Source organism: Olsenella sp. oral taxon 809 str. F0356 (genome assembly GCF_000233535.1).
GTDB lineage: Bacteria > Actinomycetota > Coriobacteriia > Coriobacteriales > Atopobiaceae > Olsenella_I > Olsenella_I phocaeensis.
In genome coordinates this window covers 473,578-702,853 of sequence record NZ_JH376563.1, presented here as the reverse complement: position 1 = coordinate 702,853, position 229,276 = coordinate 473,578, and the positions used below count along the sequence as shown (strand labels likewise).

The window sequence follows — 229,276 nt, the reverse complement described above, 5'->3', positions numbered from 1 at the left end:
TCCTCGTCAGCGCGCAGCAGGTGGCGGCGGGCGCCCTTGAGGTGGGCTTCATAGCCACGGCGGTGGGGTACTTCAACGCACTGGCGCAGGCCGCGAGCTTCTTCTCGGACTTCGGGACCCAGTACCAGGGCTGCAGGGCGAGCTTCGAGCGGCTGCGCAAGCTCGCCGACGCGCCCCTGGAGAAGAACGGCCCGGGCAAGGCTGCCCCTGACGTCCGCGCCATCACCTGCCATGACCTGAGCTTCACCTACCCCGGAAACGAGGAGCCGACCCTACGCGGCCTCGACATGAGCTTCTCGGGGCGGGGACTCTATGGGCTCGTCGGTGGCAACGGCAGCGGGAAGTCGACCCTCCTCAAACTCGTCAGCGGCGAATGGAGCGACTTCTACGGAGGGGACATCCGCTATGACGACGCGGAACTGAGGGAGATGGATCACTACGACCTGCGAGAGCATCTCGTCGGGTACGTGGAGCAGGAGCCCGGCGTCATCGAGGGAAGCCTGTGGGACAACCTGACCTTGCTCTGCGACGTCCAGCCGCCACGAGAGCGAGTCATGGAGCTCTGCGGGCGCCTGGGGCTCGGGCGGCTTGTCGACGAGTCACCCAAGGGTTTGGACACGATGGTCGACGGGACGCACGCGAGCCTGTCCGGAGGCGAGAAGCAGAAGGTGGCGATCATCCGGATGCTGCTCGAGGACCCAAAGGTCATGCTCATGGACGAGCCAAGCTCCGCACTGGACGCGAAAAGCATCGACTCCCTCGTGGGAATCCTGGGGCAGCTCAAGAAGGACCACCTGATCCTCTTGGTCTCGCATGACGACCGACTCATCGATGCCTGCGACCACGTGATACGGCTGTAGGGATGGCCCACAGCCCGGCGTGGCTGCCGCGAGGGGCCCGAAGTGGGTGGTCGGGTCGCCGCCACGGCCCCGATATGAGTGGTTTTCTCGCCTGGGTCGGGTCAGGAACCACCCACATCGGAGTTCCCGCGACCGCGAGCCCCGCCGCGTAGCTGCGCATTTTGCCGCGGGGGCGCGTCCTTACCCTGCGGCCTCCGCATGCTTCGTCATGCAGCGACATGCGGAGGCGACCCCTCGGGCGAGAGGCGCCTACGGCCGCTCCAGGAGGACGACCGCCCAGGCGGCGATGCCCTCCTCGCGACCCACGAAGCCCAGCCCCTCCGTCGTCGTCGCCTTGACGCCCACCCGTTCGACGTCGAGGCCCAGGGCCGCGGCGAGGTTCTCCCTCATCCGCTGCCTGTAAGGCATGAGCTTGGGGGCCTGTGCCGCCACGGTGCAGTCGCAGTCCACGATGGAGAAGCCCCTCTCCCCTGCCAGCGCACCCACGCGCGAGAGGAGGGCGAGCGAGTCCGCGTCCTTGTAGGCCGGGTCGGTGTCCGGGAAGAGCTGGCCGATGTCCCCGGCACGGAGGGCCCCGAGCAGGGCGTCGGAGAGCGCATGCGCCAGGACGTCCGCGTCCGAGTGCCCGAGCAGGCCGAGCCTCGAGGGAATGTCCACGCCGCCCAGGATGCAGCGCCTCCCCTCGACCAGGCGATGGACGTCGTAGCCGTGTCCTATGCGAAGCATGCCTTCTCCGTTCTGCGTCGTCGTGGGCTGGACGATGGGACGGGTCGCCGTCGCGCGGACCGCAGCAGGCGCCGGTGGCCGCACCGGCGCTGGCGACCGACGGCGCCCGTCACTCCCCCAGGCCGCAGCCCTCCAGTATGAGCCTGCGCTCCAGCAGGACTTCGGCCATGGCCAGGTCCTCCGGAAGCGTCACCTTGAGGTTGTCGCGGGACGCCTGGACGCACAGCACCCTGCCGCCGCGCCGCTCCATGAGCGAGGCGTCGTCCGTGCCCTCGTAGCCGTCCCGGACGGCGGCCTTGTGCGCCATGAGGATGTCGCGGCGGCGGAAGGCCTGGGGCGTCTGGGCCATCCAATAGAAGCTGCGGTCGGGCGTCGCGATGATGACGCCGTCCTCGGCAAGTTTCAGGGTGTCGGTGGCACGGGTGGCACAGATGGCCCCGCCGAGACCGGAGTCCCGGCGCACCGCCGCCAGGACCTCCTCGATGGAGGCGGTGGAGACGAGCGGCCGCGCGGCGTCGTGGATCGCCACGAGGTCGAAGCGGTCGGGCGCGTCGTTGAGCCCCGAGAGGACGGACTGCTGGCGCGTCTGGCCGGCCACGGCCAAGCTGACGTCACACCTCAGAGGGACGCGGGCCAGCACCTCATCTCGCACCTGGGCTATGCGCTCCGGCGCGCAGACCACCACGACATGGCCCACCGAGGGCGCGCGGTCGAAGGCGAGAAGCGACCAGCAGACCAGGGGCAGGCCCCTCAGCTCCACGAACTGCTTGCCGCGTGGGTCGCCGAAGCGCTCGCCACGACCCCCCGCGACGATGACGGCGCAGGCATCGGGCTTGGGGGAGGGCTCGTCCACGCGCTGGGGGCAGGCGCACGCGGCGGGACGGGGCGCCTCTCGCCCGCTCATGCGCGCTTGCCCCACATGCGATACAGGCTGTCCGCCAGGATGCCGGGGTTCTCGACCCCCACGCGGTCGAGGCGGGCGGGGTTCTGCTCGATGTCGTCGAGGAGCTGCTGCAGCGAGCCGAACTCGTCGACGATCTTGTCCGCCATGCCCTCGCGCACGACCGAGATGCCCGAGAGGGTGCGCAGGCCCAGGGGCGTCATGACCGAATCCTCGCCCTTGTCCTCGTAGCCCAGGATGCTGGCGATCCGCTTCGAGGAGCGCAGCTGGGCGTTGACCGTCTCGTGCAGGCGACGGCGTACGCCGGCGGCGTTCTCCTCGCTGGAGTCGGCGGCGTAGTCGCGGACGAGCAGGGTGTACTCCTCGTCCATGCCGCCGATGAACTCCTCGCGCTGCATGGCGATGGTCTTGCCCTCGCTGCCCAGCTGGAGGAGGAGGTTGCCCAGCTCCTCGGAGGCGGTCATGAGCACCTCGAAGAGGTACACGGTCTGCGAGATGTCCGAGAGCGTCACGTAGTTGTCGAGCTCGAGGGTGGTGAGGCGCAGCAGCTTGCGGTCGAGCTGCGTGCGCGTGGACTGGAGCGAGACCAGGAGCTGGTTCACGGTGCCCATGATGTCCGCAACGGAGCGCAGCTGGTGGCCCTTGCCGTCGATGAAGACGGTAACGACCTGGCGCCGCTCCGAGACCGAGATGACCATGGCGTCGGTGAGCAGGCTCATGCGAGCCGCGGTGCGGTGGCGCATGCCGGTCTCGCTCGTGGGCAGCGACGGGTCGGGGTTGAGGTGGTAGTTGGCGCGCAGGATGCGCGTGAGGCCCTTGTCCACCACGATGGCGCCGTCCATCTTGGAGAGCTCGAAGAGGCGGTTGGCCGTGAACGAGATGTCGAGCCTGAAGCCGTCATCGCCGGCTGCGAGAACGTTGTCGGTGTCTCCGATGCAGATGAGCGCGCCGAGGTGGCCGGCGATGATCATGTCCAGGGCGAGGCGCAGCGCCGTTCCCGGAGCCGTCTGGGAGATGGCGTCCCTGAATCGCCTGCTGGTGTCGTTGGCATCGGCCTCGGCGATCGCTGCTTCCATGGGTCCCCTTTCCTCTGCTGCCGGCCCACGACGGGGCCGCCCGGACAGTACCTCACAGTATAGGGCGCTGCGGCGGCGCAGGCCCAGGCGGTCTGGGGTTGGGCGAGAGGGGTGCAGGGGTGGGGGCGCGACGGCGGGCCACGGGGCGGACGGCGCGGCGGCGACGGATGTTCTTTTCTCTCGCCACGCCCGCCCACATCAGGGCGCGACGGCCCGCACCACGACGGCGGACGTTCTTTTCTCTCGCACGGGCGGGCCATTGCGGCGAATGGGGGGAGTAAGGAACGCCGTCCCGGACCGCAACTGGGAAGACGTCGGCAGGCGCGTTCTTTACTCTGCCTCGCGGGCGAGAATCCCGCGCGGCGGCGCAGTAGAGAACAACCCCGGACGCCGCGTGTTCCCTACCCGCCCCCAGGGGGAGAGGATCCCCCGGAACGCCGCAGTAAAGAACAAACCTCAGCGCGCGAGCGTCCCCCGCCGGAGCAAGAGCGTGCCGCGACGGCAATACGCCGCGGTACGCAGTAGAGAACAACTCCAGGCGAGACGCGCCACACCAGCGTCGCATCCCCGCTTCCGCGAGCACCGGGTACCGAGTCGGCAGCCCGCATTGGTGCTTCTGGCATCGACACCTCTCGATATTAATATTAATATCGAGAGGTGAATAAAGGATGGCCAAAGGAAGGAGCGCTGCATGCCTGTTGCGGCGGGAACCATCACACAAACGGGGCAGGTGACTCTCCCCAAGTCCATTAGAGAGATCCTGGGGGTTCACCCGAGCGACCAGGTGGCATTCCTGAGCGATGGAGAACGCGTCGAACTCGTAGCCGTCCCTCGCAACCCCCTCGGCCTGGGAACTCGCGAGGAGTTTCTCGCTCGCGTTGCGGCCGCCGACGAGGCGTACGGCGCCGGAGCCACCCGCAGCGCTTCCGACTTCACCGACAGCCTGAGAGCAAGCCGTGACCTATAGGGTGCTCACGACCCCCGCCTACGAGGAACGTTTCTCCACCGTCCTGGACTATCGACTCAAATACTATGGCCGAAGGTCTGCGGAAAGGCTTGTCTCGGCACAAGAAAAAGCGCAGTCATTGCTCGGCGGCACGCCGTTCATGGGCACATCACTGGTCAAGGCGGATACCGCTCCCGAGCCAGGGGCTCTCAGGTGGGTGAAGGTCGAGAGGTACATAGCCGTGTATCGCGCTATCGAAAAGGACGAGGCGGTAGTGCTCCTGGACCTTTTTCACGCCTCCGAGAACTGGCGCTCCCGCGTCGCAGGTTACCTGCGGAAGGAGTAGCGGCAGCGATCCACACACCGAGGGCCCCCACGACGCGGCGGCCGGCACCGCGACGGCGGACGTTCTTTTCTCTCGCACGGGCGGGCCATTGCGGCGAATGGGGGGAGTAAGGAACGCCGTCCCGGGCCGCAACTGGGAAGACGTCGGCAGGCGCGTTCTTTACTCTGCCTCGCGGGCGAGAATCCCGCAGGACGCCCCAGTAAAGAACAACCCGATGGCAGGTGACGGGGTTCGCGGGGGACAGGCGATGGAGAGGCCACGACAGAAATCGGCCCCGGGGCGCCGTTCGCGGCACGCCCCAGGGCCGGTCGCAATCAACGGCTGTCCGCGCGCAAGCTCAGGCAGCGCGCCGCCCTCGCCCTAGCCCTCCGAGGAGACCGCACCCTCGGGTGCGTGGGGCGTGGGAGACCAGTGGCTCCTGGCGCGCGGGAGCTCCATGTGCACCCGCTCGGTGATGGAGGGAATCTCCCCCTCGCCGCGCGAGAAGCTCAGCTCCTTGCCGTCGGAGTCGACCAGCACGATGTCGCCGGCCTTCCACTTGCCCTGGAGCAGCTCCTCGGCAAGGCGGTCCTCGATGAGGGTCTGGATGGCCCGACGCAGCGGTCGCGCGCCATAGACAGGGTCGGTGCCCTCCTTGGCCACGAAGTCGCGAGCGGCGTCGGTGAGCTCGATGGACATCCCCTGGCCGATGAGTCGGTTGCGCAGCTCGCCCACCATGAGCTCCACGATGCCACGGAGCTGCTGAGCCTCGAGCGACTTGAAGACCACGATCTCGTCCACGCGGTTGAGGAACTCCGGGCGGAAGAGCCGCTTGAGCTCGCCCTCCACACGGCTGCGGATCTCCTTGTCAGACAGCCCACCGTTGCCCTGGGCGCTGAAGCCCATGGGCGCGGTCTGTGCGATCTCGCGGGCACCTATGTTGGAGGTCATGATGATGACGGTGTTGGAGAAGTCCACCGTGCGTCCCTGGCCATCGGTCAGCCTGCCCTCGTCCAGGATCTGGAGGAGGATGTTGAAGACGTCGGGGTGGGCCTTCTCGATCTCGTCGAAGAGCACCACGGAGTAGGGCCTGCGGCGCACGGCCTTGGTGAGCTCGCCGCCCTCGTCGTAGCCCACGTATCCCGGAGGCGCGCCGACGAGCTTCGAGACGCTGTGCTTCTCCATGAACTCGGACATGTCGAAGCTGATCAGGGCGTCCTCGCTGCCAAAGAGGAACTCCGCGAGCGACTTAGCGAGCTCGGTCTTGCCCACGCCCGAGGGGCCAAGGAAGATGAAGGAGCCGCCGGGACGGCGCGGGTCCTTGAGGGGCGAGCGGCTGCGACGTATGGCCTTGGACACCTTGGTCACGGCCTCGTCCTGGCCCACGACGCGCTGGTGCAGGGCCTCCTCGGCACGCAGCAGCTTGCTGGCCTCGGCCTCGGTGAGGTTGGAGACGGGCACGCCCGTGATCTCTGACACCACGTCCGCGATGTCGGCCTCGTCCACCACGACGACGTTGGCGTCCAGGCGCTCGCGCCAGGCCGCCTCGAGCTCGTCGCGCTTCGCGCTGAGCTCCTTCTCGCGGTCGCGCAGGCGCGCGGCCTCCTCGAACTCCTGGGCGCTGGCCGCCTGGGCCTTCTCGTCCTTCACGCGGGCGAGCTCCTCGTCCACCTGGGCGAGCTCGGGAGGGAGGCTCGTCTTGTGCACGCGGGTGCGTGCGCCCGCCTCGTCGATGATGTCGATCGCCTTGTCGGGCAGGAAGCGGTCCTGCACGTAGCGGTTCGAGAGCGTCACCGCCGCCGCGAGGGCCTCCTCGGTGTAGCGAACGTGGTGGTGCTTCTCGTAGCGGTCCTGGAGGCCGCGCAGGATGGCGAGGGTGTCCTCCACGCTGGGCTCGCCCACGCTGACCGGCTGGAAGCGGCGCTCGAGAGCGGAGTCCTTCTCGATGTGCTTGCGGTACTCCTCGGCCGTGGTGGCGCCGATGACCTGGATCTCGCCGCGCGACAGGGGCGGCTTGAGGATGGAGGCGGCGTCGATGGAGCCCTCAGCCGCACCCGCGCCGATGATGGTGTGCATCTCGTCGATGAAGAGGATGTCCTCCTTGGACTCCATCACCTCGCCGATGACCTTCTTCAGGCGCTCCTCGAACTCGCCGCGGTACTTTGAGCCGGCGACCAGGGAGGCGACGTCCAGGGTCCAGACCTGCTTGCCGCGCAGGATGTCGGGCACGTCGCCCGAGGCGATGAGCTGGGCGAGCCCCTCGACCACAGCGGTCTTGCCCACGCCGGGGTCGCCCAGGATGAGCGGGTTGTTCTTCTGGCGGCGGGCGAGCACCTGCATCACGCGCTCGACCTCGCGGTCGCGGCCGATGACGGGGTCGAGCTTGCCGTTGCTGGCCAGCTTGGTGAGGTTGCGGCCGTACTGCTCGAGCATGGAGGCGTCCCCGGAGGCCTGCGAGGGCTGGCTGCCGCCAAACTGCTGCTGGCCGAAGGGCGCGCCCACGCCCTGGGGCAGGCGGCGGGAGTTCTCCTCGCTCGTCTGCTCCATGAGCTCGCCCACGGCGTTGCGGATGGCGTCTCCCGAGATGCCCATGCGCGAGAGCGCCGTCATGGCGCGCCCGTCGCCCTCGGCGACGATGCCGAGGAGCAGGTGCTCGGTGGCGATGTAGGTCTGGCCGCGGGTCATGGTCTCGCGGTAGGCGTCCTCGAGCACGCGCTTGGCGCGCGGCGTGAAGGGGATGTGGCCGCCGGGGACCGGCTCGGACTCCTCGGAGGAGATCTCCTTGATGGTGAGGAGGGTCTCGTCGTAGGTGACCTCGAGCTTCGCCAGCGACTGGGCCGCGATGCCCTCCCCCTCCTTGATCAGCGCGAGCAGCAGGTGCTCGGTGCCGACATACATCTTGCCGAGGTTGCGGGCCTCGTCCTGCGCGAGGCTCATGACCTTGCGCGCCTTGTCGGTGAACTTCTCGAACATGCGGTCTTGCCCCCCTGTCGAAGGGCCGCCCCGGGGGCGGCGTCGTTTGCTTGTTGGTGTGTACCCCATCGACACGGGAGTGTTTCCCTCGCCCCACGCGGGCGAGAAACGCCACATTCCGGGCCGGAGCCGTGACCAGGCATCCAGCCATTGCCAGCCCGGGCGCCCCGCGCTTGCGCGGAGGGCACCACGGACGCCGACGCCCGGCGGCCTCAGGGCCGCCGGGCGTCAACCGCAAGCCGGAAGGAAGCCCCTCTCGCCCGCCCCCAGCTAGGCCTCGGGGTGCTCGGCCAGCCAGGCGTCGCGGTCGGGGTCGGTGAGCTTGGTGGCCTCGATCACGTTGGCGAAGAGCTCGTCGAGCTCCATGCCCATGAGCTCGGCGCCGTGGGCGATCACGTCGCGGTCGCAGCCGGCGGCGAACTTCTTGTTCTTGAACTTCTTCTTGAGGCTCTTGAGCTCGAAGTCCTGGACCGAGCCCGAGGGGCGCATGCGCACGCAGGCGTTGATCAGGCCGCTGAGCTCGTCGATGGCATAGAGGACCTTCTCCATCTGGTGTTCGGGCGCCGGAAGCTCGGAGTTCATGTCGTAGTTGTGGGTCTGGATGGAGTGCGCCAGCGCCGGGTTGGCGCCCGCCTCCGCGAGGAGCTCCGCCGCCTTCACGGTGTGCAGCTGGTCGTCCTGCCACTTCTCCCAGTCGAGGTCGTGGAGCAGGCCCACCTGGCCCCAGAACTCGACGTTCTGGGGGTCGTACTGCCCGGCGTAGTGGCGCATGAGGCGCTCCAGGGTCTCGCCGTGCTCGATGTGGTAGGGGTCCTCGTTGTACTTCTTGAGCAGCTCGAAGGCCTGCTCGCGGGTGAGGCCGCTCTCGATCTTCTCTGCCATCTGGTCGCTTCTCCCTTCCTGCGCGACATCCGAGGCTCCCGCCTCGGCATCCGCCGCGATGTCCGCCACCGAGGCCGTGGCGTTGTCGGTGGCGGCACCGCTCACCTGGGCCTCGATGTCTGCCCTGGTGATGACCTCGGGCTTCATCTGCGGGAAGAGTAGCACGTCGCGTATCGCGGGCTGGTCGCAGAACAGCATCACCATGCGGTCGATCCCGTAGCCGATGCCGCCTGCGGGGGGCATGCCGTACTCGAGGGCGCGAACGTAGTCGTAGTCGTAGCCCATGGCCTCGTCGTCGCCCATGCCCTTGGCCGCGACCTGCTCGGCGAAGCGCCCGGCCTGGTCGACGGGGTCGTTGAGCTCAGAGAAGGCGTTGGCGTACTCGTGGCCGCAGATGACCAGCTCGAAGCGGTCGGTGAGGCGCGGGTCGTCGTCCTTGCGCTTGGAGAGGGGGCTGACCTCCTCGGGATAGTCGCAGACGAAGGTGGGATCGACCAGCGTGGACTCCCCCAGCTCGTCGTAGAGTTCGAAAAGGAGCTTGCCGGCACCCCAGCCCTCCTGCCACTCGATCTTGTGGGCGTCGCAGAGCTCGCGCAGGCGCTCGACGGGCGTGTCCATGTCCACGTGCTCCCCCACGACCTCCGAGGCGACCTCCGAGAGGGGCACGGAGCGCCAGGTGCCGCTCATGTCCACCCTCTGGCCCTGGAAGCTGATGACCTCGTTGCCTTCCGCGCAACCGCAGGCCTCGCGGGCGATGGTCTTGAAGAGGCCCTCGGTGAGCCGCTTCATGCCGTCGAGGTCCGAGTAGGCGCAGTAGGCCTCCATCGAGGTGAACTCGGGGTTGTGGGTGAGGTCCATGCCCTCGTTGCGGAACTGGCGACCGATCTCGTACACGCGCTCGAGGCCGCCCACGATGAGGCGCTTGAGCGGGAGCTCGGTGGCGATGCGCAGGTAGAAGTCGCGGTCGAGGGCGTTGAAGTGGGTCACGAAGGGCTTGGCGTTGGCACCGCCCAGGATGGCGTGCATCATGGGGGTCTCGACCTCCATGTAGCCGTCGTCCTCCATGTAGCGGCGGATGAGCGAGACGATCTGCGAGCGCTTGCGGAAGACCTCGCGGACCTCGGGGTTCATGATGAGGTCGACGTAGCGCTGGCGGTAGCGGACCTCGCGGTCGGTGAGGCCGTGGAACTTCTCGGGCAGGGGGCGCACGGACTTCGAGAGCAGCGTGACCGTGCTGGGCGAGACGGAGAGCTCGCCGCGGCGTGTGCGCATGACGGTGCCGGTCGCCTGCAGGATGTCTCCCAGGTCGAGCTGGCCCAGGAGGGACCAGTCGGCCTCACTGAGGTTGTTGACGCGGCAGAAGAGCTGGATCTGGCCAGACACGTCCTCGAGCACCATGAAGCAGGCCTTGCCCTGCTTGCGGTAGGCGCGGATGCGGCCCGCGACGGTGTAGGAGTCCTCGGTCGAGGCTCCGGCCTCGAGCTCCTCGTAGCGCCCTGCCAGCTCGGCGGCATGGGCGTCGATGGCGCTCCTCACGGGGTACGGGTTCACCCCCGCGTCGATGAGCGCCTGGCGCTTGGCGCGGCGTACCGCGCGCTCGTCGTTGATCGAGGTCTGGGGCGCTGCGCCCTGGCTCTGGTCGGCCATCTGTCTGATTCTTCTCCTTGGTCCCGGGGCGCGTCGGGCGCCTCCGTCACGTGCGAGAGGGGACAAGCTTCCCCGCCTCGCACTTCCCTCATAGATGGAAGCGCCCCACGCCTGCGAACTTCGCCGGCACGGGGCGCACTTGCTGCGATCTGCCTTGCCTATCGGGTGATGTTCGTGATGGTGTACTCACGGACCCTGCCGTTGGGCGTGGCGTAGGAGACCTGGTCGCCCACCACGTGGCCGATGAGCACGGCGCCCACCGGCGACTCGTTCGAGATGCGGTGCTCGAGGGAGTTGGTCTCGGTGGTGCCCACGATGGTGAAGCTGGTGCGCTTGCCGCCCTTGTCCTCGAGCTCGACCGTGGTGCCGATCGAGACGGAGAGGTGCATGTCGCTCGAGGACTCGACCACCTTTGCGATGGAGAGGATCTGGCGAATCTCGTTGATGCGGGACTCGTTCTGGGACTGCTCCTCCTTGGCGGCGTCGTACTCGGCGTTCTCGGAGAGGTCGCCGAAGCCACGGGCCTCCTTGATGCGCTCGACGATCTCGTCGTGCTTCTCCCCCTCGCGGAACACGAGCTCGTCCACCAGACGCTGGCGGCCTTCGGGGGTGAGGATGATTTCCTTGTTGTCCATGCGTGTCCTTCTGTGGGGTGGTGGAGCGGTCGCTACTTGGAGAGCTTGGTGCCGCAGTGGCTGCAGAAGTCCGCGTCGGCGGAGTTCTTGGTGCCGCAGTGGCCGCAGAAGACGGAGTCGCCCGCGGGCTCTGCGGGGGCGGCGTCCTCGACCGCGCCGGCGGCCTCGCCCTTGGCGGCGGAGGTGACGTCCTCCACGACCTCAGAGACGACGTCGCTCACCGCGTTGCCGTCCTCGTCGACCTCCTCCATGCCCTCGCGGATGTTCTTCACGGTCTTGCCCAGGGACTTCCCCAGCTTGGGAAGGTTTTTGGGCCCGAAGATGAGCAGAACGACGACGAGGATCAACAGGATCTCGGGAATGCCAAGTCCAAGGATCATGGGGGCCTCCATAGGTTTCGAGCGATGGCTCAGGCTGTTTTCGCGATAAAGCATCCGTTAGTATAGCCGAGGCGGGCACGTACTCACAATCTCTACTCCGCATCAAAAGCCCGTCCGCGCGCACCGTCCAGGGAGGTCTCCATGCCCAAGCCGCTGATCGCGCTCTTCGTCTTCGTCTGCATCCTTGACCTGGTGATTCTTGCCCTGCCTTGGCTGCTCGCGCGACGCGGCGTCCTGCTCAGGCGCACCAAGTTCGGGCCCGCCCTGGTCTTCGACTCGGAGGCGAACGGGCACAGCCTGCGCCTGCTCAACGTGCGGGGCACCTTCCAGAGCCTGAGCTACACCTCGGACGACGACTGGCACGAGCTCGTGACCCTCTACCACCAGTACTTCGCCGAGGTCGTGGACATCGCCGGCGGCGTGGGGAGCGCCTGCGTCATAGGGGGCGGCGGCTTCTCGTTTCCCAAGTGGCTCGTGGCCCACTGCCCCCGGACGGAGGTCGACGTGGTCGAGGTGGACCCCGCCATCATCCGAATCGCGCGCGAGAGCTTCTTCCTCGACCGCCTGGAGGATGAGTTCCACGCCGAGAGGGACGGGCGCCTGCGCATAGCCTGCGCCGACGGCTGGGAGTTCCTGCGGACGAGCGAGCGGCGCTGGGACCTCATCGTGAACGACGCCTTCAGCGGCAGGCGGCCGTTGGGTCCCATGGGCACCGAGGAGGGCGCGCGCATCATCCACGAACACCTCGAGAGAGGCGGCGTCTACCTGGCGAACCTCATCTGCCCGCTCGAGGGCAGGAGGTCACGGCCCCTGGACGAGGTAAGACGCGCCTTCGGCCGCGAGTTCGCCTACCTGTACTTGATTCCCGAGCGACCCGAGGAGCCGCGCAGGCTCGGGGACAACGTGCTCGTCGCCTCCGATCGCCCGCTGGGCATAGCGAAACGCTATCGCGCGGCGTGACGGCGGCATAGCGCGGCGCGGCTGAGGACAATCCGGTCGTACCTTGTCATCGGCCTCATCCCGCGCCCAGGCGTCGCGGCAAAGAATTTGCTTGCGTTTCTCGCCCGACGAAATGCAAGCAATCTTGCATGCAGGGGACAATCCGGCCCACGAAGCCCATTTGCTTGCGCTTCTCCGCCGGAAAGCACAAGCAAACCGCTGACTACCAGCGACGGGACGCAGGCCCCGACAGGCGTTACTCGGCGTCGCCCGCAGCGGGGTCGGTCCCGGCCCCTGCCTCCGGCTCGTCCACGGCAAGCTCGATCCTGCGCTGCAGCTCGTCGATGCCCTGGCCGGTCTGCGCCGAGGTGACCACGAACCGGTCCACGTCGACGCCGAAGGCGCGGGCGAGGGCCGCCCTCTGCTGCCCCTGCTTGGAGCGGCCGATCTTGTCCGCCTTGGTGAGCGCCACCACGAAGGGGTACCCGCCCCCCTGCAGGAACGAGATCATCTGGCGGTCCAGGTCCTGGGCGTCGTGGCGGATGTCCACGAGCACGACCACCAGGTTGAAGCTGCGCTCCTGCTCGAAGTAGCCCGAGATGAGCGCCGCCCAGCGGGCGCGCTCGGCCTTGCTGACCTTGGCGAAGCCGTAGCCCGGCAGGTCCACGAAGTCGATGCCGTCGGCCTCGAAGAAGTTGACGTTGGCGGTGCGACCCGGCTGGCTCGAGACCTTCGCCAGCGCCTTGCGCCCCAGCAGCTTGTTGAGCAGCGACGACTTGCCCACGTTGGAGCGTCCCGCAAACGAGACCTCCGGCATGCTGGGCTCGGGGATCTGCTCCGCCCTGCCATAGGACGCGACGAAGCGGGCGTCGTTGTACCTGACCGCCATGCGCTAGCCCTCGCTCTTCTCGCCTCGGGTGCCCTTGCGAGCCTTGTCCTCGCGCCGCTGCCGGCGGGCCACCACGAGCCTGCGCGCCTGCACGAGCGCGGCGTAGGCGGCGGGCCTCAGGGGGACGTCGCGGTCGGGAGCGACCTCGGTGACCTCCTTGCAGAACTTGGTCTTGAACTCGTTGAGGCCCATCAGGCTGGGCGAGAACTCGGAGCCTATGGCCATGAGGTCGTACTCCTCGCAACCCAGGCGGCCCATCTCGCAGCACTCGAAGTAGACCAGCTTGTCCGAGACGTGCTTGCGCATGGTCTCGTTTCGGGACGCGGCGTAGTAGCGCGTGGCGCGCGTGCCCGAGATGGTGCAGATGGACCAGGTCACCACGCGGCCGCCCTCGTCGCGCCCGGCGAGCAGGCGGCAGTGCTCGGGGCCAAGGACCTCGAGCATCGTGACGTAGTCGGACGCGGGGGCAGGCGCGAAGCCGTCGCGCTCGCCCGTCTCGACCATGACCTCGTAGTACTCGTCGAAGGACTCGATCGCGCGCTGGGTCTCGTCCGCGCAGGTGACGGGCGCCTCGCGCAGGGCCTTGCGCACGTCTCGCCTGCCGCGCGGCTTCATGCGCGAGAGGATCGCCTCGTCGCCACCTGTGACATCAATGACCACCGTGCGGTCGTAGGGAATCGTCGAGAGCGTGGGCCGGGTGGAGTCGAGCTCGTGCGCCACTGCCATGCGGATGAACACGGCACGGGACCCGAGCCCACGCAGGCAGGAGCGGATGGCCTCGGCCGCCTGGCGCTCCTGGGCCTCGTCGGGCTCGTCAATCCAGACCGGACCATGCTCGGATCGCAGGTAGTGATAGCCGTGGGTCTGGAAGTCCATGACCGACATGATGGCGGCGACGCTCGTGCCGTCGACCAGCTTGAAGTAACCGTAGGGGGTGCGACCCTCGACGGTCTTCTGGTACTCGGCCCAGGACTCGGTCTGCTCAATGGGGAGGGGACGCCCGATGCCCTCGGCAATCTGGCGGTATTCGTCGTAGTCGATCTTCTGCAGCTCCATGATGCCTCCGGAAGCGGCTCGCGTGTTGGTGTGCCCGCGCGATGATGGCGCACGGGACCTGGCTCCATGGTACAGGGGGCGGACGCGGGCTTGCTCGCGGTCGGCGTCGCTGCTCCATAAAGACAGAGGCGCAGACGCCGAGGGAGATTGGCGCCCACCGTCCTGCGAGCCTCCCCCGGCACAAAAAAGCGGGCGGCACGCGATGTGCCACCCGCCCGAGGTACTGCAAGCAATGAGCCGCGCGGGGAACGTCCCGCCGACGCGCGCCTACGCCTCGATGAAGGCCTTGAAGTCCGCGACCTGCTTCTTGAGCGCCGCGACCTGCTCGTCGCTGAGCTCGACCACGTTGCTCATCCAGGCGCTGCCGTTCACGGCGTAGCCGGTACCCTCCTCGTCCATGGTATCCATGCCAATGAAGCGCAGGAGCGAACTCAGGGCCGCGCGCATCTGGGCGGTAGCGGTCTTGCCACCGATGCCGGTGACGGTGACCTTCTTGCCCTTGATGGCGGTGGCGGGCTTACCCTGCTCGACGGGGAGGGACAGCCAGTCGAAGAGGTTCTTGACGTGGCCGGGGAAGCTCGCGTTGTACTGCGGGGTGACGACCCAGATAGCGTCGGCGGCCATGACCTGCTCGCGCACCTTGGCGACGGCGGCGGGGGTGGGCCACTCGACGTCCTGGTTGATGAGGGGCAGCTCGGAGTAGTCGAGCTCGCTGACCTCGACGGAGTCGCCGAACTCCTCGACGATTGCGGCCTGGACCTGGCGGTTGAAGGACTGCTTGCGGAGCGAGCCCTGCACGAAGAGAACCTTCTTCATGGTAGTTTCCTCTCGATTGGCCCGGACGCGTCCGGGTTCGACCCTTCCCTGCGACGCGCGACCCTGCGTCGCCCGTCCTCGTTGGTAGGCTTCTGCCCTCTGCGCGCAGAGATATACAGTGCGCTATTTAATTTTTCGCGATTAATCTTTGGGGAGAGGAACGTCGTCCGAACCCCGGCGCTCGAGGCTCCTGGCGATGGAGTCCAGATCCTCCCGCACCGCCCTTCCCCAGCGGTACACGCCACGACCCACGAGGACGATCACGACCACCGGAAGCGCGACGTAGACCAGGAGGACGACAAGCTCCGGCAATCCGAGCCCAAGAACGTGCATTGCAGCCACCTCACGCAAACCACTGGATGCGCCCGCAATGCGCGCACTCCAGCACCGTCACCGAGCGATTTAGCCAGTCGAGATTGAGGAAGCTCATCCCGGCCGTGTTGAGCTGCGCCTTCCCCTCAAGAAAGCGCGTGCCACCGCAGTGGGGGCAGACGACGGCCTTCCCTGCGATGCTCACGGGACGGGCGCGAGAATCGTCCTCGCCCCGGGCCGCCGCTTCGAAGCTCGAGAGGAACCCCATCACAACCACCTCCGGACGTAGGAGAGCAGGCAGAGGGGTCGAAGGGCCCCTTCGACTCTTATGCCCAATGCCACGGAGCCCAAGGCATGCGTCCCTGCCGAGCGGAGCGCGCGGTTCGGCCGGCGGCTCTCGGCCCTGCGGCAAGGGCGACGAACGGCCTCGGAAGAGGCGGCCCTACGCCGCCCTGCCCCTCGCCCCCGGCGCCACGTTGACCACCACGATTCCGGCCGAGACCAGCGCGAGCGCCAGGACCGAGCGCAGCGGGTCGATGGAACCGGCCTCGCCCAGCAAAAGAGCCGAGAGCAGGAAGCCGAAGACCGGCGTCATAAAGCGGAAGACCGCGATGCGCGACACCGCGTTGACCGAGAGCAGCTGGCTCATGACGGAGTACGCGGCGGCAGAGATGAACCCCATGTACAGGACCAGCAGCACGCCAGCGATGCCGGGGCTCGAGAGGTGGCCGCCCAGGGCGAGTCCGAGACCCGCGAGCACCAGGCCGCCCAGCATGAACTGCCAGCCGCTCAGCATCACGGGATCATGCTCTTGGGTGTGGCGGCGCAGGAGGCAGGTGACGAGTCCGCCGGAAAGCGCGGAGATGAGGATGAGGCCCTCTCCCCCCAGGGCGAAGCCGCCCTTGCCAAGGCTTCCCAGGTTGACCACCACGACGCCGGCGAATCCCAGGACGCAGCCCAGGAGCTTGCGACCGGTGAGCCTCTCCTGCCTGAACGCGAGCGCCGAGAGCAGGATGGCGAAGAAGTTCGAGCTCGCCGTGATGATGGAGCTCGTGGTGCCCATCGCAAAGGCGAGCCCCACATAGAAGCAGAGGTACTGGACGATGGTCTGGAAGGTGGAGAGGAGCATCACCACCGGAAGCTCGTCCACGCGGGGACGCAGGAAGTGACCGCGCCTGACGCTCATGAACGCAGTGACCATGACACCTGCCAGGAAGAAGCGCACGCCCGCAAAGAGGAGCTGGGAGCCATAGTCCCCTGCGGGGATGGAGAAGAGGCGATACCCGAGCTTGATGCAGGGGAAGGCGCTGCCCCAGAGCAGGCAGCAGAACGTGCAGAGGAGGAAGACTCCCCAGCCGGAGGTGAAGAAGGGCGAGAGCCGCGCGCCCTCGTCGCCGTTGCCCGTTGCCGCCGCAATCGCTGAAGCTTCCTTGACGCCCATGCGACTCCTCACGCCGGGATGGTCGCAGAGCGGCGCCCGGCATCAAAAAGGCCGTCGGCACGGATGCCGACGGCCGAACTCTCGTGGTCGGGACGACTGGATTCGAACCAGCGACCTCACGGTCCCGAACCGTGCGCGCTACCAAACTGCGCTACGTCCCGAAAAGCTTGTCTACTCTAGCAGATTTGCCCGGGCGAGAGTGACGTGAAGACAATCGCCGCAAACGCGCCTCGTACTGCCTCGTGCCGTCAGCCTGCCGCCCTAGGCGAGAAGCCCCCCTCGCCTGGAAACCGTACGCGTGGCGCGGGACCAGAGGCCGAGCTCCGAGCTCGCGCGACCGGCGACGCGAGACGCCGCGACCTCGTCCTCGCAAATCGCGAACACACAGCTCCCCGAGCCCGTGACCTGCGCGGCAAGCACGCCCTCCTGTTCGCGCAGCCACCCCTCGACGAGCGCGACCCCTCCCTCGACCCGGGCGGCGGCGTCGGCGAGGTTGTTGTGGAGTGCATCCACGACCGTGCGCACGTCTCCCGCACGAAGGGCCCGGCACATGCCCTCCGGCGAGGGCGGCTCGCTGGGCGCCAGGTCGAAGGCCCGGTAGGCCTCGGCCGTGGAGACGCCTCCCCTGGGTCTGACCAGCGCCACGGGAACACCGTCGAGCGGGGGGAAGGACTCGCGCAGCACGTCTCCCGCGCCGCCCAGGAAGGAGGGAGCCAGGTTGAGGAAGAAGGGCACGTCGGCACCCACGCCGCGGGCCACCGTGACCACGTGCTCGTCGGCGGGGTCCTCTCCCCAGAGCTCGCAGAGGGCGAGCAGCATGGCCGCCGCGTCCGACGACGACCCGCCGAGCCCGCTCTGTGCCGGGATGCGCTTGGTGACCTCGACCTGGAAGCAAGGCTCATGGCCGTACTCCTCGCAGAGGCGCTGCGCCGCGACCCACACCGTGTTCTTGCGTGGGTCGACCCCCACGTCCTCGCTCATGCGCAGGCCGGGCTCGCGGCCCGACTCCTCCCAGACGAGCAGCTCGTCGGCAAGGGAGACGGCCACCATAACGGAGTCGGCCCGGTGGTAGCCACGCTCGTCCCTGCCCGGATGGATTCCCAGGTGCAGGTTCAGCTTGGCCGGCGCGGCGATCCTGACTCGTTCCGTGCCCATGCGCCTCTCCCCCGATCCCTCATGCCGACAAGAGCGCCCCGCCGGGATCCGACGGGGCGCGTGGCTCGCTTCCTACATCTCCACCTGCGAGTAGTCGAGCAGGCGCTCCCCGGTGTCGGGGTCATAGAGCTCGACGGTGGAGGTCAGCACGTCCACGTACTGGTAGGACTGGCGGGCGGTGCGACCGCGCCTCTCCTCCACCTCGATGACGAAGAGGGAGGGGTGGGCGCCCACCAGGGTGCCCGAGCGCTCGATGACGCGGGAGCGACCCATATTCGCGCGGACCCTGACACGCTTCCCCTGCAGCCTGACCAGCTCGTCACGGATCTCGTCCACCCGGTTGACGGGGGAAGTCTCGTTATCCATCGCTTACCTCCAGGAAGTGGTCGCGGCATGCACGTGATCCCGCGGCCTTGTACCATGCAGTCTTTGAGTGTATATCAGCAGGTGAGCATTCACCAAAGGCAGACAGCTACGCCGTGGCGCACCGGACGCGCAAGCCATGCGAGCCCGAGCGGGCGCCCCGACGCGCTGCCGTCGACGAGGAGGACCCATGAACCAGGAACGCAAGGAACGCGTGCTCAGGGGGCTCGATGCCCTGGGCCTCGAGCAGATGCTGGTCTGCGACCCGCTCTCCATCTGGTACCTGACCGGATACTACACCGAGCCCTACGAGCGCTTCCTGGCGCTCTACCTGGGCAGGGACGAGGCCGTCCTCTTTGCCAACCGCCTCTTCCCCGACGCCGCGGGGGCGGCGGACCGCGTCGTGAGCTTCGACGACACGCAGGACCCCGTGCCCCTGGTCACAGAGGTCACCCGCCACGACGCCGCCCTGGGCGTGGACAAGGAGCTCACGGCCCGCTGGCTCCTGCCCCTCATGGACGCCGGAGCGGCGAGCGGCTTCCGCCTGGCCTCCTCTGCCGTGGACGAGGCGCGCTCCGTAAAGGACGAGCGCGAGCGCCAGCTCATGCGCGACGCCAGCCTCACCAACGACCGGGCCATGGACTGGCTCGTGGCACAGCTGCGCGAGGGCGTGACCGAGCAGCAGATAGCTGAGGGCCTGCTGGGCGAGTACCGCCGCCTGGGCGCCCAGGACCACTCCTTCACCCCCATCGTGAGCTTTGGCGCCAACGCCGCGGACCCGCACCACGAGCCCGACCAGACCGTCCTGGCAAAGGGCGACATGGTCCTCTTCGACGTGGGCTGCAAGCGCGACTGGTACTGCTCCGACATGACCAGGACCTTCTTCACCGCCACTCCCAGCGAGCGCCAGCTCCTGGTGTACGACACCGTGCGCCGGGCCAACGAGGCCGCCGAGGCGATGGTGCGCCCCGGCGTGACCTTCGCGCAGATCGACCTCACGGCTCGCAAGGTCATCGAGGACGCCGGCTTCGGCCCCTACTTCACGCATCGCCTGGGACACCAGATTGGCCTGCAGGACCACGAGCCCGGCGACGTCAGCGCGACCCACGACAAGCCGGTCCGGGAGGGGCAGTGCTTCTCCATCGAGCCGGGAATCTACATCCCCGGAGAGATCGGCGTGCGCATCGAGGACCTGCTCATCGTCACCGAGGACGGCTGCGAGGTGCTGAACCACTACAGCCACGAGCCGCGCGTCGTAAAGCTGTAGTCAACGCGGGCGCGAACGGCGCAGGCGCGGGACAACGGGCCCGAGACAAGCGAGAGGGACGCCCGACCTTGGTCGCGACGTCCCTCTCGCCTTGCGCGTTGACTCCGCCACCCGTCGAGCGGACGGCGTCCCCCCTGCCGGCGGCTACTCCTCAGGACACCTGGCCAGTGCCGCCTCGTCCGCTATGACGATGCAGTCGGGATGCAGCTGCAGCGCGGAGGCGGGGCAGCTGGGGACCACGGGGCCGTAGCACATGGCCCTGACCGCATCGGCCTTGGCGGCGCCACTCGCCAGGACGAGCACGCGACGGGACTTCATGATGGTCCCCACGCCCATGGTGTAGGCCTGGCGGGGAACGTCGTCGGGGTCGTCGAAGAGGCGACTGTTGGCCTGGATGGTGCTGGGCGTCAGGTCGACGCAGTGGGTGCCCACGGGAAAGCCCTCGGCAGGCTCGTTGAAGCCGATGTGACCGTTGTTGCCGATGCCCAGGAGCTGGAGGTCCGGGTAGCCCGCCTCCTCGACCATGGCGTCGTAGGCTCGGCAGGCGGACTCGGCATCGGGGTCGGAGCCGTCTGGCACGTGGGTGTTTGCCATGTCGATGTTCACGTGCTTGAACAGGTTGTCGGCCATGAAGTAGTGGTAGCTCTGGGAATCGTCGTGCGAGAGCCCGCGATACTCGTCCAGGTTATAGGTGCGGACCTGCGAGAAGTCTATCTCGCCGCGACGGTTTTTCTCGACGAGGAGGCGGTAGGCGCCGACGGGCGTGGTGCCCGTGGCGAGGCCCAGGACGCTCCTGGGGTCAAGGATGAGCTGGGCGGCGATGACGTCAGCCGCACGGCTGCTCATCTCATCGTAGTCTGCGACGCGAATGATTCTCATGCTTCCTCCGTAGACGCTCACGTTGTGCGGCGGCGCGCGGGCCCGCGCCCTTGGACAAGGACATTATAGAAAGGGCGGTTGCGGACCCCAGGAAGCGCTCGGCATGCGGAGGGTGGGGCGCGCCGGCGGCGTGGACGGAGGCGACTGGCGCGCCGCCCGACGCGACAACGGACTAGAGCTTCGCCGCGAGGTCCATGAGGGCGTGGAAGCGGTGCGAGATGGCGTTCTTCTCCTCGGGCAGGAGCTCGGCCATGGTCTTGCCGGGGAGCTCCGCCACGTTGAAGAGCGGGTCGTAGCCGAAGCCGTTGGCTCCGCGGCGCTCGAAGCCGATGGTCCCGGGCACGTCGCCGTCGCCGCGGAGAACCCCCTCGCCGTCCTCGTCGCGCTCGACCAGCACCACGGTGGAGTGGAAGTGCGCGCCGCGCTCGCACTCGGGGACGTCCGTAAGCTCGGCGAGGAGCTTGTCGTTGTTGGCGTCGTCGTTCCCGTGCTCCCCCGCCCAGCGCGCGGAGAAGATTCCGGGAGCGCCGCCGAGCGCATCGACGCAGAGCCCAGAGTCGTCGGCAACGGCCATGGAGAGACCCGTCTCGTCCAAGGCGGCACGCGCCTTGATGAGGGCGTTCTGGAAGAAGTCCTCACCGTCCTCGACGGGATCAGGGAAGTCGCCGAGCTCGCCCAGGGCCACGAAGCGATATCCCTCGAGCCTCTGGGAGAGGATTGCCTCTATCTCCGTGAGCTTGTGCGCGTTGCCCGTGGCCACCACGATCGTGGTGGCCGGGTCCAGGCTTCCTGCGTCTGCTGCATCCGACATGTGGTCCTCCTTTGGGAGTTGGTCCGTCGCGTGCGGCACCTCCAACGTCACGTAGGGCGCGCCGCTCGAAGGCTAGCCGAAGATGCTCTCGTCCACGACGTCTGGAATCTGGTCGGGCGTGATGAGCAGGCCGCGGGTGCCTCCCACCATGACCTGGTCGCCGTTGTAGATGACGCCACGTCGCTCGGGGGGTATGTCAAGGGCCTCTCCCACGGAACTCACGTTCTTGAAGAACTTCGAGTTGTAGGTCGCGCTCGACTTGACCTCGAACGCCGCGAAGGGCGTGAGGCCCCTCTCTATGACCAGGTCGATCTCCTCGTCCCTGCCGCTGGTCCTGTAGAAGGACGCGTGTAGCCGTCCCCTCGACGACTGCACGCATTTGGCGTATTCGGCAATGACGGCGTTCTCGAAGACGTTGCCACGCTTCGCGTATGCAGCCAGCGCTTCCGTGTCGTCGATTCCCAGCAGGTGGCACAGGAGGCCTGTGTCCATGAAATAGAGTTTGGGCGACTTTACGAGACGTGCATTGGCATTCGAGCTGTAAGGCCGAAGCTCGAACAGGATGTTGCTGGCGCTCAGGGCCGAGATCCACGACTTCGCAGTCTTCACGTCGACCCCAGCGTCACTTGCCAGGGCCGAGTAGTTGATCAGCTCCCCCGCACGTGCGGCGCACAACCCCATGAAGCGCTCGAACTCGGCCAGCTTGAGGACGCGCAGCTCCTCGCGTACGTCACGGTCCACATAAGTCCGTACGTAGTCGGCGAAGTACCGCGCGGGATGCACTCCGTAGTCATACAGTCGCGGATAGCCGCCGTACAGCACCCAAGCCCACCTGTCATTGCGAACGGCGTCGAGGAGGCGCGCGCCCTTCTCTGGCGCCGACAGGTCTCCCGGCCTGGCCGCCAGCAGCTCGGCGCGCGTCAACGGTGCCATGGTCACGAGCGCCACCCTACCCGCCAGGCTCTGGGACACCTGCTCGAGCAGGAGGTAGTTCTGGGAGCCAGAGACCACAAACTGACCGGCGTCACCGGTCTGGTCGACGACTGTCTGGAGGTAGGAGAAGAGCTCGGGGACGCGCTGCGCCTCATCCAGAATCACGTGGCGGGCATGACGGGCGAGGAAGTCTCGCGGGTCGTCCCGAGCCAGCGCACGCAGGTCAGGGTCCTCGAGCGAGAGATAGGTCCAGTCGGGAAGCATGCTCCTCAGAAGAGTGCTCTTGCCCGTCTGCCGGGCGCCCGTCAACGACACCACTGGATACTCTCCCAGCGCCTCTCTGATGGCCCGCGAGATGTCTCGGGGAATCAAGCCGTTGACCTCCTACCATCAGGATAGATATACGCTTCGTTTAACTGCAACTATACCTGATTTTTCGAGTCGAGATTCCCTGATTTTCAACGTTGAGATTCCCTGATTTGCAGAGCCGGCGCAGCATCCGCCCCGGGCCCCTCCCCTATGCGCCGAAGTTCGTCACCTTGCGCTGCAGCTCGACCAAGCGGGCGATTCCCGCCTGCCCGAGGTCGAGGAGGCCGTTCAGCTGGTCGCGGTCCATGGTGGAGCGCTCGCCGGTGCCCTGCAGCTCCACGATCCCGCCGTCACCCGTGGCGACCAGGTTCATGTCCACCTGTGCGTGCGAGTCCTCGGGGTAGTCGAGGTCGAGCAGCAGCCTGCCCCCGACGAGCCCCATGCTTATTGCCGCCACCTGGCCGGTAAGGGGCAGGCGAGAGATGCGTCCCGCCTCCATGTAGGACCTCAGCGCGTCGTGCAGAGCCACCCAGGCCCCGGTCACGGATGCCGTGCGCGTGCCGCCATCCGCCTGGATGACGTCGCAGTCGCAGGTCACGGTGTACTCGCCCAACCTCCCCAGGTCGCACACCGCCCTGAGGCTGCGCCCCACCAGGCGCTCGATCTCCATCGACCGCCCCTTGCGCCCGCGATACTCGCGGCGTCCACGCGTGTTGGTCGCCGCGGGGAGCATGGCATACTCGGCGGTCACCCAGCCTGCGTGCTGGCCCTTGCGCCAGGCCGGCACGCCCTCCTCCACCGTCGCGGCGCAGAGCACGCGCGTGTCGCCAAACTCCACCAAGCAGGAGCCGTCCGCGTTCTTCATGACGTCGCGCGTGAGCGTGACAGGCCTCAGCTGGTCATCGGCACGACCGTTCGCGCGGACGAGCTCGTGCGCACCGGATGCTCCCATGGTTCCTCCCCATATGACGACGGGCCCCGCGGGGCCCGTCCTAGATGCGATGGTGGGCGATGACGGATTCGAACCGCCGACCTTGTGCGTGTAAGGCACCTGCGCTAGCCGCTGCGCCAATCGCCCGTAGGGGCAAAGTGTAGCACGGAGGGGCCATGCGGCACCTGCTCGGGAGGCGCACGCCAGGCGCCATGGCCTGCGTCGCACCTCGCCCGCGGGTTCCTCCCGACCATTCGCGTCGTATACTGTCAGGCATGAACGCCACAGTGAAATCCATCGCGTCCCTGCTGCGCGACCACGGACTGCTGGCACGTGGCCCGCAGTCCGTTGACGCTGCGTCCGTCTCGCTCATCGGGGCAGACTGCGACTCCCGCTTCGCCGGGCCAGACCACCTCTTCGTCTGCAAGGGCGCCGCCTTCAAGCCGGCGTACCTTGAGCAGGCGCTCGAGGCCGGGTGTGTGGCCTACCTCTGCGATGACTCCCGCGCAGACGAGCTCGCGGCAGTCGCGCCGCACGTCCCCGCGCTTGTCGTGCGCGACGACGGCCTCCGCACGGCGATGGCCCTCTCGTCCGCTGCCTGCTGGGGCCACCCCGACAACAAGCTTGAGGTCGTGGGCATCACTGGCACCAAGGGCAAGAGCACGACGGCCTACATGCTCCGGGCGATCCTGGACGCGTGCCACGACACGCCCCAGAGCGCCATCATGGGCTCGATCGACACCTTCGACGGCATCGAGGACGCAGAGAGCGTCAACACCACTCCCGAGCCGCCCGACCTCTGGCGCCACGTTGCCAACGCGGCGCAAAGCGGGCTCCCCTACCTCACTATGGAGGTCTCGAGCCAGGCGCTGAAGTACGAGCGCGTCGTGGGGCTCGGCATCGACGTCGCCTGCTTCCTCAACATAGGCCGCGACCACATATCGCCGCGCGAGCACCCCAGCTTCGAGGACTACTTCGCGAGCAAGCTGCGCATCTTCGAGCAGGCCCGGGTGGCCGTCGTGAACCTGGGGAGCGACCACGCCGACGAGGTCCTGGCGGCGGCGGGCCGCTGCAAGCGTGTCGTGACCTTCCTCGCAGACGGGGATGCCGCCGGCTCCGACGCCGACGTATGGTGTAGGGACCCGCGCCCCTCCGACTCCGGAATTCGCCTCTTCGTCCACACCCCCAGCTGGGAGGGCGAGGTCGAGGTGGGCATGGCGGGCCTCTTCAACGCCGAGAACGCCCTCTGCGCCATCGCCGCCTGCGAGGTGCTGGGCATCGGGCAAGAGCAGGTCAAGGCTGGCCTTGCGCACGTGCGCGTCCCCGGTCGCATGGAGCTCCTGCGCACGTCGGACCCCCACATCACCGGCATCGTGGACTACGCCCACAACAAGCTGTCGTACCAGCGCTTCTTCGCCTCGGTGGCCAAGGAGTACCCCGGCCGCGAGGTCATCGCCGTCTTCGGCGCACCGGGAGGCAAGGCCTACGAGCGGCGCCGGGAGCTCCCCGAGGAGGCGTCGCGCTGGGCGGACTTCGTCGTCTACACGGAGGAGGATCCAGCGCACGACCCCGTGGAGGAGATCTGTGCCCAGATGGCCGCGGCCACACCCGAGGGCCAGGACTTCGAGGTCATCGTCAACCGTCCGCACGCCATTGGGCGTGCGGTCGAACGGGCGTTCCAGAGCCCACGCGGGGCCGTGGTATGCCTCCTCGCGAAGGGAGACGAGACCCGCCAGCACGAGGGGGACTCCTTCGTTCCCTGCGAGACCGACGCGACCCTCTTCGAGCGGGCCGTCGCCGCACGCACGGCGCGGACGGACCGCGGCTAGCTCAACCCTCCCACAAGACGAACGCAGGCCGAGAAAGGACCGCCATGCCCACTGCCCTCTCGCTCCCCACCTTCCCCGTCGACGCCAACAAGGTCCCAGACCCCATGGCCGAGCGCCTCTCTCGCATAAAATACGTGATCAGCGACACCGACAACACCATGGTGAGCCACGGACAGGCGCTCTCGACCACGGACGGGACCCCCTCCGCCGAGCTCGCGCAGACCCTGGTCGACCTGCGACGCGCCGGCGTCCAGGTGATTCCCTGCACCGGACGCAACCGAGCCATGATCCGCGAGGACGCGCGCATCTTGGGCCTGCCAGGCTGGATTGGCGAGATGGGCGGCGTGCTCTGCCTGCACGAGGGCTCCGACGCCGAGTGGCACTACTTCACGGCGCAGATGCCCTACGATGAGGACTGCGGCAAGACCCCGCACGACCTGATCATGGAGACGGGCGTGGTGGATCGCATGCTTGCCCGCTGGTACGACTGCCTCGAGACCTACAACGACAACAACATCGGCTACCAGTACCGCGAGGTCACGGTGGCGCTTCGCGGGGCCGTGATCGAGGACGAGGCGCAGGCGATGCTGGACGAGACGGGCCTACCCCTCTACCTGGCAGACAACGGCTTCGTGACGCGCATCACGGGCAAGACCATCCTGCCTAGCTTCGAGGGCGGGCGCGTCGAGGACGTGCACACCTACCACATCACGCCACGCGGCCTGGACAAGGGCTCGGCCACGAGGCGCTACGTCGAGCTCATGGGCTGGGACCCGGCCGAGGTCCTGGCCTGCGGGGACTCCCCGGCAGACTGCGCGATGGCAGGCGAGGTGGGCACCTTCCTGCTCATGCGCAACGGCATCAACAACCCCAAGGCACAGGCGGCGCTGGCCTGTGCGGGCAACGCCTTCGTGTCGGCGCAGGACTCGACCGACGGCTTCTGCCAGGCCATGCGCACGCTCCTGGAACTCAAGCGTCAGGCATAAGTAGACGAGGGCCCCTCGCACGAATTCGATTTCGTGCGAGGGGCTTTGTAATACGCGCAGGTTCGCAATGGTCGCGCTCGCATCATTCTCGTTTCGTGCGAGGGTCACGTGACGCCATGGGGTGCTTGAGCCACTCCTACGCGGTCTGCTGCCACGCGACGGCGCTACGCGAACTTGGGATTGGCGACGCGCACGCAGTCGGGAAACTCCTCGCGCAGGCGTCCGAACGCCTCCTGAACTTCGGTCGGCACGTCCACATGGACCAGGAAGTCTCTGCCACGCGGGCCGTAACCACCCTCGTCGTCAGTCAGGCGGGGCAGCTCCCCCATAAGCAGGGTCAGGTAGCGCCGCAGCCCCCACATTCCCAGAGGCTCTTCCTCGAAGTCAAGGCGGGCGAGAGGATCGGCCGCCTCGCTCATGCGGTCCGCGCCTCGCGCCACAACACGCGTCGCATAGGTCGCATAGCTCACGGGAAGTACGTCTGGCCAGTCGTGCCGTGCGATGGCCTCCATGCGCAACTGCATGGTGGCGTCCTGCGAGAGTATCAGCGAGCGACAGGGAACGCCCCTCTCGTCCAGGAGCTCGCGCAGGTAGCCGATGTTGTTTCCGCAGTTGGTTGACCGCCGCTCGAGGAGGTCCGCCTCCAGCCCGTGCCTGGTGCGGAGGTACGCGGCGAAGACGTCCGCCTCGCAGGCGTCGTCCTCGAAGTCGAGGTCGGGGCAGAGCCCGCGCACGCGTTCACGGAAGGTCTGGGTCGTGTGACCGGCCCCACCCACGATCACGTAGGCCTTCGCGACGTCCGCGCGCATCGCCGCCGCCAGCACGTCCCCGCCTGCGAGGATGCTCCCGCCAAAGAGCGCCATCACGTCGGCCTGGGCGAAGCCATAGCGCCCCTGGAGGGCGTCCCGGGTCAGCGTGGGGACGTCACGCCTTCCCAGGAACCTCGCCAGAACGTTCATGTCGTGAGCCAGCTGAACTGCGACCATCTCTGCCACCTCGTCACTCCCCCGGCATGTCCCGGCGTTAGAGCCGTCGTGCGTCGATGCTACGGACGAGCCTACTCTCGCGCTCCACGACGAGGCCGGGCACGTCCATCGGAGCCTCGCCCAGAAGCCGTTCCAGCATGCTCAGGGAAGGGCCCAGGAGGTCGACCGTCGCCATGCCGCGCTCCTCCGCCTCCTGGCGGAGCTCCTCGCGTAGTCCCTCGTCGAGTATGGTGTGGAAGAGCACCGTCGCACTGCCGTCTGGAACGTAGCGATCCAGGTAACGGCGGACCTCCTCCATGCCCTCGACATGCGTTAGGCGAGAGACGACGACGCTCTCGCGCCTGAACTGGATCGCGGCGGCCCTCACGAGCGCAAGCCCCGTCTCGCCCAGCGCGTCAGAGAGCACGTGCACGACCAATGGTCCCCCTGTCCTTGCGCTGCCATCCCCAAGCTCATCGAACTCGACTTCGCGGCACATGGCCTCTCCCCTCATGGAGCCGGACGACCTACGGGCTACATACGCCTTTCCACCTCGGTGGCGCCAAGACCCGCCCGACGCCACCGCAGCTGGATCCTACCCCAGCTTCCTTGCCTCATCGGCGCTCATGCCCAGCACCACCGGCGTCGAGCGGTAGCCCACGCCCATGCGGTCGATCCCCATGTCGATGAGCTCGAGGAAGTGCTCGCGGGTGTGGATGGCACCGGAGCCCTTGACCTTGATCCTGCCCTCGCCGGCCTCGATCATCGCCGCGACGACCTCGTTGGTGGCGCCGCGCTGCTCGCCCCCCGTGTAGAAGCCGGTCGAGCTCTTGATGAAGTCGGCACCCGCGGCCACGGCGCACCTGGTTCCGGCCTTGACCTGGTCGATGGTGAGGGAGTCGGTCTCGACGATGACCTTCACGTTGGTGCCGTAGCTGTGGCACGCGTCGACGACGGCCTTGATGTCGGCGGTCACGTAGTCGAGGTCCCCGGAGCGCAGGCGCCCGTAGTTGGCCACGATGTCCAGGTCCTCGATCTCGTAGTTCTTGCAGTACTCCTCGGCCTGGAGCGCCTTGGACGCCGTGGTGGAGAGCCCGAAGGGGAAGTCGCACACGACGCAGATGCCCGTCTTGGTGCCCCTGACCATGGGGGCGACGATGTCCAGAGAGGCGGGGTTGACGCAGATGGTCTTGCAGCCGAAGTCGATGCCCTCCTGGCTGTACTTCTTGATGTCCTCGACGGTGAACTCGGGCTTGAGCACCGACTGGTCGATGTAGCTCGCGAGCTCGCGCTCGGTCATCTCCGCCGCCTTCTTGCTGGGGTTCATGGCATGTCCTCTCTCTTGTCTCTTTGTACGGCACCTACCGTACTTTTGCTGACGGGAATGTACCACCCCGGCCTGGGGATGTAGGATATGTCTCGTTATTTGTTCGTATGTACCGTACATATATTTAAATCATGGGAGAGGAGCTCGTGGACAACCTCGCCGCCATCGCATCCAGCCCCCTGGACGACAGCTCGCAGCTGCCCCTCTACCAGCAGCTCAAGCAACGCATGCTGCAGCTCATGGCCAGCGGCTCCCTCGACGAGACGACACCGCTGCCCACCGAGATGCAGCTCTGCCAGGCTTTCGGCCTCTCTCGCGCGACGGTGCGTCGCTGCTTCAAGGACCTTGTGGACGAGGGCCGTGTCGTGCGCAGGAGGGGCCACGGAACCTTTGTGAGGCCAGAGACGACACGCGGTGAGAGCAGCGTCCCCCTCAACTTCTCGTCCGAGATGGAGTCTGCGGGGCTCCTGCCCGCGTCGCGGCTCCTGGGCCTAAGACGACGCGAGGCCTCGGGCGGCATATCCCGCAGGCTCGGCGTTGCCGAGGGCACGCCCGTGTGGGAGATAAGGCGCCTGCGCCTGGGCAACGACCTCCCCCTGCAGCTCGCCATCGCCTACGTCCCCTGCGAGCTCTGCCCGAACCTCAGCGAGGAGGACCTCTCGACCTCCCTCTATGCGCTCATCTCTCAGGGCTCGGGGGCCCTGCCCGCCCGAGCGGAGGAGAGCTACGAGGCGGTCTGCCTCGACGCACGCGAGGCGAAGGCCCTGGGTGTCAGGGCGGGCAGCGCGGCGCTCAGGGTGCTCAGGACCTCCTTCGACACCACGGGACGCGCGTTCGAGGCCTCAGTGCTCATCGAGCCCGGCAACCGCAGCCGCCTCGTCGTGAGCCTCAGCACCGAGGGCACCGAGCTCCGTCGCGTCTGGGGCTAACGCCCGGCCAAGGTGGCACGCCACTCTCGCCCGCATGATTGCGCGCGTCACGACGGCACGCACTGCGGTGCCCCCCGCCAGAAAGAAGGGTCCCGCCGGAAGACCGACGGGACCCAAATGCTCGACTCTGTGGAACGGGAACTAGAACTCCACGGGCAGGTCGTAGTAGACGCACTTGAGGAGCTGCTCCATGTCCTCCTGGGACGGCTGGCGGGGGTTGGCGCCGGTGCAGGCGTCAGCGATCGCGTTGGCCGCGACGGTCGGGAGCTTCTCGAGGAACTCCTTCTCGTCGATGATGGAGGTCTCGGACTTCACGCCGCCCTCGCCGTAGTTCTTGATGGCCTGGGGGATGTCCAGCTTGTCGTTGAGGTCACGGATGTACTGGACCAGGGCAGCGACGAGCTCCTCGTTGGTCTCGCCCTCGAGGTGCAGGATCTCCTTGGCAACGAAGGCGTAGCGCTCGGCGGCGCGCTCGTCCTTGGCGTTGAACTGGATGACCTTGCCCAGGTACATGGCGTTGGCGCAGCCGTGGATGATGTGGCCGCCGCTGAAGGCGGCACCGGTCTTGTGGGCCATGGAGTGCACGATGCCCAGCAGGCCCGACGAGAAGGCGATGCCGGCGATGCACTGCGCGTCGTGCATGTGCTGGCGCGCCACCTTGTCGCCCGTGTAAGAGACGGGCAGCCACGTGGTGATCTCGCGGATGCCGTGGAGGGCGGGGCCGTCGGTGAAGGTGGAGGCGACGGTCGAGACGTAGGCCTCCATGCAGTGGGTCAGGGCGTCCATGCCGGTGTGCGAGCAGAGCTTCGCGGGCATGGTGTAGGTGAGCTCGGGGTCGACGATGGCCACGTCAGGCGTGATCTCGAAGTCGGCGAGGGGGTACTTGATGCCCTTCTGGTAGTCCGTGATGATCGAGAAGGCAGTGACCTCGGTCGCGGTGCCGGAGGTGGAGCTGATGGCGCAGAAGTGGGCCTTCTTGCGAAGCTCGGGCAGGCCGAAGACCTTGCACATGTCCTCAAAGGTGCACTCGGGGTACTCGTACTTGATCCACATGGCCTTGGCCGCGTCGATGGGGCTGCCGCCGCCGATGGCGATGATCCAGTCGGGGCCGAACTCGGACATGGCCGCGGCACCCTTCATGACGGTCTCGACGGAGGGGTCGGACTCGACGCCCTCGAAGAAGGCCACCTCGAAGCCGGCCTCCTTGAGGTCCGCCTCGACGTCCTGCAGGAAGCCGCCGCGACGCATGGAGCTGCCGCCCGAGACGATGATGGCCTTGGAGCCCTTGAGGTTCTTCACCTCGTGACGGGCGCCCTCGCCGAAGTACAGGTCACGCGGGTTGGTGAAACGTCCCATAAACTCTCCTCCTTCAACTGGCCCCGCCCCCGCGGGGCCGCGATGGTTAGAGAGGCCCTGTGCCCCAGGACGCGCAGACTGTCGCACGCGACCTGGCTCAGCCCCATATCCTCCTGAGGATACCTGCATGAAATAAAATTGGATATACGAAACCACTTGTCGACTTTTAAGGCCCGATTGCTGAATATTTTACCTACATGTATTGACAAAATTGAATGACCAGTATTTACTGTACATTTATATTCATGCCTGGGCGAGAGAGAGGCCCGGCCACCTTCCCCCATAACAGCCCAAACAGGCCACCCTCGCCGCAGCCGTCACGCGCGCCGCGGGACGCGCTCCGCTACGATTGTCGCACCAGCTCCCGGGCTCGGACCCGGGAGAAGAGGCAAGGGAGGCACGCTTGGCATACGAGCCAAACAGGGAGGACTACCAGCGTCTGAGCCTGCAGTTCATGCGCAGCGCCGACCGCATGGGCCCGCTTGCCGCGGCAAGGGCCTTCGCCGGATTCGGCCGCCGCTTCTCGCAGGACCGCGACTCGCTCCCGCAGGACGACGCGGACCGCGCCTTCGGCCTCGTCGCGCGCGCCACCACGGTCATAGACTACGAGCTTCCCTTCTCGGACGACGACAAGGCCCTCGAGCTCATCAAGAAAGGCCACGAGCTCCTGGACGAGGCACTTCTCCTCGACGAACACTGCTTCGACGCCCTGCGCATGCAGCAGGCGTCACAGATCGCCTCCTTCGACGGCTACTATGACTTCCTCAGGACCGAGGGCGACGACGTGCGCGCATGGTGCCTGCGCCAGCACGAGCACGCGCTCAAGCGCGAGGGCGGGGAGCGCGGCAGGATCGCCGCCAACCTGGCCCTGCGGCCCTTCATCCGCTGGCGCGCCATGCAGGCGAGCAAGGCAGTCATCTGCGGCCGCAACAAGGACGCCATCGACATCGCCCGCGAGCTCATGCGAATCGACCCCGACGACGAGGCGGACGTGAGGTACACCGCGCTCATCGCCCTTGCGAAGGTCGAGGACGAGCAGGGGCTCGAGGAGCTCTGTCGAAAGGGCGCCCAGATCGAGGCGCGGCGCGGCATGCCCGCGACGCAGGACGCCTGGACGCAGCTCGCGCGCATCGCCCTTGCCTACAAGAGCCACGACCTGGTCGGCGCGCGCGACGCCATCACGAGGCTCGCCGAGACCCATCCCAACGCCCTCTCGGCCCTGGCCATACAGCGCGAGCTCCCAGATGGGGTCTTCTCTCGCCTGGTCACGCAGCCCAGGAGCGAGGACGAACTCATCCTGGCCATATCCGAGAGCACCGTCCTCTTGCAGGAGGGTCGCGACAAGGAAGGGCGCGGTGCCCTGGGCGCGTGGCTGCGCGAGGAATGCCTGGGGCGCCTGGGCCACGACGAGCGCGCCCACGTGTTTGCCGACGAGGTCGAGTGGGGCGTCGGCAGGGAGGCGGAGTAGGTGGACGCGCACGAGGAGCTTGTGCTCAGGCTCGCCCAGAAGCGCAGCATCGCGTTGGGGCTCTCGTCCAGCGGGTACGCGGAGCTCCTCCTCGCCGTGCGCGAGGACCCCAGCTCCTTCATGGACGACAAGGGCGACGAGGCCCTGCTGCTGGTGCAGAAGGCCCTGGAGCGCTACGACGCATCGCTCCAGGACGACGACCTCCTGGACGATGACGCCTACCTGCAGACGCGGCAGCGGCGCATGGCGCGCATGCGCCAGGACTGCGCGGCCGCGCTTGCGGTCGACCCACAGTGCACGGATGCCCGGCTCCTGGACGCCATCGCGCAGGACCTGGACGTCGACCCCTACCTCGAGCTGCTGCTGGACATACTCGACGACTCGCCCGAGCCGTCCTGGTCCGACGGGGGCGCTGCGGACGCCTGGGACGACGTGTTTGCCCGCCCCCGCCTGCGCGTGCGCGCGGCGATCGTAAGGGCGCTCTTCGACTCCGCCCGCTACCGCAAGGCGGACGAGTGGGCGCAGGGGCTATTGCGCGACGCGCCATCGGACTTCCTCGGCGCGCGCCACACCAGCGCGCTCGCCCTGGCACGCCTGGAGGACGAGGAGGGCTTCGAGGCGCTCGACGCCAGGCTCGGTCGCAGGGGGGACTCCTGGTCGGCCCTCAGCAGGGTGATCCTCCTCTACAAGCTGGGACGCCTCGGTGCCGCACGGCGCGCGCTCCTGGGCTACAGCCGCCTGAGCGAGGGGGCGGCCTATGCGCTGCTCCGCCCCGTGCTCAAGGAGACCTACATGCCCGACCGGCCCTGCGCGCAGCCCTACAGCTACGAGGAGGCGTCGCTGGCCGTCCACGAGGCCGACCCCGTCATCGTGGACGTGCCCGACCTGCCCGCCTGGGCGGAGGCCATCCCCGAGATCGAGGGCGCGGCGCGCGACTATGCGCGGAAGACCGGCTACGACTGGTAGACGGGGACGCGGAGGGGACGCGCCTGCGACTTTGCTATACTTTGGCCCGCGTCCCCATCGTCTAGCGGTCAGGACATCGCCCTTTCAAGGCGACGACACGAGTTCGAGTCTCGTTGGGGGCACCATCGCAAGCGAAGCGAGCCCGCCTGGCAGCTGCCGGCGGGCTCGACTTTTTGCGCCTCTGGTCACATTCCGGTTGCGGGAGGCTGGTGACGATGCAGTGCGCCTCGAGGCTGCGCCAGCGTCCATCCAGGCAAATTAGTGTACACAAACTTGGTGCATTATGGAAAAATCCCAGTTAACTAGTTGCAGTATTTTTGCATTTCCCAGTTTGTGTGCACTAATCGCACCGTCAGTCCCCCTCATCCGATGCCACCGAACGAGCCGCCGGCACCCTACAGCCCAACCAGCCGCGGGCGCGCCGCCAGGCCGCCGCCACTACAGCGACGCCAGACGCCCGAGCACGGACGCCGCCACACCCTCGACGTCCAGGCCGCAAAGCGAGAGGACCCTCTCCCTCGTGTCGGCGGCCTGGTATGCGTCCGGCATGCCCAGCCTGAGCAGGGGCACGCCCAGGCCACGCTCGGCGAGGAGCTCCGAGACGGCTCCGCCCAGACCCCCCACCACGCTGTGCTCCTCGAGCGTCACCACCAGGCGCGCGCCGGCGACCTGCCGCAGCAGCGACTCCCCAGGGAGCGGCTTCACCATCAGCAGGTCGAGCACGCGCGCCTCGACGCCCCGTGCCGCCAAGGCCTCCGCGGCCCTCACCGCCGTCGCCGCGATGGTCCCGCTCGCAACCATCACGACGTCGGGGCTCTCCGCCCCACGCAGCGCGTCCAGTCCCTTGAGAGAGTCCACGCCGTCGGGATGCAGATTGGCCAGGGGCTCGCTCATGCGCACGTAGGCCGGACGCGGGTTGGCGGCAAGCCAGCGCAGCACCGCCGCGAACTCGGCGTTGTCCGCCGGACTCGCAGCCACCATGCCGGGGATGCACCGCACGCAGGCGACGTCCTCCAGGGCCATGTGGCTCGCCCCCAGAATCGCCGAGTCGCAGCCGCAGCTCACGCCCACCAGCATCACCGGCGAGCGCATGATGCCCAGGTTCACGCGGATCTGGTCCAGGACGCGCGCCGTGATGAAGGTCGCATACGAAGGCGCGAAGGTGCAGAACCCCTCGTTGGCCAGGGCGGCCGCGACCTCGATCTGGTTCTGCTCGGCGATGCCGCACTGCACGAAGGCCTCGGGGCAGAGCTCGCGGAGGCCGCCCAGGTTGAGCCGGCGCCCGTAGTCGGACACCACGACGGATAGCTCGTCGCCGCCACGGGCGAGCCCCTCCATCACCTCGCCGAAGACCGCCTTGTGAGACATGCCGGCGAAGCGCGCCGCCTCCTCGGGCGAGACGAGGCTAATGCCTTCGCCCGCGCCCCCAACCGGCATGCCAGCGCCTCTCTCACTCATCGCAGATCTCCCTCTCGCGGGCGTCCAGCTCCTCCATGGCACGCACGTACAGCTCGTCGTCCAGGGCGCAGTCGTGCCACTCCACCCTCATCTCGGCGAAGGAGAGGCCCTTGCCCTTCACCGTGCGCGCCACCACGACGCGAGGCCGGGCCGAGCGTGCCCTCAGGGCTGCCCGCAGCGCCATGACGTCATGGCCGTCCACCTCGCAGACCTCGAAGCCGAAGGAGGCGAACTTGCGCTGGATGGGACCGTTGTCCAGGATGTCCGAGGTCGAGCCGTCCAGCTGCATCCCGTTGGCGTCCACGACCACCGTCAGGTTGTCCAGGCGTCTGAACGCAGCGAAGCCGGCGGACTCCCAGATGGAGCCCTCGTCGCACTCGCCGTCGCCCACCACGCAGAACACGCGCGAGTCGAGCCCGCGCCTCCTGATCGCCAGGGCGAGGCCGGCCGCGTAGCCCAGCCCCATGCCCAGGCTGCCGCCCGAGGTCTCGATCCCCCGGGAGGGGTCGCGGTGGGGGTGCTTGAACAGGACGGCGTCGGGGCCGAAGAGCCCGCGGTCCAGGTCGTCCTGGCTGATGAGGCCCGCCGCGAGCATGGCGGGATAGAGCGCCACCGAGCAGTGCGCCTTCGAGACGACCAGGCGGTCGCGCCGCTCCCAGGGGGTCCCGTCGCGCCCCGTCCGCATCACGTCGCCCAGAAGGACTGCCACGAGCTCGGCCATGGAGAGGGCACCGCCAATGTGGAAGGGCGTGTCGGGGTAGCGATGGGCGATCCGCACCACGCCACGACGCACGTCGAGCGCGCCCAGCTCGAGCCTGCGGCGCAGGGCCCGCCCGTCGGAGGCGTCCGCGGTCGGCATGCCGCCCAAGAGCACCGCGCCGTCGTCCTGGAACGATATTCCCGCCACGGACTGCCCCGGCCCCAGCCAGGTGAGGCTCCACTCGATGGGCGTGCCATCCTCGAGCTGGATGTTCTGCTCCAAGACCAGGATGGGCTCGCCGTCGTCGCAGCCCAGGTAGCCGGCATGCTCCTCGTCCACCGGGCACGACAGGTAGCGCACGCTGGACCTGAGGATCTTGCGCCCCGAGCAGCGCTCGACCGCGTCAAAGAGCGACTCGCGCGAGAAGTCCGAGGCCTCGAGGCCCGGACAGGCGCAGAGGTTGGACCAGCTCTCCTGACAGAGTAGCGGCGAGCCGGCCGACGAGCGTACGCGGCGCATGAAGAGCGCGGGGGCGGAGGGGGCGATTCCCAGCTCGCCGGCCACGCTGCGAGGGGCCTCGACGACCTCCTTGGCCAGCACGTCGGTGACGTAGGCCACGCCACGCTCGTGCAGGAGGGTGGCAAACGAGAGCGGCCTCAGCACGCTGGGCCTGGCAAGCCCTCCCTCGGTGACGAAGGTGCCGCTCCCCTTGCGACTGACGAGCAGCCCCTCCTCCACTAGCGTGCGGATGGCACGCCTCACCGTGCCGCGACTGAGGCCGTAGCGGGCCATGAGCTCGGACTCCGAGGGGATGGCGTCGCCCTGCCGCCACTCCTTCGTGGCGATGGCCTGGCGCAGCGCCGAGGCGAGCTGGACGTGCAGGGGGCCCTCGGAGGCAAGCGCTGGTTGGGTCAGATTGCAGCTGGCGTCTGTCGCAAGGGGGTCAGGAAGCGTCGGAAACCCAAAGCGCTGCTCTCTCACGGAATCCCTCTTTCGCTTTGGTCCATGACATGGATAGGTCGTATACAGGACAACTACTGTACAGGCAACTTGTGTACAGGATAGTCCACGATGGCCAGAACCACGAAAAAGGAAGAGCCCAAGGCGAGAGGGACGGCGGCAGGGCGCTGCGCACGCCCGCACGCAGGCGATGGCTGGTAGGGGCGGTGGGGTTCGAACCCACAATCCTTGCGGCGAGGGATTTTAAGTCCCCTGCGTATGCCAATTCCGCCACGCCCCCGAAGGCCACGCGAACGCGGACCGCGACGCGATCCGCGCGACAAGGGAAATCTTAGCGCAGCGAGGCCAGGCGCGGACGCCAGCCCAGGGGGGATTCCTCGCCCGAGTGCACGGCCTCGGCACAGATAGCCAGGCCGAAGAGGAGGTCACTCTCGCTCACCGTGAGGCGTTCGAAGCCCGTGGCCGCCATGAGCTCCGCCACCGCCAGCGCCCCGCCCAGAATCACCCCGGCGCGCTTGGGCTGCAGGCCAGGCAGGCCCGCCCTCTCGCCCAGGGAAAGCGCGGCGAGGCGCGCGGCAAGGGCCTCCACGTCGTCCCGACCCAGCTCGCGCAGGTGCACGCGCAGGGGGTCGTAGGGGGCAAGCGAGTCCCGCACGGCGACCAGGCTGGTGACGGTGCCGCCGGTGACCACCAGGCGACTGGCACGGTCGCGCAGGCCCTCGCCTTCGAACGCCGTCTCGAGGGGTCCGCGGCAGAACGCGCGGGCGGCAGCGACCTGGTCGTCGGACGCCGGGCCGTCCCCTGGCAGGAAGCGCTCGGTCACGCGGCGGCACCCCACGTCCACCGAGGTCACGGCCTCGAGGCGCAGGCCCCTCTCGCCCAGGCTGCCCACGGCGAGCTCGGTGGAGCCGCCGCCGTTGTCCGCCACCAGGATCCGCTCGTCGGGGAAGTCCTGCGCAACGCCCAGGAAGGTAAGCGAGCCCTCGACGCGGCCGGCGATGACTTCGGGCAGGAGGCCACGCGCGACGAGGTCGCCCTCGAGCTCGGCCGAGTTGGAGGCGTCCCGCGCGGCAGAGGTGAGCGTGCAGCAGACCGCCCGTGCTTCGGCCTGTCGGGCGTTGGCGAGGTAGCGGTCCACGCAGTCGAGGACGCGCGCCCTGGCGGCATCGCCGATCCTGCCGGTTGCAGAGAGGCCCTCGCCCAGGTTGCATATGGTCGAGGTCTTGGCCATGCGCCTCACGCGGCCGCCCTCCACGTCGCACACCGCGAGGCGCGCGGTCACCGTGCCGATGTCGATGCAGGCTACTCGTCCCATACTGCCTCCGGGTCGTAGCCAAAGACGAAGTCGAGGGCCTTCGTGGGCCACGCACGCGTGTCCTGGTACTCGACCGGGGCGGAGGGGTCGGCCTTCCCCTGGCCGTCCAAGCCCTCGACGGTCACGCTGGTCTCGCCCTTCTGGACGTACCCGCGCTTGCGCGCCTCGTCCTCGATGCCCTCCTTGGACGTCAGGCTCTTGAGGTCGCCCTGGAGAGAGTCATTCTTCTCGCTCAGCTCGTCGTACCTCCTCTGCAGGTCCTCGCCGCTGCGTCGCGCCACGTAGTAGCCTCTGGCGGGCCCGTACAGCGACGCCGCGACGGCCACGACGACGACCAGGACGACGAGGGCCACCTTATGCCCCAGCAGGCGGTTGCCCAGGCCGCGGGCCGAGTCGGCCACGTCGGCGGGGCTCAGCTCGCACAGGGCGGAGATTCGCCTCGCCACGGCGGAGGGCTCCTCTTCGGAAGCTCGCGCCTCGTCGCGCGAGGCAGCGCGGGGCTGCATGCGAGACGGGCGCTCGTCGGCGGGCCTGGTCGCCCTGCCAGCTCCGCGCGCGCCACCGTCCCGGACGCCACGAACGGCCAGGGCGCCCGCGGAGGCACGCCCCACAGTCGGCGGCACCTGGCTGGCGTCACGGCCCACATCGCGCGGCTTCGAGCGACCCCCCTCCTGGCGGAGGGGCCTGGGATCGCGCGCGTGACCGCGCCTGCGCCCCGACGCCTTCGCATCATGGCCGGAGGCGCCGCTGGCGCGACCCATGGGATTGGTGTCGCCTGGGTTCTGGGAGATGGCCATGCTTGCCGTCGCTTCGTCTCAACTTCATCTTTGGCAGCCGCGGCCGTCGGCCGCTCCCTCAGTTATATCAGAGGAGGGCGGTGACCCGTCCGCACGGGACGACGCTCCGCAAGCTTCGCAGACATCGCGTGAGGATGAGGCGCACGCGGCAACGGAGCGGCGGCACGCAGGGCGACGCCCCTACCCGCGGGCCGCGCGCTCCTCTCGCTTGGCCTCGTCCCAAAGCTCGTTGAGGACTCGGGTGCCCAGTCCGTCGAGTGCGAGGGAGCGCTCGCGCGCAAGCTCCTCCATGCGCGCCCAGCGGCGACGGAACTTGCGGTTGGACGCGGAGAGGGCCTCCTCGGCGTCTACGTGGGCGTGACGGGCCACGTTCACGAGCGAGAAGAGCAGGTCGCCGAACTCCTCCGTCGCCTCCCGGCTGCCCGGCTCCTCCGCCTCGAACTCGACGCGCTCGCTGGCGAACTGGTCCCACACGTCGGAGATGGACTCCCACTCGAAGCCCGCCTTGGCAGCGCGCTTCGAGATCTTCTGGCACTGCATGAGGGCGGGCAGGGAGCGGGGCACGGAGTCCAGGAGGCCCTCGGGCGCGGCGTCGGAGGAACGGCCCTCTCGCTCGGACCTCTTCACGTCGTCCCAGATGTCCAGCACCTTGCCTGCGGAGTCCACGGCGCCGACGGCTGCGGCGTCCCCGAAGACGTGGGGATGCCGACGGACGAGCTTCTCGTTGAGCTCGCGACAGACGTCGTCCACGTCAAAATCGCCCTCGTCCCGGGCGATCTGCGCGTGGAGGAGCACCTGCTCGAGCACGTCCCCGAGCTCCTCGCGCAGGTGGGGCATGTCGTCGGCGGCTATGGCGTCGACCGCCTCGTAGGCCTCCTCGATCATGTTGCGCGTGATGGAGGAGTGGGTCTGGACCTTGTCCCAGGGGCAGCCGTCGGGCTGGCGCAGTCGCCAGATGGTGCGCACGAGGCGATCGAACTCCGGATGTGACGCCGGCGCCCCGGGGCGGGTGGCCGTCTGGGCGTCCACCTCGTCGGCAAGCCTACTCAGGTCGCTCTGCTCCTCTGCCATGTCTCGCTCCCCGTGCCTCGTGGCCCACCGCTGTTTGTCAGTAATTGTGCTTCTGGTCTTCACATTCCGCATCAGTGCTGGTCACAGTCCAAATTTGTCTCTCAGTCGACGAGAGTCGTCGTCACACGAGACCGTACGGCCCTCCGCAAGGTCCCTCTCCCCTACGGACAGCTCCCCGAGGAGTCGACGTTCCGGACCGGCCTCCTTCAGGTCGCGGTAGTCGATGAGCCTCAGGTCGTCGCGCGACTCGAGCCAGGCGCGCAGGGCGGGGTCGACGAGCGCGTCGACCTCCTTCGTTCGGTCCGTGGTCAGGGAGCTGCTGTGCAGGATGAAGTCGTCCAGGTAGCCGGGATGGCAGACGAAGACGACCGTCTCGCCGTCCGCCATGGACTCGACCGTCTGCCTAATGGCTGCGGCGGGATCGTAGTCGGGGCTCATGCTGCGCATGACCATGCGCACGGGCGTCCCACCGCAGTCCACGGTCGCGGCCGGATCGAAGGAGACCGGCTGCTCGAGCAGGCCATGCGTGCGCGCGACGTGCGAGACCGCCCGATCGAGGTTGGGCGAGAGGACCGCGTGCGCCTCGAAGTAGTCGGGGTCCCTGCCCGTGAGCTCGCGGAAGCGGGAGAGCTGCGCCTCGAGTTCGACCACCGCCTCCTCGTAGGTGACGAAGTCCTCCCCGCGCTGGTAGCTGGCGCGGTACTCGCGACTACTCCTGAAGTTGCCGTCTGGCCCGAGGAGGCTGGGAACGAGAGACGCGTCCGCGACTGGCACACCCAGGCAGACGTTGCTGTGCTGCCCCAGGGCCACGTCGGCACCGGAGTCGCGCAGCCACGCAAGCCCCCGCTCTGTCTCGGGCATGTTGGGCATGACGCCCACGGAGCGAGCGAGCCCCTCGGCCGCGCTGCGCACGAGCCCGACGTTGACCGCATAGGAGTATCCCAGGTCGTCCGCACGAATCAGCAGCTGCTTCATGGAGGCTCCTCTCGCCCGTTGATTCAACGAGCATACTCCCGCAGGGAGCACGACAGCCCGCAAGTCATGGCCTCACGAAGAGCGGCCGACGACCCCGCCAAGCTTGTCGGTACTTCCTTGGGAAAAAAGTACCGACAAACTCGTGGTGGCAGCCCACTCGGACCAGAAATCTTCCGTTTGTCGGCACATTTCGAGGCGAGAGGTACCGACAAACCGCAGCCGGCGGCAGCCCTTGCCCCTCGACGGCAGCCCTTGCCCCTCGGCGGCGGCCCTTGCCCCTCGGCGGCGGCCCTACAGCCCTGCCGCCCACTGCGGCATGCCCCTCTCCCCTACTCGCCCTCGTCGTCCCCGCCCACGGCCTCGAGCACCCGCAGGGCCACGGGCAGCAGCTCCTCCTTGCCCGTTCGGAAGGGGTAGCTGAGCTTCCTGCTCTTGGGATACACGATCGCCCGCTCGGCCTTGAGCTTGGCCGCCGCCGAGCGTGGAACCTCGATCCCCTGGTAGGTGATGCGTCCGTTTGCCAGGGAGATGCTCGTCACGCCCAGCCTCTGGCAACGGATGCGCACCCGCGCCCGGTCGAAGAGGTTCCTGCCGGCAAGCGGCAGGGCGCCATGATCCTCCTCGAGTTCCTGCTGCAGGGCGTCCACGTCCGCGAGCTCCGCCGCCACGGCCAGCCTGCGGTAGGCCAGCACGCGCCTGTCCACCTCGGGCAGGTACTCCTCCGCCAGGTAGAAGTCCGCCGGCAGGTTGATGTTGACCTCCGCCTGCGAGACGTCGGCAGCCTCCCCGCGCGCCTCGCTCACCGCCTCGCCGAGCATCTGCGTGAAGAGGTCGAAGCCCACGCTGGAGAGGTTGCCGTGCTGCTCGCCGCCCATGAGCGACCCGGCGCCGCGGATCTCGAGGTCGCGCATGGCGATGCGCATGCCGCTGCCCAGGTCCTGGTACTCGTTGATGGCCGTGAGGCGGTCCGTCGCCTCGGGCGTGAGGGGCATCTCGCCCGGGAACATGAAGTAGGCGTAGGCCTGGACGTGGCCGCGGCCCACGCGACCCTTGAGCTGGTAGAGTTGGGCCAGGCCCAGGCGCTGGGAGTCCTCGATGATCAGCGTGTTGGTGTGCGGGTTGTCGATGCCGCTCTCGATGATGGTCGTGGCCACGAGCACGTCTATCTCGCGCTCGCTGAACTCCATCATCACGTCCTCGACCTGGGCTGCGCTCATCTGACCGTGCGCCACGCCCACGCGCGCCTCGGGGGCCGCCTCCTGAACGCGCGCGACGGCGTCCTCGATGGTGGTCACGCGGTTGCTCACGTAGTAGACCTGGCCCTTGCGCTCAAGCTCGCCGCGGATCGCGTCGCTCACCACGTCGGGGTCCCACTCCCCCACCGTGACCTTGACGGGCAGGCGCCCCGGTGGGGGCGTGAGGATGAGGCTCATGTCACGCACGCCGCTCATGGCCATCTGCATGGTGCGCGGGATGGGCGTGGCGCTGAGCGTCAGCACGTCCACCTGCTCGCGCATGTTCTTGAGCTGCTCCTTGTGCTGGACGCCGAATCTCTGCTCCTCGTCGATGATCACGAGCCCCAGGTCGTGCGGGTTGACGTCAGCCGAGAGCAGGCGGTGCGTGCCGATGAGCACGTCCACCGTCCCCTCCGCGAAGCCCTCGAGCGCCTGGCGCTGCTGCGCGGGCGTCACGAAGCGGGACAGCACCCGCACGCTGAGGTCGAAGGGAGAGAAGCGCGCGAAGAAGGTCTCGAAGTGCTGCTGGGCAAGGATGGTGGTGGGGCACAGCACCATGACCTGGCGGTCGTCCTGGCAGCACTTGAAGGCGGCGCGCAGGGCCACCTCGGTCTTGCCGAAGCCCACGTCGCCGCAGAGCAGGCGGTCCATGGGCTGCGTCGACTCCATGTCGGCCTTGATGTCTGCGATGGCGCTTGCCTGGTCGGGCGTCACATCGTAGGGGAAGCTTGCCTCCATGTCCTGTTGGGCGGGCCCGTCGGGCGCGAAGGCGTGACCCCGCACCGCGGAGCGTCGCGTGTAGAGGTCGACCAGGTCGAAGGCGAGCTTCTTCGCGCTCCTGCGGGCCTTTCCCGTGGCGCGCGACCAGTCGGCGGTGTTGAGGCGGGTGAGGCGCGGGCTCGAGCCGTCGGGGCCCACATAGCGCGTCAGGCGGTCGACCTGCTCGAGGGGAACATAGAGCTTGTCCTGGCCCGCGTACTCGAGCAGGAAGTAGTCGCGCTCGCGGCCGCCCACCTCCTGACGCACGATCTGGCTGAACAGGGCTATGCCATGCGTGGAGTGGACCACGTAGTCCCCGGGCTTGAAGGGAAAGCTCACGCTGGTGGGGTCCACGCGGCGCGCCTTACGGCTGCGCTTCGCCATCCGCGACGTCAGGTCCGACACCGAGAGCACGGCGAGGCGGGCCGAAGGCACCACGACGCCGGCGGGCACGGGCGCGTCGAAGAAGGTCACCGCGTGGCGAGCCAGGGAAGCGGGCCTCTCGCCTGCCTCCGGAGACGTCACGGGAACGGAGTTCTCGGGCGCCGCGGCAAGGGACTCGACCAGAGGGATCGACTCGTCGGTGAACGAGAGCTCGAGCGCCTCGCGAGCCGCGCGGTCCGGCACGGCGAAGACCACTGACATGTCGTCGTTGAGCAGCTGGCGGACGCGGCCCAGGAGCTTGGAGTCCGAGCCGGCGATGGAGGGCTGGCGCACCTCGAGCTCGGCTGCGGCCGAGCCGCCCACCCGTTGGATGGAACTCAACGAGACCCGCTGCTGGCTGCCGAAGTCAAGCTCCCGCGGAGAGGTGAAGAGCCCCTCGAGCGACGTGCGGGCAGCATTGGCCAAGGCCATGACCTCGTCGTTCGCGCGTTGACAGTCGTCGAAGAGCGCGCGGGGCTCCGCCAGGATGACGAGCGTCTCCCCGCTCATGTGGTCGATGGGCGAGGCGCTCGAGCCATAGAGCTCCACCAGGTAGCGGTCCAGCGTGGGGTCTGCCGAGCCCTGACGGATGAGCTCGAGGTCCGCCGCGACCTTGGAGCTCTCCTGCGCGCGGCGGAAGAGGGCGTGGCCTGCCGCTTCGATGGTCTTGGGAGTGAGTGCGATCTCCCTGCAGGGAGAGACGAGCACCTCCCGGAGCTCGCCGATGGTCTGTCCCGTGGAGGGGAGCATGCGCCGCACGCGGTCCACCTCGTCGCCGAAGAACTCGATGCGCACGGGCGAGCTGGCCTGAGCAGGGAATACGTCCACCGCGTCGCCGTGGACGTGGAAGCAACCGGGAGCGCCCACGTCGCCGGAATCGCCCACGTCGGCGTAGCCCATGGACACCAGAAGGCGCCCCACGTCCTCGAACTCGAGCTCGTCTCCCACGGCGAAGCTCGAGGAGGCGAAGTAGCCAGAGCCCACGGGCGGCACGCGCCGCAGGAGGGCGCGCGCGCTTGCCACGACCACGCAGGGCTCGCCGGCGCTCAGGCGGGCGATGGCATTGCAGCGGGCACCCACCACCGCGTCGTCGGCGGGCTTGTCGGACCAGGGCCAGTCGCGACGCTCGGGGTAGCGGCACACCAGCTCGCCACCCAACCAGGCGGCGAGGGCGCGGGCCGTGCGATCGGCCGCCTCCTCGCCGGACACCACCACGAGGCAGGGGCGCGGGGCGCGCGCCCAGAGCGCCGCCGCCACGAGGGGACGGGCGCTCTGGGCCACGCCCAGGGTGGCGTCGCCTCCGGCATCGAGCTCGCCTAGGAAGGGGGCGAGCTCGGGCGCTCCGAGGAGCTGCTGGGAGACGCGGTTGATGAACATGAGGGACTCCTCTCGGGGATTCTCCCCGCAATATTGGTGGTACGGAGGCGCGGGAACGCTGCGGGACGTTCGAGCCGCGTCCGCAGTTCGCCAGAGCGTCGAACGCGTCTCGCTCGCCCGCCAAAGCGCCCGGCGCGTCGCAGTTCTTTTCCAAAACGTCCAACGCGTCTGTCGCGATTTTCTCACCTGGGCTTTTGTGGTGAGCCCAGACGCGTTGGACGTACTCGCGACCGATCCAGACGCGTTGGGCGCGCTCGCGACCGATTCGGACGCGTTGGACGTACTCGCGACCGATCCAGACTCGTTGGACGGGCTCGCGGCAAACACGGACGCACCAGGCGCGCCCGTCGCGGGAGGCAGGCGAGAGGGACGCCACCACGCCGGCAGCGCCCCTCCGGGACATGCGGCCACGACTATGCGCGGCCGCTCCTCTCGGCCAACTCCTTGAGCAGCTCGGCGGACGCCTCGACGTCGGCCTGCCGAGCCTGCCAGCTCCAGTTGCCCTCGGCCACGCCCGGCACGTTCATGCGCGAGCCGTCGTCCAGCATGAGGACGTCCTGCAGCGGAACCATCACCACCTCGGCGTCGGTGTCCAGGCACTCGTCCAGGAGCCCCCGCGCCATCGACTGGCTGCGCACGACGAAGCCCTGGCCGTCGGGGTCGTCCTCCTCGAAGCGCTCCTGGCACCATCCCAGGAGGGTGCTGGTGTCGTGCGTCGAGCTGTAGACGACCTTCTCGGGCTTGGGGTGGTAGCCCTGACGCACGTCCTCGTCGCTGAACTGGATCACGTCCATGCCCGGGAAGCCCGTGGCCGCGACCAGCGCGCGAACGGCCGGCGTGATGGTGCCCAGGTCCTCCGCGACGAAGGGAAGCTGCCCGAAGCGACGGCGCGCCGCGTCGAAGAGCTCGATCCCGGGCCCAAAGTTCCAGGCGCCGTCCAGGGCGCCCTTGCCCTGGGGGATGGTGTAGTAGGACGAGAAGCCCAGGAAGTGGTCCAGGCGCACGTAGTCATAGAGCTCGAAGGCGCGCTGGAAGCGGCGCATCCACCATGAGTAGCCGTCCTTGCGCAGGAAGTCCCAGTCGTAGGTGGGGTTGCCCCAGAGCTGCCCGCCCTTGGCGAAGCCGTCGGGCGGGGTGCCAGCCTGGAGCGCAGGGTATCCCCTCTCGTCCAGCTTGAAGACCTGCCGCTCCGCCCAGACGTCGGAGGAGTCGGCCGAGACGTACATGGGCATGTCCCCCACGAGCTTGATGCCGTGCTCCCGGGCATAGCGGTGCATGTCGTCCCACTGGCGCTGGAACTCGTACTGCGTGGCGCACTCGCGCATCACGGCATGGACGAGCTCCGGGTCCTTGCCGAGCGACGGATCCCACGTGCGGTAGCGCTTCGGCCACTCCTGCCAGGGGACCTCTCCCAGCTTCTCCTTGATGGCGCGGAAGGTCGCATATGGGATCAGCCAGTCCTCGTTCTTCTCGATGAAGCGACGGTAGCTTGCCGTGCCCTCGAAGTCGGACCTGAAGCTGGTGTGCTCGCCCTCGACGCCCCACATGAGGGAGCGGTTGCCCGCGAAGGCCGAGAGGCCGGCGTACGGGGAGCCGAAGCCGTCGGTGGGATTGACCGGGAGCACCTGCCAGTAGCGCTGGTGCGCCGCGGCAAGGTAGTCGACGAAGCGCCGACAGGGCTCGCCCAGGGTCCCGGGCTGCCCCGGGTGGTCCCGGTTGGGAATCGAGGTGACGTGCGCCAGCACGCCCATGCCACGGTGCATGGGGGCCTGCAGGCGAACCCGCTTATGGAAGTACAGGACCGAGGTGCCCAGCGGCCAGAGGAAGACCTCCGCCTCGCCGTCCTCGACCTTGGGCACGCGCCCGGACACGACGTCGTCCACGCGCTCGCCACGCATGGGCACGCGGACGCTATGGGAGCTTGAGAGGCTGGCGTTCGCGAGGACGCAGACCACCTCGTCGCCGTCCGTGCGCCAGAAGCCGAAGACGTCGTCGTTGAGCGCGAAGGACTCGAAGTCACCGTTCACGAAGACGGGCAGGGACTTGCGCACCGCGATGGCGTTGCGGTAGATGGTGGCGCAGTTCTTGTCCTCGTGGCCCCAGGGGAAGGCGGCGCGGTTGTATGGGTCGGAGTAGCCCTCCATGCCCGCCTCGTCGCCGTAGTAGATGCAGGGCACGCCAGGCAGAGTCATCTGCAGGAGCGCCGCGACCCATAGCCTGCTCACGGCGAGGCTGCGATGGTTCTGGTCCAGGCGGAAGCGGTAGCGCTCCTCATCACTCATGCCCGAGGGGTCTGGCGCGTCACCCAGGATGGTGAGCAGGCGTGCCCGATCGTGGCTGCCCAGGAGGTTGAGTGCAGAGTAGAAGGCGGTGCGGGGGTAGTTCTCGCGCAGGGCCTCGAGCGACTCCGCCAGCTGGCGCGCGCCGATCTTGTTGGTGAGAAAGTCCTCCAGGCCGGACCTGAGGGGATAGTTCATGGTCCCATCCAGCTCCGAGCCCTGGAAGTAGCGGCGAAGCTTGCCGTACGCCACCTTGTGGGAGGCGTCCTCCCAGACCTCACCCAAAAGCAGGGCGTCGGGAGACTCGGCGAGCTCGGCGCTCTTGATGTCCTCGATGAACTCGTCCGAGAGCTCGTCGGCGACGTCGAGCCTCCAGCCGCGCGCCCCGGCCCGGAGCCACTTGCGGATCACGCCGCCGCGGCCGCAGACGAAGTCGCGGTACTCGGGGTTCTCCTGGTTGAGGTCGGGCAGGTCCTTGACCCCCCACCAGCTCGAGCAGCTACCGTCCTCGTTGAACCTGAACCAGTCGCGGTAGCGGGAGCGGTCGCCGGAGCTGGCCCCCTTGCCACCGTAGTTGCCGAAGGCGTCGAAGTACTTCGAGTCGCGGCCGGCATGGTTGAACACGCCGTCCAGGATGACGGAGATGCCCCTCTCGCCCGCGTCCCTGCAGAGGCGCCTGAAGCTCTTGAGGTCGCCCAGCATCGGGTCGACCTTGAGGTAGTCCGCCGTGTCGTAGCGGTGGCTGGAGGCCGCCTCGAAGATCGGGTTGAGGTAGAGGGCCGTCACGCCCAGGGCCTTGAGGTAGTCGAGCTTCTCGCGCACGCCCTCGAGCGTCCCGCCGTAGAAGTCCCATGCGGCGATGGAGCCGTCCTCGTTGCGCTGGTAGCGCGGATACTCGTCCCAGTCCTCGACCAGCCTGCGCTCCGGCCCCCTGCGAGGCTTGTCGAGCGCGTCGTGGACGCGTCCCTCCCAGTCCGAGCCGCGACGGAAGCGGTCGGGGAATATCTGGTACACGATGCCACCGGTGTACCAGTCGGGGAAGCTGGTGCGCTGCTGCTCGTACACGGTTATCTGGAACGAGGGGGGCTCCCCGTAAGCGAAGGCCCCCTCGCCGCAGGCGTGCTCGCCCGCCGCGCCATAGCGCCAGACGCTGCCGTCCGCCGCCATGACCCTGAAGGAGTACCAGATGACCTCTGGCTCCTCGGGAGTGATGGTCACCGAGAAGCACAGGTGGTCGCCCTCCCGGCTCCGATCCATGTCGAAGAGGCGCTCGCCCTTCTCGTCCACCCAGACGCGCAGCTGCGCCGTCGCGTCCGGCTCGTCCCAAACGTCCAGACACAGCGCGACGGAGCCGCCCACGGGGGCGGCTCCGAACGGGTCTCTGTAACGGACGTCAGAGCTGTTATGCCTTGCCCTCACGTGCTCCGCCTATCTCTCGAGCTCAGCGAGCGATCTCTGGGTGTAGGTCGTGATAGATACCCATGTACTCGTCCGCAGCCCGACTCCAGCTGAAGTCGGTTTCCATGGCCTGCCGCCGTAGCTTAGCCCAAGCCTCCTGATCAGTCCAGAAGAGCTCGCATGCCGAGAGGAGCGTGTCGGCCATCTCGTCGGCGTTCATGTTGGCGAAGCGGAAGCCCGTGCCCTCGCCCGTGAACTTGTTGTACGCCTGGACGCTGTCCTGGAGCCCGCCGGTCTCGCGCACGATGGGAAGCGTGCCGTAGCGCATGGCGATCATCTGGGAGAGCCCGCAGGGCTCGAACTCGGAGGGCATCAGGAGGATGTCCCCGCCGGAGTACATGCGGTGGCTCAGCGCGTTGTCGAAGGCGATGCGCGCGCTCATCTGGTCGCCGTAGGTCCAGTCGAAGTAGCGGAAGGCGTCCTCCTGGTCCCTGTCGCCGGTGCCCAGCACCGCCACCTGCACGCCTCGCTCCATCAGGCGGCTCATGGCGTAGCGCACCAGGCCCAGGCCCTTCTGGTTGGTGAGGCGGCCGATCATGACCACGAGCGGGCGGGTGGGATCCTCGGCCAGGCCGAGCTCCTGCTGGAGGAGACGCTTGTCCTCCGCCTTGCCCGACATGTCGTCCACGGAGTACTTGTGGTTGATGAGCTCGTCGGTGGTGGGGTTCCAGGCGTCGACGTCGATGCCGTTGAGGATGCCGCGCAGCGAGGCGGAGCGGCGGCGGAAGATGCCGTCCATCCCCTCCCCGTAGAAGGGCATCTGCAGCTCGCTCGCATAGCTCGGGCTCACCGTGGTGATGAGGTCGGAGTAGCAGAGGGCGCCCTTCATGTAGTTGATGGAGTCGCGGTCGCAGTAGAGCTGGCCCGCGGCCGTAGGGTTGCCGGCAAGGCCCAGGATGTCCTCGAGCACCTTGTCGGAGTACTGCCCCTGGAACTTGACGTTGTGCACGGTGAAGATGGTCTTCACGTTGCGGCAGGCCTCGGAGTCCTGGTAGAACTCGCGGATGAAGACCGGGGCCAGGGCGCACTGCCAGTCGTTGCAGTGCAGCACGTCGCACTGGAGCTCGGGCAGGAGCTCGATGGCCTCGCAGATCGCCTTCGAGAAGAAGGCGAAGCGCTCGCCGTCGTCGAAGTAACCGTAGGCCGCGTCGCGCTTGAAGTAGGCCTCGTTGTCCACGAAGTAAAAGTCCACGCCCTGGTAAGTGAGCTTCTCTATGCCGCAGTAGACGCTGCGCCACGCCAGGGGCACATAGAAGTCGGCGACGTGGACCATCTGGTCCTGGTACTCCTGCGGGATGAAGGAGTACTTGGGCAGGATGACGGATGCCTTGGCGCCCGCCCGCCTGAGGGCGGCGGGAAGGGAGCCGGCGACGTCGCCCAGGCCGCCCGTCTTGACGAACGGGACGGCCTCGGCTGCCGCGAAGAGCACCCGGATCTTTCTTCTAACCTGATCGGGCATGGCCATCACCTATTCAGCTGCCTTTTCCTTGATGAAGAGGGCATCCGGGGTACCCCTGAGCTCGGTACCCGCGGGAACGACGTTGTTGCGGTCGACGATCGCGTTCTCCACGCGCGCGCCGGCCTTGATGACGCAGGACTGCATGACGATGGAGTTGTTGACGGTGGCGCCGCTCTCGACGATGACGCTGCGGCCGAGGATCGAGTTGGACACGGAGCCGTAGATGCGGCAGCTGCCCGACACGCGGCTGTTGGTGACGCGCGAGCCGGTCTCGAACTTGGCGGGGGCGTTGTCATGGGCCTTCGTGCGGATGGGACGGTCCTTGGGGAAGAGCTCCTCGGTGGTCTGGGGGTCGAGGAGGTCCATGTTGGACTCGAAGTAGGCGTCCTTGTTGAAGATGGCCGCCACGTAGCCCTCGTAGTTGTAGGTCTGCACGTTGACGCGGGCGTAGTCGCCCGCCATGGCCTCGAAGAGATCAAGGTAGTCGGTGGCCTTGTACCACTCGAGCATCTGGAGGAGCAGGTCGCGGCCGACGACGAAGCAGTCGATGAAGGCCGTGTCGCCGAAGACGACTCCGTGCTTGACGCCCTTGACGCGGGTGCCGTCCACGTTGAAGCCCGTCACGTCGACGTCCTTCTTGGTGGCGGTCTTGGTGATGACGGTCACGTCGGCGCCGCTCTTGCGGTGAGCGTCCGTCACCTCGCCGTAGTCCATGTTGTAGACGAAGCTTGCGGACGAGACGACCACCAGGTCGCTCTTGCTGCGCTCGAGGAAGACCTTGTTGTGCTCGAGGTCGCGCAGCAGGAAGCGGGACCCGGTGCGCGAGGTTCCGAAGGCCGACCCGGGCAGGATGAACAGGCCGCCCTTCTTGCGGTTGAGGTCCCAGTCGCGTCCCGAGCCGACGTGGTCGATCAGCGAGCGGTAGTTGTAGGGCATGATCATGCCGACGGTGCGGATGCCACAGTTGACCATGTTGGAGAGCGCGAAGTCGACGACGCGGTAGCGGCCCAGGTAGGGCATGGACGCCACGGGCCTTGACTCCGAGAGCACGCTCGGATACTTCGTGGAGTAGTTGGCGGTGATGAGTCCGGTGAGCTTCTCCATGGCTACTCCTCCCCCTTTCCAACAACCACGTCATTCCCGATGACCGCGGTGTCCCTGGTCTGATCGACGCTTCCGAGCACGACGTCCTCCTCGACGACGGAGTTCTCGCCCAGGATGGCGCGGACCACGTGGGCCCCGGCCTTCACGCTGGCGCCGGGAAGGAGGACGGAGTCCTCGACGATGGCGCGCTCGCCCACGAAGCTGTCCGTCGAGAGGATCGAGTGGGCCGCCTTGCCGTAGATGCGGCTGCCGTTGCCCACCAGGCAGTCGTCGATGGAGCCGTTGGCACCCACGTACGCGGGCGGCCTGGTCGAGGCGTTGCTCATGATAGGGGCCTTGACGTCGAACAGGTCAAAGTCGGGGTTGGCGCCCAGGAGGTCCATGCTCGTCTCGTGGTAGCTCGAGATGGTGCCCACGTCACGCCAGAAGCCGTTGTACTCGTAGGTGTAGAGGCGCTTGCCGTCGGCCAGCAGCTTCGGGATGATGTCGTTCCCGAAGTCGTGCTCGGAGGTGCTGTCCACCGCGTCGGCGGTCAGGGTGTCCACCAGCAGCCTGGCGTTGAAGATATAGATGCCCATCGAGGCGAGGTTGCTGTCGGGCTTGTTGGGCTTCTCGGTGAACTTGACGATGCGCTCGTCCTCGTCCTGGGTGATGATGCCGAAGCGGGAGGCCTCCTCCCAGGGCACGGGCATGACGGCTACGGTGAGGTCCGCCTCGTGGCGCTTGTGGTTCTCGAGCATGGCCTGGTAGTCCATGCTGTAGAGCTGGTCGCCCGAGAGGATGAGCACGTACTCGGGGTCGTTCTGCTCGATGAACCCGATGTTCTGGGTCACGGCGTCGGCCGTGCCGGCATACCAGGCTCCGCCGGTCTGGGTCGCGTAGGGGGGCAAGATGGACACGCCACCGTCGCTCTCGTCCAGGTTCCAGGCGCCGCCGGTGCCCAGGTAGGAGTGGAGCAGGTAGGGCCTGTACTGCGTGAGCACGCCGACCGTGTCAATCCCCGAGTTCGCGCAGTTTGACAGCGCGAAGTCGATGATGCGGTACTTGCCTCCAAACGAGACCGCGGGCTTGGCCACGTCCTTGGTGAGGACGCCGAGCCTACTGCCCTGTCCGCCGGCAAGAAGCATCGCTATGCATTCCTTCTTGCTCATGAAGCTCCCCTTTCGTTTCTGCGCTGCTGATTTACCCACCAATATGCCAAATGTCCTTGGCGTATTCCCCAATGGTTCGGTCGCTGGAGAAATAACCCGAGCGAGCAGTGTTCAGGACGGCCGCGTGGTTCCACACGACCCGGTCGGCGTAGCGGGAGGTGAGCTCCTCCCAGGCGCTGACGTAGGAGTAGAAGTCCTTCAGCACGAGGTCGTGGTCGTTGTTGACCATGAGCTCGTCGCGGACGCTCTCGAAGTTACCCGAGAGGTGCGCGAGGGTGCCGTCGGTCAGCTCGTCCACGATGCGGCCCAGGCGCTGGCGGTCGGCGTTGTAGAGGTCCCACGCCCAGTACTGGCCGCCGGCGCGGAGCTCGTCGACCTCCTCGGTGCGCAGGCCGAAGATCTTGATGTGGTCCTCGCCCACGAGCTTGCAGATCTCTACGTTGGCGCCGTCGTAGGTGCCCAGGGTGATGGCGCCGTTCATCATCAGCTTCATGTTGGAGGTGCCGGAAGCCTCCGAGCCCGCCCAGCTGATCTGCTCGGAGATCTCGGCCGCGGGGTAGATGAGCTGCGCACTCGAGACCGCGAAGTTGGGGACGAAGGCGACGCGGATCTTGTCGTTGACGCGGGCGTCGCCGTTGATCGCCTCGGCGACCGAGTTGATCAGGCGGATGACCTCCTTGGCGAAGGTGTAGCTCTGCGCCGCCTTGCCAGAGAAGATGAAGGCCGTGGGCGTGGGGTCGAAGCTGGGGTCGCTCAGGATTCGGTTGTAGATGTCCATGATCTTGAAGACGTTGAGCAGCTGGCGCTTGTAGGCGTGGAAGCGCTTGACCTGCACGTCGAAGACCATAGAGGTGTCCAGCACCACGCCGGTCGTGCGCTTGACGTAGTCGGCCAGGCGCTGCTTGTCCCACCTCTTCGCCTTCTCGAACTCCTCCAGGAAGGAGGGGTCGTCGGCGTAGGGCTCGAGCTTGGACAGCTGGTTGGCGTCGCTCAGCCAGCCGTCGCCTATGGCGTTGCAGACGAGCTTCGCGTAGGGCGGGTTGGCATTGCCCAGGAAGCGGCGATGGCTGATGCCGTTTGTCTTGTTGTTGAACTTCTCGGGCGTGAGCTCGTAGAAGCCGTGCAGGGTCGTCGCCTCGAGGATGCCCGTGTGCAGGGCGGACACGCCGTTGACCGAGTGCGAGAAGATGACCGAGAGGTTGGCCATGCGAACCTGGCCGTCCCACAGAATGGCCGTCTGGTGCAGAATCTCCTGCCAGTTGGCGCGGTCGTGGGGGAAGTCCTCGCGGTAGCGGCGGTCAATCTCCTCGATGAACATGTAGGTGCGCGGAAGCAGCGAGCGGAAGGTGTTGATGGGCCACTTCTCGAGCGCCTCGGGCATGACCGTGTGGTTGGTGTAGCTGATGGTCTCGCGGGCGATCTTGAAGGCGAGGTCGAAGTCGACGCCCTTGTCGTCCACCAGGATGCGCATGAGCTCGGGGCCGCACATCGCGGGGTGCGTGTCGTTGGTGTGGACCGAGACGTGCTTGCCCAGGTTCTCCCAGTCGGGACCGTGCTTCTTCTCGTAGCTGCGCAGGATGGTCTGGAGCCCGGCGCTGACGAAGAGGTGCTCCTGCTTGAGGCGCAGGATGCGCCCGTGCTCGCCGGAGTCGTTGGGATACAGGATCTGCGAGATCGCCTCGACGTCGGAGCGGAACTTCATCGCCTTGGCGTAGTCTCCCGCGTTGAAGGCGTCGAGGTCGAAGTCCTCCTCTGCGGGCTCCGCGCTCCAGAGGCGCAGGTTGTTCACGGTCTTCCCGCCGTAGCCCACGATGGGCACGTCATAGGGGACCGCCTTCACCAGGTCGCCGCCCTCCTGGGTGAACCAGAAGCGGCCGTTCTCCTCGTGGCGCACGACGTGCCCGCCAAACTGCACGACAACGGCGCTCTCGTTCTTGCGGGTCTCCCAGGGGAAGCCATGCTCCAGCCAGTTGTCCATCTTCTCGACCTGGCGGCCGCCCTCGATCTCCTGGCGGAAGAGGCCGTAACGGTAGCGCATGCCGTTGCCGTTGCCGTTGATGCCCAGCGCGGCCATGGAGTCGAGGAAGCAGGCGGCGAGTCGGCCGAGGCCGCCGTTGCCGAGGCCCGGGTCGGCCTCCTGCTCGACCATCGTGTCGAGCGAGATCCCCAGCTCGGCGCAGCCCTCCTTGACGATGTCGCGGATGCCCAGGTTGAGCAGGTAGTTGTCGAGCAGGGGCCCGAGCAGGAACTCGAGCGAGAAGTAGTACACCTCGCGGCCGTCGCGCTCCTGGCCCGCGTCGAGGTTCCTGGTCTTGTTGGCGATGAGGGAGCCGAGCACGTAGTAGCGCTCCTGGTCGCTCATGTCCTCGAACTTCTTGCTGAAGCTGCTCTCGCAGGCCTCGCGATACTTGCTCACGAAGTCGGCCTTGTCCTTGAAGATCCTCTTGATGCTGTCTGCCATGTCCATCCTCTGTACGGGTTCGTCGCGGCGGGACCCTAGCCCGCGCGCCTGGCTCGCTCCCTACGCTACGCCTTCTTGGAGGCTGCCCTCCGCGGGGCCTTCTTTGCCGCAGGCTTGGCCTTCGTCGCGGGCTTCTCCTTGGCTGCGGGCTTGGCCTTCGTCGCGGGCTCCTTCTTTGTTGCCGCCGGCTTCGACTTCGCGGCCGGGGCCTCCCTCTTTGCGGCGGCCGCCGCAGCTGCCTTGGGGGCCTCGGCCTTCTCCGCCGCCTTCATGGCGGGCTTGGCGCTCGCCTCGGACTTGACGGCGGCCTTCTTCGCCTTGGCGGGCAGGGGCCCGTCGTAGCGCAGCACCAGGCCTGCCAGCGGCGGAAGCCTGAGCTCGATGGACTGGTCGCGCATGTTCCAGGGCTCGTCCTCGCTCTCGAAGCGCACTCCCTCGTTGGTCACGCCGGAGCCGCCGAAGGCCTGCGCGTCGGAGTTGAACGCCTCCACCCAGTAGCCCGGCTTGGGGAGGCCAACCCTGAACTGCTCGCGAGTGTTGACGTCGAAGTTGATGAGGACCACCAGGTCGTCCTTCGGGTCCTTGCCATGACGGACGAACGAGATGACCGACTGGTCGCTGTTGTCGGCGTCAATCCACTCGAAGCCCTGCGCGTCGTAGGCGTGCTCCCAGAGCGCGGGCTGCTCGCCGTAGAAGCGGTTGAGCGCCGAGATGTAGTACTGCTGGTGCGCATGGCTCTCGTACTGGTCAGCCAGGAAGTACTGGATGCCCTCGTAGTAGCGCCACTCGATGAACTGGGCTATCTCGTTGCCCATGAAGTTGAGCTTGCCGCCCGCATGGGTCATCTGGTAGAAGGCCAGGGCGCGCATGCCGGCGAACTGGCGCCAGTAGTCACCGGGCTGACGGGTGATGAGCGAGCACTTGCCGTGCACGACCTCGTCGTGGCTCAGGGGCAGCACGAAGTTCTCGTTGAACTGGTACATGGTCGAAAAGGTCAGCAGCCTGTGGTTGCCCGGCCGGAAGGGGAAATCGGTCTGGCAGTAGTGCAGGGTGTCGTTCATCCAGCCCATGTCCCACTTGAAGTGGAAGCCCAGCCCACCGTCGGATGAGGGATAGGTGACCAGGGGCCAGGCGGTTGACTCCTCGGCGATCATCATGACGTCCGGGTGGTACTTGCCCACCGTGTCGTTGCAGTCCTGGATGAACTGGATGGAGGCGAGGTCCTCCTCGGTGCCCTTCTCGTTGAACTTCTTCTGGCGCGGGTCGTCGATGCCGAAGTTGAGGTAGAGCATGCTGGTGACGCCATCCATGCGCACGCCGTCGGCGTGGTACTCGCCCACCCAGTAGAGCAGGTTGGACACGAGGAAGGTCTTCACCTCCCCGCGCGCCAGGTCGAACTTGAAGGTGCCCCAGTTGGGATGCTCCTCCTTCTCGTACAGCTTGTCGCCGTTGAAGTGGACCAGGCCGTGCTCGTCACGGCAGAAGCCGCCCGGCACCCAGTCGAGGATGACGCCGATGCCGGCCTGGTGGCAGGCGTCGACGAAGTGCTTGAACTGGCGGGGGTTGCCATAGCGCGAGGTGGGCGCGTAATAGCCCGTCACCTGGTAGCCCCAGGACCCGTCGAAGGGATGCTCCATGACGGGTAGGACCTCGATGTGCGAGTAGCCCATCTTGCTCACGTACTCGACCAGCTCGTCAGAGAGCTCGTCGTAGCTCAGGTACGAGCCGCTGTGCTCGTCCGAGTCGGGGTCGCCGTTGCCGGCCAGCCCGTCGTCATGGCGCTTCCAGCTGCCAAGGTGGACCTCGAAGATGTTGAGGGGGGAGCCCAGCATGTCGCGCTTGGCACGCCCCGCCATGTAGGCGTCGTCAGACCACTCGTAGCCCGAGATGTCGGCCAGGCGAGAGGCGGTCCCCGGGGGGCACTCGGCATGGAAGGCGTAGGGGTCCGCCTTGTAGAGCAGGTCGCCCCTCTTCGTCCTCACGAGGTACTTGTAGAGCTGGCCCTCCTCGGCACCGGGGACGAACCCCTGCCACACGCCGCCGCTGGCAGTCTCTTCCAGGGGGTTCGCGTCGGGTTCCCAGCCGTTGAACTCTCCGATGACGCTCACGCCCAGCACGTCGGGAGCCCAGACGGCAAAGTGGAAGCCACGCCTTCCGTCCTCGGTGCATGGGTGCGCGCCCATCTTCTCGTAGCTGCGATACCAGTGGCCCTCAGCCAACATGTAGAGGTCGTCTTTGCTAATGGTCAGGTCAGGAGTGCGGACGTTCATATCTTCCTCCAGCTTCTTCAGCCTGTGCCGCGCCTTGCGGGGGGGCAGTACCGAGAAATCTTCACAAGACGCCTATATATTCTAGGCCATAGGTCGGCCTACGACCCATGGCCGCTTTGCCAAATCTGCAAGCGTGGCCAGTATTTTCGGGCTGATGGATGTCGGGACGGTCCGCCCGCGACCTCGCCGCCGCTCGGAGCCCGCGTCGGATGGAGACCTCGCAGCATGCGGCCCCGCACCTCTCGCCTAGAATGCTCGAAGGGAGAGGAAAGGAGAGGAACATGCCTCGTGAGTCGAAGCGCGCGAAGCGCGAGCGTGGCGTCGAGGTCTGCCGCCGCATGGGAGAGCTGTATCCCGACGTGGAGAGCGCCCTGAGCTTCGACGGACCCTTCACGCTCGTTATCTGCGTGCTGCTCTCAGCCCAGACGACGGACGTCGCCGTGAACAAGGTGACGCCCGAGCTCTTCCGCCGCTGGCCGACCCCCCAGGCCATGGCGGCGGCGGAGGTCCTCGAGGTGGAGGACGTGATTCACTCCCTGGGCTTCTACCACACCAAGGCCCGCCACTGCGTGGAGTGCGCCCAGGCAATCATCGCCAGCTTCGGCGGCGAGGTGCCAGGCACGATGGAGGAGCTCGTGACGCTCCCCGGCGTGGGGCGCAAGACGGCCAACATCGTGCTCAACAAGGCCTTCGGCGTGGTGGACGGCATCGCCGTGGACACCCACGTGTACCGCATCGCCTCCCGGCTCAGGCTGGTCGACGCGCCGACCCCCGCACAGGCCGAGCCGCAGCTGCTCGACGTGCTGCCCCGCGAACTCTGGGGGCCCGTCAACGAGCAGTGGATCCACTTCGGACGCGAGACCTGCACCTCGCAGCGCCCCAAGTGCGACGCCTGCGCCCTGGTCGACCTCTGCCCTAGCGCCTTCAAGGCAAACGGCAAGCCCAACGCCAGGCCACGCCGTCGGAGTAGCTAGCATCAGCCATAGGGAGGGAGACGCCATGGCGGAGGAGCCAAGGGGCACTTCTGCAGTTGTGGGGACATCCGCTGCCCCCACAACCCCAACAATCCCAAGAACCTCGCTCGCGGCCTTGGCTGCGATGCCTGCATCAGGAAGAACCTGGCACTGGGCGAGGTTCCCACCTGCATCTTCAAGAACCTGGGCTCGATTGAGGGCGGGGACGACTTCTCCGTCGAGGGCTTCGCGCGCTTCGTGGCGGGACATCCACGGAGCCCCGAGGAGCGCGAGCGCTGCGCGAGGGTGGCGGCGGAGTTCGAGACCGCGCACGCGGAGGGCTAGGCGCGCAGGCGCAGCCCTTCAAGATAAGACGTCCGCATGCGCCAAAGGACTCCCGGGCCGGCGGGTCGCTGCCGGTCCGAGGGCCTCGAATCATCTCGTGAGACGCCCCTCTCGCCCAGAGGGAGGCCTTATGCCGCAGCGAGCGCTTGGTCGAGGTCTGCGATGATGTCGTCCACGTTCTCGATGCCCACCGAGAGGCGGACGAGGTCCTCCGAGAGGTGCGCCGCCTTCAGCTGCTCGGCGCTGAGCTGCGAATGGGTGGTCGACGCGGGATGGATGATCAGCGACTTGGCGTCGCCCACGTTGGCGAGGTGCGTGAACAGCCTCACGTTGTCCACCACCCTTAGCCCCGCCTCGCGGCCGCCCTTGACACCGAAGACCAGCGCACCGCCAAAGCCGCCGTGCAGCAGGCGCGAGGCCGTCTCGTGGCTGGGGTCGCCCTCGAGACCCGAATAACGCACCCAAGAGACCTTGGGGTGCCCCTCCAAGAAGCGCGCCACCGCGAGGGCGTTCTGGCTGTGGCGCTCGACGCGCAGGGAGAGCGTCTCGATGCCAATGCCGATGAGCTGCGCCGCGTAGGGCGAGAGGGTCGGCCCGAAGTCTCGCAGCTTGTTGGCCAGCACACGGGTCGAGAAGGGGGCGGCAGGGGCGGCGTCCGCGAAGACCACGCCATGGTAGGAGGGATCGGGGTCGGTAAGCGTGGCAAACTTGTGCGGTGTCGAGCTCCAGTCGAAGCGTCCCGTATCCACGACCGCACCGCCCAGCGTCGCGCCGTGACCGCCGATCCACTTGGTGAGCGACTCGATCACCACCGCGGCACCGTCCTCTGCAGACCGGTAGAGATAGGGGGTCGCGAAGGTGTTGTCCACGAAGACCGGTAGGGGCTCGGACAGCGAGGAGGCCGCATCGACGAGAGCGGGAGAGAAGAGGGAGTCGCACGACCTGCGGGAAATCGACGGCCAGAATCGTCGCGGAAGCACGGAGGCTCCGCCCTCGCCCCCAGGGCCGGGGAGTCTCGAAGCGCGCGGGCATGGGACGCGGAGGCTTTTCCACATGACGCCCACGCCCTCGGCGCAGCCACCTACAAGGAAAGGGCCCGTCCCCCGATGGGAGACGGGCCCTTTGAAAGCTGTCGCGACACGATGCCGACGAGGCCGCGTCCTTAGTAGTTGACGGACTGCTCCTCGAAGTAGCTCTGCGGGTGGTTGCAGACGGGGCAGACCTTGGGTGCGGTGGCGCCGACGTGCAGGTGGCCGCAGTTCAGGCACTTCCAGACCTTGACGCCCGGACGGTCGAAGACCTCGCCCTTCTCGACGCGCTCGACGAGCTTGTTGTAGCGCTCCTCATGGGCCTTCTCGACGGCGCCGACCATCTTGAACTTGGCGGCGATCTCCTTGAAGCCCTCCTCCTCGGCGGTCTTCGCGAAGCCCTCGTACATGTCGGTCCACTCGTAGTTCTCGCCGGCGGCGGCATCCTTGAGGTTGGTCACGGTGTCGGGGACGTCCCCCTCGTGGAGGTACTTGAACCAGAGCTTGGCATGCTCCTTCTCGTTGCCGGAGGTCTCGGTGAAGATGTTCGAGATCTGGACGTAGCCCTCCTTCTTGGCCTTGCTGGCGTAGTACTCGTACTTGGTGTGAGCCTGGCTCTCGCCGGCAAACGCACTCTCGAGGTTCTTCTTGGTCTGCGAGCTCTCGAAGTCAACTGCCATGTGAACTCCTCTCCGAAGATGCGTGCGGGCCCCTCCCGCACGACGTCTCAAAGCAGCCGCGATAGGCGACTGCTTTGATGGTAGCACTCAGACGTGCCAAATGTCCCCTGAACTATGGCAAAAGCCCTCTCGCTCGAGCTCTTCGAGGAGCTCGAGCACCTCGCCTTGGGCCAGCTCGGCCCTGCCGGCCTCCGACTCGACGCGGCTCAGCTCTTCGGCCAGCACCCCGCATCCAACTCCGACCGCATGGTCGTCGGCATGAGCCAGCAGGATGCGCACGAGCTCGGCGCGCTTCTGGCGGTGCGATCCCTCGAATCTGGACTGCCGCACGTGAGCCGCCGACCGACGCGAGGGGTTGGGAAGGACCCGCTTGAGATGGGCACCGTAGTCCAGGAGGGCGTAGTACCAGCTGCGTGGCGAGTCGTCGGGAAGCGAGGCGTCCGGGGGGCAGCACGCCTCCACCAATGGGACGAGGTCCCGGTCTCGCACCCCCACCTCCTCTGCGAGGAGCTCGTGCAGGAAGACCGAGCGCACGTTGGTCTCGAGGTAGACGCCTGGCAGGTCGAAGGCGAAGGCCCTGATGCCCGCCGCGGTCGCCGGACCTATGCCAGGCAGCGCCACGAGCTCCGCGTACGAGCGCGGCATCTCTCCACCGGCGTCGCTCACGGCCTGAGCGGCACGCCAGAGCGAGAGAGCGCGCCGATTGTAGCCCATGCCCTGCCACTCCTCCAGCACGTCGACCGAGCTTGAGGCAGCAAGCGCGTCGGGGGTCGGGAAGCGCTCGCACCAGCGCTGCCAGCGACCGTCCACGCGGCTCACCTGCGTCTGCTGGAGCATGACCTCAGAGACCCAGATCTGGTAGGGGTCGCGGGTGCGACGCCAGGGCAGGTCGCGGTACAGCTCGGCCCCCCTCGCCCTGACCCGCTCCCTGAACGAGGCGAGCCCGTCACCGAGCTCGCCCTCCCACTCCAGGCGGGCGGCGCTACTCGTCATCGGAAGCCAGGACCCTGGGACCCACGACCTCGAAGCCCTGGCCCCCCGCCAGCACGGGGTGCTTGTGCTCGGCGACGACCTCATAGAGGGTCACCGAGGAGAAGTAGTCGCGCAGGATGCGCTCCGCCTCGCACCAGATCGGGTTGAAGTGGCAGGACGGCATGAAGGGGCAGGGTCCGCCGTCGTCCCCGTTGGTGTCGCAGCTCGAGACCTGGATCGGCCCCTGGATGGCCTCAACCACCGTGCGCACCGTGGTCGCCTTGGGATCGACCGCGAGGCGCATGCCCCCATGCGAGCCACGCGTGCTGTCTATAATCCCGGCACGCACGAGGTCGTGCTGGATCGAGCGGGCGAACGAGTAGGGCACGTTGTTGTTCTCGGCCGCGACCCGAACCGAGACGATGTCGCCATCCGCGCGCACCAGCTCGGAGAGCATGCGCAGCGCGTAATCGGTCTTCCGTGAAATATCCACCTGTGTACCTCCCCTGCGAGCCTCGCGGCGTCCCCATCGCGCGCGGCCTACTTCCAGTCGAGCACCTCCCAGTCGCGGCGCTTGGCCGCGTGCTTCAGCGTCTTGCCCGGGCTCACCGCGTAGGGCTTCTGAGAGGCGGAAAGCAGGTCCTCGTCGGAGTGGTGGTCCCCGTACGCATAGGCGATGACCCACCTGCCCGGCCCCACGTGCTCGTCTGCCCAGCGCTCCACGGCGCGGGTCTTCTCGGGCCCCGCTATGACAGGGCCCGCGACCTGGCCCGTATAACGACCTTGGGCATCCACCTGCATGTCCGTGGCGACGAGGCCATCGACGCCCAGGTGGTCCGCCGCCTCGCGGGCGATGTCCAGGAAGGTGGCCGAGACGAGCAACGTGACGCAGCCCTCGTCCTTGCACTTCCGCACCTCGGCCATGGCTGCGGGACGGTAGCGCGGCAGCAGGACCTCGTCGTGGAAGGAGCGCATCAGGGCAGATATCTCCTCAGGACTCCGCTCGTTGAGGGCGTCGAAGATGACCTCCCGGGCCTCCTCCTGGCGCTGCGGGAGATGGAGCACGTAGCGTGCCCCCCACCAGCCCAGGCGCAGGGCCTGCGAGATCGAGAGGTAGCCACGGGCGAAGAGGTAGCGCGAGAAGAGCGAGCCCGACTGCCCGCTGATCGAGGTACCGTCGAAGTCGAAGACGGCCAGCCTCACCAACTCGTCGTCCTGTCGCCTTTCACCTGCAGCCACCAGAGCCAGCCCCCAATAGACGGTCAGGGGCCCGTCGGCCCCGGCACCAAAGCCCTCTAATTGTATGACATAAGTGCCAATTTTTGTCCCCCGCCCCACGGCTGCGGGACGAGGCGAGAGGGACGGTGGGTCCGACGGTCCGTGGCCCCGTGCGCATGGCCACGGACCGCGCAGCCGGGGCCAGCCCTTGCCGCCCTTCTCCCATAAGAAAAAAGCCCCGGAGACCGGGGCTTGAAGTCGCAAATGGCGGGATATGCGGGACTTGAACCCGCGACCTCCGACGTGACAGGCCGGCGCTCTAACCAGCTGAGCTAATACCCCGTTCACCAGGTGCGGGAGCTATTCTACACAGAAGCGCTTCGCCTTGTCCAGTGGCCCTGTGAAAAAAGTTCCCTCCACCATTCATGCACAAGCCTTACCTGTTTTGGCGCCTCCTTCGGGGCATCACCGACATGCGCCCGCATCGGCGTTCGGTGCACTAGCCCAGGGGGACGACCACCAGCCTGCCGTCACTCGTGTGGAGCCTCAGGCTGCTCCCCTGGAGCTCCACCGACTCTATGGATCCCTCGCCCCTCACCGCGTTGCCGTCGGCATCGGTCACCTGGGTCTCGACCGATCCGCCCCCAATCTGGTAGGCAAGGAGGTCCCAGCTGCCGTCGAGGTTCTCGGGCACGATCAGGGCGCCGTTGTAGAGGACCAGCTGGACAGGTACCCCGTCGAGCTCGAAGTAGACCGTCTGGGAGCTCCCGCCCTCAGGCCAGCTCACCAGCGCGTACTTGCCGCTGCTCTGCTTGCGCAGGGCAAAGGTCGTCCCGCGGTTGGTGATCGTCCCGTCCGCCTGGGTCTGGCCCTGCGCCTGCTCCTGCCGCGTCGCCGCGCTCCTGGAGGACGAGAGGGCCCTCCAGAAGAGGAAGCCGCCCAGGGCGAGCACCACGGCGACGGCCACCCCGAGGCCCACGAAGAGCTTGCGGCTGGTCTTGTAGCGTGCCTCTCGCCTTTGGACCGAGGGCTTGTGTGAGCCCTGCAGGCGCATCTCGTCGCCCAGGCCTATGCGCGTCCACGACGAGGTGGAATCTGCCGAGATCTTGGAGACGTTCTGCCTCGTCTCGACCGTCGCCCCCTGCCCAGCGGATATGCGCTGGAAGGAGCCCGTCTGGGCGGGGTCCACGCCAATGGGGCGCGGGGCGTCCTGCTCGGCGCTGGCGGAGTCGGGCTCCAGCTCATAGCCGTCGCGGGGGACGTAGCGACGCGCTGCGGGCTGGGCGTTGCCGGCAGAGTGCTTACCGTGACGGGGGGCGGCCCCGCTCGTGTGTTGTGACATGACAGACCTCCTCGCTCTGGCGTGCATCGTAGCGCACCGGTGCCGCAAGTTGTCGCTACAGCACCCGGCGGGCCTCAATGGCCCGCCCAAGGGTCACCTCGTCGGCGTATTCGAGGTCGCCGCCCACGGGCAGGCCGCTCGCGAGGCGCGAGACCTCGACCCCCAGCGGGCGTATGACGCGCGAGAGGTAGGTGGCGGTCGTCTCGCCCTCCACGTCCGGGTTGGTGGCCAGGATCACCTCGCTGACGGAGTCGTCGGCTAGGCGCTGGAGGAGCTCCTTCACGTGCAGCTGGTCCGGGCCGACCTTGTCCATGGGAGAGATGACACCCCCCAGCACGTGGTAGAGGCCATGGTAGACGCCGGTCTTCTCGATGGCGGTGACGTCGCGGGGCTCGCTCACCACGCAGATGCTCGCGCGGTCGCGCGAGCCGTCGGAGCAGACGTCACAGGTGTCGCGCGTCGCGTAGCTGAAGCAGATGGGGCAGAAGTGGACCTGGTGCTTGACCTGCACGATCGCGTCGGAGAGGCGTCGTGCCGTCTCCGCGTCGGACTCGAGCAGGTAGTAGGCGATGCGCTGGGCCGACTTGGGACCGATGCCCGGAAGCCGTCCCAGCTCGTCGAGGAGCCTCTGGAGGGCCCGGCCGTCGTTTGCCTCTCTCGGCATGCCTAGAACAGCCCTGGGATGCTCATGCCGCCCGTCACGCCCGAGAGCTGCTGGTTCGCTGCGGACTGCGCGGCAGAGAGGCACTCGTTCACGGCCGCGACGATGCTGTCCTGCAGCATCTCGACGTCCTCGGGGTCCATTGCCTCGGGGTCGATGGTGATGGAGTCGATGTGCATGTCGGCGGTTCCGCTGACCTTGACCATGCCGCCGCCCGCAGAGGCGGACACCTGGATGTCGCCCAGGCGGTCCTGTGCCTTGGCGAGCTCCTGCTGCATCTTCTGGGCCTGCTTCATCATCTGCTGCATGTTCACGGGACGTATCCTTTCATGGGCGCGCCGGGGCGCGGTCCGTTCGTGGTCGTGCCGCGGCGCTCGGGCCGCCCTCACATGGTAGCCGCGTCGGGCGGGGGCTCCCCTGGGCAGGGGGCGAATCCCCAACTACTCCGCCGCTCCCCCAGAGCCGTCGGGACGCTCGACGCGAGCCGAGACGCCGTCGCCGAAGACGTCGGTGAGCATGTCCAGGATGTCTTTCTGCTCGGGGGTGAACATCTCCCTGGGCTCCCTGGGGGCGGTCCCCGCAGCCGGCTTGGGCTTGGGCGCCGCTGCGGGAGCCGGGCTTGGGGCTGGCTCCCGCCTGGGCGCTGGCTTCGGCTGGCTGGACCCGGGGGCACCCGCCTGACCGGCGGTCTGCGCGGGCGCCACGGCCGACGGGGAAACCACGGGTCCCGTCTGGGAGACTGGCCCCTGGGGCGGCAGGGGTGCGGACGAAGCGGCCGCCGGGGCCTGGTCGGCGTCCTCTCCATACGCGAAGGCGGACGCATCGTCGTAGGGTACGGCCTCGTCTTCCCAGGGGGCCGCATAGCTCGGCCGTGCGGGCCGGGAGGGCGCCGCCGGGGCGGGAATCGCGGACGCCGAGGTCAGCTGCATGGCTTGAGCGCTGGGTGCGGCAGGCGCCGGCACCGGCGTGGGAGACGGCGCCTGAGCACGCACGGGAGCCGGCGCTGCGGCGGGAGGCTCGGCGCGGAGCTTGCGCGCTATGTCCGCACCAACCAGGCTGGACTCGGCAAAGACGAGCCTCCTGTGCCCAAAGACCTCCTCCACGGCAGTCCCGACCACCGAGCGGACGTCGTCGCGCTCGAGCATCTTGACCGAGAATCCGGAGCCCTTGGGCAGGTTGACCTGAAGGACCTCGCCGTCGTCCTTGAGGGCGGAGGACTGCAGGAGCAGGGAGCCGCGCGGGGGGTCGGAGGCGAGAAGGCCGTCGCACACCTGCTGCCAACGGCGCTGGAGCTCTCCCCCATCCGTGACCGCGGGGAAGGCGTGCGCCACAAGTCCCACGGTCGACGAGCTGGGCCGAGTGGGGGTAGCGGCCTGCGTCGGCCGCGCGGGGATGGGCTCCGGGTTCGTCGGTGCCGCCTGAACGGAGGCCGGCGCTGCCGCAGGCTTCGGCCTGGACGACACGTTTGGCTGGGCCGGGGCAGGGACGGCGGCCGACGCCGGCTGTGCCGCGGGCGATGGGGCGGATGCGGGAAGCTTCGTAATCCCGGGCTGGGCGGGAGCCGCCTGCACTGGCTGCGCGGGTCTCTCGCCCGTGGGAACGGACGACCGGACGGGGGCCACCGGCGTCGTCGGCACGGGCCTCTCGCCTGTCGGCGCAGGCACCTGGACGGGGGCCACCGGCACGGGGGCGGCCACGGCACCCGCCGTCAGCTCCGCCACCCGCCGCTCGAGCTCGGCCATGCGGTCCGCGAGCGCGTCCAGCGTGAGGTCGGACTTGGGCCGCGCGATCCGGGTGAGCGCCACCTCGAGTACGAGCCTCTGGTTGGTGGCGGTCCTCATCTCCCTCGAGGCGTCCCCCATGATGCCGAGCGCGCGCGACAGTCGGTCCGGCGACCCGAAGGCAGCCGCCTCCTCGTCCAGAGCGCGCAGCTCGTCCTCCGACAGGTCGACGACTCCGAGCCTCGCCCCGACGGCAGCGACCACATAGCAGTCGCGCAGTCGCGCGGCCAGCTCGCGGGAGAACTGCAGCAGGTCTCGCCCGGCGTCAACCAGAGTCGCCACCTCGCCAAAGAGCGCGGCGACGTCACGCCTTGCCAATGCGAGCGAGGTCTGCGCGAGCTGCGCACCCGACACCTCGCCCAGGAGGTCGCGCGCCGCCTCGGCCGAGACCTGTCCCCCGCCGAAGACCGAGAGCTGCTCCAGGGTGGAGAGCGCGTCTCGCATGCCCCCACGGGCGTGACGGACGACCAGCTCGAGGGCAGCCGGGTCGTAGCCAAAGCCCTCCTGCTGGCACACCTTCTGGAGCTGGTGCAGGATGTCCTCGTGGGCGATGGCATGGAAGTCGAAGCGCTGGACGCGGCTCAGGATGGTGGCGGGAATCTTCTGCGGGTCGGTGGTGCAGAGCACGAAGACCACGTGGCTGGGGGGCTCCTCGAGGGTCTTGAGCAGCGCGTTGAACGCCGCCGTCGTGAGCATGTGGACCTCGTCGATGATGTAGAGCTTGTAGCGGCCACGGACCGGCGCGTAGCCGACGCTGTTGATGATCTCCTCGCGCACGTTGTCGACACCGGTGCGTGAGGCCGCGTCGAGCTCGTAGACGTCGGGATGCTCCCCGGCCGCGATGAGCCTGCACTGCTCGCAGCTACCATCGGGCAGCTGGCCTGCGCCCCTCTCGCACATGAGCGCCTTGGCGAGCAGGCGGGCCATGGTGGTCTTGCCCGTCCCGCGCGGGCCGCAGAAGAGGTAGGCGTGGCTCTGTCTGCCCTCGAGCACCGCGCGCTCCAGGGTGCCCACCACATGCTGCTGCCCCACCACGTCCGCAAAGGTCTGCGGGCGATACTTTCTATACAGGGATTCCATCTGACCTCCGCGCCTCTTGTCCGAGCCACAAGTATAGCCGCGCGGGGGCACGGTCATGTATGCCCCGGCCCGCGCGGGCGCCCCCGACTGCAGCGGCCCGCATTGAAGGCCCCGGAGCGGCGCGGGCGGTCCACGACTTGCGCCCCCTCCCGCGTTCTCTATGCCTCCTCCTGACGTTCTCTATGCCTTCTCATGAAACTGCTGTCGTTCTCTATGCCGATTGCTGAAACGCACGCCGTTCTCTATGCCTTCTCCTGAGCTCGACCAAAATCTACCTGGGCTTTTGTCGAACGGCTTCAGGAAAATGCATAGAGAACGCAGGGGCGAGAGGAGCGCGATGACTTGGGTGCTGCGCAAGAGGACATGCGGTGACCCACCTCGCGGCCGGCGCGATTCGGGGCACAGCCCCGTGGCGCGAGCGACACAGGCCCCCACCTCGCGGCCGGCGCGACACAGGCCCCTACCTCGCGGCCGGCGCGATCCAGAACTTGAGCAGGGGGAAGCTCACCACCACGGCAAGGAGCGTGTTCACCACCGACGCCACCGTTGCCGCAAGCCCGCTGGACAGACCCAGCGAATTGACGCAGAAGTCCTGCACGTAGCCCGGAAGCACGAGGTTCACGACCACGATCAGCACGGCCAGCACGGCGTACTTGGGACCAGACTGTGCGAAGTCCGCGTCAGACCTGAAGACCAACCTCATCTGGACGAAGAAGTTCACCACCTGGGCGGCCACCTCGGCGACCAGGAAGGTGACAAAGGCGCCAAGTCCGCCGCCCGAAGACGGGTAGTTGAAGATGAGGAAGTGGAACTCGGTCGTGAGGCCAGCGAACACCGCTGTCCCCACCCAGGTGCAGGCGAAGCGCGTGGCCGTGGAGATATTGGACAGCAGGTTGAACAGGATGAACTGCCAGAGGCCCTCGTTCTTCCTCGTCCATTCCCCGAAGCCCATGAGCACGTCCCCTCTCGTCCGTCCACTCCGCTTGCGCCAGCTTACTTCCTCTTTTCGCCGACGGCCGCGCCGCTAGGTGACTTCCCTTGCCAGCCGACCGGCTTGAACCGCATTGCGAACCATGTTCGCGACGATGCCCACCAGCATGCGAAGCAGCCCGATGACCCAAAACCCCTTCGCCTCCATCACCAGGCCGTCGACGGCGGCCATGGAGAAGACCCCTCCGGCGTTCTTGGCAAGCGCCCTCAGGGGCATGTTCCAGATGAACAGCACGTTGAGGTTCGGCACGCCGCGGCGCTCCCCCGCCCTGCGCAGGAGGTTGAAAATGGACCAGAGCAGCCAAAGGAGCGGGCTGCGCCCGTGGATGAGGTCGCAGAAGCAGGTGTTGCGATCGATGGTGGCGCGCTCCTGCGGAATCGGTCGGCCAAGAAGCGCCGCGAACTCTGCGTCAGTGACCTCCTTGACCCTACCCGTCTCGTAGGAACGCAGGTCAAGGCCCTCATAGGGATTCTTGGCACCCGTTCCCGCAAGCTCGACCTGCGCCCTCAGGCGAATGTCCTCGCAGGAGGCTCCCACGCGCAGCTCGTAGACGCCCCTCTCGATCTCCCAGGACCCGGTCCCCACGTCGAAGTATCGGAAGGCCTTGTCATCCAGGGCAATGGTCACGCCCTTGGTCTCGCCAGGTTCCAGGAAGACCTTGGCGAAGCCCTTGAGCTCCTGCTCCGGACGGAACACCTCCCGCTTCGGCTTTGACACGTAGAGCTGCACGACCTCTGCACCAGCGCGTCTGCCGACGTTGGTGACGCTCAGGGTCACGACGTCCGCGGCAACCCTGGGCCGGGAGTATTCGAAGCGGGTGTACGAGAGGCCGTAGCCGAAGGGGAAGGCAACGGGCACGCCCGCGGTCTGGTAGTAGCGGTAGCCGACGTAGGGCCCCTCGCGATATGCGGCGACGTGACCCCCTGCGGGGAAGGTCTTGGCGGTCGGCGTGTCCGCGAGGCGCCTCGCCCAGCTCTCGGACAACTTTCCCGAGGGGTTCACGCGACCGCAGACCACGTCCAGCGCCGCGCTTGCCCCGGCCTGGCCCCCCAGGCAGAGGTAGGCGAGCGCGCGGGCGTCGTCCGCCCAGTCGCACTCGACCGGCGCGCCACCCGAAAGCAGCACCACGACGTTGGGGTTCGCCGACGAAAGCCGACGGAGCAGCTCCACCTGGTTCTGATTGACCCGCATGTCGTCACGGTCCATGCCCTCGGACTCGACCAGCTCGTCCAGCCCCATGCAAAGCAGGACGACCTCGGCCCGACGCGCGAGGTCGATCGCTGCGGCGGCCTTGGCGTCATCCTTGTCACCATGGCGCTCGTACCCCGGCTCGAAGCCCACGAGCTCGAGGCCGGAGCACCCGACGCACCCGAGCAGCGTATCGAGCCTGGTGGGGTTCACCAGGCTCGAGCCCGCGCCCTGGTAGCGAGGGACGCTTGCGAAGTCGCCGACGAGCGCGACCCTCGTGCCCGTGGCAAGGGGCAGGATGGGTCCGCCTTGTTCCGTGGCCTCGTTCTTGAGGAGCACGATGGAGTTGGCGGCGACGTCACGTGCGATGGCATGATGGTCCCCGACGTCGAAGGCGTCATCGGCCGAGGCGGTTGCGGCGCAGGTGGGCAGAATGACGCCAAGGGCCTCCCTCACGCGCTCGTCCACGACCGACTCCTCCAAGCGGCCGTCTCGCACGGCGGCAGTGAGCTCCCGCACGGGCGAGAGGCCAGGGTCGGGCATCTCGAAGGTCGATCCCGCGCGCACGCCCGCGATGTGGTCGTTGGAGCCGCCCCAGTCGGTGACCACCGCCCCGTCGAAGCCCCACTCGCCACGAAGGACGTCGGTGAGAAGCCTGACGCTCTCGTTGGCGTAGGTGCCGTTGACGAGGTTGTACGAGCTCATGATGCACTTGGGGCCACTCTCGCGCACCACGATCTCGAACGCCGTGAGGTAGAGCTCGCGCAGGGTGCGCTCGTCGAGGACGGAGTCCGACGCCTGCCGCCTCGTCTCCTGGCTGTTCGCGGCAAAGTGCTTCGGGCAGGCGGCGACGCCGGTCGACTGGATGCCGCGCACGTAGGCCGCAGCCATCTTGCCGGCGAGGTAGGGGTCCTCGGAGAAGTACTCGAAGTCGCGGCCGCAGAGGGGACTCCGCTTGATGCAGAGCCCGGGTCCCAGCACCACGTTCACCCCCTGGGCCAGACACTCCTCGCCCAGGGCGCGGCCAAGGGCCTCTCCCATGCCCGGGTCCCAGCTGTTGGCGACGGTGGCCGCCGTGGGGAAGCACGTTGCGGGCCTGCTGCCACCTATGCCCAGGTGATTGGCTCCCTCCGCCTGGAGGCGCAAGCCATGGGGGCCATCCGAGAACTGCATGGCGGGGATGCCGTATCGAGGCATGGCACGCGTGGTGAACGCGGAGCCCCCTGAGAGCAGGGCGCACTTCTGCTCCAACGTCATGCGGCCCAGCGTCTCTTCGATCCTTCGAGCAAGCTCGTCTGATGTGCCCACGCAACCTCCCCGCACAACGGAATCCCCTCTCCCCACGACTTTAGCGGTAGGAGGGAGAAGGCGCGGCGGGTAGGTCGAGATGCCGGCGGGCGAGGTCCAGGCGCCCCACATGGCCGGCCGAGGCAATCGGATGCGGCCCTACGCCGCGTGCCCACCCTCGCGGCGGCTGCCCTTGCCCATGCGGCTCCTCACGAGGCCCACCACGGTGGGCACGAGCGAGACCAGGACGATCCCCACGATGAGCAGCTCGAAGTGCCTCTGCACGAAGGGAATGCCGCCGAAGAAGTATCCGAGCAGGGTGAAGAGGGTGGACCAGGTGATGCCGCCCAGCACGTTGAACAGCACGAAGTTGCGCCAGTGCATGCCACCCACGCCCGCCAGGAAGGGCACGAAGGTGCGGATGAAGGGGAAGAAGCGCCCCAGGAAGATGGCGAGGTGCCCCCACTTGTCGAGGAAGGCCTCGGTCTTCTCCACGCGCTCCGGCGTCATGGCCTTCACCTTGCCCGAAGCGATGATGCGACGGCCGAAGAAGTGCCCGATCATGAAGTTGCACTGGTCACCCAGGATTGCCGCCGCCCACACGACCCCCAACAGCCAGACGATGTCGAAGCCGCCGCCGTTGGCGAAGAACCCCGAGGCGAAGAGGAGCGAGTCACCTGGCAGGAAGGGGAAGAAGACCACGCCGGTCTCGATGAAGACGATCAGGAAGACGAAACCGTAGGCGGCGAGCGGACCCATGGCAATCCAGCTGGCGATGGCGGCACGCGGATCGCGCAGCAGCTCGGCGATGAAGCTTACGAAGCCCATGCTATTCTCCCAGTCCTTCGGCGCAAACCCGCAGGAGCGGGTACCAGCATGTCAGCCAGGGAACGCTGCCCCAGATAACAAAGGCGCTCCCGGTCACGAGGTGGCCATGGAGCGCCCTGGAGCGCGCTCGGCGGGAACGGGTGCCCGCCAGAGGCCCCTTATGGCTGCTGCCTTCCGACCCTGACCAGGTTCGAGGTGTGACGTCACCCGAACCCGCCCAACGCGCTTGCGGGATAACTCTACCAAAGTCGCACGTGGGGCGTGCCGCTCACACCAAACGGCCACGAGCGTGACGACGAGGCCCGGGCCACCCAAGGCAGCCCGGGCCCTCGAAGTCGAGAGGGACGCGCGCCCTAGGCCTTGACGCCGTACCAACCGACGTTCTCATTGCGCCAGCCGAGCCTGACCAGGCCGTCGCGCTCCCCGGCGTTGACCGTGTAGTGATGCGACCCCGCCTTGGCGTTGGGGTTGTAGAGACGGAAGAGCGCCTGTCCCTTGGCGTCGTCGGAGTACCAGCCTATCCCCTCGTACCTCCAGCCAAGGCTCACGAGCTTGTCCCGCTCGGCCTTGCTCGTGGTGTAGTGGTGGTCGCCGGCGTTCTTGTTGTAGAGGCGGAAGACCGGGGTGCCGGACTTGGTCGGAGCGACCCAGGCCACGCCCTCGTAGCGCCAGCCGGCCCTCACGAGGCCGTCGCGCTCGCCTGTGCTCGCGGTGTAGAAGTGCTCACCGCTGTTGGGATTGTAGAGGCGGTGCATGGCCTGGGCCTGGACGGCCTGCTTGCCGGACTTGGGACTCGGCTTTGGGTTCTGGTTGGGCTTGGGGTCGGCCTTAGGCTTGGCGGCGCCACCGTTATTGGGCTTGCTGGGCTTTGTGGGAGTCTTGCCCCGCTCGCCGCCCTTGCCCTAGGGCTTGGGGTCGGCAGGATTGCCGGAGTCCTGCTTGGGGTTGGAAGGCTTCGGGTCTGCGGGCTTGCCCCCCTCGTTCTTGGGCGTCGAGCCCTGACCCTGCGGCTTTTCCTCGGGGACGGGCTTCTCCTCCCCCTTGCTGCGGTAGGTGTCGGCCATGCCGCTGCGCTGGGACTTGATCTGGTCGTTCGTGTACCAGCGGGAGTCCTTGACGGACCACCAGCCACGCTCATCCGGGGAGCTGGGGAGCTCGTCCAGCACGGCAGGACGGAAGCCCTTCCCCACCTTCCACTCGACCAGGCCGGCGACGTCTCTGAACACATGCCGGGCTCGGCCACGGCACCCATGTCAACCGCAGAAAGGTCGAGGGCAGAAAGCCGCGAGTCTCCCGCAAACATGGCATCCATGCCCCACAGCTCCGTCCAAAGGTCTTGGGCAGCCTCAGGTCGGGAAGGGCATAGCACTCGGAGACCAGGGCGTTGGCAACCCTCACGCTCCTGAAGTCCAGCGATGAGAGGTCGAGGAACGTCAGCGAAGAGCAGGCGTAGAACATGTGGTCGACACTTTGAACCTTGGAGGTGTCAATGCCGCCCAGCTCGACCGAGAGCAGCTCGGAGCAACCCTCGAAGAGGCTGGCGAGCCTGATGGTCGAGGACGTGTCGAGACAGCTGAGGTCCGCGACCTTGAGTCCCTTGAGGTTGAGGAGCTCGCTCGAGTCCTCTGGTGCCTTGACGCCGGACCTGATGCTTATGGCGACGACCCTCTTGGTCACGTTTTCAGGAATCGCGTGGACCGACTCCATCACGCCAGAGACGCCGTCGGTCGGAAAGACCACGAGCTCCCCCCCTGTCGTCCAACGTGTAGGAGCAGCCCTCGCCAAAGGTTCCCTCGACCGTCTTCGCCACGACGGACGTGGAAAGGAGGATGGAAGCGGCCAGCGCGAAGGCCGCGATGACGGACGCCAGAAGCACTCGGCCCACGTCCTTGATGTGTAGCCCTGTCGTCCGCCTTGCGGGATTCGGGGGCATGCCCGTGTCTCTCTCCTGTCTGTTGTAGATTCTGACGTTCATTCAATAGTTCCGAACCGGATATAAAACCGTGGGGGAGCCGGCAGAGAGCATATTACCTGGGCAAACGCTCGACACAATACCGCTGGGCTGATGCGCGCAGTTGTGGATATTTCTCCATGAGCGAGAAGGGCGCGCGGTCGTCGCGGATGGCTCTTCCCGCACAAGCAGGGGCGGGTCCCGCAAGCTGCGAGGCCCGCCCCGAAGAGACGACTTGGCGAGAGGCTACCCTGCCTTCACGCCATACCAGCCGATGCCCTCGTCCCTCCAGCCGAGCTTGACGAGGGCGTCATGCTCGCCCTGGCTCGTCGTGTAGTGGTGGGAGCCAGACGTGGCGTTGGGGTTGTAGAGGCGCAACAGGGGCTCTCCCTGGGCGTCGTCGGAGTACCAGCCGATGCCCTCGTCGTTCCAGCCGAGCCTCACGAGGCCGTCGCGCTCCTCGGCGCTCATGGTGTAGTGGTGGTCGCCCGCGTTGGGGTTGTAGACGCGGTAGACCGGGGTCCCGGACTTGACGGGGGCGGTCCAGCCCCTGCCCTCGTAGCGCCAGCCGGCCGAGACGACCTGCACGCACTCGTCGAAGCTCATGGTGTAGAAGTGCTCGCCGCTGTTGGGGTTGTAGAGGCGGTACATGGTGCCGGTGGGCTCTTCGACCACGGGCTCGCTCACGGTAACCGTGGCGACATCGGACTCGATGCTTACTCCGTCAGCATTGGTGACAACGACCTTGTACTTGGTCTCGCCGACGGTGCTGGTCTGGGGCACGTAGGTGTCAGAGCTGCCGCACTTGCTCCAGCTGCTTCCGTCGCTGGACTTCATCCACTGGTAGTCAAGGCCGGCACCCAAGAGGTCCTGGGTCTCGACGGAGAGTGCCGCTGCACCCGAACCCTGCACGTAGCTCGCAGAAACGGGCTGACCGGTGATGATGGGACGCACCACCCTGGAAGCATAGGCCAACGTGCCATCGAGGTCGCTGGACTTGAAGGGCACGGAGAAGTCGCCCGCGTTGATGTAGTCGCGAAGCTCCGTGCGCAACGCCTGCATCTTCTCGAATACCTCGGTCGAGACAACGACGAAGGCCTCGTTGGCAAGGGAACTGCGCTCGCCCTCGGGAAGGGACCGCATGTACTCGTCGACGATGCCGTGCTGGTCGTTGATCTGGGTCTGGACGACCTTGAGGTAGTCGGCGACGCCGGCGGCGCAGGCCTTGCGGTTGTTGTACGTCAGGGTGTTGATGTCCATCATGACGTAGTCCATGGTGTCGTCGTCCGCATCAGTAAGAGCGGTCTCGACGCTGTCGATGGACTCCTTCTTCCCCACATGGCTCAAATTGATGGTCTCGAAGTTGTCATAGATTCCCGGAATCTCGATGAGAAGCGCCGAGTAGCTGGGCAGGTAGACGCTGAACTCCGTGCGAGAGAGAGCCTCCCACTGGATGGTGGCGATATCTGGGCTCATCCCCCTGCGAGTCTGGAAGATGTGGGACTCGATTGTCCGGTTGTTCCCAATGGCATAGAGCTTGCTGTTCTCGTTGGCGTTGAACTGCGTGCCCTCGCCGCGGGCCGCAAGGGAACGCTGTGCGTCATAGAGGGAGTAGTCACTGCGACCAGGAGTAAAGAAGAGGAGACGTGCCTCGGGGCTGACACCGCTCACCCTGCCGGAGGTATCGACCTCGAAGGTACCGTCGGTGAGGGGATTGCCGAAGTAGGAGCGACCCTGTGCATAGCGCGTGTTCTGACCCGCGCCAGACTCGGTCTCGCCGTAGGAGCTGGCGACGTCCATGCCACCGTCCGCGAAGGTCACGTAGGTGCCGGCCTTCTTTGCGGTCTCCTCGAGGCCCTCCGAATGCAGACATACGCTCTTGTCGGCCAGGTCGACCTTGAACTGCAGGTTGCCCATGTTGGGATTGATTGAAGCAACGTCGTCAGAGATCTTGATGGCAATCCACTGGTGTCCCGAGAGCTGCTGGAAGTTCCAGACCTCGTTGGCGTCGCCCACCCAGATCTGGTTGCAGTCCTGGGCGCCGTACTTGTCCATGACGTCGCCGAGTATCTCCACTCCCTCACGGGCAGTGGCGGCCTCACCGAGCACGACGTCCGCGATGTTGTACTCGCCCAGGCCCTCTTTCGTCTTTGGATCGACCGCTTCGACCTTGCTGTTGAAGTCGGTGGTGAGCGTGGCGGAGCAGGTCACGCCCTTCTCGTTGATGCCTGCTTCGGCATAGGGTGGTGCCAGCTCTCCCCAGTCCGCCTGGGCATCGCGCACGAAGGTATAGCGGTAGGTCTTCCCCACCGTCCGATTGAAGGCACTCTCTTCCGAGGTGTAGGTCTTGCCATCGGTGGCTTCCTGGACCCCGAAAATCTTCACGTGGCGCGACGCATAGTCTTCTGCGCGGCCGTACAGCACGTCACCCGAGGCGGTGAGCTTGGGACCGATGTAGACCTGAGTGCACGCCAGTGCCTGGACCGGCGTCGCCATGGCAATCGAGGCGGCTGCCATCGAAGCCACGGCGAACCTCTTGAGCAGGTTGCTCCTGTGCATGAGCGCGGACTCCCTTCTTCAGCAGTCCCCCGACAGGCCAGGGACCAACCAATATGATCACTCGCCCGCAGCGTAAACGAAACAAAGCTGAAACAGTCATTAACAATTTGCTTCTCCTGCTGAAGGGACAAAAAAGCCCGCCAGACGTGTGTCGGCGGGCCAAGGGAGGACCCTGCGAATATGAAGGGGCGCCCTCTCACCATCGGACATGGAGGCGAGAGGGACGCCCTCGCTGGGCTACTACTTCCTGTGCGCGCGATAGTACGCGATGAGGGCCTTAGTGCTGGCGTCCTGGCCCTGGAGCGCCTCGTCGTCGTGGAAGGCGGGCGTGATCTGCTTGGCGAGCTGCTTGCCCAGCTCGACGCCCCACTGGTCGAAGGAGTCGATGCCCCAGACCGTCCCCTCGACGAAGGTGATGTGCTCGTACAGGGCGATGAGCTCGCCCAGTGCGTGCGGCGTCAGCGCCTCTCCGAAGATCGAGGTCGTGGGACGGTTGCCCGTGAAGCAGCGGGCGGGCACGATCTCTTCGGGCGTGCCCTCGGCGCGCACCTCCTCGGCCGTCTTGCCAAATGCGAGTGCCTTGGTCTGCGCGAGGAAGTTGCCCAGGAAGAGCTCGTGCACGTCCTGGTCCCCGTCCTTGGTGGGGTTGGGGGTGTTGGCGAAGGCGATGAAGTCCGCCGGAATCATGCGGGTGCCCTGGTGGATGAGCTGGTAGAAGGCGTGCTGGCCGTTGGTTCCCGGCTCGCCCCAGAAGATCTCGCCAGTGTCGGAGGTGACGGGGCTCCCGTCCCAGCGCACGCCCTTGCCGTTGGACTCCATGGTGAGCTGCTGCAGGTAGGCCGGGAAGCGGTGCAGGTACTGGTCATAGGGCAGCACCGCGTGGCTTTCCGCACCGAAGAAGTTGACGTACCACACGTTGACGAGGCCCATGAGTGCGACGACGTTCTGCTCGAGCGGGGTCTCGCAGAAGTAGCGGTCGAGATCGTTGAAGCCCACCAGGAACTCCCTGAAGCGCTCGGGACCGAAGGCGACGATGAGCGAGAGGCCCACCGCGGCGTCCACGGAGTAGCGGCCGCCGACCCAGTTCCAGAAGCCGAAGGCGTTCTGGGGGTCGATGCCGAACTCGGCGACCTTGTCAAGCGCGGTCGAGACGGCCACGAAGTGCTTCGCGATGGCCTCCGCCTCCTGCTCGGGCGAGCCGTCGATGGCCCCGCTGGCACGCAGGCCCTCGAGCATCCAGGCCTTGGCCTCGCGGGCGTTGGTCAGGGTCTCGAGCGTGGTGAAGGTCTTGGAGACGACGATGACCAGGGTGGTCTGGGGGTCCAGCCCGCGGACCTTCTCGGCCATGTCGTTGGGGTCGATGTTGGACACATAGCGCACGCTGATGCCCGCGTCGGCATAGGGGCGCAGGGCCTCGTAGACCATGACCGGGCCCAGGTCTGAGCCGCCGATGCCGATGGAGACGACGTCGGTGATGCGCTTGCCCGTCACGCCCTTCCACTCGCCCGAGCGCACGCGCTCGGCGAAGGCGTACATGCGGTCGAGGACCTCGTGGACGTCAGCCACCACGTCCTGCCCGTCCACGACGAGGCTGCCCTTCTCGGCCTCGGGACGACGGAGCGCGGTGTGCAGGACGGCGCGGTCCTCGGTGGTGTTGATGTGCTCGCCGGCAAACATGGCGGCGCGCCTCTCCTCCAGCCCGACAGCCCTCCCGAGCTTCGCGAGGAGCTTGAGCGTCTCGTCGTCCACGAGGTTCTTGGAGAGGTCGAAGTGTAGGTCGTCCAGGTCGAACGAGAGCTTCTTCACGCGCTGGGGGTCGTTGGCGAAGGACTTCTTCAGGCTGAAGCCGCTCGTCACCAGCTTGTCGTGATGCTCCTGGAGCGCCTGCCACTCGGGGGTCTGGGTCGCGTCAATAGGTGCGGGAACGCCTGCCATGTCTGCTCCTTTGTTCGCCATGAGAAGAACCCTGGACACACAGCTAGCGTAGCGCAAACGGAGGGGTCGGACGTCACGTTTGGCAGATGCTTGGGAACGCCTCGACCCCGCGCCAACCCGATACGAGGGCGAGAGGGACGAGCTTCTGCCATAGCACCCCCGCCAGGAACCACGAAGCACGCCGTCGCCGACGGCCCTGGGCTAGTACGGCTCACCCAGCGGCGGCAACTTCTTGAGGCGCGCCCACATGAGCTGCTTCTGGCGGCCGTCCCCCAGGGAGGCCGCAAACTCCCCCAGCGCCATGACGCGCATGCCCAGGACGTGGGCCACGACGCCCTCCTCGAGCATGGCGGCATCGAAGTCCGGCAGCCCTGCCAGCTCTGTGGCGTAGGCGGCGCGCAACGCCATGGCGGCGACGCCGTCCACCGCTATGACCGTCGCGGGGTCCAGCACGCAGACCGCCTCGCGCAGAAGCGCCGCGTCCAGCGGCGCTGTCGAGCCGAGGCCCACGGCGCCCAGGGCCACCCAGTCCTCCGGCGCGTATCCCAGCGCCGCCAGCGCCGCGCGCAGCGCCTCGCCGTCCGCACCACCCAAGAGCGGCCCGCCGGCGAGCTCGTCCCCTGAGAGGGACCCCTTCACAAAGAGGCAGGACGAGAAGGCGTTTCCGGACATGTTTACGTCGCGCTCGGCGAGGGATGCCAACTCGAAGCGCTGCTTGCGCAGGTAGGCATCCCGTCTTAGCTCGCGCTCGCCCCTCATTGCCCGCCTTCCGTCACCGTTTCCACACTTATCGATTCTACTGCCGGCATGCCACCGCTATGGGGTATAAGCCGCCCAGAGAGCAAGCGCCGCAAGGCACCCTACACAAGGAGAGACAACAATGGCCAACGCTATCACCAACGCCGAGTTCGACTCTGTCCTCGCCAACTCTGACAAGCCCGTCCTGGTGGACTTCTGGGCCTCCTGGTGCGGCCCCTGCCGCGCCCTGGGTCCCGTCGTCGAACAGGTCGCCGACGAGCTGTCCGACAAGATGGTCCTCTACAAGTGCAATGTCGACGACGAGGGCGAGCTCGCCCAGCGCTTCCAGATCGTGAGCATCCCCACCCTGATCCTCTTCAAGGACGGGAAGCCCGCCCACACCATGGTGGGCAACATGCCCAAGGCTGACCTCCTGAGCGAGCTCAACGCCAACCTCTAGGCCTTTTGAGAAGGGCAGCCCCTTGGCGGCCCGAAGTAATACCCTTGGAGGCGGACGCCCACGCGTCCGTCTCTTTTTGTCTCTGGCTGGAGGGTCCACATGGGCGAGCGCGTCAGTAAAACCTTCGACCTCTTCGGGCGCCTCGTGCGCAAGAACCTCTGGACCATAGTCCTCATCCTCGCCGTGGTGGGCTTCATCGCACTGCTCGAGGAGGTGCACGAGGACGGGCTCCTCGCCCTGGACGGATGGGCCTACTACCTCGTCGTGCTCCACATGAGGAGCGAGTGGCTCACTCCCATAATGCAGTCCATATCCGAGCTCGCGCTTCCCGTCGTCCTCGTCGTCATGCTCCTGGTCGTCGAGGCCTTCGCCCCCGGAAGGCGTCCCGGCCTCTGCGCCGCGGTCAACCTTGCTCTGGCGCTTGCGCTCAACCTGGTGCTCAAGGAGCTCGTGCAGCGACCCCGGCCCGAGGGCTACCGGCTCATCGCGGAGTCCGGCTATAGCTTCCCCTCCGGCCACTCCATGGTGGCGATGGCGTTCTACGGGCTCCTGGTGTGGATGGTCTGGCGCTACGAGGGGGACCGCTTCGTGAAGGTCCTCTGCATGGGCGGGCTCTCGCTGGTCATCGTCGCCGTCGGCCTGAGCCGCATCTATCTGGGCGTCCATTACGCATCGGACGTGATTGCCGGATTCTGTGTGTCCATCGCCTGGCTCTGCGCGTACACCCGCATCTTCGTGCCCATGTTCCTGCCTGAGGGACATGGGCCGGAGCGTCGGGCGGCGCAAGAGCCATAGCCCCCGGCACCCAGCCGGCAACGGGAAGCTCGCACCTCTCGCCCCTTCCAGGCGAGAGGTGCGCCTCATCCTGGCTCGGAATCGCTCACAGGCCTACGATCTCTGCCTTGAGCAGTCTGCCGTCCTCCGCGACGATCCTGCCCATGGTCGGGCCGCCGCCACGGGGCAGGCTGGGGCTCCCCGGGTTCATGACCAGGACTCCCGTGCGGGAGTCTCGCTCCAGGAGGGGGCGGTGCGTGTGTCCGCAGATGGCGACGTCGCAGACCTCGAGGTCGAGTCTCTCCTGGTAGTGGCAGACCTGCCAGCGCAGGCCGCTGGCGAAGAAATGGGTGACGTTGCCCACGAAAGGGCCGTAGTCGTAGCCCCAGTCGTTGTTGCCCTTGCAGAGCTTCAGGGGGGCTATCCGCTCCAGGCGGCGCGCGTCCGCCGTCGAGCACATGTCACCGGCGTGCACTATAACGTCAGCGCCCTCAAGTGCCCGGAGCAACTCTGCGGAGAGGTGGCCGTGGGTGTCAGAGACTATGTCGTAGCGCATGGAACTCCCGTCGGGTCCGTCTTGTCGGCGGCCTAGATGCCCAGGGCGCGCTTGAGCGCGACCACGCGGCGGCGCGAGACGGGGATCTTCTTCTCGGGAATGCCCTTGAGGCCCAGCTGCAGAATTCCGCTGGAAATGACCTCGACGTCCTCCACGTGGTCGAGGTTCACGATGTAGCCGCGATGCACCCTGAAGAAGCCGTGGGGCACGAGCCTCTGCTCGAGCTTGGCCAGGGAGATGGTCGAGAGGAAGCGGTCCTCGTCGGTGTAGATGCAGGAGTAGTCGTCCTTCGCCTCGATGAAGCGAATCTGGTCGACGGGGACCAGCACCTTACGTCCGCCCTTCTCCACCGGAATTCGCTCGATGGAGACGCAGGTGCTGGGAGCGGGCTTGAGACGCGCCTCGACCTTGTCGAGGGCCTGGGAGAGGCGATCGGTCTCTACCGGCTTCATGAGGTAGTCGACCGCGTCGACGTTGAAGGCGTCCAGCGCGTACTCGCTGTATGCGGTGACGAAGACCACGGCAGGCGGGTTCTTGAGCTTCCTCAGCGCCTCGGCGAGCTGCATGCCAGAGGTCTTGGGCATCGAGATGTCCAGGAAGAGCACATCGGGATGGCGCTCGACACCCTCCTTGCTGCGCACAAGTGCCTCGACGGCCTCTCGCGCGCTGCTCGCCTCCTCGACGGACTCGACCCTCCCGGTCTCGTCCAGGAGGAACCTGAGCTCGGAACGGGCGGGAGCCTCGTCGTCTACGATCAGAACGTTAAGCATGCAATCAGCCAACTTTCTTCCGCCGGCGGCGGTAACCGAATGCCTACGAATACCAAAATGACCACGTCAGGGCCCAATTCACCATCTTACGCCTGTTGGCGCTAGCCCGCGCCCCCTGTAGGCGCGGCTCCCACAAGCCGCAGCGTGACGCAGGTGCCCGCACCCTCACGGCTCATGATCTCGACCCCCGACCCCATGCCGAAGAAGCGCTCGATGCGCTCGGCCACGTTGCGCAGGGCGATGCCGGTCCCCTTGTCGCTCTGGGACATGCCCCTGCCCTCGGCGCTGGCCTCGAGCAGTCCGTTGGCGACCTCCTCGCTCATGCCGAGGCCATCGTCGGCGACGGCAATGAGCACGTCTCCCCCGTCCGAGACAACCTGCACGTCGATGTGGAGCGGTCCCTCGTCGCTCATGGCGTGGCGCACCGCGTTCTCCACGATGGGCTGCACGAGGAAGCCCGGAACCCGCACCTTACCGCATCCGGGCTCGACGCGCTCGGTCTCGACGATACGGTCGTCGCCGAAGCGCGCCTTCTCTATCTTGAGGTAGCGCCTGGTCTGCTCCAGCTCCTCCTCGAGGGGGATGAGCTGCTCGGAGCTCTCGAGCGTACGACGATAGAAGACGGCGAACTCGCGCAGGAGCTCGCGGGCGCGGGAGGGGTCGGTCCTCGTGAGCGACGCCATCGTGTTGAGCGCGTTGAAGAGGAAGTGCGGGTTGATCTGGGCCTGCAGGGCCTTGACCTCGGCACGTGCCGTGAGCTCCGCCTGGCGGTCGAGCTCGTAGGCAGAGAGCTGCGTAGAAAGGAGCTCCGCGAAGCCGCGCGCGATGGCGAGCTGGGTGCGGTCCACGTCCCGGCCGTGGCGGTAGTAGAGCTTGAAGGTCCCCACGGGTCGGCCCGCCACCTCGAGCGGCGCGATGATGCCCACGGGAAGCACCTGCTCGCGGGCATCGCGCGAGAGCCCGACCTCCATGTCGGCCCATTCGTCCCAGTCGAGGTTGGTGAAGGTCTGCACGTGTCCGCTGGACAGGACCTCGCGGGTGGGGTCGCTGTTGGGGGCACCGACCTTGAATCCCGAGAGGTCGTCGCCCACGAAGGCGATGGTCCGCCTGTCGTCGCTGATGGCTATGGCCGATGCCGTGGTCTCGGGAAGGACCAGCTGGCAGACGGCCATGGCGCTCTCGGGGCTGAGGCCGGCGGACATCTGACGCAGGGTCCCGGACGCGACGCGCAAGGTCCTCTCGGTCGCCTGCGACCTCAGGTCGTCCGGTGCCATGAGGGCGGAGCCGCCCGCCACGATCACGACGGCGAGGCCCGCACCCGCGACGACCGCCGCGGTGATGTTGCTCACACCGATCCCCCAGCCCAAAAGCACCAGGAGCGCGAGCGACGACGCCACCAGGAGCGTGTTCACGAGGAGCCTGAAGTGCGCCATCACGAACCTACGCATGCGTGCCGCCATCCTGCGCCACGGGGGTTCCACTATGGACGAGACGCCTGGCCAGCAGCGCGTCCTGCCAGAGCGTCCCCATGATTTTTGGCCAATAGGTCTGGAAAGCGAAGTAGCTCGAGCAGTGGCGGTCGGCCCAGGCGCGCGCCTTGCGACGGCCGCGCAGGAAGATCTTGAGGTAGGCCATGCGCTCCGGGCCCGCGATGGCGCGCAGGAGCGAGGTCAGCGCGATCCTGTGGCTCACCTCGGGAGAGACCCACTCGCTGGGGTACGGCCTGAGGGACTCCGGACGCACCTGGCGGAGGCCGATGCTCGAGTTGGCGAAGCGCAGCTTGGCGACCTCGTACTCCCAGCGATAGGCATCCTGCAGGAAGCGTGCCGCGCGCGAGGGGCACTCGGGCGGCAGGTGGCGCACCCTCCATTGGTTGTCGAACCACACGTCCAGGCCGTGCATGCGCAGGTCGAGCAGGTAGTCGAGGTCCTCGCCCCTGGGAATGACCGGGTCGAAGGCCACGTTGCAGAACGCCTGCGCCGCGACGGCGAAGCAGCCGCCGCAGACGTAGTTGGAGCGAGAGATGCGCGTACCCGTCTGCGCACGGTGCATCCACTGGTTGAACTCCACGCGCTTGGCCCAGTGGCGGTCCCGCCAATGCGGCTTGGAGACGTCCGCGTAGGGAGAGCCCGAGCGGTCCAGGAAGTGGCCGCTCTTCGCCATGATGGGAAGTCCCTGCCGGTTGTCGAGCCCCAGGCCGAAGAGCGCGTCGATGAGGAAGTTCTCGTCCAGGGCCACCTCGTCGTCGTCCAGGAAGACCACGACGTCGTGTCCGAGCACGGCGGCGACGGCGAGCCCCATGTTGCGGATCGCGCCGTAGCCCCTGAGCGAGACGCTCTCCCTGTCCATCTTCGGCGCGATGGCCTCCACGGCACGAGTGACCAGGTCGGCCTCGCGCTGGTCCACCACCAGGGGGTTGAGCCTTGGGTGGGACCGGCAGATCGCGTCCACGCGAGCGCGGGCGCCCTCCGCGCAGGAGCGCGGCGCCACCAGGAGAACCACGACCCTCAAGACCCCGCGGACCGCATCGAGCGAGGCGAGGCAGGTCTCCAGCTCGGGCAGGGGCTTCGCTATGGGCGTCGCATGATCGTACGCACCGACCCGCCCGATTTCGAGCGGCTCGTCCTGCCAGGTCCAATAGGAGGGTATGACCACGACCGGATTCAAGGGCTACGCCCCCTCCGTCGCCGTCGGGGCGGCCTCGTCCTGCAACAGACGCCGAGGAAGCGGGCTCGCGAGGAGCGCCCTGAAGAGGGGCAGGCCCAGGGCATAGACCACCAGGCCCTCACCCAGGCCACAGGCGACGAAGCCAAAGAGGTACATGGCGGGATAGGCGCCGTCCAAGGCGATGGACGTGAAGGGGATGGTATAGAAGCCCAGACCCTGGAGGAGCAGGGGCAGGTAGGCGGGGACTATGAGGGCGTTGGCCAGGACGGGCCCCAGGACGGCCACGGACGGGCGGGAACGCAGCCTCCAGGTGACGAGGGCGCCCAGGGTCGTGGCCAGGGTGCCGAACACCACGTCCAGAAGGCCCAGGAGGCCAGTCCCGGAGAGCGCGATGTTCGCAATGTTCGCGATGGCGCAGCCCAGGGCAAGGCCGGGAACGGCGTCCGCGGTGAGGAGGGCCAGGACGCAGACCGCCTCGGAGAGCCTGAGCTGCACGGGCCCCCACGAGAGGCCGCCCAGGAAGGCCATGCAGACCAGGGTCAGCGCGGCATACAGGCCGGCGATGGTGGCGATGCGCGTGATTCGGGTGGGGGTGAGCTGCTTCTTAGTTGAGTTGGGAGAAGCGAACAACGTGGAGCCTCCTTCTGTGGGCGTCTGGCCCGTCGGTAGCAAGTGCCAGTCCATTCTACCCTCACCCACGGTTCGGGCCCCCTGGGCGGGCAGCTCGTGCGGGCTCCTTGACATGGGCGCCCGGCCACAGCATCATGGCGGGGCCGGCGGGCCAGAGGGGCTGCGCCGCATCGGATGTCAAAGGGACGGCTGGGTAATGTCAGGCATTCAGGAGGAACTCTCCGCCTCGCAGATCGAGGAGTCCGTACGCATCGCGAACCGAAGGGAGCATCCCGGCAAGCTGCGCTTCTTCGCCACGCTCAACCTGGGCATCTTCCTCACCTCGCTGGGAGTCGAGCTCTTCAAGTCGCCCAACCACTTCGCCCTCGGCGGCACCTCGGGCATGTCGATCATCCTCGCGACACTCTTTCCCGGGCTCCCCGTGAGCGCCTTCATGTGGGTGATCAACACCATCCTGGTCGTCTTGGGCCTCGTGTCCCTCGACCGCAAGACCATGGGCTGGACGGTCTACACCTCCTTCGCCCTCTCGGCGTACATCAGCCTCCTCGAGCTGCTGCTGCCCATGCCCCACCCACTCACCGACGACACGCTCCTCGAGCTGATCTTCGCGGTCCTCCTCCCTGCGGTGGGAAGCGCCATCGTCTTCAACATCGGCGCCTCCACGGGAGGAACAGACATCCTGGCCATGATCTTGAAGAAGCACACCTCGCTCGAGATCGGCAAGGCGCTCATGGTGGTGGACTCCCTTATCGTGGCCGCCGCCGCCGTCATCTACGGCCCACGGACGGGGCTCTACTGCGTGCTGGGACTACTGGCGAAGGCCTTCTTCGTGGACGTGTTCATCGAGAGCATAAACACGCTCAAGGTCTGCACCGTGATCAGCCGCAACCCCGACGAGGTGCTCCGCTTCATAGTGACCGTCCTGCACCGCACGGCGACCGTCCGCAAGGAGTGGGGTGGCTTCAGCGGGCGGGAGGAGCGCGTGCTGGTGACGGTGCTCAGCAGACGCGAGGCCACCAAGCTCCGCAACCAGCTGCGCAGGTCTGACCCCAGCGCCTTCATCACCATAGTGAACAGCTCCGAGATCATCGGCAGGGGCTTCCGCGGCGTCTGACGAACGCCCGCGCGCGGTAGCCCTCCGTCAGGAGCCCTGGCCCAGTCTGCGCGCCTTCCGGAGCAGCGTCCCGTATCCCTCGAGGAATCGCTCGCCCAAGGGACAGGCTAATCCCTCGGGCAGGACCACCCCATGCTCGTCGGACACCACGAAGGCCTCGTCGAAGGCAAGTCCCCCAGAGCGGACCTCGTCGAGGAGGCCCGCCCTGCGCTCCACCGAGATGCCAAGCGTGCGGGCGAGGTCCTCCACGAGCGAGGCCGTCCCGGAGGGGACGCATCCCTCCCCCAAGCCCCAGACGAGACCTCCGTCAACGACCGACCATATGGTCTCGGGCGCGACGTCGGTCTGGTCCGCCTCCCTCTCCGCGAGGTCGGCACGGGCCAGGAGCGCGGGCAGTCGGCGGTCCGTCAGGGGCTCGTAGGGACCCACCGTCATCGCCGCCCTGCCGCGCTCGTCCACCATCAGCATGAGGACGCCATTGGGATGCTCTGCCGCCCCGGACGCGAGGGTCCACTCTATGTGCTGCTTTGCCCAGGCCACGAGCTTGTCGTCCAGGGGAGCGTCCCCCAGGTGGCGACGGCTCAGGGCACGGAGGTGGCGGTTCTCGAGGGGGAGGGTCGCCCCCGCGAGGCGCCAACGGCAGACGAGCGCGGGCTCGCCGAGCATGAAGTCGCTGTCGTAAGGCTTGGTTTCGGGCATGTTCGTCCCTTCTCGGGTGGCCGCTCCTGACGCGGGCCAGCAACTCGAAATGATATGGTCCTGGGACGCCACATCTCAAGGCCCAGGGGAGGAGAACGCAGAATGTCGCGGCTCGCACGGGAGAACGTCGCCTATCGTCCGTTTGAGGAGAGGGACTTCGACGCGGTGGCAGGTCTCTACCAGACGCTCTGGTGCGCCGGGCTCGACGAGCGCGTCGCGGCCAGGGCCGGACAGCTTGCCGCGGCGACGTACCTCTCCGCCTCGTCCCTTGGCCTCGTCGGCTGCGTGGGGGAGGACGTCCTGGGCGTCGTGCTGGCGCGCGATGGCTTCGGGCGCAGGGCGCCGCGCTGGGAGGGCCGTCGCAAGGAGCTCTTGGCAGAGGCCGAGGGGCTCGGCCTAGCCCATGAGTTGGGGTCCGCGCTCGCCATCGACCGCAGCGAGTTCTCGCTTGCGGCGGACTACTCCCGCAGGGGAGGGCGCTTCTCCCAGGCGCAGATGACGCTCCTTGCCGTGAGCCCCGAAGCGCGCGGTCTGGGGATGGGCAGCGGCCTCTTCGACCGCATGTCATCCTTGATCGCGCGCGCCGGTGCCCCGGGCTTCTTCCTCACGACCGACGACGAGTGCGACTGGGGCTACTACGAGCACCGGGGGCTGAGCAGGATATCGTCACACGAGGTGGTCGCGGACGCCGACGGCAATGTGATTCGGGTCTACCTCTACGGACGTGACCTGACGTAGGCCTCATGCGTCCCGCTGACGCGCGGGGACCCACACAGGAGGAGGGGCCGCGACGAATCGCGGCCCCTCCTTGCGTTCGGGCGATGGTGCCGGCGCCGTGTCCTAGGCGGTGATGCGGGTGCCCGAGAGGCCGGCCATGGCCTCGGCGGCCTTGTCCAGGGAGCCGATGATGCAGACGCGGCCGGGGCGGCTCTCGGCGAACTTGATGCCAGCCTTGACCTTGGGCTCCATGGAGCCCTTGCCAAACTGGCCCTCCTCGACGTACTTCTTGGCCTCCTCGACGTTGATCTCCTCGAGGTCCTTCTGGTCGGGCTTGCCGAAGTTGATGGCGACGTGGTCGACGGCGGTCAGCAGGACCAGGACGTCGGCGTCGCAGTCCTCGCCGAGGAGCTCGCCGCCCATGTCCTTGTCGATGACTGCGGCAACACCCTTGTAGGCGCCCTTGTCGCTATAGTCGCGGACCACGGGAATGCCGCCGCCACCGCAGGCGATGACGATGAACTGGTTGTCGAGCAGGTTGAGGATGCTCTCGTACTCGACGATCTTCTTGGGCTCGGGAGAGGCGACGACGCGACGGTAGCCGCGGCCAGAGTCCTCGACGAAGGTCATCTCGGGATGGGCCGCCTTCTCGGCGTCAGCCTGCTCCTTGGTCAGGAAGGCGCCGATGGGCTTGGTGGGGTTGCGGAACGCGGGGTCGTCGGGGTCGACCTCGATCTGGGTGACCACGGAGGCGACGTGCCAGCGCTTGTAGGCCTTGTGCATGGAGGCACCGATGGCCTGCTGCAGGTGGTAGCCGATGTAGCCCTGGGACATGGCGCCGCACTCGGGCAGGTCCATGCTGGGGATCTTGGGGTCGGTCTGGTTGGCGTAGGTGAAGGCCTTCTGGATCATGCCGACCTGCGGGCCGTTGCCGTGGGTGATGATGATCTCGTTGCCCTGCTCGATGACCTTGAGCAGCGTGGGGGCAGCCTCGCGGACGCGACGGATCTGCTCCTCGGGGGTGTCGCCGAGTGCGTTGCCGCCGAGTGCGATGACGACGCGGTTGGGCTTTCCGGGGGCCTTGGACATACTTCTTTCCTCCTTGTGTGCTGAGTTCTGCCTGGCGTGGTTCCAGATGCGTCAGGAACGGGCTCGTGGCTCGTAACGTATCGAATGGTAGTCCGTATCGAATCTACTTTATTTAGAGAATATATGCACTCCCCAAACGGTAGGTTTTTCTCTACCAGAGGGGGACCGTTGGCGGGGCAGGAGACGTTTTCCCACATATCTCTACCGCAGCTATGGTGCCAGCCTTGCTCGTCCTAGCTGCGACTATCTGGATGCGGACAAGATGCTGCCCACAAGGGCCGACCCCCGCTTCGCCTCCTTGGCACCCAGCCTTGTCCGATGGATTCAAAGTATTGGATATATTCTCTTTTTCTTTCTTTCTTTTCTATATGTGCAAATGGGCCGACCGCCGCAGGGGGACGGGACACGGGCCCGCCCCCCTGCGCTACGATTCTCGCCATGAGCACAGACGTCCGCACAGCACCCCACGGCAGCGCCGCCCATGGCGTGGTGGGCCGCTTCGCCCCGACCCCCTCGGGGCGCATGCACCTGGGCAACGCCTTCTCGGCCCTCATGGCTTGGGCCTCCGCCCGCTCCGCGGGGGGCCGCATGGTGCTGCGCATCGAGGATCTCGACCCTCGGGCGCAGGACAGTCGTCGCAGCGAGCTGCTCATGGACGACCTCCGCTGGCTCGGCCTCGACTGGGACGAAGGCCCGCACTTCCAAAGCCAAAGGACCGAGGTCTACCTCGGGGCGTTGGAGGAGCTGCGCCAGAGGGGGCTCACCTACCCCTGCTTCTGCAGCAGGTCAGAGCTGCACGCCGCCACCGCGCCCCATGCCTCGGACGGCACCTACGTCTATTCGGGAACATGCAGGGACCTGTCCGCCGAGGAGGTCGCACGGAGGTCAAGGGAGAGGCCCTCCGCGACGCGGCTGCGCGTCCCCCGTCGTGGGGAGCCCGATGCCAGCATCGCCTTCGAGGACCTTGGCTTCGGACGGCGCGAGGAGAGCCTGGAAAGCGAATGCGGGGACTTCCTCGTGCGCAGGAGCGACGGGGTCGTGGCCTACCAGCTGGCCGTCGTGGTGGACGACGCCCTGATGGGCATCAACCAGGTGGTGCGCGGCCGAGACCTGCTGGGGTCCGTGGCGCGGCAGACCTACCTCGCGCATGTCCTGGGGCATGAGGCACCGACCTTCGGACATGTCCCCCTCGTCGTCGCCCCCTCGGGGCGCAGGCTCTCCAAGCGCGATCGGGACCTCGACCTCGGCGCCCTCCGAGCCTCCGGCGTCAAGCCCCAGAGGGTAATCGGCGCTCTCTGCCAGGGCGTCGGGCTTGCCGAGCCTGGGGAGGAGCTTGCGGCGGACGAGCTCGCGCGGCGCTTTTCCTGGGACGCGATACGAAGCCACCGGGACGACCTGGTGGCAGACGCGCTTGCGTAGGCGGCGAACGGGCCACCCATCCGCTGGGGGGCCAACCCTTGGTCGCCGCGAGGAGAGCGGGCTCGCCAACCACCGCCCATGACAACGTTTCCACAGGCCAGACAAATATCCCGTCCCCGTTGTGACGCGAGCCCGTTGTGGGGTATCATGCTCTAGCACCTCGAACGGAGAGCTGACCGAGAGGCCGAAGGTGCTCGCCTGCTAAGCGAGTATAGGATGCAAATCCTATCTGGGGTTCGAATCCCCAGCTCTCCGCCAGATTCTGCTGCCTGGGACGCGATGCGTCCCAGGCTTTTTCTTTATTTCCGGGCATAGACTTAGAGGTGCATCTACACAAAAAGTTTTCTAGCTTCTACCAGGCATTTCTTGTGTTCTCCTAAATATTTCAAGATTCTCGCTTGACTCATGGTGGTGGGGATGGCATTCTAATTCCTGCAACGCGGCGTTACCTCAGCTGGATAGAGGGTCTGACTACGAATCAGAACGTCACAGGTTCGAATCCTGTACGCCGCACCAGCGAATGTAAAGCCACCTGCTCGGGCAGGTGGCTTTTTTCATGCCCTTCCACATGCCACCCGCAAGCTACCCCATGACAAGTTGCCCGCTTGCCTATGCATCGAGGGCGAGGCGGAGCTCCTCCCCACTGGGCCTGAAGATCACGTAGCCCGAACGTTGGGCCTCGTAGGCATAGGGAAGGCCCGCCCTATCCATCGCGTCCTCCAGGTCGAGAAGGCAGTGGCCCTCCTCGAAGTAGCGGGCCAGAGAGACCGTGGTGCCTTCGCCCTCCGTTCCGCCCAGCAGCTCCACGAGCCGCCCGACGAGCCCCTTCTCCACCAGAATCCTGTGCCTGTGGAGGGGCATGCCGAAGACCGCACTCGTCACGGGCCCCATGCTGCGTTCCGCTATGGAAATCTGCCCTGCGGACTCCTCGTACAAGTGATGGCGCTCCTCCTGGCCCTCCTGACGGCTGTGGAGCAATTCTCTTCTCGGCCTGCGCATTCTCTCCCCTTCTCTCGCCCTGCCCCCATTGTAACAGAACATATGTTCTGTTTTATCGAGCGGGTCGGGCGGGGGAGGAAGAGGCGCCCCGAAGGACGCCTCTCGACCTCATGCATGTCCTTCCGATGCTACGCCTCGGGCTTGATGACCTCCACGCCGCCCATATAGGGCACGAGCGCCTCGGGGATGGTGATGCTACCGTCGGCGTTCTGGTAGTTCTCCATGATGGCTGCCATGGTGCGCCCGACGGCAAGCCCCGAGCCGTTGAGCGTGTGCACGTAGCGGGTGCCCTTGAACTCGGAGGGGTCACGGTAGCGGATGTTGGCGCGACGAGCCTGGAAGTCCCAGCAGTTGGAGCAGGAGGAGATCTCCTTGTAGTTGTCGTAGCTGGGGAGCCAGACTTCGATGTCGTAGCACTTGCGGGCGCTGAAGCCGATGTCGCCGGTGCAGAGGGTGACCACATGGTAGGGAAGGCCCAGGGTCTGGAGGCAGAGCTCCGCCTCGGCGACCATGCTCTCGAGCTGGTTCATGGAGTCCTCGGGCTTGGCGAACTTGACCATCTCCACCTTGTCGAACTCGTGCACGCGGATGATTCCGCGGGTGTCGCGGCCTGCAGAGCCCGCCTCCTCGCGGAAGCAGGGGGTGAAGGCCGTGTAGAGCAGGGGGAGCTGGCTCGCGTCGAGCACCTCGTCGCGGTGGATGTTGGTGAGCTGTACCTCGGCCGTGGGGATGAGGTAGAGGTCGGGGCGCACGTGATAGAGGTCCTCGTCGAACTTGGGCAGCTGGCCCGTACCAAAGAGGGAGTCATGGTTGGTGATGACGGGGGGCCACCACTCCTTGAACCCCGCCCTGTCGTGCATGTCGATGAAGAAGTTGATCAGGGCCCTCTCCATGCGGGCCCCCATGCCGCCCAGGAGGTAGAAGCGGGCGCCGGCGAGCTTCACGCCGCGATCGAAGTCAATCATGCCCGTCGACGGGCCGAGGTCCCAGTGGGCCTTGGGCTCGAAGTCGAACTCGCGCGGGGTGCCCCAGCGACGGACCTCCGGGTTGTCGGAGTCGTCCTTGCCATAGGGGACGCTGGGGTCGGGGATGTTGGGTATGGCGGCCACGAGGTCGAAGAGCTCCTTGTCCAGCGCCCCCCTGCGCTCGTCAAGCTCGGCGATGCGGCTCTTGCCCGCGGCGACCTTGGCCTTGGCCGCCTCGGCCTCCTCGTGCCGGCCCTCGCGCATGAGCTGGCCAATCTGCTTGGAGGCGGCGTTGCGCTCCGCCTGGAGCGCCTCCACCTCCACGATGGTCTGGCGGCGCTCTTCGTCCAGCTCGAAGAAGCGCCTGCGGTCCCAGTGGGCGTTCTGCCTGGACTCGCAGGACCTATCGATGGCGTCGGGATTCTCCCTGACGAACTTGATGTCGAGCATGTCGTTCCCCTCATGGTCTGGATTCTTTTGGGTTCGGGTGCGGCGCCCCAACCCCTGGCGCGAGGTCGCGCACGTATCGCAAGTATATACTTGTGCTGCTTTTGGACGAGCGCGCGGCACGCAGGGCCGCGCATGCTATGGAAAGGGCACGTCATGGACTTCTTCAGCTGGCTCTTCGGGACGCGCCCGGGCGTGTTGGCCCTCATCCTGGGCGGAATCGTCCTCTTCCTGATCATCTCCCTCGTGCTCGAGCGACGCACTCGTGCCCTGTACAAGAACCACAAGAAGTCCGAGGGCGACTGGGACCTCTTCGACTTCGACGAGGATGACTCGGAGAGCGGCTGGAGCGACTTCGAGGACGACAACAAGTAGGCACGCCCGACCTGACGCAGACCCACGGGGGAGAGGGGCATGCCCCTCTCCCCCGACTCCTTGTCCTTTGGTGGAGATTCGAGCGGCGACTCCGGGCACAAAAAAGCCCCGGACGAAACCGGGGCCAAGCGATCATGGTGCGGGCGAAAGGACTTGAACCTTCATGAGATTGCTCTCATACGGACCTGAACCGTACGCGTCTGCCAATTCCGCCACGCCCGCGTAGGCATGGATTCTACTACCACCTTCCGATGGCGTGCAACAGAAATCTGCCCTCGTTTCGCAAAAACCGCCGCCGCGGCGCGTTGGGCGCTAGAATGGGTAGACACGGATGGCTCTTGAGCACAGCAGCTAAATCGAAACGAGACCCGAGCCATGGCAGACACGCTGGGAGCCAGGGGTGCCTCTTCGGCACCATACGGCCAGACATACGAGCAACAGACGCGCGACCAGCTCCTGCTGGGGCGTTACCGCGTCATGCACCCGGGCACCGTCGGTGGCTTTGGCACGGTCCTCACCTGCTGGGACACCCGCCTCCAGCGCCGCGTCGCCATCAAGCGCATGCCGCTCGTAGCCCAGGGGACGGGCGCCGCGGGCACGTCCACGGTGATGGAGGCCCTTGCGGAGGCACGCACCTCCAGCATGCTGGCCCACCCCAACATCGTCACGATGTTCGACTTCGAGGCCGACCGCCACTGGGCCTACCTGGTCATGGAGTACGTGGACGGCCTCACCCTGTCCGAGCTCCTCGCGCGGGTGGAGGGAGGGACCCTCACCAACGACGAGTGTGCCCACCTGGTGAGGTCCGTCGGGGACGCCCTGGCCTTCGCGCACGAGAACGGCGTCCTCCACCTGGACATCAAGCCCACCAACATAATGATCGAGCGCTCGGGGACCATAAAGCTCTGCGACTTTGGCATGGCGACGCTCGCCTCGGCGACCGGATTCGGCGACGCGCGCGGCGGCACCGTGGGCTACATGCCCCCCGAGCAGATCGAGGGAGGGCTCGTCGACGAGCGCAGCGACATCTTCTCGCTCGCGGTGGTGGTCTGGCAGTCCCTCACGGGCGAGAGCCCCTTCGCGGCGCCAAGCGCGGAGCTCTCGCTCAAGAAGATCGAGAAGGGCCCCAAGACCACCCTCGCCAAGCTCGACCCCAGCCTCGCCGGAATGGCCGACGAGGTGATGCGCCAGGCGCTGAGCCCCAGTGCCGCCGGCAGGGTCCCTACCGTCGAGGCCTTCAGGGACGAGCTCTCCTTCGCGCTGGGAGACGCCGAGGCGGGCGCCGAGTCGCTGCGCGCCCTCATGGAGCAGGATGCGGACGAGGGCGGGGCGGGCTCCCTGGAGCGGCCCTACGAGGAGCTGCCCCTCTCGTACCGCTACCCCTGGCTCCCGCAGCTCGTCACGCGCACGGGCTGCTCCTTGGCAGCCCTCGCCGCGACCTGGGTGGCCCTGGGCGGGGTCGAGTTCGCGCAGGCGTCGTGGAGGCTGTGGCTGGCGCTTGCCTGCGCCGGACTGACGGCGGCCTGGACCCCTCTAGGCGGCCTCCTCTCGACGCTCTGCCTCTGCGCCAGCCTCTTCGACCAGTCCACGGTCACGGGCCTTGCCCTCCCCATGGCGCTGGCGCTCGCCTTCCTCGTCTGGTGGGCCCGTCAGGGGAGAAGGGACCCTCTCGGCAGCCTGACCCTCCTCCTCCCCTCCCTGGCCCAGAGCCCGCTGGCGGGACTCCCCCTTGCGGCGGCCGTCCTCGGACCACCCCGCGCCGCACTCGCCACGGCTGCGGGCTGGGTCTTCGCCCACTGTCTCATGAGCTCGTGGCGACTCGGCTTCGACGCGCCCGCGGTGGCGCGCTCCCTCTTCGACCTGGCTCTCCGGCCCAGCTCCTGGCTGGTCCTGGCCGGCGGCGCCGCGGTCGCCGGGCTGGCCTCGCTGCTCGCCCACTGGAGGGAGGCCCCCACCGCCCAGTACCTGGCGCAACTGCTTGCCCTTGGCGGCTCCGTCGGTGTCAGGGCAGTCGCCGCGCGGATGGAAAATGGGGGCACCTGGGTGGCCCCGAGCTGGTCGGCCACCGCCGTTGCGGTAGTCTGTTGTGTGATTTTGTGTCTTGCCGTCAGGCTGAATGGCCCTATTCCCGCACCCAAGGGGGCTGGTGAGTTCCATGAATCTGCTTAGGACCTTCGAGAGCCGCGTGAGCGACGCCTTCGGCGCCGGCGCGTCGGGAAAGCCCGCCCCGTTCTCGTTCAAGAAGCTCGCAAAGCGCGCCGCGCGGGCCATGGAGGCGGAGACCTTCCAGATCGACGGAGTGGACACCGCACCCGCCCTGTACACCATCCTCGTCGCCCCCGCGGACGACGCGGTCATGAGGCCACTGTACCGCGAGCTCACCGACGAGGTCTGCGGCTTCGTCGAGGCGCAGGCGGACGCCAAGGGCTACGCCTTCGTGGGCAGGCCCCTCGCGCGCTTCATGGTCGACCCCTCCCTCAGGGCAGGGCGCTTCGCCGTGTTCGCAGAGAACGTCGACTCCCACACCCTGGGCCGCCTGAGGGAAGAGGAGGAGGCCTTCGTCAAGGGGTCCTCCGGCATCGGCGGCGCGGCGGCGCGTCCGGCCCAGCCCGCGCCACGCAAGGCAAGGCCCGCCGAGCCCAGGAAGGCGGCGCATGCCGAGCCCGCCGAGCGGCTCGAGGCCCAGGTGCCCTCCTGGGAGGAGATCCAGGCACCCGCAGCCGAGGAGTTCGCCCCCCTCGTCGCACCACTCGCGGGCGACGCCTCGGCCGGCCTCAACGTCCTCCCCACCGACTTCGTGGACGACTCCGTGCAGGAGGCGGGAGTCGCGGCCGAGGACGTGGCACCCGCATCGCCCGCCATGGACATCCCCCCGACCGTCCGTCGCAGCGTCCCCCTCGTCAACCCCCAGCGTGCCCAGACGTCCCGCGAGCTTCCGGAGGAGGGTCCCAGCTGCCTGCTCATCGACCACCAGAGCGGACGCACCTACACCGGCGGCTCGCCGGTCACCATCATCGGCAGGGAGCGCACCCAGGGCGGCATCGTGCTGCGCGACCCCAACGTCTCGCGCAGGCACGCCGAGCTAAGCTACGACGGCCACGACTGGCGCATCGCCGACCTTGGGTCCACCAACGGGACCAGGGTCAACGACATCGACGTCGACAGCTGCATCCTGAGGGACGGCGACCTCATCACCCTGGGCCTCATGAACCTTGAGTTCAGGGAGAGCCGCGCATGATAGACCTCGTCCTCTTTGGCGGGCGCATCGCGCTCGTCATCCTCCTCTACCTCTTCCTCTTCGCCGTGATGAAGACGGGCATAGGCCTCGTCCGCGGCCAGAGGCGCGACTCGGCCATCTGGTCGGTCGACGTCGAGAAGGGCGAGAGGTCCCTGCGCGGCCTTCACGTGGACATGCTCGGGCCCGTCATCGTGGGGCGCTCCCCCTCGTCCGACATCGTGATCGACGAGCCCTTCGTCTCGTCCTCCCATGCCCGCTTCACCCTACAGGGGCCGGCTCTCGTGCTCGAGGACCTCAACTCGACCAACGGAACCCTGGTGAACGGCCACCCCATAGCCCAGCCCGTGACCCTGCGCGACGGCGACGAGATCCAGGTTGGCAACGCCGTCATGCGCGTGAGCCGCCGATGAGCCCGTTTCCCCTACATAGGGACGAGCTCGGGCGAATCCTCCGCGGCGATGGCCGGGGCGGGACGGCCCAGCCCGTCAACAGCCCCGGTCACGACACCGTCGCGGTGGGGTCGCGCGAGGGCAGCGAGTCCAAGAGCGGGTCCACGACCAAGCTCTCGTGGGGTTCGCGCACGGACATCGGCCTGGTGCGCGCCCACAATGAGGACTCCTTCCTGGTGCAGCCCCCCGCCTTCGCCGTGTGCGACGGCATGGGCGGACACGCCGCCGGCGAGGTGGCGAGCTCCATAGCCGTAGAGACCATCGGCTCCAAGCTGCCCATCCATGCGGACGACGTGCTCCTCGGCGCGGCCGTGGAGGCGGCCAACCTCGCCGTCATCCAAGGAGCGGCCGAGGGGCTGGGCAAGCCCGGCATGGGCTGCACGGCATCCTGCGTCCTCGTGGAGAACGGAAAGATGGCCATAGCCCACGTGGGCGACTCGCGCATCTACCTCCTGCACCACGGAACCCTCGTCAGGCTCACGCACGACCATTCCTACGTCGAGGAGCTCGTCGACGCGGGGGAGATAACCGCCGACGAGGCACGGGTGCATCCCTCCAGGTCCGTGATCACGCGCGCCCTGGGCTCCGACCCAGACATGTACGCAGACCACTTCACCCTGGACGTCACTGCCGGAGACCGCGTCATCCTCTGCTCCGACGGCCTCTCGTCCATGGTCGAGGACTCGGAGATCGAGGCGATCGCGGTCTCGTCCCCCCTGCCACAGATGGCGGCCGACAACCTGATGTCTGCCGCGCTCGCCGCGGGCGGGCACGACAACGTGACCATCGTGGTCGTGGACGTGACGGACGACGGCATGGTCGAGGCGCACTTCCACCGCCGCCGTAGGGTCGCCATGGGAATCGTCGGCGTACTTCTCGCCCTCGTCGTGGTCCTCGCCGCGCTGGGGGCGGAGCTCGTAGGCAGCTCCTGGTACCTGGGCGACAACGATGGGACCGTGGGCATCTACCACGGCATGGAGGGCAGCTTCCTGGGAATCCCGCTCTCGAGCCTGGCCGAGACCTCCTCGGTCAAGACCAGCGACCTCCCCCTCGCGATCCAGGACCGCCTCAGGGGCGGCATCCTGGTCAACAGCGAGGAGGAGGCCCGCGAGGCCATAGAGGGCTACCGCGACCAGATCGACTCTGACAAGAGCTCCGCCGCCGTCACCGCCGACCGCAGCACGGCCGGCACCGAGGTCTCGAGCCCGCAGGAGATACAGGCCGCACCAGAAGAGGGCGGCGGCTCGGGGTCGTCGGGCAAGGGTGGTGAGTGACGTGGCAGAACGCCATGCGAACACAAGGCGCAACACGGAGCTCCTGCTCCTCGTCCTCGGGGCCGTCCCCGTCGTGCTCCTCTATGCCATGTACATAGCAAACGCACAGGCCGCCGTGACCCTGGGTTCCCTCGCGCTGCCCATCGGGCTCTTCGCCGCCTTCGCGGTGGCGCATGTCGCCATCAGGATCTATGCCCCCGGCGCCGACCCGGCGATCCTTCCCATAGTGTTCCTGCTCTCGGGCGTGGGCATCACCTTCGTGTCAAGGCTCGCCCCCGACCTCGCGGGCGGACAGGTCATGTGGCTCTTCGTCTCCGTCGCCGTCATGGTGGCGGTCCTCGTCGCCGTGCCCAGCGTGGACGCGCTCGCGGAGTACAAGTACACGATGGGGGTCGCGGGCGTGGCCCTCCTCCTGCTGCCCATGCTCGTGGGCACCGAAAAGGGCGGCTCCAAGCTCTGGCTCCAGCTGGGTGGCCTCTCCTTCCAGCCCGGAGAGATCGCCAAGGTGCTCGTCGTCCTCTTCCTGGCCGCCTACCTGGCCGAGAACCGCGAGCTCCTCTCCGCGTCGACCCGCAAGGTGGGACCGCTCTCGCTTCCCCACCCCCGTATGCTCGCACCCATGTTCGTCATGTGGGGCGTCTCCTTGCTCATCGTCATCTTCGAGCGCGACCTGGGCAGCGCACTGCTCTTCTTCACCTTCTTCGTGATCATGCTCTACGTATGCACGGGACGCGTGAGCTACGTGCTCGCCTTCCTCGTCCTCCTGGCCGTGGGCGGGGCGCTCTGCTACGCGCTCTTCAGCCACGTCCAGACGCGCGTGCAGATCTGGCTCGACCCATTCAAGGACCCCAGCAACTCGGGCCTGCAGATCGTCCAGTCCCTGTACTCCCTCGCCGACGGAGGGCTCACCGGCGCCGGCATAGGCAAAGGCCTGCCCAAGCTAATCCCGGTGGTCGAGTCCGACTTCATCTTCTCCGCCATCGGAGAGGAGATGGGTCTCCTGGGCGGTTCGGCCGTCCTCATCTGCTATCTGCTCCTCGCCGTGCGGGGATTCGCCACCGCGGCCCGCGCCAAGTCGGACGTCGCCGCCTTCACGGCCGTGGGTCTCACGGCCGCCCTGGTGTTCCAGGCCTTCCTCATCGTGGGAGGCGTGACCAGGCTGCTCCCCCTCACGGGCGTGACCCTGCCCTTCATGAGCCAGGGGGGCAGCTCTCTCCTCGCAAGCTTCGTGATCGTCGCACTGCTCCTCAAGACCGGGGACGAGGGCACGGGTCGCGAGGCCATGGTCCAGGCCTCGGGAACCGGCAAGGTCGCGTCCGTCGAAGCCCCGTCTGAGGTCGTGCACGGCTCCCATGCGCGCGGACGCTTCGGCATCCTCACCCCCGAGTCGGGCGTGCTGGGCCGCGTCGCCCTAGGCAACCGCCTCGTCAGGCTCCTCGCCGCCTTCTCGCTCATGTTCGTCGCCCTGGTGGCGAACCTGAGCTATGTGCAGGTCGCGAAGGCCGACTACTACCAGTCGCTGCCCAACAACAATCACACCATCGCCAAGAGCGCCAAGGTGCAGCGCGGGGCCATCATCACCTCCGACGGACAGACCCTCACCGAATCTGCCCCCCAGGAGGACGGCAGCTACGTGCGCCGCCATCCCCTTGGCGCGCTCGCCGCGCACACCGTGGGCTACCTCTCCACCCGCTATGGCGCGACGGGCGTCGAGGCGTCGATGAACGAGGCGCTCACCGGAAGGGCCGACTACTCGAGCTGGAAGTCCGCGCTCTTCTCCATGGCCGGAATCGCCAACCCCGGGTCGTCGGTGGTCCTCACCATCAACTCGCAGATGCAGCGCGCCGCCGAGTCGGCGCTCGAGGGCGAGAGGGGCGCCATCGTCGTCCTCGACCCCTCGACGGGGGCCGTGCTGGCGAAGGCCTCCGCGCCCTCCTACGACTACGACAGCATCGAGGAGGTCATGACGTCGGACGGCAGCGGGGGCTCCCTCATGGACCGCTCGACGCAGACCCTCTACACCCCCGGGTCCACCTTCAAGGTGCTCTCGCTCGCCGCCGCGCTTGACTCCCAGAAGGTGACGCTCGACACGAGCTTCCCGGCTCCCGCGAGCATCTCGATCGGCGGGGCTGACATCACCAACGTCGACCAGGAGGAGTGGGACTCCCTCACGCTCAAGGAGGCCCTGGCCTTCTCCGCCAACACGGTCTTCGGCCAGCTGGGCCAGGAGCTCGGCGGGAAGCTCCTCGTGAGCTATGCCAAGGCCTTCGGCTACGGCAGCAAGATCGGCCAGGACTTCTCAACCATTGCCTCGCTCATGCCCGACCCCGCCGAGATGAGCGAGTGGGAGACTGCCTGGGCCGCCGTGGGACAGCCCGTGGGCATGCACGACAGCCCGGCTGGCCCCCAAACCACCGTCATGCAGAACGCCGTGATGGCCGCGGCCATCGCCAACGGCGGCATAGCCATGAACCCCTACCTCGTGGACCACATCCTGAGCCCCGAGGGAACCACCTCCTCGACGACGCTGCCCAAGGCCCTGGGCCAGGCGGTGTCCGCCCAGACGGCGGCCTCGGTCAAGGAGGCGATGCTCCAGGTGGTCGAGGGCGGAACCGGCACCGCGGCGCGCGTGAGCGGCGTCAAGGTGGCAGGCAAGACGGGCACCGCGGAGGTCAGCTCCTCGGTGGCCAACTCGCTCTTCGTCGGGTTTGCCCCCTATGACCAGCCAACCCTGGCCATATCGGTCTGCATCGAGGGGTCCGAGGACAACGACGTGCAGGGCAGGGCTGCGAGGGTGGCGGGCAAGGTCCTCGCCTCCTGCCTGAGCGTCCAGGCGGCGGGGGCGAACCTCTAGGGGCCTGGGGGTACGGCGGGCGAGGGCGCTGCCTGCCTCGAACGTGGTAAGACGGCGCGGGTGCTGCCGCGCATGCGATGGGAGAGATGATGTCAGACAGGGTGCTAGGCGGACGCTACACGGTCCAGGACAAGATTGGTGCCGGCGGCATGGCCGTGGTCTACCGCGGGTTGGACGAGGTGCTGGGCAGGACCGTCGCCATCAAGACCATGCTGCCTCAGTACGCGGGTGACGCGTCGTTCGCCGCGCGCTTCAAGCAGGAGGCTCAGGCGGCCGCGGCGCTGCAGAGCCCCTACATCGTCTCCGTCTATGACTGGGGGCGCGACGGCGACACCTACTACATCGTCATGGAATACCTCCGCGGGACCGACCTCAAGAGCGGCATCCGCAGGCATGGCGCCCTGGACGGCAAGAAGGTCGCCCAGGTGGGCTCGCAGATTGCGCAGGCGCTCTCCGTCGCGCACCGCCACGACATCATCCACCGCGACATCAAGCCGCAGAACATCATGGTGCAGCCTGACGGCAACATCAAGGTGATGGACTTTGGCATCGCGCGTGCCAAGAACAGTCATCTGACCACCGACAACTCAGTGCTGGGCACAGCCCACTACGTCTCTCCCGAGCAGACCCAGGGCAAGGAGCTCGGCCCCACGACGGACATCTACTCGCTGGGCATCGTCATGTACGAGGCGGCCACGGGCAAGGTGCCCTTCGACGGGGACGATGCCATATCGGTCGCCCTCAAGCAGGTCAACGAGCAGCCCAAGCCGCCCAGCCAGCTCAACCCCAGCGTGGACAGCGCGCTCGAGGGAATCATCCTCAAGTGCATGCAGAAGGACCCTGAGGCACGCTTCCAGACGGCGGACGAGCTCTACCACGTCCTGCGCGACTACCTCGCTGGCAGGATGCAGGCGGTGAGCAGCGCCACGGCCACGACGGCGATTCCGACCACACCAGTCATGGCACCCCTCCAACCCGTCAACAGCACCCAGTCCATCCCCCGCATCCAGGCCAACGGGCACGGCCGGCCCCGAAGCGCGACAGAGCAGGCGCGAGAGAAGGCACAACGCGAGGCACACGGCCGCAGGCGCAAGCTCGTCTTGGGAACCGTCTTCGTCACCCTGGCGCTCATCGCCGCCATCGTCGCGATAGCCAGCCTCCTCACCAACCGCAACGCCACCGCAAGCGTTCCCAACCTGTCCAACCTGACCGAGGAGCAGGCTCTTGCAACCATCGACGCCTCGGTTTTCGAACGGGGCACGGTCAAGGAGTCCTACAGCTCCACCGTCGCATCTGGACTGGTGATGGACCAGAGCCCCGACGCAGGTCTCGAGAAGGCGCGTGGCACCCAGATCAGCATCGTCATCTCGAAGGGCCCCGAGCCCGCGGCGGACGTCGTGGTCCCCGATCTCAAGAACCTCTCGCCCTCGGAGGCGGAGCAGGCCCTTGCCAAGGCGAACCTCGTGGGCCAGGCCGGCGACTCCGTCTATAGCAGCGAGGTGGAGGTGGGCAAAGTCGCGCAGCAGAGCATCGCGGCCAACAGCACGGCCAAGGCAGGTGACACCGTAACCTACCAGCTCTCGAAGGGCGTCGAGACCGCCGAGGTGCCCGACGTCACGGGCTACAGCGAAGAGAGTGCGAGGAACACGCTCCAGAACAGCGGCTTCGGCGTGAGCGTCCAGCGCAGCTCGAGCAACAGCGTCGAAGAGGGCGAGGTCATTAGCCAGTCTCCCACCGGCACCGCAGAGAAGGGCGGCACCATCACCATAACGGTCTCAACGGGACCCGCCGACAAGAACATCCCCAGCGTGGTGGGCTACAGCGAGGACGGGGCACAGAGCGCCCTGGACAACGCGGGCTTCCTCGTCAACACGACGTACGCCACGAGCCCGAGCGTCCCTCGGGGCAACGTGATCAGCCAGTCCCCCACCGGCAGCGCGAAGGCGGGAAGCACCGTGACCATCGTGGTCTCCACCGGGTCCGGCTCTGGCACGAATGGAGCGGGCGAGGCGGATGGTGGTAGCTCTGGCAAGAGCAGCGGCACCTCCAGCTCGACCGAGACGAAGTAGGCGTCGCCGACGGACGGTGCGAATACCCCCGCATCCATCCATCTGGGTGCGGGGGTTCCCTTGTCCGTCCGACCACCAAGGGCACGAGGCGGACGAGACAAGAAGAGGCCTCGTACCGCAGTGCGTGCGATACGAGACCTTGTTCTCTGGTGACCCCGATTGGATTCGAACCAACGACACCAGGTTTAGGAAACCTGTGCTCTATCCCCTGAGCTACGGGGCCGTGCAAAGGCATTCTACCATCACCTAGCCGCAGGCGCAGCACAAAGCTTCACGTCTCGCAGTAATTGCGGTGTGTCGGAGTCTCGTGAGCCGCGAACTCCGATCATCCAGCATTGCCGGTGGTTGAATGCCGACAGACGTAGGGCGAGAGGGAATACGAGACAAGAATATCCCGCTTGTCGGCACTTTGCAGAGCATGCGGTGCCGACAAGCGGGAGGGATGTCCCAACGGTCGGAAAGGCCTATTTCTTCTTGGCCTTCCCCTCCTGCTCGAGCTGCTTGGCGTCCGCCTCAAGAAGGGCCATGACCTTCTTGCTGCTCATGGATGCCACCTCCGCGTCAGCAGCGCGACGCAGGGGCCTCACCTTGCGCCAATCGTACACGAAGGCCGCGATGATCGCCACGTACGCGAACACGATGGCGACCAGCATGACTATGCCGGCGGGCGATGACGGGTTGGTCGCCGCCTCGGGGTAGAAGTAGGTGATGGCCCAGGTGACCAGGGTGATGACAAGACCGGAGCCGATGAGCGCCCACCAGACGCGTTGGCTCTTCCTGAACTCCGGGCGCTGGTTGAGAAGGACGCGGGACAACGTGGCCCTGCGGTCCTCCTCGTCGCGCCGCGCGTTGCGCGCCGCCTTGCGCTCCTCCTTCGTCATCTCGCTCTCGGCCTTGCCCGAGGCGGATTGGCTGCCGCGGCGCACCTTCTCGCTCGAGATGACCCTCACGCCCGACGCCGCCTCGCGGGCGGGACGAGCGCGCGTGACCGAGCGCCTCGTAAATCCGGCACGGGGCCTGTCTCCCCCGTCGGCTGCCTCACCGGCCTTGGATGCCTTGGGGCTTGCCGCGGGAACGCTTCCCGCCTCCTCGGCCTCCTTGCGGGCCGCTTCGATGGTGTCACGCAGAGACATGGGACTCCTTCATGGGCTTGAACTCGCTTGCGGTGATTATCTTGAATGCCTCGGCATAGCGCCTCGAGCTGCCCTCGATGACGTCGGAGGGGATGTGGGGCGGTTCCCCGGTCATGTCCCAGTTCGCCTTGAGCCAATCACGCACGAACTGCTTGTCATAGCTTGGCTGGACATGGCCGGGTTCGTAGCCGTGGGCAGGCCAGAACCGGCTCGAGTCGGGGGTCAGGCACTCGTCGATCAGGGTGAGCCTGCCATCGACCATGCCAAACTCGAACTTGGTGTCGGCGATGACGATGCCCCTGGTGGCCGCATAGTCCGCGGCGGCCTCATATATCCCAAGCGAGGCGTCGCGCAGCTGCGCGGCCACCTCTTCCCCCACGATCTGGGCGCAGCGCTCGAACGAGATGTTCTCGTCGTGGTCGCCGAGCTCGGCCTTGGTCGAGGGGGTGAAGATGGGCTCAGGCAGCTTGGATGCCTCCTCCAGGCCGCCGGGAAGCTTGATTCCGCAGACGGTGCCGTCCTGGTCATAGGTCTTCTTGCCGGAACCCGTGAGGTAGCCGCGGACGATGCACTCGATGGGAATGGTCTGGGCCTTCCTCACCAGCATTGAGCGGCCGCTCAGGTAGTCTGCGTAGGGGGCAAACTCCTCTGGATAGTCCGAGACGTCCATGCTCAGCATGTGGTTGGGCATGAGGTCCTGGAACCTCTCGAACCAGAATGCGGAGATGCGGGTGAGGACCTCCCCCTTGAAGGGAATCTCGTCCGGAAGGACGTAGTCGAACGCGCTCACACGGTCGCTGGCGACCATGAGCAGGCTGTCGCCGCAATCGTAGATGTCGCGGACCTTGCCGTGCGAATCGGGGCGAAGCTCCATGGCTTCCATTGTCTCTCCCATCGATGTTGACGACCGTGGTCGTGCCGGGCACGACGTTCCCCATTCTAGATGAAGCCTGACCGAGCTCGGCAAACAACGGAACAAGTCACCCGATGGCAACCGGACTGGCGGGGAAGCGCCCTCCCCTACCTCTCCTGTTGCGGGCGAGCGGGTGTCTTGCGCTGCTCGAGGGGGAGGCGGAGGGTGAAGGTGGTGCCCTTGCCCAGCTCGGACTCCACGCCAATGACGCCGTTGTGCTTCTCGACTATCTCCTTGGTGAGGGCGAGGCCCACCCCCAGGCCGCCCGAGACGCGCTCGCGGCTTGCATCGGAGCGCCAGAAGCGCGAGAAGACCCTGGGGATGTCCTCCTTCGAGATCCCGATTCCCGTGTCCTGGACCGAGACCTGCACCTCTCCCTTGACGCGGTCGCGCCTGACGCCCACGACGACCCATCCGCCCTCGCCCGTGTAGCGCATGGCGTTGGACATGAGGTTGGTCACGGCCTCGCGGATGAGGTCCGCATCCACCTGGGCGTAGCACTCGTGCGCGTCCGTCTTGTCGTCGAAGCGCAGGTGGAGGCCCTTCTCATGGAAGAGCTGATGCTGCATCGAGACCATGCTCTTGACCAGGTAGACCATGTCGGTCCGCTCGAGCTTGAGCGCGCGCGTGCCATTCTCGATGCGCGAGAGGTGGAGCATGGCGTCCACGAGCCGGGAGAGGCGGCGCACCTCCTCGGCCACCGTCTCGAAGTGCTCGTCGTCTGAGGGCAGGACGCCGTCCTGCATGGCCTCGACCGTGGCGAGCATGGCCATGAGCGGCGTCCTGAGCTCGTGGGCGACGTCGCTCGTCAGGCGGTGCTCGAACTTGATGTCGTGCTCGAGCTCCGTTGCCATGGAGTCGAAGGTCTCTCCCAGGCGTCCTATCTCGTCGTCACCGCGCAGGTTGGTGCGGGCCGTGAGGTCGCCGCTCCTTATCTGCGCCGCCGTCGAGGTGATGGCCTTGATGGGCTTGGTGAGGGCACGCGAGGCCAGGTACCCGATGACGCAGGCAAGGATGACCGCGACCGCCGCTGCCGCCGCGACGGCACCGTAGGAGTTGGTGCGGAAGGTCGAGTCGGCGCTGCTCGTGAGGGCGGTGGACCCATAGGCAAGGAGCCTGACCGTCCCCACCACGTTGCCCGACGAGCTGAGCACCTCGGCCGAGACTATGGACTCGGGCCGGCTCGAGGGCGCCCGTCCGCTCGTCGCTGACATGCGATGCGAGACCGTCCAGGAGTCGTCGTAGAGCATGGTGCCGTCGGAGTCCTCGAGCTGTACCGCCACGCCGGCGGACGAGACGGAGGCGAAGTGGGCGTAGCCCAGCACCTCGTCGGTCCATGAGCCCGCGCTGTCGTACTGTACGGCTATGCCGTCGGCGAGCTGGTCGGCGAGGGTCTGAAGGTTCTGCTGGGTGTAGCGACGAAACTGCCCCTCCCAGACCACCGCAAGCACCACCGAGAGCACCGCAGCCGTCATGATCGCCGTCAGGGCGAAGTAGAAGGCCATGCGAGCGGTGAAGGTCTTGGTCGGTCGCGAGCCGGACGTCCGCGCCATGGTGTTGAAGGAGGACTTGGGTGAGTCCGACCCAAGTGAGGAGGCCTCGCCGTACTCGCGGCGGGCCTCCTCGTTGTCGAGTATGTCAGGCAAGGTCTGCGTCCCCTACCTCTTCGCCTCGCCGGCGTCCGCCTTCTGGGCTGACTCGAAACGGTACCCCACGCCGTGGACGGTGTACAGCCAGCGCGGGTTGCGCGGGTCGTCGCCCAGCTTGGCGCGGAGGTTCTTCACGTGCGAGTCGATGGTGCGCTCGTAGCCCTCGAAGTCGTAGCCCAACACCTTCTCGACAAGCTCCATGCGGGTGTAGACGCGTCCCGGGTAGCGGGCGAGGGTGGTGAGCAGCTTGAACTCGGAGGCAGTGAGGTCGACCTCGTTGCCCTCGACCATGACCTTGTGGCCCGAGATGTCGATGACCAGGTCTCCGAAGTCCAGCACCTCCAGCGGGGGCTCAGCCTCGGTGTGGGCGCGCCTGAGGAGGGCGCGCACACGGGCGACGAGCTCCCTGGGCGAGAAGGGCTTGATCAGGTAGTCGTCGGCGCCGAGCTCCAGCCCGATGATGCGGTCTTCCACCTCGCCCTTCGCGGTGAGCATGATGATGGGGACGCTCGACGTCTCGCGAACGGCGCGACAGACGCGCTCGCCCGAGAGCTGGGGAAGCATGAGGTCGAGCACGATGAGGTCGAAGCTGTGCTTCTCGAACTCCTCGAGGGCGCTCTTCCCGTCACCCACGCCGCGGACGATGTAGCCCTCGCGCTCGAGGTACGCTGCCACGGCGTCACGAATGGTCTTCTCGTCCTCAACGAGCAGAATCTTCTTCTCTTCCGAAGCCATTCCGGCCCCCCTCACGTCCCGCCGATGTCCCAGCTCCCCACGTCATCAGGCATGGGTGCACAATTTGCCTATACGAGAGTTATTTTAGCGCACCTGGCGTCCGTGCCCCAGAGACTAGAGCGCGAAGGACCTCACGGCGACGGCCGACGGATATCCGGTCTTCTCGTCCTTGACCGTGGCGAAGGTGACGAAGTGGTCGCTCGTGCCAAGGGTGGCAGGATACTCCCCGTAGTCGATGCAGCGGTTGGATGCCGAAAGCACCGAGTAGGTCTTTGCGTTGGTGTCCACGACGAAGTAGGAGGAGGTGCTTTTGATGACGAACGTGTCACCCTTGCCCGTCACGGCCGCAGTCGGCTCGCGCGAGAGCATGACGAAGGGCCCCTCGCCACTGCCGATGTAAGTGCCCATCTTGCCCAGGAGGCCACCGGACGAGTAGCTCGCCTCGATGGAGAAGGCGAAGCGGTCGCCGATGCGGACGGCATTGAGGGGCCTCACCGACGCGGGAAGCACGAGTTGGTCAATCTTGGTTGAGAGCTTGTCGGAGAGCGAGTACGCCGTGATGCCATAGAAGGTTCCCTGGTCAGCGTTCACCCGGGGCACGAGCGTGACCGTCCCGTCCGAGACGGCCGGCTCGGTGGCGAAGCGACCCGGCGACTCCACGACGGCCTGTGCGCTCGTGTCGCCGGTCTGCCAGAGGTAGCAGAAGGAGTGCTCGGACCTCTTGTCGCCCGACGCGGTGGGCATGACCTGCCAGAGCACCTTGGAGTCCGTGACCGCGAAGCGCGGCGGGTCGTAGTCCGAGCCTGCCGACCAGAGCGTCGAGGGTGTGTCGGAGAGGGCTCCGTCCGCAAAGGCGGCAGCATAGAGGGTCCAGTCGTGGGTGAGCAGGTTGAGCTCGACCCAGGCATATGCGGAGTCGGAGCAGCGCACGTCATAGATGGCCACGTTGCTAGCATCGCCGGCCAGGGGCTTCGGGACCACCTCGCTGACCTGTCCCGTCGAGATGGAGAAGGCACCCCCCTTGACCATGGGGTTCGAGCTCGAGCCGGCCGTGGTGCAGGGGATCCAGCTCCCCTCGCCCGGATGGAGCACGTTGCCCAGGGAGATGCTCCAGCCACCCTGCTGCGCGATGGGAAGCTGCTCTGCCTCCTGGTAGCTCTCGAGGATGTTGGTGGCAGACTCCTCGCCCACCACCACCGGGCTCGACCCCTCCTCGGACTTGTGCTTGCAGCCTGCGAGCACGCTCACGCCCGCCGCGGCGACGGTCGCGGCGGCGGTGGCGCGAAAGAGGCCCCTCCTGGTGATGCTGTGCTTCGTCATGCGAGAAGGAACCCCTTTCCGGAATCGGTCGACCGTCGGCTGGGCGCATCCCATGCCATCCCGCCTACTCGAAGCTCAGTCCTTCCAAGCGGTCAAAGAGCACGTCGGACCTGGTCAGGAAGCTACGTGGGTCGAAGATGGCGTCGAGCTGCTCGCCCGTGAGAGCACAGGCCGGGTCTGCCTCGAGCTTCTCGCGGAAGCTCGTGCCCTGCTCGCAGCGCTGGATCTCTCCCCAGGTGGCCATGGCGTTCGACTGCACCACCTTGTAGGCGTCCTCGCGGCTCATGCCCGTGTCCACCAGGGCGAGCAGGACCTTGGACGAGAAGAGCATCCCACGGGTGCGGTTGAGGTTCGCCATCATCTGCGCCGGGTACAGCACCAGGCCGTCCACGATGCGGATGAGGCAGCCAAACATGTGGTCGAGCGCGATGAAGCTGTCCGCCTGGGCGACGCGCTCCGCGGAGCTGTGGCTAATGTCGCGCTCGTGCCAGAGCGCGACGTTGTCAAAGGCCACCTGCGCGTTTGCCTTGACCACGCGAGACAGGCCGCAGACCTTCTCCACCGTGATGGGATTGCGCTTGTGGGGCATGGCGCTCGAGCCCTTCTGGCCACGGCGGAAGGGCTCCTCGGCCTCGAGGGTGTCGGTCTTCTGGAGGTTGCGGATCTCTGTCGCTATGCGCTCGCAGGTGGCGGCGCAGGTGGCAAGGACGCCGGCGAGGTATGCGTGGTGGTCTCTGCTGATGACCTGGGTCGAGAGCGGGTCATGCGCGAGGCCCAGGTGCTCGCAGACGTACTCCTCGACGCGTGGGTCGATGGACGAGTAGGTGCCCACCGCGCCGCTGATGGCCCCGAAGGCCACGTTCTTGCGGGCGTCCTTCAGGCGGTCGTGGTCGCGCTTGAGCTCCCAGGACCAGCTGCCAAACTTCATGCCGAAGGTCATGGGCTCGGCATGGATGCCATGGGTGCGGCCCACGCAGAGGGTGTCCCGCTCCTCGAAGGCACGCCTCTTGCAGATCTCCCCCAACCTGGCGCAATCGTCCAGGAGGATGTCGACGGCCTGGGTGAGCTGGTAGCAGAGGGCCGTGTCGCCCAGGTCTGAGCTGGTCATGCCGTAGTGCACGTGACGGCTGGGCTTGGGCTGGCCCTCGGGGACCTCCGCGTCGATGTACGAGCCCATGTTGGTCAGGAAGGCGATGACGTCGTGGTTGGTCACGGCCTCGATCTGGTCGACCTCGTCCTTGTCGAAGGCGGCGTGGTCGCGAATCCAGCGCGCCTCCTCCTTGGTGATGCCGCCCTGTCCCAGCTCGGCATGGGCCTCACAGGCCAGGACCTCGATCTCCTGCCAGATGGCGTACTTGTTCTGGAGCGAGAAGATGTGACCCATCTGGGGGCGGGTGTAGCGGTCGATCATGCGGGGTGTCCTTTCCTGGGCTGCGGACGTCCCCCAATTCTAGCGCGCCGCGGCGGGGTCCACTAAGCGTGCAGAGGAGGGGACCCTGGCCGGAAGGCCGCCGTCGGCGTCTCCCGCCGCCTGCGACCTACTCCCCCGCCAGCGAGCCCTCGTCGGCCTCGAGCGCGGCGCGCGCCTCTTCGAGCTGGCGAGCGAGCGCCTGTGTACCTGTGCCGCCATAGCTGTTACGGGCCGAGGCTATCCCCCTTGGGTCGAGGTCCTCCGTCACGTCGGAGTCGAAGAGCTCGGAGGCCTGGCGGAACTCCTCGGACGTCAGGTCCTCCAGGCCCTTGTGGTGCCTCTCGCAATACAGGACGAGCTCCCCCACCACCTCATGGGCCTTGCGGAAGGGCACCCCTCGCTTGGCGAGGTAGTCTGCCACGTCGGTCGCGGCGGTGAAGCCCTTCCCCGACTCCTCCTCCATGCGGCCCTCGTCGAGGCGCCAGGTGGAGACCATCCCCCTCACGCACGCCATGCAGTCGAGCAGCGTATGCGCCGCGTCGAGGGGACCCTCCTTGCACTCCTGGAGGTCCTTGTTGTAGGCCAGGGGAAGCGACTTCATGGTCGTGAGGAGGGCCACCAGGTCACCGTACACCCGACCGGTCTTGCCACGGGTGAGTTCGGCGAAGTCTGGGTTCTTCTTCTGGGGCATGATCGACGAGCCGGTCGAGTAGGAGTCAGAGAGCGTGACGAAGCCGAACTCCGTGGTGGACCAGAGCACGATCTCCTCGCAGAGACGCGAGAGGTGCATCATCGAGACGGAGCAGGCATAGAGCAGGTCGAGGAGGTAGTCACGATCGCTCACGGCGTCCATGGAGTTGGGGATGGGATGGTCGAGGCCCAGGGACACCGTCGTCTGGAAGCGGTCTATGGGATAGGTGGTCCCCGCCAGGGCGGCGGCTCCCAGGGGGTTGGCATCCGCCTCGTCGAAGGCGGAGGAGAGGCGCTTGAAGTCACGCCCCAGCATCCAGAAGTAGGCAAGCAGGTGATGCGAGAGGAACACGGGTTGCGCATGTTGCAGGTGGGTGTAACCCGGCATCACCACGCCCCGCCGCGCCACCGCCTCTTCGAGCAGGGTCCTCCTGAGGGCAAGGTTTCCCCTCATGAGCTGAGCAAGGAGGTCCTTGGCAAGGAGTCGCAGGTCAAGCGCCACCTGGTCGTTGCGCGAGCGTCCGGTGTGAAGGCGGGCGCCGGCTGGACCGACCATCTGCGTGAGCTTCGACTCGACCGCCATGTGGACGTCCTCGTCGTTCACGTCCCACTCGAAGTCGCCGTCGTCTATCTGCGTGAGAATCCGAGAAAGGCCCTCCTGAATCCTCTCGGCGTCATCCGCGCCGATGATGCCCTGGTCAGCCAGCATCCGGGCATGTGCCATGGACCCGGCGATGTCTTGACGGCACATGCTCTTGTCGACCTCGAGCGAGGCGCCGAAGCGCTGGGTGAGCTCGTCGACTCCCTGTTCGAACCTTCCAGACCAAAGGGCCATCCTGACCCGCCTTTCTCATCTCGTGTTCGCTCAGTCGTTCGCCACTATATGGGCCTGAGGACGCAAGGGCGCGCACGCGGGCCGAGTCTTCCCGCGTGCGCGCAACCCCAGCTCCTGCCGGACAACTTCCCCTACGCGGAGAGGGCCGCGTAGCCCAGCTTCGCCTGCTTCTTGCCCGCAGGCGCGGGAACCGCCTGCTTGTGGGCGGGACCCTGCTTGCCCGACCAGGTCTTGCTGGGCAGGCTGTGCAGGTCGATGAAGCCCTTGGAGGCACTGCGGTCGAAGCTGTCGCCGTCACCGTAGGTCGCAAGGCTGAGGTCATAGAGGGAGTAGGCGCTCTTGCGGCCGGTCACGGTGAGGCTGCCCTTGTAGAGCTTTGCCTTGACCTCACCGGTGACGAAGGCCTGGGTGCTGGCGCAGAAGGAGTCAAGCGCCTCCTTGAGCTGGCTGTACCAGAGGCCGTCGTAGACCACCTTGGACCACTGCTGGTCAATCATGTGCTTGTACTGCAGGGTGTCGTGATCGAGGCAGAGGGTCTCGAGGGCGTGGTGCATGTTGATGAGGGCGAGGGAGGCGGGGCACTCGTAGCACTCGTGGCTCTTGATGCCCACCACGCGGTCCTCGATCATGTCGATGCGTCCGTACCCGTGTGCGCCACAGACCTTGTTGAGCTGGACGATCAGGGGCAGGAGCTCCATCTTCTTGCCGTTGAGCGAGCAGGGCACGCCCTTCTCGAAGCCGACCACGATCTCTTCCGGCTGGTCGGGGGCGGAAATGGGGTCCACCGTCATGGTCCAGATGTCCGCGGGGGGCTCGTTCCAGGGGTTCTCGAGGACGCCGCACTCGATGGCGCGACCCCAGAGGTTGTCATCGATGGAGTAGGGCTTGGCGGCAGTGGTGGGCACGGGCACGCCGTGCTCCTGGGCCCACTCCATCTCTTGCTCGCGGGTGAGGAGGTCCCATTCGCGCACGGGTGCCAGGACCTTGATGCTGGGGTCGAGAGCGTGGATGCAGGTCTCGAAGCGCACCTGGTCGTTGCCCTTGCCTGTGCAGCCATGGGCGATGTACGAGGCACCCGTCTTGTGGGCGATCTCCACGAGGTGCTTCACGATGAGGGGACGCGAGAGCGCGGAGAGCAGGGGGTAGGTGTCCTCGTAGAGGCCGTTTGCCTTGATCGCCTTGGTGAGAACCTCCTTCGCGTACTCCTCGCGCATGTCCAGGGCCTCCGAGTGGACGGCTCCCATCCGCAGGGCCTTCTTCTCCACCCAGGCCAGGTCCTCTGCGTCCTGGCCCACGTTGCCGCAGATGGCGACGACGTCAAGCCCCTTCTCGAGCTGGAGCCACTTGACCATGACGGAAGTGTCCAGACCGCCGGAATAGGCGAGGACGACCTTCTCCTTCGTGGCGGCGTTGGTGGTGGCGTTTTGAATCTTGGTTGCAGGCATGGTTGCTCTCCCCTGTTTTGTCGTTCGTTGCTTGGTGGTGTTGGCTATGGTCGTGGGCACGCGATGGGAGGGCGTCCCCTCCCAAAAAGGTGAATACGCTGCGTGCCAGGTATTTTTCGTACAAAAAAGCCTGGCATTGCCAGGCGGTGTCACAGTCCTATGTGTGCGAGGCCTCTAGTTTTGCCTCAGCGGACCGGGAGCAGCTCGCGCTGGCGTCGCAGCGTGATTCGTCGGCCCTGGCGTCGGAGAGAGAGCTTGATGCCTGTGTTGTTGTCCATCGAACCTCTCCCCCTTCCCTGCGCCTGGACTCCTGCTCCACTTGTTGTTGAGGGATATTACGCCTCTATGCAAATGCGCGTAAGGCGAGAGGGCCCTTTGGTTTCCTGCTCGAAACAATTGGGCAGGTGAAGATGGACAAGGATCTCGATGTCGTCAATTTCTTGCGTCAACGATTTGAATATCAGCAGCTAGCAGCCTGTTACATAGGGAAATAGTTGCATCATGGGCATACGAGAAGCAGGCCAACGGGAAGCGTCACCGTTGGCCTGCAAGCGTACGTGGTGGGCCGTGTGGGGGTCGAACCCACGACCTTGGGATTAAAAGTCCCCTGCTCTGCCAACTGAGCTAACGGCCCGATGCGTCACGCGATGAGACGTCCGTGCGATTCTACCACGTGCCTGGGTCGCTACTCGGCCTCCCAGGCCCACTGCCCGCCCACGAAGATGGGGGTCTCCTCTCCGTTAGTGTCGACTCCCCAGACGTCCAGGTCGTCGGCGCCCACCATGAAGTCGACGTGGGTGGAGGACTGGTTCACCCCGTGGGCCAGGAGCTCGTCCTTGCCCATGTCGAGCCCGCCATCAAGACACTCCGGGAATCCCACGCCAAGGGCGAGGTGGCAGCTCGCGTTCTCGTCGTAGAGCGTGTCGTAGAAGAGGATCCCACTCTGCCTGATGGGGGTGTTCTTTGAGATGAGGGCGACCTCTCCCAGGTGATGGGCACCCTCGTCTGCCGCCATGATCTGGTCCAGCGCGGCCTTGCCCCGACGGGCGTCCCACTCGACCGCCGCGCCGTCTCGGAACCTGATCCAGAAGTCGTCGATGACCTGGCCCGCATGCACGAGCGGCATGGCGGAGTGGACGATTCCCTCCGTACGGTTGCGGTCGGGGGTGGTGAAGACCTCCTCGGTGGGGATGTTGGGGAAGAAGACGGTCCCATCCACCGTCCGGGCGGCCCCTCCCTCCCAAAGGTGGCCGGCGTTCATGCCAACGACGAGGTCCGTACCATTCGACGACCGATACCTCAGGCTGTCATAGGCGGCAGCGTTGAGCAGGCGCTTGTTCTTTTCGAAGGTGGCGTTGTGGGTCTCCCAGGCGCTCTGGGGGTCGCGGCCGTCCGAGCGCGCCACGCTCAGGATGGCGAGCCAGAGCCTGTAGACCGCCTCGCTGCCCGAGAGCTCGGGGAAGACCTCGCGGGCCCAGGCCTCGACGGGAACCCCCGCGATGCACCAGACGTTGCGGCCGAAGTCCATACCCTCCCTGAACGCGAGACACTCGGTGTTGCGCGCCTTTCGTGCGGCCGCCGGCTTGGCGGGGTCAATCCCGTCGAGCGCGGAGGGGTCGCTTCCCTCGAGGAAGAGGAACGCAGCGCCAGCCTCGGCGAGAGAGTTGAGCTGCTCACGCTGCCACGAGGGGACGTGCTCGAAGTAGGCCTTGTCCAAGTGCTCGTAGGTCAGGCGTCCCACCACGTCGTCAGACCAGATGACCGTCACGTGTCCCGCGCCCGCCTCGTAGGCCTTCCTCACGACGCGGCGGGCGAAGTCCGCCCGCTCCACGGGCGCCTGCAGCACGAGCTCCTGTCCCCGCCTCAATGCCGCACCCTTGCGAACCAGCAGCTCGGCATAGTTGTCAATCTTGGGAGAAAGATGCCCGATGGCGACACGGCACTCTTCGGCGGTCATGGGAACGCTCATGGATTGCCCTTTCACGAAATCGGGCCCCGAAGGGCCCGATGACAGTCTATGGAGCGGGCAACGGGATTCGAACCCGCGGATGATGGCTTGGGAAGCCATTGCCTTACCACTTGGCGATGCCCGCATGTTTGTGGATTCTATCACAGCTCCCATTGCGACGTGCCCAAGGCTTTTGTCGAAACTGTCGCGAATCCCATGCTCGGAGGGCTCGCGTCCCTAGCTGACGCCAGACTGGCGCAAGCTGCCGATGGGTTTGCTGCCAGCTCGCATGAGTAGCCTCTACTCCCCAACGGAGGCGACCGGGGAGGTCTGGTGGAAGAGACGTTGCTTGCAAGGCAGGAGGTACGACGGGCGGAGGCGCTTGGACCGAGCGAGGTCGGCCTGGCTTCTGGGGCGACGGGCAAGAGGCGGCGTCCGCCGCGGGCCCAGCTGCGCGGAGGCGACCCCGTGCGCGGGGGCAACCCCCTCGGAACGGGACATGCCGGCAGCCACCACAGGGGGACCGCCGGCATGCAATAGGTTCATTGGGTCGGGCTTGGTTCTTGGACGGACTCTCCTATGCCCGTCGAATGAGCTCGGCGATGAGCTCGGCGACGTCGACCACCTGCGCCGCATCGAGGTTCTCCGGCACGTCGTCCGCGGTGTGAGAGAGCGCGGGAACGCCGTCCTCAGAGACGCCCATGATCGTTGCCGCACGCATGGACGACTGCATGGCGGGTGTCGCGTCCGTGTCAGCCCAGTCGAAGCGAACCTTCTCCAGCCCGACGTGCAGGTCGTCTGCGATCTTTGACAGCAGGCGGACCATCCTGCGGTCTGCCCTGCGCGGACTGGTGGCACCCTCGCTCGTGAGCACGCTGAGGCGACCGGCGCCGATGGAGTCGAGGTTGACGACGAAGGCGCCACGGATGTCCTTGCGGTGCTCGGCCATGAAGCGCTTTGCGCCGGCGTGGTCGAGTCCCGAGGCACCCAGGGCCACGAACCAGACGTCGTGGGCAAGCAGCTCGTCGTCACCCATGCTCGTGATGGCCTCGCGCAGCTCTTCCATGCCAATCCCCTCCCGGGGCTCCATGGCCTGGGGCTCCTCTCCACCCAGGGTGTAGCCCTCCGCAGAAGCCTGGCTCGCGCCTTCCTCGGAGCCGGCAGGCTCATCCTCGACGAGCCTGAGGTCAAAGCGGCTCGTCGCGCCTCCCTTCCATCCGTCGCGAGGCCTCCCCTGCTTCGCGTCCGAGAAGTTGTCCCAGCTGCCAATCTCGCGGCCGCTCTTCTTGGCGTCGAAGTCCTCGTCAACGCCAAGCCAAGAGCTCAAGGAATCTGAGTCTTTCGTCTGGTCCTTGTGGCGACCGAAGATGTTGAAGCGCTTCTTGTCCATGGGCCTTGCCTGGTGGGACCCACCCCGTGGCCGCGGAGACTCAGACCTCAGGGCACCCTCGCCCACCACGCCCAACGGCTCGCGCTCGCCCCTCGTATAGGAGAGGTCCGCGGCCGACGGGCGCGCGCGTCCCTCGTCGATGCCGCGCGGGGCGGGAGTGGGGCTGGGCTCCTCGGGGGCAAGCGGGTCGGGCGTGGCCTCTGACGGATCAGGAAGGTCGAAGAGCACCGCCCGGCGCGCGATGTTTCCCAGCTGAGGCGTGAACTCGCTCTTGCCCCAGTTGGGATCATCGACCGCCGTCGGCTCCGGACGCCGAGGCTCTGCCGGACGGGGTTCGGTGCCGTCCATGGCATAGGTGTCCAACCCCGACACGTCCTTGGAGGCCAGTTCCTCCTCGCTAGGCTCCTCGTCCTCCATGAAACTCAGGTTGGGGGCGATGACGGTTGCGTTGGGATCCAGTTCCTGGGCGGGGTCGCCGGTAGCAGACGACTCCGTGACCCTGACGTCTTCTGCGGACACGAAGGGCCGTGCGTCGAGGGTCAGCTCGCTCTGGTCGACCTCTGCCGGCTCCTCGCCCAGGACGTAACCGACGGCCCTCTCGGGTCGGTCGTCCTCCGGCTCGGCTTCGTCGAGGGGTTCCGCAGCTGACGGCTCCCCTCCCTCTACCGGCATCTCCTCGTCTGAATCGGGTGCCACCTCGGTCGACGCTTCCGGCTCCTCGCGCTCGATCGGCCTCTCCTCCACGTCGTCCTCGGCGACGGGCATGGTCACGAGGGTCGGCTCGTCGCTACCGTCGGCAACCACGGGTTGGGCCATGGTCTGGCCAAGCTCGTCCGCCCCTGGGGTCGGACCGTCCTCCGGAAGCCGCTCGAACTCGGCATCCATGATGTAGTCGTCGCGCAGGGGCGCGAACAGGCTGAATCGTGGGAGAGGTGCCTCGTCCTTCGCTGGCTCTTGCTCCAAGGTCTCTGCTCCCGCGCCTGCCGGCCGAGTACCGTCCGGCAAGGTGGCTTGCCCTGGCTCCGCGACATCCTGGACCAAGGGCTCCGCCTCGTCCTCGAAGGCAGCTCCGTCGTCAAGGGCATCCGCTTCGCCACGTGAGGCACCGGCTTCGGAGACCTCCGCCTGCTGGTCAGGCTCCCCTGCTCCCGCAGATCCCTCACGCAGGTCCTCGCCGTCGAATTGCTGGGAGTCGCAGGGTGGTTCGTCCCCTCCCTCGACGTCGCCCTCGGTGACCTCGGCTGTCGCAGACTCAGCCCGAGGTCCGTCCTCCCAGGCTTCCTCGGTTGCCGGGCCGCCGTCTGTGACGGGAACGGGGACGGCCTCGGAATCGGGCTGAGCCCCCTCTTCGGGGACGAGTTCCTCCGCTTGCTCGTCCTGACTCCGCGGAGCGCCCTCTAGCGCTGTCCCTTCCTGAACCGCCTCGCTCCCGTCCGCGCCGTCCGCCGAGAATCCGGGCTGCAGGTCTGCCGAGGCATCCTCCCGCCGCAAGGACTGGCCGCCAACCTGGGGCTCGAGCTGCGAATCTTGCTCGTGGGCGAAGTTTGGCTCTGGAACGGGCGCGATGGCTGGGTTTGGGACCGCCTTCAGACGCGTGAAGATGGCTGCGTTGTCTAGGTAGGCGTCGTTGATCGAGGGAACGCTCGCGGGATCGACCTTGCGGGGTTCGACGTCATGGACGCTCGGGGTCTCGAACTGTGACGCCATGGGACCGTCGTAGGGCAGGGGCTCTTCGTCACGGGCGTCTGCGAGCTCGGACTCGGGGTCAGCCTCCTCGCCCTCGGCATCCACGGCCACGAGGACCCTCTCCTCCTCGTCTGCGCCGCCCTGCGGGTCGAGAGAGGGTCCGTCCGTGATGCCAGGTGCGTCCTTTGGTCCGGTGGCGTCGAGCGGCACGCTTGGAACGGTGTCCCCTGCGGCGCGCGCGTGGACTTCCGCCAGCAGTGCCTCCTCGTCCTCATAGGTCACGACGGGCATGGCGACGGTCTGGCTGGGATCCTCTGGCCGCAGGGACTCGCCCTTCTCGTCAGCCTCCGTCCCCTGACCATCCGCGGCCTGCACGACAGGCTGCTCCCCAGGCTGGTCGGAGGCCAGCTCCTCCCCACGCTCGATCTTGGGGGCCTGGCGCTCGCCTCGAGGGATGAGCTCCCTCACATGGGAGAGCGCCGACTTGACGGAGGCAAGGAGCTCGGCAGGGCGCGAGGGAGCGTCGGGATCGATGACCTCGAAGTCAGCGAGAAGGGCGTCGTCAGCCAACGAGTCCGGCGCGGAACCACTCTTGGCGGCCTCGGCGGCATCGGATGATTCCTCCTCGGGGAACGACTCGGAGATGCGGGCGTTGGCACGTGCCATGAACTCGGGCATGGTGGCCCCGGGCTCTGGCCGTGCCCCCGCCCCAGACGAAGTCTCCCCCGCCTCGCCGGCGAGTCCGCTCGCGGACGGGGCGGCTCCGGGGAGCGCGCCGTCGACGTCGACCTCGGGCAGGTCGGGAAGGACGACCTGGGGCACGGGAGGCTTCTGGTAGACAATCTGGCAACCCTCGGGAAGAATCTGGAGCTCCTCGATGAGCTTTGCACCGCGACGGACCGACTTGGGGCCTTCTGGTTCGGGCGCGGGAATCACCTGGGGGGTGAAGGCGGCGGTAGCCGGGTGGGGGTTTTCCGCTGCGGTCGAAGCGGCAGGCGACGGGACGGTGGCGGCGTCCTCTTCCCCCTTGTCAGAGGGAAGCTCGTCCAGAGAGGCAAAGGCCCGCTCGGAGGCCTCCTCGTCACTCTCTACCTCGAGCTCCTCCTCAAGCGGGGTGGAAGGCCCTTCGCCAATCCCCTCGGCATGGGAATGGGCGGCGGCCCAGGCCTTCGCCTCGTCATCCGCGGGACGCAGCTTGTCCAGCACGCCCAGCATGGCCGCGACGGAGGCCTTGTTGTCGTTGGCGCCGGTGGTACAAGAGGCGAATCGACCATAGATTCCCGCGATGCCGACGAGGAGGAGGGGGAGGGCAGCCAGCATTCCCAACACCCAGAAGACGTGACGGATTGAGGCGGGGATGATGGCGATGACCTGAATCAGGGAGCAAAAGGCCACGGCGATGCCACACCAGAGGCTCGACCGCATGAGGAGCGGCTGCCACCTGGCCAGCTGGGGCTGGAAGAGGAGCCCCTCGTTGGGACTGTCGTAGTGGGCGACGATCACGATGGGGCGGTTGCCCTTGACCACCAGGGGGCCGCTGGCTCGATGGACGCCGATGACGTTCTGGCTGCGGGCACGGGTCCCGATGCCCGATACGAGGTCCCGGCCGCCGAAGCGCAGGCCCAGGAGGATGGACGGCACAAGCACCAGGGCGAGACCGACCAGGCCCACGACGGAGCCCAGGATGCCCGAGAGGACCATGCCGATGACCATGATTACGAGCAGTATCGCCCGCGGAAGCTCAGGCGCCGCAGGCGCGGCGAACTCCTGCAGGCTCGTGTCGAGGCCGTGCTCCTGCATGATCGACTCGATCAGCTGGGAGGCGTCTAGCTCCTCCTGGCTGTTCGCCGGAGAGATGTCCACCTTGTCGTTGAGATAGTCGAGGTAGCTGCGCGTCGTTGCCATGCTATACGTCCTTTGCCGAAGCAGGGAGAGAATCGTCCACTTTCCTATCGTCCGAGTATACGTCTTATGATGCATATTTGTTCTACCAGCACAGCTCGGGGGTCGGAGGCGGCAACTGCCCGCACAGGGGCAAGGCCTCGCTGCACGGCATCGGATGTGGGAGGACGCATGGAGGACGATTTCGTCACGGTGAGCAGGGACGACGAACAAGCCAGGCGCGTGGCGGGACTGATCCTCGCCTTCTCAAACGCCAAGCACGCCCTCTCCAACGAGGAGCTCCGGAACACCTATTACCCGCAGGCAAGCGACGAGGCGTTCCGAAAGGCCTTCAGGCGCGACCGCACGGCCATGTCCGCCTGCGGCCTCAGCCTCGTCAACGTCGCGAGTGAGGGACAGCCCGGTCTCTGGAAGGTCGACGAGGCCGCGTCCTTCCCCGGAGGGGGGTCCCTCTCCTCTAAGGATGCGCTAGTGCTGGACGTCGCCTGCGCTCCCCTGACTCACGACCCGAGCTTTCCGCATAGGAGCGAGCTGAGGCTCGCCCTGGCCAAGGTCGACGGATCATTTGGTCCCAGCGGTAGCCTCGAGCGGCTGTTCTCTGGCAGCGGGATCGACGACGGGCTCCTACCTCCCCTACTCGCCGCCCTGTCTGGGAGACGGGAGGCGGTGGTCACCTACCAAGCAAGGGGCCAAGAGCCAAGGGAGAGGAGGCTGCGCCTCTATGGGAGCTTCGGCCTGAGGAGGCAGAGCTATTTCGTCGCCTCGGAGCTCCGCGATGACGGAAGCTGGAGGGAGCCCCGAGTCTACCGCCTGGACCGCTTCCTCTCCGCGAGGGTCGTGTCGGGCAGTTCCTACCGCATACCCCCGGATTTCTGCGTGGGTGACTACCTGCGCCTCCCCTTCCAGATCGGGCCCGAGGTCGGCACGGTCACGATTCAAGACCTGGGTTGCACAGAGGGGGAGGTGGCCGCGGAGCTCGACCGACGCGGCAGGCACGTCGATGGGCGCGGGGGGCGATGCTGGGAGGTCGGATACTCCGACCCCGAGGCGTGCGCCCGCTGGTGCGTGGCGCATCGCCTGATGCCCGTCGGGCCGCGGGAGGTCACCGACCACTGGGACAGGGTCGTGGAGGAGGCGTGCGATGCCTAGCGGGGCTTCCAGGCGAGGCAGGAGGGGCGGGCTCGAGGAGGCACGCGAGCTGGCCGCGCTCCTGGGCAGCCTCTCGGCCCAGGGTAGGTCACTCTCGCTATCCACGGTCGCCGCGCGACTCGGCTGCAGCACCCGGCACGCGCGCCTGCTCCTGGAGCTCGCCCTCACCGCCCACGACGAGGAGGGCATGGGTCTCCCCATTGGCCTCGGTGACGACGACCAGCTCGTCCTGGCATTCGACAGCGAGCGCAAGGGGCACCCGCTCAAGCTCACCCCTTCCGAGTCCGAGGCGATGCGGGCGGCGCTCGAACGACTGGGGATGTCGCAGGATGACCCAATCTACCAGGGAGTCCTTCCCTACCTCTCTCCCACCGGCGAAACGGGCGCGGAAGGGCGGCCACAGGGGCCGGACGTCAGCGGCAGGCCGAGCGTCCTCGACCTCTGCGCCCAGGCCATAGCCGATGGTCATGGCCTGGGCTTTTGGTATCGCGGCGCCGCCGATGCCGAACCAAGGAAAAGGCGCGTCATCCCCCAGACGCTCAGGACCGAGGAGGGGGCATGGTATCTCGAGGCGCTGGACCTCGAGATACAGGCCCAGAGGACCTTCCGCCTGGACCGAATGGCCGACCCCAGGCCGTTCGCGACGGGGGAGCACAAAGGGGCGGTGACCATGGGGCAGCAGGGCCATGAGGTCGTGCGCGAGGTTGCCGTGGACTTCCTCGACCAGGGCCTCCTTGAGCTCTTCTCCTGGCATGGCATGCGAGTGACGGGAGAGTCGGAGGGCAGGACCTCCGTGACCCTCCCCCTCTACGCAGGAGACTGGCTGCCCCTCAGGCTCGCAGCCTGCGGAAGCTCCGTGGTGATACGCGACGAGGACCTCAGGGCCAGGGTGAGGGAGGCCGCGCGGGCTCTGCACGCCGCCGCGACAAAAACGGGCCGGGCGTGAGCTCCCTACGACTCGTGGCCCGCCCGCCACATCCTGATGTACTTCCCCACGTTCCCGCACTCGAGCTCGCAGGGTGGCTGCTTGGGCAGGGAGTTCGTGAACTGGCGCCCATAGCGCTTGCTGACCAGGCGTGAGTCGGCGAGCACGAGGACGCCGGTGTCGCTCGAGCTTCTGATGAGTCGCCCTGCCGCCTGCTTGACCGAGATGACCGCCTCGGGGAGGGAATGGCGCCACCAGGAGCGGTCCTCGCGAAGCTCCCTCTCCCTCACCAAAGGGTCCTTGGGACTGGCGAAGGGCAGCTTGGGTATGACGACGCAACGGAGGGTGTCCCCTGCCGCGTCGAATCCCTCCCAGAAGGACCTCAGGGCGAAGAGGGAGCGGGAGCGGTCGGCGAGGAACTGGTCGCGAAGCCTGCGCGGTGACGCGCCACGCTCCTGCATGATCAGCTCAAGTCCCCGCTCATGCATGCGGGGAAGCACCTGCTGGTAGACGAGCTCCATGTCACGCCTGTTGGTGAAGAGGGTGAGCACCGAGCCGCCCATGGCCGTGTGGACGTCCACGAGGAGCTGGGACAAGGCCTCGCGATAGCGTGGGTCGTTGGGCTGGGGCATGTCCTTGCACACCACGACCGACATGTTGTCCTCGTAGTCAAAGCTCGAGTCGAGGCGGAGGTCACGATGGGCGTCAGGCCCTAGGGCATCGAGCCCCACGGAATGGTCGAAGTGCTCAAAGCTCTTTCCGACGGCCATGGTGGCCGACGTGAACACGACGCTTTGCATCTGCGACAGCCATCTCTCGGCCAGGTCGGGTCCGACCTCGAGCTTCTCCGCCACGAGGCGCTCTGATGGCATGTCCCGCTTGCGGCGGGCGAGCTCTGCTGAGTAGAAGTAGCTCTGGTCGCTCCCGTCCAAGACGAGCGAGAGGGACTCCCCCAGCTGCCCCAGGAAGCTCGTCGATGCCCTGAGGTCGCCTGCCAGAGGAGCGTCGACCTCGGACAGGGTCTCAACCGCCTCTCGCGCGTCCTTCTCCGCCTCCTCGAGGCGTCTCAGGCAGACGTCGCCCACCTGCTTCAGCGACCCCCACTCGTCGCTCTCCCGCAGCCTCGCGTCAATCCAGACGTTCACGCGGTCATAGTCGCCCGACCCCTCTGCCTGACCGGCAAGCCCATGCAAGGCCAGGAGGAAGTCCACGCAGGACACGGAGGCGCGGGCGGACGACGCGGACAGCTTGGTGAGAAGACGCTGGTAGAGGGTAGCCTCGGCAAGACCCGAAACCTGGACCATGAGGTTGTGGAGGGTGCCGGTCTTTCTGCTCCCCAGCTGCTCGAAGCCGCGCCTCACCAGGTCGCCCGAGAACTCACGCGCCCATTGGCGGCGGGCCTCGCCCTCGAAGCCGTGTGCCTCGTCCACCACCCAATGGCTGATGGGGGGCAGAATCTGTCCATCGAGGTCGATATCCCGGAGCAGGAGGGAGTGGTTCGTGACCACGACGTCGCTTTGGCTCGCCCTCTTGCGGGCGCCGTGGACCAGGCACTCGTTGGGATAGAAGGGACAGCGGTTCCTCAGGCACTCGTTGGCCGTGGTGGAGAGCATCTGCCGTGGAACGTAGCGCCAGCGGATGCCCAACGCGTCGAGGTCGCCCTGGGGGGACTGCAGGCAGAACGCGTAGCTCACCGCGATTGCCGTGAGCATCTCGGATTGCGTCGTCCGTGGCGACTTTCCCATGCCGTCTACGAGCGAGAGGGGCAGCTCGGCGTAGGTCGAGGTCTCGAGCCTGTGGAGACAGGGATAGTGGTCGTAGCCCTTGAGGCTCGTAAAGCTGAGCCCATCTGGGAGAACCCGCGCGAGGGCGGGAAGCTCCTGGGATATGAGCTGGTCAGTGAGGGCGTTGGACTTCGTGGCGACCCCCACGGTCAGCCCGTTCCTCTGTGCGAACATGAGCTCGGGAAGCAGGTAGGCCATGGACTTCCCCACCCCGGTGCCCGCCTCGATAGAGCGGTGCGAGGAGCTTGCGAGGGCATCCCTGACCTCCAGGGCCATCTGCTCCTGCTCCTGTCGCCACTCGAAGGACGGGTACATGCGCTCGACCAGGCCGTCGCGCCTGAACTGCGCCGTCACCTCCTCCGGCGAGGGGGAGACGGGCTCCTCTCCCCCATCCGGCGCTTCCGCCCTCATGGCTGGACGCTCGCCGGCAAGCAGGTCCCTCCTGGCCTGCCTCAGCGAGAAGGTCGCCTGGCCCTGCTCCTGGGAGAGGTGGCCGATGACGGGTCGGAAGGGCCAGTCCACCTCGGGGTGCATGTCAGCGAGACGACCCAGAAGGCCGGGCCCCAAGTCACTGAGTCCCAGGAGTATGACGCGCCACATTCCACACAGCGCGTCAACGTCCGCCATGGCGCGATGCGTGACCGCATCACAGCCAAAGGCGTGCGCCATGTCGGCGAGGCGATGGGTCGAGAGGCGCGGCAGCGCGATGCGTGAGAGCGCTAGCGTATCTATCCAACTATCACTCACGTCCTTACCGCCGGGCACGGACTCCACGAAGGTCCTGTCGAATGTCGCGTTGTGCGCAAGCACGGGGACTCCACCGACGAAGTCCGCGAGCCTGCCAATGACATCGGGCGCCTCGGGCGCGAGGGCCACGTCGGCGTTCGATATCCCCGTGAGCGCCGATATCTCGGATGGGATGGGTCGATGGGGATGCACGAAGCTGTGGAAGCGTTCCACCACCTCGCGTCCGCTCAGGCGGGCGGCGGCCACCTCGATGAGCTCGCAGCCCTTGAACGAGAGGCCCGTCGTCTCGGTGTCAAGGACGACTATGTCCTCCTCGAGGAGGTCGAACGAGGTCTTTGTGGCACGGTGCTCAAGACTGCGATAGCGCTCGGCAACCTCTTCCGGAGTGCCCGGCAGGAGAATCTCGTCGACGGGCGACGCCAGGGGTCCCATCCCGCTCATGCTGCTCCCGTCACTCCCTAGTCCTGGTCGTTGCCCTCGAGGGCAAGCTCCACGAAGCGCTTGCAAAGATCCGGGAAGCTTATTCCCGCGTGACGCGCGGAATCGGGAAGCAGGCTCATCTCCGTCATGCCGGGGATGGTGTTGGTCTCGAGGATGACGGGGATGCCGTCGGCGCGGACGATGAAGTCGCTCCTCGAGGCGCCCCTGCAGCCCAGGGCCCGGTGCGCGCGGATGGCCAGCTCCTGGGCCCTCGCGTAGCTTTCCTCTGGGATGCGGGCGGGAATGACGTGGTGGAGCTCGGATGGCTCGTACTTTACCTTGAGGTCATAGAACTCCGCGTTGGTCACAATCTCCACCACAGGCAGGGCCTCGGGCTCCTCGTTTCCCACGACGGGAACCGTGATCTCCGTCCCCTCTACGCAGGATTCGACGAGGACGCGGCATCCTCCCTCCCCTGCCCGGGCCACGGCGCGGGCGAGCTGGCGCGCGGAGGTGACCTTGGTGATGCCGTAGCTCGACCCGTTGGCGGCGGGCTTCACGAAGACGGGAAGCCCGAGATTGGCTACGAGCTCCTCTGCCTGCTTGTCTGTGAGGGCGACGTCGCCAGGGAGGTCCACCCCCTCGGGAACGGGTATCTGCGCCTGGCGATAGATTGCCTTGGCAACCTCCTTCTCCGTTCCCATGGCTGATGCGAGCACGCCAGAGAAGGTGTAAGGCAGGTGCAGGACCTCAAGCATCCCCTGAATGCAGCCGTCCTCGCCGTAACGTCCGTGCATGGCAACGAAGGCCACGTCGTATCCCCCCGAGACGAGCGCCCCAACGAAATCTGGCGCGGCGACGTCCAAGAGGGTGACGTCAGAGAAGCCCGCCTCGGCAAGCGCCTTCGCACAAGCCTTGCCCGATTCGAGAGAGACCTCCCTCTCGTCGGACCATCCGCCCGCAAGGACCACGAGCTTGCTTTGTGTAACGTCGGTCTTCGACATTCCTGGACTCCTTAGGGCGCGAGCGCCGTGCGCTAGACTCTTCTTGCAGGAAAAACACCTAGATGACGAGGATACTCCAGCCTCGCATCCAGACAGTTTGAGGGGTCCAAAACATGCAAGACGACAACAACGCGGCTGGTGGGACAAGGCCCGGAGTCGACCTCCACAGCCTGTCCCACGGACAGCTCCTCTCCCTTCTGGAAGAGCTCGGGCAGCCAAAGTTCCGCGCCAAGCAGATCGAGGAGTGGATATGGGAGAAGAACGTCAGCTCCTTCGAGCAGATGTCGAACCTCCCAAAGTCCCTTAGGGCACAACTTGCCGAGCGCTGTAGCCTTGGCGGGGTCGAGGAGGTCGCGCGCCAGGTCTCCGCTGACGGCAGTCGGAAGTACCTCCTGCGCTTTCCTGATAGGGTTTCGGTCGAGTGCGTGGGCATGCCCAACAGGGATCGCCTCGCGGTCTGTGCCTCCTCGCAGGCGGGCTGTGCCATGGGATGCGCCTTCTGTGCGACAGGGGCTGCCGGCCTCACGCGCTCTCTCACGGCAGGAGAAATATATGAACAGGTCATGCACGTACGTGACGACTTCGGAACGCGCGTGACGAACGTCGTCCTCATGGGACAGGGCGAACCTCTTATGAACTATGACGCGACGCTCGCCGCGCTGCGCAGGCTCAACTCACCCGAGGGTGCGGGAATCGGCGCTCGACACCTCACCGTTTCCACCTGTGGCGTCATTCCCATGATCAAGCGCTTCGCAAACGAACCCGAGCAGTTCACCCTTGCCGTATCCCTCCACTCCGCCGTGCAGCGCACACGAGACATGCTCATGCCAGGCGTGCGCAAGTACTCCCTGCTCCACCTCTATGACATCATGGGCGAATACGTGGACAAGACGGGGCGCAGGCCCACCTACGAATATGCACTCATCAAGGGTGTCAACGACAGCGAGGAGGAGCTTGCCTCCCTCTGTGACTTCTGTCGGGACAACCTGACCCACGTGAACCTGATCAAACTCAACGAGGTGAAGGGCAGCAAGTTCCGCCCGACATCCGACGCTCGCGCGCAGGAGTTCGTCCGTAGGCTCAACTCCGTGGGCGTAGAGGCAACCATTAGGAACTCGCGCGGCGCAGACATCGATGCCGCCTGCGGGCAGCTCAAGCAAAGCATCGACCGCATGGCTTGATTCGTCCTTCCAAGACGCGATGCCCCGTACTAGAACAAATGTTCTAGTACGGGGCATCGGCTTATGTCAAAAGAGACCTATAGGCCCAGACGTATCCATTCTTGTTCTACGTCTTGGGTCGGTGCTTCCTCCTCCATGACCATTCCCGTGACTCGCTCCATAAGCCCAGATACTTGACGAGCTGAGTTCATCACTGTTTCGGTCATGTCCCTGACCGACCTCCGTGCCTCCTCGTTGAGCAGGAGGTGAAATGAGAGGAGACTCGTGCCAGATAGGACTACCACTGCTGCAATGGTTCTTCTCAGATGGGTCATTACAATGCTTCCATTCCGCCGCTCAGCCTATCGACGAGCTGCGCAAGTTCCTCTTCATCCGCAAACTCTATCTCTACCTTGTTCTTGTTCCTAACCCTCTTCACCTTGACGTTGGTATCCAATGCAAGACGAAGCTGTCGTTGGGCCCGCTTGAACGACTGGGGCACCGGCTCTCTCCTAGGCTTCTCCCCCGTCTCATTGTTGCCAGAAAACAATGGGGCAAGGTTTTCTGTCTGTCTGACGCTCAGTCCTTGCTCTAACACCTTCTGCGCCAGCTTGAGCTTCCCCTCTTCGCCTGCCACGGCAAGAATCGCCCTTGCATGCCCAGCGGTGAGCTTTCCGTCCGCCATCATGTCCTGGACTTCCTGGGGTAGGTCAAGCAGGCGAAGCGAGTTGGCGATGGCCGAGCGAGACTTGGAAAGTATCTTTCCGAGCTGTTCCTGCGTAAAGCCGTTGTCTTTGATGAGCTTCCTGTATCCCAGGGCCTCCTCAATGGGATCAAGATCGGAACGCTGTAAGTTTTCGATGAGTGCCAGTTGGAAGACCTCATCGTCACTAATCTCTCGAATGCTTACTGGAATCTCTTCGAGACCAGCGAGCTTCGCAGCTTGGTAGCGCCTCTCCCCTGCCACTATCTCGTAGTTTGCACCCTTTTTCCTCACAAGGATGGGTTGTAGGACCCCGTTTTTCTTGATTGAATCAGAGAGATCCTCAAGTGACTGCTGATCGAACTTCTTTCTCGGCTGGCCCTTGTTAGGCTTTATTTGACTAAGCGGCAGTGTTGATGACAGTGTGATTGCGCTCACTTCCGCATCGGCACCACCCATGAGTGACTCGAGGCCCTTTCCGAGCCCACCTTTTCTAGCCACGACGCACGACCTCCCTTGCAAGCTTCATGTAGGCGAGAGAACCCTTGCTTACGCGCGCATACATATTTATCGGAAGGCCATGTGACGGCGCTTCCGAAAGCTTCACGCTTCTAGGGATGATGCTTTTGAATACCTTGTTCCCGAAGTACTTACGAACTTCCTCTACAACCTGTTTTGAAAGAGTTGTCCTAGCATCGTACATTGTCATTACTACGCCAAAGACATCCAATCCAGGATTCAAGCGCGCTTTGACCATCTTCATCGATTCAAGGAGCTTAGTCACGCCCTCCAAGGCATAGAACTCGCATTGTATGGGGATGAGCAGTGCATTTGCCGCAACCAGCGCATTGATCGTAAGAAGCCCCAACGACGGGGGACAGTCAATGAAGACGTAGTCGAACTCGTCTTTGATTCCCTCGAGTACGCTCTTCAATATCGTTTCTCGCGACATAACCGAGACTAATTCTATCTCTGCACCTGCAAGCTGTATCGTGGCTGGTATTACGAAGACATGAGGCTCTATTGTGTCTTCTATAAGTTCCTCGATGGGATAGTCATGCAACAGTGCATCATAAATGTCGTGTTCCAGCTCTTCTTTCTCAATCCCGAAGCCAGATGAGGTATTCCCTTGAGGATCAAAGTCTACTATCAGGACTTTCTTTTTTTGTTCACCTAGGGCTGCGGCAAGATTCACGGCAGTGGTCGACTTACCAACCCCACCTTTTTGGTTGATTATTGCTAGTACCTTTGCTTCTCTATCTGGAAAGGCCCTCTTTATATCCTTGAATCCCACAAATCCTCCCTCATAGCCCGTCTGTTTTTGCTTCGTGTCTTAAAGGCTTCATTCATGATAGGGGACTTGTTTCACGTGAAACAAGTCCCCTATCATTCAGTTCTTTTGTTTCACGTGAAACGTTCCTCTCATTACAACGGCTTATTCTTAGCCATACCAATATGTCTTGGCAGGTTCAACTTTGCCTTCCCAATTTTTTCGAACGTAAAAATCTCCCTATGACCCTGATCGAGGGGTAGTTCGCATGTTTCACGTGAAACAAGCTTCATTCCGCAAAGTGGTGCGACATGAAGTGCATGATTGACTTCATCTGACTCAATTCGGCCCTTTGAAGATATGAGAAGGCCACCTACCTTCAGTAGGGGAGAAGAGTACTCAATCAAAACGGAGAGCTGGGCAAGCGCCCGGGCTGAGACCAGACTCGCAGCAGCTGGAATCTCCTTAGCAAGCTCTTCAGCACGAAGTGAACTCGTATGCACGCGATCTGACAACCCAAGCTCAAGAAGAAATTCATCGACCGCCTTCGACTTCTTGACGACCGAGTCCACAAGGATGCTGCGGCAGGGGAGCATGATGGAAAGAGGGATGCCAGGGTAGCCTCCACCTGTACCCAAATCAACGTAGAGGTCATTCTTAGCAATACCATGTGAATCAAGAGGCAGCAGAAATAGAAGCGAGTCCAAGATATGACGCAATAGTCCGTCCTTGGTGCTAACAATTCTCGTGAGGTTGATTTGTTTGTTCTTCTCCTGCAGCAGATGCAAGTGCTGCAACAATAGACTTGCCTGCTGCTCGTTGAGCTGAATGCCATAGGAAAGGGCAAGGGTGATGAGATCTTGGGTCGGATCCGCAATGGGACTCATGTAGTTTGGCCTTTCTGACAAAAGTTTCTCAGACAAGAACTTTGGTCAAAACAATGGGGGAGAGGCTTCAACCTCTCCCCCAAATTATCCGACATGGACAGCCTTAAGCAATCAGCGCACGAAAGTGATGACAACCCTTCGATCAGGGTCTTCGCCCTCAGAATGAGTGCTGACCTCGACGTCATCGACAAGGGCGAGGTGGACGAGACGCCGTTCATAGGCATTCATGGGAGCAAGGCTCACCTGTCCGTGCTGGCGCTTGGCACGTGCTGCAGCGGAACGGGCGAGGGACATTATCTTCTCTCGACGGCGAGTCTTGTATCCCTCGATGTCCACTACTACCGGGTAGTGGAACTTAAGTTCATTACTCATAAAAGAAGAAAGTACCATCTGAAGCGCATCAAGGGTGCGGCCGTGACGACCGATAAGAACCGCAAGGTCACCACCGCTCACGTCAAGAATGAGCTCCCCCTCGTCGCCGTCGTACTCGTCAATGACGGGCGAGGTCTCGCCAAAGAAGGCGAGCAGGCTCTTGAGGTAGCCGACGGCGATGTCTGCGATGAGGTCCACATCCGCGTCCTCTAGCTCGACACCAGACTCAAAGCGCTCCCTCACGGCAGAGAAGCGGTCATTCGCGGCTTCGACATCCGCGGAATCGGAAGGCCTGGGCTCAAGGGTGAGCTTCTCCTCTTCCTCCATGTCAAACCTCCATCTTCCTAGGGCAGAAAAAAGTAATCAATGAGACAAGGGAGGCTAGCCCTTCTTGTGGGGACGGGGCTTGCGCTCCTTGCGGACTACGTCGACCTGGACGGGCTGGTTGGCCATTTTGGCCTCGGTCTCGGCCTTCACGCGGTCCATGACGCGCTGGGTGACGACCTTCTGCTGGACTACCTGCCAGATTGCGGACGTGTCGTAGTAGAGCAGTACCGCACCGGGCACGGACCAGCCAAACCAGAGCATCATGATGGCCATCATGACCCCCATGATCAGGGTCTGCTGGCGCTGGTCCTCACCGGTGTTCTTGAGGTTCATGACCAGGGGAACGAAGGTCAGGATGCCGAAGGCGATGTCGAGGATGATGTAGATGAGCGCCCCTGCCAGACCCCCTGCCGCAAGGGCGCCGGAGGCGGACTGGGAGAGCGAGGGCATGATGTTGAGGAAGTGCGCCTCGGCGGGCACGTTGCGGGCGACGGTGAAGAGCGCAAAGAAGACCGGCATCTGAATCAGCACCGGAAGGCAGCCACCAAGGGGATTGAACTTGTTCTCGGAGTAGAAGCGCTGCATCTCCTGGGCCTGGCGTTCGGGATCGTTCGCATAACGGTCCTGAATCTCCTTCATCTTGGGCTGAAGGGCCTGCATGCGCGCGCTCGAGGCAGTTGAGCGGGTCATGAGGGGCATGACGATGAGGCGCATGATGAAGGTGAGGATGATGACGGCCACGCCCCAGTCGCCCGTGAGACGAGCGAGGCTGGCAAGGACGTTCGTCAGAAAGCTAATAAACCAATCCCACATGGTTCCTCCGGGCTAGTGACTAGGGAACGGGATCGAACCCGCCCTTGTGAAAGGGATGGCAACGCAGGATGCGACGGACGGCAAGGAGGCCGCCCCGTGCCGCGCCATAGCGCTCGATCGCCTGGATGGCATATTCCGAGCAGGTGGGGGAGTAGATGCAATGGGGGGAGAAGAGGGGAGAGACGTAGTGCCGGTAGCCCCTCACGATGGCAAGGAGCATGTCCGCGACGAGACCCCTCGCCCCTGTGCGCACGGCAGGCATCCTAGTCACCAACGCGGACGAGAAGCGAGGCAATGGCCTCTCCCACCTCCGCCGGGCTGCTCTGGTGGGTACGACCCGTGGCAAAGAGAATGACGTCGTAACCAGCCAAGGGGAGACCACCTCTGCGTGCACCCTCCCTCAAGACCCTCTTGCATCTGTTCCTATAGACCGCACAGCCCAAGCGCTTAGGTGCAACGAAGGCGACTCTTCCCAAGCCGCCTTCGCCATCCTCGAGCACTGCCATGCGAACGAGTCTATGGTTGACCCGCTTCCCGCCAGAGAAGACCCTCTCAAAATCCCTCTTGGATTTGATGGTCTTCATCGGAATTCTAGACGGTGAGCTGCTTGCGGCCCTTGGCGCGACGGCGAGAGAGAACCGCGCGGCCGCCCTTGGTGGCCATACGAGCGCGGAAGCCGTGGGTCTTGGCGCGCTTCCTCTTGTTGGGCTGATACGTGCGCTTCATGTCTGAATCCTCCTGGGAGCATATAAACGAACCTATAGCGTCAAGCCATAAGATTGTAGGGGTCCGCCCCAACAAAAGTCAATTTTGGCTCTATGGGGCGAACAATTCACCCATTTTACGCTTTTACGACCGAGTAATTGGATGGGCATGCGTCTCGTTCGACGCACAAGTCACCAGGAGACGTATGAAATCATCCAGACTACAGTAAAAATTGCCGAATAGTTCACCTCTAGCTGCTATTATTTTTCAGCACATGATTTTACTAATACGCAGTTATCTACAACATTTCATCTCCTGTTGAAAACTTTCATTTGTTGAAATTCATTCGTGAATGTTTTCATCCTTGGATGAATGAATGTCGAAAAGCGAGGAAGCGCGCATGTCTCACCCGTTCTATCCCTTCGTGCAGAACGAGGGAAGCGAACAGGACGACCAAAGAGGGGGAGCGGACGAGCTCGTCGTGAGGTTCCCGGCGCGAATCGCCGTCTACGACGACGCGGCGGCCGCGCCGAGGGTCGTGGTGGTGGAGCCCTCTGACGTGCGCACCTACCTCGAGGAGATAACCGCCACCGTGGCACGACTCTGCAAGGAGCAGGGTGGCGGCATCCCCTTCATGGTCATACGCGAGGTCGTCGAGAACTACGTGCACGCCTACTTCGCGCAGCCCACGGTGTCGATACTCGACGGTGGAGAGACGATTCGCTTCTCTGACCAGGGGCCGGGCATAGCCGAGAAGGGACGTGCCCTGGAATACGGCACCAGCTCTGCCACGGAGGAGATGAAGCGGTACATAAGGGGGGTTGGGTCGGGCCTGCCCTACGCCCAGCAGTATATGGAGGACCGAGGCGGCTATCTGAGCATCGAGGACAACATCAAGGGCGGCACCGTGGTCACCATCTCCATGCTCGAGCGCGGGGAGGAGCAAGAGATGGGTCAGGGGATGCCGCTCCAACCGTTGTCTCCCGTCGCCGCCCAGGCACAGCCCCCCATGGCATTCGCATACCCCTATGCCTACCAACCAGCACAACAACAGGCGGGCTACATGCCCGTACCGGGGTACGTCCAACCAGCATGGCAATCGATGGCGCAGCCCATGGCTCCCACGGCACAGACGGGAATTGCGACACAGGGAACGCCGGTCGTCCCTCCCCAGGGCGGAGGCACGCTGGTAGGAGGGCTCAACATCTCCCAAAGGGGCCGCGTCATCCTCCAGTACCTGCAGGTCCACGAACTGGTGGGGCCCACCGAACTCAAGAACAGCTTTGGCAACTCGCAACCCACCTGGACGAGGGAGCTCAAGGCGCTTGAGGAGGCGGGCCTCGTGTCAAAGAGGGTTGGCGGACAGAAGAGGGGCCTCACGGAGGCGGGAAGGGCGATAGCGGCGGGCATATAGGACCGAGGCAGACGTCTTCGGGAGTTTTCATCATATAATGGGGTGCACTTTTCAACATTCATCCCCGAAGACGAGTGGTGAGGCATGGATCCCGTACAAGAGTCGGACGCGAAGGTACTCTGGCACGACGTGCTGGGGCTCCTGGCGTCCAAGAGCGTGGCACCGGCGGCGCTCGCCATGCTCAGGAGCTGTGACGCGACCGCCTTTGACGGAAGCGAGCTGCACATCGCGACGAGCATGGGATTCGCACAGAGGAAGATCGTCCAGCAGACCCCACTCATTGAGGAATGCCTCGAGCAGGCGGCGTTCCAGCACGTGAGCCTGGTGGTCGAACTCCTGCAGGAGAGCGCGCCCGCCGCCATCCAGACGAACGCGACCGTGACTCCCGACGAGCTGAGCGGACTTGCCGGCTCTTCGGGGGAGCCCGTCGCCGCGCAGGGACAGGACGAAGGTTGGCAGAAGGCCCAGAGGTCGCAAGGGCGGCGGAGGAACAACAGCTTCCAGAACGACACCAGCGTCCTCGACTCTAAGCTCACCTTCGACCGCTTCGTCGCCGGCGAGGAGAACATGCTCGCCTACGAGGCCGCAAAGCAGGTCGCGAACGGCGAGAACAAGAGCTACAACCCGCTCTTCGTCTACGGGAAGAGCGGCCTGGGAAAGACTCACCTCCTGAGGGCGATACAGAACTACATAGTGAGGAACGACCCCTCTCGCCTCTGCATCTACCGCACGGCAGGCGAATTCATAGAGGAGTACCGCATAGGCTGGAACGACGACAAGCTCGACGCGCGAAGCGCGCTCACCGAGCGCTATCAGGGCGTGGACGTGCTCATCATCGACGACGTCCAGAACATGATGACCGCTGCGGGCACCATCAAGTTCTTCTTCGAGACCTTCAACGCGCTCATGGACCGCGGCAAGCAGATAGTCTGCGCCGCGGACCGCTCGCCCTCCCAGCTTGGCATGGGCGACAGCAAGTTCGACGAGCGCGAGACGAGCCGCATGGACTCCGGCGTCACTGTAAGCGTCCAGGTGCCCGACTACGAGCTCAAGCTCAGCCTCATCAACACCTTCTACGAGCGCATGCGGCAGGACGCCGCCGTCGAGCACGTGCCGGACCTCGGAGGGAACATCCCCGAGGACATGCGCAAGTACATGGCCGAGCGCGCGGGGACCAACATCCGAATCATCGAGGGCTTCGTCCACACCTGTCTTCTCTATGCCTTCCGCAAGGAGAGGAAGGGGGAGGCGCTCACGCGAGAGGACATCGCGCGCCTCGCGGCAGCAAAGTGGCCCACGGGCCAGAGGGTCGTCACCGTCGAGCAGATCCAGAAGGCCGTGGAGAGCTACTATGACGTGGCCCACAACGACCTCATAGGCTCGAAGCGCAACAAGGAGCTCATGGAGCCACGACACGTGGCCATCTGGATGACCAGGGAGCTGACGGACAACACCCTCGCCGACATAGGGAAGCGCTTCGGCGGGCGCAGCCATGCGACGGTCAAGCACAGCATCGCGTGGGTCGACCGCACGAAGAAGGAGGACCGCCTCTTCCTCGACCGCATCCAGACCCTTCACGACGGCATCTGCGACGGAGGGTAGTGGAAAAGTGGAAGAAAGGTCGTCGGTTTCATGTGGATAAGCCCCAAAAGCTGTAGAAGGAGTTTTCCACACGTCGGCCGATTGTTTGGATTGTTGAGTGGCAGCCTCCGGCAGAACATTTGAGACGATAGGCTCTACCAGCAGGTATAAGAAGTATTGAACATTTCGACAGGCTCTATTATTACTACTGTCTCTTAATAAGAAAAAAGTACTAATAGCCATAGAAGGGGTCGCTCATGAAGTTCTCGGTGAGTCAGTCGGCACTGGCAGGGGCACTCGCAGTCGTCTCTAAGGGCATGGCCTCCAACTCGACGCTCCCCATCCTCTCGGGCGTCTACATCAAGGCCGAGGAGGGCGTGCTCGAGTTCCAGACCACCAACCTCACCATCTCCATCCGTCACAAGATACAGGCGAATGTGGAGGAGGCAGGTGCTACGGTGCTCTCGGGCAAGATCCTCTCCAACATCGTGAAGACCCTCCCCGACAGCGCCGTGAGCTTCGAGGGTGCTGGACACACCGTGCTCATCTCATGCGAGAAGAGCAAGTTCCGCCTCAACACCCTCGAGGTGGGCGACTTCCCCGAGTTCCCCGACCTCTCCCCTGACCGATCCATCGAGCTCCCGAGCGGTCTCCTCTCCCAGATGGTCGACAAGGTCTACAAGGTGACCTCGAAGGACAGCTCGCGGCCCATCCTCTCGGGCATCCTCCTCTCGGTCGAGGAGAACACCATCAGGCTGGTGGCGACGGACTCCTACCGCCTCGCGGTGTGCGACTCCAACACCGAGACCTCTTCGGTCGACGAGGCCTTCGTGGCCATAGTCCCGGGCAACACCTTCCACGACGTCCTGACCCTGCCCTCGATGACCGAGGAGGTCATGGTGGGCATCACCGACAGCCAGGTGGTCTTCTCGTTTGGCAACACGACCTACGTCTCGCGCAAGATAGACGGGACCTTCCCGAACTACCGCCAGCTCCTGCCCCCCAGCTGCACGACCTCCGTGAGGATCGACGTCCCCCAGTTCGCGGCCGCCCTCAAGCGCGTGTCCGTCATCGCCCTGGCAAACCCCTCCGTGCGCTTTGACATAGACGCCGACGGCAAGGTCTTGAAGCTCAGCGCCTCCTCCCCCGACCAGGGGGAGTCCACCGAGCTCCTTCCCGTCGAGGTCGAGGGAGAGGGCATGGCAATCGCCCTCAACTACCACTACGTCTTCGACTGCGTCAACGCCGCCACGGGGCAGGACAGCATCACGCTCGAGCTCCAGAGCGCCATGCAGCCGGGCATCTTCAAGTCCTACTCGAAGATCAACTACCTGTATCTCCTCATGCCCGTGAGGATGTAGCTGGTGGGACTCCTGGCCCGCAGCCTCAGCCTCACGGACTGGAGGAACTTCCCCGAGCAGGACCTGGGCCTCGGCCAGGGCCTCACGGTGCTCGTGGGACGCAACGCCATGGGCAAGACCAACACCGTCGAGGCACTGCAACTGTTGACCGCAGGCTACTCCTTCCGGCGTCCCAGGTCGGGACAGCTGGTCCGCGAAGGTGCCAGCAAGGGCCGGGCGCGCCTGCGCCTCGAGGGGGACGGTCGCGTCGTCGACCTCGAGTGCACGGCGACCTCGGATCCGCCGCGGCGCCATTGGAGGCGCAACGGGAAGGCCTGCGCCCCGCAGGACCTGCCCCAGACCCTCATGTCGGTGCTCTTCTGCCCGGACGACCTCTCGTTCGTGAAGAGGGGGGCCTCGTATCGCAGAGACGAGATAGACGACTTCGGACGGCAGGCCGCACCTGGCTACTCCCGTCTCCTGCAGGCCTACGGCCGTGCAGTCGACCAGCGAAACCGGCTCCTCAAGGAACCCTATCCAGACCTCTCGCTCCTCGACGCCTGGGACAGCTCACTGGCGCTCGGCGGCTCGGCCCTCCTCGTCGCCCGCGAGAGGCTGTTCGAGAGGCTCCGCCCGCGCGTCGTCGAGGTGTACGGACAGCTAGCGGCCGGCGAGTGCCTGTCCTGCTCCTACGAGTCCTCGTTGGGCATAGACCTCGCCGGACTCTCCCGCGAGGAGGTGTGCGACGCCTTTCTCGCCCGTCTGTCAAAGATCAGGGGAGACGAGCTCAGGCGCCAGCAGACGCTCGTGGGGCCCCAGAGGGACGACCTAGCCTTCAGGGTGGAGGGCCGCGACGCGCGGAGCTTTGCCTCGCAGGGGCAGCAGCGCACGATCGTCCTCGCCTGGAAGATGGCGGAGGTCGACCTTGCCCGCGAGGTCGTGGGGCAGCTTCCCCTGCTCCTCCTGGACGACGTCATGAGCGAGCTCGACGCCGACCGCAGGGGCGCCATGACGCGCTTCGTCGAGGAGGGGATGCAGACCGTGGTCACCACGACGAACCTGGGCTACTTTCCCGAGGAGCTGCTGGTGGACGCGGAGGTGGTCCACATTGGCGAATAGGGGGGGAGGGGGCCCGGAGAGCCTGGGAAGCTTTTTGGGGAGCTTCCTCTCGGGCGGCTTCGGAGGCCGACTGAGCGCTAACCAGAGGGCTGCGGCCATCTGGTATCGAGCCAACGGCGACACGGAGCGCCGCCACACGACAGGAGTCTTCCTCCGCAAGGGGCGCACCCCGGCGCTCCCGCCCGTCCTTGGGGTCTACGTCGATTCCTCGAGCCGCCTCACCGACTTCAGCGCGAGCAGGGACGTCTATCTTGCGCGCCTCGCCAACGCCGGGCTCGAGCTGTCGGGCATAGAGTTTCGCCTGACCCGCCGTCCGCGCATCGAGGCGGCCCCGCATGAAGCGCGGCCAAGCGGCAAGAGGCGCCCGATGGACCTCCCGCCGTTGGGTGAGGCGGAGAGAGACAGGGTCGAGCGACTCACCTCAGACCTTCCCGACGGGCTTCGGCAGAACGCCTCACGGGCCATGGAACTCTCCCTTAGGCGTGATACGCTCAAGGCAAGAGAATCTGGTGCCGACGCCAAAAAATAGGTCCATAAGCCGTCAGAGACGGTTTCATGGATATTCTGACCGGTGTTTTTTCATTGGTACCAATACAATTCCTCCATTTTGAGAGGATATGTGGCCTAGAATCGTAAGGTCCCATGCACCATGGACCAACCACGCTGAGTGAGAGAGGAACCACGTGGCCAAGAACGAGAACAACTACGGCGGAAACGAGATCAAGGTCCTCGAGGGCCTCGACCCCGTCCGCAAGCGCCCTGGAATGTACATCGGCACGACGAGCTCTGCGGGTCTCCACCACCTCGTGTGGGAGATCGTCGACAACTCGGTCGACGAGGCCATGGCAGGCTACTGCAGCAGGATCAAGGTGACCGTCCACGCCGACGGGTCGGTGACGGTCGAGGACAACGGCCGCGGCATCCCCGTCGAGAAGCACCCGCAGAAGAAGATTCCCACCCTCGAGGTGGTGCTCACCATCCTCCACGCAGGCGGAAAGTTCGACAACTCCGCCTACAAGGTGTCCGGCGGGCTCCACGGCGTGGGCATCTCCGTCGTCAATGCCCTCTCGAAGCGGCTCGTGGCCCAGGTGAAGCGCGACGGCGGCATCTGGGAGATGGAGTTCTCGCGCGGCAAGGTGACCAGCAAGATGAAGCGGGTCGGCAGCTCCAAGGCGACCGGCACCACCATCACCTTCTGGCCCGACGAGGAAATCTTCGAGACGACCGTCTTCGACTACGAGGTGCTGCGCAACCGCCTGCAGGAGACGGCCTTCCTCAACAAGAACCTCAAGATCGCCCTCGTCGACGAGCGCGAGCTCACGCCCCGCACGGACGAGTTCTGCTACTCCGGCGGCATCGTGGACTTCGTCAAGTTCCTCAACGAGGGCAAGACGATCCTGCCCGGCTGCTCCAAGCCCATCTACATCGAGGGCAGCTCCGAGGAGGGCGTGCCCGTCGACAAGCGCGGCGAGGTAGAGGTCTCCATGCAGTGGAACGCGGGCTACTCGGAGACCGTGATGACCTTTGCCAACGACATCTACACCGACGAGGGGGGCATGCACCTCGAGGGCTTCCGCACGGCGCTCACCAAGACGATGAACGACTACGCCCGCAGCCACAACCTCCTCAAGGAGAAGGACAGCAACCTCACGGGCGACGACATCCGCGAGGGCCTCACGGCGGTCATATCGGTCAAGCTCCCCGACCCGCAGTTCGAGGGCCAGACCAAGGCCAAGCTGGGCAGTTCGTACATGCGCGGCCTGACCAACAAGATCGTCTCGCAGGGTCTCTCCGAGTATCTCGAGGAGCACCCCAACCAGGCCAAGGAGATGTTCAAGAAGGCGTCCCAGGCGGCCAAGGGCCGCCTCGCGGCGCAGAAGGCCCGCCAGGCGACGCGGCGCAAGGGCCTGCTTGAGAGCGCTGCGCTTCCTGGCAAGCTCGCGGACTGCTCCGTGCGCGACGCCTCGATGACTGAGCTCTTCATCGTGGAGGGCGACTCCGCAGGCGGGTCGGCCAAGGATGGTCGCCGCCGCGACATCCAGGCCATCCTCCCCCTGCGCGGCAAGATCCTCAACGTGGAGCGCGTGGGCGACCACAGGGCCTTCTCGTCCGAGACCATCCAGGCGCTCATCACCGCCATCGGGACGGGAGTCACGACCTCCATGGGAGACGGCGGGGACTTCGACATATCCAAGGCCCGCTACCACAAGATCATCATCATGACGGATGCCGACGTCGACGGCGCGCACATCCGCATCCTGCTCATGACCTTCTTCTACAAGTACATGCGACCCCTTATCGACGCAGGCTACGTCTACAGCGCCTGCCCCCCGATCTTCGGCGTGAAGGTGGGCAAGAGGATCCACTACGTCTATCCCGACGGCCGCACCGCCGAGGAGGCCCTCCTCGCCCAGGCGATCGAGGAGTACGTCCCGCGCGACGGAGAGGGCAAGCAGCGCAAGTACAGCGTCCAGCGCTACAAGGGTCTGGGCGAGATGGACCCCCAGCAGCTCGCGGACACCACCATGGACCCCAAGAGCCGCATTCTGCAGCGTATCACCATCGAGGACGCGGCCAAGGCGGAACTGGCTGTGTCCAGGCTGATGGGCTCGCAGGTCGAGTACCGCAAGGACTACATCGAGCGCCACGCCAAGGATGCGCGCTTCCTCGACATCTAAGCGAAGGGACAGCAAGTGGCAGAAGACAACGACACCCCCCGGGAGGGCCAGGACGGCATGCTGCCGAACGACCTCCGAGAGCTGCTGAGTCGCGCGGAGCGCGATGAGTCCGACGTTCCCGTCTATGACCCCGACGCTGAGGACGAGGCGGGCATGGACGACGGCGCCGAGGACGACGCGGACGAGAAGCTCGAGCTCGCTGCGGACAACCGTCCCGACGGCGACTCCGTGGACATCCATGGCGGCAGACTCCAGATGCACGAGTTCGGACACGAGATGGAGCAGTCCTTCATCGAGTACTCCATGTCGGTCATCACGGCCCGCGCCCTCCCTGACGTCAGGGACGGCCTGAAGCCCGTCCACCGGCGCATCCTCTACGCCATGAACGAGGCAGGCATCTTCCCCAACAAGCCCCACAAGAAGTCGGCCTGGACCGTCGGCGAAGTCATCGGCAAGTACCACCCGCACGGCGACTCCGCCGTCTACGACGCCATGGTCCGCCTCGCCCAGTGGTTCTCCATGCGCGTCACCCTCGTCGACGGACACGGGAACTTCGGCAACATCGACGGAGACTCCGCGGCCGCCATGCGATACACCGAGTCCCGCCTGGCCCGCCCCGCCATGGAGCTGCTGCGCGACCTCAACAAAGACACCGTCGATTGGAACCCCAACTACGACGAGTCCCTGCAGGAGCCAAGTGTGCTTCCCGCCCGCTTCCCCAACCTGCTGGTCAATGGCTCGCAGGGCATCGCGGTCGGCATGGCGACCAACATCCCGCCCCATAACCTGGGCGAGGCCATCGACGCGACCTGCCTGCTCATCGACAATCCCGACGCCACGACGGACGACCTCATGAGGGTCATGCCGGGTCCCGACTTCCCCACCGGCGCGGTGATCATGGGGTCCGAGGGCATCAGGCAGGCGTACGAGACGGGCAGGGGCATCCTCACCGTTCGCGCCAAGGCCCACGTAGAGTCCACCAAGGGTGGCCGCAACAAGCTGGTGTTCACCGAGTTCCCCTACGGCGTCAACAAGGGCACGCTCCAGGAGAAGATCGCCCAGCTGGTGAACGACAAGCGCATCGAGGGCATCTCCGACATGCGCGACGAGTCCAACCGCAAGGGGCTGCGTCTCGTCATCGAGCTCAAGCAGGGCGTCATCCCCGAGGTCGTTCTCAACAACCTCTACAAGTACTCCTCGCTCCAGACCTCCTTCGGCATTATCGACCTCGCCCTCGTCAACGGCGTTCCCAAGCTCCTCTCGCTCAAGGAGATGCTCCAGTGCTACATCGACCACCAGGTGGAGGTGGTCACGAGGAGGACCCGCTTCGACCTGGCCAAGGCGCAGGCCCGCGCCCACATCCTCGAGGGCCTGCTCATCGCGCTCGACAACATCGACGAGGTCATCAGCATCATCCGCTCCAGCCGCACCGACACCGAGGCCTCAGAGCGCATGATCGCGCGCTTCGGCTTCACCAAGGAGCAGACGACCGCCATCCTCGAGATGCGCCTGCGGCGCCTCACCGGCCTCGAGCGCGACAAGATTCAGGAGGAGCTGGACGGCCTGCGCCGGGCGATCGCCTACTACGAGGAGCTCCTGGCGGACGAGCGGAAGATCCTTGGCGTCATCAAGACCGAGATGGGCGAGATCCGCGAGAAGTACGCCGACAAGAGGCGCACCACCATCTCTGACGCACCCGTCGCCCTCGACGTCGAGGACCTCATTGCTGAGGAGGACATGGTCATCACGGTGACCCACTCCGGCTACGTCAAGCGCCTCCCCGTCTCGACCTATCGCTCCCAGAAGAGGGGCGGCAAGGGCATCCAGGGTCTCTCACTCAAGGACAACGACTTCGTCGAGGACCTCTTCGTGGCATCCACCCACGACTACGTGCTCTTCTTCACCAACAAGGGCAAGGTCTACCGCGTCAAGGTCCACGAGCTGCCCATCGGCTCGCGTCACGCGCGCGGCTCGGCGCTGATAAACGTGATACCGCTTGCCGAGGGCGAAAGGGCCGCCGCCGTCATCACGACGCGCGAGTTCCCCGAGGACGAGTACCTGCTCTTCGCCACCTCCAAGGGCATGGTCAAGAAGACGGCCATGAGCGACTACGACAAGAGTCGCCGTGACGGTATCATCGCCATCAACCTTAAGAAGGATGACGAGCTGGTCAACGTGCGCCGCGTGAAGCAGGGAGAGAACGTCATCCTCTGCACCGACGCCGGCAAGGCAATTCGCTTCGACGAGGGGGAGGTCCGTCCGACCGGCCGCGACACCTCGGGCGTGAGGGGCATCACCCTGAGGGATGACGCCCGCATGCTGGGCATGGAGATTTCCAATGGCAAGGGCGACCTGCTCGTGGTGACCGAGAAGGGCTACGGCAAGCGCACGCCCGTATCCGAGTACCCCGAGCACAAGCGCGGCGGGCAGGGCGTCTTCACCATCGCCATGACCTCCAAGAAGGGCAACCTCGTGGCCTGCCGCGTGGTCGGCCCGCAGCACGAGCTCATGATGGTGTCCGAGGAAGGCGTGGTCATTCGCGTGAAGACCTCTGACATCAGCCTGCTGGGCCGGTCGACCCAGGGCGTGAAGATAATGAACATCGGCGAGTCCGACCGCGTGAGCGCCGTGGCACGCATGATCGCCCGCAAGAAGAAGGCGCCCAAGGCCAACGTCAACCAGGGCATGCTCGACCTTGGCGCCGCAGGGGCCCGGGACGCCGACGACGAGGATCCCATCGACATCGGCGGCGAGGAGGAGCTCGACGAGTCCTTGATCGAGGACGATGACGAGTAGGCCCTCCGACATGAGGTAAATGGGGACCCCGGGCAAATGCCCCGGGGTCCCTCCCTATTCGAGCCAAGTTCGAGCCAAGTTCCTGGCGCGACGCTCCGAGTCAGGAGAGCGTTGGGCCTACGAGTCGAAGTCCTCAGGCGAGATGGACTCGACGAAGTCGTGGAAGCGCTCCATCTCCTGCGCTTCCTCCTCTCGCCTGACTCCCTGGAAGTCGGGCAGCGCCGCAGCCTCGAGCACGTGCTCGTCCGCGAAGAGTGGCACGTCCATCCGCACCGCGAGCGCGATGGCGTCCGAGGGGCGGGCATCCACCTCGACATGGCTGCCGTTGGGGGCGGTGAGGAGCAGGTTGGCGTAGAAGGTGGTGCCATGGACGTCCACGATCTCTACCGCGTCGAGCGTGGCCCCAAGCTCGCGGATGGTGCGCGCCATTACGTCGTGGGTGAGGGGGCGCCCCTGGTGCTCGTCACCGATGCCCATGCTTATGGCGGTCGCCTCTATGGGACCGACCTGTATGGGAAGTTGTATGGGCTCCTCGTCCCTGCCCGCGGTCCTGGTCTTGAGGACTATGAGCGAGGTGACGGGCCCGCCGCCCACCACGATCGTCTGTATGTCCATTCTCTTCACGTCGTCGCACTTCCTCGTACCTGTTTGTGTAGCTATGGTACCCAGACGCCGGCGCCTCTCCCCAAATGTGAGGGAAATCGCAAAGACCAAACTTTTTTGTTGACCGGCCATCGGGCAGCAGGTATTATCTCTTCTTGCGTTGGGCCCGTAGCTCAGTTGGTCAGAGCGTCCGGCTGATAACCGGGAGGTCACAAGTTCGAACCTTGTCGGGCCCACCATTTCTTGAAAATAAACGCTCCAGCGCAGCCGAGTCGCCGCTGGGGCGTTTATTACTCTAGATGGGGCAGGCCGCCGCGCAACACGGGGACGTAGCTCAGCTGGGAGAGCGCGGGCTTTGCAAGCCTGAGGTCGTGGGTTCGAACCCCATCGTCTCCACCATGCAACTCCGGCCAGGGACTCGTCCCTGGTTTTTTATTCTCGGAACAATGCCTGGTCCCTGCCCCCTTGGCAGGACAGCTCGGGCTTGCGCTACCATCGACGGGACACTGACGCGAACGGAAGGACCTTCTCCATGGCAGCAGACGAGTGCAGGCACGACGGGGTTTCGTCGGAGCTCGACGTGCTCTCGAGCACCCTCATGGGCGACGCCTTCGACATGTTGGCGTCCGGTGACGAGGTCAACGTGCTGCTCGTGGTCCAGGACGAGGACGGCAACGCAGGCTCGTACGAGTTCTCTGACGACGGAATCGAGCAGTGCATCGAGGCGGCACGAAGCAAGGTCCTCGAGCTTCGTCATGCCATGGGTGACGAGGAGGCAGGGCTCGGCCTTCCCGTGCGCTATGCGCTCGCCTACGAGGGTGCTGTGGGGGACGACGATGGCTCCTACCAGGATGCCCTCATGCTCGAGTTTGGCGAGAGGGGATACAAGAGCTATTCCGCGTTCTCCTACTTCGAGGGCAGGGGAGAGGGCGACGGCTTCCGTTGGACGGAGCCGGCACCCGCCGGCGAGCTCGAGCCGCTGATCTAGCGTTCCCTCGCCCTCTTGTGCGTCCCAAGCGGCAGTTTGCGTGGAGTGCAAGCGCTTTTCGGCCAGTGCGCACAACGTATGGAGCTCGTGCAGTAAAGTCTCTCGCATCTATGCAACGCACGTCGAACGAGAGGCCCAAATGCTCCAGGAGCACATCAGGAACATCGCAATCATCGCCCACGTAGACCACGGCAAGACGACCCTGGTCGACCAGCTGCTCAAGGCAACCGACGCCTTCCGCGAGAACCAGCAGGTCGAGGAGCGCATCCTTGACTCCAACGACCAGGAGCGCGAGCGCGGCATCACCATCCTGGCAAAGAACATCTCGATCGACTACAAGGGCGTCAAGATCAACGTGATAGACACCCCCGGCCACGCCGACTTTGGCGGCGAGGTCGAGCGCGTGCTCAGGATGGCCGACGGAGCGGTGCTTTTGGTGGACGCTGCCGAGGGTCCCATGCCCCAGACCCGCTTCGTCCTGCGCCACGCCATCGACGCAGGTCTCAAGATCATGGTCTGCGTGAACAAGATCGACAAGGACGCTGCCAACCCCGAGCGAGCCCTCAATGCCTGCCTCGACCTGATGATGGACCTCGGGGCCAATGACGACCAGCTCGAGTTCGCCATGGAACACGTCGTGTATGCCTCCGCCGCCAACGGCTTCGCCCGCCTGGACCCCGATGACGGCAACCAAGACATGCTACCCCTGCTCGACATGGTCGTGGACTCCCTTCCCGCTCCAGACGCGGACGTCGAGGGACCCCTCGCGATGCAGTGCGTCACCATCGACCACTCTGAGTACGTCGGTCGCATCGGCATCGGTCGCATCTACTCGGGCACCATCCACGACGGCGACAAGATTCTAGTGGTGAAGAACGACGGCTCCCGTGCCATGAGCCAGGTGAAGCAGCTCTTCACCTTCGACTATCTGGGACGTACCGAGTGCCAGGAGGTCGGCGCCGGGGACATCGCTGCCGTCGTGGGCGTCGACTCGACCGACATCGGAGACGTCTACACCGACCCCGAGAACCCCGTCGAGCTCGACCCCATCGAGATCGACCCCCCGACCCTTGCCATCGTCTTCGAGCCGTCCACCTCGCCCCTCGTCGGCCGCGACGGGGACATCGTGGGTGGTCGTCAGCTGAAGGAGCGCCTCGAGCAGGAACGCGAGAACAACGTGACCATGCGCATCGAGGAGCTTCCCGACAAGACCGGGGTCGAGGTCGCCGGCCGCGGCATCCTGCACCTCTCCGTCCTCATGGAGGACATGAGGCGCGAGGGCTTCGAGTTCCAGGTGGGCCGACCCCGCGTCCTGATCAAGAAGGACGAGGACGGCAACCGCGTCGAGCCCGTCGAGCAGGCCGTCGTCGAGTGTCCTGGCGAGTACGCGGGCAAGGTCATCGAGCTCTTTGGCAACGTCGGGGGCACGATGACCCAGATGGACGCCGGCACCACCCAGACCCACCTCGAGTTCAAGATCCCCACCCGCGGCATCATGGGCCTCAAGAACCGCATCCTCAACGTCACCCACGGCGAGGCGGTGTTCTACCACACCTTCCTCGAATACGGTCCCTATGCGGGAGAGATCGGCGGACGCCAGAACGGTGCCATGATCTCGATGTCGACGGAGAAGGCCGTCGCCTACGCCCTGGGAACCCTCCAGGAGCGAGGGCAGCTCTTCGTGGAGCCTGGCACCGAGTGCTACGAGGGCATGCTGGTGGGCGAGAGGTCCAAGCCCGGTGACATGGTGGTCAACATCGCCCGCACCAAGAGCCTGGGCAACCAGCGCTCCTCCACGGCGGACATCGCCGTCCAGCTCACGCCCCCCAGGACCTTCACCCTGGAGGAGGCCATGGAGTACATCATGGACGACGAGCTCGTCGAGGTGACCCCCAAGAACATCCGCCTGCGCAAGCGCATCCTCAACGAGACCGAGCGTCGCAAGTGGCGCGTGCGTCACGGCATGGTGGACAAGTAGCGCAGGGGCTCATATGCAGCAGGCGCAGACGAGGGGCGCCGCCCAAGGGATCGGGCGGCGCCCCTCGTCACGCGTCAGTTGGTTGCCCTATCGCTTGTCGTCCTCCTCGCGGCTGAACTTAGCCCGCGCATAGCGGCGCACATAGACCTCCGCATCCTCCTGGCCACGTGCCGCGGCGCATGTGTAGACCTCGCGCGCGACCTTGCCCACGGTGGGGCTGAGGTCCACGCCAGCTGGCGAGAGCACGTTGAATCGGAGCGACCACATGCGAAGCCCCACTACCACGAGCACCCCCAGGATGGTCGCCCAGGGTTGGTTGACGTGTGCCACCGAGGTCATGATCCAATAGGCGAAGGAGCCTCCCAGGGCGCAGAGGGCATAGAGGTTGCTCCTCAGGAAGATGCGCGGCGTGTCTCCCAGGGCTATGTCCCTCATCATGCCGCCACCTACTCCCGTGATCGTGCCCATGAGGGTGCAGGCCCAGGGGGTGAGCCCGTAGACGAGGGCCTTGTCCGTGCCCGCCACGACGAAGAGCCCGACCGAGATGATGTCCGTCCAGGCGAGCAGTCGTGGAAAGCGGTGGAGCGACCCCGAGAAGAGGAAGCCGATGACTCCCGTGAGGACGGCGGCGGGGATGGCGAGGGTGGAGCGAAGCATGTAGACGTCGCCCACCTGCATTATGGTGTCGCGCACGAGTCCTCCGCCCAGGCCTCCCAGCACGGACAGCGCGAGGTAGCCAACCAGGTCCAGGTCGCGTTCCTTAGCGACGAGCACCCCCGTGAGGGAGCCCACCATCACGGCGGTGAGGTCGAGCCATACAGGGATGCTCGCGGGTGCGTTGCCTGCGGCAGATGAGAAGAACTCAGGAACCATGCGCCCCTCTTTTATGTCGTCGTTGCGGTCAGGCGCCTATGGTAGCGCGTGATGGCGCCCGTGCCTCCTTCCACACGACGGGACGTCCCCTTGGCCTCGCAGATGGAGAAAAATTGGCTGTCGCGCTGCCCGGGGAAGTAAGGTATACTTGCGCGTGCGGTTTCAGGGAGAGTTGTCCGAGTGGCCGAAGGAGCACGATTGGAAATCGTGTATACGCCTAAAGCGTATCCTGGGTTCAAATCCCAGACTCTCCGCCAGAACTTCCAGCGGCGCCTCCGGGCGCCGCTTTCACACCCTTCGGAGGGGTGGCAGAGTGGTTGAATGCGGCGGTCTCGAAAACCGTTTAGCCCCTCGGGGCTACGAGGGTTCGAATCCCTCCTCCTCCGCCAGAACTTGCAGACCCGCCCTTGGTGGCGGGTCTTTTTTGTGCCTTCATGGCGGCTTCGGCTGTCGGAAACGTGCGTATATCCTATATATTCAGCAATAGGTGGCCCTGACAGACCCCAGGCGCGACCTTCTGCGGACGCCTTTGCGATGGGAGGGCCTCATGGCACACGACAGCGCTTCATATTGGTCCAGGGCATGGGGGCTGCTCACGCGCGACAAGGGCTGGGCTAAGGTCCTGCTGGTCATGGGCGTGGCAGGCTTCGTCCCCATCGTGGGGATGCTTGGAACCTCTGGCTACGGACTCGAATGGGCCCGGCTCACCGCCTGGGGTGTCGACTCGGCTCCAAAGCAGAAGGACGTGAGGGTGGGGGAGTGCATCTCCAGCGGATGGAGGGGCTTCGTCTCCGCTCTCGGTCTCGTCTGCCTTTGGGCAGCCCTGAGGATGCTCTTTGCCCAGTCGTTCGTGGAACATCCCTTCGGTCTCATCCTCTTGGTGCTCGACCTGGCCGTCGGCGTCATCTGTTCGCTCTGTGCCCTGAGGGCGGCCATCTATCAGGACTTCAAGGCTGGTTATCAGGTTAACCGCATCATCGACATGATTCGCAGGGACCCCGTCGGGCTGGGAAGGATCATCCTCGCCGTCTTCCTCATGGACGTCGTCATTTGGTTCGTGGTCGCTTTCTTCGCCGTGATAATGGCGGTCGCGTTTGCCTTTTCGGCCCTCTCCGTGTTCGGGGCCACGGAAGGCGTGGACGTCCCTCTGGATGTCATGCTCAGATACCAGACCTTCTCGGGGCTTTTCTTCCCCACCATCATAGTCATGGTCTACCTGGTGCTCGTTGCGTACAGCTTCGTCAACCTCATGGAATACAACATGCTCGCGCTCTGGCTTCGTCAGTTCGACGTCCCCTCCTGGGGGTCCAGCTCTGACCCGCTTCCTGATGTCCCTGTGCCGCCTGCTGTGCCCGTTGTGTCCCCCGCGGTGCCAGGGGACCTCGCCATCGAGCCCACGGCTTCTACCGATGCGCCATCGCCCGAGGGCGTTTCGGGTACTGGCGCCTGCGCCCTCGCGTCTGCCGCCTCGTCAGATTTCATGCCAGGGGATGAGGCCTCCCCGGTCCCGGGCGATTCAAGTTCGACGCCGGCGCCCGCGGCGGGTGTGACCTCGGAGCTGGAGGTTTCGGGTTCTTCCGTCTCGGATGACAAGGACGGAAGGGAAGGCTCAGAGGAAGATGCTGGCGTGGAGGTCATAGATCTGAGCTCCCCTAGCCCTAGGGGCGATGCGACACAGGACGGCGTCGCTGGCATCAGACTGCAGGGGGACGAGGTCGAGCCAGGCGAATAACGGCAGAAAACACCCCATTCCGTCTGAACGTATGCCCATTTGATGGAGGTGCGCTGACCTTCCAGCGCTTGCTGCCACTCCTCACGACATGGCCTACCTGCGAGTCGGCCCTCTCCTATTGCACACGCGGGCAGTTGGGAGAGGGTCAGCTGCCAGCTGGTCGAGACATCCTTGATGTGGGGAGTGTATGGGAGCCGGAAAGTGTGGGGGAAACACGCAGGCCAGGCCCAAGTCCTGTGTTACGATTCCACACCGAACCTTTCCTGCTCCGGATGCAACCTTCACGTTCCGGAGCCGTTTAGCCCAGAGGAGGTGACCACATGAAGGCTTATGAACTGCTGTACTTTGTCGACCCCGCAGCCACCGAGGAGACTCGCGCTGGCGTCATGAAGCGTATTGACGTCGCTGTTACCGAGGCAGGCGGCACCATCGACAACGTCGAGGATTGGGGCAAGCGCAAGCTCGCCTTTGAGATCGACAACCTCACTGAGGGTGACTACACCCTGATCAACTTCCATGCAGACCCCACCCAGATCGCCGAGCTCGACCGAGTTCTGCGCATCAACGATGCCGTCAAGCGCCACATGGTCGTGCGCCGCAGCGACAGGGACTAGTCATGGAAGCGCAGGCAGCACGCCTGCGAATGAGAGGCAGTGAGCAACGTGAGCATCAACAGGGTGAACATTTCCGGCAACCTCACGCGTGACCCGGAGCTGAGGGCCACCCAGGGAGGGATGCAGATCCTCTCCTTCGGTGTCGCCGTCAACGACCGGCGCCGCAACGCCCAAGGCGAGTGGGAGGACGTTCCCAACTTCATCGATTGCGTCGTGTTCGGCAACCGTGCCGAGCCGCTCAGCCGTTTCCTCTCCAAGGGCTCGAAGGTTGCCATTGAAGGCAAGCTTCGCTGGAGCCAGTGGGAGCGCGACGGCCAGAAGCGCAGCAAGATCGAGGTGGTGGTGGACGAGGTCGAGTTCCTCTCGTCCAGGAACGCCCAGCAGCAGGGTGGATCCCAGGGGTACCAGCCCCAGGGCGGCTATCAGCAGCAGCCTTCCTACCAGCCCCAGGGCGGGTACCAGCAGGTGCAGCCCAGCTATGCCGCCCCTGCTCCGGCCCAGGCACCCGCTCCCGTCCAGCCCCAGGCCCCTCGTCCCGCCGTGCCCAATCCGCCCCAGACGGACGTTTACGACGAGGACATCCCGTTCTAGCTTCACTTAGGGCGGTATCGCCGCCAAAGAAAGGCATTAAGACATGGCTAAGCAAAGGCAAGTCGAACAGCGCCAGCCGCGTCGCAAGTTTTGCCAGTTCTGCAAGGAGGACGTCGAGTTCATCGACTACAAGGACGTCCAGCTCCTTCGCAAGTACATGACCGACCGCGGCAAGATCAAGCCCCGTCGCGTCACTGGCGCCTGCACGCAGCATCAGCACGACATCGCGGTCGCCATCAAGCGCGCCCGCGAGATGGCCCTTCTGCCCTACTCCGTCCCCGTGGTTTCCAGCCGCGGCGGGCGTAACCGCGGCTAACCGGGCCGTCCGAGCAAAGACGACACCACGTGGGCGAGACGAGCCATAGCTTCATCCCTCGGGCAGACAAGGGCCTGTTGGATGCCTCCAACGGGATGCGACCGGGCGTTGGTCCCAACCTGAGGCGGGTTCTTGCGAACCTGCCCTCACAGGGGCTTTCCTGGGCGATTCTGGGAGGGGCGGTCTCTGTACTCAGCACGGTGCTCGCAGCCGCACTCGTGGCCTTCGGGCTCTCTTGTGCTGCAGGGGAGGGAAGGACGAGAAAGGCGTTCCTTGCCTTCCTGGCTGCCCTCGCTGCGGCATCGCTCGCGGCTGCCGCATACGACCCCCCTCGCCTCGTGACCGCCCTGCCCGCACTGGCCAGCGCCTTGGCGCTCGTCCTCCTTGCGGACGAGACGGGCATCACGGCGTCGAGGGCCTGTGTTTTGGTCCTCGTCTCCGCTGCGGTCACACTGGGTTCCAGCGCCGCCGTCGCGGCGTCGCAAGGGACGAGCGTCCCCGCTTCCATGGAGGCCTATGCGGCTTCCATAGTCGCGGCAACGAGTGGCTCGCAGAGCCTGGCGCTTCGGGAAGAGGTCGGACACGCCCTCTTCCTCGTCAGGACCTACTGGCCACTCGCCTACCTGGCGAGCGGTGGCCTCCTCGCGGCCTTCTCGAAGCTCGGGAGGGACGCATGGCTGCGCGGTAGGGGGATAAGGCCTCGGAGGACGCCCCTGGCGAACTTCGACGCTCCCCTCTGGGTCCTGCCGGCCTTTGTGGTCGGCCTCGCCCTGAGTGCGGCCTCCTCGCGGCTGACAGGCCTCCCGGCGGGCATCGGCCTTGCTGGCAGAAACCTCCTCGCCGCTGCGCGGGTGGTCCTCTTCCTGCAGGGTTGCGCCGTCGCCGTGGGCTTCCTCAAGAGGAGGGACGCTGGTGTCGCCACCCAGGCAGTCGCCGTGATGGTGGCCGCCTGGCTCGAACTGTCGTTTGTAATCGTGAGCGCCGTTGGCGCCGTCGACCTCGTTGCTAACTTCCGCGGACTTCCGCGAAGACGCACCAGCGTGGGTTAGGCGCCTGCAGGGCTCAATGCAGGGAGTCGGCCTAGGCCGACCAACAAAAGGAGTTCCCATGAAAGTCATCCTTCTGGATGAGCTCAGGGGCAAGGGCGGAGAGGGCGACATCGTAGAGGTCGCCCAGGGCTATGCGGAGAACTTCCTGTTCCCCAGCAAGATCGCCCAGCCTGCCACCCCTGGCAACATCAAGCAGCTTGAGGAGCGCCGTCACAACATCGAGAAGCGCGAGGAGAAGCGCATCGGCGATGCAGAGGCGACCAAGGCCCAGCTCGACGGCAAGTCCGTCACCGTCGACGCCAAGGTCGGCGAGAACGACCAGCTCTTTGGCTCCGTGACCGGCACCCAGATCGTCGCCGCCATCAAGGAGCAGCTCGGCGTAGAGGTCGATCGCAAGCGCCTCGTGCGCAGCGCCGCGATCAAGACCGCCGGCAGGCACCAGATCGAGATCAACCTCTACCGCGAGATCAACGCCGTCGTGACGGTCCTCGTCGGCGTGACCGAGGAGGCTCCCGTCGAGGAGCCTGCCGAGGCCGAGGAGGAGGTCCAGGTCGAGGAGGCCGGCGAGTAGGACTCGCTGGTCCGCCCAGCACCCACTAGCTGGTGTTATCAACACGAATCGCAGCTAGTGGGCGCAAGCGGAGGCCTTTGGCCACAAAATGAACCACAAGAGGGGTCCCATGGCGGAAGGCCACGGGACCCCTCCTCTTTGTAAACGAAACAAAGAGACAAATCATCTACCTGCAATTATTCATCTATTACGCATGCCTATGTCACAAAGTCGCACATGGTCATGCTGGTTGTCTAATAAGCAGGGTAGGGGCGTGGATGTAGAAAACTCCGTTGGCAAAATAATCCCAATTTTGTCGAAAACTGTGAAAAATGGTGAAAGCCCCGCTAGTGGGGAATAGCTATCAACAATGCCCTGTTGACGGGTCTGTTTGACATATCTGGCCGCGTCTGGATGCGCTACCATGCCCACGCAGCCGACGCTAGGAGAAGCCATGCCCGACGCAACGTACGACGACTATCCCTCGATGCCCCGCGCCGACGTGACGATGCCGCAGGACCGAGCCGCCGAGAAGTCGGTCCTCTCGGCCATGCTGCTCTCGCAGGACGTCCTCCAGGAGTGCCTCGTCGATTTGGACGAACAGGACTTCTACCTCTACTCCCACCGCGCCATCTTCCACGCCATGAACGAGATGTTCGACCGCGCCCAGCCCGTGGACCCCATCTCGATGGCGGATCACCTCAAGAGCGCGGGACAGTTGGACAAGGTGGGTGGCATGGCCTACCTCCTCGAGCTCAACGAGGACTCCCTCTCGCTCGCGAGCTGGCGCCACCATACGGAGATCCTGCACCGGGACTCGACCCTGCGCGCCATCATCGCGGCGTCGGCGAGGATCACCGCCCTTGCCTTCGACGCTCCCGAGGACACCAAGGAGGTCGTGGATACCGCCGAGAACCTTCTTTTGGGCGTGACCAGCAGGGAGATAGGCGACAGCTACTCGGACCTCTCGGAGGTCATGGGCAACCTCTACAACGAGCTGGGGGAAGCCTGTCTCAACCCCGACGGCACCCTGGGCGTCCTCACCGGGTATCCCGGCATAGACCGAAGGCTCCAGGGCCTCCGGGCGGGCCAGATGATCGTCATCGGCGCGCGCCCAGGCGTGGGAAAGACCTCCTTCGCGCTCAACCTGGCAACCAACGCTGCGGCCAACGGCGCCTCGGTCGCCTTCTTCTCGCTCGAGATGAGCAAGGTCGAGATCGCGCAGAGGCTCCTCTCGGCCTATGCGAAGATTCCCCTCTCGGACATCCGCGGCGCCCGCATCAAGGACAACCAGTGGCCCACGATCCTCGAGGCCACGCGCGACCTCTCGCGCCTGGACATCATGATCGATGACACCCCGGGAACCACCGTGACCGAGATTCGTGCCAAGGCCCGCCGCATGCTCAAGGGCAAGGAGAACGGCATCGTGCTGGTGGACTACCTGCAGCTCCTCTCGCCCCCCTCGGGACGCCAGCGCGCCGACTCCCGCGCCACCGAGGTCTCGGAGATGTCGCGCGGCATCAAGATCATGGCCAAGGACCTCGAGTGTCCGGTCGTGGCCCTCTCGCAGCTCAACCGTCAGGTGACCGACCGAAAGGGGCAGCGTCCCCAGCTCTCGGACCTGCGCGAGTCCGGCTCCATCGAGCAGGATGCCGACATCGTCATACTGCTCGACCGCTCCATGACCGAGGAGGAGGCGGAGAGGCCCGACCGCCCCGACTTCAACGTCACGGAGTTCATCATCGCGAAGAACCGCTCGGGACCTCTGGACATCGTGCCGCTCATGTTCCTGCCCGGCTCGACCAAGTTCGTCGAGGTGGACAGGCATCACGAGGGCTAGCGGCAGCGCGGCGGAACATCCTGCGGCCCGTCTCCGTCCCCAGGGCGGTGCGGGCGTCCGCGCCTCGCTGCCGTATAATTGGCCGGTAAGCACGGAAACCCAAGAAGGAGACGCAATGCCTGCATCAGTGCTGGTGGGAACTCAGTGGGGCGACGAGGGCAAGGGCAAGGTGACCGACCTCATCGCGGGTGACTACGACGTGGTCTGCCGCTTTGCTGGTGGCGCAAACGCCGGACACACCGTCATCGCCGGAGGCCACAAGCTGGCCCTGCACCAGGTTCCCTCCGGGGTCATGTACGAGGGCACCTACCCGGTCATAGGCAACGGCTGCATCGTCGACCCCGAGATCCTCCTGGGAGAGATCGACATGCTCGAGGCCCAGGGCATCTCCTGCGACGACCTCAAGATCAGCGGCAACGCCCACATCGTCATGCCCTACCACAAGGACCTCGACGGGGCCCACGAGAAGAGGCTCGGCAAGAACCTCATCGGCACGACGAAGCGCGGCGTCGGACCCACCTACATGGACAAGATGAACCGCACCGGCCTGCGCGTGCAGGACATGCTGGACGAGAAGATCTTCCGCGAGAAGCTCGAGGCCGCACTCGAGTACACCAATCCCATCCTCGAGAAGGTCTACGAGCTGCCCACCTACACCGTGGAACAGATCTGCGAGACCTACCTTTCCTACGCCGAGCGCATCAAGCCCTACATCGTGGAGAGCTCGCTCTTCCTCAACGAGCAGATCGAGGCAGGTAAGAACATCCTCTTCGAGGGCGCCCAGGCCACCATGCTCGACATCGACCATGGCACCTACCCCTTCGTCACCTCCTCGAACTGCACTGCGGGTGGAGCCGTGACGGGCTCTGGCGTTGGTCCCGTCCACATCAAGCGCGTCCTTGGCATCGCCAAGGCGTACCTCACCCGCGTCGGGTCCGGACCCTTCCCGACCGAGCTCTTCGACGAGGTCGGCGACAAGCTGGGCGAAGTTGGTCACGAGTACGGCGTCACCACCGGCCGCAAGCGTCGCTGTGGCTGGTACGACTCCGTCGTCGTCAACTACGCCGCCCGAGTCAACGGCCTCACCGACCTCGCCATCACCAAGCTCGACGTACTGGGCTGCCTGGACCAGATCAAGGTCTGCGTCGCCTACGAGTGCGACGGCAAGCGCTACACCACGGTTCCGGAGCATCAGAGCGTCTTCTACCACGCGAAGCCCATCTACGAGACGCTTCCCGGCTGGAACTGCGACATCTCGGGCGTGCGGGACTTCTACAAGCTCCCTCGCGAGGCAAAGGACTACATCGACTTCCTCGAGCAGCTCGCAGGTGTGCGAGTCTCGATCATCACTGTCGGCCCCGACCGCGACCAGACCATCGACAGGTGCTGGAGGTAGTCCGGCGCGTGACAAGGAACCCCCGCGACAACCGGGCCTTCGCCATAGTCTGCGACAGCCTCTGCGACCTCCCGCTGCCCGTCTTCGAGGCGGCGGGAGTCGTTCCCCTGGCGCAGGTCGTACGAGTCGCCGGCACGGACTACCGAGACTGCGTCGACCTCGACCCCTCTGACTTCTACGTCCAGATCTCGTCCACGCACGGGCAGGTCAACACCTTCGCGCCCTCTCTCGACGAGTACGTGGCCACCTACGATCGACTGGTTGCCGAGGGCTGGAAGGACGTCGTCTCGCTCCATGCCTCCTCGGCGATGAGCGACTCCTTCGCCCTTGCCCAGGAGGCCGCGTCCCGAGTGACTGGCGCAAGGGTCGAGGTGGTCGACTCCTGCGGGACGTCGGGGCAGCTCGCCCTGGTGCTCGCCTGCCTCGTCTCCGCCCGTGACGGGGGCTGTGACACGGACGAGGCCCTCGCCCGCGTGCGCGAGGGCGCCTTGGCGGCGCGCTGCCTCGTCGTGCCCGCGCCCGACGCGCGGCCAACGCTCTCGAAGCTTCGCCCCAAGCCCGGCCTCCTCAGGCGCGCCGACTCCCTGCGCGTCCGCGCGATGGGCGCCCGAAGGCTCTTCGCCATCTCCGACGGGGGAGAGTCGCGCGAGGTCATGCGCGCCACCGACCTCCAGCGCCTGGCGGGCAACATGGCCCGGACCATGAGTTCGTACTCGCAGGTCGTGGGCCCCCTCACCTACGTGGAGATCAGCGCTGGCGTGCCACGGCTCCTGAGCATCATAGAGAAGCCCCTTGACACCAACGAGTTCGTCTCTGACCGCGCGGCGGTGCTCAACACCAATCCCTGCACCACCTGCCAGCTGGGAATCGGTGCGGTCGGGATAGCCTACATGCCTTCCTCGCTCCTTTCGGCGAGAGAGGCGTCCGGAATACTCTGCATGCAGGACTAGTCCTTGGGAGGCAGCACATGAACGTGACCGACGGAAAGCTCGACGTCCTCCTCCTTGGCTCCGGCGGTCGCGAGCATGCGCTCCTGCTGAAGCTCGCCGAGTCCCCACGCGCGGGGAGGATTTGGGTCGCCCCGGGCAATGGCGGGATGGACGAGCTCGCGACGCCCGTGACGCTGGACCAGGACGACCCTGCGGCGGTGGCCTCCCTCGCCACGGACAAGGGCATAGGCCTCGTGGTCATAGGTCCCGAGGCGCCCCTGGTGGCGGGCGTGGCGGATGCCGTGAGGGCGGCCGGGATACCGGTCTTCGGCCCCAGTGGCAGGGCGGCCCGGATGGAGGGGTCGAAGAGGTTCGCGAAGGACGTCATGGCCCGCGCCGGAGTTCCGACGGCGGCCTGGCGCAGCTTCACCGACGAGGCCTCCTGCCTTGCGTACGTGCGGTCGCTTGGCGGACCTTGCGTGGTCAAGGCTGACGGGCTCGCCGCGGGCAAGGGCGTCATCGTCGCCCAGGACGTGGACGAGGCCCTGGACGGCGTGCGCGAGTGCTTCTCCGGCGGCTTTGGCGAGGCGGGTCGGACGGTGGTGGTGGAGGAGCTCCTCCAGGGTCCCGAGTGCTCGCTCCTCGCCCTGACCGACGGCACCACCCTCGTCCCCCTCGCCACCGCCCAGGACCACAAGCGCGCCCTGGACGGGGACAAGGGGCCCAACACGGGCGGCATGGGCGTCTACTCCCCCGTGCCCATCCTCCTTCCCGGCGAGCTGGAGCAGATGACCCAGATGATGCAGGCGACGGTCGACCAGCTGCGCCGCGACGGCATCACCTACAGCGGCTGCCTCTATGGCGGCTTCATGCTCACCGAAGACGGTCCCAAGGTGCTCGAGTACAACGCGCGCTTCGGCGACCCCGAGACCCAGGTGGTTCTGCCTCGCATGAGGGGGGACCTTGTCGAGGCCTTCCTGGCCTGCGACGACGGAACGCTGGACCGCGTGGACATCGGCTGGGGGGACGACTGGGCGGTCTCCGTCGTGCTCACCAGTGCCGGATACCCCGGCAGCTACGAGAGGGGCAAGCCCATCAGTGGCATCGAGGACGCCGAGACCCTGGATGGGGTCACGGTGTACCACGCCGGCACCCGTCGCGACGGCGGCGGCCGCATCGTCACCGACGGCGGCCGCGTCCTGGACGTGACGGCGGTGGCTGGGAGCTTCGAAGACGCCCGCAACCTCGCCTACCAGGCCTGCGACAGGATCTCCTTCGAGGGCAAGACCTATCGTCACGACATCGGAATCAAGGCCATCAAGGGACGAACGAGCCTCTAGGCCAGACTTGAACGGAGTGCACAAGGTGAAAGAGGAAAAGCCCGACACGGAGGTCGCCCCCCAGGACTCCGCCGAGGAAGAACCCAGCTACGAGTCGCGAGCCGAGGCGAGCCAGGGACTCGAGGAAGCCATCGGTGGCATGCGCGACGCGACCCAGGCCTTCGTGTACGACGGGCAGCGTGCCACGACGGGCCACAGCTCCGGGGAGCCGATGCGTCGCGGCCTCGTGCTGGGCGATGACGACCCGCGCGACCGAGACCTCCGCGAGGCAGTGGTGAGCGAGGACACGGTCTGGCAGGGGCGCATCTTCGACGTGTCGAGGCTGCAGGTCAGGCTGCCCGACGGGCGCCAGGCCCTGCGCGACGTGGTGCGTCATCCCGGAGCGGTCGCCATCGTCGCGCTGACCGATGACGGGCGAATCTGTCTGGTCCGCCAGTACCGCACGGCGTTGGGACGCGTTACGGTCGAGGTCCCCGCCGGCAAGCTCGACCCGGGCGAGGACCCCCTGGACTGCGCCGAGCGCGAGCTTCTCGAGGAGACGGGGATGAGGGCGCGCAACATGGCGTTCCTCACCACCATAGCCTCCTCCGACGGCTTCGCCGACGAGCTCATTCACATCTACATGGCGACAGGCCTCAGCTTCGGCGCGTCTGACCCGGACGCCGACGAGTTCATAAACGTTGACCTGGTCGACCTCGGCGAGCTGGTGGACGCCGTCCTGGACGGTCGCATAGAGGACGCGAAGACGGTGGTCGGCGCCCTCATCTGCGACGCGGTGGGGCACCGCCTCGCCATGCAGCCCGAGGACGGCGCGGAGTAGGCGGAGCTTGCCTATACTTAGCTTGACTGGCTCTTTTTGTTGTTGATGCGAGTGGCAGGGAGAATCTCCATGGCAAGGAAACGAGAAGGGGCGCGCATCCAGAAGGGTGCCCTCACGGCCGAGCAAGCCGAGAGGCTCTTTGCCACCGTCGACGAGACGGGCCACACCAACGAGGAGACCGCCGCGCGCCAGAGGCGCCATCGCAAGGAGTTCGGCCACGGGGTGGACGTCGACCCGCTCGCCGGCGCCGACCCCTCCGGCTCCAACGTGGAGAAGGTCATCACGCGTACCGCCGTGACCTTCGTCCTGGTCTTCCTCGTCATCGTCGTGGCGCTGCAGGTCGCCGCAGGCCTCATCCGCCGTGCCAGCACCGCGAACCTCGCGGAGAACGTCAACATCACCACCGTCGCCTCCGCCCTCAAGGGTGGCGTGGAGTGGGGCAACGGCTTCACGCAGTTCCCCGAGAAGTACTCCGTCCAGGAGGCGGACGAGAACACGCATCGTGTCGAGGTGACCGTCACCGACACCTCGTCCGAGGACGCGCTCGAGGCCTTCGCCGGCTCCCAGATCCAGGCCACGGCCTTCTCTGTCAACGCGCTCCTCAACCCCAACATCGACACCGTGGTCTATCGCGTCAACGTGCATGTCGGCGCCAACGGCAAGTTCCAGACCTCCTCGTTCTTCGGCTTCCTGCAACCCACGGGAGAGATCAAGACGCTCATGACCTTCATCTGGACCAAGTCCACCACCGACACGGGGGTGCGCTTCAACTGCACTATCACCGGCGTGGACACGGCGATGCAGGAGGAGCTCAGGAAGAACGTGACGACGAGCTTCACGCCCTCGTCGATTCTGGGCGTCGTCCTGGGCGACGAGGACAAGGGCACGGGTTCCGATTCGGCCAGCGTGGACTCCACCAAGGCGAACCCGGACTCCTCCGAGAAGGGCGATGGCTCGTCCGCCTCGTCATCCACGGGCGACGCGGAGCAGACCAAATCCGCGGCATAGCGGATTCGCACATGCCCGAACGGCCAGGGGGACTGCGGAGCTCGTGCTCCGCAGTCCCCCTTCGCAATGACCAAAGCGCCTCTCGCCTAGCCTTTGAGGAGCGTGCAGACGTCTCCCAGCACGGTCTCGAAGTTGACCCCGCGCATCTCGAAGTCTGGCTGGTAGCGCGTCACCACCATGGCCTTGCGCACGAGCTCGCCTGCGAACTCCGTCGCCTCGAGCAGGGACCTTCCGCACATGACGGCGGCAAGCAGGCTCGAGGCATAGAGGTCTCCCGTGCCGTGGAGCATGTAGGGCAACAGCTCGGCCTTGACCTCGCATACGTCGAGGTCGCCCCCACAGACGTAGTTTCGGATGAGCCCGTCCCCGCGGATGACCCCCTTGAGGACGACGGCCTTGGCGCCCATGCCCACGAGCGCCTCGAGGTTCTGCCTCACGAAGTCGTCGGAAACGTCGTGCCCCTGGTAGGGGATGCCGGTGAGGATGGAGGCCTCGGTGAGGTTGGGGGTGAGGAGGTCCGCCCCGTCGACGAGGGCGCCCATGGCCTCGCACATCTCGTCGGTGTAGGTGGGGTACTTGGCACCCTCGTCACCCATGACCGGGTCGACGACGCGCAAGGCGCGCGGGTGCTCGCGATAGAGGCGCTGGATGGCGCCCACCTGTCCGGCGGAACCCAGGAAGCCGGAGTACACGGCGTCGAGCTCGACGCCCTCCTGCACCCAGGCGTCGAGGTAGGGCTCAAGCATGTCGGTGGTGTCGTGCATGTGGAAGACGGGGAATTTGGTGTTTGCCGAGAAGAGCGAGGTGGGGACAGGACACACGTCGCATCCGGCGGCAGAGAGCACGGGGATGGCCACTGCCAGGGAGCACTTCCCGTAGCCGCAGAGGTCATGGACGGCCGCCACGCGCGGTATGTAGTGCCCCTCGCGCCGGTACAGCCTGATTTCGTTTGCGTTGGTCATGGTGGTTCCTCTCACATGGACTGATGGACCGATGCTGCAGGACACGATAGACCATCGGCACGGGGTGCGCCGCGCTTGTAGCCAGAGTGTGCGCGCCGAGGAGCGGGCGCTCCCGCCAACGTATACTGGGAAGGCACGATTGCACGGGCACAGACGAGGGGAGACCTCATGTCAGGCGAGCAGCAGGCACCGTTGGTGGGAATCATCATGGGCTCGAAGTCGGACCTTCCGGCCATGGAGGCGTGTACCAGGCAGCTCGAGGAGTTTGGCGTGCCCTACGAGCTCGTCGTCGCCTCGGCCCACCGGGCCCCGGCGAAGGTGCGCGAATGGGCGTCTGCCGCGGCAGCACGCGGCATCAAGGTGATCATCGCCGCCGCAGGCAAGGCGGCCCACCTGGGTGGGGTCGTCGCGGCCTACACGCCGCTGCCCATCGTGGGCGTGCCCATGAGGACGAGCGACCTGGGGGGGATGGACTCGCTCCTCTCCATGGTCCAGATGCCCTCCGGGGTGCCCGTCGCCTGCGTGGCGATCGGCGGGTCGAAGAACGCGGCCATCTACGCGACCCAGATCCTGGGCACGTCCATGCCCGAGTACGCGAACAAGCTGGTGGAGTTCAAGCGCCAGATGGCGGAGGCCTAGTCCCGCCCGGAAGACGAGAGGAGACCGCGTGCCAGGGAAGCACATGAGAAGGGACGACGCCCCTCGTCGGGAGGGGGGACTGGGTCAGGGCGTGCATGCGCCGCTCCCCATAGAGCCTGTCATCGAGCGCAACCCCGCCGACCCCGAGCGTCGCGCCAGGAAGGGCGAGACGACGGGGGAGAGGGGCTCGAGAAGGCGCCGCCTCCTCGTCTCGAACGTCCTCCTCGCCGTCGGCATCGTGCTCCTCCTGGTGGCTGCTGGCCTCTGGGGGTACTCCCGCTGGCAGTACCACGAGCAGGACGTGGTCAACGACAGGCTCGCGTCCTTCGCCAACGTGAGCGACGCGACGTCCGCCTCGGACGACGGCAGCGCGAAGGCCCCGGTCGACGTCGACTGGGCTGGCCTCAAGGCGGTCAACAAGGACGTGGTGGGTTGGGTCTACGTGCCCGACACGGTGGTCAACTACCCCGTCTACCAGGGCACGGACAACGACTACTACCTACACCACACGGCTGAGGGCCAGTACACTCTGGGCGGACAGGTGTTCATGGACTACGAGAACACGGCTCCCGGGCTGATCGACGGCCAGACCATGCTCTATGGCCACCATCTCAAGAGCGGACAGATGTTCTACTCGCTCTTCCTCCTCAAGGACCAGGAGGTCTTCGACGCCACGCCGACCATCTGGTACCTCACCGAGCAGCAGAGCTACGAGCTCGAGCCGCTCTTCGTCTACTACACCCAGCCCGACGACGGGACCGCGCGCACGACCAAGTTCGACTCGGACGAGGAGCTGAGGTCCTACCTGAACGAACGCCTCGCGAAGGCCGTGGCGAGCCGCCCCGATGCGGCAAGGATAATTTCGGGCCTGAAACACGTCATGACCATGTCGACCTGCAACTACTACGATGGCTATGGCCGGTCGCTTCTGGTCTGCGTCCCCAAGGCGGAGGCAGCGGCGGCCCTCGCAGCCACGGAATAGCCCAGGCATGACCCCTTCCCAAGGAGACCGCCCAGTGAGAGAGACGTCTCGGACCGCCTTTGACATCGACGAACTGGGGGAGGGAGATTCGCCTCACGAGGAGTGCGGCGTCTTTGGCGTCTGGGCCCCCGGGCGTGACGTGTCGCGCATCACCTACTTCGCCCTGCGCGCCCTGCAGCATCGCGGCCAGGAGTCCGCGGGAATAGCCGTGGGGGACGGCAGCACGGTCTTGGTCCGCAAGGACCTCGGACTCGTGGACGCCGTGTTCACCGACGCGGACATCTCGGCCATGCGCGGCAAGGTGGCCATAGGGCACGTCCGCTATGGGACCTCCGGCGCGCGCAGCTGGGAGGCGGCGCAGCCGCACCTCTCGACCATCAGCGAGGTCATCATCGCCCTCGCCCACAACGGCACGCTCGTGAACTCGGACAGCCTGCGCGCGAGCCTGGTCGAGCTGGGCGTGCCCTTCCGCTCGAACACCGACTCAGAGGTCGCCGCCAAGCTCATCGGCCACTACACCAAGGAGACGAGCCACCTCCGCCAGGGCATTGCCAAGGCCATGGGCATGATCGAGGGCGGCTACGCCATGGCGCTGGTGCGCGAGAACGCGCTCTACGCCTTCCGCGACCCCAACGGGATACGTCCCCTGGTGCTGGGCCGGCTGGGAGACGACGGCTGGGTCGTCGCCTCCGAGACCTGCGCCCTGGACATCGTCGGGGCCGACTACGTGCGCGAGGTCGAGCCCGGCGAGATCATCCGCGTCTCGGACGACGGGCTGGTGAGCGAGAGAGGCGTGCCCGCCCGCGTGCCGGCCAGCTGCATCTTCGAGGAGGTCTACTTCTCGAGGCCCGACTCGGTTGTCATGGGCAAGTCGGTGTACTCCATGCGCTTCGACATGGGACGGCAGCTCGCCCGGGAGGCACCGGTCGACGCGGACCTGGTCATCGGCGTGCCCGACAGCGGCCTGCCTCCTGCGGAGGGCTTCGCACGAGAGATGGGGATACCCTTCGGCGAGGGCTTCGTGAAGAACCGCTACGTGGCGCGCACCTTCATCCAGCCAACCCAGGAGCAGCGTAGCCTCGGCGTCCGTCTGAAGCTCAACGCCCTGCGCGACAACGTCGCCGGCAGGCGCGTCGTCATGGTGGACGACTCCATCGTGCGCGGAACCACTTCCAAGCAGATAGTCCAGATGCTGCGCGACGCAGGCGCCCGCGAGGTCCACGTGCGCATCAACTGCCCCGAGGTGAGGTGGCCCTGCTTCTACGGCATCGACACCGACGTCCAGTCCCAGCTCATCTCTGCCAGCAAGGGCGTGGAGCAGGTGAGGGAGTTCATCGGGGCCGACAGCCTGGCGTTCCTCTCGCTTGCCGGACTCAGGCAGTGCGTGCCCTCGACCGGCTGGTGCTGCGCCTGCTATGACGGCTGGTATCCCGTGAGGATCCCTCAGAGCTTCGCCCAGAGGAAGTTCATGGAGGGCTACAGGCCCGGGGGTCCCGAGGAATAGCGGAAGCCCCCGCGTCGGCGTCCCTGTCCCGCACGACCATCGAAGAGAAGACCCATGAGAGGGGAAACAATGGAGAAGGCCCAGACGAGGCACGTGAGCTACGCCGACGCCGGCGTCGACGTGGACGAGGGCGCGCGCGCCGTCGACGCCATCAAGGAGATGGTGGCGTCCACCAGCAGGCCCGAGGTCATCGGTGGGCTGGGCGGGTTTGGCTCCTGCTTCTCCATGGCGTCCTTCAAGGACATGGAGGACCCCGTCCTGGTCTCGGGCACCGACGGCGTGGGCACCAAGCTCGCGATCGCACAGCTCCTGGGGCGCCACGACAGCGTGGGGCAGGACCTCGTCGCCATGTGCGTGGACGACGTGGTGCCCATCGGCGCGGAGCCCCTCTTCTTCCTCGACTACATCGCCATAGGGAAGCTGCGCGCGGAGCACGTGGCGCAGGTGGTGAGCGGCATCGCCGAGGGCTGCCGCATGAGCGGCTGCGCCCTCGTCGGTGGAGAGATGGCCGAGCATCCGGGTGTCATGGCCCCCGACGACTACGACCTCGCGGGCTTCGTGGTGGGCGTCGTGGACCGTCCCAGGATGATCGGCCCCGACAAGGTGCGCGTGGGTGACGTGATCCTGGGACTTCCCAGCTCGGGCATCCACTCCAACGGCTACTCTCTGGTTCGCAAGGTTGCCATCGAGGGCAAGAGCATCGAGGAGCTGGAGGCCCCGCTCGAGGAGCTGGGCGGCGAGTCCCTGGCGGACGCGGTCATGCGTCCCACCACCATCTATGCGGGGGCGCTGGTCAGAGCCCTCAAGGTAGGGGCTCCCATCCACGCCATGGCGCACATCACGGGCGGTGGCATCACAGAGAACCTCAACCGCGCCCTGCCCGCGGACATCGACGCGGTCGTCGACCGTGGCGGCGAGGACGGGCCCGGCTGGGACGTCCCGCCCGTGATCGACTACTGCGTGCGCGCGGCGGGGCTCACCCAGGACGAGGCCTACAAGACCTTCAACATGGGGGTGGGCATGAGCCTGATCGTCGCCCCCGAGGACGTGGCCATGGTCCGTGCCGCCCTGGCCTACCAGGGGCTCGAGTCGTTCGTGATGGGCGAGTGCGTGCCGGGCAGCGGAAAGGTGAGCTACCGATGAGCGACGACCTCACGCTCTCCACCCCCGAGCCCGCGAGCCTTCCCATGGCGCGCGAGGGACGGCCACTGCGCCTGGGGGTGCTCATCTCCGGCTCGGGCACCAACCTCCAGGCGATCATCGACCGCATCGCCGACGGGACGCTGAATGCCACCGTCGAGCTCGTGGTCTCCTCTCGTCCGGGAGCCCTGGGGCTCAAGAGGGCGGAGGCGGTGGGCATCCAGACCCTGAGCCTCTCGAAGGAGATCTACGACGACCCCCTGACTGCGGACGAGGTCATCGCCACCGAGCTGCGCCGCCGCGACGTTGACTACGTGGTGATGGCGGGCTACATGAGGATGGTCCACTACCCGATACTACGGACGTTCCCATCCCGGGTCGTCAACATCCATCCCGCGCTGCTGCCCAGCTTCAAGGGGGCCCACGCCATCCAGGACGCCTTCGACGCCGGGGTGAAGGTGACGGGCGTCACGGTGCACTTCGCCGACGAGCGCTACGACTGCGGACCGATTGTTGCCCAGCGCGCCCTTGCGGTCGAGGAGGGTTGGGACGTGGACGAGCTGGAGGCGCACATCCACCAGATCGAGCACGTGCTGTACCCCGAGGTCATCCAGCTGCTCGCCGACGGTCGCGTGAGCCTGGACGCCGACGGCAGGAGGGTTCACGTCACCCCCTCTGCCTAGTGGGGACCTATCAAGCGATCAGAAGCTGCGGATGACGGCAATCTTGTTCGAGAGGTTCGCGATGGCCGGAACCTTTATGAGCAGCCGGTAGACAGGGTTGATGAGGGGCATCTTCTCGCTCAGGCTGCGGTCGGCGACGTGGCGCAGGCCATCGATGCCGGCCACCAGCTCCGCGCCGCTCCGTGCACCAAACGTGAAGCGAGCGTTGCTCTTGGAGATGCTCCTCTCCACGTCCTTGCCCACGAAGCGAGGGTTGAGAAACTCGACGAAGAGGGTGGCGCGGGCGTAGCGGTCCCGCACGATCGAGAGAATCCGTGCCACGTCCTCGGCCGAGAGGTACATCGTCAGCCCCTCGACGATCACGAGGACCGGCCCGTCGATGGGACCAACCTCGGCCGCCCATGCTTCGTCCATGGCCGAGAAGGCATGCATCTTCACGCGGTCGGTGTCCTCGACGAAGCGGCGCCGGACGTCGATGGTCTCGGGCAGGTCGATGTCGTGCCAGCGGATGCGGCCGTTGTCCATGCGCCAGAAGCGCATGTCCATGCCGCAGGCGATGTTGATGACCGTGCAATCCGGGTTCGAGGCCACGAACTCGCCCACCATGTCGTCGAGCAGCATCGTGCGGGCAATCACGCCGGCACCCATCGCAAGGTCCTTGTCGGCGAAGGAGAAGTCGTAGTCCATCCGGTCGACCATCTCGACGGCCTTGTCGTCGTGGATGAGGGCGTTCTTGCGTCGCGACTCCTTTGCCCGTGCGTAAAGGGTCTGGACCATGGTCTCCGGCACGCCGGATATGTCTATCTTCTCCATGCGTCGTACCTCGCCTGTTCCGAAGGTTGCATTGGCAGCAAGAATAGTAAGACTTTGCTAACTTTCAGGCAAAGTGACTTAGGGAGAGGCGCGGTGGAGCACCCCGTCACGGGACCTTTTCCGCCGGTCCTTGCGGCTACCTTTCGTGCGACAGCAGACAGACGGTCTCCACGTGCTTGGTGTGGGGGAACATGTCCACGAGCTCGATCCTGCGCGCGTGCCAGCCATGTCTGCGGAACTCCCCCAGGTCGCGGAGCTGCGTCTGGGGGTTGCAGCTCACGTAGACCACCGCCCGGGGCTCGAGGGCGCAGGCCGCGGCGATGAACTCGGGGGTTGATCCGGCGCGCGGCGGGTCCATCATCACTACGTCGAAGCCTTCGCCACCACGCTCCCGCAGGCGCCTCATGTACTTGGTGGCGTCGGCTCGGACGAAGTCGCAGGAGGCGGAGAGGTCGTTCTCGCCCGCATTCCTCCTTGCGCAGTCCACGGCGCCCGCCACCTGCTCCACCCCCACGACGCGCACGTCTCGCCCGTTCTCTTGTGCGGCACGGGCGGCGCAGATGCCTATGGAGCCCGTGCCACAGTAAGCGTCGAGCATGCGCTCGCCGGCCCGAAGCTCCGCCGCGTCGATGGCCAGGCTATAGAGCACCTCGGTCTGGGCGGGGTTGGTCTGGTAGAAGCTGGTCGGCCCCACCTCGAAGCGACAGCCCAAAAGCTTGTCGTGCATGACGCCCGGTCCCAGGAGGGTAACGCAGTCGCGGCCCAGTATGGCGTTGGTGCGCCTTTGGTTGACGTTCTGGACGATGCTCGTGAGCTCGGGGTGAGCCTCCTTGAGCATGCGGGCGAGCCTGGACGCGTGGGGGAGCTGGGACCCGTTGGTGACGATGGTCAGGAGGACCTCGTCCGTGGCGTACCCGCTGCGCACGACGGCGTTTCTCAGGACTCCCGTGCCTTGGTCCTCGCGGTACGCGGGAATGTGCAGGCGCTCCGCCGCCCGTGCGAGGTCGTCGATTATCGCCCTTCCGCAGGGGTCCTCCACCAGGCAGTCGTGACAGGCCACGATGCGATGGCTCCCCGCCTCGTAGAAGCCGGCCCTGACCCTCCCCTTCGCCCCTGGGGCGAAGGGAGAGGCCATCTTGTGGCGGAAGCGCACGGGTTCCTCCATGCCATGGACGCGCCCCAGCTCGCAGCCGTCCTTCTCGACGGCGGGCGAGAAGAGCTCCTCCATGGCCTCCTGCTTGCGCCTCAGCTGGATGGGGTAGGGGACGGCGAGCCACTCGCAGCCACCGCAGCGCCTGGATATGGGGCAGGTGTAGGTTCTGAATCCCACGCTCTTCTCCCGCCTCGCTTGCCTCGCCTTGGTTACCAACTTGTACGGGCTATTGTACGGCCAGGTCTCGCGCGTCGATCGAGCGATAGAATCTGGGAACCACGAATCGACCGCGACAGAAGGGGGACCTCATGGGAGCTCCTACCAAGATCGGCATCATCGGAATGGGCCACGTTGGCGCGCACGTGGCAAACGCCATTCTCTACCAGGGACTTGCCGCCGAGATCTATTGCGTCGACTCCATCGAGAGCAAGGTCGCCTGCGAGGTCAACGACCTCCAGGACGCCATGTCCTTCTACCCCCGCCAGGCGCGCGTGTACAACTGCCATGAGAACTACGAGGAGCTCCTGGGCTGCGACGTCATCGTCAACGCCGCAGGCCACGTCGCCCAGGCGGCTGGCAACCGCGACGGCGAGCTCTTCTGCACCGCGGAGGAGACCAAGAAGTGGGCGCCGCGCATCAAGGGCTACAAGGGCGTCATCGTCACCATCGCCAACCCCTGCGACGTCGTCGCGACCATGGTCTGGAAGCTCGCCGAGCTCGAGCCGCGCCAGGTCGTGGGGTCGGGCACCGCACTTGACTCCGCACGCTTCCGCCATGCCCTCTGGGACGCCACCGGCTACAACCCCAACTCCATCACCAGCTGGATGATCGGCGAGCACGGTGCGAGTCAGTTCGCCGCTTGGTCGCACGTGTCGTTTGGCGCCACGCCACTGGCGGAGCTCGAGAAGTCAGATCCCAAGCACTTCTCCTTCGACAAGGACGCCATCGAGGAGGCCGCGCGCATGGGCGGCTACGTGACCTACGCCGGCAAGCAGTGCACCGAGTACTCCGTGGCAAACGCCGCGACCGAGCTGGTCAAGGCCGTGGTGCAGGACTCCAAGCTCATCACCCCCGCGGGCACCCTGCTCGAGGACGTCTACGGAGAGAGCGGCCATTACAGCTCCATCCCCTGCGTCATTGGCAAGGACGGCGTCGAGGCCACCTTCCCCCTCGAGCTCAGCGCCGACGAGCAGGAGAAGTTCCACGCCAGCTGCAAGCACATCCAGGACAACCTCGAGAAGGTCAGGTGCTGGTAGGCTGACCCGTCACGAGTCGTAAGGCGATTTCAGCGAGGACCCGGCGACCACGACGGCCGTCGGGTCCTCTCGCCTGTAAATGCTACGGTAGACAATACAATTGAACTTTATTCAAAATTCGTCCACCATCGTCTTCCAAGAAGAGTAAAGTGACCCCAGTTTTAAATTAGGGTCAAAACGACTCACGAGGAGGGGTGGCCATGCAGTCCAAGATCGCGCACGCGGCAGAGCGCAAGGCCTTTGGCGTCGCCATAGACCGGATCATCAAGAGCGCATCGGGCGAAGACCGGGAGAAGAACGTCGAGCACCTCATCGACATGGCGGGCAAGCTTCTGAAGGACACCTCCCCCGGTGCCACCCGCGGCATCCGCAAGGGCCTCTACCCTGGCTCCAAGTGGGAGAATTGGCTCTTTGACGTCATCGACACCACCGACCCCAACGTGCTGCGCACGACGGTGCTCAACGGTGGCTACGAGGCTGCCTTCCGCGGCCTGCGCAACACCACGGCAAACGCCGAGAAGTACCAGTGCAACGTGCCCTGGATCATCCTCTTCGACCCCACGAGCGCCTGCAACAAGCACTGCGTGGGCTGCTGGGCGGCAGACTACGGCAACCGCCTCAACCTGAGCTACGACGAGATGGACCGCCTCGTCACCGAGGCGTCGGACCTGGGGACCCACCTCTTCATGCTCACCGGCGGCGAGCCCCTGGTGCGCAAGGCCGACGTGCTCAAGCTGGCCGAGAAGCACAACGACTGCCTCTTCAACATCTTCACCAACGCCTCGCTGGTGGACGAAAGGTTCTGTGAGGACGTGCAGCGCCTGGGCAACGTCGTGTTCTCGGTCTCGCTCGAGAGCTACGAGCCCAGCGTGAATGACGGCCGCCGTGGCGACGGTTCGTTCGAGGAGGTCATGCGCGCCTTCGACCTCATGAAGGCGCACGGTCTGCTCTACGGCACCTCCACCGCCTACACGCGCGAGAACACGGAGCGCGTCTCGAGCGACGAGTTCTTCGACCTCATCATCGAGAAGGGCTGCCGCTGGGCCTGGTTCTTCCACTACATGCCGGTGGGGGAGGGCGCCAACGCCGACCTCATGCCCACCGTCGAGCAGCGCGAGTACATGCTGCACCGCATCCGCGAGATCCGCGGCGTCGAGGGCGGCAAGCCCATCTTCGCCATGGACTTCCAGAACGACGGCGAGTACGTGGGCGGCTGCATCGCGGGAGGCCGCGTCTACTGCCACGTCAACGCCCGTGGCGACGTGGAGCCCTGTGTCTTCATCCACTACTCCAACGTGAACATCCGCGACCACAGCTGGCTCGAGTGCCTGCAGCAGCCCATCTTCCAGGCCTACCGCCGGCACTGGCCTTGGAACGACAACATGCTCCAGCCCTGCCCCATGCTCGAGAACCCCAAGATCCTTCCCGAGATCGTAGAGGAGTCCGACGCCAAGACCAGCGAGTACGTGGCACCTGAGAGCGCTGAGGACCTCTGCGCCCGCGTGACCCCCTACGCCGAGGAGTGGTCGCCCAAGGCCCGCGAGCTCTGGCTTGCCGAGCATCCTACGGGTCGCAAGGTCTACGAGGACGAGATGTCGCAGCAGAGCGTCGACTTCAAGGCCAAGGTCATAGCCGAGGAGGACGCGCGCGAGGAGGCCGTCATCGAGTAGGGTCTTTCCCGACAACGCTGCGCCGTGCCTGCGCCCACCGCGCATGCACACACGCTGCCCGACGAGTGATTCGCGCGCTGGCCGTCCATGGGTATGGTGGTATCCAGCGCGCGGCCTCGCCGGGCGCTTGTCGTCCATAGGTGCACGGTGGCTTCGCCGTCGCGTTCTTCCCCTCGGCGTCGCCGCCAGACTTGCGGCTCGAGGAGGAACCATGGCAGATTCGTCTAACGAGAGGGTAAAGAACCTCGCACTCGTGGGCCAAGGCGGCGTGGGCAAGACCATGCTGGCCGAGGCCATGCTTCACCTGACGGGCAAGACGACCCGTCTGGGAGGCCACGCCGGCACTAAGCCCACGCTTGACTACGACAGCGAGGAGGGCGCCCGCGGCTTCTCCATCTCGACCACCATCGCGCCGGTCGAGTGGAACGGCGTAAGGATCAACGTCCTGGATGCCCCCTGCTATCCTGACTTCGTCGGCGACGCCTATGGTGCTCTCGCCGCGGCTGAGACGGCGCTCTTCATGGTCGACGCGGCGAGCGGCCCTGGCACCATCACCACCCGCCTTTGGTTCGCCGCCGAGGAGCTCTCGCTCGCCCGCGCGCTCTTCATCAACCGCTTGGACCGCTCCGACGCGGACTGGGACACCGCCCTGCTCACGGCCCAGGAGCGCTTCGGCAACCGCCTGGCCCCCGTCACCATCCCCATGGGGTCTGGGGATGCCTTCGCGGGCATCATCGACGTCGTGCACATGAGGTCACGCCACCTCGTGGACGGCAAGCCCGTGGTGGGGGAGGTCCCCGCCGAGTTCCTCGAGGCCGCCCAGGCGGCCCACGCGCAGCTCACCGAACTCGTCGTCGAGGCGGACGACGAGGCCATGATGACCTACCTCGAGGGCGGCGAGATCAGCCAGGAGCTGCTCGAGTCCCTTCTCGCCACCGCCATCGCACAGCGCATCTTCGTCCCCGTCTTCGCGGGCTCCTGCGTCAAGGAGGAGGGCGTCATCTCGCTCATGGACGACGTGGCGGCGTGGTTCCCCAGCATGGCCGACTTCGGTCGCGTGCCCCTGGTCAACGGGGAGACGCTGGACATCTCTCCCGACGACGATCGCCCCGTCGCCTTCGTGTTCAAGTCGCTGCAGGACCAGCAGAACGGGCGCCTCTCCTTCGTCAAGGTCCTGGCCGGCACGCTCACGCCCGGCATCGAGCTCATGAACGCGCGCACCCGCAAGACCGAGCGGCTGGGTCACCTCTACAGCATGTGCGGCCGCGAGACCACCGACGTCAAGTCGGTCGCGGCGGGCGACGTCTGCGTGGTTCCCAAGCTCGAGGCAATGACCGGCGACACCCTCTCGGTCACCGGGAAGGTCGAGGCCGCCGCCTTCCGCTTCCCCAACTCCCTCTATCGCATCGCCGTCGAGCCGGACGAGCGCGGGAGCGAGGGCAAGGTCTTTGCCTTCCTGGAGAAGAGCGCGGCCGCCGATCCCACGCTGAGCGTCGAGCGCGACGAGGAGACCGGGCAGACCGTCATCTCCGCCATCGGAGAGGCGCAGGTCTCCGTCCTCCTCGACCGTCTCGAGGAGCGCGCGGGCGTCACGGCCCACACCGTCAAGCTGCGCATCCCCTATCGCGAGACCATCCGCCGCGTCGCGAGCGCCCAGGGTCGTCACAAGAAGCAGACCGGCGGCGCCGGCCAGTACGGCGACTGCTGGCTGCGTGTCGAGCCCAACCCCGGAGCGGGCTACGAGTTCGTGGACGAGGTCGTGGGCGGGCACATCCCGCGCAACTTCATCCCCGCCATCGACAAGGGCGTGCAGGAGACCATGGTGGACGGCGTCCTTGCCGGATACCCCCTCATCGACGTGCGCGTTGCCGTGTACGACGGTTCCTACCACCCTGTCGACTCCAACGAGATGGCCTTCAAGACGGCAGCGCGCATTGGCTTCCAGAAGGCGATAGGCCAGGCAGAGCCCGTCCTGCTCGAGCCCATGGCCCACATGAGCATCACCGTGCCCGACAGCTACGCCGGCTCGATCATGGGTGACGTGTCCGCCTCTCGTGGCCGCGTCGAGGGCATGTCGGCCGCCAGCGGCCAGGGCGAGCAGGGCATGACCACCATCGAGGCGACTATCCCCTACGCCGAGGTCACCGACTACGCCACGCGCCTGCGCTCGCTCTCGCGCGGGACGGGCGAGTTCGAGCTCGAGGTCTCGGGCTACGAGCAGGTGCCCCACGACGTGCAGGCCAAGCTCGCGGTAGAGTATGCCGAGAGGCGCGCAGAGGGCAGGTAGCGGCAGGCGAGGCGGGCCGCGCGGGTCACAGGATGGGGGTGTCGCCCTTGCGGCGGCACCCCTTTGCGCTTGCGGTTTGGCGGGTGCCTGCCTCCGTCCCGCGCGTCTGGTCTATTCTTGTCTGACGGAACCCTGCGAGCCGTTAGGTTGGTTGAACCATGTGGAGCGAGCTCTTCCCTGCCGTCCTGGCGTCCTGCGCCGTCATCTTCGTCCCGGGCTATCTCATGGGACGGGCCCTCGGCCTTTCCAGGAGCTGGTCCGTGTGCATGGCGCCCCTGCCTTCCTTTGGGCTCATCGCCCTCGCCGGCATCCTGTATGGGACGTTGGGCGTTGCGGCCCAACCCCTGACGCTCCTCCTCCCCCTCTCCCTCCTCCTCGCGGTTCTTGCCCTCCTGGGCCGCTCGTTCCGGCTGCCCGACCTCCCCCGCATTGGCTGGGGAATGATCGCCCTCTACCTCGCGATGGGCCTGGTGGCCACCACGTTCATGTTCGTGCGGATGCTTCCCAGCGCCAACGCCGTGATGACGGGCAGGGACCTGGCTCACCACATCAACAGCATCAGGGCGTTCGTCTCGACGCAGTCCTTCTCGTCTCTGAGGATGGGTCCGTACCTGCTTTCCCAGGACCTTTCCGTCGACCCCTACGCTCTTCCGGGCTTCTATCCTGCAGGCTGGCATGCCGCCGTCACCCTGGTGGTGCAGATGGGAGTCACAGAGATCTCGGTCGCGATCAACGCGGTGAACGTGACCATCTCGTCCTTCGTGTGGCCGCTGGGCACCCTCGTCTTCCTTGCCTGGTCGTTTCGTGGCAAGCGCCGCCCCCTTGCCGCCGGCGCGCTCGCCACGGTGAGCTTCATGGCGTTCCCCTGGTACTTCATGAAGTTCGGCCCCATCTACCCCAACCTCGCGGGATTCTCCCTCGTGTTTCCCTGCGTCGTCGCCTTCATGCTTCTCGTGGAGCCTGCGTGGAAGCGCCCCGCGCGCCTCAGGGCGCTCGCACTCTTCCTCGTGGGCGGCGTGGCGCTCGCCCTCACGCAGCCAAACGCGATCTTCGTGGCCGCCGTCATCCTGGTTCCCTACGTCGCGGCGCGCATCGTCTCTTCGGGCGGCGTCCTGAGGGTCCTCTTGCATGAGTTGCCATCCGGGCCGGTGGCAGCCCTCTGGGTCGTGGCCTGTGGTCTCGTCTGGCTTGCGCTCAATCGGGCGCCGTTCATGTCCGACGTGGTCGGCTTCGGGCTCTGGGGGTATCGCATCTCTCCCTGGGAGGCCCTCGTGAACGTCGCGACCCTTGCCTACCAGGCCTTCTTCGTTCCCGACCTGGGACAGCCCCTTCTTGCGCTCCTCGTGCTGCTGGGTCTGGTCTGGACTCTGAGGAACAGGAGGCTGCGTTGGATGTCGGTGTCCTACGTCGCGGCTGCGGGCATCGTCTTTGGCAACGCGACCATGGGCGGCCTGGCGAAGCAGCTGCTCTCGGGCTTCTGGTATTCGGATCCGCCTCGCGTCGCCGCCGTCGCCGCCCTGTGCGCCGTCCCTTTGGCGGCGTTGGGCATGGACTGGGTCGTCACCGGCGTCTCTCGCGCATTGGGGGTGCGGGTCGGGGATGGTTCGCACCTTACCGCGTCCGCCCTCACGTCGGGAACCCTCGCCGCCCTCGCCATCCTCGTCTTCTATCCCGGGGTCAGGATTCCCACCTTCACCTTCAGCGCGTTTCCGAGTTCGGGACGGATCGAGACCCAGGTCGAGCAGACGAGGCTGCAGGTCCAGGAGGCGTACTCGCAGTACGGCTTCTACACCACGCGAGAGCGCGCCTTTGCCCGCAACTGCCAGAAGCTGATCGAGGCCGAGGGGGGAGCGGACGCCCTGGTGATCAACAACCCCTTTGACGGCAGCGCCTATGCGTACGGAGACGCGGGCATGCGCGTCTACTTCAGGGAGCTCAGCGAGGGGATAGGTGCGGATGGCGGGGCAGAGGCGACGGTGAGGGCGAGGCTCGATCACGTTGCCGACGACCCCGAGGTGAGGGCGGCGGTCAACCAGCTCGGCGCGCGCTACGTCATCAGGTTCGAGCACCTCAAGGAGGACAAGGCCTACTCGATGCTCTGGAACTACGACCATGACCTCTGGAAGGGCATCGACTCCGTCAACGAGGGCACCCCGGGCTTCGAGCTCGTGATGAGGCAGGGAGATATGGCGCTTTATCGCATAAGTGCCGCCTAAATCCTCGTGCCGACGTAACCGACCTGGCCTTTGGTATCCTTCTGGGGACCATAGCTGAACAGGGAGGTTGCGCATCCGCGCATGGACATAGCCATAAGCGTCACTGTAACCACGCTCCTCATACTCGTAAACGGATACTTCTCGATGGCCGAGATGGCCCTCTCGACCGCACGCAAGGTCATACTCGACCATGACGCGGACGAGGGCGACGAGAAGGCGGCGCGCGCGGCCCAGATGAGCGAGCATCCGGGTGACTTCCTCGCGGTCATCCAGGTGGGAATCACGCTGGTCGGCTTCTTTTCGTCCGCCTTCGCGGCCACGAGCCTCTCGGGTCCCCTCGCGAGCCAGCTTGCGTCCTGGGGCGTCCCAATGGACCTGGCCCACGTCCTCGCCACCGTGCTCATCACCCTTCTGGTCTCGTACATCTCCATCGTGGTGGGCGAGCTCGTGCCCAAGCGCATCGCGATGGCCGACGCCGAGGGCGTGGCAAAGAGCGTGGCCGGGCCTCTCAGGAGCTTCGCCGTCATCGCCCGTCCGCTCGTCGCGCTCACGGCGGCGAGCACCAATGGCCTCGCCGCGCTCCTCGGCATCGCTAGCGCCGACGACCGGCAGAACGTGGGCGAGGACGAGATCAAGTACATGGTCACCGACGCGGACGACCTGACGGACGAAGAGAAGTCCATGATCCACGAGATCTTCGAGCTGGGCGACGCCATCGCCCGCGAGGTCATGGTGCCCCGCGTGGACATGACGGCCGTCGAGGACTCGACCACGGTGAGCGACGTGATCGAGCTCATGCGCCGCACGGGCTACTCTCGCGTTCCCGTCTATCACGAGGACGTCGACCGCGTGGTGGGAATCGCGCACATCAAGGACCTCCTCGGCCCCGTCCTTGAGGAGGACGCGGGAGACAACATGATCGCCCGCTACATGCGTGGGGCCGACTTCGTGCCCGACACGAAGGACATCATCCCCCTGCTCTCCGAGATGCGCACCAGCCACGACCAGATGGTCATCGTGGTCGACGAGTATGGCGGCACGGCCGGCGTCATAACCATCGAGGACATCGTCGAGGAGGTCGTGGGCGAGATCGAGGACGAGTTCGACCCCGACAACAAGTACCTCACCCAGCTGGGTGAGCGCGAGTGGCTGGTGGACGGCCGCTTCAGCATCGACGACGCCATCGAGCTCGGTTGGCCCATCGAGGACCGCGAGGAGTACGAGACGGTCGCGGGCTTCGTGCTCGAGATAGCCGACGGCCTCCCCAAGCCGGGCGATGCCTTCGAGGTCGATGGCTACAGGTTCCTGGTGCAGTCGGTGCGCGGCCGCCGCATCGCCCTGCTCAGGGTCACGGCCCCGGAGCCAACGACCGAGGACGAGCCGCAGGGCTAGGTGGCAGGCGCCGCGCGCCACCAGGTGCCGCGGGGCGTCTCGCCGACGAGGCCCTGCAAGGCTCCCGTCCCAACCTGCGCGCGGGGCGTCCCTCTCGCCTTTGACTACAATGTATGGACGCATGCGGTTCCTAGGAAAGGCAGCTCCATGGCACAGCTCATAGACATCCTGCGGGTCGAGGTCGGCCTCAAGAACCTCGTTGCCCGGGTGCGCGTCTCGGACGAGGCTCCGCTCATGACCAGCGAGGACCTGCAGGGGACCACGCGCGTCTACAAGCTCATGCCTCACATCGTCGAGCATGCCTGCCTGGGGGACGCGAGCGAGACCTTCAAGGAGGTCATGGGCAACACCGAGCTGGCCCACCTCCTCGAGCACGTGACGGTGGAGCTGCTCTCGCGCTCCGCCGCCTCCGCGGAGGTCTCTTCTGGCCGCACCTACCCCGTCCCGGGAGAGGCGCGCACCTACGACGTCGAGCTCTCCTGCCCCGACGACGTGTTGGTGTGCGCCGCGCTCTCCAGTGCCGTCTGGGTCATGGACTGGGCCTTTGGCGGGGGAGAGGGGCCGCGCCCTGACGTCGACGCCATCGCCGAGGGCCTGACCGGACTGGTCCAGAGCCTGGGCGACGAGCCTGCCGAGGCATACGAGCGCGAAGTCCAGGAAGAGATCGACGCCGAGGTGGAGAAGAGGAGGGACGAGCTCCTGGCCCAGCGCGAGGACGAGCTCGCCCAGAGGAGGGCCCTCGCCGAGGCCGCCGCAGCGGCTGCTGCCGACCAGGCACGCGCCCGCGCGGCCGTCGAGTCGGCCGCGCTCGAGTCGAGCCGTGCAGAGGAACTCTCGCAGCTGCCAAGCTGGGCGGTGGATCCCGACGACCCTTTTGTCCGGAAGGTCAGGGAGGGCCGCGGCCCTGACTTCGTCCAGCGGGAGGCCTCGCCCGAGGCCTGGCAGTCTGCTCAGGAAAGTCTCGGCTCGAGCGACGACGAGCGTTCCGGGAACGCAGGCGACGTCCTCGATTCGTCGCAGGCCCCCTTCGTCGAGGCGGTCGACGAGCCGGGGCCTGTCGCGGACGGCGGGGACGTTGAGGTCGAGCTCCCCTAGTAGGAAACGCGGTCACCGACCGCGACGCACTCCTCCGGGCATTTGCGCTTCTGGTGGCCCCAGGTCGGCTAGGATGGTGTCACCATGCAGGGGCGGTCTGTCTCCGCATACGGGAAGGATCTCTCGGCCTTGGCTGGGAAACGACGGGAGGAAGACATGAGCGCAAAGGGAGCACTTGGATTCGTGGCAGGCTTGTTCGCGGGAGCGACGGCCGGATTCGCGGCGGGAATCCTGATGGCGCCTCGTCCCGGCGCGGAGAGTCGAGCCATGGCCGCCGACGCCATGAATGACGCGTGGGACAGCGCGGTCGACTCATACGAGCGCGGCTCGCGCGTGGTCAACGACAAGATCGCCGGAGTCCGTCCGGGCATGGACGCCACCACCGACGAGCTGCGCGCCAAGGTCGACCTGGCCCGCGAGCGCATGGACCAGCTGCGCGACTCGCTCTCCGAGGCCGTGACCAACGCCTCCGCGCAGGTGCAGGAGACGGTCTCGGACGTCGCCGACAAGGTCAGTGCTGCCGCCGAGGCGACGGCGTCGGACTCCGCGGTCCACGTGGAGGTCGTCGAGGACGATGCGACGGACGAGGGGTAGCGCTCCTTCGAACGCTGCGTTTGGGGGCGGGCGGACGTGCTGACGTCGCCCGCCCCGCTTGGTTTCGTGCGCGCGGCGCAAGAGGCGCGCGGAACATGCCGGCAGCCGGTTCGGGAGCCATCGAGGGGAGAAGGGCATGGCCAGGATCTCGGAGCTCATGGGCAGGAAGGTGTACGAGCTGCGTCCTGCCCGCAAGGCGGGCGGCGAGCCTCGGCGCAGGAGAGTCGGCAGGGTGCATGCCGCGGTCTTCTCCCCCGACGGCAGGTCCCTGGTAGGCTACATGGTCAGGCGCCCCGACATCGCGGGGATGGTCAGGCGCCCCGACGCCTTCCTGGCACTTGACTCGCTCCGGTCGGGCGAGGACGCCATATTCCTGACGAAGGACGCGGGGCTGGCGCTGGATGACGGGGCCCGTGGCAGGCTGGGCCTTGAATGGGACTCCTGCGTCATGTGGGCGGGCATGGACGCCAAGACGGAGCGAGGTCGCGTCCTGGGCTACGTGGGTGACGCGACCTACGACGCCGGGACCGGTCGCGTGCAGAGCTTTGCCGTGGGAGACGGCGGCGTGGCCCAGTCGCTCGTGGGCTCGGTTCAGGTCCCCGCGTCCATGCTCAGGGGCTACCGAGGCGGCTACATGGTGGTGGACGACGCTGCGTCTCGGCTCTCTTTGAGCGGTGGTGCCGCGGCGAAGGCCGGCGAGGCGAGCGCCAGGGCGCAGATCGCCGGAAGGAAGGTCGCGGCACGAGCCGACGAGACGGCCTCTCAGGCGCTTGACAGGGGGTCCAGCGCGCTTGGCCGCGCGATCGGCAAGGCCAGAAGGTCCGTGGAGGGGGCAGCGCAAGGTGGGTTGGAGCCCAAGAAGGCGACGGCCACCCAGCCAGGGGCAAAGAAGACCTCGCGGAAGAACACGGGCGCGGACGGCGCACGAGCCGTGGGCCGCCAGATGAAGAAGGCCGGCGGAATGTTCGGCTCCTTCATGGACGAGTATCGCAAGGCGAGCAAGTAGGCCAAGCGCCCTCGGCCTTCGCGGGAAGATCGTCCTGCGGCCTACCCATCGGCCGTCCCCGGGGTACGCGGGCCAGGGCGCCCCCGCGTCCCGACAGCCTAGTATCCCATCGCCTGGAGCGCGAACATGATCACCGTGAGGACCACCACGGCGACGATGGTGAACCAGGTTAGCGCGTTCCAGATGCGCCCGTTGGCCCAGCGACCCATGACGTGGCGGTCGCTTGCGATGTTTACCATGCATACCAGGAGCACGGGCAGGAGCACGCCGTTCACGATCTGTGCTGCCATCATGATGCCGAAGAGGTTCGCTCCCGGGAGCAGCACCAGGGCGGCGCTCAGGATGGCGATGGCCGTCAGGATGCCGCGGTAGGCGGGGGCCTCCTTCCAGCTGCGGTCGGTGCCCCTCTCCCATCCAAAGGCCTCGCACACGGCACCCGCGGTGATGCCGGGCATGACGCAGGAGGCGAGGAACGACGCCCCCACAAGGCCTGCGGCAAAGAGCACGGCGCTGTACTTGCCCGCGAGCGGAACCAACGCCTGGGCCGCGTCGGCAGCGTCCTGAATCACCACGCCCGCGGGGAAGAGGACGCTTGCGGTAGTGAGCACGATGAACCAGGCGATGGCCTGCGAGACGAGCGCGCCGGACACGTTGTCGGCGCGCTGCCCAAGGATGTCGCCCTCGTCGAGGTTCTTCTCGGCAACGTTGCTCGAGACCATGAAGATCATGTAGGGCGAGATCGTGGTGCCTATGCTTGCCACCAGCAGCGAGATGTAGGCGGGGTCTCCCAACATCTGCGGCACGACCGTGCTGCCAAGCGCCTTGCCCCAGTCGGGTCCCACCACGACGCCGGTGATCACGTAGGTGACGAAGACGGCGGAGATGGTGAGGAGGGCCTTCTCGATGCGGCGGTAGGATCCAGACATGGCCAGGAGCCACGACGCCAGGGCGGCCACGGGCACCGAGACGTAGACCGGGATGCCGAAGAGCAGAAGGCCCGAGGCGATGCCCGCGAACTCCGACACCGTGACGGAGAAGTTCGAGAGGATGACGGCCAGCATGGCGACCGTCGAGATGCGGATGCCAAACTGCTCGCGGATGAGGGAGGCGAAGCCCTTGCCCGTCACGCAGGCCATGCGCGCGGCGGTCTCCTGCACCACGACAAGCAGCAGGCAGGTGAGCGGGATGGACCAGAGCATGCCAAAGCCGTAGCGCGCGCCCTCGGACGAGAAGGTCGCGATGCCTCCCGCGTCCATCCCCGCCAGGGCGGTGAGGATGCCGGGTCCCATCACGGAGAGCGTCGAGCGGAGCCGCTGCCCCCTCGTGGGCGCCGCGTCGACTCCCGCCGCCCGTCGTGCCGTCGCCACCCTAGGCCCCCAGTCCGCCGGGGAGGCATGCGAGTGCGACGGCGTACACCACGATCGCAACGGCCATGGCCGTTGCCTGGAGCGCGAGGCCCGAGGTCTCGAGGTTCTTGGCGTCCCTTACGCGCAGGATGGTGAGGTATGCCGGCGCGCAGAGGAACGACGCCATAACGCTCACGGCCGCGGAGGCGAAGCCGTGGAAGCTCGGGTCGTACGCGCCCAGGCCGCTCGCGAAGAGTGCCGCCTTGATGCCGCCGGCGACGAGCAGGACGAGCGCGGAGAAGAGAAGCCCCAGGCCGAGCCCCTTGATAGTGAAGCCCAGAAGCGACGGCGCGTCCTCGTCGTCAGGGTCGTAGCCCAGGAAGAAGTTGGTGACGTAGCTTATGGAGTCGTTCGCGGCAATCACGGCCACGGGCAGCGCCAGCGCATGTAGGAGGGTCGTGTCGCTTGCCCCGTTGGTCCCCGCGACCAGGGCGAGCGCCGCCAGGCCCAGCATCCAGAAGGCGAACCACAGCTCGTTCCTGAGCAGCCAGACGAGGTCGTGGCCACCGCGCGACCCGTCCCCGTCGCGACTCGCCGCACCGGCGATCTGCAGGTCCTCCTCGTGCTCCTCCTCCATGACGTCGAGCGCGTCGTCCACCGTGACGATGCCCAGCAGCTTGCGCGCGTCGTCCACGACGGGCATGGCCAGGAGGTTGTACTTCGCGATGTCCTTGGCCACGTCCTCCTGGTCGTCGTCGGGGCTCGCCACGACGAGCTCGCTCTCGGCGATGTCCGACAGCACGGTCTGGCCGCCATGGACGATGAGGTCGTTCAGGCTCACCGCGCCGGCGAGGCGGCCTTCCTCGTCCTTGGTGTAGACGTAGCGGACGGACTCGAAGTTCTCGTCCAGACCACGAAGCGCCGTGATGGCGTCGTCTACGGTGCCCGTCTCGTCCACCAGGACGAACTCGCTGGTCATGATGCGGCCGGCGGTGTCCTCGCGGTACCCCAGGAGCTGGCGGATGGCCTTCTGCTCCTGTACGCCCATGAGCCGAAGCAGCTTCTCTGCCTTGTCGTAGTCGAGCTCGCTCACGAGCTCGGCCGCGTCGTCGGGGTCCATCTCCGACAGCATGCGCGACGCCGTGGCTTCCTCCATGTCGCCCACGATTTCGGCTGCCATCTGGTCGTCGTCGAGCTCGGCCATGGCGTCCGCCGCCTGCTCGTCGTCGAGTTGGGCGAAGACCTGGCCGCGCAGGCGCGGGTCGAGCCTCTCGATGATGTCGGCGACGTCGGCGGGGTGAAGCTCGTCCAGCGTCTTGTGCGAGACCGACAGCTTCACGTTGGATAGGTCCCTCTCCACCAGGTCCATGTAGTTCCAGGCGATGATGCGCTCGGGGATGGACTTCCCGAAGACGCGGGCGATCTTGAGGGACGCGCGCTCGAACGCGGGCGAGAGGGACCTCAGTATTCCCCGGACGCCCACCTCGGCGCCGAGGAGGCGCAGCTGAGAGGAGCTGGTGTCCGAGAGCTTGAGGTCGTTCACGCGCACGACGCGCATGCCGCGCGTGTCGACGATCTGCTTGTTGAGCAGGTCGCGGGCGATGAGGACCTCGTTGGGCTGGAGGTACGAGAAGCGGATGTCGGTCGAGACGACCTTGAGTCGCACCTCGTCGTCGTCGAAGGAGCCTGCGTACTTGCGCCACGAGATCATGAACGGTGTCTTGCCGGGTCCCTCGACCGCGAGCGAGGTCACGCGGGGAAACACCTCGCCGGTGGCGATGCCGAGGTCGTTGACCCTGCCAATCCTCTCACCGTCGAGGTCGTAAACGGGGTTGTCCAGCATCTGGGACAGATAGATCATGCGTGCTCCTTCGTTGGTCCGTCGCCGCGCATCGCCGTGGATCGCGTCGCCTTCGCCGGGGGTACCCCGCGGTGAGACCAACCAGGACGCACCGAGGGGTCATCGACTGTGAGGTCGAGGTTTCATCAATGACCCTTCTCGTAGCTTCTTCTCGTCACAAGGCGGGATCGAAATGGCCACCTGCCTGCGCCTTGAGCATTGTACACGCGTCGAGCTGCCAGAACTCCCACGAATGCCAATCACCACGCAGGAAGGTCATGCGCCATCCCGCACACCGTCCCGTCGCCCATTCCCGTCCAGGGGCACGCCGCGCGAGCCAGCTGATGTGGGATACTTCCTGGGGTGGACCCGCAGTCAGAGAAGGGGGCGCGAGGTGAGGACCCTGCAAGCCAAGTACTTCCTTGCGGTCTCTCCCGAGGATGAGGTCGGGCGGAGATGACGCGCGCCTTTCCACGCCTCCCCACGTTCGGAAGGCCCGGTGGCGCGTCCTTGTCCCCCGATGCGGGACGCAGGTGCCGCATCGCCCTGCGCGTGGCGGCCGGCCTGGGAATCGGCCTGGTGGTCGCCGCCAATGTCGCTGCGGTGCGCTTCGGCGAGACGATCGACTCCTACCTGAGCAGCGACGAGGTCGACGTGTCAGACGTCCGCGTCGAGGCCCAGATGGCCCGCGACGAGAAGCTCTCGGAGGAGGTCGAGGCCGAGGGCCTGGTGCTCGTGCAGAACAGGGGAGACGTGCTTCCCCTCCCTCGCGACGTCGACCGCGTGAACGTCTTCGGCTGGGGTTCGACCCAGTGGGTGGGCGGCGGCTCGGGCTCGGGTGGCGTGGCGGGGGAGTGCGAGGGCATCCTGCAGGCCCTGACCGACGAGGGCATCGCCTACAACGAGGCGCTCGCCAAGATGTACCGTAACTTCCAGGGCGAGAGGCCCTTTCTCTCAAACGGGTCGCTCAACACCCATGACTACGAGTTCTGCCGGCTCTACGAGCCGAGCGTCGAGGACGAGGGGCTCTACACCCCCGAGCTCCTCCAGGAGGCGAGGGAGTACTCCTCCACCGCGATCGTGGTGCTGAGTCGCGTGAGCGGCGAGAGCATCGATTGCCCGCGCGAGCAGTTCCGCGTCACCACCAAGGGCGGTCCCGTCAAGCGGAGCATGGCCCGGCACTATCTCGAGCCCTCCCCCGAGGAGGAGGCGCTCATCCGCTACGTCGCCGCCAACTACCAGAACGTCGTCGTGCTGGTCAACTCGACCAACCCCATGGAGCTCGGCGTCGTCGAGTCCGTCGAGGGGGTGGACGCCTGCATGCTGGTGGGCGCCACCGGGACGACGGGCGCGCGAGCCGTGGTGAGGGCCCTCTGGGGGGACGTGAACCCCTCCGGCCGCACGACGGACACCTACGCGTACGACTTCTCCACAGCCCCCAGCTGGGCCAACGCGGGAGCGGACGGCGAGGGCCACTACCTCGACGCAGGGGGCTGCTACCCGGCCGACGGGACGCTCAACGGCAACGTGGGCACCCGCGAGGCCTATGACTCCGTGCGCTTCGTCGACTACGCCGAAGGCATCTACGTCGGTTACCGCTGGTACGAGACGGCGGACGCGGAGGGCTTCTGGGAGGGGGAGAGGACCAGCCATGGGGAGGGCTACGACGGCGTCGTCCAATACCCTTTCGGCCACGGCCTGAGCTACACGGACTTCTCCTGGCAGGTGGTCTCGCGCGACCCCCTCAGGGGCGGGGAGCTTGACCCAGACGGAAGCGTGACTACCGTGGTGCGCGTCACCAACACGGGCTCGCGGGCGGGCAAGGACGTGGTCGAGCTCTACGCCACGCCACCCTACGAGCATGGCAGGATCGAGAAGCCGTCGACGCAGCTCGTCGCCTTCGCGAAGACCGACGAGCTCCAGCCAGGCCAGAGCCAGGACGTCACGCTGAGCTTCGACGTGCGGTCCCTGGCGAGCTACGACTGCTATGACGCCAATGGCAACGGCTTTGCCGGCTGGGAGCTCGAGCGCGGGAGCTACAGGATCGAGCTCAAGCGAGACGCGCACACCCTCGCGACCTGCGCGCACGCGAGCGTCAGCTACGAGCTGCCGCACGACCACCCCTACCCAGACGACGCGAGGACGGGGGCGCGGGTCTCGAACCTCTTCACGGGCAGGTCGGCCGAGGCCGGCGTCTCCATCGACGGCAGCAGCACGGGGTCGCCGCTGAGACTCCTCACGCGGGCGGACTTCAGGGGCAGCTTTCCCAAGAACCGTGACGTAGACCGGACCATGCCCGACGCCGTCCGCATCCTCAACCGCTATGATGCGGGTCAGGCCCGCGCGCAGGACTCCCGGTACGACGGAGAGGTCCAGATGACCCAACAGCCCTCGCAGGCCAAGGCGAGGTTCTATGCGCTCGAGCGCCACGGCAGGCTCACCGCCCTGGGCCGCGCCCTGGGCGAGGACTACGACGACGAGCGCTGGGACTCCCTGCTCGGACAGCTCTCGCAGGGGCAGATGGAGCAGCTGGTCCTGCACGGCTACTCCCACACCTCCGAGCTCGGCGTGATAGGAAAGCCTCGCAGCAAGGAGCTCGACGGCTCGTCCCAGGCGTCCTCCTTCAACCAGCTCCGCTGGGGGGTGGGCTTCCCCAACCCCACCACGCTGGCACAGACATGGAACCCCTCCCTGTCAAGGCGCTTTGGTCAGGCGGTGGGCATGGAGTGCGCGATGCTGGGCATCGACGGCTGGTACGCCCCCGCCTGCAACCTGCATCGCACGCCCTTGGGCGGGCGGAACTACGAGTACTACTCAGAGGACCCCCTCGTGTCCGGCGTCATGGCCGCCCGTACCATCGAGGGCGCGCGCCAGGCGGGGACCTACACCTACCTCAAGCACCTCGCCCTGAACGAGCAGGACTCCTATCGCGACTCCCTCTATACCTGGCTGAGCGAGCAGTCCCTGAGGGAGCTCTACCTCGAGCCCTTCCGCAGGTCGGTCGAGGACGGTGGCTGCACGGGCGTCATGAGCTCGTACAATCGCATCGGCGCCATCTGGGCGGGCGGCAGCGAGGCTCTCGTCGATGGCGTGCTGCGCGGCGAGTGGGGCTTCCGCGGCTCCGTGATAACCGACTACAGCGACCATCACGCCTATATGAACGCCGACCAGATGCTTCGTGCCGGCGGCAGCCTCTTCATGGACGGCGTCTTTGACGATGGCGGCTTCGCCCTTGACACCACCACCCCAAACTTCCGCCGGCGTCTGCGGGCGGCCAGCAAGGACGTGCTCTACACCTGGCTCAACGCCCGCGCGTCCAACCTTGGCTACAACGACGCGGCGGCCGCGGCGGGCGAGGCCACGCTCGACCGTCCCGCCAAGACCAAGGGGACCTCCCTCGTGCTGGTGGTCGTCTCGCTGGTCGACGCGCTTGTCGCGGGGACCGTCGTCGTCCGCGCCGCCATGAGGATCCGCCGCCGTCGCAGGGCGTAGGGCCGCTCGCTCCCGCTCCAAAAGGACCGATTTCGACAAGGTGCCAAATCGGGGGGCCACCGTTCCTCTCCCCGGGCGCGTTGTTGGCCGCCGGGGCCATGGCACTCGCCCTTACGGGTTGTGCGGAGGGGGCAAGCATGAGGGGGAGCTCTTCGGGCGGCGACAAGCCCGTGGTGTACGCGAGCTTCTATCCCGTGGCAGACCTCACGCGCCAGGTGGTGGGAGACCGCATGGAGGTGCGGACCATCATCAAGGGCAGCCAGGAGCCCCACGACTTCGAGCTTCAGGCTGGCGACCGAGCCGAGCTGGGCGAGGCCGACCTCGTCATCTACAACGGAGCAGGCATGGAGGACTTCATGGACGACCTCAGGGGCTCCGAGGGTGACGACGGTCGCTTCCTCGACCTCTCGCAGGGTCTCACGCTGCTTCGGGGCAAGGACTCGGACGGGGACGATCGCTCGAGCGTCAACCCCCACACCTGGCTGAGCGTGAGAAACGCCCAGCACGAGGTCGAGCTCATCCGCGACCGGGCGAGCGCGATGGACCCCGACGGGGCGGGCACGTACCAGGCAAACGCGCAGAGGCTCATCGACGAGCTGCACGAGCTCGACCAAAGCTTCCAGGAGCGCCTGGACAAGGGCAAGGCGGGCGAGAGGTACTTCGTGGTCTCGCACGCGGCGTTCAACTACCTGGCGCACGACTACGGCCTGCGGCAGGTGGCCGTGACGGGCATCTCTCCCGAGGACGAGCCGTCCGCGGCCCAGCTTGCGACCATCGCCGACTTCGTGAGGCAGCATGGCATCGACACCATCTTCTTCGAGGGGAGCGCGACCCCCAAGGTCGCGCAGACCCTGGCGCGGAGCACCGGCGCCACCACCTCGACCCTCTACACCATGGAGAACCTGAGCGAGGAGGAGATGGGGCTTGGCTACGTCGAGCTCATGAGGCGCAACCTCGACGCCCTGGCGGAGTCGTTTGATGTGTGAGCTGGTGCGCGCGCGGGGGCTCGAGTTCTCGTACGAGGGCGTCCCCGTCATAGCCGGCCTGGACTTGAGCCTGCGCCCTGGCGAGCTGGTTGCCCTGGTGGGCAGGAACGGAGCGGGCAAGTCGACGCTCATGAGGCTGCTCTTGGGCGAGCTCGCGCCTGACGCGGGGGAGCTTCTCGTCCTGGGCGAGCGTCCCGTGACGCATCGCCACTACCCGCGCGTCGCCTACGTCTCGCAGGACTCCGTGCGTGGCTACCGCCATTTTCCCACGACCGTCCGCGAGCTCCTCCAGGTCCACTGCCGGCATCTGGGAATCAAGTCCGACGTCGGCGAGCTCCTGGCCCAAGTGCGCCTGGAGGGCTCGCTCGACAAGGCGCTCGACCAGCTTTCGGGTGGGCAGCTCCAGCGGGTGGGGCTGCTCGTCGCCCTTCTCAAGGACGCCCGCCTCATTCTCCTCGACGAGCCGACCAACGGAGTGGACGCCAGCTTCTCGGACGAGCTTTTCCAGGTGCTGAGGGACATGGCGGACGCGGGCAAGGCAGTGCTGGTCGTGACCCACCATCCGGACGAGCTCGAGGGCCGTGCCGACCGCGTGATCAGGCTCAGGATGGCAGCATCGAGGAGGTCGTTCAGTTGTCGGAAGGAGACGTCGGCGCGTGATGTTCGAATACGAGTTCATGCGGCGCGCCTACCTCGTGGGCAGCGTCCTGGCCGTGATCCTGCCGCTCATAGGCCTGCCAATTCTGCTCAAGAGGCTCTCGATGATGGGCGACACGCTCTCACACGCCTCGCTCGCCGGCGTGGCCATAGGTCTCTGCCTGGGCTTCGACCCGCTCCTTGGTTCCGTGGTCGCCTGCGTCGTGGCAGCCTTGGGGGTCGAGCTCATCAGCAGTCGCCTCAAGGCCTACCAGGAGATCTCGACCGTGATCGTGCTTGCGACCGCCATCGGCCTCGCGGGCATCTTCACGAGCCTCACGGGCGGGAGCAACGCCATCAGCTCCTACCTCTTTGGCTCGATCGTGACCATCGGGGACTTCGAGCTCGCGCTGGTGCTCGCCGTGGCGGCTGTGGTGCTGGTCACCTACGCCTGATCTACGACCGCCTCTACCTGAGCGTCTTCGACCCCGTAGCGGCCCCTCTCATGGGCATCGACGGCCGGGCGCTCAACCTGGCGTTCTCGTTCCTCGTCGCCATCACGGTGAGCGTGGCGGCAAAGACCATCGGCTCGCCGATCGTCTCGTCGCTGATGGTCATACCCGTCATCTGCGCCATGCAGTTCGCACGCAGCTACAGGGGGACGCTGCTCCTCTCCATAGCCCTCTCGCTCGCCTTCGTCCATGCGGGCCTTGCGGTCTCGTACCACCAGAACCTCAGGCCCGGATCTGTGATCGTGCTCATCGCAGTGCTTGCTTTATCAGTGGCGATGCTCGCCAAGAGAAGATGGGGGTACCTATGAACAACGTAAGGAAGGCAGGCCTGGGCCTTGCCGGTGCCATTGCCGCGGCGACCGTCGTCGCGACGCTGGGTGGTCGCGGGCTTGGCGTTCCCGCGTCGGGTGGCCGGCAGGCGCCCGCGGCACAGGAGCAGGTTCGGGTACTGCGCCAAGACGACCCTGCGAGCAAGGCGGACGTGTCCTTCGCCACGGACGACACCACTGAGGTCCTCATCGACGCCCCCGAGGTGGATTCAGACCAGATCGTGAAGGTGGTCAAGCACGGGGACCACTGGCACATCTTCACCAAGGACGGGCGAGAGATCATCACCTACAGCGACCCGAGCGCACTGTACCCCCACGCATACGTGGGGGAGTACTCCGGGAGCCACTCCGACCACGGTCGCGACGGCGGGCAGGGCGCGCGCGTCGACTGGCCGGTGCCACGGGTCGATGCCGGGTCTGGCTAGCCCTCTTGTCAGTCAAGGACCGCAGGTGAGAGTGGCAGTGATGCCGCACGGACGCGCGCCGCGGTCGGCACGACTGACTCCGCCCCGCGCCGCCTCAACTTCGTGAAGGTGGTGAGCCTGGACGAGCTCGCCCGCCAGCCCATCGTCCGCATCCTCAAGCATGACGACCGCTACCACGCCTACACGGAGGACGGCAGTGAGTTCATCTGCCGCGAGGATCCCTCCCGCGCCTTCCCCAAGATCAAGATAGGGACCTTCGAGGGGAGCCATGACGGGCATGTCTCGCACGTGGGTCGCGGCGCGCGGGGTGGCGCGGCTGGGAACGGCGCGCCCCGCTCGCGCGGCAAGGCGGGCGCCTCGAAGCCTGCGGGCCCCATCGCCCCCATCAAGCAGGACAAGAACGACCCCAAGCGCGTGCTATCCATCGAGCACCACAACAACCACTGGCACCTGCACCACGCAGACGGCTTCGAGAGCGTGGTCTACGAGGATCCTTCCTCCGCCTACCCTGACATCAAGATCACGGAGTACGACCCCAACATGGGGCGCCACTTCGAGCCCCTCAAGCCGGGCGAGAGCTTCCGCTACGAGGACGTCGACGCCGCGCTTCTGGTTCCGCTTGACCAAATCAACTATGGCAACGTGGTCCACTCCGTCGACTACGACGAGGCCGCCGGTGGCTTCGTGATTCCCCACCACGACCACTACCATTACGTGTCCATCCAGACGATCATCCAGTTCTGCAAGGACGGTGGGGACACCTTCCACGGCAACGACCCGCGCGCCGTCGTCGCCACCCTCAAGTACCTGGTCCAGCACCCCGAGGCGCGTCCCAAGGGCAAGAACGGCTGGGGGAGCGACGCCGAGGTGGGGCATAGTGGCGGAGGCCATGCCCACGACGACGAGCGGAACGGCGACCACGAGGTCGAGCGCGGCCACGAACATGCGGCGGAGTCCCGAGACGAGGAGGAGGCGGACTTCACGCGCGGCCCCAGGATCGAGCGCATCGTGCACGAGGGCAGCGTCTGGTACGTCTATTACGTCGACGGCAGCTTCAGCACGCTGACGCACGACCCCGAGGACCGCTATCCTGGCGTGCCCATCGAGGAGGGCTCGACGCCCGTCAACGACGGTATGAGCGACGACGAGATCACGAGCAGGTACTGCGCCCTCTATGGGATGAGCGGGGAGGAGTTCCAGGACACCCTCTTCGAGCTCCCCAACGTCCCGCTCCAGAACATCAAGTTCCTGGACGACGGTACCGCAATCATCCATGGCGTCAGGTACGACTTCAAGAACCTCCTTGCCAAGATCGTCCGCGAGCAGGAAGAGGCACGCCGCAAGTCAGAGGAGGGGCATGCCCGCGCCGACGAGACGACGGCGCACGACGCGTCAGCGGAGGGCTCAGGGCAGGAGGATGCCAGGACCGCCGCCGAGGGCGACGACCGCGCAGGCACTCCCGCCACGGACAAGGACGAGGTCGGGGGTGAGGGGGTCGCAACTGTCCGCCCCGAGACGGAGCCCACAAGGGAAGGGACGTCCGCCGCGGTTGGCCACGAGTGCGAGGCGTCGGCGGCGACCGAGGGTGCCGACCCCGAGCGCGTGGACGCCTCCCGTGAGAAGGACGCTCCGGCGGAAGCGGCAGATGCCGACGAGACGCCGGCGGGCACGACGGACGACGCCCCCGGCGTGGCATAACCCCGGGCTGGCACTGCGCGCCACGCGAGGTGCGGGGCATTCTTGCCTAAAGAAGGAGCCCGGTCGGGATGATCCGGCCGGGCTCCGCTCGTGCGAGGGGGAAGGAGGCTAAGGCTCTAGAACTTGACCTGGGGCGCCTGGCGCACGGAGGCGTCGGCGGCCTCGAAGCCCTTGCGGCGCGGGAACTTGGACCCGGCGACGATGTTGCCGGGGAAGGTGGTGACGGCGTTGTTGTACTCGAGCACGCAGTCGTTGAAGCTCTGGCGCGCGTAGCTGATGCGGTTCTCGGTGTCGGTCAGGTCGCCCTGGAGCTGCTGGAAGTTGGCATTGGCCTTGAGCTCGGGGTAGGACTCCGCGACGGCGAAGAGGTGTCCGAGGGTCTGGGTCAGCTGGTTGGAGGCGGCCATCTTGTCCTCGGGGGTGACGGCGGAGCTCACGGCAGAGCGGGCCTTGATCACGGCTTCGAGGGTCTGGGACTCGTGGCTGGCATAGCCCTTGACGACCTCGACCAGGTTGGGGATCAGGTCGTTGCGGCGCTGGAGCTGCGTGTCGATGGTCTCCCACGCGTTGTCGCAGCGGTTGTTCTTCTGGACAATGCCGTTGTAGATCGAGATGAACCAGATTCCCACCACCACGATGAGTGCGATGATGATTATGGCGAGCGTCATGGCGATTCCCTTCTCGCGGCTCGTATCCTGTCAGACAAGTATACCCGGACCCGCCCACATTCGACCTGGGACGTGGTCCTGACGGCATGTGATGTCCGCGGGGCAACGAAGTCGGATTGCGGGGGTTCAATGTCGACGCGACCGTAAGGCAGGGGACTGACGCCATCGCACCGGGAGGCACCTGGGCGATCTGGCTGATGCGCATGGCGGAGGGGGAGGGATTCGAACCCTCGGAACGGGGTTACCGCTCGACGGTTTTCAAGACCGCTGCAATCAACCACTCTGCCACCCCTCCAATGGGTGCGCGGATATATCCTAGCGCATGAGCCCATGCAGAAAAGGGGAGGCTAGGGGACGATGGCCGAAGCGGAGCGACGGCGCGAGGTCGACGAGGCCTTCATGCGCGAGGCCATCGAGGAGGCCCGCCTTGCCGCGCAGGAGGGAGAGGTGCCCATCGGCGCCGTCGTGGTCTGCGACGGAAGGGTGGTCGCACGCGGTCGCAACCGGCGCGAGCTCGACCATGACCCATCGGCCCATGCCGAGTTCAGCGCGCTGGTGAAGGCGTCGCAGGCGCTGGGTCGCTGGCGGCTCACGAGCTGCACGGCCTACGTGACGCTCGAGCCCTGCCTCATGTGCGCGGGGCTCATGGTCAACTCCCGCATAGACCGCTGCGTCTTTGGTGCCCCAGACCCCAAGGGCGGTGCGCTGGGAACGCTCTATGATGTGAGCCACGACGGACGGCTGAACCACGAGTTCGAGGTGGTGGGTGGCGTGTTGCAGGATGAGTGTGCGCAGCTGCTTCGCGACTTCTTCCGCGCCCGCCGTGCGGAGCAGCGTGCCGCGAGGGGTGTGGCCTCGGACGAGTAGGGTCGCGCGGGCTCAGGAGCCGGCTCGTCCGCTTACGGACGTCGTCTAGGGCGCATGAGGTCACGCATGCCCTGCCCGTGCGACCGCCCGTCCGCCACGTAACTGCAATTTTTCTCGCTGTTTATCCAATAGTGAAGTATCTTTGTCTGTATTCCGGGCGAAGGGGCTTATGGGCATGGGCAAGTGGTTCGACGCGGACGACGTACGCGAGGCATACGAGCACATTCGCGACCACGTGCGTCGGACCCCGCTGGAGGAGGCCGTCTATCTCAACGGGGGAGACACGTGCTACTTCTTCAAGCTCGAGAGCCAGCAGATCGGCAAGAGCTTCAAGATTCGTGGCGCCTACAACACCATGTCGCGGCTGAGCGACCGCGAGCGCCGGCACGGCGTGGGCACGGTCTCGACGGGCAACCATGGCGTTGCCGTCGCCTATGCCGCCCGCGAGCTGGGAATCCGCGACTGCATGGTGGTCGTTCCCATGGGGACGCCGCATTCCAAGACCGACCGCATACGCTACTACGGCGCCCGCTCCATGATGCTGGGCTCGGATTACGACGACTCCATCACGCTGGGCATCAACTACATAGACCGCAACGAGATGTTCTTCGTGGACCCCTATGAGTACGATCCGCGCGTGTACTGCGGCCAGGGGACCATCGGGCTCGAGATCCTGGAGCAGAACCCAGAGGTCGACACCATCGTCGTGCCCGTGGGCGGTGGCGGGCTTATCACCGGCATCGCCACCATAGCGAAGGCCATGAGGCCCGACGTGCGCATCGTGGGCGTGCAGACCAGCGCCTGTCCGGCCATGCTGCAGTCCCTGCGCGACGGGGTATGCTACAACCGCTACCCGACCTCGGGGAGGACCGTCTGCGAGGCGATCGTGGGCGGCGTGGGGCAGATTGCCTTCGACATGCTGCCCGACCTCCTCGACCAGATGATCATAGTGAGCGAGAGGTCCATCCGCTCCGCCTTCAAGTTCATGGTGAGCCGCGAGCAGCTGAGCATCGAGCCGGGAAGTGCCATGGTGGTCGCTGCCGTGCGAGAGCATGCGGAGCTCGTGGGCGGCCACAACGTCGCACTGGTGATAAGCGGCGGCAACCTGGACGCGGACGTGCTCTCGGCCATCCTCGAGGAGGACTTCGGCGACGAGGGGTAGGCCGACTTGGCATCGCGTGTCGGGCACGCTTCCGCGCGCCCCTCGCCTTGCCGCGCACGCTTCAGCGCACATCGAGTCACGTCGAGCACGCATCAACGCACGCTAGGTCGCAGCGCACACGCCGTTGCGCACACGATTTTTGTCGAGCACGCACCAACGCACAGCCGGAGCTGCGTCTGCGCTGTTGGCACGTGGGTCTCGTGTGCGCAAGAGCGCGCTTGACCCGCGGCGCGTGCGCAAGGGCGTGCTTGGTCCGTGGCGCGTGCACAAGGGCGCGGACAACGCGGGCCGTGTGTGCCGGCCCGTGGGCGCCGCGGATGCAGTGGTGCAAAGGGGCGAGGGGCGCGCCTACACCAGCTGGAAGATGAAGAAGTCCAGGTAGTGGGTCTCGGGTACGCCCCAGAGGATGGGGTGGTCCGGTGCCTGCTGGCGCTCCTCGACCTGGCGCAGCTGCACCCCGGCCCCGTGTGCCGCCTCCGCGATCGCCTGCGCCAGGCGCTCGCGCGACATGAAGTGGCTGCAGCTGCAGGTGGCCAGGTAACCGCCGCGCGGAAGCATCCGCATCGCGTCCTGGTTGATCTGGCGGTAGCCGCGCATCGCGTGGTCGATGGTCCTGCGGCTCTTGGTGAAGGCGGGCGGGTCCAGCACGACGAGGTCGAAGGGACCTCCCTCGGCGCGCAGCCGTGCCTTGTCGCGCGCGAGCTCGGGCAGGTACGCCAGGACGTCTGCCTGGGTGAACCCCATGCGCGGCGTCCCGTCCGCATTCACGTCGAGCCCGTTCAGCCGCGCGTTCTGCGCCGCCAGGTCGAGCGCCGTCTGGCTCACGTCCACGCAGCGCACGAACTCCGCCCCGCCTGCGGCGGCGTTGAGGCCGAAGGGCCCCACGTGGCAGAAGCAGTCGAGCACGCGTCGCCCCGCGCTGACCTGCCTCACGGCGCGGCGGTTGTACTTCTGGTCGAGGAAGAAGCCGGTCTTCTGGCTGTTCTCTATGTCAAGGTCGAAGGCCAGGCCGTTCTCGTGCACCACGAGTCGCGCGTCTTGGGGCTCCCGCGCCAGGCAACCGTCCAGCGCGCCGCCGCTCGCCTCGATCGCGAGCGGGTCCACGGCCTCCGGGGCCGAGAAGTCGTACCAGCCCTTGCGGGGCTCGAGCCCCTCCTTCAGGCGGGCGGGTGAGTCGGAGCGCTCGTAGATGCCGCGCACGCGGACGCCGTCCTCCTCGAGGACGAGGGCCAGGAGCGGGAAGAGGGTGGGCCTCAGGAGCTCCATGCCCACGGTGCCCACCTGCGCCACGAGCACGTCCTCGTAGCGGTCCACCACGAGGCCGGGGAAGGCGTCGGCCTCCGAGAAGAGCAGGCGACAGCAGTTGGTGTCCGGCTCGCAGCCGACAAGGGCGCGCGATCCCATGGTGGCCTTGCGATGCCCCCACGCCCAGCGGAGCTTGCGCCACCAGAAGGCGGCGTCGAGCCGGTCGTTCGCGTTGCGGCTCACCACGCGCACGCGGATCTTGCTCTTGAGCGAGAGGAGCCCCACTCCCTGCCAGGTGCCACTTTCCTCGAAGAGGTCGATGGCACAGCCGTTCGTGGCCTCACGCCCGTCCAGGGGAGAGGGACGCAGTTCCAGAGCCTCGCCTTCGAACACCCATGGGTGACCCGCCTTGAGGGAGCGGGCGGCCTTGCGGCTCACGATTGCCTGGGGGTAGGGTCTGAGCTGCTTCATGCTGGGCGTCCCTCCGGTCCTTGCGCTGCCTGCGGGCGAATACGTCTCGTTTGGTCCCGCGTCTTGCATTATGGCCGACGCGCCGCCCCCTGCTGGCCGACAGCCTTGAGGCACCAAGTTCGCTGGGCATGGGCCGACCTGTCCCATGCCCCGGCCCCAAAAGGTTACGAGCGGGGGGCGGATACCGTTACGTCTGAGTTTCGCCTTGGGCCTCGTAGCCCACGCTCCTCTCATCCGGCCCCTAACATGGCCAGACACCCGCGGCGTCGGATGGGGAGGGAGTGGCCCCAAGGGGTCCGACTCGGCCCAACCCACTGGAGCCGCGGCGTCAGCCAGGGCGGGAGAGGCCCGCCGGCACGAGTGGCGACGCGTCGCCGCGACCCCTGCGAGGGAGGTTGTAACTACTATGAACGGACTGTTTGTGATCGTTGTTGCTGCGGTGGTCCTGGTCATTGGCTATATCGGGTATGGCCGCTGGCTAGCGAAGTCCTGGGGGGTCGACGAGGACGCGCTGACGCCCGCGGTGCGCATGGAGGACGGCCACGACTTCGCCCCCGCCTCGCGCTTCACCGTCTTCGCGCACCAGTTCTCGTCCATCTGCGGCGCGGGTCCCGTCACGGGCACCATCGTCGCCATGATGTTCGGCTGGCTGCCGGTGCTGCTCTGGGTCCTGGTCGGCGGCATCTTCTTTGGCGCCGTCCATGACTTCGGCGCCCTCTACGCCTCCGTCAAGAACAACGGGAAGTCGCTGGGGCAGCTGATCGAGAAGTACATCGGCCGTACCGGCCGCAGGCTCTTCCTGCTCTTCAGCTTCCTCTTCTGCTGCATCGTCGTCGCCGCCTTCACCTCCATGGTCGCCGGCACCTTCAAGATGAGCGTGGGCGAGGCCGGTGCCCTGGACGTCGCGAGGTCCTATCCCGCTGGCGCCGCCGGCACCATCTCGATCCTCTTCACCTTCGTCGCCATCCTCTTCGGCTGGATGTGCCGCAGGTACGAGCTTTCCGGCTGGAAGCAGTTCGCCTTCGCCGTCCTGCTCATCGCCGCGATGTTCTTCCTCGGCATGCTCTTCCCGATCTACCTGAGCCTCAACGCCTGGATCGCCGTGGTCATGGTCTACTTGGTGTTCGCCTCCGCCATGCCCATCCAGACCCTCAAGCAGCCCCGGGACTACCTCACCACCATCATGATGGTGGCCATGATCGCCTGTGCCGTCGTGGGCATCGTGGTCCTGGGCGTGAGCGGCAAGGCCACGATGACGGCACCCATGGTCGTCTCGTCCCAGACTCTGGACGCCCTGTCCGCCAAGGGCAACTACCTCTTCCCGGTGCTCTTTGTCTCGGTCGCCTGTGGCGCCCTCTCGGGCTTCCACAGCCTGGTGTCCTCCGGAACCTCCTCGAAGCAGGTCTCTAACGAGGCTGACGCCCTGCCCGTGGGCTTCGGCGCCATGGTCCTCGAATCCTTCGTGGGCGTCCTGGCGGTGGTCGTCGCCGCCATTATGTTCAGCGACATGAACACGGCAGGAACCGGTGCCCTCAACTCCGGCGCCGCGAGCACGCCCTTCCAGATCTTCGCCGCCGGCGTCGCGCGAGGCATGACCGCGATTGGCATCAACTCGAGCTTTGCCACCGTCTTCATGACGATGAACGTCTCGGCATTGGCGCTGACCTCGCTCGACGCCGTCGCCCGCATCGCCCGTACCTCGTTCCAGGAGTTCTTCCTCAAGACCAACGACGCCGGCGTGGAGGCTGGAGAGGGATCCCTCGCATACCGCGTCGTGACCAACGTGTGGTTTGCCACCTTCGTGACCCTGGCGATTGGCCTGTCGCTCACCTTTGGCGGCTACCTCAACATCTGGCCGCTCTTCGGCGCCTCCAACCAGCTCCTGGGCGGCATGACCATGATCACCCTGGCCGTCTTCTGCAAGGCCACTGGCCGCAAGGGCTGGATGCTCTACCTGCCCGTCGCCTTCCTGCTCTGCAGCACCTTCACCTCGCTCGCCATGAGCGCCTACGGCTGCGTCACGGCGCTTGCCGCGGGGATGACGGTGGACGTGCTGGCCACCAAGGGCCTGCAGCTGGTCTTTGCCGTCCTGCTCATGGCCTTGGGCTTGATCGTCGCCTACAACTGCCTGAAGGAGCTCTTCACCACCGAGGCCGGCTCCATGCCCGACGAGGAGCCCGAGTGGTCCGAGCTCGGCCGCGAGCACGTCGCTGCCCGCGCCGCGGAAGACGCTTCCTCAGGCGCCGCGTCTGTGGCGGCCCGCGCGTAGGCGTGCCCCTCCCCGGGGCTGCCGGCGCGGCAGGAGCGCCCCTCTCACTGTGTCAAAGGTGGAGTCCCCGCAGCTCTGATTGGGCTGCGGGGACTCCCTTTTCGTCGTCCATGACCCCCGTCGCAGGACGATCACCTGTGACGGGGCCGACACGCTCGCTAGATGCGCCCGCACTCGCCCAGCGCGGAGCGGTCGTACCAGGCGGAGAGCAGGTAGGGCAAGATCGCTTTGGCGTCCACGTCGGCCAGGCGCCTCATGCCGCAGACCGTGAGGTCCAGGGTGGAGAGGCCACCGCCTATGACGCTGATGACGGGCAGCTCGCCCCAGGGGTCGTCCGGAGTCGAGCGAAGCTCGAGCTTGGTGACGTAGCCCGGCGTCCACTCCTTGTAGTCGTACTGCACGAGCGCCCCGAGGAGCGCCCCGGAGGTCAGCTCGGCGCCGCCTTCGGGTCTCACCATGCGGTCGAAGTGGTAGTAGAAGCCGCATCCCTTGGTGGTGACGCCCGCCCCGGGCCCCTGGAAGATCATGTGCGTGAGGGGCGTGTTGTACTCGCCGAGCTCCATGCGCACGCTGGCGACCTGACAGCCCCTGCGGCTGACCTCGGCCGTCACCACGTCGCCGTCACGGCGCAGCACGAACTCGGCCCCCATCTTCTTGGGCATGGAGCCGTTGTCGCGCCCGAGCTGCGTGGCCATCTCCTGGCCGTTGCCGCCCAGGAGCAGCGAGAGCGTGTACTGGCCCAGCTGCTCGCCGGCGTAGCAGTAGACGCCCAGGATCGCCTCGTAGTAGTCGTCCGTGAACGAGGGACGATCGATGTGGTTGATCGAGAGGACCACGACGGGCATCTTGAAGGGCGTGAGCTCCGGTGGCAGGACGCGGCGGATGGCCTCGGGCGTCGTGGTGAAGGCGATGTAGATGCCGCGCTGGTCACCCATGATGGAGGGCTGGCCGAACTTCGCCACGTCCTCGTCCAGGGCATGGAAGCTGGCTTGCGGCCGGTGTGGGAGGAAGAGCTCGCGTGCCGCCGCATAGCCACCGTGTGTGGCGGGTGAGATGTTCCCGTCCTTGACCGCAGAGCCCACGACGCGCACCTCGACGTCTGCTGCCTCGAGCCCCTCGCGCAGTTCGGTGTTGGGGCGGTTGCCCAGCGAGAGCACGACGAGGTCGCAGTCAAGGCGAGAGGCGCTTCCGTCCGCCGTCGACTCGAGCGCCAGGCCCTGCGCGTCCGCGCTGACGAGCTTCTGTCCCAGCCTGAACTCCACGCCGTACTTGCGCAAGCGTCCCATGACGTCAAGCACGTTGACGGGGTTGACGCCAGGCGCGACGGAGTCGAGCATGTCCACCACGACGACGTGGGCCGCGCCCTTCTCGGCTGCGTATTCGGCGGTCTCGATGCCGGTCATGCCCGCGCCGACGACCACGACGCTCTTGCCGGCAAGCTCGCGCCTGCCGGTGAGGACCTCGGGCACGCAGGCGACGTTGGGGCCGTCGAGGCCGGGAATGGAGCGCGGCACGATGGGGCTCCCGCCGGTGGCGAGTATCACCGCGTCGGGCTCGAGCGCGAGCACGGATTCCACGGTCGCGCGCTCTCCCAGGTGGATGTCCACGCCCAGGTCGGGAAGGACCTTGGCGTAGTACTCGGGCACGAAGGACATCTTCTCCTTGAGGGGAGGCGCCGCCGCGAGGACGACGTCGCCGCCCAGCTCGCGCGCTGCCTCCAGGAGCGTGACCCTGCAGCCTCGCGTGGCAGCCGTCTCTGCCGCGCACATACCGGCGGGACCTGCCCCCACCACAACGAGGTGGTGGTGCTCGACGTCGGGTTCGAGGCTGCCGCAACGGAGCTCCGCCGCGCAGGTCGGGTTGACGGCGCACTCGAGCGGCATGGCCGCCTCGGCGTTCTGCTCGAGGCTCTCGAAGCAGCGCAGGCACGAGATGCACTTGCGGAGCTCGTCCACGCGACCCTCCTGGACCTTGCGGCCCCATTCGGGGTCCGCCAGCCAGGCGCGCCCCATGCCCGCGAAGTCGATGAGCCCCTCCTCGAGGAAGCTCTCGGGGACGTCAGGGCCACGGAAGTTCGACACCGCTATGACGGGGATCGAGACGTTCTTGCGCACGGCGGCGATGAGGTCGTGCCTCCAGCCCTCGGCGTACGAGACGGGCTCGACGGAGGTTATGCCGGTCTCGTAGATACCGCAGGAGACGTCGATGAAGTCGATGCCGGCCTCCTCGAGTGCCATGGCGATCCTCACGCCGTCCTGGATGTGGATGTAGTCCTCGGTGACGCCCGTGGCAGAGAGGAACTCCTCGACCGAGAGCCGGCAGCCCAGGGGGAAGCCCTCCCCGCAGCGCTCGCGGATGCCCGAGATGATCTCGAGCACCATGCGCAGGCGGTTCTCGAAGGACCCGCCGTACTCGTCCTCGCGCTTGTTGGTGTAGGGCGAGAGGAACTGCTCGAGCAGGTAGCCGTGGGCGCAGTGCAGCTCGACGCCATTGAAGCCCGCCTGCTGGACACGCGCGGCGGCGTCCACGAACTCCCGGATGATGTGCCTGACCTCGTCGGTGTTGAGGGCGCGCGTCTCCTGCTTGCAGCGCTTGCAGGGGATGGCCGAGGCGCTGACCACGGGGGCACCGCCCAGTAGCGAGCTATAGGTCTCGCGGCCGGGGTGGTGGAGCTGGATCATGGTCTTCGCGCCATGGCTGTGGATTGCCGCCGCGAGGCGCGCCAACGCGGGTATGTTGCGGTCGCGCGTGGCGGATATCTGGCGCAGGAGGCCGGGGCCGGTCACGTCGTCGACGCGGCAGATCTCGGGCAGGATGAGCCCCGCCCCGCCCGCGGCGCGCGCCTCGTAGTAGGCGATCATCTCGTCGCTCGGCGTGCCGTCGAGGTTGGCCAGGCCCACGCCTACGGGTGTCATGACCAGTCGGTTCTTGAGCTTCAGGCCACCTATCAGCCCCGCCTCGAAGAGCTTCTCGTACATGGGATCCCCCTTCCTCGCGCCTGCGGCGTCGAGTGCTGGCGCCCCAGGCAACCCCTCGTGACATCTAGCTTGCTACCACGGGCGACGGGACGTGCGGCGATTAGGGGAGAAGTCCGCATTGCGGCGCGGACGGCATGGGGCGTGCGGGTGTGGTGCGTGACCATGGCGCCAGGGGAGAGAAGAGGCGCGTCCACGACTGCGAACGCGCCTCGGAAGCAGGTCATTGATATGTTCGTACGTCTTATCGCAAAGTCTAGAAGTGCCTGCCGTAGCGGCCGGAGCTGATGCCACGCCCCCGACTGCGTGAGCCGCTGAACATGGTGCGCGTCGCCTTGGTGGTGGAGCGGCCGGGATTGGGCACGATGCGCGTCTCGTCGTAGTCGAAGCCCTCGAGGTCCCACACCGGGACGAGCGCGTGCGTGAAGTACTCGATCTCGCGCAGGGGACTGATCTCGTCGGGCGCAACGAAGGTGTAGGCGTGTCCCGTGGCGCCGGCGCGTCCCGTGCGGCCGATGCGGTGCACATAGTCCTCGGGGTCCATGGGCACGTCGAAGTTGACCACGGCGTCGATTCCACTCACGTCGATGCCGCGGCTCATGACGTCGGTGGCCACGAGCACCTGGCAGGCACCTTCGCGGAATCGTTCGAGTGCTCGCTCGCGTGCCTTCTGGGGGCGGTCAGCGTGCATGACGTCCACGCTGAAGCCCGCACGCTTGAGGTACTTCTCGAGGTCGTCGCTGCGGTGCTTGGTGCGGCAGAAGACCAATACGCGCTCGGGAATTTCGCCTGCGGCCCCGCCAGTCTTGAGCAACGCTTCCAGAAGCAGGGTCTTCTGCCCCTGCGAGACGGGGCAGAGGTGTTCCTCCACGGTGTCGGCAGTCTCTCCCACGCGGGCGATCTCGATGCTCGCGGGGTCGTGCAGCATGGCGTCGACGGTGCCCTTGATGCTGGGTGGGATGGTTGCAGAGAAGAGCAGCGTCTGCCGGTCTGCGGGGCAGGCCTTGACGATGCGGCGCACGCTGGGCCAGAAGCCCATGTCCAGCATGCGGTCGGCCTCGTCCAGCACCAGGACCTTGACGTCTGCCAGGCTCACGTGCTCGTGCTCCATGAGGTCGATGAGACGGCCGGGGGTCGCCACGAGCAGGTCGCAGCCGCGCTCGAGCTCGCGGATCTGGCGCTCGAACTTGGCACCACCCATGACAACGACGGTCTTCTGTCCGGTCTTGCGGCAGACGACGCTCACCACGTCCTCGATCTGTGCCGCGAGCTCGCGGGTGGGAGTCACCACCAGGGCGAAGGGTCCGAAGGGCCTGGCGTCGGGGTCCCCCTCGCGCGAGTCGTCCGTGGGGGCGTCCGTGCGCTTCGGGGCAGGCTTCTTCCTGCGACGGCGCTTGCGCTTGGGCTTTGTGGGGGAGTCACCCTGCGTCTCGGGAGCGGGCTTGGTCTGGGGCGCGGCATCCGCGTTCGCCTTCGTATCGTCTGCGGGTGCGTCGCTGCCTTCCGCCTTCTTGTGATGCCTGCGACGCCGGCGCCGGGGCTTGCCCGATGCGTCGGCGTCCTGGATCACGCCCTCGTCGTTGACGGGTGCCGAGAGCACGGAGTCGTCCTCCACGCGGTCCGCGAGGACCTCGGGTCCGTTGTCCTGTGTGGCCCTGGTGGCCCCGTCCTGCGAAGGGCCGTCGTCACTCTCGCCCGCATCAGCCGGCTTTGCGCCGGGGGCGGCGGATGCTGCCCGGCTCTGCCGTGCCGCGCGAGAGAGGGGCTCGATGACCTGCAGGACCGGCAATGCGAAGGCGGCGGTCTTGCCCGTGCCTGTCTGTGCGGAGGCGATCACGTCGCGCCCGGCGAGGACGGCGGGGATGGCCTGCTCCTGCACGGGAGTCGGCGTTGAGAAGCCCAGCTCCTCCACGCCGGCGAGGATGTGCTCGTTTAGCCCGAGCTCGGCAAATGTCTTAGTCATGGCCTAAGTATCGCCCAAGTTGCCTCGTGCTGCAGGGCAGACGTCGGAGCCGTGCGTCCTGACGGCCATGTGGGGCAGCCGTCTGCGGCGCGAATGGCGCCAGAGGGCCCGAGCACACCAAAGGCTCACGATTGCCCCGTGACCCTCGACTACGCTGGGCCTGTTGCGACGAATCGCCCGGGAGGTTGCCATGAGGCTGCAGCTCACGTTGGACGCGCTGAGGTTGGAGGACTGTCTCGACCTCATCTTGGACACCCGTGACTACGTCGACGTGGTCGAGGTGGGCTATCCGCTCCTGGTGGAGGAGGGGCTTTCGGTGGTGAGGCACGTGAAGCATGCCTTCCCGGACAAGGTAGTGCTCGCCGACGCGAAGGTCTTCCACAGCGGTGGCTACGTCGCGCGGAAGTGCTTTGACTACGGTGCCGACGCCGTGAGCGTTCTGGGCCTCGCCTCCAACCAGACCTTCGACGCGGTGCTGCGGGTGGCCGAGATGATGGGGCGGCGCGTGGTGGGCGACCTGGCCGGCATGGAGGGTCCGCTCTGCCGCGCCGTGGAGCTCGAGGCGCTGGGCGTGGGGGAGCTTGTGGTCCCCTCGGGCCTGGGGGCCGACGGACACGAGCTCAGCGCCGTCTCGGACGTTGGGGAGGAGGGTGCCTTCGCCCCGCTGGAGCTGCTGCGCGGCCTCAACGAGTGCCTAACGAGCGCCCAGAGCGCGGTGGTCGGCCACATCGGGCTCGACAACATAGCCCAGGTGGTTGCTGCTGGCCCTGCCTGCGTCCTCGTGGGCAGGGCCATCGCGCAGGCTGACGACCCACGCGCCGCGGCCGCGCGGCTCAAGGCCCAGATGGCGTAGGCGGTGTAGGCGCGCGGGGCGGCCGCGTTCTCGGACACACGGCCCTCTCGCCCGCCGTGTCCTGCTCTGGGTGGACCTCTTGTCGTGCCCTATGCCTCGAACTTGTCCACCATGCCATCGGAGTCCGCCTTGAGCGTGCGGATTTGTGCCGGAATGTCCGCCCGGTCGTAGGGCGTCATCTGGTACACCCAGTTGAGCCAGTTGCGGTACAGCAGGTTTGCATGGGCTCGCCAGGTGAAGATGGGCTGCCGCTCGGGGTCGTCGTCGGGGAAGTAGTTCTGGGGCACGCGGATGGGAAGACCGCGCTTGAAGTCGCGCCAGTACTCGTCGCTCAGGGTGTCGCGCCCGTACTCGTAGTGGCCGGTTACGTACACCTCGTGGAAGTCGCGGGTCGCGATGAGCGAGGGTCCGCTGGAGAAACCCTCGCTGAGCACGTGCAGCTCGGGGTGGTTGGCCAGCTCGCCTGCGTCGATGGCGGCATGGCGCGAGTGGGGCATGTTATGCATCTCGTCGAAGCCGTTGGTGAGGAAGCTGTACTCGTCGCAGAGCCGCTGGGGAAAGACGCCGAAGAGCTTGGCGGGAAGCTGCCTCTTGGGAATCCGGTAGAGGTGCCAGAGGCCGGCAAGCGCGCCCCAGCAGAGATACATGGTGCTGAGCACGTGCCCCTGCGACCAGTCTATGATCCGGCAGAGCTCGTCCCAGTAGTCGACGGCCTCGTAGGGCAGCTGCTCCACCGGAGCGCCGGTGATTATCATGCCGTCGTAGTTCTTGTCCTCGTAGGCCTCGAAGCAGTCGTAGAACTTCACCAGGTGGTCTTGCGAGACGTGGGTGGACTCGTGCGTGCTCACGCGCATGAAGTCGCAGCTCACCTGCAGGGGGGACTTGCTGATGAGACGCAGGATCTGGGTCTCGGTCTCTATCTTGGTGGGCATGAGGTTCAAGATCACCAGGTTGAGCGGACGGATCTGCTGTTGCCCGGCGACCTCCTCCTCCAGGGCGAAAATCCGCTCCTGGCGGAGGACCTTCTTGGCGGGCAGGCCGTCGGGGATGTTGATGGGCATGCTGGCTCCGTTCCGGCGCGATTTTTCGCTATCAGGATAGACCAGGCGGGCGAGAGGCGCGCGGCGTGTCTTGCTCGCGACTCGGCCGCGCGAGCCGGCACCTGCTGGGAACTTGTGCGAGACAGCATTTCGGCCAGGATGCTGTCGCTTTTCTCGCTCACCTGGGGTTTTGCGAAATTTGACAGCATTTTGTGAGAATTGCTGACTTCGTAGCCCCTGAGCTGCGGCCCGCAACCGTCCGGTGCCCTGACATTCCATAAAAAGCAGCCTCGGGTTGGTGGCCGGGGACGCCCGGCTACCATAGATTCGAAGGTGCCGGCACAGAAGACGTTGGGGCCGCCGCGGGCGGCAAGGCAGAGGGAAACACCATGAGCTTCCGAGACAACCTTCAGCACCTGCGCGCCACGCGCAACATGACCCAGGAGCAGCTTGCCATGCTGGTGGGCGTGAGCCGCCAGTCGGTGACCAAGTGGGAGGCCGAGAAGGCCTACCCCGAGATGGACAAGCTCCTCAAGCTCTGCGACATCTTCGGCTGCACCCTGGACGAGCTCGTGAAGGGTGACCTTACGGACGTCGAACCACCGAGGTCCGAGCTCGTCTCGCCCGGACCCGCCACGGACATCTGTGGCTACGACGAGCACGTGCGCTCCTTTGCCCGGCGCATGGCCCTGGGCGTCTCGGCCATCATCGTGGGCGTGGCGGTGGGCGCGCTCCTTGACGGGGTCAACCCCGCAGGGGCCCTGGCGGATTCAAGTGCTCTCTCGATGCTGGCCTTCTTTGCCTTCGTGGCCCTTGGCGTGGCGCTCATCGTGCCAACCGTGATGGCCCACACGGCCTTCCAGAAGGAGCATCCCTTCGTGGAGGACTTCTATACCCCAGAGCAGCGCACCGGCGCGCGGGGCCTCATGGGGCGGGGCATCGCCCTGGGCGTCGGTGCGATACTCCTCGGGGTCTTGTTGCCGGTGCTTCTGGGAGACGCAAGCGTCTGGGCGGCTTCCATGCTGCTCTGCGTCGCGGTGGGTGTCGGGACCTTGGTCTACTCCCTCGTGATGGGCGAGCGCGTGAACCTTGCCAGCTACAACGAGGACGCCTTGGACGAGCTCAGCGAGGACGAGATCTCGGAGGCGTTCGAGGGAGAGGAGCTCGAGCGCGCGCTGGCGGCGAGGCGCGGGAAGCGCAGGGTTGCGGCAGTCTGCACCATCATCATGCTCGCCGCGACTGCGCTGGCGCTGGTCCTGTTGTTCACGTCCATCGACCACAACGACGCCGTCTGGTCGCCGAACGACTTCTTCTGGCTGCCTTGGGCGATCGGTGGTATTGCGTGCGCGGGTGTCGCCGTGTGGGAGCGTGACCTAAGGTCAAGGCACTAGCTCGGACATGGGATCGCGTCGGGGCAAGCTGAGGTGGGGTCCCTGCGCCGGGGGCAGCATGGCGGAGGGACCCGATCCATCGTCCTAGAGCTCGCGGTGCTCGAGGCGCCCGTCCAGCCAGAGGCCGTAGCTGCTGCTGCCGTCCTTGGGAATGCCCACGCTGCCAGGGTTGAAACACCAGATGTCGGGGTTGCCCGGCGCGGGCTCGTTGACCTTCCGGTGCGTGTGCCCGTACACGAGCGCCGCGCCATCGGGCAGCAGGGGCAGGTGGTCGACGGAGTTGTGGAAGCCTGCGCCCCAGACGTGCCCGTGCGTGAGGAAGAGCGTGCGACCCATGCCGCCGGTCACGGGGTTGGGGGCGGCAGGGTCCCAGAGCAGGTTGTGGTCGGTCATGCAGGGGAAGTCCAGGACCATCTGGTCCACCTCGGCGTCGCAGTTGCCGCGCACGGCTATGACCTGGTCCGCGATGGAGTTGAGCATCTGGATGACGCGCTTGGGGGCGTAGTCGGCGGGCAGGTCGTTGCGGGGCCCGTGGTAGAGGAGGTCTCCCAGGAGCACCACGCGGTCGGGCCGCTCCGCATCGATGGCGTCCATGAGGCGGGCGCAGCGGTCTGCCGCACCGTGGATGTCAGAGGCGAGGAGCAGCTTCATGTGGTGCCTCCCAAGGGCCGAGGACGAGGTCTTCTCTCGTCCGACGATGTCTTCTGGCATGCAGTCGAGCTTAGCGCAAGCGCCCGCATCCCCGGGACCGCGCGCGTCCCGGGTGGAGTCTGCTTGCATCCCAGGTGGGGGCTATGATGGTCTCTCCTGGGAAACGGGGAAGGGAAGTGCATAGCCAAAGAGCGGTCGGAGGTCGATTCTTGCGGCCACGAGCACGTGACCGAGGAGCTCCTCGAGCGCCTGCTCGCGTCCACCTCGATAGAGGGCTATCTCAGCGCCGTCGAGCCCGACCTCGAGGGGCGCGACCTCGCCGAGTACCTGCGCGACCTCCTGGAGCGGAAGGGCCTCGGGCGCGCGCAGGCCATTGCCGCCGCCGGACTCAATGCCACCTTTGGCTACCAGGTCTTCCAAGGCACGCGGCACATCGGGCGCGACAGGGCCCTGATGCTCGCCTTCGGCATGGGCTGCACCCTGCACGAGGCCCAGAGGCTACTGCGTCTGGCGGGGCATGCGGAGCTGTGGAGTCGCCGGCGGCGCGACGCGATCGTCATCTTCTGCCTCGAGCGCGGGCTCAGCCGCGAGGACTGCGACGACGAGCTCTACCGCATGGGAGAAGAGACCCTCCTGCCTGCGGAGGGCTGACGCGTGGACGAGGGAGAGGTGTTGCACGCCCTTGTGCTGGACGACGCCTACAAGGTCGAGCGGGTGCTTTCCGAGCGAGAGGGGCTCAGGACCGAGCTCGTGACCCTTGGTGGGGCTGGCCTCTTCGTGCGCAAGTACTTTGCTGGCGGACTCGCCGCACCTAGGCTCTGGGGCACGTTGCTGGGCGTTGACGAGCCGGGGCTTCCCCGAGTGGAGACCGTCTACCGCCTTCCTGACCGCCTGGCCGTGGTGCTCGAATACGTGGACGGGGAGTCTCTCGAGGGCCTCGTGACGCGGGAGGGACCGCTCTCCCTGCCGCGGGCGGTGCGGCTCATGGACGGAATCTGCTCCGCCGCACAGGCGCTCCACGAGCATGGCATCATACACCGCGACATCACGCCAAAGAACGTCATCGTGGATGGCGGGGGATGCGCCCACCTCATAGACCTGGGCATCGCGCGCCTGCGCTCGGACGAGGCGGGGCGAGACACGACGCTCCTGGGCACCTGGGGCTTTGCCGCACCAGAGCAGTTCGGCTTCGCCCAGACCGACGCTAGGTCCGACGTGTACTCCCTGGCGGGCGTGCTCGCCTACATGCTCACGGCTACCTGGCCAGGCGAGAGGGGCTTCGATCCTGCGTTGGGACTCGCCGCCGTGCCAGGGGAGGTGGTCGGGCTGATAGGCCGTGCCCGGTCGCTTGAGCCCAGCGCGCGCCCTCAGTCTGCGGCAGAGCTCATGGCTGAGTTGCGCTCCTGCGCCGAAGGTTCGGGCACGGCGGGACAGGATGATCGGGAGGGACCCGCTGCCGTGCCGGCCGTCAAGCTGCGCCCCAAGGGCGACCGGAGCCTCGCCCCCCACTCGCTCCACGTCTGGATGGAGCTCGCCCCGACCGTTCTGGCGCTGCTCCGTGCGCCTCGCTCCGTGCGCAAGACCGTCGCGCTCGTGTTCGCGGTGGTCCTCCTCGTGGTGTTCGCCGCAGGTCTCCTTGGCATGCCAGAGCAGGTGGGACGGCAGGTGGGGATTGCCCAGGAGTCGCTTGCCGCCATCTCGTACCTCGTGCTCATGGCCTGGTGGATACTCCTCCCCTCCTACGAGCTCGCTTGCGCCGTGGCAGGGGTGGGGGAGTACGCGGGTCTGGATCGGGGCGCGCTCCCGAGGCGTCTGCTGCTTCGTGTGGCGGAGGAGCTTTTCGCAGGCTTTGCGATTATGCTCGCGCTACAGATTCTTGCCCAGGCGGCCGGTCTCGTCTAGGCCCTTTGCGCAATGTCGCGCGTGGCGCGGAGGCTGCTCTGCCTTGGGTGCGCCTGGCCGCGCGGCCGCTCCCCACCCCTGCGCCACGTGGCCCTTCCGCGAAACAATGAGCTGCCAGCTAATGAATCGCCGCGTCGCGCCACCTACCCTTTCACGTGAAAGGGGTTGTGCAATGGATGAGTGGGGCTTCTTGAGGGACTGCGGTTTGGACGTCAGGCGCGCGTTGGAAAGCGCGCCGCTTGACGACCGAAACTTTGCCGGCTGGGCGGATGACGCCCTGCGCGAGCGCTCGCTCTCGCGTGGCGCGGTCGTGGGGCGCTCGGGCCTCAATCACACCTACGCGTATCAGATCCTCTCTGGGTCGCGAAACCCCACGCGTGACAAGCTCCTCCAGGTCTGCTTCGGGATGGGGCTGGGCGTGGAGGACGCGAGCGACGCCCTGGAACGCGGCGGCCTGAGCGCCCTCAGGCCCGACCGCCGCCGGGATGTGGTCATCGCCTTCTGCCTCGAGCGCGGGATGGGCGTGACCTGCTGCGACCATCTCCTCTGGGAGCAGGGGGAGCGGCCCCTCACGGGCGGCGCGGCTCCGGGTGGCCCGCTCGCGAACAGTTAGCTGACAGCTAATGAACGGGGGTTCTCTCGCCCCTACCATCTCTTTTGTCCTGGCAGCAGCCAGCAAAGAGAAAGGTCCTCGGGGAAAGAGGGAATTGTGAAGAAGAAACTCAATATCCTGCTGCTCATCTCGTTCGTGCTGGGGGTGTTGTACCTCTTGTACAGTATCTACTACTGGGGAGGCGCAGGCTCCTCGGGGACGACCGCTTATCGTGCCGGCGCTGCGATTGCGACCTACCTCGTCATGCCCCACTTGGCATCCACTGCCGTGGCGGTCATCTTCAACGGGCTCGGGCTCTTCATGCGCAAGTCATCGTTTGCCCTGGTAGGAGCCATCCTCTACGCCGTGGCGATGGTTCTCTTTCCCATGTACTTCTTCTTCGTAGTTACCCAGACTGTGCTCTCGTTCGTCGGCTTTTCCCAGCTCAGGAAGGCGGGGAAGGAAGACTAGAGGGCATTTAGCTAAATTGCCGAAGTTTCTTCTGGACACTTCGTCGCTCAGAGGTCATTTACGTTCTGGTGGTATGGGGTCAAGAGAGAGGAGAGCCCAATGAAGGAAGGCACGAAGAAAGGGATACACAGGCTCCTGGAGTCTATCGGAGTCATCTTTCTGGCCCTGATGGTTATCGGGATGTTTGTGGGCAAGCCAGATAAGTCCTCATCCCAGAAGCCTTCGGATTCTGCGGCGGAACCTCCCAAACAAGAGCAGAAGCTTTCGACGGATGATAAAACGGATTCAAAGGAGCCGGAGAAGAAGACGGCAACTTCCACACCGACGAAAGCAACGAAGGCGGTTGATACCTACGAAAGCATACTTGCCGAATATACGGAAAAATTGCAGGCAGCAACCCCTGGACTGATTGAGGAATACAACAGTGAGGCAGCAGGCAATACGGAGGGAATTCAGGGGCTTGCGCAGATTAGTAACGCAAAGGTGACCAAGCTTGCCGGAATCGAGTCGGAGGGAACGAGCAAGATGGCTGGTGTGATGTACGGCTCCGGCAGTGGATCGTACGACGAGTACGAGGAGTGGGCGGGAAAGTTGTACGAGGTTTACGAGGCGGAGGCATCGAAGATTATGGATGCATATATGGAATCTGCGATGTAAGCGCCAGGCTTGCGAGACGGGCGCGTTCAGTGCTTCGTCCAATGCTTGTTTAATGTTGTGCACAGACAACGATGCTTGAAGCCGTGTACTGGGACCCGCGGCTCACTGCTGCGGGTCCCTTCTCGTAGCGCACCGCAGTCTCATGCTGGCCCGTGCGCCAGCCGACGCCACCCCCCTGTGGTGCGACGTGTCATCATCCCGAGCTCATCCGTCACAAGCCTCCGCTCTTTTGTGGCGGCTCAAGATTCCTCACTCATGAGAGAACAAAAAATCTAATGTGTAGAGACTTAGATTGCGTATAGAATCAGATACCGCGGGAACAATCGCAGTGTACGAAGGCTCCGTCGGCGACTCGGCGGCAGCACAAGGGCAGACAAGCTCCCCGCCCCAGGGGCCAAGGGAGAGACAGAAGGGAATCGCAATGGGCAAGATTCTGGGTATCGATCTTGGCACCACCAACTCCGCGATGGCAGTCCTCGAGGGCGGCGAGCCCACCATCATCGTCAACGCCGAGGGCGACCGCACCACCCCGTCCGTCGTGGGCTTCCGCGCCGACGGCGACCGCATCGTGGGCAAGGCCGCAAAGAACCAGGCAGTCACCAACCCCAAGAACACGGTCTTCTCCATCAAGCGCTTCATGGGCCGTCGCTACGACGAGGTCAGCTCCGAGCTCAAGACCGTCCCCTACTCCGTGAAGGGCGGTACCGGCAACCGTGCCGTGGTCGAGATCGACGGCGAGGACTTCACCCCCGAGCAGATCAGCGCAATGATTCTAGCCAAGATGAAGGCCGACGCCGAGAAGTACTTGGGCGAGCCCGTCACCGACGCGGTCATCACCGTCCCCGCCTACTTCAACGACGCCCAGCGCCAGGCCACCAAGGACGCCGGCAAGATCGCCGGCCTCAACGTCCAGCGCATCGTCAACGAGCCCACGGCGGCGGCCCTCGCCTACGGCCTCGACAAGAAGGACATCGACCAGAAGGTCCTGGTCTTCGACCTGGGCGGCGGCACCTTCGACGTGTCCCTGCTCGACCTTGCCGACGGAGTCGTCGAGGTCCTGGCCACCAACGGCGACAACCACCTGGGCGGCGACGACTGGGACCAGCGCGTCATCGACTGGATGGCCGACAAGTTCCAGCAGGAGATGGGCATCGACCTGCGTCGTGACCCCATGGCGCTGCAGCGCCTGAAGGAGGCCGCCGAGAACGCCAAGAAGGAGCTCTCCAGCGCCCAGCAGGCAGACATCAACCTGCCCTTCATCACCGCCGACGCCACCGGCCCCAAGCACCTCAACTACACGCTGACCCGCGCCGAGTTCGAGCGCATCACCCGTGACCTGCTCGACCGCTGCAAGGGCCCCGTCACCAAGGCCCTCCAGGACGCCGGCCTGCAGATCTCTGAGGTCAACGAGGTCATCCTCGTGGGCGGCTCCTCTCGCATGCCCGCCGTGCAGGACCTGGTCAAGACCATGACCGGCAAGCAGCCCAACATGTCCGTGAACCCCGACGAGGTCGTCGCCGACGGCGCTGCCGTCCAGGGCGGCGTGCTCACCGGTGACGTGTCCGGCATCCTGCTGCTCGACGTCACCCCGCTCTCGCTGGGCGTCGAGACCATGGGCGGCGTCATGACCAAGATGATTGACCGCAACACCACGATCCCCACCAGCAAGACCGAGGTCTACTCCACGGCGGCCGACAACCAGACCTCCGTCGAGATCAACGTCCTGCAGGGCGAGCGCGAGATGGCTCGCGACAACAAGAGCCTGGGCAAGTTCAACCTGACCGGCATCCCCGCCGCCCGCCGCGGCGTGCCCCAGATCGAGGTCACCTTCGACATCGACGCCAACGGCATCGTGAAGGTCACCGCCAAGGACAAGGGTACCGGCAAGCAGCAGCAGATCACGATCTCTGGCTCCACCGCGCTCTCGGACGACGAGGTCGATCGCATGGTCAAGGACGCCGAGTCCCACGCCGAGGAGGACAAGAGGCACAAGGACGAGATCGAGGTCCGCAACCAGACCGACTCGCTGTGCTACAGCACCGAGCAGACGCTGAAGGACCTGGGCGACAAGGTGTCCGAGGACCAGAAGAAGGAGGTCCAGGACGCGGTCGACGCAGCCAAGAAGGCACTCGACGGCACTGACGTCGACGCCATCAAGGCCGCGGGCGAGAAGCTCCAGGAGGTCGGGCACAAGCTGGCCGAAATCGTCTACTCCGACACCCAGGCCCAGACCTCCGCTACCGGCGGAAGCTCGACCGACGACGTCGTCGACGCCGACTACGAGGTCGTGGACGACGACAAGAACAACCAGTAGGCCAAGGCCGCCTAGGCCCTAGGACAAGATGTTGGCTGGGGCGGCCCTTGCGGCCGCCCCTTTGGCAGCCCGAGGAGGGTGACGTGAAGGTGCCTATCGAGGGTGATGATATGAGGGATGAGGACGTCGTCGAGGCCACGGCGGCCGAGGGCGAGCCGGCGGTTGGGCAGGAGGTGGTCGCCGACGCCGCGCCCGAGGCAGAGCCCAGCGAGGAGGACCTGGTGGAGGCGGCGAAGCGCGCCGGCGAGCAGGCAGCTGAGGCCGACTTCAAGGCCGACGCCGACAAGATCCGTCAGGAGCGCGACGACCTCCAGCGACAGCTCGACGAGGTTGCGGACAAGGTCGCTGCGGCGCAGAAGGAGGCCGCGGACTCGACTGACCGCCTGACGCGCCTGCAGGCCGACTGGGACAACTACCGTCGCCGCACCGCGCAGGAGCGCCTGGCCGAGAGGGAGCGCGCGGCCGAGAAGCTCGTGCTCAACCTGCTTCCGGTCCTCGACGACATGGAGCGTGCCTCTGCCCATGCGGCACAGACCGCCGATGGCGACGAGGCTCTGCTGCAGTTCGTCGCCGGCGTCGACGCGGTGCACGACAAGATGGTCTCCGTTCTGGGCAAGGAGGGCGTCGAGGTCATCGACCCAGCCGGCGAGCCCTTCGACCCCCTGGTCCACCAGGCCGTGGGTCGCGAGGAGAATACCGAAGCGTATGACGAGACGGTGGCCCAGGTGTACCAGAGGGGCTACCGCATGGGCGGCAAGGTGATTCGTACGGCCATGGTCACGGTGACCTATGGGGGACCCAAGCGCCCCGAGCTGGAGGACGAGCCCGCAGGTGACGACGAGGTCAAGGAGTAGTCGCGCTTGGCGTGCCTGGGCTCAGGCCCGGGCACTGCCACCAGGAAGGAGGCGTTGGCTTCTATGGCAGACAAGAACTACTACGACGTCTTGGGCGTGAAGCGCGACGCCAGCCAGGACGACATCAAGAAGGCCTTCCGCAAGCTCGCCGCAAAGTACCACCCCGATGCGGGTGGTGACGAGGCAAAGTTCAAGGAGGTCAGCGAAGCGTACACGACGCTCTCTGACACCCAGAAGCGTCGCGAGTATGACCAGATGCTGATGTTTGGCGGCATGCCCGGCTCGGGATTTGGCGGCGCGGGCGGCAGAGGTGGCGGCTACAGCTACACCACCAACGTGGGCGGGGCCGACTGGGGCGACATCTTCGACAACATCCGCAACGGTGACGGCGCCTTCCCCGGATTCGACTTCTCGTCGATCTTCGGTGGGCAGGCCGCCGCCAACCGTCCCTCCAAGGGCCGGGACATAACCGCCACCATAGACGTGAGCGCGGAGGCCGCCTTCGCGGGCGAGCAGCGCAAAATCAGCTACTCGATTCCCTCGACGGGCGAGCGCCAGACCCTCAACGTCAAGGTCCCCGCCGGGGCAATCGATGGCGGCAAGCTGCGCTACCGCGGACGTGGCGAGTACGGGACCAACGGCGGCGCCCGCGGCGACCTCGTGGTGACGACCCGCGTGGTCGAGCACCCGCTCTTCAAGCGCGACGGTGCCGACGTGCGCATGGAGCTCCCGGTGAGCGCCTTCGAGGCTGCCCTGGGGGCCACCATCGACGTGCCGACGCCCGAGGGGGCGGAAGTTCGCCTCAAGATTCCCGCGGGCACGCAGGACGGCAAGACCTTCCGCTTCAAGGAGCTGGGCGCCCCCGACGTGCGTCGCAAGGGCTCTCGCGGTGCCCTGTACGTGACCGTGAGGGTCAAGGTGCCCACGCGACTCTCGCAAAAGGAGCGCGACGCCCTGGAGGCCCTGCGTGACGCCGACGGCCGCGACTACAGAAAGGACGTCGAGGCATATGGCGCGTAGCGACGCGAGCGGCAAGGACAAGCCGCTTTACATGATCAGCGTTGCGGCCGAGCTGACCGGCATGCATCCGCAGACCCTGCGCGTCTACGAGCAGAAGGGCCTGGTCAATCCCGGCCGCTCCCGTGGCAACACGCGGCTGTACTCCCAGGGTGACATCGAACGCCTCAACCTGATCAGCAAGCTCACCGACGAGGGCATCAACCTCGCGGGCGTCGTGCGCATCCTGGACATGCGCGAGCGCGCCCTCAAGCGCGACAAGGAGATCGACGAGCTGCGCGCGCGGGTCCGCTCGCTCGAGGACGATATCCACGAGCTTCGCATGCGCGAGCGCATCACGGCGCTTGCCCGCTACGACGGCGCGGGTCCCGAACAGGTCATGCGCGGGCTCCTGGAGACCCACCTCGAGGACGATGACGAGTAGCGGCGGCGACGTTCGCACCAGGCAGGGGGCATCGCGACTCTGTCCGTGATGCCCCTCTCGTCTGGTCTGGGTCTGCCCTTTGTGTCGCGCTGGGCGCACGCGGCTCCGGTCGTCGTCCCTTTTACGCGATTAGTGTACACAAACGAGCGAAATCACTGATAAAAGGGCTTTTTTGGCGAGAAATGCTTTCAGATTCGAGCATTGTGCACACCAACATGTCCGATTTTGGACGGGGGTGCCATCGTGCCATCTCATCCAAGCTCCCACTCCTTGTCACAGCGCGATGATGCAGCTCTCGACGTGCCCCTGAGGGCGTTGGAGCTCCCGGACGAGCTGTTGTGAGATGCGCCGCCCCCTCTCGCCTGGAAGAAGCGACCAGACCAGTCGCTGCCGCTCCCGCACGAAGGGCTGTCTGGTCAGGACGCTCCTCTGCAGTGAGAGGTCCCTGCCGGCCGTTCGCTCGATCGCCTCCATGACCTGCCCCATGAGACGGTCCGGGCCTCGGGGTTGGTACAGGTCCTCGCTCGTGGCGGGTAGCACCGTGAGGCCGCGTAGCCAGAGGTCGCGGTCGCGGCGCTTGTCGTCGACGATCGCGCGTCTGACGGCGGCAAGCGCCTCGTCCGTCTCGTTGGGCTCCATCGTCGTGGCCTCGGCAATGCTCCGCAGGTCGTAGTGCATGCCCCCGTCGTAGTTGATTCCCACTCCACTGCCCACAAACATGATGTCGGGTACGCGGGTCTGCTTCTGGGACAGCCCGTCGAGGCGTTCGGGTGCCGTGATGCGGGGATTGTTGTCGCGAGCCGGGGGCCGCGTTGCGCCCCGTCCGCCGCAGGCCTGGGCGCCGGCGTGACAGACCTTTCGCAAACGTATAAGACAACTCAGATAATCTATTGTGCAGACACTTAGATTTGCGCATAGCGACCACCACTCCAGGGAACAATCGACTCAACAGACAGCGGTGCTCCCCGAGGGAGCCAGAAGGGGTGAGACAAATGAGGTTTGACAAGTGGGCGGTCACCGCCCAGGAGGCCCTGCAGTCCTCCATAACCATCGCCGCCGATGCCGAGGCGGGGCAGGTTCGACCCATCCACCTGCTCAAGGCCCTGATAGAGTCGGGCGAGAGGAACCTCCGCGCCATCGTCGAGCGCGTCGGTGCGGACCCGGCGCAGGTCGAGGCCCAGGTGGACCAGGCCATCGCGCGCGCCCCCAAGGTGAGTGGCGACCTGTCGCAGATGGGCATCTCGACCGAGCTCACGCGCGTGGGCGACGCCGCGGAGAAGCTTGCCGCCAAGCTCGGCGACTCCTATGTCACCTCCGAGCACCTGCTCTGCGCGCTTGCCGACGAGCGCGGCGAGGCGGGCAGCGCCCTCAAGGCCGCGGGCGTCACGAGCAAGCGCGTGCAGGAGGCCTATCAGAGCCTGCGTGGTGACGAGCGCGTGACCTCCCAGGACCAGAAGTCCCAGTTCGAGGCCCTTGAACAGTATGGCCGCAACGTGACGGACCTCGCACGCCAGGGCAAGCTCGACCCGGTGATCGGCCGCGTGGAGGAGATACGCCGCACGATCCAGGTCCTGAGCCGCCGCACGAAGAACAACCCGGTACTCATCGGCGAGCCCGGCGTGGGCAAGACCGCCATCGTCGAGGGCCTGGCCGAGCGCATCGTGGCCGGCGACGTGCCCTCGACCATCAAGGACAAGGACATAGTCGAGCTCGACATGAGCGCGCTGGTCGCGGGGGCGAAGTACCGCGGCGAGTTCGAGGACCGCCTGAAGTCGGTGCTCAAGGAGGTGGAGAAGTCCGATGGACAGATCATCCTGTTCATCGACGAGCTCCACACTATCGTGGGCGCCGGCGCGACCGAGGGCTCCATGGACGCGGGCAACATCCTGAAGCCCGCCCTCGCCCGCGGCGAGCTCCATGCCATCGGTGCCACAACGCTGGACGAGTACCGCAAGTACATAGAGAAGGACCAGGCGCTTGCCCGCCGCTTCCAGACGGTGCTCGTGAGCGAGCCCACGGTCGAGGACACCATCAGCATCCTCCGCGGCCTCAAGGAGAAGTACGAGCAGCACCATCGCGTGCGCATCACCGACGCCGCCTTGGTGTCTGCCGCGGACCTCTCGAACCGCTACATCAGCGAGCGCTTCCTGCCCGACAAGGCCATCGACCTGGTGGACGAGGCGGCGAGCCGCCTGCGCATGGAGCTCGACTCCATGCCGGCCGAGATAGACGCCGTCGACCGCCAGCTCACGCAGATGCAGATCGAGGAACAGGCCCTCATGAAGGAGGAGGACGCAGCGAGCCGCGAGCGCCTCGAGACCCTGCGGAAGGAGATCGCGACCACGCGCGAGAAGCTCGACGGCATGAAGGCAAGCTGGGAGAACGAGAAGGCGAGCATCGACCGCGTCCAGGACCTCAAGTCCAAGATCGAGGAAGCCAGAGGCGAGATGGAGCGCGTCACCCGCGCCGGCGACCTGGCCCGCGCGTCCGAGCTGCGCTACTCGACCATCCCCTCGCTCCAGGCCGAGTACGACGCCGCCGAGGCGGCGCTCTCGCAGAAGCAGGAGGCGGGCGGCATCCTCAAGGAGGAGGTCACCACCGAAGAGATCGCCGAGGTCGTGAGCTCCTGGACCGGCGTCCCCGTGTCGAAGATGATGCAGGGCGAGATAGACAAGCTCCAGAACCTCGAGGCCGAGCTCCACGAGCGCGTCATCGGACAGAATGAGGCCGTGAGCGCGGTCGCCTCGGCGGTGCGCCGCAGCCGTGCGGGGCTTGCCGATCCCAATCGCCCCCTGGGAAGCTTCTTCTTCCTGGGACCCACCGGCGTGGGAAAGACCGAACTCGCCAAGGCGCTCGCCGAGTGTCTCTTCGACGACGAGCGTGCGCTGGTGCGCATCGACATGTCCGAGTACATGGAGAAGTTCAGCGTCCAGCGCCTGATCGGCGCCCCTCCGGGATACGTGGGCTACGACGAGGGAGGCCAGCTCACCGAGGCCGTGCGCCGCAAGCCGTACAGCGTCATCCTCCTGGACGAGATGGAGAAGGCGCACCCCGACGTGTTCAACATCCTCCTGCAGGTGCTGGACGACGGTCGCCTGACCGACGGGCAAGGTCGCGTCGTGAGCTTCAAGAACACGATCATCATCATGACCAGCAACGTGGGGAGCCAGTTCATCGCGGCCGCCAACGCGACGAGCGATCCCAAGGCGGTCAACTCCCAGGTCATGGAGGCGCTGCGCCAGGCCTTCAAGCCAGAGTTCCTCAACCGCATCGACGACGTGGTCGTCTTCCACTCCCTCGGGCTGGCCGAGATAGAGAAGATCGTGGACATCCAGCTTCGCGACGTGCGCAGCCGCCTCGCCCGCGAGCGCATCACGCTCAGGCTCTCGGACAGCGCGGTGCAGCTCCTCTCCCTCGACGGGCTCGACCCGGTCTATGGCGCGCGCCCGCTCAAGCGGCTCATCCAGCGCCAGGTCGTGGACAACGTCGCCAGCCTGATCATCGCCGGGGAGCTCCGCGAGGGCGACGCCGTCATGGTGGACGTTGGGGCGGACGGAAAGCTCTTCGCCGCCCGTGACGAGCAGGCGTTGGAACCCGATTCTGTGGAGTAGCTGCCGTCGCGTCGACCTTCGTGCCGCACGGTACCCGCCATTTCGCGAGGGGACGGACCCGAAGGCCCGTCCCCCCGCGCTTGCTGAGCCGACCTGGCGCGAGCCGGCCCTTTGCGCGACCATAGGGAAGAATCGCGCGCACAACCCACCGGGAGGGCAGATGGAAGACCCCAAGAGCAGGCTCCCCGAGGTCCCGTCGGACGGGCTGGGCCCCTCCGTGGGAAGGTCCGAGCCGGCAGGCGACCTGGAATCGCCGTCCAATCCTTCCGCCATGGCCACCCTCCCGCAGGTCGTCACGACTCCCGTGCAGGAGCCTGAATCGCTGGAGCCCCCGAAGGGCGTTCCCGGTGAGGGCAAGAGCCGCAGCGTGTCTCGCCCCGTCGTGGCTGCCGTGCTCCTGCTCGCGGCCGTCGCGGTCACTGCGATCTTCGTCACCTATGAGGCGGAGCTCTGGGGCGGCCGCAGCGTCCCCTCTGTCGCGGGCAAGTCCCAGGTGGTGGCCCAGCGCGACCTTGAGCAGCGCGGCTTCGAGGTCGTGCTGGCGGAGGAGCCCGTCGACGACGGGGTGGGCAAGGCGGTCCGCTGCGACCCCGCGAGTGGAACCAGGCTCGAGCGTGGCAGCGAGGTCACGCTGGTTGTCGGCACGGCGCGCGTGCTTCCCGACGTCGTGGGCATGCGACTTGACGAGGCCCGCACCGCCCTGGCCGAGGCGGGGGCGCAAGACGTGTCGATTCAGTATGAGGCCTCGCCCGCCGAGGAGGGAACGGTCATCAGGTCGACCCCCGAGGCGGGGAGCGCCTTCGTGGCCCGCGACGCGATCACCCTCACCGTGGCGCAGCCCTATACGGTCCCCTATGTCATGGACAAGGATGAGTCCGAGGCAAGGTCGCTCGTCGAGGCGGCGGGCCTCGAGGCCAAGCTCGAGTACGTGAGCTCCGACGAGCCGGGCGGAATTGTCGTCGGGGTGAGCCCTGACCAGGGCACGCGCGTCGGCAAGGACGATGTCGTGACCCTCAAGGTCTCAGAGCCCTACCCGTCCGACTACCACCACCTGGCCGAGTACTTCGAGTTCACCGCCAACCAGATCGGGGACTACCTCCAGAAGCAGGGATTCTCTCTCCGGGCAAGCTATGCCAACGCGCACGGAAAGGTGCAGGCGCTCTATGAGGGCGAGAGGGGCAGGGTCACCCTGGGCTCGTATCCCTTCTCGGCAAAGTTCGACCTCGAGGCAGCAAGGGAGGGGGCGACCCCAGAGGCTGACGCCGGCTTCGAGGGCGTGCGCCTGGAGCTGCCCAAGTCAGAGTGGCCCGCGGAGGCGGGCAGGCTCAGCCGCGACGCCCTGGAGGGGGTCATGGGGCTCTGCGGCCTCAGCGGGCTGAGCAGAAGCTGCAACATGCAGACGGTCGTCCTCCCGCAGGGACGGGAACGCAAGGGCACGCCCTTCGTCTGCGGTTACGGAGAGATGGGCGAGGCCTGCTGGACGGTGCTCATAGTCCAGGGCGGGAAGGACGCGCGCGTGGTCGTGACGGCCGCTCCCAAGGCCCTGTACAAGAGCTATGACCTGGCTCCCTTTGGAGGGAGCGTCTGTGACTTCGTCGCCTACGGCGACGTCTACGGCAAGCGAGGGGCAGAGGTTGGATAGCGAGCGGATGCACAAGGACGCCATTGATGGAGGGGACGTCATGCTGGCGAGCAAGGCAGAGGGCGTCGGTCCCATGCGGGAGGCTGACCGGCCAGACGGAACGGTGCCAGGCGAGAGGCCCGTCTCGTCATCTGACGCCAGCTTCCTTCGGGCGGAGAACGAGGACGACGACGGCTACGACCCCTACTCGGACCGTCCCGCCCCGCGCGAGCCCCTCTTCGAGGCCAATCCCTGGGATTAGAAGGGTCTCCGGCCGGCAGGAGGGTGCCGCCGTCGCCCGTGAAGCGCGCGTCAGATCGTCGGGGGCATCCCGTCCGGCCTACCTGGTGGAGAGCAGCCTCAGGATGATGAGGGCGACCACCACGAGCAGGGCCACCACGACGATGAGCGAGAGCACCGAGCGCCTGCGGCGGCTCCTCTCGCGCGACGAGAAGATGGAGCGCCGACCCTTGGGAATCTCGAGGTACTGGCCGTAGCGGCTGTTCTGGATCCTGCCCATGCCGCCGCGCGAGCGGCGGTACTTGGACGCGCCGGAGAAGACTTTGCCGCTCACGGCGACGTTTGAGTCGTGGGCGTAGCCGCTGGCGGAGGCGCCGTCCTGTCCGAGGTCGTCGATGGCGGCCTGGGAGCGGTGCGGGGCGCGCTGCCTCACGTAGGGCACGCGGGCGGCCACGGGCTGGAAGGTGGTGGCCGCGAAGTCGCCCTCGCCCGTCTTGCCCGTGGCCTCGGTCCCACCTTGGGTTGCCGAAACGACCGACGGTCGGGCTTCGGTCGCCGCCGTCTTGGGCGTGCCCTCCTCGTTCGTTGCGTTGTTGGGAAGGGGCTCCCGAAGACCCTCGTCAAAGCCCTTGTCCATGGAGTACCTCCGCCGCCGTGGCACGCAAAGCCCGTACACATCAATGGCAGTCATGATAGAGCAGGTGGGGCCTGCCAAAGTGCCGTGCGCGATAGCTACATCTAACGCAATCTTCCTCTGCAACACCTAACTTAGACAGACTTAGATTTAATGAGCAAACTCAACTGAGAAAATATTGACTTGAGGTATAAAGTCAAGCTTCGAGGGGCATATATACCAACGAGAACAAAGGGTGTCTACCAGGGCATCCGCAAGCAGAAGGAGTGGTAAAGATGACGAACCTTATCCCTTACACCAGCTATGACAGGGCCCTTCGCAGGGCGTTCCCCTTCAACGCGTTCGACGACTTCTTCAACGCGCCGCTGGCCAGCCTCTCGAGCGATGCCGCATTCAAGATGAACGTCGAGGACGCCGGCGACAAGTACGTCGTCTCGGCCGAGCTACCCGGCGTGAAGCGCGAGGACATCGACGTAGAGCTCAACGAGGGTCGCCTCTCGGTCTCGGTCGAGAAGAAGGAGACCGAGGAGGAGAAGGGCAAGAACTACCTCCACAAGGAGACGAGCGAGTGGCAGGCCACCCGTGGCGTGTACCTCAAGGACGCCGCGACTTCCGGCCTGTCCGCCAAGCTCGATGGCGGTGTGCTCACCGTCAACGTCCCCAAGCAGGAGGAGAAGGCCAACGTCACCAAGATCTCGATTGACTAGCTCGAATCGGGACCGGCCAGGTTTGACTCGCTGACATGGCGAGGCGTGGGAGGCGACGCTACGGCGTCGCCTCCTTTTTTGCGCCCAGAAACCTCTCGCCTGGAATTTGGGGCGGCTCGCCCAGTTTTGGTCCCTGACGGAAGCCACCCTGGCGTTCACTCCCTAGTATTTCTAAACTGTTAAACGTCATTCAAATTGTCATGGGCCAGCCAATCAAAAGGCTGTTGCATCGACCGGCGTCCCCAGTCCGCGCTCGGCCGCCCGTGACGTGCCGTGGAGAGGAGAGCGCGACGTGAGGGCATACGAGAGACTCCTTGACTACGTCGTCGTGCGCACGCCCAGCGACGAGGGGAACGAGGCGCACACCCCCAGCAGCTCCGAGCAGTTCGAGCTCGCGCGCATGCTGGTGGAGGAGCTCAGGGGGTTGGGCGTCACCGACGTCCGCCTGAGCGACGACTGCTTCGTCTATGCGAAGGTACCGGCGACGCCAGGCCTCGAGGACAGGCCCAAGCTGGGGCTCATCGCCCACATGGACACGGTCTCGCAGTTCTGCGACCACGAGATCCGTCCCCAGCTCACGCCCGACTACGACGGTGGGGACCTTCCGCTCTTCCAGAGCGGCCGTACGCTCGCGGTGAGGGACTTCCCCCACCTGCCCACCCTCAAGGGCCGCACGCTCATCACCAGCGACGGGATGACGATCCTTGGCGCGGACGACAAGGCGGGCATCGCCGAGATTATGACCGCCCTCGAGACCCTGCTCGCCGAGGGCATCGCCCATGGCCCGCTGCGCATCGCCTTCACCCCTGACGAGGAGATAGGCTGCGGCGTGCACAGCTTCGACGTCGAGGGATTCGACGCCGACGTCGCCTATACCTTGGACGGCGACACCGAGGGCGAGATCCAGTACCAGAACTTCAACGCCTGCGAGGCCAGCTTCGAGGTCACGGGCGTGAGCGTGCACCCGGGCTCCGCCAAGGACGTCATGGTGAACGCCGTCCTCCTCGCCTGCCAGATCAACGGCATGCTCCCCGCCTTCGAGACCCCGCGCCACACCGAGGGCTACGAGGGCTTCTACCACCTGCTCCAGATAAACGGCGACGAGGCCCACGCGAGCCTCTCGTACATCGTGCGCGACCACGACGCGGGCTCCTTCGAGGCGCGAAAGCAGACGCTGCGCCACATCGAGAAGCTCATGAACGAGGAGTGGGGCGAGGGAACGGTCACCCTGACCATCAAGGACGAGTACAAGAACATGGTCTCGGTCATCGACGGCTGCATGTACATGATCGACAACGCGAAGCTGGCCGCGGAGCGCGCCGGCGTCAAGCCCGACGTGTCGCCCATACGCGGGGGCACGGACGGCTGCCAGCTCTCGTACCGCGGGCTGCCCTGTCCCAACCTGGGAACCGGCGGCCACGGATATCACGGTCCCTACGAGCACATCACCGTCGAGGGCATGGACGCCGCCACGAGGATGGCAGTCGAGCTCGTGAGGGTCTTTGCCGGGGAATAGCGGTCCGAGCGCGGGGGTTGCATCCGGGGTCGCCACGAGGGCGACCCCTTTGGACGAAAGGGGTCCTGCTATGGCAGAAGAGGCGATGGTCGAAGCGGCTACGGAGGGGGGCGTGCCCAAGAAGAGGGGCAAACTCCACTTCCCAACCGCGATCACGGTGCTCTTCATCGTGATGCTCTTCGCTGCGGTGCTCACCTGGGTCGTGCCGGCGGGCGAGTACTCGAAGCTCAAGTACGTCGCGGATGACGACGTGTTCTCGATCACCAACGCGGACGGCACGACGGAGGAGCAACCTGCCACGCAGGAGACCCTCGCCAAGCTGGGCATCTCGGCAAACGTCGAGAGCTACCTCGACGGGTCCATCTCGAAGCCGACGGCGATTCCCGGCACCTACCAGCGGGTCGAACAGAACCCGCAGGGCGTCGTGGAGTTCCTTCTCGCCCCGATCAACGGTGTCTACGAGTCGATCGACATCATCCTGTTCGTGTTCTTGCTGGGCGGCTGCATCGGCGTCCTCAACCACATGGGCGCCCTCACCGCCGCGGTCGCCGCGCTCTCGCGCGTGACGAGGGGGCGTGAGTGGCTGCTCATCATCGTGCTGACGCTTATCATCGTCGCGGGCGGGACCACCTTCGGCCTCGCGGAGGAGACGATCGCCCTCTACCCGATCCTCATGCCCGTATTCATCGCAGCGGGCTATGACGCAATGACCTGCATCGCCGTCATCTTCATGGGCTCCTGCGTGGGCACCATGTATTCGACGGTCAACCCCTTCGCCATCGGCGTCGCCACTAAGGCGGCCGGCATCTCCATGGCCGAGGGCATGTCCTGGAGGTTCGTGGCGCTCGCCATAGGCACCGTCATCTCGCTCGCCTACGTCATGCGCTACGGGCACAAGGTTCGCCTCGACCCCTCCAAGTCCGTCGTCTACGACTTCAAGGAGAGGATCGAGGAGCGCTGGGGCCAGAGGGGCGAGGCTCCCGAGTTTACCACGCCCATGAAGGTCTCGCTCGCCGTCTTTGGCGTCTCGTTCGTCGTTCTGGTCTACGGCATCGTCGCCCACCAGTGGTGGTTCGACTACATGACCGCCGTCTTCCTAGCCTGCTCCATGATCCTCGCCTTCACCTGCGGCCTCGACGAGGAGGTCTTCATGGACGAGTACATCGGCGGCTGCGGCGACCTCATGAGCGTCGCGCTGGTCGTCGGCGTCGCCCGTGCGGTCAACATCCTGCTCGAGAACGGTCTCATCTCTGACACCATCCTGTACTTCTTCTCGGGTGCCATCGCGGGGATGAGCCCCGTGCTGTTCATCATCATGATGCTGGTCGTCTACATCATCCTGGGCTTCTTCATCAACTCGTCCTCCGGCCTCGCCGTGCTCTCGGTGCCCATCATGGCGCCCCTCGGCGGCGCGGTGGGCGTCTCGAAGACGGCCATCATCTCGGCCTACAACTACGGCCTGGGCCTCATCTCGTACGTCACGCCCACGGGCCTCATCCTCGCGTCCCTTGCCATGGTGGACGTGCCCTTCAGCCGCTGGTTCAAGTTCGTGACGCCGCTCTTGGTCATCACGGTCCTGCTCAACGCGCTGCTGCTCGTGGCGCAGGTCCTGGTCTAGCTGAGGCGGAGAGCCTCGTGTCGGGGCTTTGTGCGACGCGGGTATCATAGGGTTCCCAAGGGGCCCGGGCGACACTGGGGCGCCTGGGCCCCACGCATGGCCCGGCGTGCCCGAGATGGGCCAAGACGAGGCTTGGAGGGCCCGTGGCCAGCGTCATGCGCAGATATGCAAGCGTCCGGGGAAGGGGCGGTCGCCCTGGCCCCGCGGCCGACGACGAGGCACGCGCGCCCGTCGTGCTCATGGTCTCGGGCGGTGCGGACTCGACGGCCCTCCTGCTCTTGGCCGTGGGCTCCGAGCTCGACATCGACGACGGCCGCGGCCGCGCGCGCATCGCCCGGGAGCGCCTCCACGTCCTGCACGTCAACCACCAGCTCCGTGGCGACGACGCCCTGGGTGACGAGGCCTTCGTGTGCGGGCTCTGCGCGGAGCTTGGCGTCCCCTGCACGGTGCGTAGGGTGGACGTGGCCGGCCTTGCCGCGCAGGCCGGTTCCGCCGGCGGCAACATAGAGAACGTGGGGCGAGAGGAGCGCTACCGCCTCGCCGGGGAGCTTGCCAACAGGCTCTCGGCAAGCTTGGGCACGCCGCGCTCCGCCGCGCGCATACTCACGGCGCATACCGCGAGCGACCGGGCAGAGACCTTCTTCATGAACGCCATCAGGGGCACGGGCACCTCCGGCCTCTCCTCCATACCCCGCCGCCGCAACCGCATCGTGCGCCCACTCCTGGAACGCACCCACGAGGAGCTCTGCGAGCTCCTCTCGCTCAAGGGGATCGCCTGGAGGGAGGATGCGACCAACGCGGACACGCGCTACCTTCGCTCCTTCGTGCGCCACGAGATCATGCCCGTTGCGCTGGGTCGCAACCCCCAGCTGGTCAGCGCCCTCTCAAACACCTGCGAGATTCTCTCGGACGAGGACGCCTACCTGGGACAGGTGGCCGCCCGCAGCTATCGCGAGCTCGTGAGGCGCTCGGGCGAGGGGGTGGTCGCCTTGGACGCCCGCCGCCTCGGCGCGGCCGACGTGTCCATAGCCCGGCGCGTGGTGAGGCTCGCCATCCTTGGCCTGAGCCCCGCGGCACGCATCGAGTCCGCGCAGGTGGCAAGGGTCTTGCGCATCGTGGCCCAGGGATGCGGGTCCTGCAACGTGAGCTTGGGAATCGACGCGCGCGTCGAGTACGGCCTGCTCTTCCTGCGCGTCCCCCGGCGCACGGCCTCGGTGGGCCCGGCATGGATCGACGTTCCGGGAAGTATGCGCCTTCCCGACGGCCGTACCATCTCCGCGCGCCTGACGTCGGTCCCGGCGGGCTCCTCCCCCGAGGAGGTGGCGCGCGCCCATGCCCTGGAATGGGGTGGCCGCTCGGTCTATCTCGACGCCGTGGCCTGCGGCGTCTCTCCCTCGGGGCGGGGGAGGCTGTGGGTGGACGCCCCGGCGGCGGGAGACGTCATGTGTCCCCTGGGCATGCACGGCCAGTCGAAGAAGCTCTCCGACCTCCTCAACGAGGCACACATACCAGCGGCCGACCGACCGGGGGTGCCCGTGGTGAGGAGCGGTCCCACGGGCCAGGTGCTCTGGGTCTCGCCTCTTCGCTGCGACGAGCGCGTGCGCTGCGTGCCCACCACCCGCCTCGTCCTCGAGCTTGCCCTGAGCTAGCACGCACGAGCGCACGCTTCGTGTGGCGCGCCCGTCACGCGCGAAGCGCCCACGCTCCAACGCACGCCTCATGCGACGCGCACGCGGAAGAGCACGGACGCCTTCGCGTTTGCCCAGTTGTCAGTCGGGACATCCGTGCGTTCGAGCGTGGCGGACGAGAGGGGCGCGCGTTCGAGCGTGGTGAGCGAAAGTTGCGTGCGTTCGAGCGTGGCAGGCGAGAGGGGCGCGCGTTCGAGCGTGCCGGTCAGTCCGTGCCTGCGTTACGTCGCGCCCAACGGTGACGGTCGCGTCCCGAGGGCGTAGTACCATAAGCACATACGTCCAGCCAGCCGGCAAGACCGACTGACGCACAGGAAGGGCAAGGTCCATGGCAGACGAGCTCACCGCCGACATCAAGAGCGTCATCCTCACCGAGGACCAGATCAGGGGGATCGTCCAGCGCATGGGCGCAGAGATCAGCCGCGACTACGAGGGACGCAACCCCCTCATCGTCGCCGTGCTGCGCGGCGCCTTCGTGTTCACCGCGGACCTCCTGCGCTCCATCACCATCCCCTGCGAGGTCGACTTCATGGCGGTCTCGAGCTACGGGGATGGCGTGAAGAGCTCCGGCGTCGTGCGCATCATCAAGGATCTCAGCACCAAGGTCGAGGGCCGCGACCTCATCATCGCAGAGGACATCCTCGACTCCGGCCTCACGCTGAGCTACCTCGTCGAGCTGCTCAAGGGCAGGGGCCCCAAGTCCGTCAGCGTGGCCGCCTTCTCCATCAAGGACATTCCCAACCACGCCCCCGCCATCAACCCCGAGTACGTGGGGGCGCACGTCCCCAACGAGTTCATCGTGGGCTATGGTCTGGACTATGCGGAGAAGTATCGCAACCTTCCCTACGTGGGGGTGCTCAAGCCCGAGGTCTACCAGGGGTAGCCTCCAGACCCTTCCAAGGAGCCCAGCCAAGTGTCAGACAACAACAACGGCCTCGATCCCTCGCGCCCGCCCATTCCCGGGCAGGAGGGCCCGGGGGGACGCCGTCAGCCAGCCATCATCGTCGCCCTCGTGATTGCGTTGGTCGCCTACGTCGCCTACACCGCCGGCCAGTCGATGCTGGGGGCGAGCCAAGCGGATACCCTCACCACCAACGCCTTCGTCACCGCGGTCAAGGACGAGCGGGTGAGCGACGTCACCTACAAGACCTCCGACGGCAGCCTGAGGGGCAACTACCGCCATGACGGCAACGAGCAGAGCCGCTTCGTGAGCTACTACGTGGGTGCCGACAGCCTGCAGGAGCTCATGGCGCAGCATCCCGACGTGAGCTTCACCATCGACACGTCGAGCTCCGACCTGCTCCAGACCATCCTGGTGTCGATCGTCCCCACGGCGGTCATACTCGCCTTCATGATCTACTTCACCAGGCAGATGCAGGGCCAGAACGGACGCTCCATGAACTTCGGTCGCGCCAACAGGGCGCGCACGACGGAGGAGACCCGGCCCAAGGTGAAGTTCTCTGACGTGGCGGGCATAGACGAGGCGGTAGAGGAGCTCAAGGAGGTCCGCGACTTCCTGCGCGAGCCCGAGCGCTACCAGAAGATGGGTGCCAAGATTCCGCGTGGCGTGCTCCTGGTGGGTCCCCCGGGCACCGGCAAGACCTTGCTCGCCAAGGCCGTGGCCGGCGAGGCGGGGGTGCCGTTCTTCTCCATATCTGGATCAGACTTCGTCGAGATGTTCGTGGGCGTTGGTGCGAGCCGCGTGCGCGACCTCTTCAAGCAGGCGAAGGAGTCCGCCCCCTCCATCATCTTCATCGACGAGATCGACGCTGTGGGACGCCAGCGCGGCGCTGGCTTGGGTGGTGGCCACGACGAGCGCGAACAGACCCTCAACCAGCTGCTGGTCGAGATGGACGGCTTCGAGGAGAATCAGGCCGTCATCCTGGTCGCCGCGACGAACCGTCCCGACATCCTGGACCCGGCGCTGCTGCGCCCCGGACGCTTCGACCGGCAGGTCACCGTCGACCGTCCCGACGTCAAGGGGAGGGAGAGGATCCTCTCGGTCCACTCCCAGAACAAGCCCCTCAAAAAGGACGTCGACCTCAAGCGGATCGCCAAGCTGACGCCAGGCTTCACGGGCGCCGACCTCGCCAACCTCATGAACGAGTCCGCGCTCCTCGCCGCCCGCCGGCACAAGGACCGCATCTCGATGGAGGAGGTGGAGGAGTCCATGGAACGCGTCGTCGCCGGTCCCGAGAAGAGGGGCCGCGTGATGACCCAGAAGGAGCGCGTTACCATCGCCTACCACGAGTGCGGGCATGCCCTGGTGGGGCACATACTCGAGAACTCCGACCCGGTGCACAAGATCAGCATCATCAGCCGTGGTCGTGCCCTGGGATACACCCTGCAGCTCCCCGAGGAGGACCACTTCCTCGAGACGCGCGACGGCATGCTGGACCAGATCGCCGTCTTCCTGGGGGGACGTACGGCCGAGGAGCTCTTCTGCGAGGACATCACCACCGGCGCCAGCAACGATCTCGAGCGGGCCACCAAGATGGCGCGCGAGATGGTCACTCGCTACGGCATGAGCGAGGAGCTGGGCACGCAGGTCTTCGGCGAGGCCCAGCACGAGGTCTTCCTGGGGCGCGACTACGCGAACCACAACGACTACGCCGCCGAGACGGCCAAACGCATCGACGACGAGGTCGAGCGCATCATGCGTGAGGCCCATGGTCGCTCGCGCGCGGTGCTCGAGGCGAGGCGCAGCCAGATGGAGACCATGGCCAAGGTGCTCCTCGCGCGCGAGACGGTGGAGGGCGACGTGGTGAACGCCCTTTTGGATGACCGTTGGGCGCAGTACGTCCTCGAGCACCCGGAAGCGGACGTCGACTCGCCCCTCGGGAGTGACGAGTCTGTGACGGGTTCGTCTTCCATCCTCGGCGGCGAGTAATCTGCAACATGGCGGCGCGGTTCCTGCCGCGCCGCACTCTTTTTGTCAGGGGCGCGCCGCCGGGCCGGTGCCGAGGAGGGGAGCGGAGATGCCAGTCAACCAGAGGAGCTACGAGTTCGGGACCTCCAAGTCGAGCATCCGGGAGATTGCCGCCTACGGTGTCCAGCGCAAGGCGCAGATCGGCGCGGACAAGGTCTTCGACTTCTCCCTGGGCAACCCCTCGGTTCCCGCCCCCGACGAGGTGCGCCAGTCCATCGAGCGATCGCTGGGCCTCCCTCCCGTGCGGCTGCACGGCTACACCCCCGCTGCCGGACTCGTCGAGGTGAGGCAGCGCGTGGCCGACTCGCTCAACCACCGCTTCGGCTGCGACTACGGCGCAGGCGACCTCTACATGACTTGTGGTGCCGCGGCATCGCTCAGCATAAGCTTCAACGCGCTGGTCGACCCCGGCGACGAGGTCATCGTCATCGCCCCCTACTTCCCGGAGTACCGCGTCTGGATCCAGACGGCGGGAGCGCTCTGCGTCGAGGTCATGGCGGACCCCCAGACCTTCCAGGTGGACACGGAGGCCGTGCGCGCCGCCATCACGAGTCGCACCAAGGCCGTGGTGGTCAACTCGCCCAACAACCCCGTCGGGTCGATCTACTCCCGCCAGAACCTCGAGGAGCTGGCGGACGTGCTCCGCGAGCGCGAGAGCGCCCTGGGGACCGCCATCTACCTGGTGTCCGACGAGCCGTATCGCGAGATCAGCTACGGCTGCGAGGTGCCTTGGATCCCCTCCCTGTACGACCGCAGCGTCGTCTGCTACTCCTACTCCAAGAGCCTGAGCCTGCCCGGCGAGCGCGTGGGCTGGGTGCTGGTCCCCAACACCAACCCCGACCACGACGAGCTCGTCCCCGCCATCGCCGGCGCCGGCCGCAAGCTGGGCTTCGTCTGCGCGCCGGCGCTCTTCCAGCGCGTGGTCATGGACTGCGTGGACGTCCCGAGCGACGTCGCCGCCTACGAGCGCAACCGCAAGGCGCTCACGGAGGGGCTCTCTGCCCTGGGCTACGAGTACATCGAGCCGCAAGGTGCCTTCTACCTCTGGGTGAAGTCCCTTGAGCCCGACGCCGAGGCCTTCTTCCAGAAGGCGAAGGCCCTGGAGCTCCTGCCTGCCCCGTCAAACAGCTTTGGCTGCGAGGGCTGGGTGCGCGTGGGCTACTGCGTGAGCCACCAGACCATCGTCGACTCGATGCCGGCATGGAGGCGCCTCGCCGAGCAGTATGCCCGGGGTGACGCGTGAGCTGGGAGCGCATCTGCCAGAACTGCAGCTTCTGCCAGGCAAAGACGGGGCTCCTGCGCACGCGCAGCGTCTGCGTCGCCCCAGACGGCAGGAGGGGAGAGGTGCATGCGTCCGACGCCGCCTGTCCCGCCTTCAGGATGACGCCCAAGGCGGGCTTCGGCCTCAGGGGACGCTGGGGCGAGGGCGTCTCGCGGTCGAGGGAGGCATCCCGTGCGGACGAGCCCGCGGCGCGGGCGGCAACGCACCTCTCGCCTGCCGGGGGCGCTGCTAAGCTGGGAGGGTCTTCCAAGAGAGGAGCCCCCATGCTTCAGCTGGCCTGCGACGTCCACACCCACACCCTCTACTCGCGCCACGCCTACTCCACCATAGAGGAGAACGTGCGGGCGGCGGCGGAGCTGCGCCTCGAGCTGCTGGGGTCGACCGACCACTACTCATCGATGCTCTTCTCCGAGGTTGGCAGCATGGAGCGTGCGCAGGGCTACGACCTGCGGGACTTCCAGTATTTCATGAACTACGG

At 66.3% G+C, this 229,276-nt stretch carries 189 protein-coding genes, 16 tRNA genes, 1 other RNA gene and 2 pseudogenes (2 of these 208 running past the window's edge); 100 read left to right on the top strand and 108 right to left on the bottom strand.

What is annotated here, in order from left to right; genetic code table 11:
• Positions 1–860, top strand: partial view of an ABC transporter ATP-binding protein gene (locus HMPREF1008_RS03160; RefSeq protein WP_009278391.1) — the 3' portion only. Its footprint begins 772 nt before the window's first position; only the last 860 of its 1,632 coding nucleotides appear in the window; its start codon lies beyond the left edge, outside the window; it ends in the stop codon at positions 858–860.
• Between the two features lie 249 nt (positions 861–1,109).
• On the opposite strand, the gene ispF is transcribed toward HMPREF1008_RS03160, so the two are convergent.
• The 3 genes from ispF to disA form a co-directional block, all read right to left on the bottom strand.
• Complete coding sequence (gene ispF / locus HMPREF1008_RS03155; RefSeq protein ID WP_009278390.1) at positions 1,110–1,586, bottom strand: 2-C-methyl-D-erythritol 2,4-cyclodiphosphate synthase; 477 nt, start codon at positions 1,584–1,586, stop codon at positions 1,110–1,112.
• A 109-nt stretch (positions 1,587–1,695) separates the two neighbouring features.
• Positions 1,696–2,490, bottom strand: a complete 795-nt coding sequence (gene ispD / locus HMPREF1008_RS03150; protein WP_009278389.1) for a 2-C-methyl-D-erythritol 4-phosphate cytidylyltransferase — start codon at positions 2,488–2,490, stop codon at positions 1,696–1,698.
• Positions 2,487–3,563, bottom strand: a complete 1,077-nt coding sequence (gene disA / locus HMPREF1008_RS03145) for a DNA integrity scanning diadenylate cyclase DisA (RefSeq protein ID WP_009278388.1) — start codon at positions 3,561–3,563, stop codon at positions 2,487–2,489. Before disA ends, ispD begins: the two co-directional genes overlap by 4 nt.
• Before the next feature lie 691 nt (positions 3,564–4,254).
• On the opposite strand from disA, the gene HMPREF1008_RS03140 reads away from it, so the two are divergent.
• Entirely contained in the window at positions 4,255–4,530 is a 276-nt protein-coding gene (locus tag HMPREF1008_RS03140) for an AbrB/MazE/SpoVT family DNA-binding domain-containing protein (RefSeq protein ID WP_009278387.1), read from the top strand.
• Positions 4,520–4,855: a type II toxin-antitoxin system RelE/ParE family toxin gene (locus tag HMPREF1008_RS03135; RefSeq protein WP_009278386.1), complete on the top strand. Its 336-nt coding sequence runs from the start codon at positions 4,520–4,522 to the stop codon at positions 4,853–4,855. Before HMPREF1008_RS03140 ends, HMPREF1008_RS03135 begins: the two co-directional genes overlap by 11 nt.
• A 360-nt stretch (positions 4,856–5,215) precedes the next feature.
• On the opposite strand, the gene HMPREF1008_RS03130 is transcribed toward HMPREF1008_RS03135, so the two are convergent.
• From HMPREF1008_RS03130 to tatA, 4 genes are all read right to left on the bottom strand, one after another.
• Positions 5,216–7,807, bottom strand: a complete 2,592-nt coding sequence (locus HMPREF1008_RS03130; RefSeq protein ID WP_009278385.1) for an ATP-dependent Clp protease ATP-binding subunit — start codon at positions 7,805–7,807, stop codon at positions 5,216–5,218.
• A 270-nt stretch (positions 7,808–8,077) separates the two neighbouring features.
• Complete coding sequence (lysS, locus tag HMPREF1008_RS03125; protein WP_009278384.1) at positions 8,078–10,336, bottom strand: lysine--tRNA ligase; 2,259 nt, start codon at positions 10,334–10,336, stop codon at positions 8,078–8,080.
• A 158-nt stretch (positions 10,337–10,494) separates the two neighbouring features.
• Positions 10,495–10,971 carry a transcription elongation factor GreA gene (greA, locus tag HMPREF1008_RS03120; protein ID WP_009278383.1) on the bottom strand — a complete coding sequence of 159 codons (477 nt, stop codon included), beginning with the start codon at positions 10,969–10,971 and terminating at the stop codon, positions 10,495–10,497.
• 32 nt (positions 10,972–11,003) lie between these two features.
• Positions 11,004–11,351 (bottom strand): twin-arginine translocase TatA/TatE family subunit, encoded by a 348-nt coding sequence (tatA, locus tag HMPREF1008_RS11050; protein ID WP_009278382.1) that lies wholly within the window; start codon positions 11,349–11,351, stop codon positions 11,004–11,006.
• Positions 11,352–11,492: 141 nt separating this feature from the next.
• Between tatA and HMPREF1008_RS03110 the strand changes: the two genes are divergently transcribed.
• On the top strand, positions 11,493–12,311 hold the full coding sequence (locus HMPREF1008_RS03110) for a spermidine synthase (RefSeq protein ID WP_009278381.1): 819 nt from the start codon (positions 11,493–11,495) through the stop codon (positions 12,309–12,311).
• Positions 12,312–12,546: 235 nt separating this feature from the next.
• On the opposite strand, the gene yihA is transcribed toward HMPREF1008_RS03110, so the two are convergent.
• The 9 genes from yihA to HMPREF1008_RS03065 form a co-directional block, all read right to left on the bottom strand.
• The gene (yihA, locus tag HMPREF1008_RS03105; RefSeq protein WP_009278380.1) at positions 12,547–13,179 is read right to left on the bottom strand and encodes a ribosome biogenesis GTP-binding protein YihA/YsxC; all 633 of its coding nucleotides are present in this window, start codon (positions 13,177–13,179) and stop codon (positions 12,547–12,549) included.
• Positions 13,180–13,182: 3 nt separating this feature from the next.
• On the bottom strand, positions 13,183–14,235 hold the full coding sequence (locus HMPREF1008_RS03100) for a GNAT family N-acetyltransferase (RefSeq protein WP_009278379.1): 1,053 nt from the start codon (positions 14,233–14,235) through the stop codon (positions 13,183–13,185).
• 267 nt (positions 14,236–14,502) lie between these two features.
• Positions 14,503–15,051: an NADPH-dependent FMN reductase gene (locus tag HMPREF1008_RS03095; protein WP_009278378.1), complete on the bottom strand. Its 549-nt coding sequence runs from the start codon at positions 15,049–15,051 to the stop codon at positions 14,503–14,505.
• Between the two features lie 141 nt (positions 15,052–15,192).
• Positions 15,193–15,384: a hypothetical protein gene (locus HMPREF1008_RS03090; protein WP_009278377.1), complete on the bottom strand. Its 192-nt coding sequence runs from the start codon at positions 15,382–15,384 to the stop codon at positions 15,193–15,195.
• A 10-nt stretch (positions 15,385–15,394) separates the two neighbouring features.
• On the bottom strand, positions 15,395–15,631 hold the full coding sequence (locus HMPREF1008_RS03085; RefSeq protein ID WP_009278376.1) for a hypothetical protein: 237 nt from the start codon (positions 15,629–15,631) through the stop codon (positions 15,395–15,397).
• Positions 15,632–15,805: 174 nt separating this feature from the next.
• Positions 15,806–16,804 (bottom strand): DMT family transporter, encoded by a 999-nt coding sequence (locus HMPREF1008_RS03080; protein ID WP_009278375.1) that lies wholly within the window; start codon positions 16,802–16,804, stop codon positions 15,806–15,808.
• Between the two features lie 84 nt (positions 16,805–16,888).
• Positions 16,889–16,965: transfer RNA gene (locus HMPREF1008_RS03075), tRNA-Pro, on the bottom strand.
• A gap of 100 nt (positions 16,966–17,065) precedes the next feature.
• On the bottom strand, positions 17,066–17,959 hold the full coding sequence (locus HMPREF1008_RS03070; RefSeq protein ID WP_009278374.1) for a 4-(cytidine 5'-diphospho)-2-C-methyl-D-erythritol kinase: 894 nt from the start codon (positions 17,957–17,959) through the stop codon (positions 17,066–17,068).
• A gap of 72 nt (positions 17,960–18,031) precedes the next feature.
• The gene (locus tag HMPREF1008_RS03065; RefSeq protein WP_009278373.1) at positions 18,032–18,325 is read right to left on the bottom strand and encodes a Veg family protein; all 294 of its coding nucleotides are present in this window, start codon (positions 18,323–18,325) and stop codon (positions 18,032–18,034) included.
• 187 nt (positions 18,326–18,512) lie between these two features.
• Between HMPREF1008_RS03065 and HMPREF1008_RS03060 the strand changes: the two genes are divergently transcribed.
• Entirely contained in the window at positions 18,513–19,589 is a 1,077-nt protein-coding gene (locus HMPREF1008_RS03060) for a Xaa-Pro peptidase family protein (protein WP_009278372.1), read from the top strand.
• Between the two features lie 144 nt (positions 19,590–19,733).
• On the opposite strand, the gene nagB is transcribed toward HMPREF1008_RS03060, so the two are convergent.
• From nagB to HMPREF1008_RS03035, 5 genes are all read right to left on the bottom strand, one after another.
• Positions 19,734–20,468 carry a glucosamine-6-phosphate deaminase gene (gene nagB / locus HMPREF1008_RS03055; protein WP_009278371.1) on the bottom strand — a complete coding sequence of 245 codons (735 nt, stop codon included), beginning with the start codon at positions 20,466–20,468 and terminating at the stop codon, positions 19,734–19,736.
• A gap of 172 nt (positions 20,469–20,640) precedes the next feature.
• Positions 20,641–21,279, bottom strand: coding sequence for an RdgB/HAM1 family non-canonical purine NTP pyrophosphatase (rdgB, locus tag HMPREF1008_RS03050; protein WP_009278370.1), 639 nt, complete (start codon positions 21,277–21,279; stop codon positions 20,641–20,643).
• A 72-nt stretch (positions 21,280–21,351) separates the two neighbouring features.
• Positions 21,352–22,584 carry an ATP-binding protein gene (locus HMPREF1008_RS03045; RefSeq protein ID WP_009278369.1) on the bottom strand — a complete coding sequence of 411 codons (1,233 nt, stop codon included), beginning with the start codon at positions 22,582–22,584 and terminating at the stop codon, positions 21,352–21,354.
• A gap of 145 nt (positions 22,585–22,729) precedes the next feature.
• Positions 22,730–23,473, bottom strand: coding sequence for a ribonuclease PH (gene rph, locus HMPREF1008_RS03040; protein ID WP_009278368.1), 744 nt, complete (start codon positions 23,471–23,473; stop codon positions 22,730–22,732).
• Positions 23,474–23,523: 50 nt separating this feature from the next.
• Positions 23,524–23,599: transfer RNA gene (locus HMPREF1008_RS03035), tRNA-Val, on the bottom strand.
• A gap of 140 nt (positions 23,600–23,739) precedes the next feature.
• Here HMPREF1008_RS03035 and HMPREF1008_RS03030 point away from each other — a divergent pair.
• Positions 23,740–25,281 (top strand): Mur ligase family protein, encoded by a 1,542-nt coding sequence (locus HMPREF1008_RS03030; protein ID WP_232202822.1) that lies wholly within the window; start codon positions 23,740–23,742, stop codon positions 25,279–25,281.
• Between the two features lie 44 nt (positions 25,282–25,325).
• Entirely contained in the window at positions 25,326–26,267 is a 942-nt protein-coding gene (locus tag HMPREF1008_RS03025) for an HAD family hydrolase (protein ID WP_009278366.1), read from the top strand.
• 164 nt (positions 26,268–26,431) lie between these two features.
• Here HMPREF1008_RS03025 and HMPREF1008_RS03020 read toward each other — a convergent pair whose 3' ends face one another.
• The 3 genes from HMPREF1008_RS03020 to deoC all read right to left on the bottom strand — a co-directional run bounded on the left by HMPREF1008_RS03020 (position 26,432) and on the right by deoC (position 28,559).
• Entirely contained in the window at positions 26,432–27,226 is a 795-nt protein-coding gene (locus tag HMPREF1008_RS03020; RefSeq protein ID WP_232202821.1) for an ElyC/SanA/YdcF family protein, read from the bottom strand.
• A 64-nt stretch (positions 27,227–27,290) separates the two neighbouring features.
• Positions 27,291–27,731, bottom strand: coding sequence for a kinase/pyrophosphorylase (locus HMPREF1008_RS03015; protein ID WP_198003144.1), 441 nt, complete (start codon positions 27,729–27,731; stop codon positions 27,291–27,293).
• Between the two features lie 96 nt (positions 27,732–27,827).
• Positions 27,828–28,559: a deoxyribose-phosphate aldolase gene (deoC, locus tag HMPREF1008_RS03010; RefSeq protein ID WP_009278363.1), complete on the bottom strand. Its 732-nt coding sequence runs from the start codon at positions 28,557–28,559 to the stop codon at positions 27,828–27,830.
• Positions 28,560–28,690: 131 nt separating this feature from the next.
• Here deoC and HMPREF1008_RS03005 point away from each other — a divergent pair, with 131 nt between their 5' ends.
• Entirely contained in the window at positions 28,691–29,488 is a 798-nt protein-coding gene (locus tag HMPREF1008_RS03005) for a GntR family transcriptional regulator (protein WP_083823464.1), read from the top strand.
• 141 nt (positions 29,489–29,629) lie between these two features.
• On the opposite strand, the gene HMPREF1008_RS03000 is transcribed toward HMPREF1008_RS03005, so the two are convergent.
• The gene (locus HMPREF1008_RS03000; RefSeq protein WP_009278361.1) at positions 29,630–30,844 is read right to left on the bottom strand and encodes an iron-containing alcohol dehydrogenase; all 1,215 of its coding nucleotides are present in this window, start codon (positions 30,842–30,844) and stop codon (positions 29,630–29,632) included.
• Between the two features lie 403 nt (positions 30,845–31,247).
• Here HMPREF1008_RS03000 and HMPREF1008_RS02995 point away from each other — a divergent pair, with 403 nt between their 5' ends.
• The 3 genes from HMPREF1008_RS02995 (at position 31,248) to HMPREF1008_RS02985 (ending at position 33,403) form a co-directional block, all read left to right on the top strand.
• On the top strand, positions 31,248–32,312 hold the full coding sequence (locus HMPREF1008_RS02995) for a hypothetical protein (protein WP_009278360.1): 1,065 nt from the start codon (positions 31,248–31,250) through the stop codon (positions 32,310–32,312).
• Complete coding sequence (locus HMPREF1008_RS02990) at positions 32,313–33,278, top strand: hypothetical protein (protein WP_009278359.1); 966 nt, start codon at positions 32,313–32,315, stop codon at positions 33,276–33,278. It begins immediately after the preceding gene.
• A 50-nt stretch (positions 33,279–33,328) separates the two neighbouring features.
• A tRNA-Glu gene (locus HMPREF1008_RS02985) sits at positions 33,329–33,403 on the top strand.
• A gap of 313 nt (positions 33,404–33,716) precedes the next feature.
• Here the strand turns inward: HMPREF1008_RS02985 and HMPREF1008_RS02980 are convergent.
• From HMPREF1008_RS02980 to glgB, 14 genes are all read right to left on the bottom strand, one after another.
• A complete protein-coding gene (locus HMPREF1008_RS02980) occupies positions 33,717–34,736 on the bottom strand; it encodes a transketolase family protein (RefSeq protein WP_083823463.1) in 1,020 nt (339 codons plus the stop codon).
• On the bottom strand, positions 34,729–36,417 hold the full coding sequence (locus HMPREF1008_RS02975; RefSeq protein ID WP_009278357.1) for a UTRA domain-containing protein: 1,689 nt from the start codon (positions 36,415–36,417) through the stop codon (positions 34,729–34,731). Before HMPREF1008_RS02975 ends, HMPREF1008_RS02980 begins: the two co-directional genes overlap by 8 nt.
• Before the next feature lie 174 nt (positions 36,418–36,591).
• Positions 36,592–36,676 (bottom strand) — tRNA-Leu (locus HMPREF1008_RS02970).
• A 51-nt stretch (positions 36,677–36,727) separates the two neighbouring features.
• A complete protein-coding gene (locus HMPREF1008_RS02965) occupies positions 36,728–37,711 on the bottom strand; it encodes a phosphatase (RefSeq protein ID WP_009278356.1) in 984 nt (327 codons plus the stop codon).
• The gene (locus HMPREF1008_RS10760) at positions 37,699–38,508 is read right to left on the bottom strand and encodes a septum formation initiator family protein (protein WP_050796598.1); all 810 of its coding nucleotides are present in this window, start codon (positions 38,506–38,508) and stop codon (positions 37,699–37,701) included. The genes HMPREF1008_RS02965 and HMPREF1008_RS10760 overlap by 13 nt, the downstream gene beginning before the upstream one ends.
• A 180-nt stretch (positions 38,509–38,688) precedes the next feature.
• Positions 38,689–39,579 carry a nucleoside triphosphate pyrophosphohydrolase gene (gene mazG / locus HMPREF1008_RS02950; protein ID WP_009278354.1) on the bottom strand — a complete coding sequence of 297 codons (891 nt, stop codon included), beginning with the start codon at positions 39,577–39,579 and terminating at the stop codon, positions 38,689–38,691.
• An 81-nt stretch (positions 39,580–39,660) separates the two neighbouring features.
• Positions 39,661–40,554 carry a ChbG/HpnK family deacetylase gene (locus HMPREF1008_RS02945; protein WP_009278353.1) on the bottom strand — a complete coding sequence of 298 codons (894 nt, stop codon included), beginning with the start codon at positions 40,552–40,554 and terminating at the stop codon, positions 39,661–39,663.
• Positions 40,555–40,883: 329 nt separating this feature from the next.
• The gene (mfd, locus tag HMPREF1008_RS02940; protein WP_009278352.1) at positions 40,884–44,348 is read right to left on the bottom strand and encodes a transcription-repair coupling factor; all 3,465 of its coding nucleotides are present in this window, start codon (positions 44,346–44,348) and stop codon (positions 40,884–40,886) included.
• Between the two features lie 413 nt (positions 44,349–44,761).
• Positions 44,762–48,046, bottom strand: coding sequence for a 4-alpha-glucanotransferase (locus HMPREF1008_RS02935; protein ID WP_009278351.1), 3,285 nt, complete (start codon positions 48,044–48,046; stop codon positions 44,762–44,764).
• A 22-nt stretch (positions 48,047–48,068) separates the two neighbouring features.
• Positions 48,069–49,544, bottom strand: a complete 1,476-nt coding sequence (glgA, locus tag HMPREF1008_RS02930) for a glycogen synthase GlgA (RefSeq protein WP_009278350.1) — start codon at positions 49,542–49,544, stop codon at positions 48,069–48,071.
• A gap of 9 nt (positions 49,545–49,553) precedes the next feature.
• Positions 49,554–50,648 carry a glucose-1-phosphate adenylyltransferase subunit GlgD gene (gene glgD / locus HMPREF1008_RS02925; protein WP_009278349.1) on the bottom strand — a complete coding sequence of 365 codons (1,095 nt, stop codon included), beginning with the start codon at positions 50,646–50,648 and terminating at the stop codon, positions 49,554–49,556.
• Positions 50,649–50,650: 2 nt separating this feature from the next.
• Positions 50,651–51,799 carry a glucose-1-phosphate adenylyltransferase gene (locus HMPREF1008_RS02920; protein WP_009278348.1) on the bottom strand — a complete coding sequence of 383 codons (1,149 nt, stop codon included), beginning with the start codon at positions 51,797–51,799 and terminating at the stop codon, positions 50,651–50,653.
• 31 nt (positions 51,800–51,830) lie between these two features.
• On the bottom strand, positions 51,831–54,260 hold the full coding sequence (locus tag HMPREF1008_RS02915) for a glycogen/starch/alpha-glucan phosphorylase (protein WP_009278347.1): 2,430 nt from the start codon (positions 54,258–54,260) through the stop codon (positions 51,831–51,833).
• Positions 54,261–54,325: 65 nt separating this feature from the next.
• Positions 54,326–56,530, bottom strand: a complete 2,205-nt coding sequence (gene glgB / locus HMPREF1008_RS02910; RefSeq protein ID WP_009278346.1) for a 1,4-alpha-glucan branching protein GlgB — start codon at positions 56,528–56,530, stop codon at positions 54,326–54,328.
• Positions 56,531–56,811: 281 nt separating this feature from the next.
• Here glgB and nth point away from each other — a divergent pair, with 281 nt between their 5' ends.
• Both nth and HMPREF1008_RS11045 read left to right on the top strand, forming a co-directional pair.
• Entirely contained in the window at positions 56,812–57,504 is a 693-nt protein-coding gene (gene nth, locus HMPREF1008_RS02905; RefSeq protein WP_009278345.1) for an endonuclease III, read from the top strand.
• 51 nt (positions 57,505–57,555) lie between these two features.
• Positions 57,556–57,828: pseudogene (locus HMPREF1008_RS11045) on the top strand (DUF6485 family protein); the annotation flags it as partial.
• Between the two features lie 128 nt (positions 57,829–57,956).
• Here HMPREF1008_RS11045 and HMPREF1008_RS02900 read toward each other — a convergent pair.
• The 20 genes from HMPREF1008_RS02900 to HMPREF1008_RS02805 all read right to left on the bottom strand — a co-directional run bounded on the left by HMPREF1008_RS02900 (position 57,957) and on the right by HMPREF1008_RS02805 (position 78,088).
• Complete coding sequence (locus HMPREF1008_RS02900) at positions 57,957–58,697, bottom strand: PLP-dependent transferase (protein WP_232202820.1); 741 nt, start codon at positions 58,695–58,697, stop codon at positions 57,957–57,959.
• 293 nt (positions 58,698–58,990) lie between these two features.
• Positions 58,991–59,536, bottom strand: coding sequence for a rubrerythrin (gene rbr, locus HMPREF1008_RS02895; RefSeq protein WP_009278343.1), 546 nt, complete (start codon positions 59,534–59,536; stop codon positions 58,991–58,993).
• Between the two features lie 87 nt (positions 59,537–59,623).
• Positions 59,624–60,529, bottom strand: a complete 906-nt coding sequence (locus HMPREF1008_RS02890) for an adenine glycosylase (protein ID WP_009278342.1) — start codon at positions 60,527–60,529, stop codon at positions 59,624–59,626.
• The gene (locus tag HMPREF1008_RS02885; RefSeq protein ID WP_009278341.1) at positions 60,519–61,001 is read right to left on the bottom strand and encodes an Rrf2 family transcriptional regulator; all 483 of its coding nucleotides are present in this window, start codon (positions 60,999–61,001) and stop codon (positions 60,519–60,521) included. The genes HMPREF1008_RS02890 and HMPREF1008_RS02885 overlap by 11 nt, the downstream gene beginning before the upstream one ends.
• A 47-nt stretch (positions 61,002–61,048) precedes the next feature.
• A complete protein-coding gene (locus tag HMPREF1008_RS02880) occupies positions 61,049–61,747 on the bottom strand; it encodes an HAD family phosphatase (protein WP_159430813.1) in 699 nt (232 codons plus the stop codon).
• Between the two features lie 244 nt (positions 61,748–61,991).
• Positions 61,992–62,068 (bottom strand) — tRNA-Asp (locus tag HMPREF1008_RS02875).
• A gap of 157 nt (positions 62,069–62,225) precedes the next feature.
• Positions 62,226–63,068 carry a hypothetical protein gene (locus HMPREF1008_RS09795; protein WP_009278339.1) on the bottom strand — a complete coding sequence of 281 codons (843 nt, stop codon included), beginning with the start codon at positions 63,066–63,068 and terminating at the stop codon, positions 62,226–62,228.
• A 55-nt stretch (positions 63,069–63,123) separates the two neighbouring features.
• A complete protein-coding gene (gene recR, locus HMPREF1008_RS02865) occupies positions 63,124–63,732 on the bottom strand; it encodes a recombination mediator RecR (protein WP_009278338.1) in 609 nt (202 codons plus the stop codon).
• Between the two features lie 2 nt (positions 63,733–63,734).
• Positions 63,735–64,043, bottom strand: a complete 309-nt coding sequence (locus HMPREF1008_RS02860) for a YbaB/EbfC family nucleoid-associated protein (RefSeq protein ID WP_009278337.1) — start codon at positions 64,041–64,043, stop codon at positions 63,735–63,737.
• A 126-nt stretch (positions 64,044–64,169) separates the two neighbouring features.
• A complete protein-coding gene (gene dnaX, locus HMPREF1008_RS02855) occupies positions 64,170–66,590 on the bottom strand; it encodes a DNA polymerase III subunit gamma/tau (protein ID WP_009278336.1) in 2,421 nt (806 codons plus the stop codon).
• Positions 66,591–67,050: 460 nt separating this feature from the next.
• Entirely contained in the window at positions 67,051–67,542 is a 492-nt protein-coding gene (locus HMPREF1008_RS02850; RefSeq protein ID WP_009278335.1) for a GtrA family protein, read from the bottom strand.
• Between the two features lie 72 nt (positions 67,543–67,614).
• Positions 67,615–70,077 (bottom strand): glycoside hydrolase family 3 C-terminal domain-containing protein, encoded by a 2,463-nt coding sequence (locus HMPREF1008_RS02845; protein ID WP_009278334.1) that lies wholly within the window; start codon positions 70,075–70,077, stop codon positions 67,615–67,617.
• A gap of 138 nt (positions 70,078–70,215) precedes the next feature.
• Positions 70,216–70,884, bottom strand: coding sequence for a DedA family protein (locus HMPREF1008_RS02840; RefSeq protein ID WP_009278333.1), 669 nt, complete (start codon positions 70,882–70,884; stop codon positions 70,216–70,218).
• A gap of 124 nt (positions 70,885–71,008) precedes the next feature.
• An RNA gene (ffs, locus tag HMPREF1008_RS10140) (signal recognition particle sRNA small type) lies at positions 71,009–71,104 on the bottom strand.
• A 133-nt stretch (positions 71,105–71,237) separates the two neighbouring features.
• Complete coding sequence (locus HMPREF1008_RS02835) at positions 71,238–71,639, bottom strand: hypothetical protein (protein WP_009278332.1); 402 nt, start codon at positions 71,637–71,639, stop codon at positions 71,238–71,240.
• A 147-nt stretch (positions 71,640–71,786) separates the two neighbouring features.
• Complete coding sequence (locus HMPREF1008_RS02830; protein ID WP_083823461.1) at positions 71,787–72,050, bottom strand: hypothetical protein; 264 nt, start codon at positions 72,048–72,050, stop codon at positions 71,787–71,789.
• A complete protein-coding gene (locus tag HMPREF1008_RS10135; protein WP_009278330.1) occupies positions 72,019–72,624 on the bottom strand; it encodes a BspA family leucine-rich repeat surface protein in 606 nt (201 codons plus the stop codon). Before HMPREF1008_RS10135 ends, HMPREF1008_RS02830 begins: the two co-directional genes overlap by 32 nt.
• A 457-nt stretch (positions 72,625–73,081) precedes the next feature.
• Entirely contained in the window at positions 73,082–75,394 is a 2,313-nt protein-coding gene (locus tag HMPREF1008_RS10130) for a C69 family dipeptidase (protein ID WP_009278328.1), read from the bottom strand.
• Between the two features lie 240 nt (positions 75,395–75,634).
• A complete protein-coding gene (gene pgi / locus HMPREF1008_RS02810) occupies positions 75,635–77,329 on the bottom strand; it encodes a glucose-6-phosphate isomerase (protein WP_009278327.1) in 1,695 nt (564 codons plus the stop codon).
• Positions 77,330–77,530: 201 nt separating this feature from the next.
• Positions 77,531–78,088, bottom strand: coding sequence for a hypothetical protein (locus HMPREF1008_RS02805; protein ID WP_009278326.1), 558 nt, complete (start codon positions 78,086–78,088; stop codon positions 77,531–77,533).
• Positions 78,089–78,209: 121 nt separating this feature from the next.
• Between HMPREF1008_RS02805 and trxA the strand changes: the two genes are divergently transcribed.
• On the top strand, positions 78,210–78,527 hold the full coding sequence (trxA, locus tag HMPREF1008_RS02800; RefSeq protein WP_009278325.1) for a thioredoxin: 318 nt from the start codon (positions 78,210–78,212) through the stop codon (positions 78,525–78,527).
• Between the two features lie 99 nt (positions 78,528–78,626).
• Complete coding sequence (locus tag HMPREF1008_RS02795; RefSeq protein WP_009278324.1) at positions 78,627–79,322, top strand: phosphatase PAP2 family protein; 696 nt, start codon at positions 78,627–78,629, stop codon at positions 79,320–79,322.
• Positions 79,323–79,407: 85 nt separating this feature from the next.
• Here the strand turns inward: HMPREF1008_RS02795 and HMPREF1008_RS02790 are convergent, their stop codons facing one another.
• The 5 genes from HMPREF1008_RS02790 to HMPREF1008_RS02770 form a co-directional block, all read right to left on the bottom strand.
• Positions 79,408–79,857 (bottom strand): metallophosphoesterase family protein, encoded by a 450-nt coding sequence (locus tag HMPREF1008_RS02790; protein WP_009278323.1) that lies wholly within the window; start codon positions 79,855–79,857, stop codon positions 79,408–79,410.
• A 32-nt stretch (positions 79,858–79,889) separates the two neighbouring features.
• Complete coding sequence (locus HMPREF1008_RS02785) at positions 79,890–80,627, bottom strand: LytTR family DNA-binding domain-containing protein (protein ID WP_040656709.1); 738 nt, start codon at positions 80,625–80,627, stop codon at positions 79,890–79,892.
• 101 nt (positions 80,628–80,728) lie between these two features.
• Positions 80,729–82,075, bottom strand: coding sequence for a sensor histidine kinase (locus HMPREF1008_RS02780; protein ID WP_009278321.1), 1,347 nt, complete (start codon positions 82,073–82,075; stop codon positions 80,729–80,731).
• Entirely contained in the window at positions 82,068–83,294 is a 1,227-nt protein-coding gene (locus HMPREF1008_RS02775) for a glycosyltransferase (protein ID WP_009278320.1), read from the bottom strand. The genes HMPREF1008_RS02780 and HMPREF1008_RS02775 overlap by 8 nt, the downstream gene beginning before the upstream one ends.
• Before the next feature lie 3 nt (positions 83,295–83,297).
• Positions 83,298–83,924 carry a QueT transporter family protein gene (locus tag HMPREF1008_RS02770; RefSeq protein ID WP_009278319.1) on the bottom strand — a complete coding sequence of 209 codons (627 nt, stop codon included), beginning with the start codon at positions 83,922–83,924 and terminating at the stop codon, positions 83,298–83,300.
• 196 nt (positions 83,925–84,120) lie between these two features.
• On the opposite strand from HMPREF1008_RS02770, the gene HMPREF1008_RS02765 reads away from it, so the two are divergent.
• The gene (locus tag HMPREF1008_RS02765) at positions 84,121–85,038 is read left to right on the top strand and encodes a YitT family protein (RefSeq protein ID WP_009278318.1); all 918 of its coding nucleotides are present in this window, start codon (positions 84,121–84,123) and stop codon (positions 85,036–85,038) included.
• Between the two features lie 27 nt (positions 85,039–85,065).
• On the opposite strand, the gene HMPREF1008_RS02760 is transcribed toward HMPREF1008_RS02765, so the two are convergent.
• Entirely contained in the window at positions 85,066–85,737 is a 672-nt protein-coding gene (locus HMPREF1008_RS02760) for a hypothetical protein (RefSeq protein ID WP_009278317.1), read from the bottom strand.
• Positions 85,738–85,839: 102 nt separating this feature from the next.
• Between HMPREF1008_RS02760 and HMPREF1008_RS09790 the strand changes: the two genes are divergently transcribed.
• Complete coding sequence (locus HMPREF1008_RS09790; protein ID WP_009278316.1) at positions 85,840–86,475, top strand: hypothetical protein; 636 nt, start codon at positions 85,840–85,842, stop codon at positions 86,473–86,475.
• Between the two features lie 102 nt (positions 86,476–86,577).
• Here HMPREF1008_RS09790 and arcC read toward each other — a convergent pair whose 3' ends face one another.
• Positions 86,578–87,543, bottom strand: coding sequence for a carbamate kinase (gene arcC, locus HMPREF1008_RS02750; RefSeq protein ID WP_009278315.1), 966 nt, complete (start codon positions 87,541–87,543; stop codon positions 86,578–86,580).
• 438 nt (positions 87,544–87,981) lie between these two features.
• On the opposite strand from arcC, the gene gluQRS reads away from it, so the two are divergent.
• The 3 genes from gluQRS to HMPREF1008_RS02735 all read left to right on the top strand — a co-directional run bounded on the left by gluQRS (position 87,982) and on the right by HMPREF1008_RS02735 (position 89,478).
• Entirely contained in the window at positions 87,982–88,962 is a 981-nt protein-coding gene (gene gluQRS, locus HMPREF1008_RS02745; protein WP_009278314.1) for a tRNA glutamyl-Q(34) synthetase GluQRS, read from the top strand.
• 166 nt (positions 88,963–89,128) lie between these two features.
• A tRNA-Ser gene (locus HMPREF1008_RS02740) sits at positions 89,129–89,220 on the top strand.
• Positions 89,221–89,401: 181 nt separating this feature from the next.
• A tRNA-Arg gene (locus tag HMPREF1008_RS02735) sits at positions 89,402–89,478 on the top strand.
• A 93-nt stretch (positions 89,479–89,571) separates the two neighbouring features.
• On the opposite strand, the gene HMPREF1008_RS02730 is transcribed toward HMPREF1008_RS02735, so the two are convergent.
• The gene (locus HMPREF1008_RS02730; protein WP_009278313.1) at positions 89,572–89,898 is read right to left on the bottom strand and encodes a hypothetical protein; all 327 of its coding nucleotides are present in this window, start codon (positions 89,896–89,898) and stop codon (positions 89,572–89,574) included.
• Positions 89,899–90,089: 191 nt separating this feature from the next.
• On the bottom strand, positions 90,090–91,376 hold the full coding sequence (gene serS, locus HMPREF1008_RS02725) for a serine--tRNA ligase (RefSeq protein WP_009278312.1): 1,287 nt from the start codon (positions 91,374–91,376) through the stop codon (positions 90,090–90,092).
• A gap of 153 nt (positions 91,377–91,529) precedes the next feature.
• Between serS and HMPREF1008_RS02720 the strand changes: the two genes are divergently transcribed.
• Complete coding sequence (locus HMPREF1008_RS02720; protein WP_009278311.1) at positions 91,530–91,748, top strand: DUF6724 family protein; 219 nt, start codon at positions 91,530–91,532, stop codon at positions 91,746–91,748.
• A 135-nt stretch (positions 91,749–91,883) separates the two neighbouring features.
• On the opposite strand, the gene HMPREF1008_RS02715 is transcribed toward HMPREF1008_RS02720, so the two are convergent.
• A tRNA-Leu gene (locus HMPREF1008_RS02715) sits at positions 91,884–91,970 on the bottom strand.
• A 153-nt stretch (positions 91,971–92,123) separates the two neighbouring features.
• Here HMPREF1008_RS02715 and HMPREF1008_RS09785 point away from each other — a divergent pair.
• From HMPREF1008_RS09785 to pknB, 6 genes are all read left to right on the top strand, one after another.
• Positions 92,124–93,917, top strand: a complete 1,794-nt coding sequence (locus HMPREF1008_RS09785) for a serine/threonine-protein kinase (RefSeq protein ID WP_009278310.1) — start codon at positions 92,124–92,126, stop codon at positions 93,915–93,917.
• Entirely contained in the window at positions 93,904–94,986 is a 1,083-nt protein-coding gene (locus HMPREF1008_RS02705; protein WP_009278309.1) for a DUF3662 and FHA domain-containing protein, read from the top strand. The genes HMPREF1008_RS09785 and HMPREF1008_RS02705 overlap by 14 nt, the downstream gene beginning before the upstream one ends.
• Complete coding sequence (locus tag HMPREF1008_RS02700; RefSeq protein ID WP_009278308.1) at positions 94,983–95,396, top strand: FHA domain-containing protein; 414 nt, start codon at positions 94,983–94,985, stop codon at positions 95,394–95,396. The genes HMPREF1008_RS02705 and HMPREF1008_RS02700 overlap by 4 nt, the downstream gene beginning before the upstream one ends.
• Positions 95,393–96,709, top strand: coding sequence for a Stp1/IreP family PP2C-type Ser/Thr phosphatase (locus HMPREF1008_RS02695; RefSeq protein WP_009278307.1), 1,317 nt, complete (start codon positions 95,393–95,395; stop codon positions 96,707–96,709). The genes HMPREF1008_RS02700 and HMPREF1008_RS02695 overlap by 4 nt, the downstream gene beginning before the upstream one ends.
• Before the next feature lies 1 nt (position 96,710).
• Positions 96,711–99,563 carry an FtsW/RodA/SpoVE family cell cycle protein gene (locus HMPREF1008_RS02690; RefSeq protein WP_009278306.1) on the top strand — a complete coding sequence of 951 codons (2,853 nt, stop codon included), beginning with the start codon at positions 96,711–96,713 and terminating at the stop codon, positions 99,561–99,563.
• A gap of 89 nt (positions 99,564–99,652) precedes the next feature.
• The gene (gene pknB, locus HMPREF1008_RS02685; protein ID WP_009278305.1) at positions 99,653–101,632 is read left to right on the top strand and encodes a Stk1 family PASTA domain-containing Ser/Thr kinase; all 1,980 of its coding nucleotides are present in this window, start codon (positions 99,653–99,655) and stop codon (positions 101,630–101,632) included.
• 147 nt (positions 101,633–101,779) lie between these two features.
• Here pknB and HMPREF1008_RS02680 read toward each other — a convergent pair.
• From HMPREF1008_RS02680 to HMPREF1008_RS10755, 13 genes are all read right to left on the bottom strand, one after another.
• A tRNA-Arg gene (locus HMPREF1008_RS02680) sits at positions 101,780–101,855 on the bottom strand.
• 241 nt (positions 101,856–102,096) lie between these two features.
• Positions 102,097–102,765, bottom strand: a complete 669-nt coding sequence (locus HMPREF1008_RS02675; RefSeq protein ID WP_009278304.1) for a hypothetical protein — start codon at positions 102,763–102,765, stop codon at positions 102,097–102,099.
• Positions 102,752–103,648, bottom strand: a complete 897-nt coding sequence (locus tag HMPREF1008_RS02670; protein WP_009278303.1) for a phosphoribosylaminoimidazolesuccinocarboxamide synthase — start codon at positions 103,646–103,648, stop codon at positions 102,752–102,754. The genes HMPREF1008_RS02675 and HMPREF1008_RS02670 overlap by 14 nt, the downstream gene beginning before the upstream one ends.
• Before the next feature lie 137 nt (positions 103,649–103,785).
• Positions 103,786–105,324, bottom strand: a complete 1,539-nt coding sequence (locus HMPREF1008_RS02665; protein ID WP_009278302.1) for a HAMP domain-containing sensor histidine kinase — start codon at positions 105,322–105,324, stop codon at positions 103,786–103,788.
• Between the two features lie 12 nt (positions 105,325–105,336).
• Entirely contained in the window at positions 105,337–106,062 is a 726-nt protein-coding gene (locus HMPREF1008_RS02660; protein ID WP_009278301.1) for a response regulator transcription factor, read from the bottom strand.
• Positions 106,063–106,176: 114 nt separating this feature from the next.
• Entirely contained in the window at positions 106,177–107,382 is a 1,206-nt protein-coding gene (locus HMPREF1008_RS02655) for a hypothetical protein (protein WP_040656707.1), read from the bottom strand.
• Between the two features lie 64 nt (positions 107,383–107,446).
• Positions 107,447–108,793, bottom strand: coding sequence for an adenylosuccinate lyase (purB, locus tag HMPREF1008_RS02650; protein ID WP_009278299.1), 1,347 nt, complete (start codon positions 108,791–108,793; stop codon positions 107,447–107,449).
• Positions 108,794–108,920: 127 nt separating this feature from the next.
• Positions 108,921–110,318 (bottom strand): argininosuccinate lyase, encoded by a 1,398-nt coding sequence (gene argH / locus HMPREF1008_RS02645; RefSeq protein ID WP_009278298.1) that lies wholly within the window; start codon positions 110,316–110,318, stop codon positions 108,921–108,923.
• Between the two features lie 131 nt (positions 110,319–110,449).
• Positions 110,450–111,763 (bottom strand): argininosuccinate synthase, encoded by a 1,314-nt coding sequence (locus tag HMPREF1008_RS02640; protein WP_009278297.1) that lies wholly within the window; start codon positions 111,761–111,763, stop codon positions 110,450–110,452.
• 558 nt (positions 111,764–112,321) lie between these two features.
• Positions 112,322–112,397, bottom strand: a tRNA-Lys gene (locus HMPREF1008_RS02635).
• A 51-nt stretch (positions 112,398–112,448) separates the two neighbouring features.
• Entirely contained in the window at positions 112,449–113,732 is a 1,284-nt protein-coding gene (locus HMPREF1008_RS02630; protein WP_009278295.1) for an aminopeptidase, read from the bottom strand.
• Positions 113,733–113,781: 49 nt separating this feature from the next.
• Positions 113,782–113,856: transfer RNA gene (locus tag HMPREF1008_RS02625), tRNA-Gly, on the bottom strand.
• A 432-nt stretch (positions 113,857–114,288) separates the two neighbouring features.
• Positions 114,289–118,692, bottom strand: a complete 4,404-nt coding sequence (locus tag HMPREF1008_RS10755) for a M28 family peptidase (protein ID WP_009278294.1) — start codon at positions 118,690–118,692, stop codon at positions 114,289–114,291.
• Between the two features lie 168 nt (positions 118,693–118,860).
• Between HMPREF1008_RS10755 and HMPREF1008_RS02615 the strand changes: the two genes are divergently transcribed.
• Both HMPREF1008_RS02615 and HMPREF1008_RS02610 read left to right on the top strand, forming a co-directional pair.
• Complete coding sequence (locus tag HMPREF1008_RS02615; protein WP_009278293.1) at positions 118,861–119,838, top strand: YafY family protein; 978 nt, start codon at positions 118,861–118,863, stop codon at positions 119,836–119,838.
• Entirely contained in the window at positions 119,831–120,784 is a 954-nt protein-coding gene (locus tag HMPREF1008_RS02610) for a YafY family protein (RefSeq protein ID WP_009278292.1), read from the top strand. Before HMPREF1008_RS02615 ends, HMPREF1008_RS02610 begins: the two co-directional genes overlap by 8 nt.
• A gap of 5 nt (positions 120,785–120,789) precedes the next feature.
• Here HMPREF1008_RS02610 and HMPREF1008_RS02605 read toward each other — a convergent pair whose 3' ends face one another.
• Positions 120,790–123,735 (bottom strand): helicase C-terminal domain-containing protein, encoded by a 2,946-nt coding sequence (locus HMPREF1008_RS02605; RefSeq protein ID WP_009278291.1) that lies wholly within the window; start codon positions 123,733–123,735, stop codon positions 120,790–120,792.
• Positions 123,736–123,752: 17 nt separating this feature from the next.
• The gene (locus HMPREF1008_RS02600) at positions 123,753–124,718 is read right to left on the bottom strand and encodes a D-alanine--D-alanine ligase (protein ID WP_009278290.1); all 966 of its coding nucleotides are present in this window, start codon (positions 124,716–124,718) and stop codon (positions 123,753–123,755) included.
• Between the two features lie 113 nt (positions 124,719–124,831).
• Here HMPREF1008_RS02600 and rlmN point away from each other — a divergent pair, with 113 nt between their 5' ends.
• On the top strand, positions 124,832–125,899 hold the full coding sequence (gene rlmN, locus HMPREF1008_RS02595; protein WP_009278289.1) for a 23S rRNA (adenine(2503)-C(2))-methyltransferase RlmN: 1,068 nt from the start codon (positions 124,832–124,834) through the stop codon (positions 125,897–125,899).
• A 313-nt stretch (positions 125,900–126,212) separates the two neighbouring features.
• Here the strand turns inward: rlmN and HMPREF1008_RS02585 are convergent, their stop codons facing one another.
• The 8 genes from HMPREF1008_RS02585 to rpmH all read right to left on the bottom strand — a co-directional run bounded on the left by HMPREF1008_RS02585 (position 126,213) and on the right by rpmH (position 130,976).
• Positions 126,213–127,082, bottom strand: coding sequence for a ParB/RepB/Spo0J family partition protein (locus HMPREF1008_RS02585; protein WP_009278288.1), 870 nt, complete (start codon positions 127,080–127,082; stop codon positions 126,213–126,215).
• Positions 127,075–127,875 carry a ParA family protein gene (locus HMPREF1008_RS02580; protein WP_009278287.1) on the bottom strand — a complete coding sequence of 267 codons (801 nt, stop codon included), beginning with the start codon at positions 127,873–127,875 and terminating at the stop codon, positions 127,075–127,077. The genes HMPREF1008_RS02585 and HMPREF1008_RS02580 overlap by 8 nt, the downstream gene beginning before the upstream one ends.
• Before the next feature lie 131 nt (positions 127,876–128,006).
• Entirely contained in the window at positions 128,007–128,774 is a 768-nt protein-coding gene (gene rsmG, locus HMPREF1008_RS02575; protein WP_232202819.1) for a 16S rRNA (guanine(527)-N(7))-methyltransferase RsmG, read from the bottom strand.
• Between the two features lie 75 nt (positions 128,775–128,849).
• On the bottom strand, positions 128,850–129,437 hold the full coding sequence (locus HMPREF1008_RS02570; protein WP_009278285.1) for a R3H domain-containing nucleic acid-binding protein: 588 nt from the start codon (positions 129,435–129,437) through the stop codon (positions 128,850–128,852).
• A gap of 54 nt (positions 129,438–129,491) precedes the next feature.
• On the bottom strand, positions 129,492–130,250 hold the full coding sequence (locus HMPREF1008_RS02565; protein WP_009278284.1) for a YidC/Oxa1 family membrane protein insertase: 759 nt from the start codon (positions 130,248–130,250) through the stop codon (positions 129,492–129,494).
• Positions 130,251–130,269: 19 nt separating this feature from the next.
• Positions 130,270–130,512: a membrane protein insertion efficiency factor YidD gene (yidD, locus tag HMPREF1008_RS02560; protein ID WP_050796709.1), complete on the bottom strand. Its 243-nt coding sequence runs from the start codon at positions 130,510–130,512 to the stop codon at positions 130,270–130,272.
• Position 130,513: 1 nt separating this feature from the next.
• Positions 130,514–130,834, bottom strand: a complete 321-nt coding sequence (rnpA, locus tag HMPREF1008_RS02555; protein ID WP_040656704.1) for a ribonuclease P protein component — start codon at positions 130,832–130,834, stop codon at positions 130,514–130,516.
• Positions 130,835–130,841: 7 nt separating this feature from the next.
• On the bottom strand, positions 130,842–130,976 hold the full coding sequence (gene rpmH / locus HMPREF1008_RS02550) for a 50S ribosomal protein L34 (protein ID WP_009278282.1): 135 nt from the start codon (positions 130,974–130,976) through the stop codon (positions 130,842–130,844).
• Positions 130,977–131,355: 379 nt separating this feature from the next.
• Here rpmH and HMPREF1008_RS02545 point away from each other — a divergent pair, with 379 nt between their 5' ends.
• The 7 genes from HMPREF1008_RS02545 to gyrA all read left to right on the top strand — a co-directional run bounded on the left by HMPREF1008_RS02545 (position 131,356) and on the right by gyrA (position 141,883).
• Positions 131,356–132,369 (top strand): ATP-binding protein, encoded by a 1,014-nt coding sequence (locus HMPREF1008_RS02545; protein WP_009278281.1) that lies wholly within the window; start codon positions 131,356–131,358, stop codon positions 132,367–132,369.
• An 84-nt stretch (positions 132,370–132,453) separates the two neighbouring features.
• The gene (locus HMPREF1008_RS02540) at positions 132,454–133,971 is read left to right on the top strand and encodes a DnaA ATPase domain-containing protein (RefSeq protein WP_009278280.1); all 1,518 of its coding nucleotides are present in this window, start codon (positions 132,454–132,456) and stop codon (positions 133,969–133,971) included.
• A 236-nt stretch (positions 133,972–134,207) separates the two neighbouring features.
• The gene (gene dnaN / locus HMPREF1008_RS02535; protein WP_009278279.1) at positions 134,208–135,311 is read left to right on the top strand and encodes a DNA polymerase III subunit beta; all 1,104 of its coding nucleotides are present in this window, start codon (positions 134,208–134,210) and stop codon (positions 135,309–135,311) included.
• 3 nt (positions 135,312–135,314) lie between these two features.
• Complete coding sequence (locus HMPREF1008_RS02530) at positions 135,315–136,409, top strand: DNA replication/repair protein RecF (RefSeq protein ID WP_009278278.1); 1,095 nt, start codon at positions 135,315–135,317, stop codon at positions 136,407–136,409.
• A complete protein-coding gene (locus HMPREF1008_RS02525; protein ID WP_009278277.1) occupies positions 136,399–136,938 on the top strand; it encodes a hypothetical protein in 540 nt (179 codons plus the stop codon). The genes HMPREF1008_RS02530 and HMPREF1008_RS02525 overlap by 11 nt, the downstream gene beginning before the upstream one ends.
• Positions 136,939–137,092: 154 nt before the next feature.
• A complete protein-coding gene (gyrB, locus tag HMPREF1008_RS02520; protein ID WP_009278276.1) occupies positions 137,093–139,087 on the top strand; it encodes a DNA topoisomerase (ATP-hydrolyzing) subunit B in 1,995 nt (664 codons plus the stop codon).
• A 15-nt stretch (positions 139,088–139,102) separates the two neighbouring features.
• Positions 139,103–141,883 (top strand): DNA gyrase subunit A, encoded by a 2,781-nt coding sequence (gene gyrA, locus HMPREF1008_RS02515; protein ID WP_009278275.1) that lies wholly within the window; start codon positions 139,103–139,105, stop codon positions 141,881–141,883.
• Between the two features lie 117 nt (positions 141,884–142,000).
• Here gyrA and HMPREF1008_RS02510 read toward each other — a convergent pair whose 3' ends face one another.
• Positions 142,001–142,498 (bottom strand): bifunctional nuclease family protein, encoded by a 498-nt coding sequence (locus HMPREF1008_RS02510; protein ID WP_232202873.1) that lies wholly within the window; start codon positions 142,496–142,498, stop codon positions 142,001–142,003.
• 150 nt (positions 142,499–142,648) lie between these two features.
• On the opposite strand from HMPREF1008_RS02510, the gene HMPREF1008_RS02505 reads away from it, so the two are divergent.
• The 4 genes from HMPREF1008_RS02505 (at position 142,649) to typA (ending at position 145,452) form a co-directional block, all read left to right on the top strand.
• Positions 142,649–142,725: transfer RNA gene (locus tag HMPREF1008_RS02505), tRNA-Ile, on the top strand.
• A gap of 84 nt (positions 142,726–142,809) precedes the next feature.
• Positions 142,810–142,885 (top strand) — tRNA-Ala (locus HMPREF1008_RS02500).
• A gap of 133 nt (positions 142,886–143,018) precedes the next feature.
• Positions 143,019–143,474: a hypothetical protein gene (locus HMPREF1008_RS02495; protein WP_009278273.1), complete on the top strand. Its 456-nt coding sequence runs from the start codon at positions 143,019–143,021 to the stop codon at positions 143,472–143,474.
• A gap of 139 nt (positions 143,475–143,613) precedes the next feature.
• Entirely contained in the window at positions 143,614–145,452 is a 1,839-nt protein-coding gene (typA, locus tag HMPREF1008_RS02490) for a translational GTPase TypA (protein ID WP_009278272.1), read from the top strand.
• 87 nt (positions 145,453–145,539) lie between these two features.
• Here the strand turns inward: typA and HMPREF1008_RS02485 are convergent, their stop codons facing one another.
• Positions 145,540–146,325 (bottom strand): trimeric intracellular cation channel family protein, encoded by a 786-nt coding sequence (locus tag HMPREF1008_RS02485; protein ID WP_009278271.1) that lies wholly within the window; start codon positions 146,323–146,325, stop codon positions 145,540–145,542.
• Positions 146,326–146,491: 166 nt separating this feature from the next.
• Here HMPREF1008_RS02485 and HMPREF1008_RS02480 point away from each other — a divergent pair.
• The 14 genes from HMPREF1008_RS02480 to HMPREF1008_RS02405 all read left to right on the top strand — a co-directional run bounded on the left by HMPREF1008_RS02480 (position 146,492) and on the right by HMPREF1008_RS02405 (position 158,510).
• Positions 146,492–146,582, top strand: a tRNA-Ser gene (locus tag HMPREF1008_RS02480).
• A 42-nt stretch (positions 146,583–146,624) separates the two neighbouring features.
• Positions 146,625–146,714 (top strand) — tRNA-Ser (locus HMPREF1008_RS02475).
• 158 nt (positions 146,715–146,872) lie between these two features.
• Positions 146,873–148,057, top strand: a complete 1,185-nt coding sequence (locus tag HMPREF1008_RS09780; protein WP_009278270.1) for a DUF4013 domain-containing protein — start codon at positions 146,873–146,875, stop codon at positions 148,055–148,057.
• Positions 148,058–148,377: 320 nt separating this feature from the next.
• Positions 148,378–148,671 carry a 30S ribosomal protein S6 gene (gene rpsF, locus HMPREF1008_RS02455; protein WP_009278269.1) on the top strand — a complete coding sequence of 98 codons (294 nt, stop codon included), beginning with the start codon at positions 148,378–148,380 and terminating at the stop codon, positions 148,669–148,671.
• A 48-nt stretch (positions 148,672–148,719) separates the two neighbouring features.
• A complete protein-coding gene (locus HMPREF1008_RS02450) occupies positions 148,720–149,262 on the top strand; it encodes a single-stranded DNA-binding protein (protein WP_040656883.1) in 543 nt (180 codons plus the stop codon).
• Positions 149,263–149,305: 43 nt separating this feature from the next.
• Complete coding sequence (rpsR, locus tag HMPREF1008_RS02445; RefSeq protein ID WP_009278267.1) at positions 149,306–149,578, top strand: 30S ribosomal protein S18; 273 nt, start codon at positions 149,306–149,308, stop codon at positions 149,576–149,578.
• A gap of 29 nt (positions 149,579–149,607) precedes the next feature.
• Positions 149,608–150,627 carry a hypothetical protein gene (locus tag HMPREF1008_RS02440; protein WP_040656700.1) on the top strand — a complete coding sequence of 340 codons (1,020 nt, stop codon included), beginning with the start codon at positions 149,608–149,610 and terminating at the stop codon, positions 150,625–150,627.
• Between the two features lie 58 nt (positions 150,628–150,685).
• Positions 150,686–151,198, top strand: a complete 513-nt coding sequence (rplI, locus tag HMPREF1008_RS02435) for a 50S ribosomal protein L9 (RefSeq protein ID WP_009278265.1) — start codon at positions 150,686–150,688, stop codon at positions 151,196–151,198.
• A gap of 433 nt (positions 151,199–151,631) precedes the next feature.
• Positions 151,632–153,017, top strand: coding sequence for a replicative DNA helicase (gene dnaB / locus HMPREF1008_RS02430; RefSeq protein ID WP_009278264.1), 1,386 nt, complete (start codon positions 151,632–151,634; stop codon positions 153,015–153,017).
• A 115-nt stretch (positions 153,018–153,132) separates the two neighbouring features.
• Positions 153,133–154,413, top strand: a complete 1,281-nt coding sequence (locus tag HMPREF1008_RS02425) for an adenylosuccinate synthase (protein WP_009278263.1) — start codon at positions 153,133–153,135, stop codon at positions 154,411–154,413.
• Between the two features lie 8 nt (positions 154,414–154,421).
• On the top strand, positions 154,422–155,363 hold the full coding sequence (locus HMPREF1008_RS02420; RefSeq protein WP_009278262.1) for a DegV family protein: 942 nt from the start codon (positions 154,422–154,424) through the stop codon (positions 155,361–155,363).
• A gap of 17 nt (positions 155,364–155,380) precedes the next feature.
• Positions 155,381–156,682 carry a phosphoribosylamine--glycine ligase gene (gene purD, locus HMPREF1008_RS02415; RefSeq protein ID WP_009278261.1) on the top strand — a complete coding sequence of 434 codons (1,302 nt, stop codon included), beginning with the start codon at positions 155,381–155,383 and terminating at the stop codon, positions 156,680–156,682.
• 139 nt (positions 156,683–156,821) lie between these two features.
• Complete coding sequence (locus HMPREF1008_RS02410) at positions 156,822–157,502, top strand: NUDIX hydrolase (RefSeq protein WP_083823530.1); 681 nt, start codon at positions 156,822–156,824, stop codon at positions 157,500–157,502.
• Positions 157,503–157,571: 69 nt separating this feature from the next.
• Positions 157,572–158,510, top strand: a complete 939-nt coding sequence (locus HMPREF1008_RS02405) for a hypothetical protein (protein WP_009278259.1) — start codon at positions 157,572–157,574, stop codon at positions 158,508–158,510.
• Positions 158,511–158,596: 86 nt separating this feature from the next.
• Here HMPREF1008_RS02405 and HMPREF1008_RS02400 read toward each other — a convergent pair whose 3' ends face one another.
• Positions 158,597–159,472 (bottom strand): bifunctional hydroxymethylpyrimidine kinase/phosphomethylpyrimidine kinase, encoded by an 876-nt coding sequence (locus HMPREF1008_RS02400; RefSeq protein ID WP_009278258.1) that lies wholly within the window; start codon positions 159,470–159,472, stop codon positions 158,597–158,599.
• A 168-nt stretch (positions 159,473–159,640) separates the two neighbouring features.
• Here HMPREF1008_RS02400 and purE point away from each other — a divergent pair, with 168 nt between their 5' ends.
• The 5 genes from purE (at position 159,641) to purN (ending at position 164,420) form a co-directional block, all read left to right on the top strand.
• Entirely contained in the window at positions 159,641–160,111 is a 471-nt protein-coding gene (gene purE, locus HMPREF1008_RS02395) for a 5-(carboxyamino)imidazole ribonucleotide mutase (protein ID WP_009278257.1), read from the top strand.
• A 43-nt stretch (positions 160,112–160,154) separates the two neighbouring features.
• On the top strand, positions 160,155–161,093 hold the full coding sequence (locus HMPREF1008_RS02390; protein WP_198003143.1) for a class B sortase: 939 nt from the start codon (positions 160,155–160,157) through the stop codon (positions 161,091–161,093).
• Positions 161,094–161,127: 34 nt separating this feature from the next.
• Positions 161,128–162,597 carry an amidophosphoribosyltransferase gene (purF, locus tag HMPREF1008_RS02385; protein WP_009278255.1) on the top strand — a complete coding sequence of 490 codons (1,470 nt, stop codon included), beginning with the start codon at positions 161,128–161,130 and terminating at the stop codon, positions 162,595–162,597.
• 69 nt (positions 162,598–162,666) lie between these two features.
• Complete coding sequence (gene purM, locus HMPREF1008_RS02380) at positions 162,667–163,740, top strand: phosphoribosylformylglycinamidine cyclo-ligase (protein WP_009278254.1); 1,074 nt, start codon at positions 162,667–162,669, stop codon at positions 163,738–163,740.
• On the top strand, positions 163,737–164,420 hold the full coding sequence (purN, locus tag HMPREF1008_RS02375) for a phosphoribosylglycinamide formyltransferase (RefSeq protein WP_009278253.1): 684 nt from the start codon (positions 163,737–163,739) through the stop codon (positions 164,418–164,420). The genes purM and purN overlap by 4 nt, the downstream gene beginning before the upstream one ends.
• An 18-nt stretch (positions 164,421–164,438) precedes the next feature.
• Here the strand turns inward: purN and HMPREF1008_RS02370 are convergent, their stop codons facing one another.
• Positions 164,439–165,233, bottom strand: coding sequence for a class I SAM-dependent methyltransferase (locus HMPREF1008_RS02370; RefSeq protein ID WP_009278252.1), 795 nt, complete (start codon positions 165,231–165,233; stop codon positions 164,439–164,441).
• Between the two features lie 136 nt (positions 165,234–165,369).
• The gene (rlmD, locus tag HMPREF1008_RS02365; RefSeq protein ID WP_009278251.1) at positions 165,370–166,563 is read right to left on the bottom strand and encodes a 23S rRNA (uracil(1939)-C(5))-methyltransferase RlmD; all 1,194 of its coding nucleotides are present in this window, start codon (positions 166,561–166,563) and stop codon (positions 165,370–165,372) included.
• A 131-nt stretch (positions 166,564–166,694) separates the two neighbouring features.
• Here rlmD and HMPREF1008_RS02360 point away from each other — a divergent pair, with 131 nt between their 5' ends.
• The 8 genes from HMPREF1008_RS02360 (at position 166,695) to HMPREF1008_RS02325 (ending at position 177,902) form a co-directional block, all read left to right on the top strand.
• Positions 166,695–167,642, top strand: coding sequence for a lactate dehydrogenase (locus HMPREF1008_RS02360; RefSeq protein WP_009278250.1), 948 nt, complete (start codon positions 166,695–166,697; stop codon positions 167,640–167,642).
• 200 nt (positions 167,643–167,842) lie between these two features.
• Positions 167,843–169,312 carry a radical SAM protein gene (locus HMPREF1008_RS02355; RefSeq protein WP_009278249.1) on the top strand — a complete coding sequence of 490 codons (1,470 nt, stop codon included), beginning with the start codon at positions 167,843–167,845 and terminating at the stop codon, positions 169,310–169,312.
• Between the two features lie 211 nt (positions 169,313–169,523).
• Positions 169,524–171,599: a translation factor GTPase family protein gene (locus HMPREF1008_RS02350; protein ID WP_009278248.1), complete on the top strand. Its 2,076-nt coding sequence runs from the start codon at positions 169,524–169,526 to the stop codon at positions 171,597–171,599.
• Positions 171,600–171,757: 158 nt separating this feature from the next.
• The gene (locus HMPREF1008_RS02345; RefSeq protein ID WP_009278247.1) at positions 171,758–173,815 is read left to right on the top strand and encodes a DUF6541 family protein; all 2,058 of its coding nucleotides are present in this window, start codon (positions 171,758–171,760) and stop codon (positions 173,813–173,815) included.
• 81 nt (positions 173,816–173,896) lie between these two features.
• Entirely contained in the window at positions 173,897–175,207 is a 1,311-nt protein-coding gene (locus HMPREF1008_RS02340; protein ID WP_009278246.1) for a hemolysin family protein, read from the top strand.
• Positions 175,208–175,354: 147 nt separating this feature from the next.
• Positions 175,355–176,302, top strand: coding sequence for a hypothetical protein (locus tag HMPREF1008_RS09775; protein ID WP_009278245.1), 948 nt, complete (start codon positions 175,355–175,357; stop codon positions 176,300–176,302).
• Positions 176,303–176,458: 156 nt separating this feature from the next.
• On the top strand, positions 176,459–176,896 hold the full coding sequence (locus tag HMPREF1008_RS02330; RefSeq protein WP_009278244.1) for a YtxH domain-containing protein: 438 nt from the start codon (positions 176,459–176,461) through the stop codon (positions 176,894–176,896).
• 136 nt (positions 176,897–177,032) lie between these two features.
• Entirely contained in the window at positions 177,033–177,902 is an 870-nt protein-coding gene (locus HMPREF1008_RS02325; RefSeq protein ID WP_009278243.1) for a hypothetical protein, read from the top strand.
• Between the two features lie 98 nt (positions 177,903–178,000).
• Here the strand turns inward: HMPREF1008_RS02325 and HMPREF1008_RS02320 are convergent, their stop codons facing one another.
• Both HMPREF1008_RS02320 and HMPREF1008_RS02315 read right to left on the bottom strand, forming a co-directional pair.
• Positions 178,001–179,269 carry an Nramp family divalent metal transporter gene (locus tag HMPREF1008_RS02320; RefSeq protein WP_009278242.1) on the bottom strand — a complete coding sequence of 423 codons (1,269 nt, stop codon included), beginning with the start codon at positions 179,267–179,269 and terminating at the stop codon, positions 178,001–178,003.
• 1 nt (position 179,270) lies between these two features.
• Entirely contained in the window at positions 179,271–181,109 is a 1,839-nt protein-coding gene (locus HMPREF1008_RS02315; protein ID WP_009278241.1) for a magnesium transporter, read from the bottom strand.
• Positions 181,110–181,598: 489 nt separating this feature from the next.
• On the opposite strand from HMPREF1008_RS02315, the gene HMPREF1008_RS02310 reads away from it, so the two are divergent.
• From HMPREF1008_RS02310 to HMPREF1008_RS02285, 7 genes and pseudogenes are all read left to right on the top strand, one after another.
• Positions 181,599–184,580, top strand: a complete 2,982-nt coding sequence (locus tag HMPREF1008_RS02310; RefSeq protein ID WP_232202818.1) for a glycoside hydrolase family 3 N-terminal domain-containing protein — start codon at positions 181,599–181,601, stop codon at positions 184,578–184,580.
• A 137-nt stretch (positions 184,581–184,717) separates the two neighbouring features.
• A complete protein-coding gene (locus HMPREF1008_RS02305) occupies positions 184,718–185,566 on the top strand; it encodes a metal ABC transporter solute-binding protein, Zn/Mn family (RefSeq protein ID WP_009278239.1) in 849 nt (282 codons plus the stop codon).
• Positions 185,559–186,128: pseudogene (locus HMPREF1008_RS11040) on the top strand (metal ABC transporter ATP-binding protein); the annotation flags it as partial. The gene HMPREF1008_RS02305 and the pseudogene HMPREF1008_RS11040, both read left to right, overlap by 8 nt.
• A gap of 97 nt (positions 186,129–186,225) precedes the next feature.
• Positions 186,226–186,657 carry a metal ABC transporter permease gene (locus HMPREF1008_RS10970; RefSeq protein WP_255348649.1) on the top strand — a complete coding sequence of 144 codons (432 nt, stop codon included), beginning with the start codon at positions 186,226–186,228 and terminating at the stop codon, positions 186,655–186,657.
• A 50-nt stretch (positions 186,658–186,707) separates the two neighbouring features.
• Positions 186,708–187,022, top strand: coding sequence for a metal ABC transporter permease (locus HMPREF1008_RS10965; protein WP_009278237.1), 315 nt, complete (start codon positions 186,708–186,710; stop codon positions 187,020–187,022).
• Entirely contained in the window at positions 187,019–187,468 is a 450-nt protein-coding gene (locus HMPREF1008_RS10585; protein WP_009278236.1) for a hypothetical protein, read from the top strand. Before HMPREF1008_RS10965 ends, HMPREF1008_RS10585 begins: the two co-directional genes overlap by 4 nt.
• 102 nt (positions 187,469–187,570) lie before the next feature.
• Positions 187,571–189,166, top strand: a complete 1,596-nt coding sequence (locus HMPREF1008_RS02285) for a hypothetical protein (RefSeq protein WP_009278235.1) — start codon at positions 187,571–187,573, stop codon at positions 189,164–189,166.
• A gap of 116 nt (positions 189,167–189,282) precedes the next feature.
• On the opposite strand, the gene HMPREF1008_RS02280 is transcribed toward HMPREF1008_RS02285, so the two are convergent.
• Both HMPREF1008_RS02280 and HMPREF1008_RS02275 read right to left on the bottom strand, forming a co-directional pair.
• A complete protein-coding gene (locus HMPREF1008_RS02280) occupies positions 189,283–189,834 on the bottom strand; it encodes a LemA family protein (RefSeq protein WP_009278234.1) in 552 nt (183 codons plus the stop codon).
• A gap of 204 nt (positions 189,835–190,038) precedes the next feature.
• Positions 190,039–190,129 (bottom strand) — tRNA-Ser (locus HMPREF1008_RS02275).
• A gap of 62 nt (positions 190,130–190,191) precedes the next feature.
• Between HMPREF1008_RS02275 and tadA the strand changes: the two genes are divergently transcribed.
• Together tadA and HMPREF1008_RS02265 are read left to right on the top strand one after the other, a co-directional pair.
• Entirely contained in the window at positions 190,192–190,701 is a 510-nt protein-coding gene (gene tadA, locus HMPREF1008_RS02270; protein ID WP_009278233.1) for a tRNA adenosine(34) deaminase TadA, read from the top strand.
• A gap of 175 nt (positions 190,702–190,876) precedes the next feature.
• Entirely contained in the window at positions 190,877–191,863 is a 987-nt protein-coding gene (locus HMPREF1008_RS02265; protein WP_198003141.1) for a threonine/serine dehydratase, read from the top strand.
• Positions 191,864–192,211: 348 nt separating this feature from the next.
• On the opposite strand, the gene HMPREF1008_RS02260 is transcribed toward HMPREF1008_RS02265, so the two are convergent.
• Positions 192,212–193,579, bottom strand: coding sequence for a class I SAM-dependent rRNA methyltransferase (locus tag HMPREF1008_RS02260; protein ID WP_009278231.1), 1,368 nt, complete (start codon positions 193,577–193,579; stop codon positions 192,212–192,214).
• Between the two features lie 406 nt (positions 193,580–193,985).
• Here HMPREF1008_RS02260 and HMPREF1008_RS02255 point away from each other — a divergent pair, with 406 nt between their 5' ends.
• Positions 193,986–195,848 carry a carbon starvation protein A gene (locus HMPREF1008_RS02255; RefSeq protein ID WP_009278230.1) on the top strand — a complete coding sequence of 621 codons (1,863 nt, stop codon included), beginning with the start codon at positions 193,986–193,988 and terminating at the stop codon, positions 195,846–195,848.
• Positions 195,849–196,006: 158 nt separating this feature from the next.
• On the opposite strand, the gene HMPREF1008_RS02250 is transcribed toward HMPREF1008_RS02255, so the two are convergent.
• The gene (locus HMPREF1008_RS02250; RefSeq protein ID WP_009278229.1) at positions 196,007–198,826 is read right to left on the bottom strand and encodes an acetoacetate decarboxylase family protein; all 2,820 of its coding nucleotides are present in this window, start codon (positions 198,824–198,826) and stop codon (positions 196,007–196,009) included.
• 253 nt (positions 198,827–199,079) lie between these two features.
• Entirely contained in the window at positions 199,080–200,786 is a 1,707-nt protein-coding gene (locus HMPREF1008_RS02245) for a DEAD/DEAH box helicase (RefSeq protein WP_009278228.1), read from the bottom strand.
• A 190-nt stretch (positions 200,787–200,976) separates the two neighbouring features.
• Between HMPREF1008_RS02245 and HMPREF1008_RS02240 the strand changes: the two genes are divergently transcribed.
• Positions 200,977–201,639: an orotidine 5'-phosphate decarboxylase / HUMPS family protein gene (locus HMPREF1008_RS02240; protein ID WP_009278227.1), complete on the top strand. Its 663-nt coding sequence runs from the start codon at positions 200,977–200,979 to the stop codon at positions 201,637–201,639.
• Between the two features lie 89 nt (positions 201,640–201,728).
• On the opposite strand, the gene metA is transcribed toward HMPREF1008_RS02240, so the two are convergent.
• The gene (metA, locus tag HMPREF1008_RS02235) at positions 201,729–202,700 is read right to left on the bottom strand and encodes a homoserine O-succinyltransferase (protein ID WP_009278226.1); all 972 of its coding nucleotides are present in this window, start codon (positions 202,698–202,700) and stop codon (positions 201,729–201,731) included.
• 368 nt (positions 202,701–203,068) lie between these two features.
• Between metA and HMPREF1008_RS02230 the strand changes: the two genes are divergently transcribed.
• Positions 203,069–204,070, top strand: coding sequence for a helix-turn-helix transcriptional regulator (locus HMPREF1008_RS02230; protein ID WP_009278225.1), 1,002 nt, complete (start codon positions 203,069–203,071; stop codon positions 204,068–204,070).
• Positions 204,071–204,154: 84 nt separating this feature from the next.
• Here HMPREF1008_RS02230 and yfcE read toward each other — a convergent pair whose 3' ends face one another.
• Positions 204,155–204,721, bottom strand: a complete 567-nt coding sequence (gene yfcE / locus HMPREF1008_RS02225; RefSeq protein WP_009278224.1) for a phosphodiesterase — start codon at positions 204,719–204,721, stop codon at positions 204,155–204,157.
• Positions 204,722–204,946: 225 nt separating this feature from the next.
• On the opposite strand from yfcE, the gene HMPREF1008_RS02220 reads away from it, so the two are divergent.
• From HMPREF1008_RS02220 to HMPREF1008_RS02180, 9 genes are all read left to right on the top strand, one after another.
• Positions 204,947–205,372, top strand: coding sequence for a hypothetical protein (locus HMPREF1008_RS02220; RefSeq protein ID WP_009278223.1), 426 nt, complete (start codon positions 204,947–204,949; stop codon positions 205,370–205,372).
• 3 nt (positions 205,373–205,375) lie between these two features.
• Positions 205,376–206,623, top strand: a complete 1,248-nt coding sequence (locus tag HMPREF1008_RS09770; RefSeq protein ID WP_009278222.1) for a serine/threonine-protein kinase — start codon at positions 205,376–205,378, stop codon at positions 206,621–206,623.
• 172 nt (positions 206,624–206,795) lie between these two features.
• The gene (locus HMPREF1008_RS09765; protein ID WP_009278221.1) at positions 206,796–207,236 is read left to right on the top strand and encodes a hypothetical protein; all 441 of its coding nucleotides are present in this window, start codon (positions 206,796–206,798) and stop codon (positions 207,234–207,236) included.
• A 96-nt stretch (positions 207,237–207,332) separates the two neighbouring features.
• Complete coding sequence (locus tag HMPREF1008_RS02205; protein ID WP_009278220.1) at positions 207,333–207,686, top strand: hypothetical protein; 354 nt, start codon at positions 207,333–207,335, stop codon at positions 207,684–207,686.
• A 99-nt stretch (positions 207,687–207,785) separates the two neighbouring features.
• On the top strand, positions 207,786–208,343 hold the full coding sequence (locus HMPREF1008_RS02200; protein WP_009278219.1) for a hypothetical protein: 558 nt from the start codon (positions 207,786–207,788) through the stop codon (positions 208,341–208,343).
• 328 nt (positions 208,344–208,671) lie between these two features.
• On the top strand, positions 208,672–210,657 hold the full coding sequence (dnaK, locus tag HMPREF1008_RS02195; protein WP_255348642.1) for a molecular chaperone DnaK: 1,986 nt from the start codon (positions 208,672–208,674) through the stop codon (positions 210,655–210,657).
• Positions 210,658–210,740: 83 nt separating this feature from the next.
• On the top strand, positions 210,741–211,511 hold the full coding sequence (locus tag HMPREF1008_RS02190) for a nucleotide exchange factor GrpE (RefSeq protein WP_009278217.1): 771 nt from the start codon (positions 210,741–210,743) through the stop codon (positions 211,509–211,511).
• A gap of 63 nt (positions 211,512–211,574) precedes the next feature.
• The gene (locus HMPREF1008_RS02185; protein ID WP_009278216.1) at positions 211,575–212,531 is read left to right on the top strand and encodes a DnaJ C-terminal domain-containing protein; all 957 of its coding nucleotides are present in this window, start codon (positions 211,575–211,577) and stop codon (positions 212,529–212,531) included.
• Positions 212,521–212,952: a heat shock protein transcriptional repressor HspR gene (locus HMPREF1008_RS02180; protein ID WP_009278215.1), complete on the top strand. Its 432-nt coding sequence runs from the start codon at positions 212,521–212,523 to the stop codon at positions 212,950–212,952. Before HMPREF1008_RS02185 ends, HMPREF1008_RS02180 begins: the two co-directional genes overlap by 11 nt.
• A 273-nt stretch (positions 212,953–213,225) precedes the next feature.
• Here the strand turns inward: HMPREF1008_RS02180 and HMPREF1008_RS02175 are convergent, their stop codons facing one another.
• Positions 213,226–213,672: a hypothetical protein gene (locus HMPREF1008_RS02175; protein WP_040656696.1), complete on the bottom strand. Its 447-nt coding sequence runs from the start codon at positions 213,670–213,672 to the stop codon at positions 213,226–213,228.
• Between the two features lie 272 nt (positions 213,673–213,944).
• On the opposite strand from HMPREF1008_RS02175, the gene clpB reads away from it, so the two are divergent.
• The 3 genes from clpB to HMPREF1008_RS02160 all read left to right on the top strand — a co-directional run bounded on the left by clpB (position 213,945) and on the right by HMPREF1008_RS02160 (position 218,446).
• Positions 213,945–216,563 (top strand): ATP-dependent chaperone ClpB, encoded by a 2,619-nt coding sequence (clpB, locus tag HMPREF1008_RS02170; protein ID WP_009278213.1) that lies wholly within the window; start codon positions 213,945–213,947, stop codon positions 216,561–216,563.
• Between the two features lie 160 nt (positions 216,564–216,723).
• Positions 216,724–218,205 (top strand): PASTA domain-containing protein, encoded by a 1,482-nt coding sequence (locus HMPREF1008_RS09760; RefSeq protein ID WP_009278212.1) that lies wholly within the window; start codon positions 216,724–216,726, stop codon positions 218,203–218,205.
• Complete coding sequence (locus HMPREF1008_RS02160) at positions 218,198–218,446, top strand: hypothetical protein (protein WP_198003201.1); 249 nt, start codon at positions 218,198–218,200, stop codon at positions 218,444–218,446. The genes HMPREF1008_RS09760 and HMPREF1008_RS02160 overlap by 8 nt, the downstream gene beginning before the upstream one ends.
• Before the next feature lie 78 nt (positions 218,447–218,524).
• On the opposite strand, the gene HMPREF1008_RS02155 is transcribed toward HMPREF1008_RS02160, so the two are convergent.
• Positions 218,525–219,061: a hypothetical protein gene (locus HMPREF1008_RS02155; protein ID WP_009278210.1), complete on the bottom strand. Its 537-nt coding sequence runs from the start codon at positions 219,059–219,061 to the stop codon at positions 218,525–218,527.
• A 272-nt stretch (positions 219,062–219,333) separates the two neighbouring features.
• On the opposite strand from HMPREF1008_RS02155, the gene HMPREF1008_RS02150 reads away from it, so the two are divergent.
• The 8 genes from HMPREF1008_RS02150 to HMPREF1008_RS02115 all read left to right on the top strand — a co-directional run.
• Entirely contained in the window at positions 219,334–219,765 is a 432-nt protein-coding gene (locus HMPREF1008_RS02150) for an Hsp20/alpha crystallin family protein (RefSeq protein WP_009278209.1), read from the top strand.
• 292 nt (positions 219,766–220,057) lie between these two features.
• Complete coding sequence (gene pepT / locus HMPREF1008_RS02145; RefSeq protein WP_009278208.1) at positions 220,058–221,281, top strand: peptidase T; 1,224 nt, start codon at positions 220,058–220,060, stop codon at positions 221,279–221,281.
• 70 nt (positions 221,282–221,351) lie between these two features.
• Positions 221,352–222,899, top strand: coding sequence for a YfcC family protein (locus HMPREF1008_RS02140; protein ID WP_083823456.1), 1,548 nt, complete (start codon positions 221,352–221,354; stop codon positions 222,897–222,899).
• Positions 222,900–223,054: 155 nt separating this feature from the next.
• Positions 223,055–224,548 carry a tRNA lysidine(34) synthetase TilS gene (gene tilS, locus HMPREF1008_RS02135; protein WP_156797586.1) on the top strand — a complete coding sequence of 498 codons (1,494 nt, stop codon included), beginning with the start codon at positions 223,055–223,057 and terminating at the stop codon, positions 224,546–224,548.
• 367 nt (positions 224,549–224,915) lie between these two features.
• The gene (gene hpt, locus HMPREF1008_RS02130; protein ID WP_009278205.1) at positions 224,916–225,470 is read left to right on the top strand and encodes a hypoxanthine phosphoribosyltransferase; all 555 of its coding nucleotides are present in this window, start codon (positions 224,916–224,918) and stop codon (positions 225,468–225,470) included.
• A 30-nt stretch (positions 225,471–225,500) separates the two neighbouring features.
• Positions 225,501–227,477 carry an ATP-dependent zinc metalloprotease FtsH gene (ftsH, locus tag HMPREF1008_RS02125; RefSeq protein WP_009278204.1) on the top strand — a complete coding sequence of 659 codons (1,977 nt, stop codon included), beginning with the start codon at positions 225,501–225,503 and terminating at the stop codon, positions 227,475–227,477.
• An 88-nt stretch (positions 227,478–227,565) separates the two neighbouring features.
• The gene (locus HMPREF1008_RS02120; RefSeq protein ID WP_009278203.1) at positions 227,566–228,759 is read left to right on the top strand and encodes a pyridoxal phosphate-dependent aminotransferase; all 1,194 of its coding nucleotides are present in this window, start codon (positions 227,566–227,568) and stop codon (positions 228,757–228,759) included.
• On the top strand, positions 228,756–229,276 hold the 5' portion of the coding sequence (locus HMPREF1008_RS02115) for a phosphatase (protein WP_009278202.1). The gene runs 616 nt beyond the window's last position; only the first 521 of its 1,137 coding nucleotides appear in the window; it begins with the start codon at positions 228,756–228,758; its stop codon lies off the right edge, out of view. Before HMPREF1008_RS02120 ends, HMPREF1008_RS02115 begins: the two co-directional genes overlap by 4 nt.

What these genes read in the sequence shown, in the direction of transcription:
- ispF (WP_009278390.1), bottom strand. Translation starts at nt 1,586, where the DNA reads ATGCTTCGCATAGGACACGGCTACGACGTCCATCGCCTGGTCGAGGGG.
- ispD (WP_009278389.1), bottom strand. Translation starts at nt 2,490, where the DNA reads ATGAGCGGGCGAGAGGCGCCCCGTCCCGCCGCGTGCGCCTGCCCCCAG.
- disA (WP_009278388.1), bottom strand. Translation starts at nt 3,563, where the DNA reads ATGGAAGCAGCGATCGCCGAGGCCGATGCCAACGACACCAGCAGGCGA.
- HMPREF1008_RS03140 (WP_009278387.1), top strand. Translation starts at nt 4,255, where the DNA reads ATGCCTGTTGCGGCGGGAACCATCACACAAACGGGGCAGGTGACTCTC.
- HMPREF1008_RS03130 (WP_009278385.1), bottom strand. Translation starts at nt 7,807, where the DNA reads ATGTTCGAGAAGTTCACCGACAAGGCGCGCAAGGTCATGAGCCTCGCG.
- lysS (WP_009278384.1), bottom strand. Translation starts at nt 10,336, where the DNA reads ATGGCCGACCAGAGCCAGGGCGCAGCGCCCCAGACCTCGATCAACGAC.
- greA (WP_009278383.1), bottom strand. Translation starts at nt 10,971, where the DNA reads ATGGACAACAAGGAAATCATCCTCACCCCCGAAGGCCGCCAGCGTCTG.
- tatA (WP_009278382.1), bottom strand. Translation starts at nt 11,351, where the DNA reads ATGATCCTTGGACTTGGCATTCCCGAGATCCTGTTGATCCTCGTCGTC.
- HMPREF1008_RS03110 (WP_009278381.1), top strand. Translation starts at nt 11,493, where the DNA reads ATGCCCAAGCCGCTGATCGCGCTCTTCGTCTTCGTCTGCATCCTTGAC.
- yihA (WP_009278380.1), bottom strand. Translation starts at nt 13,179, where the DNA reads ATGGCGGTCAGGTACAACGACGCCCGCTTCGTCGCGTCCTATGGCAGG.
- HMPREF1008_RS03100 (WP_009278379.1), bottom strand. Translation starts at nt 14,235, where the DNA reads ATGGAGCTGCAGAAGATCGACTACGACGAATACCGCCAGATTGCCGAG.
- HMPREF1008_RS03095 (WP_009278378.1), bottom strand. Translation starts at nt 15,051, where the DNA reads ATGAAGAAGGTTCTCTTCGTGCAGGGCTCGCTCCGCAAGCAGTCCTTC.
- HMPREF1008_RS03090 (WP_009278377.1), bottom strand. Translation starts at nt 15,384, where the DNA reads ATGCACGTTCTTGGGCTCGGATTGCCGGAGCTTGTCGTCCTCCTGGTC.
- HMPREF1008_RS03085 (WP_009278376.1), bottom strand. Translation starts at nt 15,631, where the DNA reads ATGGGGTTCCTCTCGAGCTTCGAAGCGGCGGCCCGGGGCGAGGACGAT.
- HMPREF1008_RS03080 (WP_009278375.1), bottom strand. Translation starts at nt 16,804, where the DNA reads ATGGGCGTCAAGGAAGCTTCAGCGATTGCGGCGGCAACGGGCAACGGC.
- HMPREF1008_RS03070 (WP_009278374.1), bottom strand. Translation starts at nt 17,959, where the DNA reads ATGGGCACGGAACGAGTCAGGATCGCCGCGCCGGCCAAGCTGAACCTG.
- HMPREF1008_RS03065 (WP_009278373.1), bottom strand. Translation starts at nt 18,325, where the DNA reads ATGGATAACGAGACTTCCCCCGTCAACCGGGTGGACGAGATCCGTGAC.
- HMPREF1008_RS03060 (WP_009278372.1), top strand. Translation starts at nt 18,513, where the DNA reads ATGAACCAGGAACGCAAGGAACGCGTGCTCAGGGGGCTCGATGCCCTG.
- nagB (WP_009278371.1), bottom strand. Translation starts at nt 20,468, where the DNA reads ATGAGAATCATTCGCGTCGCAGACTACGATGAGATGAGCAGCCGTGCG.
- rdgB (WP_009278370.1), bottom strand. Translation starts at nt 21,279, where the DNA reads ATGTCGGATGCAGCAGACGCAGGAAGCCTGGACCCGGCCACCACGATC.
- rph (WP_009278368.1), bottom strand. Translation starts at nt 23,473, where the DNA reads ATGGGAGCATCCGGTGCGCACGAGCTCGTCCGCGCGAACGGTCGTGCC.
- HMPREF1008_RS03025 (WP_009278366.1), top strand. Translation starts at nt 25,326, where the DNA reads ATGCCCACTGCCCTCTCGCTCCCCACCTTCCCCGTCGACGCCAACAAG.
- HMPREF1008_RS03020 (WP_232202821.1), bottom strand. Translation starts at nt 27,226, where the DNA reads ATGAACGTTCTGGCGAGGTTCCTGGGAAGGCGTGACGTCCCCACGCTG.
- HMPREF1008_RS03015 (WP_198003144.1), bottom strand. Translation starts at nt 27,731, where the DNA reads ATGTGCCGCGAAGTCGAGTTCGATGAGCTTGGGGATGGCAGCGCAAGG.
- deoC (WP_009278363.1), bottom strand. Translation starts at nt 28,559, where the DNA reads ATGAACCCCAGCAAGAAGGCGGCGGAGATGACCGAGCGCGAGCTCGCG.
- HMPREF1008_RS03005 (WP_083823464.1), top strand. Translation starts at nt 28,691, where the DNA reads ATGGGAGAGGAGCTCGTGGACAACCTCGCCGCCATCGCATCCAGCCCC.
- HMPREF1008_RS03000 (WP_009278361.1), bottom strand. Translation starts at nt 30,844, where the DNA reads ATGGGACGTTTCACCAACCCGCGTGACCTGTACTTCGGCGAGGGCGCC.
- HMPREF1008_RS02980 (WP_083823463.1), bottom strand. Translation starts at nt 34,736, where the DNA reads ATGAGTGAGAGAGGCGCTGGCATGCCGGTTGGGGGCGCGGGCGAAGGC.
- HMPREF1008_RS02965 (WP_009278356.1), bottom strand. Translation starts at nt 37,711, where the DNA reads ATGGGACGAGTAGCCTGCATCGACATCGGCACGGTGACCGCGCGCCTC.
- HMPREF1008_RS10760 (WP_050796598.1), bottom strand. Translation starts at nt 38,508, where the DNA reads ATGGCCATCTCCCAGAACCCAGGCGACACCAATCCCATGGGTCGCGCC.
- mazG (WP_009278354.1), bottom strand. Translation starts at nt 39,579, where the DNA reads ATGGCAGAGGAGCAGAGCGACCTGAGTAGGCTTGCCGACGAGGTGGAC.
- HMPREF1008_RS02945 (WP_009278353.1), bottom strand. Translation starts at nt 40,554, where the DNA reads ATGAAGCAGCTGCTGATTCGTGCGGACGACCTGGGATACTCCTATGCG.
- mfd (WP_009278352.1), bottom strand. Translation starts at nt 44,348, where the DNA reads ATGTTCATCAACCGCGTCTCCCAGCAGCTCCTCGGAGCGCCCGAGCTC.
- glgA (WP_009278350.1), bottom strand. Translation starts at nt 49,544, where the DNA reads ATGCCCGATCAGGTTAGAAGAAAGATCCGGGTGCTCTTCGCGGCAGCC.
- glgD (WP_009278349.1), bottom strand. Translation starts at nt 50,648, where the DNA reads ATGGAGAAGCTCACCGGACTCATCACCGCCAACTACTCCACGAAGTAT.
- HMPREF1008_RS02920 (WP_009278348.1), bottom strand. Translation starts at nt 51,799, where the DNA reads ATGAGCAAGAAGGAATGCATAGCGATGCTTCTTGCCGGCGGACAGGGC.
- HMPREF1008_RS02915 (WP_009278347.1), bottom strand. Translation starts at nt 54,260, where the DNA reads ATGGCAGACAGCATCAAGAGGATCTTCAAGGACAAGGCCGACTTCGTG.
- glgB (WP_009278346.1), bottom strand. Translation starts at nt 56,530, where the DNA reads ATGAACGTCCGCACTCCTGACCTGACCATTAGCAAAGACGACCTCTAC.
- nth (WP_009278345.1), top strand. Translation starts at nt 56,812, where the DNA reads ATGCCTCGTGAGTCGAAGCGCGCGAAGCGCGAGCGTGGCGTCGAGGTC.
- rbr (WP_009278343.1), bottom strand. Translation starts at nt 59,536, where the DNA reads ATGGCAGTTGACTTCGAGAGCTCGCAGACCAAGAAGAACCTCGAGAGT.
- HMPREF1008_RS02890 (WP_009278342.1), bottom strand. Translation starts at nt 60,529, where the DNA reads ATGACGAGTAGCGCCGCCCGCCTGGAGTGGGAGGGCGAGCTCGGTGAC.
- HMPREF1008_RS09795 (WP_009278339.1), bottom strand. Translation starts at nt 63,068, where the DNA reads ATGTCACAACACACGAGCGGGGCCGCCCCCCGTCACGGTAAGCACTCT.
- recR (WP_009278338.1), bottom strand. Translation starts at nt 63,732, where the DNA reads ATGCCGAGAGAGGCAAACGACGGCCGGGCCCTCCAGAGGCTCCTCGAC.
- dnaX (WP_009278336.1), bottom strand. Translation starts at nt 66,590, where the DNA reads ATGGAATCCCTGTATAGAAAGTATCGCCCGCAGACCTTTGCGGACGTG.
- HMPREF1008_RS02850 (WP_009278335.1), bottom strand. Translation starts at nt 67,542, where the DNA reads ATGGGCTTCGGGGAATGGACGAGGAAGAACGAGGGCCTCTGGCAGTTC.
- HMPREF1008_RS02840 (WP_009278333.1), bottom strand. Translation starts at nt 70,884, where the DNA reads ATGGGCTTCGTAAGCTTCATCGCCGAGCTGCTGCGCGATCCGCGTGCC.
- HMPREF1008_RS02835 (WP_009278332.1), bottom strand. Translation starts at nt 71,639, where the DNA reads ATGCACCGCCTCTACAATCCCAACAGCGGTGAGCACTTCTACACCGCG.
- HMPREF1008_RS10130 (WP_009278328.1), bottom strand. Translation starts at nt 75,394, where the DNA reads ATGCACAGGAGCAACCTGCTCAAGAGGTTCGCCGTGGCTTCGATGGCA.
- pgi (WP_009278327.1), bottom strand. Translation starts at nt 77,329, where the DNA reads ATGGCAGGCGTTCCCGCACCTATTGACGCGACCCAGACCCCCGAGTGG.
- HMPREF1008_RS02805 (WP_009278326.1), bottom strand. Translation starts at nt 78,088, where the DNA reads ATGAGGGGCGAGCGCGAGCTAAGACGGGATGCCTACCTGCGCAAGCAG.
- trxA (WP_009278325.1), top strand. Translation starts at nt 78,210, where the DNA reads ATGGCCAACGCTATCACCAACGCCGAGTTCGACTCTGTCCTCGCCAAC.
- HMPREF1008_RS02795 (WP_009278324.1), top strand. Translation starts at nt 78,627, where the DNA reads ATGGGCGAGCGCGTCAGTAAAACCTTCGACCTCTTCGGGCGCCTCGTG.
- HMPREF1008_RS02790 (WP_009278323.1), bottom strand. Translation starts at nt 79,857, where the DNA reads ATGCGCTACGACATAGTCTCTGACACCCACGGCCACCTCTCCGCAGAG.
- HMPREF1008_RS02785 (WP_040656709.1), bottom strand. Translation starts at nt 80,627, where the DNA reads ATGCTTAACGTTCTGATCGTAGACGACGAGGCTCCCGCCCGTTCCGAG.
- HMPREF1008_RS02780 (WP_009278321.1), bottom strand. Translation starts at nt 82,075, where the DNA reads ATGCGTAGGTTCGTGATGGCGCACTTCAGGCTCCTCGTGAACACGCTC.
- HMPREF1008_RS02765 (WP_009278318.1), top strand. Translation starts at nt 84,121, where the DNA reads ATGTCAGGCATTCAGGAGGAACTCTCCGCCTCGCAGATCGAGGAGTCC.
- HMPREF1008_RS02760 (WP_009278317.1), bottom strand. Translation starts at nt 85,737, where the DNA reads ATGCCCGAAACCAAGCCTTACGACAGCGACTTCATGCTCGGCGAGCCC.
- HMPREF1008_RS09790 (WP_009278316.1), top strand. Translation starts at nt 85,840, where the DNA reads ATGTCGCGGCTCGCACGGGAGAACGTCGCCTATCGTCCGTTTGAGGAG.
- arcC (WP_009278315.1), bottom strand. Translation starts at nt 87,543, where the DNA reads ATGTCCAAGGCCCCCGGAAAGCCCAACCGCGTCGTCATCGCACTCGGC.
- gluQRS (WP_009278314.1), top strand. Translation starts at nt 87,982, where the DNA reads ATGAGCACAGACGTCCGCACAGCACCCCACGGCAGCGCCGCCCATGGC.
- serS (WP_009278312.1), bottom strand. Translation starts at nt 91,376, where the DNA reads ATGCTCGACATCAAGTTCGTCAGGGAGAATCCCGACGCCATCGATAGG.
- HMPREF1008_RS02720 (WP_009278311.1), top strand. Translation starts at nt 91,530, where the DNA reads ATGGACTTCTTCAGCTGGCTCTTCGGGACGCGCCCGGGCGTGTTGGCC.
- HMPREF1008_RS09785 (WP_009278310.1), top strand. Translation starts at nt 92,124, where the DNA reads ATGGCAGACACGCTGGGAGCCAGGGGTGCCTCTTCGGCACCATACGGC.
- HMPREF1008_RS02705 (WP_009278309.1), top strand. Translation starts at nt 93,904, where the DNA reads ATGAATCTGCTTAGGACCTTCGAGAGCCGCGTGAGCGACGCCTTCGGC.
- HMPREF1008_RS02700 (WP_009278308.1), top strand. Translation starts at nt 94,983, where the DNA reads ATGATAGACCTCGTCCTCTTTGGCGGGCGCATCGCGCTCGTCATCCTC.
- HMPREF1008_RS02695 (WP_009278307.1), top strand. Translation starts at nt 95,393, where the DNA reads ATGAGCCCGTTTCCCCTACATAGGGACGAGCTCGGGCGAATCCTCCGC.
- pknB (WP_009278305.1), top strand. Translation starts at nt 99,653, where the DNA reads ATGTCAGACAGGGTGCTAGGCGGACGCTACACGGTCCAGGACAAGATT.
- HMPREF1008_RS02675 (WP_009278304.1), bottom strand. Translation starts at nt 102,765, where the DNA reads ATGTCTCTGCGTGACACCATCGAAGCGGCCCGCAAGGAGGCCGAGGAG.
- HMPREF1008_RS02670 (WP_009278303.1), bottom strand. Translation starts at nt 103,648, where the DNA reads ATGGAAGCCATGGAGCTTCGCCCCGATTCGCACGGCAAGGTCCGCGAC.
- HMPREF1008_RS02660 (WP_009278301.1), bottom strand. Translation starts at nt 106,062, where the DNA reads ATGGCTTCGGAAGAGAAGAAGATTCTGCTCGTTGAGGACGAGAAGACC.
- HMPREF1008_RS02655 (WP_040656707.1), bottom strand. Translation starts at nt 107,382, where the DNA reads ATGACGAAGCACAGCATCACCAGGAGGGGCCTCTTTCGCGCCACCGCC.
- purB (WP_009278299.1), bottom strand. Translation starts at nt 108,793, where the DNA reads ATGATCGACCGCTACACCCGCCCCCAGATGGGTCACATCTTCTCGCTC.
- argH (WP_009278298.1), bottom strand. Translation starts at nt 110,318, where the DNA reads ATGGCCCTTTGGTCTGGAAGGTTCGAACAGGGAGTCGACGAGCTCACC.
- HMPREF1008_RS02640 (WP_009278297.1), bottom strand. Translation starts at nt 111,763, where the DNA reads ATGCCTGCAACCAAGATTCAAAACGCCACCACCAACGCCGCCACGAAG.
- HMPREF1008_RS02630 (WP_009278295.1), bottom strand. Translation starts at nt 113,732, where the DNA reads ATGAGCGTTCCCATGACCGCCGAAGAGTGCCGTGTCGCCATCGGGCAT.
- HMPREF1008_RS10755 (WP_009278294.1), bottom strand. Translation starts at nt 118,692, where the DNA reads ATGGCAACGACGCGCAGCTACCTCGACTATCTCAACGACAAGGTGGAC.
- HMPREF1008_RS02615 (WP_009278293.1), top strand. Translation starts at nt 118,861, where the DNA reads ATGGAGGACGATTTCGTCACGGTGAGCAGGGACGACGAACAAGCCAGG.
- HMPREF1008_RS02610 (WP_009278292.1), top strand. Translation starts at nt 119,831, where the DNA reads ATGCCTAGCGGGGCTTCCAGGCGAGGCAGGAGGGGCGGGCTCGAGGAG.
- HMPREF1008_RS02605 (WP_009278291.1), bottom strand. Translation starts at nt 123,735, where the DNA reads ATGAGCGGGATGGGACCCCTGGCGTCGCCCGTCGACGAGATTCTCCTG.
- HMPREF1008_RS02600 (WP_009278290.1), bottom strand. Translation starts at nt 124,718, where the DNA reads ATGTCGAAGACCGACGTTACACAAAGCAAGCTCGTGGTCCTTGCGGGC.
- rlmN (WP_009278289.1), top strand. Translation starts at nt 124,832, where the DNA reads ATGCAAGACGACAACAACGCGGCTGGTGGGACAAGGCCCGGAGTCGAC.
- HMPREF1008_RS02570 (WP_009278285.1), bottom strand. Translation starts at nt 129,437, where the DNA reads ATGGAGGAAGAGGAGAAGCTCACCCTTGAGCCCAGGCCTTCCGATTCC.
- HMPREF1008_RS02565 (WP_009278284.1), bottom strand. Translation starts at nt 130,250, where the DNA reads ATGTGGGATTGGTTTATTAGCTTTCTGACGAACGTCCTTGCCAGCCTC.
- yidD (WP_050796709.1), bottom strand. Translation starts at nt 130,512, where the DNA reads ATGCCTGCCGTGCGCACAGGGGCGAGGGGTCTCGTCGCGGACATGCTC.
- rnpA (WP_040656704.1), bottom strand. Translation starts at nt 130,834, where the DNA reads ATGAAGACCATCAAATCCAAGAGGGATTTTGAGAGGGTCTTCTCTGGC.
- rpmH (WP_009278282.1), bottom strand. Translation starts at nt 130,976, where the DNA reads ATGAAGCGCACGTATCAGCCCAACAAGAGGAAGCGCGCCAAGACCCAC.
- HMPREF1008_RS02545 (WP_009278281.1), top strand. Translation starts at nt 131,356, where the DNA reads ATGTCTCACCCGTTCTATCCCTTCGTGCAGAACGAGGGAAGCGAACAG.
- HMPREF1008_RS02540 (WP_009278280.1), top strand. Translation starts at nt 132,454, where the DNA reads ATGGATCCCGTACAAGAGTCGGACGCGAAGGTACTCTGGCACGACGTG.
- dnaN (WP_009278279.1), top strand. Translation starts at nt 134,208, where the DNA reads ATGAAGTTCTCGGTGAGTCAGTCGGCACTGGCAGGGGCACTCGCAGTC.
- HMPREF1008_RS02510 (WP_232202873.1), bottom strand. Translation starts at nt 142,498, where the DNA reads ATGGACATACAGACGATCGTGGTGGGCGGCGGGCCCGTCACCTCGCTC.
- HMPREF1008_RS02495 (WP_009278273.1), top strand. Translation starts at nt 143,019, where the DNA reads ATGGCAGCAGACGAGTGCAGGCACGACGGGGTTTCGTCGGAGCTCGAC.
- typA (WP_009278272.1), top strand. Translation starts at nt 143,614, where the DNA reads ATGCTCCAGGAGCACATCAGGAACATCGCAATCATCGCCCACGTAGAC.
- HMPREF1008_RS02485 (WP_009278271.1), bottom strand. Translation starts at nt 146,325, where the DNA reads ATGGTTCCTGAGTTCTTCTCATCTGCCGCAGGCAACGCACCCGCGAGC.
- HMPREF1008_RS09780 (WP_009278270.1), top strand. Translation starts at nt 146,873, where the DNA reads ATGGCACACGACAGCGCTTCATATTGGTCCAGGGCATGGGGGCTGCTC.
- rpsF (WP_009278269.1), top strand. Translation starts at nt 148,378, where the DNA reads ATGAAGGCTTATGAACTGCTGTACTTTGTCGACCCCGCAGCCACCGAG.
- rpsR (WP_009278267.1), top strand. Translation starts at nt 149,306, where the DNA reads ATGGCTAAGCAAAGGCAAGTCGAACAGCGCCAGCCGCGTCGCAAGTTT.
- rplI (WP_009278265.1), top strand. Translation starts at nt 150,686, where the DNA reads ATGAAAGTCATCCTTCTGGATGAGCTCAGGGGCAAGGGCGGAGAGGGC.
- dnaB (WP_009278264.1), top strand. Translation starts at nt 151,632, where the DNA reads ATGCCCGACGCAACGTACGACGACTATCCCTCGATGCCCCGCGCCGAC.
- HMPREF1008_RS02425 (WP_009278263.1), top strand. Translation starts at nt 153,133, where the DNA reads ATGCCTGCATCAGTGCTGGTGGGAACTCAGTGGGGCGACGAGGGCAAG.
- purD (WP_009278261.1), top strand. Translation starts at nt 155,381, where the DNA reads ATGAACGTGACCGACGGAAAGCTCGACGTCCTCCTCCTTGGCTCCGGC.
- HMPREF1008_RS02410 (WP_083823530.1), top strand. Translation starts at nt 156,822, where the DNA reads ATGCGCGACGCGACCCAGGCCTTCGTGTACGACGGGCAGCGTGCCACG.
- HMPREF1008_RS02405 (WP_009278259.1), top strand. Translation starts at nt 157,572, where the DNA reads ATGGCAAGGAAACGAGAAGGGGCGCGCATCCAGAAGGGTGCCCTCACG.
- HMPREF1008_RS02400 (WP_009278258.1), bottom strand. Translation starts at nt 159,472, where the DNA reads ATGACCAACGCAAACGAAATCAGGCTGTACCGGCGCGAGGGGCACTAC.
- purE (WP_009278257.1), top strand. Translation starts at nt 159,641, where the DNA reads ATGTCAGGCGAGCAGCAGGCACCGTTGGTGGGAATCATCATGGGCTCG.
- HMPREF1008_RS02390 (WP_198003143.1), top strand. Translation starts at nt 160,155, where the DNA reads ATGAGAAGGGACGACGCCCCTCGTCGGGAGGGGGGACTGGGTCAGGGC.
- purM (WP_009278254.1), top strand. Translation starts at nt 162,667, where the DNA reads ATGGAGAAGGCCCAGACGAGGCACGTGAGCTACGCCGACGCCGGCGTC.
- purN (WP_009278253.1), top strand. Translation starts at nt 163,737, where the DNA reads ATGAGCGACGACCTCACGCTCTCCACCCCCGAGCCCGCGAGCCTTCCC.
- HMPREF1008_RS02370 (WP_009278252.1), bottom strand. Translation starts at nt 165,233, where the DNA reads ATGGAGAAGATAGACATATCCGGCGTGCCGGAGACCATGGTCCAGACC.
- HMPREF1008_RS02360 (WP_009278250.1), top strand. Translation starts at nt 166,695, where the DNA reads ATGGGAGCTCCTACCAAGATCGGCATCATCGGAATGGGCCACGTTGGC.
- HMPREF1008_RS02355 (WP_009278249.1), top strand. Translation starts at nt 167,843, where the DNA reads ATGCAGTCCAAGATCGCGCACGCGGCAGAGCGCAAGGCCTTTGGCGTC.
- HMPREF1008_RS02350 (WP_009278248.1), top strand. Translation starts at nt 169,524, where the DNA reads ATGGCAGATTCGTCTAACGAGAGGGTAAAGAACCTCGCACTCGTGGGC.
- HMPREF1008_RS02345 (WP_009278247.1), top strand. Translation starts at nt 171,758, where the DNA reads ATGTGGAGCGAGCTCTTCCCTGCCGTCCTGGCGTCCTGCGCCGTCATC.
- HMPREF1008_RS02340 (WP_009278246.1), top strand. Translation starts at nt 173,897, where the DNA reads ATGGACATAGCCATAAGCGTCACTGTAACCACGCTCCTCATACTCGTA.
- HMPREF1008_RS09775 (WP_009278245.1), top strand. Translation starts at nt 175,355, where the DNA reads ATGGCACAGCTCATAGACATCCTGCGGGTCGAGGTCGGCCTCAAGAAC.
- HMPREF1008_RS02330 (WP_009278244.1), top strand. Translation starts at nt 176,459, where the DNA reads ATGAGCGCAAAGGGAGCACTTGGATTCGTGGCAGGCTTGTTCGCGGGA.
- HMPREF1008_RS02325 (WP_009278243.1), top strand. Translation starts at nt 177,033, where the DNA reads ATGGCCAGGATCTCGGAGCTCATGGGCAGGAAGGTGTACGAGCTGCGT.
- HMPREF1008_RS02315 (WP_009278241.1), bottom strand. Translation starts at nt 181,109, where the DNA reads ATGATCTATCTGTCCCAGATGCTGGACAACCCCGTTTACGACCTCGAC.
- HMPREF1008_RS02305 (WP_009278239.1), top strand. Translation starts at nt 184,718, where the DNA reads ATGAGGGGGAGCTCTTCGGGCGGCGACAAGCCCGTGGTGTACGCGAGC.
- HMPREF1008_RS10970 (WP_255348649.1), top strand. Translation starts at nt 186,226, where the DNA reads ATGTTCGAATACGAGTTCATGCGGCGCGCCTACCTCGTGGGCAGCGTC.
- HMPREF1008_RS10965 (WP_009278237.1), top strand. Translation starts at nt 186,708, where the DNA reads ATGGGCATCGACGGCCGGGCGCTCAACCTGGCGTTCTCGTTCCTCGTC.
- HMPREF1008_RS10585 (WP_009278236.1), top strand. Translation starts at nt 187,019, where the DNA reads ATGAACAACGTAAGGAAGGCAGGCCTGGGCCTTGCCGGTGCCATTGCC.
- HMPREF1008_RS02280 (WP_009278234.1), bottom strand. Translation starts at nt 189,834, where the DNA reads ATGACGCTCGCCATAATCATCATCGCACTCATCGTGGTGGTGGGAATC.
- tadA (WP_009278233.1), top strand. Translation starts at nt 190,192, where the DNA reads ATGGCCGAAGCGGAGCGACGGCGCGAGGTCGACGAGGCCTTCATGCGC.
- HMPREF1008_RS02265 (WP_198003141.1), top strand. Translation starts at nt 190,877, where the DNA reads ATGGGCAAGTGGTTCGACGCGGACGACGTACGCGAGGCATACGAGCAC.
- HMPREF1008_RS02260 (WP_009278231.1), bottom strand. Translation starts at nt 193,579, where the DNA reads ATGAAGCAGCTCAGACCCTACCCCCAGGCAATCGTGAGCCGCAAGGCC.
- HMPREF1008_RS02255 (WP_009278230.1), top strand. Translation starts at nt 193,986, where the DNA reads ATGAACGGACTGTTTGTGATCGTTGTTGCTGCGGTGGTCCTGGTCATT.
- HMPREF1008_RS02250 (WP_009278229.1), bottom strand. Translation starts at nt 198,826, where the DNA reads ATGTACGAGAAGCTCTTCGAGGCGGGGCTGATAGGTGGCCTGAAGCTC.
- HMPREF1008_RS02245 (WP_009278228.1), bottom strand. Translation starts at nt 200,786, where the DNA reads ATGACTAAGACATTTGCCGAGCTCGGGCTAAACGAGCACATCCTCGCC.
- HMPREF1008_RS02240 (WP_009278227.1), top strand. Translation starts at nt 200,977, where the DNA reads ATGAGGCTGCAGCTCACGTTGGACGCGCTGAGGTTGGAGGACTGTCTC.
- metA (WP_009278226.1), bottom strand. Translation starts at nt 202,700, where the DNA reads ATGCCCATCAACATCCCCGACGGCCTGCCCGCCAAGAAGGTCCTCCGC.
- HMPREF1008_RS02230 (WP_009278225.1), top strand. Translation starts at nt 203,069, where the DNA reads ATGAGCTTCCGAGACAACCTTCAGCACCTGCGCGCCACGCGCAACATG.
- yfcE (WP_009278224.1), bottom strand. Translation starts at nt 204,721, where the DNA reads ATGAAGCTGCTCCTCGCCTCTGACATCCACGGTGCGGCAGACCGCTGC.
- HMPREF1008_RS09765 (WP_009278221.1), top strand. Translation starts at nt 206,796, where the DNA reads ATGGATGAGTGGGGCTTCTTGAGGGACTGCGGTTTGGACGTCAGGCGC.
- HMPREF1008_RS02200 (WP_009278219.1), top strand. Translation starts at nt 207,786, where the DNA reads ATGAAGGAAGGCACGAAGAAAGGGATACACAGGCTCCTGGAGTCTATC.
- HMPREF1008_RS02185 (WP_009278216.1), top strand. Translation starts at nt 211,575, where the DNA reads ATGGCAGACAAGAACTACTACGACGTCTTGGGCGTGAAGCGCGACGCC.
- HMPREF1008_RS02180 (WP_009278215.1), top strand. Translation starts at nt 212,521, where the DNA reads ATGGCGCGTAGCGACGCGAGCGGCAAGGACAAGCCGCTTTACATGATC.
- HMPREF1008_RS02175 (WP_040656696.1), bottom strand. Translation starts at nt 213,672, where the DNA reads ATGTTTGTGGGCAGTGGAGTGGGAATCAACTACGACGGGGGCATGCAC.
- clpB (WP_009278213.1), top strand. Translation starts at nt 213,945, where the DNA reads ATGAGGTTTGACAAGTGGGCGGTCACCGCCCAGGAGGCCCTGCAGTCC.
- HMPREF1008_RS09760 (WP_009278212.1), top strand. Translation starts at nt 216,724, where the DNA reads ATGGAAGACCCCAAGAGCAGGCTCCCCGAGGTCCCGTCGGACGGGCTG.
- HMPREF1008_RS02155 (WP_009278210.1), bottom strand. Translation starts at nt 219,061, where the DNA reads ATGGACAAGGGCTTTGACGAGGGTCTTCGGGAGCCCCTTCCCAACAAC.
- HMPREF1008_RS02150 (WP_009278209.1), top strand. Translation starts at nt 219,334, where the DNA reads ATGACGAACCTTATCCCTTACACCAGCTATGACAGGGCCCTTCGCAGG.
- HMPREF1008_RS02140 (WP_083823456.1), top strand. Translation starts at nt 221,352, where the DNA reads ATGGCAGAAGAGGCGATGGTCGAAGCGGCTACGGAGGGGGGCGTGCCC.
- tilS (WP_156797586.1), top strand. Translation starts at nt 223,055, where the DNA reads ATGCGCAGATATGCAAGCGTCCGGGGAAGGGGCGGTCGCCCTGGCCCC.
- hpt (WP_009278205.1), top strand. Translation starts at nt 224,916, where the DNA reads ATGGCAGACGAGCTCACCGCCGACATCAAGAGCGTCATCCTCACCGAG.
- HMPREF1008_RS02120 (WP_009278203.1), top strand. Translation starts at nt 227,566, where the DNA reads ATGCCAGTCAACCAGAGGAGCTACGAGTTCGGGACCTCCAAGTCGAGC.